Below are 230,686 nucleotides of genomic sequence, written 5' to 3'. Positions count from 1 at the left end.
CGTTGGTGGTGACACCGCCGGGGGTGTATGCCGGGGAGCCGTTGAGCTGTTTACTGCGCGATCAGCGGGTCAGCGCGGCCATCCTGACCCCCACGGTGCTGGCGTCGCTGGATCGCAGCCGGTTGGGCGGGCTGCAGACGTTGATCGCCGGTGCGGAGCCTTGCCCGCCGGAGTTGGTGGCGGCCTGGGCGCCGGGGCGGCGCATGTTCAATGCCTACGGTCCGACTGAGGCCACGATCTGGGCCACCTGCACCACCGCGCTCTCAGCGGGTCAGCCCGTGACGATCGGCGCCCCGATTCCGGGGGTGTGCGCGCTGGTGCTCGATGCCCGGTTGCAGCCGGCCCCGATCGGGGTGGTCGGGGAACTGTATCTGGCCGGGCCCGCGCTGGCGCACGGCTATGTGGGTCAGCCGCAGTTGAGTGCCCAGCGGTTCGTGCCCAACCCCTACGGGGCGCCGGGCACCCGGATGTATCGCACCGGGGACCTGGTGCGCTGGACCCCCCAGGCAACCCTGCAATGTCTGGGGCGCGCCGACAGCCAGGTCAAACTGCGCGGCCAGCGCATCGAACTCGGCGAAATCGAAAACGCCCTACTGGCCTGCCCCCACGTCACCCAGGCCGCCGCCACCGTGCACCACACCACCACCGGAACCGACCACCTCGTCGGCTACATCAGCGGCTCACCGGCCCTTGATCCCACCGCGATACGCCAGCAGCTCAGCAACCGGTTACCCACCTCCCTGGTACCGGCTCAGGTGGTGGTGCTCGAAGACTTCCCGCGCACCGCCTCGGGCAAGCTCGACCGCAACGCATTGCCCCCACCAGTGTTTGCCGCCGCACAATACCGGCCCCCGCACACCCCGACCCAAACCATCGTCGCCCAGACCTTCGCCGAGGTACTAGGCCTCGACCGCGTCGGCCTCGACGACGACTTCTTCGCCCTCGGCGGAGACTCCCTGCTCGCCACCCGGGTCAGCACCCGACTCCAACTGGCCCTGGACACCGACGTCCCGGTGCGTTCCCTATTCGACACCCCCACCGTCGCCGACCTCGCCAACCACCTACACCGCCGCACAGGCCGTATCAGGCCCCCGGTGACGCCGCTGCCCCGCCCGGAGCGGATCCCGTTGTCGTATGCCCAGCAGCGCTTGTGGTTCCTCAACCAGTTCGAAGGCGAAGCCGCGACCTACAACATGCCCACCGCCTTCCGCATCAGCGGGGCGCTGGATGTCGAGGCGCTGGACGCAGCACTCGATGATGTCATCGCCCGCCATGAATCGCTGCGCACCATATTTCCCGACGTCGACGGAGTCCCGTTTCAGAAGGTGTTGCCGGCACGGGCGGGGATGTGGCGGCGAGGGGGCGCGGCAGTGATCTCGTTGCCGGAGCAGGATGTGGCCGCTGAGTTGGAGGCACTGGTTGGGTATCGCTTCGACTTGTCTGCGGAGGTCCCCATTCGTGCCCAGATCTACTCGGTGGGGCCCGAGCAGCACATGGTGGGCATCGTGGTGCACCACATCGCCTGCGATGGGTGGTCGCTGGCTCCGATGGTCCGCGATATGGGCAGGGCATATCGAGCACGGCGGCAGCGCCGGGCTCCTCAGTGGGCGCCGTTGGCCGTGCAATATGCCGACTACACGTTGTGGCAACGGGAGTGGTTGGGGTCGGAGACTGACCCGGACAGTGTGATCGCTGGGCAGTTGGGGTATTGGCGGCAGCAGTTGGCCGATTTGCCGGAGGTTGTGTCGCTGCCGGCGGATCGGGCCCGCCCGCCGGTGCCCAGTTACCGCGGCGACGGCGTCGAGGTGCGCATCGATCCGCAGCTGTGGGCGGGGGTCAAGGCGCTGGCGGCGGCGCATAACGCGACGCCCTCGATGGTGTTGCAAGCGGTCTTGGCGGTGTTGCTGCATCAGGTCGGTACAGGTGACGACATTGTGATAGGCGCGCCGATCGCTGGGCGCCTGGACGAGGCACTCGACGAGCTGGTCGGATTCTTCGTCAACACATGGGTGTTGCGGGTTGGCGTTGACTCCCGGCATCGGTTCAGCGATGTGCTCCGGCAGGTGCGTCAGAGAGCGCTCGATGCCTACAGCAACCAGGATGTGCCGTTCGAGCTGCTGGTCGAGCAGCTCAACCCGGTTCGGTCTGCGGCGCATCATCCGCTGTTTCAGGTGGCCATGGCCTTCCAGAACAACGTGCGCCCCGAGGGGGTGACGATCGACGGCGTCAGCGTCGAGGAGCTCGACGTATCCACCCGCACAGCCAAGTTCGACCTGGATTTCCAGCTGGGTGAGGCGCCGACCGAGGATCCAGCGGCCCCGATGGCTGCCGGGACGGTGTCGTATGCCACGGATTTGTTTGACCGAAACACCATCGAACGGTTGGTCACCCGGTTCATGCGGGTGGTCGAGGCGGTGGTGGCGGATGCGTCGGTGGTGGTGGGGCAGGTGTCGTTGCTGGATCGCGGTGAGCGTGATCTGGTGGTGTCGGGGTGGTCTGGTGCCGGGGTGGAGGCGCCGGTGGGTGTGGCGTTGGAGTTGTTGGCTGCGGCGGTGGCGGCTGATGCGGACGCGGTGGCGGTCATCGACGGTGCCCGACAAGTGTCGTATCGCGAGCTTGATGAGTGGTCGACCCGGCTGGCGCGGGTGTTGATCGAGGCGGGGGTGGGTCCGCAGCGCGCGGTGGGCGTAGCCGTGAACCGGTGCGCCGAACTGGTGGTGGCGTGGTGGGCGGTGGTCAAGGCCGGGGGGGTGTATGTGCCGGTGGATCGGGCCCATCCGGTCGAGCGCGTCGCCGCGGTGCTGGACGCGGTGGACGCGGTGTGCGTGCTCAGTTGCGGCGCCGGCAGCATGGCTGGGGCCGGCAGGCGCCCGGTGATCCGCCTCGATGGCCTGGACCTGTCGAGTCGCTGCGCGGATCCGATCACCGACGCCGAGCGGGTAGGGCCGCTGAGCGTGGACAACACCGCGTATGTGATCTTCACGTCGGGCTCCACCGGCATCCCCAAGGGGGTGGCAGTCGGCCACGCCGGTCTTTTGGGGGTGGCCGCGGCCCAACGCGCGCTGTTCGGGTTGGACGCCGATGCGCGGATCCTGATGGTGGCCGCGCCGACCTTTGACCTGTCGATCTTTGAATGGTTGTGGGCGGCGGGGGCGGGGGCGGCGTTGGTGGTGGCACCCCCGCAGGTGTACGCCGGGGAACTGCTGACCTGCTTGCTGCACCAGCAGCACGTCAGCGCCGCCATCTTGACCCCGACGGTGCTGGCGTCGCTGGATCGGACCCGGCTGGCCGGGCTGGAGACGCTGATCGCCGGCGCCGAACCCTGCCCGTCGGAGTTGGTGGCGGCCTGGGCGCCGGGCCGGCGCATGTTCAACGCCTATGGCCCCACCGAGGCCACCATCTGGGCCACCTGCACTGCGCTGCTGTCGGCGGGTCAGTCCGTCACCATCGGCACCCCGATCCCGGGGGTGTGCGCGCTGGTGCTCGACGCCCGGCTGGACCCGGCGCCGACCGGCGTGGTGGGTGAGTTGTATTTGGCGGGGCCCGCGCTGGCACACGGCTATGTGGGCCAGCCGCAGTTGACCGCGGAACGGTTCGTGGCCAACCCCTACGGTGCGCCAGGGGCGCGCATGTACCGCACCGGAGATCTGGTGCGCTGGACGTCCGAGGGAACCCTGGAATGCCTGGGCCGCGCCGACACCCAGGTCAAACTCCGCGGACAACGCATCGAACTCGGCGATATCGAAAACGCCCTACTGGCCTGCCCACACGTCACCCAGGCCGCCGCCACCGTGCACCACAGCCCCAACGGAGGCTCTCAACTCGTCGGCTACATCACCCTCGAGCACACCACCAGTCACGGCTCCACCTCCGTTCAAGACGCCGACATCGTCGAACAGTGGCAATGCATGTACGACGTGTTGTACGGCACCGACGTTGCGGTGTCGGAGTTCGGCATGGATTTTCGGGGCTGGAACAGCAGCTACACCGGTGAGCCGATTCCGCTTGAGGAGATGGTGGAGTGGCGTTCGGTCCTGGCGGATCGGATCATGGCCCTGCGGCCGCGGCGAGTGTTGGAGATCGGCGCGGGCTCGGGCCTGGTGCTATCCCAGATCGCCCCGCGGTGCGATCACTATGTGGCCACCGACATGTCAGCGGTGGTTATCGACCATCTCGCGCGCTCGTTGGAGGAGTTGCAGATCGCGTGGCGTGATCGGGTCCAGCTGATGACCCGGCCCGCCCACGCCACCGAGGGACTGCCGCAGGGCTACTTCGACACCATTATTCTCAACTCGGTCATCCAGTACTTCCCCAGCGTGGGGTATCTGGCCGACCTCATCGAGAAGGTCGTGGACCTGCTGGCCCCCGGTGGGGCGGTGTTCATCGGCGACGTCCGCAACCACACCCTGCAGGGCGCGTTCCACACAGCGGTCGCGCTGGCCCAGACCGACTGCCCCACCGACGGTGCCGACATCCGCCACCGAGTCCGTCGCGCCATGCTGGGCGAAGCCGAATTACTGGTGGCCCCGGAGTTTTTCACCAGCTGGGCCGCCGACCGCGCGTCGGTGGCAGGACTTGACATCGAGGTCAAGCGCGGATCGGGGGACAATGAGCTCAACCGGTACCGCTACGACGTCATCATTCACAAAACCCCCACATCGGTACGTTCGGTGGCCGCCGCACCCACCTGGGATTGGGCCGGCGCGGGCCTGAGCCGACTGCACACCCGATTGACATCGTTACGGCCGGCCGCCGTGCGCGTCACCGACATCCCCCGCGCCGGTTTGATCACCGACGTCCACGTCGAACAAGCCCTCGCCGACGGGCTGTCCCTGACAGATGCACTCACGCAATCGACCGGCCACACCGCCATTCCCGAAGAATTGCACCGCCTAGGCGAGACCACTGGCTATCACGTCGCCGTCACCTGGGGCGCCCACCCCGGCACCCTCGATGCCGTCTTCATCACCGACCCCGGCCCCCTGACGGAGGTCTATCTACCCGCCAGCGGAGGCGAGCAAGGCGCCAAGTACGCCAATGTTCCCGGAACAATCACCAAAATCCGCGTGGTGCGTCAGTGGTTGGGCGCGCGGCTGCCCGATTACATGGTGCCCGCTCAGGTGGTGGTGCTCGACGACTTCCCCTTGACTTCCTCGGGCAAGATCGACCGAAACGCCTTGCCGGCGCCGGTGTTTGCCCCCACCCCGTCCCGGTCCCCGCAGACCGGGACCGAGAAAGCCGTCGCCGAGGTGTTCGCCGAGGTCTTGGGGCTTGACCAGGTCGGGCTCGATGACGACTTCTTCGCGATGGGCGGGGACAGCATTGTGTCGATTCAGGTGGTGTCGGCGTGTCGTGCGCGCGGGGTGTGGTTCTCGCCCCGGGATGTCTTCGAGTGCCGGACGGCTGCTCGCTTGGCGGAGGTGGCCGAGGCCGCGCCGAGCGGACAGGCACTGAAGGAGTTGCCAGGCTCAGGTGTGGGCGACGTGCCGCTGACCCCGATTGTGTGGGACCTGGTGAGCCGCGGTGGCGGCTTCGACCGGTTCGTTCAGTCGGTCATGGTCCAGTTGCCGGCTGGTGTGGACCGGGCCGGGATCGTGGAGACGGTTTCGGCGGTGATGGCGCGACACGACATGCTGCGGGCACGGTTGTGGCGGGATCCGTCGCAGGGGTGGCGGATGCAGACCTGTGAGATGGGTTCGGTCGACGTGGACGCACTGCTGCACCGGGCCCCGTTTGCTGCCGATGCGCTCCCGCAGGACTTGACGTTGCTGGCCAGCCAGGCGCTGGACGCCGCAGTGGATCAGTTGGACCCGTCGGCGGGATCCGTGCTTCGGATGGTCTGGATGGATCCCGTTGGCATGCAAGGTATTTCGGATCGGTCGAGCCGACTGATCATCGTCGCGCATCATCTGGTCGTTGATGCTGTGTCGTGGCGCATCATTGTGTTTGACCTGATGCGGGCCTGGGAGCAGGTGTCCGCGGGGCGGCGCGCTGTTCTGCAGCCGGCAGGAACGTCGATGCGCCGGTGGGCTCATGGGCTTCAGGAGGCGGCCCGGCGGGGGAACTTCGACGCCGAGCTGGCGGGATGGGCCCGGATTTTAGACGGCCCCGATCCACTGATGGGACCTCGTCCGTTTGATCCGGATGTCGACGTGATGTCAACGTTGGATCGGGTGCAGCTACGGCTACCTCACGACGTGTTTGAGCCGGTGCTGACCACACTGCCGGCCTTTTTCGGAAGCGGCGTGCATGACGGATTGCTGGCGGCATTGGCGGTGGCGGTGGCGGTGTGGCGGTCGCGCCGCGCGGCCGCCGAATCCTCGGTGCTGGTTCATCTCGAAGGCCACGGGCGCGAGGAGTCCGCAGTGGCCGGTGCGGATCTGTCTCAGACGGTGGGATGGTTCACCACCGTATTCCCGGCCCGGCTGGACGTGTCCGACATCGATGTCGAGGACGTGCTGCAGGGCGGGGCGGCCGCCGGTGTACTGATCAAGTCGATCAAAGAGCAGCTGGCCGCTATCCCGAATCGTGGCATCGGCTATGGCGTTTTGCGGCATCTCACACCTGCCGGCGCCTTGCCCGACGTGGGACATCCCCAGCTCATGTTCAACTACCTCGGGCGTATCGCGGCCGCCGAATCGTCGGACGGTTCCCGCGGTGACGGCGGATGGTGGGTCGCCCCTTACTTCACTGCACTGACCAGCACACCCGACGCCGACATGCCCGTTCTGTCCACCATCCAGATCGACGCGATGGTGCTGGATGACGAATTCAGCGCCCAGATCGCTTATCCGAGAACATTGCTCGCCCGAGGCGACGTCGAAGAACTCGTCGAACTGTGGCGGGCGGTGCTGGTTGGATTGGCTCGGCACACCCAACTGCCCGGAGCCGGCGGCCACACCCCGTCAGACTTCCCGCTGGTATCGGTCGCCCAAGACGACCTGACCACCTGGGAAGCGCGTTACCCCCACCTGGTCGACATCTGGCCGTTGGCGCCGCTGCAAGCGGGCCTGTTCTTCCACGCACTGCTGGCAGAATCCTTTGTCGACGCCTACACCGTGCAAACCGTCATCGACATCGTCGGCGACGTCGACATCACCCGGTTGCGCACTGCCGCGCAAGGCATCATCGACCGCCACGACAACTTGCGCACGGCGTTCGTTACGACCGCGCACGGCACCGCGGTGCAGGTCGTCCTCGCACACGTCGAGGTACCGTGGCGCGACCTGGACTTCACCGGCTCGGCTAGCCCGGACGAGGAATTCAGCCGATTCACCCAGTCCGACCGGCTGCAACAGTTCGACCTCACCACCCCACCGCTGCTGCGTTTCACCCTGGTAACCAGGGGACACAACAAGTCGGCGCTGGTCATCACCCACCACCACATCGTGCTCGACGGCTGGTCCTCGCCGCTGCTGCTGCAAGAATTCCTCGCCCTCTATGCCGCCGATGGCGACCATTCAGCGCTGCCACCGTCCCGGCCGTTCCGCGACTACCTCGAGTGGGTCGCCCTGGCCGACACCGAGCAATCAGCACAGGCATGGCGTCACGCCCTGGCCGGGTCAGACGAACCCACCATGCTCGCCCCGATCGATCCGGCTCGCCGAATCGCTTCTGTCCCAGCCAAACATGTCCTGGAGTACGACGACCAGCACAGCTCCCGCATGGCAGACTTCGCCGGGCGAACCGGGGTTACCCTCAACACGGTCATCCAACTGGCGTGGGCGATCGTACTGAGCCACCTGACCGGACGCGACGACGTCGTCTTCGGGGTCACCGTCTCCGGACGCCCCGCGGGACTGCCCGGCTTTGACACCATGATCGGCCTCCTCATCAACACCGTGCCCGCTCGCGTACGCGTCATCCCGGCTGAGACCGTTACCGCCGCACTGCACCGCCTGCAATCCGAACAAGCGGCCCTGATCGACCACCACCATCGCAGGCTGTCGGACATCCAGCACCTCGCCGGCCCCGGAGCAATGTTCGACACTGCCATAGCTTTCGAGTCCTACCCCGTCAACACCACCGCCCTCCAACAGATTCTGGAATCCATCGATGATCTGGATCTGCAGGGGTTCACCGTGGCGGACGCGACGCACTACCCACTGAGCTTGGCGGTCAGCTACGACGCTCGGTTGCGGGTTGAGTTCAGTTACCTCACCGAGGTTTTCGATGCAGCCGCCGTCGAGCGGATTGCCGGTTTCTACCGACACGTCCTCGAGGCGGTGGTGGCGGATGCGTCGGTGGTGGTGGGTGAGGTGTCGTTGTTGGGTGGTGGTGAGCGGGATTTGGTGTTGGGGGGGTGGTCTGGTGCCGGGGTTCGGGCGCCGGTGGGGATGGTGGGGGAGGTGTTGGCTGCGGCGGTGGCGGCTGATCCGGAGGCGGTGGCGGTGATTGATGGGGCTCGGGAGGTGTCGTATCGGGAGCTTGATGAGTGGTCGACGCGGTTGGCGCGGGTGTTGATCGAGGCGGGGGTGGGTCCGCAGCGCGCGGTGGGGGTGGCGGTGGGTCGGTGTGTGGAGTTGGTGGTGGCGTGGTGGGCGGTGGTCAAGGCCGGGGGGGTGTATGTGCCGGTGGATGTGGCCTATCCGGTGGGGCGTGTTGCGGCGGTGCTGGATGCGGTGGATGCGGTGTGTGTGCTCAGCTGCGGGGTCGACCGTGTGGCTGGGGCCGGCGGGCGCCGGGTGATTCGCCTGGATAGTCTGGACTTGTCGGGTGGCTGGGCGGAGCCGATCACCGACGCCGAGCGGCTGGGGCCGCTGGGGGTGGATAACACCGCGTATGTGATTTTCACGTCGGGCTCCACCGGCATCCCTAAGGGGGTGGCGGTCGGCCACGCCGGTCTTTTGGGGGTGGCCGCGGCCCAGCGTGCGCTGTTCGGGGTCGGCGCTCAGGGGCGGATTTTGATGGTGGCCGCGCCGACCTTTGACCTGTCGATCTTTGAGTGGTTGTGGGCGGCCGGTTCGGGAGCGGCGTTGGTGGTGACACCGCCGGGGGTGTATGCCGGGGAGCCGTTGAGCTGTTTACTGCGCGATCAGCGGGTCAGCGCGGCCATCCTGACCCCCACGGTGCTGGCGTCGCTGGATCGCAGCCGGTTGGGCGGGCTGCAGACGTTGATCGCCGGTGCGGAGCCTTGCCCGCCGGAGTTGGTGGCGGCCTGGGCGCCGGGGCGGCGCATGTTCAATGCCTACGGTCCGACTGAGGCCACGATCTGGGCCACCTGCACCACCGCGCTCTCAGCGGGTCAGCCCGTGACGATCGGCGCCCCGATTCCGGGGGTGTGCGCGCTGGTGCTCGATGCCCGGTTGCAGCCGGCCCCGATCGGGGTGGTCGGGGAACTGTATCTGGCCGGGCCCGCGCTGGCGCACGGCTATGTGGGTCAGCCGCAGTTGAGTGCCCAGCGGTTCGTGCCCAACCCCTACGGGGCGCCGGGCACCCGGATGTATCGCACCGGGGACCTGGTGCGCTGGACCCCCCAGGCAACCCTGCAATGTCTGGGGCGCGCCGACAGCCAGGTCAAACTGCGCGGCCAGCGCATCGAACTCGGCGAAATCGAAAACGCCCTACTGGCCTGCCCCCACGTCACCCAGGCCGCCGCCACCGTGCACCACACCACCACCGGAACCGACCACCTCGTCGGCTACATCAGCGGCTCACCGGCCCTTGATCCCACCGCGATACGCCAGCAGCTCAGCAACCGGTTACCCACCTCCCTGGTACCGGCTCAGGTGGTGGTGCTCGAAGACTTCCCGCGCACCGCCTCGGGCAAGCTCGACCGCAACGCATTGCCCCCACCAGTGTTTGCCGCCGCACAATACCGGCCCCCGCACACCCCGACCCAAACCATCGTCGCCCAGACCTTCGCCGAGGTACTAGGCCTCGACCGCGTCGGCCTCGACGACGACTTCTTCGCCCTCGGCGGAGACTCCCTGCTCGCCACCCGGGTCAGCACCCGACTCCAACTGGCCCTGGACACCGACGTCCCGGTGCGTTCCCTATTCGACACCCCCACCGTCGCCGACCTCGCCAACCACCTACACCGCCGCACAGGCGCCATTGCTGTGCAAGAAGTGGTTCCGATTCAGACCCTGAAAAAGGGTACCGGCGTTCCACTGTTCTGCATTCATCCCGGGGGTGGGGTGAGCTGGCCGTACCAGGCTCTTGGCAAGTATCTGGACTGCCCGATCATCGGAATCCAGCAGACCCTGCAGGTCGACGAAACCGAGCCTCGCTCAATTCACGATATGGCGAAAAACTATGCTGAGAGGATTCAGACGGTTTATCCAACCGGCCCCGTCAATCTTCTCGGGTGGTCTTTTGGCGGTATAATCGCCCACGAACTCGCCATCGAACTCCGGGGACGCGGACGTGCGATCGCACACCTTGTCCTTCTGGATGCCGACCCCGTTATCGACGATACCCAGGAGCTGGGCGATTGGCGGACTCAACTTGAAGCGTTGCGGTTCTATGGTGTGGCTATTCCGGAACAAGATGAACCGCTCGCCTACGAGCAAATCGAGGCGTTAATTCGAGATTCGGACGTCGCCGCAGAATTTCCCCGGTACAAAGAACTTCTGGATCTTTTTACGCAAAACATCACACGTGGTACGGCATTGTATCGCACTCACCACCCCGATGTATTCGATGGTGACATGATCATATTCTCAGCAGTGCGGGGTGAGGGCGATCGGAGTTTGTCTCTTCGCCGTAGTTGGCGCCCTTACGTTGCCGGCGACATCACCGTGCATTCGGTCGACTGTACGCATCAAGAAATGCTGACCACCGAATCGCTCCGTATGTACGGCCGACAACTCGCGCATTCATTGCCCCGAGTTGCATCCGGTGACGTCTCCGGGCTCGTTTGCGACCCCGACCAGGTAGGTGCCAGAACGACGCCCCAAGGCAAGTGGTCGCCTGCCGGTCAGGCAATCTGCACCGTCGGGACGCACGTCCACGAGGACCCACGTCACCGGGTGGCGCAATCCTCGAGCGGCTATCCGGGCTGCGCGTTGTGAGCGAGCGTTCACCATCGTCGGACGACTCCGAGACGGGTCAGGCTGCGGTAGCCTCCGAGCCTCCTGTGTTACGGCTGGAGGCGGTGAGCCGAACCTATGGCTCCGGCCCCACCGCGGTGGACGCGCTCAAAGGCGTCGACCTCGAGATCTGGCCCGGTGAGTTCGTCGTAATGCTTGGTCCGTCCGGTTCGGGCAAAACGACATTACTCAATCTGGTGGGCGGCATTGAAACACCCAGCGGCGGAAGAATTTTGGTGTCCGGCAACGACATCGCTTCGCTGAATAGCAGGGAGCGCACGGCGTTTCGACGGGACCAGGTCGGTTTTGTGTTCCAGTTCTTCAACCTGGTAGCGACTCTGACCGCGCAGGAAAAAGTGGAGATCATTGCCGAACTCGCCGGCGAGGATTGTGCTCAGCGCAGTCGCGACGCGCTGGTGAAAGTCGCAGTCGACGACCTCGCCGACCGGTTTCCCGATCAGATGTCCGGCGGCCAGCAGCAACGGGTGGCGATTGCCCGTGCCATCGTCAAAGAGCCGCCCCTGTTGCTGTGTGACGAGCCCACGGGCAGTCTGGACCTGGCCACAGGCCGGCAGGTCCTGGCGGTGCTGAGGGAGTTGTCCCGGGAGGGCCGCCACACCGTCCTTCTGGTAACGCACAATTCCGCGATCGCCAAGATCGCCGACCGGGTGGTGTGGTTGCGCTCAGGAAGGGTCGCTCTTCAGGAGCGGGTCGCTGTGCCGTTGCCGCCGCAGGACCTCGACTGGTGAGCCGCGCCCTGCGCCGCAAGGTGCGCCGGGATCTATGGGGGCAGCGTTCGCAGTTCCTCGCGGCAGTGTTGGTGATGGGGATCGGTGTGGCGGTGTTCGTCGGGGCCACAGACGCCTACGCCAACTTGCAGCAGTCATTCGCCCGGGTCTATGCCACCCAACTGCTGCCGGATGTGGTGATCAGCGGGCCCTCCGCGCCGGGGCTCTACGCGGCTGCCCGCAACCTTCCGGGTCATCCGAGTCTGGACCTTCGCCAGCAGGCCGACGTCAGTGTCCGCATCAATGGCCGTACCCTGTTCGGCCGTGCAGTCGGCGTGCCCGTCGCGGCTCAACCCACCGTGTCGAAGTTGGCACTACGGTCCGGTGGTCTACCGGGACGTGGGTCGGTGCTGGTGGACGAGCATCTCGCCGCATATTACGGACTGCACCCTGCGAGCACCGTCGAACTGCTTGGACCCTCCGGTTGGCACCAGGTGTCCGTTTCCGGATCTGCCGTGTCGACGGAATACTTGTGGTCGGCGCGCTCGCAGGCGGAAACCGTGACCACGCCGGAGTACTTCGGCGTGGTATTCGTGCCGGCACCCGATATGGTGCAGTTTGCGGCGCGGCCGACAGATCAGCTGCTGGCCTATGCGCAGGATCGCGACCAAGCGCACGCATTGGTCACGGCCGCAACGGAATTGGCGCGGTCACACGAAGTGTCAGTCACGTCGCGTGACGCGCTGCCGTCCTACAGTTTCTTGCGCGACGGCATGGAATCGGTACGCAAATTCGCACGACTGCTGCCCTGGGTGTTTCTGGTGGCAGCGGTGGTCGGCACGCATGTGCTTCTGTCGCGACTAGTCGCCGCGCAACAAGCGGTGATCGGCACCTTGTCAGCCAACGGACTGTCCGGTCGAACGATACTTGCTCACTATCTGACTTACGGCGTAGCGGTCGGTGTCGCGGGCGCCGCGGCAGGGATGATCGGCGGCTACGTTCTCGGTGGCTGGTACACCGCCCAATACACCCAGGCGCTGGGACTGCCGCAGCGGGCGACGTTGGTGTATCCCAGCAGTCTGATCATCGGGGCCGTGGCCGCCGCTGCGGCGTCAGCCCTAGCGGCGTGGGCCCCAGCGCGCGCCGCATCCCGGATGAGCCCGGCCGAAGCGATGAGAACCTCGCCGCCGGGTGTACGCGGCGGCATAACCGTCGCAGAACGTCTGCTGCCGCCGCTGCGGCGTATGCCTGCACGCTGGCGAATGACGTTGCGCGGCATCGCTCGCAACCGTCGCCGCGCCATTCTGACCGTGGCCGGGGTGGTGAGTTCGGTCTGCCTGGTAATGGTGTTCGCCGGGATGCGCGACACCGTCAATGGTGTCATTGATCGACAATACGGAGAGGTCGAACTACAAGACGCTCAACTCATCACTGCTGCGGGCGCTGCCGATGCCGTCGCGGGCGCTTTACGCACCGACCCTCAAATCGCTGCCGCAGAACCTTTCACGCGGCTGGATGTCACGGTGCAGGGCCGCAACAACCACTACGACACCTTGCTGATCGCGTTGCCGCGGGCGACCCGGATGCACCGCTTCACCTCCGGCCGATCCAGCCGTAGCCTCCCAGCCGACGGTGTGTTGCTGGGAGCGGGCTTGGGGGCCGTTCTCCGCGTCGCAGTGGGGGACAAGATCACAATCAGCAACGCTCAGAATCGAATTCGTCTTGACCTACCCGTCGTCGGCTTCGTCGACGAGCCGATGAGCCCGGTGGTCTATATCGGGTCGGACCAAGTGCCCGCCTTGGCGCCATCGGGAGTGTTGCTCAAGCTGGCACCTGGGGCCAACCAGGAACTCAATCGTCAGGATGCGACGAGGTTGCGCGGTGTGATCGCCTACGTGTCCACCGAATCCGTCTCCGCCACCATCCGAAAGTCATTCGCCTTGTACAACGTGCTGGTTGCGCTGACCTTGCTATCTGCCGGTGTGATGTCCGCGGCGCTGCTCTATAACGCCATGTCTGCCAACGTCAGCGAACGCACCGGTGAGCTCAGTACATTGCAGGCCGCCGGAATGGATGCCCGGCTACTCGGCCGACTGGTGGCCGTGGAGAATATGACGCTGGTTGCGATCGGTCTGCCTGTCGGTCTGATCGCCGGGGCGTGGCTCGCCGAGTGGTTCCTGTCCAACTATGTGACGCAGGGCTATCGATGGCACCTGATGATGCACACCACGACTCCGCTCCTTGTCGCCGCCGGAGTTTCGATCGCCTCACTTTTGACCCTGATCCCGACGTTTCGCGTGATCAGGCGAATGGATGTGGCCAAGGTGGTGCGTGAGCGGACGCTGTGAGTGCGTGCTCGGCGGTGCGCAACGACAACCTTATGAATCTCGAACGAGGCGACCCGGACGAACCCGGCCGCACGGCCACGAACCAGTCAGCGGGCGTGTTCGCACCGCAGTTCGAGGCGTAGGCGCAGTACATCAGCCTGGCTGTGTTCTACCGGTTGGCCAGCACCGTTGGCGTCGAAAACCGTACAGCCGCAGTGTAAATCGGCCCTCCAGCTTTGACCGGGCATCAGCATGAAGTCTGGGTTGCGGCCCGCTGTTTGCGGGTGCATTGGAATCGTATCCGGCGGGCGGAGTTGGGTTGCGTCCAGCAGGGTGGTGTACGAGCCGGGCCTGATCGGGATGTCCGGCGTGTCGTAGCCGAATGAATGAAGGTCATCGCGTGATTCTTCGAGAGACCGTCCAAAGTCACTCGAGCAAAGGAATCGACGCGATGACCACTGCCCACGATATCGACCTGCCGGCCGTGTTGGCCGAACGACTCACTACCTGCCACCCCGACGTGCTGCGCGAGTTGTTGGCCACCTTCATCCATGCCCTGATGGGGGCTGAAGCCGATGCGGTGTGCGGTGCCGACTATGGCCAGCGCAGCAGCGAGCGTGTCAATCAGCGCAACGGCTATCGGCACCGCCAGTTCGATACCCGCGCCGGCACATTGGAGCTGGCGATTCCCAAGCTGCGCCAAGGCTCGTACTTCCCGGACTGGCTGCTCGAACGGCGCAAACGTGCTGAGCGGGCCCTGACCACGGTGGTGGCCACCTGCTACTTGTTGGGCGTCTCGACGCGGCGGATGGACAAACTCGTTGAAACTCTGGGCATCACCAGCTTGTCTAAGTCCCAAGTCAGCGTGATGGCCAAAGAACTTGACGCCGCGGTCGAGGCGTTTCGTACCCGGCCGTTGGATGCCGGCCCCTACACGTTCATGGCTGCTGATGCCCTGGTCCTCAAGGTGCGCGAGGGCGGGCGGGTGGTCAACGTGCATGCCCTGATCGCCGTCGCAGTGAACGCCGATGGGTATCGGGAGATCCTGGGCATCGACGTCACCACCGCCGAGGACGGCGCCGGGTGGTTGACATTCCTGCGGTCGCTGACCGCTCGCGGCCTATCCGGTGTCCGACTGGTCACCTCCGATGCCCACGCCGGGCTCGTCAATGCCATCGGCGCCACGCTGCCCGGTGCGGCATGGCAACGCTGCAGAACGCACTACACGACGAATCTGATGGCTGTCACACCGAAGGCGTCGTGGCCGTGGGTCAAGACCCTGCTGCATTCGGTATTCGATCAACCAGATGCCGAATCCGTTGCTGCACAATATGACCGCATCATCGACGCGTTGGAGGACAAGCTACCTAAAACGGCTGAACACTTAGAGGCAGCCCGAGCCGAACTACTAGCGTTCACCGCGTTCCCCAAACAGATCTGGCGCCAGATCTGGTCGAACAACCCCCAGGAGCGGCTCAACAAGGAGATCCGCCGGCGCACCGACGTCGTCGGCATCTTCCCTGACCGCAACGCCCTGATCCGCCTCGTCGGAGCCGTGCTGGCCGAACAACACGACGAATGGGCCGAATCCCGGCGCTACCTCGGCCTTGACGTCCTGAGCAAATCACGCACCGTCAACGACACCCCGACCGAACAGGAGGACACCCCCGCGGCACTGACCGCCTGAAACCATCAAGACGAAGAATCACACGACGACGTCGTACACCACGTCCCTGGACTTGACCCGGAGTTGGGCCAGTTGCGAAACCCGCGATCGGTTAACCGGCCCTCGTATGCGCCGGAGGTGGCTGAGGTCCCGCCGGTCACCTTTAGGCCCGCCCGTTACTTGCGTAGGGCCGCTCGACAACCAGGGCGGCTCGCACTTAGCCCGAAGTTACGGCGGCCTTGAGGGCTGATTGTGGTGTGGCCTGATGGTATCGGGTAGAACCGCGGTGTGGTCATGATTGCTTCGAATTCGATGGGGGTCAAACGGCCGAAGCGACGGCGCTTGGCCCAATGCTCATATTCCACGACCTTGGCGGTCAATTCGTCCTTCAATGTGGCCATCATGGCCTCCTTCAGCGAGTCGGGACACGTCGGTTGCGCATGGCCTACGCGGCGGAATTCCGTCTGCAGCAACGTTTTCAGCCTCGTGTCGGCTCTACGGCTGGTCTAGTGCACAAAGTCCTGAATCAGCTATTGGCCAATCGTTAGGGCAGTCGCGAAGATAGATCCTCACGCCCGCCGCCCCAAACCGGTAATGGCCAAGCCACGGAACGCGAACTTCACGATCACCGAGCTGCCGTTGCATTGTGGCCAGCGATAGGCAGGTTGAATGTCCTTGCAGGGGTTAACCGGGCCTGCAGCACCGTGAGGTTGCCGCGAGTCGGTCGTTTCGGGTGGGTCGCGCCTGGGCTGTTTTCGAAACATTCGAGGACTGGTCGCCCACCAGCACCAACAGCGTTATGCCGCTGGGTCCGCGAGCCGCGGGACCGGATTGGAGATGATTACTTGATCCCCAGGCAGTCCAGTTCTTTACGTCACGCTGGCGATCGTCGCGCCACGGCAGCAGGCCGGCCTGCACCTGTCAGATGACCCCAAAGTCCGCCAAGCGTTATTTGCGGCACCCGGAAGCCGCTGTTTCCCAGAGGATTCAGCCGCCTGCTAAGTTCCGCGAGACTGTTGCATTCGCTCTAACTCCTCGTCCCAGACGGAATGTCCGCCAATATCAGCCACGCGGTAGACCTGGATCGTCGACGAGATCCCGACGACGAGAACTATTATCCCCACCGTGAGATGGATGATCACCCGGGGCTTTTCGGTTCGGTGTTCCCTCAGGCGCAGCACGACGAGCCCGATCGCGACCGCCAGCAGAGCCGCCGCGAAGTAGATCAGTCTGCTGCCACGGGCGGCGTGTTCGCGCAAGATCGAAGTGGTGTCGACGGCAACTGAATACTGACCACTGCGCGGCAACTGAAAATTGACCAGCTTCCTGGAGAGCCTTGGCTATGGGCCAAGGAGGAAGCGAGTGTTGAGCGTGGAGGACTGGGCAGAGATCCGGCGGTTGTGCCGGTCGGAGCAGTTGCCGATTTCGGAGGTTGCGCGGGTGTTGGGGATTTCGCGGAACACGGTGAAGTCGGCGTTGGTTTCCGATGGCCCGCCGAAGTATCGGCGTGCTCCGGTGGGGTCGGTGGCGGACGCGGCCGAGCCGAAGATTCGAGAGTTGTTGGCGGCTTATCCGCGGATGCCGGCCACTGTGATCGCCGAGCGGATCGGATGGTCGTATTCGATCCGCACTCTTAGTGAGCGAGTGCGGGAGCTGCGACCGTTTTATCTGCCGCCGGATCCGGCGTCACGCACGACTTATGTCGCTGGGGAAATTGCGCAGTGCGACTTCTGGTTCCCCGACGTGGAGGTGCCGGTCGGATACGGCCAGGTCCGCACCGCCACACAGTTGCCGGTGCTGACGATGGTGTGCGGATATTCGCGTTGGGCATCGGCGTTGTTAATCCCGACCCGCACCGCTGAAGACCTCTATGCCGGCTGGTGGCAGCATCTTTCGATGTTGGGCGCCGTCCCGCGGGTGTTGGTATGGGACGGTGAAGGCGCGGTCGGGCGTTGGCGGGCCCGCCAACCCGAACTCACCGGGCAGTGCCACGCTTTCCGCGGCACCCTGGCCACCAAGGTGCTGATCTGCAAACCTGGCGACCCCGAAGCCAAGGGTGTGGTCGAACGCTTCCACGACTTCCTCGAGCGGGCCTTCTTGCCGGGTCGGGCGTTCGGCTCACCGGCGGATTTCAACACCCAGCTGCAGGACTGGCTGGTGCGGGCCAATCACCGCCAGCACCGCGTACTGGGGTGCCGTCCCGCCGACCGGATCGAGGCCGACAAGGCGGCGATGCTGGCCCTGCCGCCAGTCGGGCCAGTGGTTGGGTGGCGGACCTCGACCCGGTTGCCGCGGGATCATTACGTGCGCTGCGACGGCAACGACTACTCAGTGCACCCGGTCGCGGTCGGTCGCCGCATCGAGATCACCGCGGACCTGGGCCGGGTTCGAGTGTGGTGTGGTGGCGCCCTGGTCGCCGACCACGCCCGGATCTGGGCCAAACACCAGACGGTCAGCGATCCCGACCACGTGCAGGCCGCCAAACTGCTGCGGCGCAAGCACTTTGACGTCATCGGGCCGCCATCGCACGTTGAGGTAGAACAACGCCTCCTGAGCGACTACGACACCTTGTTGGGTCTTGACGGACCGGTGGCGTGATGGCAGCCAAGACCACCACCGGCAGCCGCGACGTGACCGCGGAACTGGCGTATCTGACCCGGGCCTTGAAGGCCCCGACCTTGCGTGAGGCCGTCGAGCGGCTCGCCGAACGGGCCCGCACCGAAACCTGGACCTACGAAGAGTTCCTGGCAGCATGTCTGCAGCGTGAGGTGTCCGCCCGAGAATCCCACGGCGGTGAAGGACGCATCCGGGCCGCCCGCTTCCCATCACGGAAATCGTTGGAGGAGTTCGACTTCGAGCACGCCCGCGGCCTCAAACGCGACGTCATCGCCCACCTGGGCACGCTGGACTTCGTCACCGCCAAAGACAACGTGGTGTTCCTCGGACCACCAGGAACCGGGAAAACCCACCTGGCGACCGGCATCGCGATCCGCGCTTGCCAAGCCGGCCACCGAGTCATGTTCGCCACCGCGTCGCAATGGGTCGATCGGCTCGCCGCCGCCCACCACAGCGGAACCCTGCAAGCCGAACTCGTCCGCCTCGCCCGCTATCCGCTGCTCGTCGTCGACGAAGTGGGCTACATACCGTTCGAACCCGAAGCCGCCAACCTGTTCTTCCAATTGGTGTCCTCCCGATACGAGCGGGCCAGCCTCATAGTCACATCGAACAAACCGTTCGGACGGTGGGGCGAAGTATTCGGCGACGACGTCGTCGCAGCCGCCATGATCGACCGCCTCGTCCACCACGCCGAAGTCATCGCACTCAAAGGAGACAGCTACCGCATCAAAGACCGAGACCTCGGCCGCGTCCCCACCGTCACGGCCGACGACCAATGACCCCAGCTGGTCAATTTTCAATTGCCGACAACTGATCAGTTTTCAGTTGCCGTTGACAAGTGGGATTGGCCGTCACGTTGTAAAGCCACAGGCCAGCGTTTGCAGTGATGGGAGTCAATACCATTGTGACGCTGGCCAATATGAGCGTGAGCCACAACAGCTGGCCTCGGCGGGCGCCCGGCCACAATCCGCACACGATCTCCAGTAAGGCAGTCAGCGGCACGAACGCCACCACAAAGTGCAGCAGTACAACATGGGCTGGCATGCCATGGATGACGGTCATCGAGCTCCTCGGCTGGCGGACAACAAGCTGCGTCGACGTCGGTTCCGATCGTCGGCGCAGCGATCAGGCCATACGCTGCTAGGCACCTGCGGTCAGTGTTCGCAACGATAGCGCCGCCAAGCCGCGATTTGCCGCAGACACGCTCATGACCAGCATGGCCAGCGCAGTAGCCATCGGCCCGGACAATCACCGTCGAGGAGTATCGGTTAAGTGGTTCATTCCGTGGCGACACGGTCTTCAACCGTCCGACAAGTCGAACTTCTGCAGGATGCTTCGCCCGTTGGTGGCGCGTGATGGCAACATCGCCGGTCACGCCGCGGCGCGACCGGGTGAGCCACGATTCGACGAACATGTCCCGATCACCCAGTTGTCGGTAACTACTTACCGAAACGCAACTATGGGTCGCCACCTGTGAACGAAATGGGGCCATTCTTCGTCTCCTCATAAGGAGGTTGGATTCATGACGTGCGTGCGCTGGGCCGGATCGGCCAGGGGCTGTTGGCTGCTCACTACCGCCCCCATCATGATCGCCAACGAGAGATGCGGCGCAATAGTTGCGAGGCAGCCGGTCTCACCACCAGAAGGCCACGGCGCAAATCGCCGCGTCTCTCGGCATCGCCAAAGCTCTCGTGACAACGCGGCTCCGCTACGCCACCAGGCATTGCGACTCACACCGCATGGAATAGGGCTGACACGATGACCTCAGTACGGCGGCCCGCGATGCCGCTTGACGCTGAACCATCTGGCCACGCGTACGCGATGTGGGACGCCGCGTACATCCTGGGATCGCTGTCACACGCCGACCGACGGGAATTCGAAGCACACATTGCTGGGTGCACCTCATGCCGGGACGCCGTCGCCGAACTGAGCAGCATATGTGCCTTGTTGTCGCGGCTCGACTGCGACCAGGCGGCGGCAATCGGAGGGGGCGACGCTTCCGGAGAGTTATCGCTGACTCCGGATTTACTGTCGTCGTTGCTGGCCGAGGTGACCTGGCGGCGGCGCCAGTCACGCCTGATCACCTGGACGGCCGCCGGCGTCGCGGCCGTGATGCTGGTGATCGGCGTGCTCTGCGCGGTCGAGGCCCATTCCCTGTCATCGGTGCCCGCAGCGCCGCAGGCAAGAATGTTGGCGCCGCCGAGGGCGCAGCTAAATACCACAAGCTGGCCTCAGCAGTCTCGCGTGCAACGGCTCGCCTCAGCCACACAGCCGCTGGTGGATCTCCGTGATGGACAGGTGCCGGTGCTTGTGTACCCGCCCTATGGGTGATGACCGGCCGAGATCATCCTCGGAACTCGCCGAGCACCCAGCCCCGAGATCGGGACGATGCGGGATCCGGTTTTGGCCAAACCGGCGTCGAGCACCACGGCTTAGCCGATAGAAATTACCTGCCGATGCCGAGCCCTGGCCGGCGGTGCGGCTGAGAGTGTCTGGCGTGCAACGGGAGTGGCGGTTTCATGCCCCGCGGCTCATCCGATATGCGACGCCACGCACCGTGATCACGTAGCGCGGATCGGCGGCGTCATTACCCGATTTTTGCGGCAGGACCAGGTGTGCGATCTGGCCTGTGAACGGTGTCAGGCGTTCACTCATCGCAGGCGCCAGCACGAGATTGGCGCCGGCTTCGCTAAGGGCGTGCACCGCCTGCGGATTGAGAAGGTCGCGGCAAATAGCGAGCGCAAGGTGCCAACCGTCCGCGCTCACGTAGATCCACAGTTCCGGCCAACCGTGCGGCTGGATGTCTTCGTGGATCGGATGTTCGGCGGGGGAGTGCTTGTCGTGCGTCACCAGATCGGGATGTCCACGCAGCCAAGCGATCGCGGTGTTTCGGCGCATACGCGGCGAACCGGAGACGTGATGGAAACTACCGGCAATCAGCAGGCGCGGCCCGTCGTCGCTGTCGATCGTTGTAGATTCGCACGAGCGTTATTTTGCCTTGTGGAGACTATGGACTCATCATCGACTCGCAGTTGATCGCCTCGGTGGAGCGAAAATCGCTGGCCGTTCTGGTCGCCAGTCTCACCAGCGGCAAGCTGCGATATCAGATCGCCGACCTGAGTGCGCTGCCACGCGCGGCCGTAGTTGTTGAAGACCGCTACTCGCGGGTGTTCACCCTTGATCGCGTCCGACCCGCTGTGGTGGCCGACGGGCTGGCCGAACTACAAATCCGTTGACCTAACGTGCCGATGGTGTTCTGCGAAACCTGTCAACTTGCCGAGGAATGGACCTCCCGGTTTTTTGGCCGCCGCGCACGACTGGGCATCCACCGAACAGCCTGCACTGCAAGTGTTCAATCAATTCAGATCAATGTCGGCGACCTCGACCAGGCGTCTGCCACGCCCGCACCCAGTACAGCCGTGGTCCGTGCCTGGGCGCGCACTTGTGGCTTGGCAGTACCCGACCACGGCCGGCTGCGGCCCGAAATTTGGCAGGCTGGCGTGACGCCAACGACCAGTAACGCTTTGGCAGGTTGAATCGCCCTGGAAATCCCGGAGGCTCCTGACCTTGGAAACGAGGATGCAGGTATGCCGAAGGAACAGTCGTCTGGGAAGCCCACGGCGCGTCGCTACAGCCCGGAGGAAAAGGCCGCTGCGGTGCGGATGGTCCGAGCCCTGCGCGCCGAGTTGGGCACCGAGCAGGGCACGGTGTCGCGGGTGGCTCGCCAATTGGGGTACGGCGTGGAGTCGGTGCGTTCCTGGGTGCGCCAAGCCGACATCGACGACGGGTACGCTCCCGGGGTGTCCAGCGCGGAGTCTGCCCGGATCAAGGAGCTGGAACAAGAGAACCGAGAACTCAAGCGCGCCAACGAAATACTGAAACGCGCGGCCAGTTTTTTCGGGGCGGAGCTCGACCGCCAACACAAGAAATAGTGGACTTCATCGACGCCCACCGCGAGGAGTTCGGGGTCGAGCCCATCTGCACCGTCCTGCGATCTGCAGGGGTGTCGATGGCCCCGAGCACCTACTACGACACCAAGACCCGCGCCCCGTCAGCCCGCGCCCAGCGCGACGCAGAGCTTGGGCCGGTCCTGGTAGGGCTCTGGGAGGACAACTACCGGGTATACGGGGCCCGCAAGCTGTGGAAAACGGCACGTCGGGCCGGCCACGACGTCGGCCGGGACCAGGTCGCACGGCTGATGCGGGCCGCCGGCATCGCAGGGGCGCGGCGCGGCAAACGCGTGCGCACCACCACGCCGGATCCCGCCGCGGCGCGACACCCCGATCTGGTCGGGCGCAAGTTCACGGCGAACGCGCCGAATCAGCTCTGGGTGACGGATCTGACGTTCGTGCCGACCTGGGCTGGGGTGGCCTACGTCTGCTTTATCGTCGATGCCTTCAGCAGGATAATCGTCGGCTGGCGAGTCGCCACGCACATGCGCACCACGATGGTGCTCGATGCGTTGGAGATGGCGCGTTGGTCACGCGGAAACCTGTTGGCGGGCTTGACATGTCACTCCGATGCGGGATCGCAGTTTACCTCCATCCGATACGGTGAGCGGCTCGCCGAGATTGGCGCGGTCCCCTCGATCGGGTCGGTCGGGGACAGCTTCGATAACGCTCTGGCGGAGACGGTGAACGGTTACTACAAGGCCGAGTTGATCTACGGGCCCGCCCGCAGCGGGCCGTGGAGGACCGTCGAGGACGTCGAGCTGGCCACCCTGGGCTGGGTCTACTGGCACAACACCAGCCGCCTCCACGGCTACCTCAACGACATTCCACCGGTCGAGTTCGAAGCCGCGTTCTACGATGCACAACGGACCGACCAACCACTGATCGGAATCCAATAGCCCGAGTCTCCGGCAGAACCAGGGCGATTCAGGTCGCGACGCTTCAGTAGGATTGGTAATCCGCTGGGAAGTTCGCTGTGCCAGGCTGAGCTTGCGGGACTGGGCTCTGCGCGTGGGCCCGGCGGTTAAAAGTGGCGTTCTCGATGATTGTCCGGCGAATGTCATCAGTCGCATATCCCCACCTTCTTCGCAGAGGAGCGGAGCAATGCACCGTAGCGGTTGATCAGTTTGGCCAAATGCTTGTCGTCGGTGGCTTCGACCAGCTCGTCAAAAGCTTGCTGACCAACGTGTAGCGCACGCGGTAGCCGGCTTCGGCGGCCATGGCGCCAAACGCTATGAGGAGATGGCTGTCGCCGGGGCCGGAATGACCGGTCAAAAACTCGGGGTGTATGGCCTTGAACCAGGACCAGGTCCGAACTGGCGGACAAACGCGGGGGTGATGCCGGTTGGCGTCAAAAGATAGCTCCTTCTGCCGTTTCAGCCGTGGAAACCTAGCACTGCGGACGCCTGGGACGGCGCGACGACGAGTTCGGCCGTCGCATCCAGCTATTACCAGCACCGCGAGAAACTCGAGTTAGGACAGCTGCTCGCACTCGGCGGTTGCAGCGATTCGAGCGAAGCGATGCCGGATAGTCGGCAGGCGCAGCATGCGGCAGCACTCTTCAATCGCCGCGTTGGCGCGTGCTTGACACTAATTCCAGAAGTCATTCATCGGCGTCGCGTACAGATCATTGTTGGTCAACGTCGTAAATGGAGTTCCGGCCGTGGGGCTTAGCGCGTATTCGATTGTCGACATGAGGCTGTATTGGTCGTAGTAGGAGTTGGTGATGAATTGTCCTGATCGCATGCCGCCTGTTGTTACGGCGTAGTCGTTGGGGATGACGATCGTCGGGACGTGGTTGCCTTGGTTGCCGATTCCCAGTCCGATGTTGTTGAAGTCCTCGTCCCAGGTAATGATGATCGCGTCGCTTTCGTTGCTGTTCCATGTGGGCGAGTTTTGGATGAGCGAGACTTGTTGTTGCAGGAACGCGTCGCCTGCGGCGACGTTGTACTGGTGGTTGGTGAGTTGGCTGCCGAGGAAGTTGAGGACACCGAGGGGTGAGTCGACGGGGCCTTCCATGTCGTTGGCGTTGTTGGCGACGATCCAGCTGAATCGCGCGGGGGTCCCGTTGGCTAGATCGGTGGTCAATTGCGTCAACGGGAGCAGGTGTTGCTGTTGGTAGGCGACGGTGTTGTTGTAAACGTAACTGTATTGGGCTGCGGGTATCTGAAAGGTGCTGTAGTCACCGGAGGAGACCAGCGCGCCGGCGTAGGGCATGCTTTGGGCGTAGTTGGCCCAGGAAATGTTTTGGGCGTCCATCTCTTGCATGAGGCTGGGTGCATTGATTGAGGGCGGGTTGGGGTTGTAGGTGATTCCGAAGTCTGAGCCGCCGAGGATCCGGAAGTAGGTGGGGGCGCTGGGGTGGCTGTTGGCGTAGAAGTTGTTCGCTGACCCGTAGGTGGCGATCAGGCTGTTGGTGTAGGGGGCGTTGACACTGCCGACGATGTCGGTGAACCCTTTGTTTTCCATATAGATCAGGAACACGTGATCGAGCTGTCCGACATGAGACGTCGGCGGCGTCAACGTCGCCGGGGTCAGGCCGGGCGCACCGACGGTGAACGACAGGTTGTCCGCATAAGCGTTGTTGTAGTGGTTCAGGATGGGGTTGGCGTCGTTGAAGGTGGCGCTGACGACCGCTTGGGTGGTGCCTACCGGGATCGTGCCGGAGACGGATCGTGGCTGGAACCCGGTGATTCCCAGACGATCCAGCGTCGAGACCGTGGTAGTGGAGCCGGTGCCCAACACGGCGCCGCTGGAGTTGAGGAAGGTGACCTGCAAAGAGGTCGAGGACGGGTCGATGAGCGCGCCGCCGAGCAGCCCGCTGAGCGTGTAGGGCGTGGTGCCGGTGTTGATCTTGGCGGCCGCGGCGGAGAGGTCGACGGTTTGCCTGATGCTGGAGGTGGCCACGGGTCCGCCGCCACCGAAGTTGGCGCCCGCCCCCGGAGGCGAGGTTTGAGGGAAGCCCAAGAAACTCGGCAGGTCGGGGAACGGGAACGAGACTCCTAACACGTAGCTGACGCGGGGGGTGCCGTAGGCGATGATGGTCGGGGTGCCGCTGACCGACCAGCCTGGGTAGGTCACCGAGCTGGTGCCTGATGGTGACGGGGCGGCGATTTCGAAGCTCCCGTTGACCAACAGGTTCGGGCTCATGGGCAACCCGGGAATCCCGTTGAGGCCCAACACTGTTCCGCGGGCACCGATGGTCCCGGGGCCGCCGAGGAGGCTCATCGTCGCGGCGTTGCCGGCGTTGCCGCCATTGCCGCCGTCGCCGATCAGCAGGGCGCTGCCGCCGATGCCGCCGTCTCCGCTGATCAAGTTGGGCGCACCTTCGGCGCCGGTCCCGCCGGGACCGCCATTGCCCAACAGCGCTCCGCCGACCCCACCGTGGCCGCCGGTCCCGCCGGTGCCGGAGGCGGAGTAGCCGCCTGTCCCACCGGCACCGCCGGAACCCAGCAGGCCCGCGTTGCCACCCAGGCCGCCATGGCCGCCAGGGATCGTTAAGAGTGGCGTCGCTCCCACCGCGCCGCCCGCACCGCCGGAACCGCCGGAACCGAGCAAGCCGCCGTCGCCGCCGCCTCCGCCGAGGCCCCCACCGCCGCTGTTAGCCACGGGCAGCAGCACCGATCCGCCGGCTCCACCGGAACCACCGGTACCCGCGAATTGTCCACCCGCGCCGCCAGTTCCACCGGAACCACCGATGCCACCCAGGCTCGCGCCACCGTCGCCGCCGGCACCGCCGGCCCCAACCACCGAGCCGCCGATAGTGCCGGCTCCGCCGCCGAACACCGAACCGGCGATGCCCGAGGCCCCACCGGCGCCGCCCGCGCCTGCGATGTCACCGGCTCCGCCGACACCGCCGGTGCCGCCAACCGCACCGACCAGCCCGCTCAGCGCGCCGCTGGCTCCGCCGGAGCCGCCGGCCCCGCCCCGCGCACCAGGCACCGTGAGATCGGCCATGGCCCCGGTACCGCCGACTCCACCGCCGCCGAAGATCCCGCCGGTGCCGCCGGCCCCGCCACCGCCGCCATTGCCGTCGGCGCCGACCGCGCCGGCTCCACCTCCCCCGGCGTTGCCGAAGAACAAGCCGCCGTTGCCGCCCTGGCCACCGGAGCGGCCCACACCGGATGCGCCGACTCCGCCGGCCCCACCGGTACCACCGTTGCCCCACAGCGCGGCCGCACCGCCGGCCCCGCCGGGTACGCCGTTGGCGCCGGAACCGCCGGCCCCGCCATCGCCAAGCAGCCAGCCGCCGGGAGCGCCGGCGGCTCCGCTGCCCGCCGCTCCTGGCGTGCCGTTGCCGATCAGCGGGCGTCCGGTCAGCGCCACGCTGGGAGCGTTGATCACGTTGAGCGCCGCGGACGGCAGCAACAGCCCGTTAGCGCCGTTCGCGCCGTTTACACCCGGCGTGGTCCCGAGTCCGCCGACCCCGCCGTTCCCGCCGAGTCCGAACAGCGTGGCCTTGCCGCCGCCGCCCCCGGCTCCGCCGTCGTAGTTCATGGCGGCCTGGGCGCCGGCCCCGCCGGCTCCGCCGCTGCCGAACACCAAGGCGCCTGCGCCGCCGCTACCGCCGGCCCCGCCGTTGCCGCCCGAGGAGAACCCGCCGACGCCACCGGTGCCGCCGAAACCGATCAGGCCCGCGTCGCCGCCGGCCCCGCCGTGGCCGCCGGTGCCGGTGCCGAAGTTGCTGCCCCCGGCCCCACCCGCGCCACCGGAGCCCAACAGCCAGCCGGCGTGGCCGCCGCTTCCGCCGGCTCCGCCGTCACCACCGAAGCTGGTGCCGCCGGTGCCCCCGACGCCACCGTTGCCGAACAACGGACCGGCCGCACCTCCGGCCCCGCCGGTACCGCCTCCACCGGTGCCGCCCAATCCGCCGGTTCCACCGCCGCCGCCGGCACCGAACAGCAGTCCGCCGGCCCCGCCGGCCCCACCGGTACCCCCGCTGACCCCGACCCCGCCGGCTCCGCCGACCCCGCCTCCGGCGCCGACCAACCCACTGAGCACACCTCCGGCGCCGCCCGCCCCGCCGACCCCGCCGGCCCCGGCCGCGGCGTATCCGCCGGTCCCGCCGGCGCCGCCGGCACCGAACAACCCGCCGACTCCGCCCGCCCCGCCGGCACCAGCGGTACCCGTTGCCGCGAAACCGCCGGCCCCGCCTATCCCGCCGCTGCCCAGCAGCAAACCGCCATGCCCGCCGACACCACCGCCCCCGGCGGTGCCTCCCGCCCCACCCGCTCCGCCAGTGCCGATCAGTCCCGCATCCCCGCCGGCCCCGCCGCCGTAACCGAGCAGGGGCCCGGCCTGACCCGACCCGCCGGCCCCGCCGTCACCGATCAACCACCCGCCGGGTGCGCCGTTGCCCCCTGTCCCCGGGGCGGCGTTGGCGCCATTGCCGATCAGCGGGCGCCCGGTCAGCGCCAGCACCGGCACATTCACCGCATCCACCGCTTCTTGGAGCGACTGTCCCACGGCCTGTTCGAAGGTTTGCAGCGACAGTCCGTTCACGGCCTCGGCGGCAGCGTACGCACCCGCCCCCGAGAGCAGCGTCTGCTGAAACTGCTTCTGATATAAGGCAATCTGGGCGCCCACCGACTGATAGGACTGGGCGTAGCCGCCGAACATCCGGGCAATCGCCGCGGACACCTCGTCAGCGGCAGCGGCCGCGATCTCCGTGGTCGACGGCGCCGCCGACGCTGTCGCTTTCCCGACCGTCTCGGCGATCCCGTTCAGATCCGCTGACGCCGCGGCCAGGGCCTCGGGTGCAGCGATCAGGTAGGTCGACATCTGCGGCTCCCAACACTCAACGAGACGATTCGATCGGCCAACTCTATGCACACGGAATGCAAATGTGAATAAGCCTCACACTGTCGTGTCGTGTCCATCGCGGGCCCCGAAATCGCGTTGATGCGTCTACCCGGTAAATGAGTCCAGCTTATTTTCGAGTTCGGTGGCCGCGGTCGGGCTAGAAAAGACGACGAAACACATGGCTGGTCGCAAGCCATCGCGGTAACTCGCGCGCGGGGATGAGTTGGCTGTCAAGGCAAGACCCAGTGAGGAAATCGCCACCAGTTGGCGGTATCAGCGGCCACGCTGTATGTCTGGCGTCGAGCCTACGACGGCATGAATATTGACGTCGCCAGAGAGATGGAGAAGCTGTCGGAACAGAACACACGCTTTACGAGGCTGCTGGGAACCGTCTAGCCAACTTTGGTCAGGGTAAATAATTGATGGTGATCAACGATGTAGCAGTTCGGTGGGACGTGTGGGATGTCCACATCAGTGTAGGGAGTGAAGTGCACTTCACCGGAGAGCGTAACAGGGTCCCACCACTGGACTACGCTCACCGGATGGTATCCACCATCGAGTAATAAGTCGCCCATCACATATAACGGACAATTCAGACCCTCGGGGAGAGTCCGCGAATTGACGTATTTGCCATCTATCAGTGGGGCGTCGAAACTCCCCCCTCCCGCAGTCGTCACGTGGGCGACACAGGACGGGCTGCAGGTCGTACTGATAGTCCACGTCCCCTTACCGCCGTCGTCGTCGGCGTAGAGATAGACACCGTCCATCATTGGAGGTTGCGCCTTCGCCTGCGGTGCGGCTGCGCCGAGCACCACTCCGAACAGCAGCACAACAGCAGTGGCAGAGGCCTTCGTTCTCATGCGTATTTCCGTCCTCTGGTTCTGCGGCTAACAATGGCTAGCTCATGTCCCTGCTGGTCATCAGTGGTGACCCCCGCTTGGCCACCAGTGGGAATTCTGGCCACCTGCGCCTGCCGCGGATCACCGGATCAAGCATATCGTGTCGAATTGCAATACACTTCAAATTGAGGAGACAGTGAAGAAGCGAGACTCTCAATGCTGGCGCTGCGCCGAGTACGTTATCACATAGTGTAAGAGAGCAACCATATTCGGACGTACCAGTTTCTTGAGCGGATTTGTGAACAACGGTATATCCGGCACACCTGGTATTTAGAATTCGTACACCGGCAATTAACCGCCGGGTGGGAGGAACCTGCAGCGTCATCGGCCTTCCAGGTGTGTCAGGTCGAGTAAGAGGTGTAGTTGAGCGTGGTCATCATTCCGGCTTCTAGGTGATAGCCATGGTGGCAGTGGAGCATCCAGGTGCCGGGGTTGTCGGCGATCAGAACAGCGTTGAGTTTCTGTTTGGGCAGCACGATGACGGTGTCTTTGCGTGCGCCCAGGCTGCCGTCGGACTTGATCACCTGAAAAGTGTGACCGTGCAGGTGCATCGGGTGGTACATCATGGTCGAGTTGGTGAAGGCTAGGGTGGCTCGCTGGCCCTGTTTGACGCTCACCGGAGGACTGTCGGGGTAAGGCTTGCTGTTGATCGACCAGTCGTATTTCGTCATGGAGCCGGTGAGTTCCAAAGCCAGGTTCACCTCCGATTGCGCTGAACCCAAACTGGCGGACGATGGGGCGGAGAAGGTGTCGACGGTGCCGATTCTGCCGTTGAGTTCGGGAGGCGCGAAGTTGACGTCGGGTGGGGTGCCGCCGGCGGTCTTTAGCAGCGCGCGCCCGGGTGTCGCTGGTTTGCCTTCAGGCATTGCTATCAGCGGGAAAACCCCGTCGCCGACGGTGACGACGACGTCATAGCGTTCCGCCATACCGACCAGCAAAGCGTCGGTGTCGGTCGGCGTAACTGGGAAACCATCGGTGTGGGTCACCGTCATGACGTGGCCTGCCAACGCCACGCGGAAGGCGGTGTCGGCGCCGGCATTGATGATGCGGATGCGAATACGCTGGCCCGGCTTCGCGTCGAAGGTGGTCGGTGCTCCCGCAACCCGCCCATTGACCAAGTAGTACGGATAATCGATGTCGCCGGAGTCTCCGCCTAACAATGCACTGCTACCCACTGCGGACATTCCTGGCATCTCTTGCGCGCTGGGCCCGTGGGCCGGCATTCGAGAGCCCTTGAGTTCGTCAAATATTTGTTGAGGATTCTTTCCGACGCCGTCGGTCCAGTCGTCGAGGACGACGATCCATTCGGCGTCGTAGCTGCCTCGATCGGCGGGGTCGTCGATGATCACCGGCAGGTAGAGCCCGTAGTCGGTCTGCATTCCGGCATGCGGGTGGGCCCAGTAGGTGCCGGGGTGCGGCGTGGAAAATCGATAGGTGAAGTCGCTGTTGGCGGCGATATCGGGGGTTGAAGGGATGGCGCCGTCCATGTCGTTACGCAACGCGATGCCGTGCCAGTGCACCGAGGTGGCGTCGCCGAGCCGGTTCCTGACCGTAACGGCCAGTTCGTCTCCGACATTGGCGCGAATCAGCGGGCCGGGCAGGGCGTCGCCGTAAAGCAGTGTTCTCGCGATCGGACCGCCGAGATCTACGGACGCCGGTTGGGCGGTCAGGGTGGCGGTGACGGTTCGTCCCGTGTGGGGACGGGCTTTTTCGACCGCGTAAATGGCTTGCTGCAGGTTGGGAGCGCGATCGCTTCGCCCGCATGACGCAAGCGCAAGCCCGGCCGCGCCGGCGATTGAAGCGGCGACGAATGTGCGCCGATTGAGTAGGACGTCATTGCGCACTGCGAGGGTCACCATTCCTTCCTCGGTCGTTTGCCACGTCTGCAGCCACGCACGTTTTCGAGCTCTGACCCCGCGGTGTGGCGAGCAGCGTCGTGCTCAAGATCTTTCCCGCTGAACTGCAGGGGACTGCGCAGCGCCGGCTGGCCCGGTCGCGCAGTCTTGAGTTGCCCGGGGCTGGAGGTGCTGGTTGCGGTCCAGGACGCGCAGAGCCAAAGCTGCGAGTAGACCGATGATGAACAGCCCGGCCCATACCAGTTCGTCGGCTCCGGCCTGACGCGCTGCACCCATTGCCCAACCGGTAGCCAGGTTGCCGGCGAGGATCCCCACTCCGACGATGGTGTTGTAGAAGCCGTAATGCGTAGCCACGAGCCGGCCTCCGGCCAGAGCCATGACGGTGTCCATTTCGAACGGGAAGACCGCGGCCGAGCCGACGGCCAGCATGGCGGCTGTCGCCAGCAGCGCGGCGATAGCCGCGACGATCCCAAGTCGAGACCCGTTGGGGACGGCTATCAGCGGCAAGAAGGAGGCCGCCAGGACACCCAACCCGACGGCCAGGCTGCGACCGGGACCCCACCGCGCGGCGAACCAGCGAGTGATGCGCAGCTGTCCGGCGACCGCCACCAGGCCAGAAACGACGAAGATCGCCGCCACCAGTAGCGTTTGGTAGCGCTTGGTCAACAGCGCTGCCTGGAGTGGCAGGGCGAGGTAGACCTGGAAGGACAACACGTAGGAGCCGATCATCGCGGCGGCGAACAGCAGAAAGGACCGGTTTCCCAGGACGACTCGCCAGTCATCGAAAATCGATGTTTTCTCGGGCGTCGGATCAGCGCTGTGTTGCGGCAGCGCTAGCAACTGCGCCACGGTCAGTACCGCAAAGATCGCCGCGGCGCCTCCGGCGGTGACGCGGAAGTCGATGGCTACCAGCAGAACTCCGACCAACGGACCCAGCAGAATTCCAGCCTGGTAGAAGATGTTGAATACCGCGAATGCTTCCACACGGCGCTCACGTGAATCGGCGGCGAGATATGCACGCACCGCGGGGTTGAACAACGCTCCGGCGAAGCCCGTGGCAGCCGAGGCGATCAATACGACCGGCAACGAATGCGCGAAGATCAGCAACGCGAAGCCGCCCGTTCGAAGCAAACAGCCAACCACGATCAACGGTTTGTAGCCGATCCGGTCTGCCAGCGTGCCGCCGACAATGAACATGCCCTGTTGGGAGAAGTTGCGGACACCCAAGACGAGCCCAACAGCCCACCCCGCCAGCCCGAGTGGGCCGGCGAGGTAGGCCGCCAGGTACGGCATCAACATGTAGAAACCGAGGTTGATGCCGAACTGGTTGATCATCAGCATCCGGCTGGGCCGGTCGAAGCTGCGGAATTGCGTCAGCAATTGCATTACTGCATCGCTCCGGTGGGATCCACTACGGTGGCGCACCGGGTCCAGGACTGCACGACCTGGTCGGTCGGGTGGTCGATGACGGCCGGCTCTTCGGGCGGTAACTGGTCGAGCAGGCCGTGCTCGCGGCAGTAATTGTCGTTGTAGATGGTGTCGAAATAGCGTTGCGGTCCGTCGGGGAAAACCGCGGCGATGGTGGTCTCGGCGGGCATGGTCCGCGCGGCCCACCCGGCCACCAAACCGACGGCTCCCACACTCCAGCCGCCGCTGGCGTGGTGGGTGGCTGCCAGGGCACGCGCCGCCCACACCGCCTCGGCCGGTGCCACCCAGTGCACCTCGTCAAACGCCGCATAGTCGACATTGCGCGGGTAGATGCTCGACCCCAGACCCCGCATCAACCGGGTGGCCGCGGGTTGACCGAAGATCGTCGAGCCGACGGTGTCCACACCGATCACCTTCAGATCCGGGTTCGCCTCGCGCAGCACCCGTGCCACTCCCGCCGAGTGCCCGCCGGTACCCACCGAGCACACCAACACATCGATGCGACCAAGCTGGTCGAGCAGCTCCAGGGCCAGCGGACGGTAGGCGTCCACGTTCTCGGGGTTGTTGTACTGGTTGGGGCACCACGCGTCGGGGTCAGCGGCCAGCAGCTGCGCAATACGGTCCTTGCGGGCCTGCTGCCATCCGCCGACCGGGTGGGGCTCGGTGACCACGTCAACCTCGGCGCCGTAGGCGCGCAGCATGTTCTGCACGATGGGCTCCATGCCCGGGTCGGTTACCACCGTGACCGGGTGCCGGTACACCATGCCGGCCAGCGCCAGCCCCAGGCCCAGGGATCCGCTGGTGGATTCCACGATGCGGGCTCCCGGACGCAGTTCACCGCGGGCACGGGCGCGTTCAACCATGTGCACTGCGGGCCGGTCCTTCATACTGCCGCCGGGATTGAAGCCTTCCAATTTGGCCCAGAAGCCGCGATCTGCGGCAGTCAGCGGTTCTGAGATCCGCAGTACCGGGGTGTTGCCCACCAGCCCGGCCGGCTGACGGTGGCTTCCCGGCACGGGCGGGCATTGTGCGGGGCTGAGAGGCCGGTCCACCAACGTCAGCGACCGGGAATTGCAGGGCAGACGGGATTCCAGAGAGTTCGAGGAACGAGCAGAGTTGTTGTTCATGCGATCGTCGCTTTCTAGCGAGAGGCCGCTGGCGCAGCCATTGACAAGGGAAGCGGCCACCGGCCGTCGTGACAGTGCACAGACGACCTGGCGCTACCCAGTCAGCGACGAGAAGAGCACAACCGCGTCAAGAGATCTTGACCGGTCAAAATGGCAGCGACGCCACGCGGCGGACCGCGACCACCCGATATCACATGCCGCCCGAACAACCCCGCGGCAGCTACCACTGCTATGAGCACGCTCAAAGCCGCCATGGTGGTAACGGGCGCGTTGGGCAGCACGGCGGTCATGAACGCCTCGTTATGGGCTACCGAGGGGCTTTCTAGGTGCGCGTGATCGCTGTTGATTGTGTATTCGCCACCGAGTGGACTTACTAGAACGTGGGAGCGGTGGGAGGGATGGGGGGTAGCAGGCCCATGTCGCACTTCGGCGTGTCCGAGAACAAGGATCCACACCGCGACGGCGGCAACAGCGGCAGCCAAGGCCGCGGTGAATTGCCACCACGGCCGCGGGCACGCCTTTGATCCGCTCACAGTGCTTACAGCGTAGCAATGGGATCGGTGCCGCGTCGACGACAGGCGGCCGTGCTGGGACATCGCGTCCGCCCACACCGTTTCGTACCCCATACCCCCTGAGGGTACAGGCGAGTCGAGTGGGTGGCAAGGGGCGACAAGGTCACGAAAAGGCTGTCGAACATCGTCTGGCGCATCGACAGGCCCATGGTGTATTACTAATGATTATCATTATCATTAACGTGCGGGGCGGTGCCCTCAGCGGTTAAAGGAGCGATGCCGATGGTGGCGCTGCGGTGCCCGCTACAGTCAGTGGTCGCATTGGCAGCGGATGACCATGTCGTGACGATACGTACGGCGGTGTTCCGCACGGCGCAGCCGGCTAATGGGGGGAACCGGCCACCGTTGAGCTCTGCATTGGCTTATCCGCCGGAGTTACATCGTGGCGGCGTACTGTGACGGCCCCACTTTGGATAGCTGTGCCCCCTGAGGTGCATTCGGCGTTGATCAGCAGCGGCCCCGGGCCTGGGCCGATGATGGAAGCGGCTGCGGCATGGTCGGCGCTGAGCAGCGAGTACGCCGCGGCCGCTGGCGAGCTGACGGCGGTGCTCAGCGTGGTGCAGGCCGATGCCTGGGGAGGAAGCAGTGGCAACTCCTACGTGTCCGCGCATACGCCCTATCTGGCTTGGCTGATTCAAGCCAGCAACAACACTGCCGAAGCGGGCGCCAGACAAGAATCCGCCGCCGCGGCGTACTCCGCCGCCGTAGCGGCGATGCCGACTTTGACCGAGCTGGCCGCAAACCACGCGACTAACGCGGTGCTGGTCGCAACGAATTTCTTCGGCATCAACACCATTCCGATCGCTCTCAACGAGGCGGATTACGTGCGAATGTGGATCCTTGCCGCCACAACAATGAGTACCTATCAGGCGTTCGCGGACGCCGCCGTGGCGTCGATCCCGACCACCACATCGGCCCCGCAAATTTACCAGCCCGACGGCAACGCCCGGTGCAGCGCCGGCACCAGGATTGATCCCTGGACCGGTGAACTCGAAGACATTCCATGCCCGACCGACCCCCAGTTCTACTCCAACTGGGGAACCGAGCTCAGCGAACAAATACCCGATCTGATAAACACCCTGCTGACAAATCCGGCGCAGGTGCCCGGCGTCCTTGCTCTGATGGAAGCGGACTTCATGTTCCACGTGCAAGTGATCGTTTCCTATTTGGTTCAATCTCCACAGTTTCTGGCGATCGCTCTGGGCGTCCCGACCGCCGGCCTCGGAGCGGTCAGCGGCATGGGTGCAGTCAGTGGCCTTGCCACGTTGGCTGCAATTCCGGCGGATGTCAGCGCCGCCGAACCGCTGTCCCCCCCGGCCCAGCCCCAAGCGGCGGCCCTCGCCCCCACCTCAACCGCGTCTGGCGCGGCGACTTCTGGTGCCTCGGCACCTGCGTCCCCGTCCACGTCGACGCCCGCGCCCGCAACTTCTGCGTCCGCCGCGCCACCACCGCCGGCCGGCGCACAGGGTGTGGCCTTCCCCTACGTGATAGGGGGTCCACGGTTCGGATCCGGTTCCACAATGAGCACCAGTGCCAGTGCAAGTACCAAGAATAAGGCGGCTGAAGCAGGTGGGGTTGCCTCCGCGGCGACCGAGCGCGAGCACAGGCGGGCGCGGCGTCGCCAGCGCGAAAAGGTGACCGGTTGCGGCGATGAGTACATGAATATGAATATTGAGGTCACTGCGACCTGGGAGGAGCCGGTTGATGAGTTGGGGACATCGACGTCGGCCTCGATTCAGGGTGCTGGACGGGTCGGGTTTTCCGGCACCGCACCCACGGAGCAGGTCCCCGCGGCGGCGGGTTTGACCACGCTGAGCGGTCAGGAGTCTGGCCAGAGTCCGCGACTTCCGATGGTTCCGGGGACGTGGCACTCCCGGTAGTCCCTGGTAGTCGTCGGACCAGCCTCTGCTGTCCTGGACTGAAGTATTCGCCGACGATCCTGAACTCGACCTCGACAAAGCTCTGTCACGTGCTGACTTGCCAAAAATCAGGGGCCGTCGGCGCTGGCAGGGAGCCCGACCCCGGCGCGGGAATGCGAGGTGCAGTCGGCCGGGACCCGTGTTGGTGAGCTCAAAAACTCGTCTGTCCAAATGTGGGTTAACATGTCGTGATCCGGCCGCTGTATCGTGTACCCTCGGTGGGTATGAGAAGCATCCGATTGTGGTCGGATGATCGACGTGTAGAAACGAGCAGAGCGTTCCGATTGCGCTTTGCCGTAGTCGTCGCGGCTGCAGTCGCGGCATTGGCCATCATCGGTCACTGCGTGCCGGTGCGCGCCGCTGCTTCGCCATCTTCGCCGCCGCAACAACTGTCAGTGGCCTCGCTTCCTCTCGCGGTCCATGCCAGCGCTGATCAGCCGCAGCTTGCGCAGGAGCGGCCAATCTGTAAAGCCTCGAAGGTATTCGCGATTGATGCGATACCCGCCGCGGTGATGACCGCGCTGGTCGTCCTCGGCCTGGGCTTGGCGGCGCTGGCGGGTATGGGCTGGCTGACACAGCTGGTGGCACCGGCCGGACGGAGCCCTCCGCACCCACGCGTTGCCATCTTGTCCGGTCGAGATCTTCTGACTCGGTTCTGCTTAGCTCGTCGCTGACTGGTCAGCGTCAAGCCCTGGTGCTGTGCGGCACACGGCTGGTGACGTCTGTTCCTGTCGATTTTCGCGCGGTAGCCGCGCCCTGATCTAAAGCCGACTGATGTGATGCATTCACTATTTGATGAATTATACAAATACTCTGCTGCGCCCGGGTTGCTGAGTTGCTCGCGGCCGAGGGAAGCACGGCACCGTGAGCCTGCCCGCCGAGGCCGATTCGTTCGTGCGTTAGCCGAGGCTCGCGGACGACGGTCGCTGTCCACAGGGATGTTGCAGGTCCCCGATCGCCGGGAAACGATTCCCGGCGGCACCGTTGATCTTTCCAAGGCGCCTACATGGTCCCTCCGCCGCCATGGCACGGGAACACATTTCGGTAGCGGAGCCGCATTCTTTAAAGGAGAGCAAACATGTCGTTTGTGACAACGCATCCGGAAGCGCTGGCGTCGGCGGCCGGCGATCTGCTGACGATCGGCGCGGCGATGGAAGCCGGAACGGCGGCGGTCGCGGTCCCGACGGCCGCAGTGGTGCCGGCCGCCGCTGACGAAGTGTCGGCGTTGACCGCGGCCCAGTTCGCCGCGCACGCGCAGCTGTACCAAGCAGTGGCTGCCCAGGCCACAGCAATTCACGACCAGTTCGTTGCCGCCTTGGCGACTAGCGCTGGGTCCTATGCCGTCACCGAGGCCGCCAATGCGGCCGCGACCGGCTGACGCGCGTCATAGCTGAAGGGGTATGCGAATGGATTTCGGGGCACTTCCACCGGAGATCAATTCGGCCAGGATGTATTTGGGTCCCGGTTCCGGACCGATGCTGGCCGCCGCGACCGGCTGGGATGAGCTGGCCGTTGAAATGAGTTTAGCCGCAACGTCTTACGCCGCGGTAATCGCCCGGCTGACGGCCTTGTCCTGGTACGGCCCGGCGGCGACCTGGATGGCGTCGGCAGCTGCGCCGTATGTGATGTGGATGACCACGACCGCAACCGCAGCGGAGCAGGCGGCCGACCAGGCCCGCGCCGCAGCCGCCGCATTTGAGGCGGCGTTCGCGCAGACCGTGCCACCACCGGTGATCGTGGCCAATCGCAGCTTGTTGATGAGCCTGATCGTGACGAACATCTTCGGGCAGAACACGCCGGCGATCGCGGCCACCGAGGCCCAGTACGCGCAGATGTGGGCCCAAGATGCGATGGCCATGTACGGATACGCCGGTTCGTCGGCGGCCGCGTCGACGTTGACGCCTTTCGCGCCGCCTCAGCAAGTCGCCAATCCGAGCGGGTTGGCTGCGCAGGGCGCCGCTGTCGCCCAGGCCGCGGGCGCTTCGGTGGCAACCGACACCCAGGCCGTCCTCACGCAGCTGACGTCGTCCGTACCCACCGCGTTGCAGCAACTTGCTTCGCCCCTGTCGTCGGGTTCGGTGTCCTCGATGCTGAGTGCGATAAACCCGGAGCTATCAACGATAAGTTCAACCGCGTGGATCGCCAGCGCCGGCCTGTCGACCGGGGAGAAGCTCAAGGGTCTGCTGCCGGCGGCCACCAGCGCACTCGCACCAGCCGTTGCCGAAGGGTTGGCCACCGGGCCACTCGGATCCGGGTTGGCCGGTCTGGCAGGCTTCGGCGGTGCCGGCACGGTATCGGCGGGTATGGGGCAAGCCGGATTGGTCGGGTCGTTGTCGGCACCGCAGAGTTGGACAGCTTCTGTGCCGGCCAAGGCGGCTGCTGCGCTGACTGGCACCAACCTCGGCGCCGCTCCGGCCGCCAACTCCGGTGTGCCGAGCAGCATGTTAGGTGGACTCCCGTTGGCGGCGGCAGGAGAGCGCGGCGCAGCCGGGATTGTCCCCGATCCCCGGTTCCTGGAGCGCCCACCAATGGTGCCTCGGTGGTCAAACCTGGTTTAGGGAGAGGAGGCCACCACGAAGGGCCGCCAGAAACCACGGTTGCGTAGGCCTGGGGCGCCGTTCATCGGCGGCGCTTCACGCAGACCTGGGTCCAACGCCCGATGAATCGGCGAAACGATGTCGCGCCCGGTTGCTGGAACAACATCCGACGCCTACCCTCTAGGGGTATGAGGTTTGTGCGAGAACGGACGGCTCCGTCTCCACGCACCTCGCTGCTGACACGGCGCTCGATGACCGCGGTCGCCACAGCCGCGTTCTTGCTTCTGCTGCTGGGGCACTCGGCACTGCTGCATTCGGAGACCGGCCACCCCCACCACTCCCATGCGTTGTTATCCAGCGTGGGCGCGGAATTCGCGATCAATGTCGATCACCCCCATCTTGTCAACGGAGCTTTGACCGCTTGTCATGACGTCTCGGCGTCCGCGGTGTTGCCGCGAACCCCAACCATTTTGATGGAAACCGGCGTGGCCGCAGCAATGGTCGCGATTGTCGCCGGAGTGTCCGGTGACGCCACGACGTCGGGGCGGAGCCCACCGAATGCAGCACCGCCCGCCCTCACCGGTCGAGATCTCTTGACGCGGCTCTGCCTGATTCGTCGCTGACCGATCAGCGTCAGGTCGTGGTGTCATGCGCACGGCGGCCGGTGCTCGCTGACCGGTGTTCGATGTCGCAATTCTGCGGCGCATTTGCGAAAGCGACGATCAATGAAGAACTCTTTGTCCCTAGCACACTCTGAGCGCTGCAGTACGCTCACTGAAGCAGCCGAACTGCACTGCAATTGTGACGCGGCCGATCCGGGCATCGGAGGCCATCTTAATTCTGCGGCTGCCTCGGCCTGTTCAGCTGGTAGGTATCGCGAAGCCGCTAGTTTAGTGGGCAATACCCCGGTGCTGTGGATCTCGGACGCACTTGCGGCCGAGGGCCGCGGGTTCTGGGCCAAGCTTGAGGGCACTAATCCCGGCGGAATGAAAGATCGGCCCGCCTTGCACATGGTTCAATGCGCTCGGGCTCGCGGCGAACTACAACCAAACGCACAGATTGTCGAATCCACCAGTGGCACGCTCGGATTGGGTCTGGCATTGGCCGGGCAGGTATACGGCCATCCCGTGACTTTGGTTACTGATCCCGGCATGGAGCCCATCGTGCAACAGATGCTGGCCGCGTACGGGGTGCGCATCGAGATCGTCGCCGAGCCGCATCCGCGCGGGGGATGGCAGCAGACCCGCAAAGCCCGCGTGGCGCAACTGCTGGCCGCAGATCCGCGTGCGTGGAATCCCGATCAATACAACAATCCTGACAACGTAGGCAGCTACGAGTCGCTGGCGCTTGAACTACTGAATCAGGTTGGAAGCGTTGATGTCCTGGTGTGTTCGGTGGGCACCGGAGGCCACTCGGCCGGTGTGACGCGTGTGCTGCGCGAAGCTAACCCCGACCTGAAGTTGATCGGGGTTGACACCATCGGCTCGACGATCTTCGGGCAGCCGGCCGCCGCCACACGGTTGATGCGCGGTTTAGGGTCAAGCATCTATCCCCGCAACGTCGACTATGCCGCGTTCGCTGAGGCGCATTGGGTATCCCCGGCCGAAGCCGTGTGGGCATGTCGGACGCTGGCAAGTACGTACTTCATCAGCGGAGGGTGGAGTGTCGGTGCGGTGGCGTTGGTCGCCGGTTGGGCTGCTCGCGCCTACGGTCCTAGTACGACGATAGTCGCCATCTTTCCCGATGGTCCCTTGCGCTACTTCGACACCATCTATAGCGACGATTTTTGCCGCGGCCACGATTTGCTCCTCGCAGCCCGGCCGCGTGAGCCCGCAGTCATCGCTGACCCATCCGATCAGGTTGTGCAGTCGTGGACGCGGTGCACGACCGTACGCGATCCAACCCTGTCAAGGCAGTGAGCATTTTCCGGTGTGCACGTCTTCACCCGGGGGGGTCGGTGTCAGCGGAAACCTCATCAAGGTCGCAGCTACGTTGCGGCAGTTCCGGTGTCCCCCAAGTCCGCAGGGACAAACGGTATGGCGCAATGCTGGCCGTGGACACCGCAGCATCCTCAATCTGCTATGCGACCTTGGACGTTGATCAACGAGCCGCAACGACCACGGAAGGGGAGGCTCGATGCCGCCTTTGGAATGCCCGCAGAGACGGGACCCGCGCGCACTCCTGCTCCTCTACAGCGGACTGCTGGCCGCAGTCGCCGGTTGGGTCAACTCGGTGGCCCTCCTGGTGTGGGTATATCCGGTGGGCAACCTCACGGCGCTGACCACCAAAATCGGCCAGCACACTACGAATCCACTACTGCATCCGGGTGGCATGATCGCGGCGATCGTCACCGGATTTCTGATCGGCGTTCTGGGAGCCGGTGCCCTGCTTGCTCCCGCGCAAAGCCCTACTGGCCCGCGCCACGCCGCGGTGCTCCTCGGAGAAGCAGCTCTGCTGTTGGCTGCCGCCGGTATCGAACACCCGTTGATCAGAGCGCCGCTGGCCGCCGCGGCGTGCGGATTGCAGAATGGAATGACTTCCAGTTTCCCGGGGATGCCCATCCGCACCACTCACTTCACCGGCACGATCACCGACCTCGGCCTGCTGGTGGCGCGTAGTCACCGCCACGGAATTGACGGCTGGAAAGCGGCGCTGCTGACTTCGACGGTCCTGCTATTCATCGGTGGCGCCGCCGGCGGCGTGATCCTCGGCGGCCGGATCGGCGACCACGCACTGATCCCGGCGGCCATCACGTGCGGGGGTCTCGCTATCGCACACGTGTTGCGTTTTCGCTGGCATCGCTCGCTCGCTGTCGACACGGCACCCGCGCTCGAACCCGGCCCTCACGGGGACGCACCGTCATAAGCTGACGTCATCAACGCGCTTGCCCGCGGGTTGAATGCAGTGACTCCTGGTGACTACCAAAGTGCTGCAGGCATTCTCAGCGACCTCAACGTTGCAGATCCAACCGGCCCCGGTGCAGCGGCCGCCGACCCCGCAGGACTGACGCGGATAGCGACAGGTCAAGTCAAGCACGCCTTGCCGCTCAACCCCGTCGTGGAAGCTATCGACGACCCTGCTGACACACCCGGACGCAACCGTCAATCTGACGCCGCCGTCACCGCACCATCTCCCCGGGATTGCGTTTGTGAAGCGATCAGCGATTTACGCGGCGGCTGCTTCGCTTGTGGGCGAAAGCTGTGCGCGTTTGGCGGCACGCCGTTGCCCGCCCGGCGAACCGGCGATCGGTTTGTGGCTGCGGTGCACGCAGGCCGACAAGGCCTTCCTTGATTCCTTCGGTGACCTCGGGAATATCAAAGCGATGCCCCGAATCCTGGGAAGGGCACGAGCAACTGAGTCCGCTGTAGGGGTCTCCCGGATCAGCCGCAACCGCCGAGGTGGTACCGCCGATTACCACGCCCGTCGCGGCCACAACGGCCATCAAGTGCTGCAGGTGCCTGCCATGGAGCGTCATCGCGTCCTACCGGCTCTCGACACTGAGACCAGCGAACCCGAATCCGACGTCAGCCCAGCCATCCGCGGCAGAGCTCGGAAATATCCCCACCAGGTGCAGCACCGTCGGACAACACATAACTCTGTATACGATAGCCCGGTACGGTATGGCGATCAACCGCCTGGCGCCTGCGCTCGCATGGCCGGATGCTCTACCCCGCGGAACGTTGGCGCCCAGTCCTCAGCGCGCTCAGTTGCATACCCAGCTGACGACCGTCCCACCGCCAAGCCTGTTCAAAGCGTCGGTTTCGGCCGCGGCACGCGAAAAACCCGTTCCACCGCGGTAGTTCACGCCGTCGGAAGCCACCGCGCCACACAGATTGAAGCTGATCACGACGCGGCAGTCCTTATCGTTGCAGCGATCGACTGCGACCTGTTCGGCTTGTGCCTTGGCGGGGTAACCCTGCGCTGTACCCCAAGCGCCGCTAGGGGCATAGGCGATCGCGCCGTAGCGCATCACGTGCGGCACGGGCATCTCCGGCCGCATGCCCATCTCAGACATCGCAGCTTTGTCCAGATTGGCGCTCACTTGCGGAACCAGCGGAAGCGCTATGGCCATCAGCCCGGCTGTGGCACCGACGCTTGCGACTGCTACTGCGATTTTATGCCGTCTCTTAGTTGTCATTGTCTTGATTCCTCTCTTGTATATTCCCGTGTGTGATGATTTGGCCCTGTTGTGCTGTGGGCGAGAGACTTTCGACCGAGGCCAAACACGCTCTGCTCCAGACTCTTAGGCGGATTAGGGATGGTGCGGTACTGAAGGCGGTGTCGGCACCGTGGTCTGCCGTGGCTCGTTTGACTCCTTTCCGGGTTCCATACCTTTGCCTGCCCCCATCATTGGGCAGCTGCTGCGTTCGCCGCCGCCTGATGGTGGGTGCCCGGCGCTCGGGCCATTCGTGGCGCGGGACAAGAAGAAACCCGCAAAAAACAGCAGGGCTACGACGAAAACGACACCGGCGGTAGTGCCCACGATCACCCGCCCCTGGTCCAGGGGGCTCGGCGGATTGGATTGGTGCGCGTGGCTGGCCTGTTCTGCTGCCGTGCGAGGCTCCTGCGACCCTGATGTCTGCGTCATGTAGTAGATTTTTCGGCAGCATACCCCATGGGGGTAGGGACTAAAGTCACCAAAAGACTAGTTTTGTTCGCCGGGGGCTGTGAATCGGCCATCTCGATCAGCCCTTGGGTCCGGCACCGCTGGCCAATAAGTGACAGCATGAGTTCTTTCGCTGTGCCCAACCGCGCAGACGCAGGGCGTTATCGAATTGCCTGTGCTGCAGCATGTTTGGCCGTTGCATCCAAGCCCGGCCCAGCGCTTTCCCGGGATGTGCGGTGCTGGGTGTGCGTGATGATGGTCTTACCGGCGTGGTAGGACGTCGCATTATGCGCCTGTGAGCAGGGCTGTGCCGGCGATGCGAATATCTACGGCTGGTGACGTCGAATTGTGTTCACGGTGCGAGCCTTATCAGGCCGGGCGGACCGGGGGGCTCCGGTGACGGCTTCGGCGAACCGCTGCCACCGCCAGAGGCACCGCCCGCTCCACCGCCACTGCCGCCGCCGTGACCGCCTCCCCCTCCAGCGCCGCCGCCACCGCCACCACCGCCACCCTGCTGGCCAGCGTCAGGTGGCTCAACTACTTGTGGTGGGGGCGGGGGCTCAAGAGGAATGGGTGTCGGTTGCTGAAGGGGAGGGGGCGGCTCCTGCGGCGGCGGTGGCGGCTCTTGCGGCGGTGGTGGCGGCGCCTGCGGTGGGGGCGGGGAGTGCCTTGGGGGCGGCGGCGCCTCGACGTGCGGGAGCGGCGTCACGATATGCGCTGGGGGGGGAGTCGGAATCGGAATCTGTGGCGGGTTCGGTAGGTGGGGATCACCCGCTGGTGGCGCACCGATGGCCCAGGCCGGCACTATGTCGTGTACCGGCTTCGTATAGGGGTGATACGCGCAAGCTTTTCCGGAGATGTCAGGCGTCAAGCCGACCGCGCGGTCACCCGGGGGTTCCGGCGGCGCCGCCTGTTCGACGTACGGCGTTGCGCGCCGCTCCAGTGAATCCGTGCCCGAAGTGACGGTGTGGTGCCCATAGCCGCCGAGGCGATACATCGGTTGATCCGGTCCCGGCGCCGCGCGGCGCATTACGAAAGCTATTGCGCCACGGTCGTAGGGGCAGTAGACCTCCACTGCTGCAGCGATGAATCGGGCCATGGTGGTGGTGACTCGGGACGGGGGAAAGCGGTGCAATGTCGGGTCCATGTTGTATGCATCACTGCGTAGCGCCTCGACGATTTCGTCCACTGGCGTACCGCCGTCAAGTTTGAGACAAACCTTATGAGCTGCGTTGATGACCCGCGGCGGATTCGCAACGGCGGGGATTTCCTGTTTTTCGAGCAGAGCAAGAAATTGGTCATCCTGGTCTGGGTCGGCCGCTGCAGCGCCGCCGCGCAGAATGGCGGTGCCGGTGATGACCGCGAGGGCGGTGACGAGCGCGCCGACGTGGGTGGTGATTCTGGTGGACATGCCCTGTGGTCCTTCTGCCGTGTAGGCGTTCGACTGGTGGGTCGTGTGCCTACTTTTTATTGCCTGCGTTGGTTTTTCAGCCGCTGCGACATCGTTGCGGCGCTTATTCGTTAGCGATTCGCCCAAGGGCAGGGGCGACGATGATTCGCGTCTAAAGAACACTTCCGGCCGGCAGATTGCACCTGGAGTTCTGGTCGCCTCGGGCATACCACCGTGGCCGTTGGCCGTTTTCGTCGCGGCTGGTCGCCCCTATCAGTCCGGCAAGGCCAAACAGACGTTTAGCTACGCGGCGGCATGTTGTTGTGCTGAGTTGAACGAGAAGCAGCTGTTAGGGTCTGCGGCAGAATCACACTCTCTTCATAGCCCTTTAATGTACCCCTATGGGGTACCTTGGTCAAGCAGTTGTGTTGTCTGCGTGGGCAAGCGGGCCCCGTATTGGTTGTGCCGTCATTGCGCCAATTATGGAACGCAGAAGGGGTATCAACGTGTTTTTAGCTAATGGGAATCGAACAGCGTGCCTTCGACCGATCATCTCTTGTTCGGGGGACGCTGTTCACCGAGCCGCCGGCCGGTGAGCGTTGTTAATAGCTGAAGCGGTTGTCGACTTCTAAAGCTAGATCACGCCCCGGCCGGTTGGTGAGGGTCCCTGTAGCACTGATGGGGTGTCGTGCCACCGAGCACTGATCCATTAGCTTGTCGCCGGGTTCCCCTGGGCTCGAACATGTTCGACGACCCCGAAGGAGGCAGTCAGGTGATTTTTGTCGGCGACGATTGGGCGGAGGATCACCACGACGTCCACTTAATGGATGAAAGCGGGGCGCGGCTGGCCTCGCGTCGATTACCCGAGGGGCTTACCGGCATCGGCGAGTTCCATCAGCTCCTTGCTCGGCACGTCGAAGAACCAGACCAGGTCGTGATCGGGATTGAAACCGACCGTGGCTTGTGGGTCGAGGCGCTCGTTGCGGCTGGGTATCAGGTGTATGCGATCAATCCGCTGGCGGCCGCCCGCTACCGCGAGCGCCACTGCGTATCGGGGGCCAAGTCCGATGCAGGGGACGCCAAGCTTTTGGCCGATCTGGTGCGCACCGACCGGCATAACCACCGTCCGGTCGCCGGGGACAGGCCGGCCGCGGAGGCGGTCAAGGTCCTGGCCCGTGCACATCAGAATCTGATCTGGACCCGTAACCGGCACACCAATGCGCTGCGCTCGGCGCTGCGTGAGTACTACCCGGGCGCGTTGGAGGCGTTCACCGATCTGCATGACCGCGACGCGCTGGCAGTGTTGGGTCGCGCGCCGACTCCGCTGCAGGCGGCCAACCTGAGTCTGTCCAAGATCCGGTCAGCGCTCAAAGCCGCTGGGCGACAACGCAATCTCGACACCCGGGCACTAGCGATTCAGACTGCATTGCGCACCGAGCAGCTCGCCGCGCCCGCCTCGGTCACCGCAGCATTCGGAGCGACCACCCGCGCCACGGTCGGCATCATCGCTGAACTGAACCGCCAGATCGCCGACCTCGAGGCCGAGCTGGCCACACATTTTGAGACACACCCGGACGCCGACATCTACCTCTCCCTGCCAGGACTCGGTGTCATCCTCGGCGCCCGGGTGCTCGGTGAGTTCGGGGACGACCCGAACCGCTACACCACCGCCAAGTCTCGCAAAAACTACGCCGGAACATCACCGCTGACCGTCGCGTCGGGCCGCAAACGCGCCGTGTTAGCCCGTCACGTCCGCAACCGCCGACTCTACGACGCCATCGACCAATGGGCGTTCTGCGCATCGAACACCAGCCCCGGCGCCCGCGCCTTCTACGACCAGCGTCGTGCCGCCGGCGACCTGCACCACCAAGCGCTGCGCGCCCTCGGCAACCGCCTCGTCGGCATCCTGCACGGCTGCCTACGCCACCACATCCACTACAGCGAACACCAAGCCTGGGCACACCGTCAGATCAACCCCGACACGCAAGCGGCTTGACAACTTACGGACCTGGGATGTCTAGCTACTTCGACCTGAAAAAGTCAGGGCGTGGCGGTGGCTGAATTGGGCTTTGTTTGACGAGATGATGGCCTCGAACCCTTGGGCTAGAAGGGATCGAGGCCATCGTGCTTAGAACTGTAAATGACCAGTTGTCGTTGTGGGATGCAATCCTGCCGCCGGAGCTGTTGGTGTTACCGAGGGAGTTGGGGCGGGTAGACGCGCTGCTAGATGATCCGGTGTTCTTCGCGCCGTTCACGCCGTACTTCGACACCCGTATCGGTCGTCCGTCGATTCCGATGGAGACCTATCTGCGGATGATGTTCTTGAAGTTCCGCTACCGGCTGGGCTTTGAGGCGTTGTGCCGTGAGGTCGGCGATTCGATTTCCTGGCAACGGTTTTGCCGGATTCCGTTCGGGACGCGTGTGCCGCACCCCACCACGCTGATGAAACTGACCACTCGGTGTGGGGACGCTGCAGTGGCCGGCCTCAATGAGGCCTTGTTGGCCAAGGCCGCCGACGCCAAACTGTTGCGCACTGACAAGGTGCGTGCTGACACCACCGTGGTTGAGGCCGCAGTGGCCTATCCGACCGACTCGGGGCTCCTGGCCAAGGCGGTGACCACGATCGCCCGCACCATCACCCGCATCCACAACGCTGGCGGGGCGGTGCGTACCCATGCCCGTGACCGCAGCCGCTCAGCGGGCCAGCGGGCCCGCTCGATCGCCTCCAAACTGCGGCTTCGCGGTGCGGTGGCCCGTGAGGAAGCTCAAGCCGTGGTCGCGCGGATCACCGGGGAGTTGGCCGGCATCGCCGAATCGGCGATGCGGGAAGCGGCCGCGGTGCGGCGCAATGCCCGCCGGGCTGTGCGCAACGCGACCGGGGTCCGCCGGGCTCGGCTATCTCGAGCGATCAACGACTTGGCCGCGATCATGGATAAGGCCCAACGCGTGGTCACCCAAGCCCGTAGCCGCCTGACCGGGGTGATGCCGGACTCGGCGAGCCGGCTGGTCAGTTTCCACGACCCCGATGCCCGCCCGATCCGCAAAGGACGACTGGGCAAGCCCGTGGAGTTCGGCTACAAAGCCCAGGTCGTCGATAACGCCGATGGAGTCATCCTCGACCACAGCGTCGAGATCGGAAACCCCGCCGATGCCCCGCAGTTGGCTCCAGCGATCGCCCGGATCACTCGCCGCGCCGGCCACGCCCCCAGGGCGGTTACCGCCGATCGCGGCTACGGATACGCCTCGGTCGAAAACGATCTGCACGAGCAAGGAGTCCGCCATGTCGCGATTCCGCGTGCCAGTAAACCGAGTGCCGCTCGCCGCGAGTTCGAACACCGAAAAGCGTTCCGCGCCAAAATCAAATGGCGAACCGGATGCGAAGGACGCATCAACCACCTCAAACGCAGCTACAGCTGGAACCGCACGGAATTGACCACCCTCACCGGAGCCAGGACCTGGTGCGGACACGGGGTGTTCGCCCACAACCTCGTCAAGATCAGCGCCCTGGCCTCATGACAACAAACTCCCGCCAGCACCGAGCACCCGCCGTCACTGCCACCGACGAAGCCGTCGCCATCAACCCTTTTTCAGGTCGAAGTAGCTAGGAGCCTGCTGAATTAAATGCCGTGTGGCGCGGGCCGGTTGTCTTGTGCTTTCCGGGATGATTGGTGGGTGCAGGGTCGGTCTGATGATCAGCGTGAGTTGTTGGAGGCAGAGTCGGTTGCTGGGCACCTGTTGAAGGGCGACAACGTATTTGCATTTTGGGGGCGTACCGCCGGCAGTTGTTTCCCGAGGAGAAGTTCTCCGATCTTTTCCTTCGCGACGGGGCCGCCCGAGTGTGCCGGCCGAGGTAATGGCGAGCGTGATCACGCTGCGAGCCTTGCACGGCTTGTCTGATAACGAAACCGTCGATGCGGTCACCTTTGATCTGCGCTGGAAAGCCGCCTGCGGGCTGGCGGTGAGCGCGCCGGCGTTTCATTCCACGACGTTGGCCTACCGGCGGCGCCGGTTGGCGGACTTGGATCGACCCAACCGGATCGTCGACGCGGTCAAGGCTGTCGTCGCTCAGACCGGGGCGTTAGCGGGCCGCAGCCGACGGGCGTTGGATTCCACTGTGCTCGACGACGCGGTGGCTACCCAAGACGTGGCTACCCAAGACACTGTCACCCAGCTCATCGCGGCGATCCGCCGCGTCGGTCGTGAGGTCCCCGGTGGGAGCGAGATCATCGCCTCGCTGTGCACGGCGCATGACTACACCGATCCCGGTAAACCCGCTATTGCCTGGAACGACAAGCAAGCTCGCGATGAACTGGTCGATGCGCTGGTCGGGGAGGCTAACCGCGTGCTCGCACAGGTCCCCGGGCAGCAGTTGGGACCGCGGGGCGCCGAAGCGGTCGCCATATTGGCGTAATCGCCGGCCAAGACGTCGAGCCGGTCGAGGGTTCCGACGGCACCGACGGGCGCTGGCGCATCGCCCGGCAGGTGGCCGCCGATCGGGTGATCTCCGCGCTCGACCCCGAGGCCCGCCATGTGCAAGCACATCATCATCGCCAGCTCGAACGCATTCACCGCTGATGTGGCTGGCGCCTCTGGCATACTCACCGCACTCCGGGGCGGGTGTAGCCGGGCGAGAAGCCGGCCGGAGTCTCGTATTTTTCCCGTAGCGCAGGCCAGCGCAAGCGTGGTTGTCCGGCTCGGAGCGATCTAATCGAGAAGGTGTCGCGACTCAGTTGCACACCGAGTTGACTATCTTCCCGCCGCCCAGCCTGTTCAACGCGTCTTGTTCTGCCGCTTGACGTGAGAGACCGGTTCCGCCTTGATAATTCGAGCCGTTAGAGGCGACGGCGCCGCAGAGGTTGAAGCTGATGATGACTCTGCAGTCATTTTCACCACACTGGTCCAGCGCGACTCGTTCGGCTTGAGACTTAACCTGGTAGCCCCGCGATGTGCCCCATGCGCCCGTGCTTGGGGAGTAAGCGATCGCACCGTAACGCATTACGTGTGGGACGGGCATTTGGTTAGCCATACCCATTTCAGCCACCGCAGCATTGTCGAGGTTGGCACTTACCTGGGGAATGAGCGGAAGGACCAGGATCATCAGCCCCGCTGTGGCGCCGACGGTGGCCACCGCAAATCCGATTTGCTGACGGCGTTTGGTAATCATTTCACTAACCCCTTTCGGAGGTCTGGCAGAGGGTTTGCGGGAGGCCAACCGGCGACGCCGCGGGCGTTTCGGAGTTATGGGCGCGGTGTCGGCTGGGGTGTCGGCGTTCCCGATTGATGAGGCTCCATGGAGCTTCCGGGCTGCATCGTGCCGGGTCGCATTCCCCCGCCGGATCCCATCATCGGACAGCTGCTGTCGCCCGAGCCGCCGGAGGCTCGCTGCCCGCCGCCGGAGCCGTCCGTGGCTCGCCCCAAGAAGAAACCCCAAAAGAAGATCACAGTCACGATGAAGACGACTCCGGCGGTAATCGCTACCACGGACCAGATTCGATCCACCCGGCTGGGCCGACTGGGGTGATCGGCGATGGACGGCTGTGCTGCCGTCGCCGGCGGCTCGCTGGACTCATTTGTTTGCGTCATGCCTGGGGATTCTGCCACAGAAATACCCATGGGGGGTAGGGACTAAAGTCACTGGGGCAGGGGCGAAAGTCTTAATCTCGCAGTAATCCGCAAGACATATTGCTGCGGTCGCGACGGTTGAGTGTCCGCATGCGAGGTCAGTCGTTGCATACCGCTTGTGGGCACGCTCGGCACCGGTTTTATGGGGTGATGTTGGCGGCCTGATATGGGAACAACAGTTCCACGGCACAGGCCATCGTCAGGCCGATGTCTCGGCAGAGATCGGTCGAAGTCGATATTGTGCACCCAGAGAGGTTCGCGCAAACGGGTCAGATACCCAGACGTGGGACTGCCTAAGGTGCGTAGCGGGCCGCGGCCTCGCAGTACGATGGGTACCCATACCCGGTATTGCTTATTGCCTGCCGCGGCGAGAGGTGCCTTTCCGTTTTCCGACGGTGTCCGATTGCGCTCGTTGCTAATTCGTGTCACTGCCGTCTGAACGGGGCGGGTCGGGCAGTCATTTTCGGGGCGCATACCGCATCCTGCTCGCCGTGGCCGGGACACCAAATCGGCGATTGCCGGGTTTCTGCGGCTAGGGAGGTCGGGTCGGTGGGACGTGGGTCGGGAAGGGCTGCGATCTGGCGTGCGATCGGCCGCTTGTGAGCGCGGTGGATGCTCGGCGTGGTGTGCCAGGGTTGTTTCGGCGATGACTTCGAGCGCCGGCGATTTGTGGCGTCTCCTCTGCCGCGGTCCGTCGGCAAAACTGTTGCGGGCTCACTGGTATCTCACCGGTCGAACGGCCCCGCTGACCTGCGTTCCCGAATCTGCTCGGCCATTGGTACGAACTGTTTACGTCGGCGCCGCCGTGGACGTCGAGCAAGAATAGTTGCCGATCTCTTGTCCTTTCGATGTCAGGCGCGCCTGTCGGCAGTGCAAATGGATGGTCAGCTTTGTCCGCAATTCATGCGTGGCTTTAGGTGACGAACGCGGCCACTGTGAGTCGCCAGCCGCGGCAAGACTGAGGGATCGGATCGTGATTGCGACTGTAGAAATCTCGATCGGCTTCAATCGTCGACCGCCAATGCGGCAAGGTACGAGTTCGGCGTTGCGCGAGGCGGTTTCGTTGACGGCCGTATCGGCCGCCGTACCCATGATTTCCGTCATGCCGGGAATGGCAACGGGCTACGAGGAGGGCGGCAACGCGCTGCCTTTGCGCCACTCGTCCCAGCTGATCGTCCAATCGCCGTTCTGCTCAATCTTCAGCGGCGGACCACCAGTGTTGTGCACCTCGACGACGTCGCCTGGCATCGAGAAGTCGTAAAACCATTTGGCGTTCTCGCCGTTGAGGTTCAGGCAGCCGTGCGAGGTGTCGGTATGGCCCTGAGCCCACACCGTCGAGTCGAGCTGATGCAGATAGATACCGTCAATGCTGATTCTGGTGGCGTAGTTGATCGTCTCGCGGTATCCGAGCCGGGAATTCTTCGGCAGCCCAAATGTCGACGAATCCATCACCACCGGATTACCCCTGTCGAGCACGGTGTAGACACCCGGCGGAGTCCAGAACGACAAGGTCCGCCCGCCGACGGTCTCGCTGCCACCCATGCCCATGGAGGTCGGCATGGTCCGGACCAACTTCCCGTTGTCGAAAACGCTGACCAGCTTGGTCGTGTCGTCGGCGATCGAAACGTGTGCATCGCCGATGCGAAATGACACCCGGCTGTCCTCCTGCCCAAACATCCCGCCGCCCAGCGCAATACCGTAAATCTTGGCTTCGGCCGTCACCGTGGTGTTCGGTGCGTAGTAGTGCTCCGGTCGCCAGTGAGCGTTCTGGGAGTCGACCCAGAACCAGGCACCCGGCACGGGGGGATTGGTGGTCACAACAAGCTGGCGCTCGGCGGCGGCCCGATCGGCGATCTCTTCGTCGAAGTGCGCGACGACCACTGTTCCGACTCCGTAGGTGCCGCCTTCGCGCAACGTAGCCTCTGACGTCGTGGTGAACGACACCTTGGTCTGGTTGGACGGCCGCACCGTGGAGAAGGACGAAACCTGCGAGCTCTCAGCGCCGTTGGTCCCACGGCTGGTGACGGTAAGCGTATAGGTGTGTGCATAGCCCAGCGGACCGATCGGTTTCCACACTGTGCCATCCGGTGTCATGACGCCGTCAATCGACTTGCCGCCGTCGTTGACCATTCGCACGTCGATTAGCGTTCCGGTGTCGGCTTTCACCTCCACCGGCGCCGTCGGTTGCACGTCATGCGCATCCGGACTCGGCGTGATCGTCACCCGCGCCGGACCAGTGGTCGGCGCGTCGCCCAGTGAATGGCGCGCAGAGCACGCTGGCACCACGGCGCCGAGTATGCCGAGTACGAGCAGGACGGACACCCAAAGGCGGCGCCGCCGGCCAGGAATTATGTTGACGTTCATCGCGAGTGAATTAGCCAACGGCACCGGGCTTCAAACCGTTGGATACCTCACCCGAACGCGAGAGATCATGGCGTTATGGCTGACGACGAGCTAGATGCCCTGTACTGGGTCCCGCCGGATCAGTTCACCGCCGAACGGAAGAAGCTGTCCGCAGCGGCCAAAGAGCGAGGTGATGCCGCGGGGGCCAAACGCATCTCAGCAGCCCGCAAACCCACCACGGCGGCCTGGATTGTCAACCGGTTGGCGATCGGGCACCGGCAGACACAGACCCGCCTGGCTGAGTTGGGGGACAGCCTGCGCACCGCGCACGCCGCGATGGACGCCGTGCAGATCCGAGAGTTGTCTGCCCGCCAACACCATCTGATCAGCGAACTCACCGCAGCCGCGTTCGATGCGGCCGAGGTCAAGAGTCCGTCGTCGACGGTACGCGACGACATCGCCAGCACGCTGCAAGCCGCGATCGCCGACCCCGAAGTCAGGGCTCGCCTCGGTCGCCTGGTCAAGGCCGAACGTTGGTCAGGCTTCGGCGATGTCGGCAACAGTGCGGTGGTGTCAGCTACCACCGGGCCCAAGCGGACCGCGCCGACGGCCAAACCGTCCCCGTCGAAGGCGCCGCGACAGGACGAACAAGCTGAGGCCGCCAAGCGGGAGCGAGAAAAGCTGACCGCAGCGGTAGCCGGCGCCGAGCAGGCAGCGGCGCGAGCCGACAGCGTGCTTGCTGACCGGCGAGCTAAGCGTGATGCGGCCCGGACCCGTCGAGACCAAGCAGCGGCAGTCCTGAGCAAGGCAGAACGTGCGGCGGCCGCCGCTGAGAACAACTAGGAAAGGCCCGCCGGGCCGGAGCAACGAGAAAATGTAGATCATAATCTACATAGGGCGTACACTGGCTGTATGACAGATGTCGGGATGCGAGAACTGAGACAGAATCCCGCCCCCGTTTTGCGTGAGGTCGAGAGCGGGGGCGAGGTGACGGTGTTGGTCAATGGCCGCGCCGTAGCCAGGATCGTGCCAATGGAGACGCCCGCCTGGGTGGCCGGGGAACAGGCTGGGCGCATCTATCGCACGGCCGTGGATTCCGGCTGGGAAGACGAACTGCGCGCCGCCCGCGAGGAAGACATCATTGGCGACCCCTGGGCTTAGCCGAGTGATCCTCGACACCAGCATCCTGGTGGCTCCCGATGCCGACCTGTCGGGGCTGCTCTGCCAGATCAGCTCGGTGAGCTATGCGGAGCTTCATTACGGTGTTCATGGCGCACCCGACGACAACGCTCGGTTGAGTCGTCAGCACCGGTTGACCATGATTCAGTCCGTCTACGGCCATGGCATTGCCTTTACCGACGACACCGCCCACTACTACGGCCTGCTGTGCGGACGCCTACGGGCCCAGGGCCGCAGCCCGCGCGGTCGCGCCATGGACCTCATGATCGCCGCCACCGCGCTGACCCTCGGAGTTGCACTGGTCACCAGGAACACCAACGACGTCGACCGACTCGGCGTCGAACTACTGCAGCGTTGACCACCTGCCTGGCCTCGACGTGCCGCTGGATGGGCGCTATCCCTGCACATGATCATTCGCCACTGTAACGAATAGTGTTTTACCGCAACGGTGTTCGGACGTGGGTGGCGTCGATAATCGGGTGGTGCGGCATCAGCATGCACGATCGAAGACGCCCTGATAATCAGCTGGCGCTGGCCGGCGGCGAGAATCGCAGCGCGCCCACCCCAAGCTGGGATGCGATATGCAAAGATGAATTGAATCATCAAGCTGCGAAACCTGTTGGTGGACGGCATATTTGCAAGCTAGTTGACATAATCGGGATGGTCTCGACGATGGTCATGAGCGCCTTCCGGCGAAGAGCACGTCCAGCGTGTCGGGTCGATAGCGCACCGCCGGTGATGTGTTCTGCTGGGCAGCTTTGCGAGCCTGTTCGGCGTGGTGGGCGAGCACGCGTTCGATGACGTCCTCCTTTCGCGGGGTCAGGTAGATCTACGTGGTGGTCAGCTGCGTATGCCCGAGCACGTACTGCACGTCAGTGAGCGGCATCGCCGTCCGGAGGCCCTCATGAGCCCCGCCCGCCCCGATGTCGCACCGGCGGTCAAGCCGATCGAGGTCTCCACCGAACTCAAAGCCCTGATGAGGCGCCTCAAACTCGGCCAACTGCTCGACACCCTGCCCGAGGGCCTGGCCCTGGCCCGCACCAACCGGCTACCCCACCACGACTTCCTGGAGATGCTATTTGCCGACGAAGTCACCCGCCGCGACCGCGAATCGGCCACCCGACGCGCCAAAGCCGTTCACCTGGACCCCGCGATGCACCTGCAAGCCTGGGATGAGTCCACCGCGGTCGCTTTCTTGCTGATGCCCACAACGTGCTCATCATGGGACCGGTCGGAGTCGGAAAAACATTCCTGGCCAACACATTAGGACACATCGCCGTGAGAAGCCACCACAGCGTGCACACTAAACGCGCCGACAAACGCGACTGGACCACCAAAAGGGTCCCCCTCAACCGCACGAACAGTTTCGGTGAAGTCCATACAAGCGCAGAATCTATGCCGGTTCACAGCAACGACGCATTTGCGCCAACACAGTCTTGAAGAAGGGGCGAAACCGGGTGAGTGTCGTCGACCGCGCGTTGCCCGTCCGCGGCCGACTCAGCGCGCTGTGCCTGGGGTCTCGCTGCTATCGGGCACCTCTTCGGCCCGGTGGCGGTCCGGCGTAGGGGTTAGTCCGATCCGGATCCGTGTTCTCACTACGACCACGTGTCAACACCCACATCGTTAACATCAAACCGACTGGACAGGCTATGGCCGCCGCCAGAATCGCAGCATCCCCAACATGCATACTCTGTTCCCTTCGCCGGCGAAGCCCGCGCCACAGCACCTAGCTCCTGTGTATTTACATAGTAGGTCAGATGGGACTCGATCGCCCGGCGGCCGCGAGCCGATTCGTTTCCTCTCTAACACCTCGGAATGCACCGACATCGGTCCGCGGGGAGGCGTTGAATCAGTTACCGCGTCGGCGCTGCTGCGAGCACGTCCCAGGACGGTCCTGCTGCAATGCCGAGCGCGAGGCTTAGTCCCGCCGCGACCATCGCGGTGCCTGTGGACCAACCGCCAGTGTCGAAATCGTCTGTGGCTCTCGGCTCTTGGAATACCGGGATGATCCAGCGCAAATAATAGAAACAGGCTGAGAAGACTGTTGACGAACACGACCGTGGCCAGCCACGCGTAATCGCCGTCCCAGGCGGCCGTGGCGGTGGTGAGTTTCCCGAGGAAGACGGTGGTCGGTGGGGTGCCGACCAGGCCCAGCAGGGCCACCACCAACGCTGTGGCTAGCCTGGGCCGGGCTCGCGCCATGCCAAAGGTAGGCCCTGAGGTCGCGCCGATCGGGCAGTGCGGTGCTCACCGCGAACGCCGCGCTGTTGGTCAGGGTGTAGGCGACCAGATAGAACAGCAGCGAGGGAAGGGCCAGTTCGCTGCGGCCGGCGACGGTGATCGGCACCAGTAAGTAGCCGACTTGGCTTACAGGCGACCAACCCAGCAGCCGACGGGGATCCTGCTGTTCGTAGGTGGCCAAGTTGCCCAATGTCATACTCGCGACGGCGGATATCGCGATCAGCAGTGGCTACGCAACCGTGCCCGGCAGCACGGTGGCCACGCGGTACAGGGCGATCAGTGCGCCGATTTTGGGCACTGTTGTCAAGAAGACGGCCGCAAAGCTATTGGCAGCTTGGGCGGCGTCGGGAACCCAGAAGTGGGCGGGCACGCCGCCGGCTTCGAACATCAGTCCTGCCGCCACCGCCACGACCCCAGTCGCCACTACCGCGGCTGGCGCGCCGGGCAATCGGGCGGCGAGTTCGTTGTAGCGGGTGGCCCCGCTGATCCCGTAGAGGACGGTCACGCCCAGCAGCAAAGTGATGCCGAAAAGGTAGGTCTTCATCGCGGCTTCGGCCGCCAGGCCCGAGCGCGAAAGTCCGATCAGTCCGTAAAGCGGGATGCTGGCCAGCAGGTATCCGGTGGCCAGGACGAGCAAGTCGTCAGTTCCGGCGAGCACCATGATCCCGGCGGTCGAAAACAGAAGCAGCGCATAAGTTTCGCTTTCCCGGGCCGTTCCTGTGATGTCGTCGCCGGCTAGCGCCAGAACCATCAGGACCCCGATCGCGGCGGTGATCCGCGCCACCGCGGTGGTGGTGTCGACGGCGAAGGCTCCGTCAAGCGCTGTATGATCCGGGGCTGCGATTCCGACCCCCGCGACCACGACGACACCGATAAGCGTTGCGGCTGCGACGATTCGGGCCCGGTGTCTTAATTACGCTGCCGCCCTAAGGGATCCGGACCTTTGGCCGGGACCCCGGCAGATCTACCGGGCCTCGGGACTCTCACCGATGCAATACGAATCCGCCGGCAAACCCCGGGACGGAAAGATCAGGCGCGAGGGCAGCGTGGCACTGCGCCGAGCTCTAACTGCGTGCACCCCGTGGCGGTGCGGTGCCAGGATTTGTCAGTCGGTGCCCAAGTGGTAGTCGCCGGCGTTGGCTAAAGCGGCGGCGACCTGGTCGTTGCCGATCGGTGTGTCGCTGGTGATGGCGACGGTCGAGGCGCTTCCGGCGACCAGGTCCACGCTCACCGCCGTGACACCGGGCAGCGCGGTGAGTTCCTCAGTGACCGCTCCGACACAGTGCCCGCAGCTCATCCCGGTGACCGGGTAGCTGGCGATGGTGGTGGACATGTCCGACTCCTGTGAGGGTGTGACCGGGGTCGATGGGGAGTGTTGCTGCGCAGAGCAGCAACCGCATCCGGCGGTTGCGGGCTGAACCGGGGGCCCCGAGGGGGCGAGCTTCAGGTCCATCAGAACTCCTTCTGTGGGTCTTTCAAAAAAAATGGGATTGGTCAGGAACGCACGAGGCGTGCGATGGCCGCAGACGCTTCGTTGATCTTTTGCTCGGCCACGTCCCCGCCTGCCTGGACGGCGTTACTCACGCAGTGCGTCAAGTGCTCCTCAAGCAGCACCAACGCCGTCGATTCGAGTGCTTTGGTCGTGGCCGAGATCTGGGTAAGCACGTCGATGCAGTAGGCGTCTTCCTCGACCATCCGGATCAGACCACGCACCTGGCCCTCAATTCGGCGCAGCCGCTTGACATAGGCATCTTTGGCCTCCGCATAGCCCGGTGCCGTGGTGTCCATCAATGATCCTCCTCTACAGATACCCATAGGGGGTAGTTAACTTCAACTATACCCCTGCGGGGTACTAGGTCAAGGGTGAGCTGCGCTGCGGCTTGACAGAAACGAAAGGCCCTGATCGCTCAGCCTTCCAGGCGAGCCCTGAGCTGAGCCAGCTCCGGCCGGCCTACGCTGTCTTGTTGACGGCAACGCCATCACCAGCAGAGACGCCGCGGCCAGCACGATGCCGACGGGCTAGTGTTCGGGGGTCGACCCGGGCCCACAGGTGATTGGCTCCTGGACGCGGCCCTCCGATGGGCGAGGCGTGAAATGCGGATCCGTCATGCGATCAAGTTCTTGATAATGAAAATTATATTCAGTAAGTTCTGCAGGCGGGTGGAACTCGCCGGCGAAGGAGCGCAGTCATGGCATCGCGCGTCGTGCCCGAACGGGTGACCGCCGTCAGTGCCGCTGCCGAAGCGTTGACCGTCCGGCTGGCGCCCGTGTATTCCGGCGCCGGCCCGATGATCACGGCGGTGGCGCCGCCGGCGGCTGACCCGGTGCCTTTGCACAGCGCAGCTGGTTGCAGCGTTCACCGCGGCGAGCATGCGGTGGTGGCGCGACGGGGTGTCCACGGGCTCGGTCGCTCCGGGCTCGGGGTAGCTGGGTCAACTACCAGCACCGCGACCGGGGCTGGGCCCGCGGCGTCGTCGCACCCAGTTTGCCGCGGACTGTTGTGACCGCCCCGGTGTGAATGGCCTCGCCGCCGGAAGTGCACTCGGCGTTGCTGAGCAGCGGTCCGGGGCCAGGGCCGTTGTTGGCGGCCGCGGCGGCGTGTTCGTCGCTGAGCATCGAATACGCTGAGGTGGCAGCCGAACTCACCGCATTGCTGGGGGCGGTGCAGACCGGGGCGTGGCAGGGGCCCAGTTGCCGAGCACCCGACCACGCAAAACCCTCGGATGGCGAACCCCTGCGGAAGCCTTCGCCGAACACCTACACTCGCTTCACCAAGCCGGTGTTGCGACCACCGATTGAATCCGCCCAATTCACCTCCTGGGCCTTCGCCGATCGCGCCAAACGGTCGGGCCTGGTGCCGTCGATGGGATCGATCGGCGATCGCTACGACAACGCGATGATCGAATCCTTTTGGGGCAGAATGCAAACCGAACTCTCAACCGCAAGCGGTGGAGGACGCGGATCGAGTTGGCCAACGCTATTTTCGAATACTTGGAGATCTTCCACAACCGCCAACGGCGTCACTCCACCCTCGGCATGCGCACTCCGATAGGAGCTCGAACTGCTACATCAATCCACCCAGCCCGTGGCCTGAAACCAATACGGCGACACCGTCAAACCCGGGGTACATCAGAGCCTCCATCAGAACCAGGGCGATTCATCCATGGCCGACCTGGTTCGATCAGGCCATCGCCCGGCATTCTTGAGCGCAGCGGCGACAAGACTCTGCGCAGGCGCGGCAGTGATCGTTGTCGTGCTTGTCGCACTCGGCCGCGCACGCATCACAAATCTCTGCGCACAACTGGCACAACTGAGCCGCCCATCGCGACCCGCGGGACACCAGCGTCACACACGCCGCGCAAATCGCCGCGCAGTCCAGGCATAACCGGACGCAATCGGCCATCTTCGCCTCGTTGATGCAACCGTTCGCGCACGCCTCACACGCCGCCTGACACTCCGCGCAGGCATCCAGGCAGGCCTGGTTCGCCGCTACCGCCATGACACAATCTCCTTACTCGTCGATCGTAAAACTTTTGTTGTCATTTCCTTACCCCTTCCCAGCGCTGCTTGCTGGCTCAGAGAGTCTCCCACGGCGGTACCCAACGGGGGTAGGGTCAAAGGTCCCTAGTTGGGGCTTACGGTATCGACCGCCACTGGTGGTGGCGTCCGTAATCCGGTGTAAATGGTCCTTCGGAGCTTCTGGCTTCGGTGGGTGATGTTACGCCGTTGCGCTGATGGCTTCGGTGGTGCTGCTCGCGGAGTCTGGGGCGTGCTGGGGCCGTAGTTGTCGGGGTGGGTGCAGCAGGCTGCGGCGTAGGTCTTGGAGCTGGCGTACCCCGGCCGGGGTCATGGCGAGTCCGCGCCAGCCGCGAGATGCGCGGTCCAGTACGGCCCAGGCGATGCTGACACAGCTGGTTTCGCCGGGGAAGCGACCGATAACCTTTGTGCGGCGGCGGGTTTCACCGAAGGTGCGTTCGATGAAGTTCGAATGCCGAATACGGTGCTGATGTTCGGGCGGGAACCGCAGGTAAGCGGTCAGGCCCGCGCGGTCGGTGAGCAGGATCTTCATCGCCGCGGGGTAGGTGGGTGCGTAGCGGGCCGCGAACACGTCCAGTCGGGCGTCGATGAGTTCGACGAGGTTGGGGCCGGCCTCGGTGGTGGCCTCGGCGGTGTCGAAGCAGGCCCAGTAGCCGTCGCGGATCTCGGCCTGCATCCCGGCGGGAATCTTGGCCAGCACGTTGCGGACTCGGTGAATCAGGCAGCGTTGACGCAGCGCGGTCGGGAAGATCTGCTCGATCGCCGCGATCAGGCCGGCCGCGCCGTCGGAGACGACCAGCAGCGGACACCCCAGCCCCCGCTCGGTGAGATCGGTCAGGAAACCCGCCCAGGCGTCGGTGGACTCCACCACTCCGGGGGCCAGGCCCACGAAGATGGGCTTGCCGGCGGTGGTGATGCCCCACGCGGCCAGGATCGGCTCGGCTGGTGAGCCGGGATGCATCCGGAAGAAGGAGGCATCCAGGAACAGGTAATCGAGCACCACATCGCCGAGCGGGCGCCGCGCCCAGGTGTCGTACTCGGTCTTGATGGCTTGACATATCTGGGAGACAGTCGATTTCGAGATCGCGGCCTGATCACCCAGCGCATCGGCGAGGGTGGCTTCGACATCGCGCACCGACAGCCCGCGCACGAACGAAGCGATCACCAGCGATTCCAGCGCGTTGGTCTTGGTGACGTGCTTGCCGAACAGCCGTGAGGCGAACGCGGCGGTCGTGCCGCGCAGCTTGGGCCGCTCCAGGGTGATCGGACCGGCAGTGGTCTTGACCGTCGCAGCCCGATAACCGTTACGCGCACCGGGCTGCGCGTCTGCTGCGGTGGCGCTGCGTTGGTAGCGCTCACGGCCCAAGAACTCGGTAATCTCGGCCTCCAACGCGGCCTGCATCAGCAACTGCGCACCCAGCCGTGCCACCTCCTCCAGGATCTCGGGCAACTCACGATCCGAGGCGAACAACTCGTCGATCTTGGCGCGAACACGATCGGTCGGCGATACTCGTGCAGGCACGGGCGTAGGTCCTTTCCTTCGATGACTTGGCGGTCTCGAAGCAGAACCTACGCCCGGCCCCTTTTACACCGGCTTTAGGACGCGACCCCACTGGTTGCGCTCGTGGGTAATGCGGAAGCCGGGCACGTTATCGGCGCAGGCAGCAAATCCGAAATACAGTGTTGTGCAAAGAAATAGCGGATGTGCAATGGCTTACTGGTAAGCCGCCATATTCGATCCCGCCGGATTCCTCCCGATGCGCAGCAGTGAATCGGGTGAAACGCGACAGGGGAGAGGTGCTGACTGCTGGCCAGATCGCCACCGGCGGCCGGGACAGATCTTGTATCGGTCTGCGGCATGAGATGTTTGCTGACTGCCCGATGGGGCCTGCAGTGGACCGCGCAGAGCATCACGGCCTTGCTCCCCCCACTGCCGCGAAGTTAGCGACCGGTTCATCGAGATAGCAGCACCATCGAACGCCTGCGAGGTCGATGTCGGCCAGGACCTCCGCCAGCTTCTGGGGTCTGTGCCCGGGTCAGTGCACGACCAGCCGTGTTGCCTTAGTGCCGGCGCCCTAGCCCGGGTGCTGGTTGAACCCGCCAAGGACTTGGCGGCAGTGCACCCTAAGCGTTGCCGCCCGACCGCTCGTTACCCCCGCGGCTCGGCGACATAACGCCGGCGACTTGTCGGGACAAAATCGATGAATCCGTAGGTAGTCATATCTAGTGATAAAACGGCCAACAATACTGAGAACGGATGGCGACACGTATATTATTTAACCTTTGCAAGTCCGTGTGAAAACGTGACTTTCAAGTTGCTACGGATTGGTATCATGGGGTTATGGATGATCTGCTCGCGAATATTATTTCGTTCTACCTAGATTCTCGCGACTTCAATGGTCTACCAATTTACGAGCCAGATAAAATTGACGTCGATGCGGCTTCTGAGCTGGTTCGGCAAGGCCTCGTTCAGGTTGTCAGCGACGAAGACTATATGAACCCCCATATCCGCCCATGGCCATCCGGGCGTTCGATCGAAGATCAGGTCGATTCACTGCAGCGGATAAAAAACAACGAATACATGGTGTGCCTGTATCCGACTGCGGTGGCGATGAAGGATTATGACTTTAGCGATCGATACAAGGATCGCCCCTATCATCGCCGGATGGCCGAGGGCAAAGGAGCACTTGAGCTTGCCTTCTTCCGGTACGACGTTCTGGAGCCGTACCGGAATGATCCTCGTTTCGTGTTTAGGTTTAACGACTACGGCGTCGATATCTGGCTGAACGACGACCTTTACATCGATGAATCAGAGCCTGAAGCCGATAAGACCGCTATTGACCATGTCGGATTCGCATACGACCTATCCAAGTTTGACAAGGATGATCCGGACTCCGAAATCCGGCGTCTTGTGTGCGCATTCTACGTTGATCTTTGTAAACTCAACTCCGCTCATCAGCTGCGATGGAGCACCTACGAGGTTGAGCCGGGACCAGACGTTGCGCCGCATCACATCTGGTGGGGTTCGCAAATGGGGCACTGGCCCGACGGGATGGGCCCGTTCGAACGCTTCTTCTTCGAGCTCAAGACGCTGAACAAACTGTTCGCGGATGCTCATCGAGTAGATCTAGTTTCTACGGTGGACAGACCCGATGGTCTCGGATGGATTCTGCGGCCATCGCAAAGCGAGTTTGACTCGTTTGTCCATCAGCTTGACAAGCTGCTGTCGGACAATCTACGACACAAGGCGTTCGATGAACTCGGCATCGATCGAAGGAATGATGCGGACGAACTCATCGGCAGTCTCAATCGCCTCGATCTAACGCTGGAGCGCTTCGGAGTTTCTGAATCTGCCCGCAGCGAGGTCCTCGAGCCGCTACGCAATGTCAGGCGCTTACGTCAGAAGCCGGCACACGCGTTGAGAGAGAACGTGACTAACGCGACCTTCGTGCATCACCAGGCTTCGCTGCTGCGGGATGTGACGACGTCAGTAGAGCTGTTACGCCGCTTCTGGCAGACGCATCCGGCCAATGCGGGCTGGAAGGAACCCGAGCATGCGACTGAGGATGCGAGGTCGTACTGGCTGTAATTCCAAGAGCGCGGCTTATCGATAGGAAGGCGGAACGACGACGCCTGTTGTGTCCGTTCGCACCACCGACCGGCCGTTGTAGTGCCGAGGGATCGACTGTTCAATTCACGTAAACGTGTAAGTCCAGTCCGTCGTCCCGTAGTCTCCGCGGTACGTGGAGCCTACGGGTCCCCGGAAGGCATTGACTCTCCGTCGCAGTCGCGAGTAGCGCAGCTCGGTGAGCACTTCATAGCGGACTTTCCGTTCGAGGTGACTGATCAAGCCGTCTACGCGGTGGGTGCGGAACTTGCGTCATTGGCCGGCGGCGATCCCGGGTGGGCCACAGCTCCCGTCCCGCGGCCGGATCAGCCTGCCCCAGTTCGCGGACGCTCAAGGCTCATGTCCAGGCCTCTGCATCCGCCTCGATCAGTTCCTTGATAAGTACCGCGGTGGCCTGCGGGTCCGGGGCGGTCGCGTAGACGACGAGCTCTGAATACCGCGGGTCGTTGATTTCCAACGACCGCAGCGGATGCTCCCTGAGCCGCACCACTCGGTAGCCCCCAGCGACCAGGTCCAGACTCTTGGCGCGGTCGATATCGACCTTGTCCTTGTGCCAATAGCCGCCGTCGTACTCGATCACCAGAGTCCGTGAGTCCGGGAGCGGAACGGTGATGTCGGCCGTCCACGTCGGCCGACGGGTGAAGTCGATGGACCGCAGCTTGACCCCTGACCGGGCTTTGCCGAAGATCTCATGCGCCGCGGCGAGGTGATCGAGTTCGACTTTCGACTTGCCTGTCTCACGGCATTCGGGGCAGTCGCTGCCGTTGGTCCGCGAGGTCAGAGTCGCTATCCACAGGTGGGTCGGATCGTTCGAGCAGACCCATTCGGGGGCGAATAAGGTCGTTCCGTTCGGCCGCACGTGCCAGGCAGTCACCGGGTTTCGAGGAGACCACTCGTTCGCCAACAGCGGGAACTGATAGGCGAGCGAGTCGAGGATCGTGCGGCACTGTGGGCACAGATAACGCTGGTACTTGTTTCTGTCGCGCACTGACTCTTCCCACTCGTGTCCGCACGCGGCGTCGCGCCACCACACCGACCGCTTCGAAGTGTGGACGACGGCGTCTGGAGTCAGCTTCCCGTTCCGCGTGGGGTGCCACTGCGCTGCGACCTCAGGGTGCTCCTGCGCGAGCGTCGACGTGGCCTTGGACTTCCTGGTCTCGGCAGATCGGCAGTGCGGACAGCCAGATTGCAAGAACGTGTACGGACTGATCCGTGGGCGATGTCCGTTGGTGCATCTGAACCGCCGCAGTTCCCATCCGCCGGCGATCGGGACTCTCCGCGGATCCGCTGGGTCGTCCCACGCCGCAGCGAGCATCGGATGGTCGGCGACCGCCGTCGCCTTGAGCGCGTCGTACTCGTTCCGCCAGGCGGCTCGCCGCTCGTCCTCGCAGGATGGGCACTGCGGGTGCTCGACCATTTCCCTGACCGAGCAAGTGAACTCACACGAGCAGGTTGGACATACCCATGCCACTACGCGTGTGGCGGCCTTCGACGCCGTGTCGAAGTCGGCCTGCGAGTTCACCGTGTGGTCCCACCAAGTAAGCGCCTCGGTGCCGGAGTCTTTGAACAGCGCGGCGCGTTGGCGCGCCTTGGCTGTACTCACCGTCGCCTTCGAGGCCGACTTCCCGTTGCGCGAGCAGGCGCAGCCGAACCCGATGTCGCCGAGCCGCTCGGCCGACAACTTCTGGCACTGCCGGCATCGGACATGGTGGGGGTCGTCGGCCAGCGACGGCGAGGTGAGCGGGCCAAGGTACTCGTAGCCGTGGGCCTCGGCGTGGGCACGCGCATCGTCGATCGACGGTGCGGGCCGCTGCAGGTGGGAGCGCTGCATGGCTGCCCAGTCCCGCCAATGGCACGCACGGCAGGTAGCCAGTTTCGAAGAGTTGTTTCCGACGACGTAGTCGAGCTTGTGATGCGCCCGCGTCCCGCAGGTCAGACACTCCATGAGTGTGAACGCGTTCGCCTTGGCAACAGGTTCAAGACCCCTCATGCCCCCGACGCGCAGGATCTCGTCGATACAGGTCGCGCACCATGACGGCTTCGTGCGTGTGCCGAACGCTGCGGGGTTCGAACACCCCTCGGTGGAACACGTCTGGGTAGTGCTGGACGTCATGGCTCATTGTCGCCCCCGCGATCAAAGACGCCAATGACTTGCACCTCGAGCTGGCCGAGTTCGGCGTCGATGCCGAGGAATTCGCCGCCGGCCCGCGGAATCTCTACGAGGGGCCAGGGCGGCTATTCGTCGACGACATCGCCGAGATCGACCGCAACCCCTTCCCACAAGCCCGAGCGATCGATGGACGGAACCTGGCGCGGTGAGCGATGACGTACCCGCGGGCAGATGTGCGTGTGCGTGTTGTGGCACGGGATCGCACGCCGAAATTGAGTTGACCCATGAAGCGACCGCGAGGAGCATGACCAAGGCCGTTATGAACGTAGGGAGGTGGTATGTGCCGTGGCCGCCACATATGCGATTCGCGACGATGTGATCTGGCCGAGGAATCTGGTCCTGCCCCCTCGACCACCGGCGCTTGTCTATCTCGACATGCTGGGGTGGATCAACATGGCCGAGGTAGATGCGGGTAATACGGCGCCTGCTGGCTACGCGCGTGTCCTGGAAGCCTGCCGCCGGGCCAGAAGCGAAGGTAGAGCATTGTTCCCGCTGTCGTCCACGGCAGCGATCGAGCTCTACAACATCGCCGATGTCAGTCGTCGCCGTGCCCGTGTCGCGGTGATGGAACAGCTGTCGGGGTTCTCCTATCTCCTTGGGCGGCCGCAACTCCAAAGGCTTGAGGTCGAGTCCGCATTCGACGAGCTTCCTGGAGTATCCATCCCGTCCCGCAGTCCGATCGGCCTCATCGGGCCGAGCCTGCTGTGGGCGTTCGGCATGCGGGGTGGCCTGATCACCAACGCGCCGGATGCGGACGCGATCGCCAGGCAGATCTGCCAAGGGATAGGTATCGATCCCGGTAACGACGCGTGGGCAAGTTTGGAGCTGTGGGCCGAGCGTGCGCTGCTCACCGGCCCCGACGACCACGAGGATCCCCAGTTGCAGGCCGCAGGGTATTCCCTCGCCGGTTGGCGCAACATCTTGACGAAGCGCGCCGAGCAGGAACAAGAACTTGTGACGCTGCTCAATGCCGATCCTGCGTTGCGGCAAGGAAATCTGCGGGATGTGGTCGGCGCGCGGGAAATGAGCATCGAGCTTCTTGACGTAATCAACACGGCGATCGCCGGGACCTCGGCAAGTGCCTTCGATGAGATCGATCGCACCCAAATCCGCGACATCAGCGATCGCATGCCGTCCACGCGTGTGGCAGTGTCGCTGAAGACGATTTACCACAAGAACGCCCAGCACGTGTGGACCCCCAACGACATCCACGACATCGACGCGCTATCGGTCGCGGTGCCCTACTGCGACATCGTGTTCACCGATAAGGCTATGCGGGACAAGGTGATCAGCTGTCGGGAACTGTCAGTTTTCAAAACCGAGATGCCGCGTAAACCTGACGACTTGGCCGACGTTATCGATGCCCTGCCTTCGGCGGGGCAGTGACCTTCGGGGATGGCGCGCTGACACGATGGCGCCCTCATGTATCCCGTAGAGATGTGTCGAGGAGTTCGTAGAGGGGGATAGCGGATAATGCCTTCGATCCCACCGATGGTCGTCAAACTCCGCGACGAGCAAGGCCGCACTTCTGACTTGGTTTTGCCGGGGCCGAAGGGCATCCGGTTCGTCGTCGGCAAGCCAGGGCGCCATTCAGCGGTGTGGCGGATGTGGGGCGGCAAAACCGTTGCGGACGTGTACATCGCCGTGAAGGACATCGTCGAGTACCAGAAGTGGAGCCTGCATCCGAAGGGCAAATGGCGGCACGCCTGGGTCAAATCCGCTAAGGCGTCGGCGAGAGCCACGGAACTAGGTCACCAAGGTGACCGGGCGATCCAGGAGTGGGATCCGCCGGACGAGATCGGCGGCACCGGATTGCGGCGCGGACTTGAGATCCGTGTGCGTCATCAAGACCTAGGAGACTGCTGAATAATCCCGCGGGTCGGAGGGTGTTTGGCCTGGTTTTCGGGATGATTAGTGGGTGCAGGGTCGGTCTGATGATCAGCGTGAGTTCTTGGATGCCGAGTCAGTAGCGGGGCATCTCCTCAAGGGCGACAGCGTGTTTGCGTTCCTGGCGGCGCATCGCCAGGAGTTATTCCCCGAAAGGATGTTCGCCGATCTGTTCCCGTCGCGACGCGGCCGTCCGAGCGTGCCTGCTGAGGTGATGGCCAGTGTGATCACTCTGCAGGCTCTGCACGGGCTTTCTGATAACGAAACCGTGGACGCGGTGACGTTTGATCTGCGCTGGAAAGCCGCATGTGGGCTGCCGGTGACCGCGCCGGCGTTTCATTCCACAACGTTGACCTATTGGCGGCGCCGGCTGGCCGCCTCGGATGCGCCGAACCGGATCTTTGAAGCAGTCAAAGCCGTGGTGGCCCAGACCGGGGTGCTCAGTGGCCGCACCCGCCGTGCTCTGGATTCAACGGTGCTCGATGACGCGGTGGCCACCCAGGACACCGTGACTCAGTTGATCGGCGCGATCCGGCGGGTCGGTCGTGAGGTGGTGGGCGCATCGGAGGTGATCGAGGCGCACTGCACGGCCCATGACTACACCGATCCGGGAAAACCCGCGATCGCCTGGGATGACGCGGCAGCGCGGGCGCGGTTGGTCGACGGGTTGGTCAGTGATGCGCATCGCCTGTTGGGATATCTGCCCGATCAAGGACTGGGGCCACGCGCCGCGGAGGCGGTGGCGTTGTTGGCGCTGATCGCCGGCCAGGACGTCGAACCCGTCGAGGGCTCGGATGGCACTGACGGGCACTGGCGCATCGCCCAGAAAGTGTCCGGTGATCGGGTGATCTCCACGGTGGATCCACAGGCACGGCACGTGCATAAGACGGTGACGCGCCGCCAGGACGGCTACAAAGCCCATATTGCGGTTGAACCCGATACCGGGATCATCACCGATTGCGCCCTGACCGCCGCCAACGGCATCGACAATCACGAAGCCACGGTGGGGTTAGCGCTGCTGGAGGGTGAGGATTCCCCGGTCACTGTGCTGGCCGATTCCGCGTACGGGACCGGCGTGTTCCGCGCCGAACTGGTCGCGCGATCTCACATCGACCGGGTCAAACCCGCACCCACGCGCACAGCATTTCCCAGCGGGTTCAATGTCGATGACTTCGTTGTCAACCATGACGCCCGCACGGCGACCTGCCCGGCCGGAGTGACCCAATCGATCAGCCCTGCCGGGTATGCCGCTTTCGGCAAGGCGTGCACCGGGTGCCTGCTGCGCACACGGTGCACCGCCAATGCCTCCGGTAAATCCTTGCGGGTCCGCCCATACGACGCGCTGCAACGAGCCGTCCGCCGCCAGGCACGAACACCGCAGTGGCGCAACGAATACCGCCAACATCGGCCGATGGTCGAACGCGCTATCGCCTGGCTGACCCGAGGCAACCGCAAACTGCGCTACCGCGGCACCACCAGAAACGACCACTGGCTGCACCACCGTGTCGCGGCACTGAACCTGCGACGCCTCATCAATCTAGGCCTGACCCGCACCGACACCGGCTGGGCCCTCGCCTGACCACCACGCAAGCCCGGGCCTTGCCCCACTTGCCACCCAACTGCGAACCTGTACAACGGCGGGGTGACCTCTCTTGTCGACCTCCACGGTCTGACTTCATTCAGCGCCAACGAGCGCCTCGAGGCACCCCGCCCCACTAACTGCACTTATTCAGCAGTCTCCTAGTCGATGTCGCCGAGCCCAAAGAGTTGAAGCCGGAAACAATCTGGCTTCCCACTCCGCCCGAGGGCCACGAGGTGCGTATTTGCGTGTTCGTTGCTCGTGCACTTCAGCCTGGCATGATCGACGTGCCAGGGTTCACACCGTTCGCCGGTATGAGAGTCCCCAACGGGATTGCCGCGGTGCTGATCTGCGAGACTCGTCCGGTTGAGCCGCAACACGGCGCCGACCTCGAGCGGGCGGTCAGCCACATTCTCGCGACCGTGCGAGAGAAGGGGACTGACCTCAGCGCCCCCGATGTGCGGTTAATCATCGGATTCGACCACGACCTGACGGGCGGCAAGATCGTCTACGACGTCGCGCAGCCGCGCGCGGCGTCCGAGTTTAGGCGCGCACCATAGCTTCTAGCGTTCACCCACTCCGAGTTTCGGCGATCTCCTGGATAGTCGTGGTCGGTTCCTCGGGAAGAAGCTGCTTGGATAATGACGAGCATCGGTGCGGCGCTGAAGCCGCTGGGCCTGCCGGCCTCGCTGAAGCAGACCCAAGCGCTCACTGGGCATCGGCCGGAGTGCTCACAATTGTTTAACAAGTTGGTTAGACGATGAAACTAGTCACCGCGACGGCAAACGACGCGAGTCTACGAACTTGCGCGAGAACTGGGTTGGACACCGCGTCAGCTCCTCGACGAATTGCGCCGACGAGGTTGAGTTCGTCAAGTCGGCCGCCAGCGTTCTGGTGGCGTGTTCCCCGTGAATGAGTCCAACAGATCTGTACCCGTGTTGTAGGTCCACGGTTTTGAGAGTTGAGGGCAGAGTGATCATCAGGAGGTCACATACCCCGTATGTATCCGGCGTCGGTCCGCCGGCAAATCGTTGCCCGGTTGCGATCAGGTGAAGCGGTCGCCGCAGTTGCGCTCGAGACCGGGGTTTGTCAGGCCACCCTCTTTCGGTGGAAGCGCCAGGCACTCATCGATGCCGGCGTCGTGGAGGGCGTGCCCAGTGTCGAGGCCGACGAACTGGCCGCCGCCCGCAGGCGCATCGCTGCGCTCGAAGCTGAGCTGGCACTGACTCGAGACGCCTGCGAGCTGTTCGACGAGCAGGCGGTGGTGCCCCCAAAACGCCGACGCGCGATCGTTGAAGGGTTGATCGCGCGCGGACATTCAGCCCGATCGGCCTGCCGGATAACAGGATTAGCGCGTTCCCTGCTGCAATACCACCGCAGAAGACCAGTGCCCGACCGCGAGATCCGTCGCCTCATCGTGGCCGACACCATCATCGAGATCCACCAGCGTTCCCGTTGCACCTACGGGCGCCGGCGTGTCCGCGCCGCACCGCTGGCCGATTACGAGATGAACGTCAACCTCAAGCTGGTTAACTCGATCATGGGCGAGCACGGCCTGTACGGGCTACCGCGACCCGGGCGCCGCATCCCCAGATTGATCCGGGTAGCCACCCCAGAGGACCTGGTGCATCGGCACTTCACTGCGACTCAACCGAACGAACTGTGGTGTACCGATATCACCGAGCATCCTGCGCGCGACGGCAAGGTGGGGTCTGCTGCGCAATCCTGGACTGTTTCTCGCGGATGATTGTGGCTCGCACGTTTTCCACCACCGCGGACACCGCGCTGGTCAACAACGCAGTGAATATGGCCGTTGGCAACCGAAATCGCAGGGGCGCAACCATTCTGCACGCCGATCACGGCACGCAGTTCACGTCCTGGAGCTTCGGGGAGAACATGCAACGCTGGGGCCTGCTGGCTTCGTTCGGCACCGTTGGCGACTGTTACGACAACGCCGCCATGGAGTCGTTCTGGGCCCGGCTGCAGGTCGAGCTACTCAACACACGCAAATGGGCAACTACCTTCGAGTTGGCCGCGGCAATGGCTGACGTCCGCCGGCCCGAACGCGTCGGCGACTGCGGGTGTGACCGAGCTGGCCGGTCCAAGCGTCGGCTGAGCAGGCAGCTGCGGTTGTTAGCCCTGCTCCATTCGGCAGGTTGCACATGGCCAATTGAGGATTGCCCGTAAGGGGTGGAAAGGAGCCAGCTGTTGTTCGGCCCGGTCAGCTCGCGGGCTGTCGAGCCCCTCGGCGGCTAAGTTCGGCTTCACGGGCGACGGCGGCAATGGCGGCAGTGGCGGCCAAGGTGGCACCGGTGAGCCGAGCGGGACCCCAAGAGCATTCGATGAACACGGCCGATAATCACGCCGGCGGGCGGCAGCAACCGGCTGATTCATCAGATGAAAACGGCGACATTTTTCATGGATAATGACGATTATCCATCATGAAATCGCCTATTTGCAGAATCTGTTTGCTGTGACGAAATATGCTGTAGGACATTAGGTTTCGTCTGCACGCGCTTCGAATTAGTGCCGGACCAACAGTTCGAGTCGGTCGAAAAGGGCCGTTAGCGACTCGTCAAACTCGGCGGCGCTGTGATCCTGCGAGAGCATGGCCTGCAGGCGGCACAGGTGTGGGTAGTCGGATGAATTCAAGTTACGTGCGTCCGCTGCTTGAAGCAGGGCTTCATCGGGGTGCATCCGGGCCCCGTGGGTCGACACTTCTAGCAGTAGGTGACCCACCAGGCAGGTGGTGTAGGCGCGGTACGCGGTGACTGCGGCGGGGTCGTCGAACCCGTAAGAGATTAAAGTATCCAGAAAGCTTTCCATCCAGCGCAGGCTGCGCAATGGTGGTCGCACCCAGGGTGTTTCCGGCGCTTGGGTGGCGATGAGGGGAAACACTTGCGGGTGGTCGAGGGCAATTTCTCGTACACCGTGTGCGAGCCGTAACAGGTAGTCCTGCCAGCAGTCTTCTTGTCTGCGAGCGCTGAGTTGATCGGTGTAAAGCCGGTCGATGATGTGGTCGACCACCCCGTTAAGGAGGTCGCCACGGCCGCGTACGTGCCGATATAGCGCCATTGCTTCCACACCGCAGGCCGCGCCCAGCCGGCGCATCGTCAGACTCGGCAGACCATGCCGGTCGATAAGAGCGATGGCCGTGTCGAGGATGAACTCGCGACTCAATCGCGGCGGGCCCTCACCGGTGCCACCGCAGATGGTGGCAGTGTCGGCCTCGTCGGTCTCGGCGAGCCCAGGCCCACAATCGACGGTTTGGTTGTCCATCATAATTACCCATCCTAACGACATTAAGGCGTACCGGTCCAGGTTGGTGTTTACATCGTAAACGCCGCGGCGTACAGTCGGAGATTGTCACGCCGTCTTCAGAACGCAGGGCGCATTTGGTTTGGCGCCTGGCGCGCGCAAGACGTTAGGAGCCTCCCATGAGTTCCCAAAACTCGTTCATTCCTGGCCCTCGGTTGAGCGAATGTCTCGCGTCGGCGATAAACCATTCGGGCAGTATGCTTCGTGCCACCGTGGAACGTAGCAGTACAGTCATGCTGCTTCGCGTGGGCGGGGAAATCGACGCGGCCAACAGAGATACGTGGCAGTGTCTGGTTGATGAGGTCGCAGCCGCCACCACCGCACCCGGTCTGCTCGTTGTCGATACCAGTGGAATGGATTTCATGGCATCAGTCGCGTTTCGCGTGCTGATCGAACAGTCGGCACGATGCCGCGTCCGCGGAATCACACTGTGTCTGGTCAGCAATCAACCAATTGTCGCTCGCATCATGGGTGCTGCCTGGGCGGGAGTCGAGCTGCCTTTTTATCAGAGTGTCGACGCCGCGTTGCATGACTACCGTCCGTCGCAACTTAGCCGGCACTAGGCCTGTTAACGCCTTGGCCAACGCGTGCGTTATTTGATGCGTAACCGCCCGCGGGGCTCAGGGCCGATCGCGTTTCGTTTCGCCGAGGGATGCGGGTACTCAGCTACGGCCGGTTAAACTGATTGGCGCGGATTGCCGCTTCGGTGAAGTCGGCGGATTGATGGGGTAGTAGCCTATTTTTGTCGATGATTTGCTAGGCGATCTGGACCAGTTTCAGTGAAGAACCGTATCCGATAACGGTGGCTTAATTGGTTATCCGCTCAGGACGGGAGTGCTGATTGTGATTATGGGTGATTTCAGCGAAGGCTCGGCCGTCCTTGCAGATGGTGCAGCACAGAGTCGTGCCACGGCATGCGGGCCTCAGCAAGTACTCAGGTGAAAAGTAGAAAACCCCTTTTCGGTGCGTTTGCTAGCTGGTCGTCCTGACCGACCGAGGCATGGTCATTGTGGATGAGCGGCAACGCCCGGCCCTTCATGGTGGCTCTGCGCGGGGTGGCGGTGCTGTCCATAAGCCTTTGCGGGCCTCGGCCACGCTAGGATAGATCGCGATGACGGTGTCAAGGCCGGTGAGCCGAAGCGGTCTAGCTGTGGCCGGGCCGTCAGCGACCACTGCGTAAGCCGTAGTGTCGGTGGCGTGGTGAGCCTGGACAAGCACGTCGATGCCCACCGCAGTCATGAATTCGACGTGGGACAAATCGATGATGAGCACGGCGGGCCGTTGTTTGAGAACCTCGTTGACGCGGTGAGCAAAGTGTGGCGTGGTCGCGAGGTCAATAATTCCCGATGCCGACAGCACGAGAACTGCTCCGTCATATGATTCTAAAAGACGAAGTCCGTGAGAGGAATTCACCGTATCCTGTGACCCCGCTGGCTGGTATCGGCGTGCCTGAAGGCTGCTGGCTGCCGCCGGCACTCGTCAATGTCGTTGAGTGTTCAATGTGCGTCTGCGTGAAATCTGATGTGGATGACGCCTCTTGCTGGGCGTGCGATGATAGCGGGAGGGTGTCCCCCAAATTGGCGCGTAGTGGCGATCAGCGCGGAGGCCCGTCCAGTTAGGTGTCCCCGGCCGACAACATCGGGCATCGGCCCACGGTCGCGTATACCTCATACCCCTAGACGGTACCACATGTGGCCAATCTCGCCCCACAACCAACATGGGTTGCTCTGCGGTGACGGCTTGACCCGAGGCCACCGAGAAGGCGGTCAGTCAAACGCGGGCAGTTGTTGCGAGGAAAGTGCGCCAAGCGGTGAACCGCGAGCCTTCAAACCTGGACCATAGGGATGGCGAATCATGCCGCGCTGCGGCGCATAGGTGCGCTTCGACGTCGCTCGACCGAAATAATGGTGATCGTTGTCGTGCTTGTCGCCCTCGGCCGCGCACGCGTCACAAATTTCTGCGCACAGCTGGCACAACTGGGCCGCCCAGCGCGATCCGCGCGACACCAGCGTCACACACGCCGCGCAGATCGCGGCGCAGTCCAGGCATAACCGCACGCAGTCCGCCATCGACGCGTCATTGACGCAACTGCTGGCGCACGCCTCACACGCCGCCTGGCATTCCGCGCACGCATCCAGACAGGCCTGGTTCCCCGCTACCGCCAGGAGAAAACCTCCGCCAGCCACTACTCCTGGCCTATCAGCTCACGTTTGGGTCGCGGGGTTTGGTAGCCCAATGGTTGGCCCAGTCGCGTTCTTCTTGTTGCTTGAGCTGGTGTAGCTCCTTGGAGGGTGCGACGAGTTCGACTGCTGGGTCGGGCAGCGCGTAGAAGTCGCCGATTCCGCGCGCGGATTCGTGGTCGCCTGTGTCGATGAAGCAGTATCCATGGCCGTTGAATGCGGTCGTCTCGGATGCGATGCCGAGGAACTGCAGGGCGCCGCCCACCGCGGTTTTCGCGTGGCCTTTGGCCATGATTGCCGCTTTGGGCAGGGGCCGGCCGCTGGGGGTGGTGATCCCGGTGATATCGCCGATTGCCCAAACGCCTTCGTGTTCGGTGGCCAAGGTGTGGGCGTCGACGCTGATCCAGCCCGAGTGCCCGGCCAACCCGGACGCCGGTTCGTGGGGAGGGACGAACAGGAGCAGGTCAAACGGTGCGGTGATTTCGTCTTGGAAATGAATTAACCGGGCGGCCGCGTCGACGCTTTGGCATTGCATGTTTGGGTGAAAACCGATGTGCGCGTCTTCGAGCAGGGTCATCAGCTTTCTGCCTGGGCCGGTGCCCGCTGAGGGCATCGGCTGAGGCTCCACCGTGAAGATGTCGATCTGTGTGTGAGTTCGTCTTCCGTGTTCGATGAGGTAGTCATGGATGAGCATCGCGCCCTCGTAGGGTGCGACCGGGCAACGATATGGGAGCGACGGAATGAGCACGGCGACGTTCCCGCCGGCAAAACCCTTTAGCGCGTGGTGCGCGTGATCCGCCTCGACGATGCTGTAGAAGTGGTGGGCGACTCCCGCGGCGGCCGCTTCGGCGAGCCCGGGTACTATGCCCGGGTTGTTTCTGGCGCCGAGCGCCACGATGAGCGCGTCATAATCCGCGGCAAAGTGCTCACCTAGCACCTTTTTGCGCTGGGTATCGATGGTGGTGACGGTGCCGGTGATGGTGTGGACGCCGTCGAGCGCCTGGTCACTGGGCGTAAGTGTGGCTTGTTCGGCGGTCCGCCAGCCCCGCATGATCCAGGGCAAGGCGAAGCCTTGAAAATGGGTGAAATCCTGGTCGATCAGGGTGACCTCAAGATCGCTGTTGCTAAGCATCTTTCGTTGTCTCAACTCGCCGATGGCGGTGAGTCCTCCGATGCCCGCGCCGAGTATCACGAGATTCTTCGTCATGGTTGCTTGGCCTTTCTGAGTTCTATTTGGTTAGCTACTTCGACCTGAAAAAGGGTTGATGGCGACGGCTTCGTCGGTGGCAGTGACGGCGGGTGCTCGGTGCTGGCGGGAGTTTGTTGTCATGAGGCCAGGGCGCTGATCTTGACGAGGTTGTGGGCGAACACCCCGTGTCCGCACCAGGTCCTGGCTCCGGTGAGGGTGGTCAATTCCGTGCGGTTCCAGCTGTAGCTGCGTTTGAGGTGGTTGATGCGTCCTTCGCATCCGGTTCGCCATTTGATTTTGGCGCGGAACGCTTTTCGGTGTTCGAACTCGCGGCGAGCGGCACTCGGTTTACTGGCACGCGGAATCGCGACATGGCGGACTCCTTGCTCGTGCAGATCGTTTTCGACCGAGGCGTATCCGTAGCCGCGATCGGCGGTAACTGCCCTGGGGGCGTGGCCGGCGCGGCGAGTGATCCGGGCGATCGCTGGAGCCAACTGCGGGGCATCGGCGGGGTTTCCGATCTCGACGCTGTGGTCGAGGATGACTCCATCGGCGTTATCGACGACCTGGGCTTTGTAGCCGAACTCCACGGGCTTGCCCAGTCGTCCTTTGCGGATCGGGCGGGCATCGGGGTCGTGGAAACTGACCAGCCGGCTCGCCGAGTCCGGCATCACCCCGGTCAGGCGGCTACGGGCTTGGGTGACCACGCGTTGGGCCTTATCCATGATCGCGGCCAAGTCGTTGATCGCTCGAGATAGCCGAGCCCGGCGGACCCCGGTCGCGTTGCGCACAGCCCGGCGGGCATTGCGCCGCACCGCGGCCGCTTCCCGCATCGCCGATTCGGCGATGCCGGCCAACTCCCCGGTGATCCGCGCGACCACGGCTTGAGCTTCCTCACGGGCCACCGCACCGCGAAGCCGCAGTTTGGAGGCGATCGAGCGGGCCCGCTGGCCCGCTGAGCGGCTGCGGTCACGGGCATGGGTACGCACCGCCCCGCCAGCGTTGTGGATGCGGGTGATGGTGCGGGCGATCGTGGTCACCGCCTTGGCCAGGAGCCCCGAGTCGGTCGGATAGGCCACTGCGGCCTCAACCACGGTGGTGTCAGCACGCACCTTGTCAGTGCGCAACAGTTTGGCGTCGGCGGCCTTGGCCAACAAGGCCTCATTGAGGCCGGCCACTGCAGCGTCCCCACACCGAGTGGTCAGTTTCATCAGCGTGGTGGGGTGCGGCACACGCGTCCCGAACGGAATCCGGCAAAACCGTTGCCAGGAAATCGAATCGCCGACCTCACGGCACAACGCCTCAAAGCCCAGCCGGTAGCGGAACTTCAAGAACATCATCCGCAGATAGGTCTCCATCGGAATCGACGGACGACCGATACGGGTGTCGAAGTACGGCGTGAACGGCGCGAAGAACACCGGATCATCTAGCAGCGCGTCTACCCGCCCCAACTCCCTCGGTAACACCAACAGCTCCGGCGGCAGGATTGCATCCCACAACGACAACTGGTCATTTACAGTTCTAAGCACGATGGCCTCGATCCCTTCTAGCCCAAGGGTTCGAGGCCATCATCTCGTCAAACAAAGCCCAATTCAGCCACCGCCACGCCCTGACTTTTTCAGGTCGAAGTAGCTAGTTCGATTTGTCCCCCCGAGATGAACCCGCGGATTGCGATCAGGTTGCCGTCTCTGGCGTTGTTGGCCAGCGTGAGCTGTTCGGTTCGCGCGTCAACGGTTTTCGCATCGGTGCTTGGCAACATCGATGTCCAGCACGGCAGGTCGATCTGCTGATTCACGTCCCCAGCGCAATGCGCCGGCAGCGCAGCGCAGGCGACGGGGTCAAATAGTCCGCGTTCTGCTGAGGGCCACTGGCATTGCTGACCGGTCCTGAATTGTCGCACTGATTCACCGGCCGCCGTCGCCGGTGGCCACGACGCCTGAAGCCAAGGCGAGGAATAGGTAATCCAACCCGGCCTCGGTTAGTGGTCGGGGCGGCGCCGGGGGAACCGCAGGCAGGACGCACGACCGTGAACCCGGCGCGCTCAAGGGCGCGGATATCGCGGCCAGCTGGGTCGCGACGTTCGTGCACTCGCGGCCCGTTCAATCATGGCGATCAGGCCGCGCGCATGGTCCATGGGTCCGCTGCCAGCGGCTGCAGCGCTGCGATGCGGACCTCGTCGTCAATCATTAGCCTCCTTCCCTCGTCCTCGCCTAAAAACATATTACCCCAGGGGGTATACGAGACTACCCGGTGCTATCGAGCGGTAAACCATCAGGCGAGCGCCTGGCGATCCGTCGAGACCCGAGGGCGAGGCGATCGTGTAGGGCCCGACGACTGCAGCATCGCCACGCCCGAGGCCACCGACCTCGATTCGGTCACCGACGCAGGCGTTGCCGCCTCGGTGAACGGCCGCTGCGTGCTGGCGGGCAACCACGCCTGCCGGCCGTCTCCGCTATCGACGTCGGCAGCATCACAGCCAGGCCAGTGCCGATGGCCAGACCGGGCCGGCTGGCCCCCTACCCGTGGCTGGAACCGAGCATGGGCGGCACTACCGAACGCAGAGCACACCAAACTACGGGATGGTTCAAAGGACTAATCTTTGAAACGTGGGAAGGGGAAGATTGTTGTTTGTTCGTTCGCTCAACAATCCCCAACCTGGGGGTGCTTGGATATGGTCGAATCGCGCGCGACGCGGTCAACCTCATCGCACCTTGTGCTCACTTGGACCCTAGATCTCACTCGGCCCGCGAGAACCGAGGTTGATTCTCGCTGCGTAGAAGCTCACGAAGCCGCTTGGCCCCAAGAGCGGATACACCCTGGGAGATCGCATAACTGGCAGCCTGGCATGGATCCAACATTCCAGCACGCACATGCGCAATGAGGCTGCTTCGCGCGTAGCGCTTTTCGTCGGTTCCTGCCCAATCGTTGTGCCCACCGTACAATATGACCGTATCGAGATCTCGGCGCACCTGATCGGGAATACTGTGTGACGAAACGCTTTTGGTCGGCAGGCTGATCGCGTCGGCACCGGCCGCCCACCCACTCAGCGGGAATACCGACCCTTCCACCGCCACCAACGAGTATCCCCGAGCAAGTTCCATGGCGAACCGTAACGATCGTGGGTGCGGAAGGTATGCGAACACCGGCGCATTTTTGAACCGGCATTCGGTTTGAGGTGTCGCATGGCCACCGGCGCGGACGATCTCGTCGAGCACTCGCATCCCCCATCCACCACGGCGGTCAGTATTCGTCACAAGAATTGGCGCCACCCTTTCGACCGCGCAACGGCTCCAAATCCACTCGGCCGCGAGTTGTGCCGCATCTTCCCAGGGGCGAAAGAACTCATCGTCTGGCACCCATGCTGCCGAACGAAGGTGTGTACGCGGGTGCAAGTCCATAGCACCTACCCGATTCAGACCATACGTGTTACGTGGCAACCTTCCACTGTCGTTGCCGGCCAATGCCAGGAATAGAGACCTTCTGCCCCGCGTTGAAGTGGCTTAGGTCCCTACCCCCGCCGGGTATCGGCTCCGGGCAGTGAATCCGAACGTCCCCTACGTGTCGCCGTATTGAAAACGATTGTCACAATCAGTAAGGTTTGAAGTCGGCTAAGGGTGTGAGGGGTGTCAGTATGGCCACCGACTCGTTCCCGGCATCGGATGCGCGACGCCTGCGGTCATGCAACACGTTGGCGACCGCGAGAGCTACGCACGCGACGGCCGCCGGAATCAGCGCATGGTCGCCGATGCGGCCGCCAAGTATCACGCCAGCGGCAGCACCGCCGATGAACAGCATGACAGTCGCAGTCAAGACGGCAGCCTTCCAGTTGTCCATTCCGTGACGGTGGCTGCGCGCCACAAGTAGGCCGAGGTCAGCACCAAGACCATCTGCTTCTCCACGGACTCGGGCCTGCTACCGTCGCCTGCAGGCCGTGCATCCGCCAGTTAGGCCAGCACCAGACAGAGCCAGGCGGACGGCGAAAGTCGTTGGCTTCCTGGGCTATTTGGCTAGGGTCGCGGTGTGCCCGGGGGCGTCGGAGCCGTTGTCGATGACGGCCGGCAAAATAGTCTTGGCTACAGGTGATCAGTCGTTGCACGTGCAATCGGGGTGACCGCACTTGCAGCCAGCGGCATGGGTGCAAGTGGAGTCGCCACACGTGCAGCCGGTGGATTTACAGTGGCAAGGTTCAGCTATATTTATCACTGGGACGATACCCCGGTAGGGTACTAGCGTCAACGTTTTGCCTGCATTCCTGGCTGGGAACTTAAGTCACCCGCCCATAACCCGAGCTTGTGGATGCCAAGATGCTCGCCCCCCCTCGTCCAACCGCAATGGCGCAATCACGCGGTAGCGATCACGAGCGAACGAGTCGTGCGATGGCGGCGGAGGCCTCGGCGAGCTTCACCTGGGCCTCGTCGCCGCCCTCGGTGATCGCGTCGCTCACGCAGTGGTCAAGGTGCTCGTCGAGCAGGTTTAACGCCACTGACCGCAAAGCACTGCTGACGGCGCTGATCTGGGTCAGGACGTCGATGCAGTACTTGTCCTCGTCGATCATCTTCGCGATGCCGCGGACCTGACCCTCGATTCGGCGCAGCCGCTTGGCGTAGCTGTCCTTGTGCGCTACGTACCCGTATGTGGCTGCCACCTAGCCTCCCAGCATCTTCGTCATCGGTTCGATCTCAGCCCAATTGCTGCGTAATGACACTATTCTCGACCACTAACAGGACGGCAATGTCAACGCTGGACACCATGAACTCCTCGGGAGCGTGGACTAAATTAGGGTTTGCGCTGTGGACGGCGCCCCGGGATGGCCGGCCGCGCGAGGTCGTTCATGCGGGCCCGGTACGTCTCAGCATCGATCTCCCCAGACAGCCGCTGTCGGACGATGAGCGCCTCCGCGATCAGGGCCCGACACCGCAAGAGACTCGCACCCATGTCCGACGGCAATGGGTCGGATAGCCGAGCGATTGGCTCTGGCGGTGTTTCTTTGCGACGCGGCTGGTATCTTCGCATGATCGCCGCGGTCGTGGTCGCGACGTAGATGAGCAGCATCACAACACCAATCAGCACGGCGGGCCAGTAGCCGCTCGTGATCTATCCGTATGCCGCCATGACGGTACTTACCTTTTCCGCTACCGCAGCGCAAGCCGCTGCACATCTGGTCTAGCATGGCCCATTATACCCCCTGGGGGTAGGGACTTACGTCACTTCTCATGGGTCTTTAGCCGACGCACGCCTCCGCCCCCAATAGCGTGGGCTTCCGCCTCGAACTAACGCACCGGACGGCCTGCCTGATACCACCGCGGGCCCACATGCGGCCGCCGCAAGATTGAGGGTCGAAGGTCATTGGACACTTGTGTCCTACGGCCCCTGCGGCCCAGGTCGTCGCGAGAGAGACTGGAGTAAGCAGCTTTCGGGCTGCCCCGATTGGAGGCTAACCACGATGATGTTCTGGTACGACCACAACATGGGCTGGTGGGGATGGGCCGGAATGGGCGTCGGCATGGTTCTGTTCTGGGCGCTGATTATCGCCGGCATTGTTGCCCTCATCGCCTACGTCACGCGAGATCGCCAAAACCGCCAAATCCCCCCCGAACTAAGCTCGACAACCTCGCCGGAACAGGTGCTCGCCGCTCGGTTCGCGCGCGGTGAGATCAACGAAACCGAATACCGCGACCGACTGGCTGTGTTGCGCGATCACGCGCATCCGTGACGTAACCAGGTACGGCAGATTTCGCAAAGCTCTATAAACAGCGGCGATAAGTCACGACGGCAACGAACCCCTCGATTTTCACGATCCGCCTTATCCTGACGCGACGACTAATGTTGGCGCGCCGCGAGCGGCCAGGCCGTGCTTGATTGCCAACAGGGCAGCACTTAACCAGCGGTGGCCGCAACGGTCAGGCCAATGCTCTTCGCGCGCTTCACAAGTGTGTCGTCAAAAGTGGCAATTGCGGCGTGATGGCGCTCGGCGGTGTACAGCACGCAGCAATCGGGCAGCTTGAGGCCAGTCGTTGCGCGCAACTCACCCAGGCGGTGTGCGGCGTCGGCTGGTAGTTCCAGGCTTCTGATTGCCAACTGCGCTAATAGCTGCTCGAGGCGATCTGCTTGGCCGGCCCGTGACGCGCCGACGTAAACCTCGGCAAGGGTGACGACGCTGGAAGCGAACGAATCAGTCAGGTGTGCCTTCAGTAGTGCCGTCGCGTCACCATGATGCGAGTCGGCCGGCTCGAAGTGCCCGATGAGCACGCTCGCGTCAAGGACGATCACGCGGGCCAGTCTTCGCGGAGCTCGTGCAGGTAATTGGGCCCGAAGACGCCGGCCAGCGCTCCAGCCGTCGCATCGATTGACTGCTCGCGAGCGTCTTCGGCCGTCACACGATCGTGCACCAGGGTGTTTCGGCCTAAGAGGATAAGTCGCCGCAGCAACGCACCCGGCTTGTCGGCGAGGTCAGGCCATGTTTTCGCGGCCATTTCCAGGGCGCCGGCAATATCGTCGGTTTCGGTGATGGCGTGTCGCCGGTTGGTGGTTGGCATACCCGAAGTGTAACACCGAGCACAGTAGTGTCACACCTGAATGTGTGGCCCGGTACACCTCGGAGCGTTTGAATACCGGGACCGCCGACGCCCGCGCCGATGTCTACGCCCTGGCGGCGTGCGTTCCATAGCTCGCTAAGAGGTGGTCGTCGAATCGTGACTGAGCAACTTCATAAACGTGTAGACGCTGAGGTCGCGGCGTTGGCCAGTTCGGTGGCGCCCACTGAAACGGTTGGCGTGACGACCCGTCGACCCCATGGCAAGGATAGGCACAAGTGATCTGGTGATCGGGTGATTCGGTGATCGGGTCCAGTGGTGTGCCGGTGGTTGGAGTGGTCGGGCGGCCAAAGAGCCGCCCGTCCCGGGCTCGCGGTGGTCAGCGGCCGCGCCGCGGCGTAGATATCGAAACCTGTTGTCCATGCCCCGTTGTCGGGTTTTCGTCACTGTGACAATTTGACTGGCGCAAGCCAGCTTGGGAGAGTTGCCCGGGCAATGTCGGTGAACCGATGGCATCATGAATCCCGGCTATATTGTCGTCAGGACGACGTAACGAATATCGCACTCTGGCAGAGCAGTAAGAACATCGGACAATCAATTCCATTGTGCTGCAATTCATTTCGCCGATAATAGTGACTATGTCAGGCCCAACGAGTCCCGGACGCGTTGGAAATCTTGAGTGTCGGCTTCGGTTCGGTCGAATCGTCGGCAGTTTCCTCCCGGGAAAGCAGGCAAGAACCTCGGCGCATCCGCGCACGACTTCGTCGATGGATTGGCGAGGAGGGCAAACTACAGCCACGTATTCGCGCTTCCACCCAATGTCAGCCGCGTCGACTATCCTGGAGGAACTTAAGCGAGGGTGGTGTCCCGGGTGACCGAGCTGCAGAAGGCCAAGCGCCGCGTCAAAGCCGTGCGCGCAATCCGCCGCAGCACTGAACTAGAGGGTTCCCGCAGCACCAACGCAACGCGCGCCGACCAGGTGGCCTATGCCCGCGGAACCATCACCGCCGCCGAGCTGCGCGATCGCGTCCGGCGCCGATACCACGTGCAGTAACCGAGCCTGGAGTGCCGCACCCCTGGGAGACCGGCGATCTTGAACAGAACTGGCAGGGCTACTTCATCCCCGGCACGAGCATTTTGCGGAACCGGGCCGGCGCCCAAACATCGGAAGCGCTTCGCGACGCGGAGAACGATCTTGTTGAGGCACGTGTCATCGAGCTTCGTGAGGCCCCCGAACTTGTGGGTGAGCGCACCTACGATCTGACGTATCTGCGAGCGATCCACCGCCAGCTTTTTCAGGACGTGTACGTCTGGGCCGGTGATGTGCGGACCGTCGGCATCGAGAAAGGTGGCGAATCCTTCTGTCCGCCAGGCAGCATTAGCCAGCCGATGACCCATATCGCCGCAGAGATCCACCGGTTCAACCAACTCAAAGCTGTTCCCGAGGCTGACCTCGCACCCACCGTCGCCTACCTGTACGACTACGTGAACTTCGCCCATCCCTTCCGCGAGGGAAATGGCCGCTCCACCCGCGAGTTCTTCGATCTGCTCCTGTCCGAACGGGGCGCCGGACTCGACTGGCAGAAGACAGACCTCACCGAGTTGCACAGCGCATGCCACATAGCGCGAGCCGAATCCGACCTCGGAGGGCTAACGGCGATGTTCGCGACAATCCTCGACGATGACCCCGCATACGAGTTCTGATCGGACGAGTTGCCTACACCGGCGGGCAACACGCACGCCTTATTCATGGATAACTGTTATTATGCATGAAATATTCCCCCGCCGAGCCGTCCTCGTCGGGTCCTGCACCTGTCTCGCATCGACGACGACGGGCCGCAGTGGTTTCGTGCGTTTCTGGCCGACCGGGCCACTCGCAAGCCCTCACCGCACACGACCGCCGCGTTTGGGCGCGGACTTCGACGCGATCGCGGCCGTGCCGTGCGGACCCGAATACCTGCAGCCGGTCGACCGATAAGGAATCTCGGTTGCGCTACCGGTCGGCCATCCTATGGGATGACGATACGTCACTGTGACGCATTCTAAGGTTAAACACGCTCCAGCCCAGGACATCTCGTGTGCTTCCGCTGATGATCCACAATATCCTAGACGCGGGCCCTGACTACTTTGACAAGACGTCGGCGCGTCCGGGCCTTGTTAATCTTCGTTGTAAGAGTTTCATTTCAGCGCAGTTGAAGCAGTTCACACGCTAGCGCCTCCTTCGGCGACGTCAACGGCCGACGCGATCGATCGGCCAAGCCCGGCAAGCCCCGAGGCTGAGCTCGCCCGCACCGTCGCCTACCTGTACGACTACGCGAACTTTGCCCATCCCTTCCGCGAGGGCAACGGCCGCTCCACCCGCGAGTTCTTCGACCTCCTCCTCTCAGAACGCGGCGCTGGCCTCGACTGGCAGAAGACCAACCTGACCGAGTTGCACAGCGCATGCCACGCCGCGCGAGCCGAATCCGACCTCGCAGGGCTGACAGCGATGTTCGCGAGAATCCTCGACGCTGACCCTGCATACGATTTCTGATCGGGCAGGGCGGCCGCCTAGCGTTCTGACTCGACCGCCGCTCGTGGACCTCGGCAATCGCCATGGGTCCAGCCGACGCGGCGGCCAGCCGTCGCTGAACGGTGAAAGTGTTGTCGCTGTTTGTGGCCCTTCAGCTTAAAGTCGAAGGGTGATCATTGAGTGGCAACGAGATGCCTCTGATCCGCGCTCGGGCGGGGTAGTCCTGGACGGCCTGGTGGTGATGCGCAGGCCCGAGGAATCGCGGGTCTTGGCCCCAGAACGCTCGGACACTCCCTGCCCAGGCGGCGCGCCCCTATTCATGGATAACCGGGAGTCCGCTCAGCATGGATGCGCCCGCGCACAGACGAATCCGCCCGCAGCCCCATCGTGTGCCAGCCCTCCGGGATGATTAAGGCTGATGGCCACAGTTGACGCCGCAGCGCTGCGCCCGCTGCTGCATGAGCCCCCTCGTTTCCGGCACCCACGACCAGATCAGCGATAGGTTGAATCGTCTGGGACTTGCGCTCGGCGAGGGGACGAAAGCCGAGCGGGTGACAGCAGTCCTCAACGATCTGTCGGGCGAGGAGCTGGTCCGTGTAGCTCAACGTCTCCTCAGTGCCGATAGCATTTGGCCTGAGTTGCGTAATCGGATTGAGGACGTGCTGTAGGTGGGCCAGGAACCCATTATTTGGGAGAAGACTCGCCGCAACTTGGCAGCCACGCTGCACATCGAAGACCTAGTCGCTGACCCCGACCGGTTCGATGCAATGCTCGATCGCTGGTGGGTGCTCGGAACACCGGGTTCGTTCGATGGAATCTTCCCCGAGACCGACACGTCAACGCTTGCACAGGTATCCGGCCCCACCAGCGACTCGGCGCGTCTTCGCAAGGAGATCGATCGGCATGATTTCCGCATCTCGGACTGGTCCGTTGAGCGGCTATTCGACGAGCTCGGTGCATTTGACGCGGCGGACCGACGTTTCGCAGGCTTCCTCGAAGAACTGGTGTCGCACAAGGTCGTTGTTCGCGAGGACGCCCAACGCCGGATCGTCGACGCGGTAAATCCGCATCTTTGTGAGGTTCACCTTGAGCTCTGTGAGGTCGACGCCGAAGGCGGGTATGTTGTGTCCTGCCTGGTATCGGACAGTCGACCGCCCTTCTACGTCGACCCGGCATCGGCGGCCATGGGCGCGCACAATGCCAATCCGGGGACTGCACAGCTGACCGCCATCGCCAACACACGGCAGGCATGCTGGCTGGACCATGCATTTCCGGCCAGTTCGGTCGGCGGGCGGGTTGGCGTCGACGATGTCGATTTAGTTGTCGACCGGATCGGGCACCGCGGAATGGCAGCACGCGGGAAGTTGCGTCACATGACTGCGGGGGTCGCGAACCAGAAGCCCAGGATCACCGCCGCCACCCCAACCGGCCAGGCCTCGAAGGCGATGCGCACCGGTATCGGCGCGCCTCTTAACTCCATGAAGTCGAGGATCACGTACCTGACTTTCACCGCGGCGATCAGGAAAATCCCGATCACGGCGACGGGTGCGCTGAAGAGATCCTGGGACAGCCCCCATGTCGTCATGCACGTCAACAACATCAGGCCCAGCCACACCATGGTGACCCGCTCGCGCAACATCGACATCAGACCGCCCTCATCAGGTACAGCAAGGGAAACAAGACGATCCACAACAAGTCGACCAGGTGCCAGAACGAGGCCACGCATTCCGGCATCACCCGGCGTGAGCTATCCCAGGCGCCGCGCCGCGAACGGATCCATAGAAAGGTCAGCAGACCGGTGCCGACCAGAACATGGGCGAGGTGGATCCCAGTCAGTGTGAAGTACCACATGTAAAAGGCGTCGGTGCCCGGCGTGATGCCATGGGCGAACTTCTGGTAGTACTCGGTCGACTTGGACGCCACGAACATCAGGCCGGTTAGCACTCCCCCGAGCAGGTACCGGGGCACACGGTCGATGAGGTCACGCTTGAGGGCTTGGATGGCAAGGGCAACTGACCACGAGCTGGTCAGCAGAATCAGCGTGTCGATGCCACCCAGGTTCATGTTGAGCGTGTGCCGGGAGGCCTCGAACAGGACCGGGTTTTTTAGTCGATCCTGCATAAAGCTCAAGAACAGAATCGCGAAGATAACAGCGTCGGCACCGATGAAGACCCAGACGCCGTCCACACCGGGAAGGCGCTTGGGCTTCATGCGCTCGGCGACAGCGACCACCGCGCCGACTAAGCGTTCACGAGCCCGGCGGCCTCGTCCTCCGCCTGCAGCCTGGGGATGGCCTTGATGATGAAGAAGGACAGGCTCGGAATCCAGAAGAACCAGGTGAAGAACGCGATCCAGAAGCTGATCACGCCGTTGAAGGCCAGCGGCCCGGTCGTCACGAACGGGATCGCGCTGACCGCGAAGAACGATGCGAAGGTGACCCAGCCCAACCAGCTGACGGCGTCCGGGACCAGCTTCTTCTCCCGCTTGTCCCGCATGAACACGATGCAGCAGGCGGCAATCTGTAACGAGGTGACGAAGTAGGCCAGGTCGAACAGCAGCCAACCCATCCAATAGAGCATGTGCATGATGCTCGGGTCGAGGTTGTTGACCTCGTGTGCGGCGGTCAGCCAAATCGCCAAGGTCACCATGACGGGCGCACAGGTAATCGTGCCACCCATCATCTCGAGCTTGGATAACAAACCGCCGGGACCCTCGATACGTTCCATCACTCGGGAGACCACCACGCTGAACGCCATGTAGAAAGCGGTCATCGTGACGCAGATGCTCAATGCAATCAACAGCGGAAGCCTGAGTTCGACGAAGTGCGCCTTGACCTCTTCCGGCGTCGCGCTGGGCGGGAATGGCGGCATGTTGCGAGCGACTATCCCCCAAAGGACGAAGACCGCGAACAGAAAGACGGGCCCGGACCACGCCAGGATCTTCCACGTCTTGTAATCGGTCGGGTACGGCGACACGTCACGTGCCGGTACCGGCGTACGGGGTTCGGCATGTATTGCCATCGGAAACTGCTCCTCAACGGTGTACGAGGGGAATCGACGATCCGATTCCACTGGTGACTTCTGTAGATACCAACATCGTCACCGCTGCGACGGTCGGTGGCTTCCCCCGAAAGAGCACCTTTTGCTCTCCATTTCGGGGCACTGAAAGACCTGCCGCCGCCGGCGAAAAGAACGTGAATGCTAGAAACCCGCCCCGTGGACTTCGTGGCCGGGTTGCTCGGCCCCGAGGCCGCGGTATGCGCCTTCGGGTGTTGCGCCGTGATTGATGACGGCGTCGACTTCGCGAGCGATCGGCATGGTAAGGCCATATTTCTCGGCGAAATCCATTATGACGCTCGCAGCCTTCACGCCCTCAGCGACTTGATTCATCGACGCGATGATTTCGTCGATCGGCGTGCCCGCGCCGAGCTGCTCGCCGACATGGCGGTTGCGGCTGCGCTGGCTGGTGCAGGTGACGATGAGATCGCCGATACCGGCCAGCCCGGCGAAGGTGTCGCGGTGCCCGCCGGCCGCCTCGCCCATCTTGGACATCTCGCGCACCGCCCGAGTCATCACCATCGCGCGGGTATTTTCCCCGATCCCGAGCGAGTAGCCCATGCCGACGGCGATGGCGTAGACGTTCTTCAGCGCGCCCGCCATTTCGACGCCAACGACATCGTCGGTGGTGTATGTCCGAAATCTCCTGGTGCGGAACAGCTCTGCAAGATTGGCGGCCAGATGCTGGTCAGGCATTGCCAGCACGGCCGCCGCGGCATAACCCTCGGCCACCTCGCGGGCGATGTTCGGCCCGGCCAGGATGCCGGCCGGATGTCCGGGCAGTATTTCGTCGACGATCTGGCTCATCCGCTTGTTGGTGCCCTGCTCGAGACCCTTGACCAGCGACACCACCGGCACCCATGGGCGCAGCTGACCGGCCAGCTCTGCAAGCACCTTGCGGAAGCCGTGCGACGGCACACCCATGACGACGACGTCGGCGAGATCGGCCGCCTCCACGAAGTCCGTTGTGGCGCGCAACGTGCTGCTCAGCGCGACGTCCTTGCCGAGATAGCGGCTGTTGCGGTGGTTCTCGTTGATGTCTTTGGCCGTCACCTCCGACCGCACCCACTGCAAGGTGGGCCCGCGACGCGCGCAGATGGACGCGATAGTGGTGCCCCAGGAGCCCCCGCCGAGGACGACGACGCGGGGTTGGCGCTGAGCGGGTCTGTCCATGTTCGCCTTCATTTCCGCTACGACGCTCGTGACTTCGCAGACATGACCATGTCAGGGCCATCCTCACCGATGCGGCCGGCGCAGGCTTCCCCCGAATGGGGCAATTTCGCCATCTCCTCCTGGGCGCGGCCCCGGTGCGGCCCGCCCGTGAGAACAGCGCCACTTGACCCATGGTATTATGGTCAGACCATTGATATGATTTCTCACCGCATGCCTGATCTGGGATCCGAGAGGCTGAACATGCAAGAAACGGAACGCCTTGGCTCGCAGAAGATCGGGCTTTGGTGCAACATGATCTTCGTCGCGCTGACCGCCGTCGGCTGGCTTGGCATCGCTCACTTCTGGGCGCCCGCGCGGGCGGACCTCGGCCTCGACGCAACCAAGGTGTGGTTCACCGAAACGCATCAGTCGGGTGTGCTCGTCGGCTGCTCGCTTTTCTACATCGCCGCCGGAATCCTTACGCCCGGTTCGATCGCGTTCGGCATCATGCTGGCGAAGATCGAGGGACGGTGGCCGCTGTGGTCGCTCACCACGGCGGTGTGCGGAGTCTTCATCTCATTGATCGTGTTCTTCAATGCGTGCGCGTGGATCGTGTCGGCATATCGAAAAGACAGCGGGGCCGACGTCATCCAGGCCTTCAGCGACTGGGCATGGTTCGCCTTCCTGCTCGGCTGGATCTACTTGACGATCGAGATGGTCGCGACGGGCGTGGTGGAACTGATGGACGACCGGCCCGAACCGATGATCCCGCGGTGGCTCACCTGGCTGACGTTCGCCGGTGCCGCCACAATTTTCTTCGCGGCGGGCCCGGCGTTTTTCAAGAGTGGGCCGTTCGCATACCACGGACTGCTCGCCTTCTACCTACCGGTCGGCATCTGGGGTGCGTACCTCACCTTGACCACCTTGTACATGCTGAAGGAGCTCAAGCGCACACGCGTGGAGCCCGAGATTCGTGAAACTGTGGCGGCTACCGACGGCAGTTGATCCAGCAGGGATCGCCCCGGCTACGGTTACTCCCCCACGGCGGCGTCGCCGACGACGACCGCCTCGCGCCCGTCGGATTGGGCCAGTGCGCCGGCATAACTGTGCACATGCCGGCGCATGCGACGTCCGGCGGCCGTGGCGTCGCGTTGCCGGATCGCCGTGGTGATTGCGCGGTGTGCGTGGCCGGTGACAGCGCGAACCTCGTTGTCCACAAAGGCCGCATTCCTGGTGCCCGCATAGATCGCCTGCGAAAGCGCCATCATGAAGCCGATCAGCAGTTCGTTGTGACTGGCCATTGCAACGCCCACATGCCAATCGAGGTTCGACTGCAGAAACTGATCGAGATCGGCCGTTAGGTCGGCGATCGCTTCGTTGGCCCGGTCCAATTTGGTCAGGTCCTCGTCGGTGCGGTTACCGGCGGCCAGCTCGGCGCAGAACGGCTCCACGGCCTCCCTGGTCTCCATCAGGTCGGCGAGTTTGATGTGCCTGCCCCGGATGAGCATGCTCACCGAGTTGGCCATTGACTTCGTCGTGGGACGCTGTACGAAAGCACCACCGGCACGTCCGGCTTTGACCCTCACGAGGTTCTGCACCTCGAGGATGCGCAGCGCTTCCCGCACCGTGGCACGACTCATCTGCGTCTGTTTAACCAGCTCACGTTCCGCCGGCAGTGGGGTGCCTTCCGCGAGTTCGCCATTGAGGATCCGCTCACGAAGCTGGCCGGCAAGCACATCAGACGCCTTCGGGACTTCGACGGGACTGAGCCTGACCCGGGATCGCGAGGGTGTGCTCGAAGCGTCCGCTGCTTCCATTACACGCCCCTTATGTTTATGGTCAGACCTAAGATACCATTTCTTTCATTGAACCGTTAAGGGTTCACCGGTACCCGGCAGCCAGGCAGGAGAACACTGATGCGATGGGAGCTCTCCGAAGAGCAGACGCTGTTCACGACCTCGCTGCGCGAGTGGTTGGGTGAACGCGCCGGCTCGGCGACCGTTCGGGGTTGGTTGGATGCCGGGGACCTGTTCAGCTTCGAGCGCTTGTTCGTCGGCGAAGGCTGGGCCGGCGTGGGATTTGCCGAGGAGGTCGGCGGCCAAGGTGGCGGCCTGCTGGAACTTGCTCTGACGGCGCGGGAGCTGGGCCGCGCGGCAGCGCCATCGGGCGCCTGGCTGCAGTCGGCGATCGCCGCTCCGGCGCTGGCGGGGGAGCCGGCGATAATGCGCGAAACCTGTTGCCCAGGTTCGGAATCCGGTGACTTTGTCGCCTTGGCGGTCCGAGCGGACCGCATCCCCGCGGCAATCCCCTCCGTGCAGAGCTCAGCCGGTCGACTTCACGGACGGATACCGTGTGTTCTGGGCGCCGCTCACTCACGGCGATTGCTGGTCCCCGTTCCCGACGGCGACGCCGTGTCACTGTGGCTGGTGGACACGGCAGAGGCAGGTGTCGGCATTCAGCCGCGCTCGCTGCTGGACCGCTCGCGCGATGTCGGCGATGTCGCCCTCGACGACGTCACGGCACGCCGGCTCGAGATCGACACTGCCCCGACGCTCAGTGAAATTGCCTCCCGGGCAGCCGTTTTAGTTGCAGCCGACGCCTTGGGTGCAGCTGAACGCATGCTCGAACTGGCGGTCGAATACAGCAAGCAGCGTAAGCAGTTCGGTCAGCCGATCGGTGCATTCCAAGCGGTCAAACACGCCGCCGCCCAGATGCTGGTCACAGTTGAGTCCGCCATGTCCATCGTGTGCTACGCGGCTCAGTCGGCAGAGGAAGGTCTGCCTGAGCGCGCGACCCACGCGGCGGTCGCCAAGGCCCAAGTCACCCGCGGCAGCGCCGAACTGGCCGACAGCGCGCTTACCCTTCATGGCGCGATCGGCTACACCTGGGAGCACGATCTGCAGCTGTTCTACAAGCGGGCCAAACTCGACCGTGTGCTGTTCGGCACACCGGCGGCCTGGAACGAGCGCATCGCTGCCGCGCTACCACTCCTGCCCGCCCTCGCCTGACCGCCCGAAGGTGACCACCACCTCACCGACCCGCCTTCCTTTTTGGTCTGTCCATTAGTATGATTGGCGCTTAGACCAATTACTTCCGACGGTTCGAGCGGAGCACGTTGTGGACTTCCAGTTGAGCGACGATCAGCAGACGATCCGCGCTGCAGTTGCCGAACTTGCGGGCAAGTTCGACGACCAGTACTGGATGACCAAGGATCAACAGCACGAGTTTCCAACCGAGTTCTACGACACGTTCGCCGAGGGCGGCTGGCTCGGCATCACCACGCCGGAGGAATACGGGGGTCACGGGTTCGGCATCACCGAGGCATCCATCCTGCTCGAGGAAGTCGCGGCCAGCGGAGCCGGCATGAACGGCGCAAGCTCGATTCACATGTCGATCTTCGGAATGCATCCCGTGATCGTGCATGGCTCCGAAGAACTGAAGTCGCGCACACTGCCGCGCATCGTGACCGGGGATCTCCATGTGTGTTTCGGAGTTACCGAGCCGGGTGCGGGTCTGGACACCACCAAGATCACCACTTTTGCCCGGCGCGAGGGCGATCACTACGTCGTCAGCGGTCGCAAGGTGTGGATCTCCAAGGCGCTGGAATCGGAGAAGGTGCTGCTGCTGACCCGCACCACGAAGTTCGAGGACGCCGCGCGCAAGACCGATGGAATGACCTTGTTCCTGACCGACCTGGATCGCAACAAGGTCGACATCCGCCCCATCCCCAAGATGGGCCGCAACGCGGTCAGCTCGAACGAGCTGTTCATCGACGGCCTCGAGATTCCCGTCGAGGACCGCGTCGGTGAGGAAGGCCAAGGTTTCCGCTACATCATTGACGGGCTGAACCCGGAACGCTGTCTGATCGCCGCCGAGGCGCTGGGCATGGGGCGCGCCGCCCTGCGCGCGGCGGTGCGGTACGGCAACGAGCGCGAAGTGTTCGGCCGGCCGATCGGAATGAACCAGGGACTGCAGTTTCCCCTGGCCGACTCGTTGGCCAGGCTGGACGCCGCGGAGCTGATGCTGCGCAAGGCCACCTGGCTCTACGATCAAGGGAAACCCTGTGCGCGCGAGGCCAATACGGCCAAGTACCTGTGCGCCGACGCGGCTTTCGATGCCGCCGACCGCGCACTGCAGACACACGGCGGGATGGGGTACTCCGAGGAGTATCACGTGGCGCGATACTTCCGCGAGGCGCGGCTGACCCGTATCGCTCCGATCAGTCAGGAGATGGTGCTCAACTACCTGGGTGAGCACGTGCTCGGCCTGCCGAGGAGCTACTGATGAGCCAACAGCGTGACGTCTTCCGGCTCGACGGGCGCTCGGCGCTGGTGACCGGTGCGGGCAGTGGCGTCGGCGAGGCGATCGCCCGTGCCTTCGCCGCGGCTGGGGCTGCGGTGCTGGTGACCGATATCGACAAGGACGCCGCGGTGGCAGCCGCGGACTCGATCACCGCGGCCGGCGGTACCGCACAGCCGTTCGTTCTCGACGTACGCGACTCGACGGCAGCGATCGAAGCCGCCGCGGCGGGGGCGGAGCTTGGCGGGGGTGCACTGCACATCCTGGTCAACAACGCCGGGGCCATCGCGCCGGCGATGTTTGCCGACCTCTCGGAGGAGAACTTCCGCCGCATCGTCGACATCCACCTGGTGGGCAGCTTCGTGTGCAGTCAGGCGGCGCTCAAGCGCTTACCGACAGACGGCACCGGGCGCATCATCAACGTCACCTCCGCGGCAGGCATCACCGGGACGATCGGCCAGGCCAACTACGGGGCCGCCAAGGCAGGCATCATCGGCCTGACGAAGTCGCTGGCCCGCGAACTGGCGCGCCAATCCATCACGGTCAACGCTGTCGCGCCGCTCGCGGCCACCGCCATGACGGCGAACATCCGCAGCAACGAGAAGCTGGCCGCCAAGACTCTGGCCCGAATCCCGCTGGGGCGCTGGGCCTTCCCGGACGAGATCGCACCGACGTTCGTCTTCCTTGCCTCGGACGCCGGGTCCTACATCACCGGACAGGTGCTGCCGGTCGACGGCGGGACGGTGATCTGATGAGCCACACCGTGACGGGGCCGTTCGCCTCGACAGGCCGCGAGGTCTACATCGCCGAAGCCGTACGCACACCCACCGGCAAGTCACATCCCGAACGTGGCTGGTACCGCGACATCCACCCCAACGCGATGCTGGCCGCCTGCTACACCGAGCTGATCGCGCGCAGCGGGGTCGAGCCGGAACTGGTCGAAGACCTGGTGATCGGTTGCACCGCCCCGTTTGGTGAGCAGTCACGCAACATCGGACGCAACGCCTGGCTGCAGGCCGGGTATCCGCCCGAAGTCCCGGCCACCACGCTCGACCGGCGCTGCGGCTCGGCGCAGACCGCGGTGGAAATGGGGGCGGCGCTGGTGGCCTCCGGCACTCACGACATTGTGATAGCCGGTGGCGTCGAGCACATGGGCCACGTCCCCATCGACTCTCCCGGCAAGATCTCCGAACTCTACGGCGATCCCTGGACAGCCGAGTTGCGCGACCGCTACGCCTTTGTGCACCAGGGTGAAAGCGCCGAGCTGATCGCCGACCGCTGGCAGTTGGGCCGCGAGGAGATGGACGCCTTCGCCGCGCGTTCCCACCAGAACGCCGCCAAGGCCATCGCCGACGGCCGGTTCGTCGCCGAGATGGTGCCGATGACCCTCGACGGCCAGGTCCGTTATGCAGACCAATGCGTACGCGCGGAGACCACGGTGGAGACGCTGGCCAACCTCAAGCCGGCGTTCCGCAAGGGCGGTGGACGCATCACCGCCGGGTCGTCGTCGCCGATCAGCGATGGCGCGGCCGCGGTGCTGCTGTGCTCCGGGGACGCCGCCCGTCGGCTCGGGTTGCGCCCGCGTGCCCGCATCGTCGACCAGACCACCGTCGGTGTCGATCCGATCATCATGCTGACCGGGCCGATCCCAGCGACGCGGAAGTTGTTGCAGCGCAACCATCTCAACATCGACGACATCGATCTGTTCGAAGTCAACGAGGCGTTCTCCTCGGTGGTGCTGGCCTGGCAACGCGAGCTGCGCCCCGATGTCGAACGGGTGAACGTCAACGGTGGCGCCATCGCGCTCGGTCACGCCGTCGGCGCGACCGGGGCCAGGCTCATCGCCACCCTTGTCGCTGAACTCGAGCGCCGCGAGGCCGACCTCGGCCTGGTGACGATGTGCTGCGGCGGCGGTCTGGGGACCGGAACGCTCATCCAGCGGGTACCCGCGTGATCGATTTCCGCGAGTATCTGACGGCTGGCGCCGGCGTCTGGTGGGGTCAGGCTGCCGCGGAGCCACGTCCCCTGGTCGATGCGTTGATCGAGCAGAGCGGGCAAATCGGCCCGTTTCGAGTTTTCACCGGGTTGAGCTGGAACGACCAACTCGCCGTGAGCATGCCCGATGCGGTGTCGATGGTCTCCTACGGCGGGCTTGGTGAGCTGCGAGAGCTCAGCAGGTCGGGGCGCCTCGATGTGGTGCCATGCCACTACTCGGCGCTGCCACGCATGTTCGCCGAACACCTGCTGCCCTGCGATGTCGGTCTGGTGCAGGTGTCACCGCCCGACGCCGACGGGATGTGCTCTCTCGGTGTCGGCGTCGACTATGTCGCCGACGCCATTCCCCACACGCCGGTGCTGATCGCAGAGATCAACGCGCAGATGCCGGCCACCCTGGGAACCCCGCGGATACCTGTCGAGCGGTTCGCCGCCACCATCTCCACCGACCGCGCGCTGCCCGAGGATACGGTACGAGCCCCCAACGAGGCCGACCGTGTGATCGCCGCCCGGATCGCTGAACTCATCGACGACGGAGACACCATTCAACTGGGCGTCGGGTCGTTGGGATCCGCGGTGATCGACGCCCTCATGGGCCACGAGGACCTGGGCGTGCACACCGGGATGATCACCGACGGCCTGCTCAGGCTGATCGACAAGGGTGTGGCTACCGGCGCCCGTAAAGAGATCGACACTTACCTGGCTGTCGTCGGGACCGCGCTGGGATCGGCAGGACTGTACCGGCGGGTGACCGACCTGCCCGTGCGTTTCCTTCCCACCAGCTATACCCATGCGCCACAGGTGCTTTCACGACTGCATTCGCTGGTGTCGGTCAACTTCGCCGTCGAGGTCGACCTCAGTGGCCAGATCGGCGCCGAGGTCAGCCGCGGCGTATACGTCGGCGCAGTCGGCGGCCAGGTGGATTTCACCAGGGCCGCCGCTTTGACCGGCAAGCGATCCATCATCGCGGTCCGGGCAACCTCGCGCGGCGCCTCCACCATCAAGACCACGCTCGAAGGCGGCGTGGTCACCACCGGGCGCTCAGACGTCGACACGGTCGTCACCGAATACGGCACGGCGCACCTGCGCGGCTGCAGTCTCGGGGAGCGCGCACGCAGGCTGACCGCAATCGCCGCACCCGAGTTCCGTAACCAGCTCGACCAGGAAAGGACGCTACTGTGAAGTTGCCCGCCCACGTCGAAATCCGCGAGGTAGGTCCGCGCGACGGCTTCCAGAACGAACCAGAAACCATCGCCACCGACGACAAGATCGACCTGATCAACCGACTGGCCCACACCGGGCTGCGCCGCATCGAGGTCGCCAGCTTCGTGCGACCCGACGTCATCCCGCAGCTGTCGGACGGCGTCGCGGTGTTACGTGGCATCCAAGTGCCCGATTACGTCTCGCTGATGGTCCTGGTGCCCAACAGCAAGGGACTGGACAATGCGCTGAAGGTACGCGAAACATTCTCCGAAGTGGCGATTTTCGTCAGTGCATCAGAGACACACAACAAGAAGAACGTGAACCGGACCATCGCCGAGTCGATGGCCGACAACGAGATCATCGCCAAGCGCATCGTTGCCGAAGACCTGCGCTGCGCTGCCGTCATCGCCACGTCCTACGGTTGTCCATTCGAGGGTAAGGTGCCCCTGCAGCGGGTGCTCGACATAGCCGAACAGTTCGCCGCCGCGGGCGCCACCGAGATCGGCTTCGGCGACACCACCGGAATGGCTAACCCCGCCTATGTCGGTGAGTTCTTCGCCGCTGCCATCGAGCGACTCCCCGGTGTCGAGGTCACCGCCCACTTCCACAACACCCGCGGCCAGGGCTTGGCCAACGCATACGCCGCCTTGCAGGTTGGCTGCACCAGCTTCGAATCCAGCTTCGGTGAACTCGGTGGCTGCCCGGTGCCGGCCGGTTCGACCGGAAATATCGCATCCGAAGATCTGATCAGCATGTTCGAGGAGATGGGTGTGTCCACCGGGGTGTCGCTTCCCGCGATGATCGACGCCGCCCGCGCGGCCCAGAACGTGCTCGGCCGCAAACTGACCAGTCACTCGATCGTCGCCGGTCCGATCGACTGGGCGCCGAACCCGGACGCTCCGTCCTGCCGCTAGACCCTCCCATCACTCGTCTCAAAGGAGAGAACACATGAGCAACCGCGTCGCGTTCGTCACCGGTGGAGCCCAAGGCATCGGCCAGGGTATCTCGGAAACTCTTGCAGCCAATGGATTTCGGGTCGCCGTCGCCGACCTCAATCTGGAGGCGGCCGAAGCCACAGCCAAGCGCATTGCAGAAGCCGGCGGCGAAGCGATCGCCGTCCGCGTGGACGTCACCGACACCGCGTCGGTGCACGACGCCGTCAGAACCGTCGCTGCCGAGCTCGGCGACATCGAAGTCGTGGTGAACAACGCCGGCTGGGACGACTTCATGCCGTTCCTGAAAACCTCAGAGGACTTCTGGGACAAGATCCTCGAGATCAACTTCAAGGGCCAGCTGCGCGTTATGCACACCGTCGTCCCCGGCATGGTGGAGCGCGGATTCGGACGGGTGATCAACATCGGTTCGGACGCCGGCCGCGTCGGATCATCGCTGGAGGCAGTGTATTCCGGGGCCAAGGGCGGCATCATCGCGTTCACCAAGACACTGGCACGCGAGGTGGCGACCAAAGGGGTGACGGTGAACACCGTCTGCCCCGGCCCGACCGACACGCCGGCGCTGCGCAAGTTCGCCGATACCTCCGGGCAGGACGCCGACAAGGTCATCGGCGGGATGACCCGCTCGGTGCCGATGAAGCGGCTGGCGCAGCCGTCGGACATCGCCGCCGCGGTCGCCTTTTTCGCCTCCGACGCCGCCGAATACATCACCGGTCAGACGCTGTCGGTCAGCGGTGGCCTCACCATGGCCTGACGGTCCGGCCGCCCGCACAGAAATCCAGGAGGTACATCAACGATGCTGTCCGACAACGGTTCACCGGTAAGCCTGCACATTGCGGGAGCGGTGGTCGAAATCAAGCTCAACCGCCCGCCGGCAAACGCATTGGGACCGGCGATCATCGAGGGGCTGCACAAAGGACTCGATGCCGCCGACGCGTTGCCCGCGAAGGTCATCGTGGTGTCCTCGGCGTTGCCTGGCTTCTTCGCCGCCGGCGCCGACATCAAGCACATGTCGACGGTGGACGCGGCATCGTTCGGCGCCTACGGGGATGCCCTGCGTGGAGCCGTCGAACGCCTGGCCAACCACCCGGCGGTGTCGGTGGCCGCCGTCGACGGGCTCGCCCTGGGCGGCGGACTTGAACTGGCGATGGCGTGCTCATTGCGTGTCGCCGGTTCGTCTGCGCGACTCGGTCTGCCCGAGGTCAAGCTCGGCCTCATTCCCGGGGCCGGCGGCACGCAGCGGCTGCCCCGGCTGGTCGGCCGCGGACGGTCGCTGGACATCATGCTCACCGGCCGGGAGGTGGACGCCGAGGAAGCGCTCCGCATCGGCCTTGTCGACCGCCTGGTGCCCGCCGGGACAGCTCTGGACACCGCGCGGGAATTGGCCCGCGAGTTGTGTGCCGCCTCGTCGCCCGCGCAGCGCGCGGTCGTCCGGACGGTGGACGCGGCGTATGACCGACCGCTTTCCGAGGGGCTGCGCTATGAGGCCGAACAAGTCAACGAGTTGTTCGAGCGCGGCGAGGCGGCCGAAGGGCTGCGCGCGTTTATCGACAAGCGCTCTCCCGAATTCGTCTGATCAGAAAGAACTCCGATGATCGATCTCCAACGGCGTTATGAGACGTTGCTTCTCGAGCAACCCGCGGCCGGCGTCGTCCAGCTGACACTGAACCGGCCCGACCGCTACAACGCGATGACGGTGACCATGTTCGACGAACTGGAATCGGTCGCGCGCGCGATCTCAGACGACCGTGACGTGCGGGTGGTGATCCTGACGGGTGCGGGTCGGGCGTTCTGCGCCGGGTACGACCTCCACGAAGCCGAAGAGCTGCCGTCGCTGGGCGCCCTGGGCATGCTCGACCGCCAGGAGCGGGCCGCCCGCGCGCTCGCAGCCGTGCGGGGCATCCCGGTTCCGGTGATCGCCGCGGTCAATGGCCCGGCAGCCGGCGGCGGCATGTCGCTGACCCTGATGGCCGACATCCGGCTCGGATCACCGGCGGCGAAGTTCAATGCCGCATTTGTCCGGATCGGGCTCTCGGCGGGCGATCTGGGTACCTCGTGGTTGCTGCCCCGCCTGATCGGTCCGTCGGCGGCCGCCGAGATCGGATTCACCGGCCGCGTGGTCGATGCCAAAGAGGCGGAACGGCTGGGCCTGCTCAACCGGGTGACGGGTTCCGACGACCTGCTCGATCAAACGCTGGCCATGGCGGGCCAGATCTGCGCCAACTCCCCCGGCGGCATCCGGGTGTCCAAACGGGCTTTGCAGGCCAACATGGAGGTTGCCTCCTTCGCGGCCGCGTTGGAGCTGGAAAACCGCGGGCAGGCATTGCTGACGCGCTGTGACGACATGACCGAGGCCCTGGAAGCCTTCAAAGCCAAGCGCGCACCGAACTTCGCCGGGCGGTGAGCATGAGCACCGCCACCACGCACTGGAATCGGGTGTCGCGGCGCCCGCTGGCCGATGTGCTCGACGAGCTGCGCACCGCCCGCACCCTGGCCTTCGACGAATGCCGTCCCGGCATCGTGGTGATGTCGGTGAACCGTCCAGATCGTGCGAATTCGCAGACCATCGAGATGTTCGGTGAAATCGCCTGGGCCACTGTCACATTGCGACATGCGCCGCTGCGGGCGTTGATCGTCACGGGGGCGGGCGGCAAGGCGTTCTGCACCGGCTTCGACCTGGAAGAGGTCGACGTCTTGACCCGGATGTCGGTGTCGGAGTTCACCGATCTGATCGAAACCGCGGCATCCGGGTCCACCGGGCTGCGTGCGCTGCCGTACCCGGTGATCGCCGCGGTGAGCGGTCCGGCGGCCGGTGGTGGTCTGTCATTGGCGCTGGCCGCCGACATCCGGATCGCCGACCACACCGCCAGTTTCAGCGCCGGGTTCGTGCGGGTCGGTTTGTCCATCGGTGAGCTCGGTACGTCATGGAACCTGGTGCGGTTGCTCGGCTCTGGCCGGGCCTCGGAGCTGGCATTCACCGGACGCACGGTGCGCGCCGCCGAAGCATTCCGGATCGGGCTTGCCGACCGGCTGACCGACACCGGGACCGCGCTCGACGCGGCGCTCGAGGTGGCCGAGACCATCGCGGAACACTCCGATGACACCGTGCGGTCCACGAAGAACGCGTTGGTCCGCAACCTGGAGAACAATTCCTTCCGGTCCGCGCTGGAGGTGGACAACCGCGGACAGGCGCTGGTGATGCAGGTGCCGGCGATCGCCAGCAAGCTGACGGGCGAGGGGCCGTGACGGCCACCGGGCATTCGCACACCGGACTCGGCCCGGCCGACGACCTCCGCCATCGACCGGTGGCCGGGGAACGCACGCGCGACAGCCTGTTCTGGGAGCTGATCATGCCGGAGGAAGAACTCGGCATGCAGGTTTACCTCTACCTCACCGGCAGCGGAAAGGCCGGCTACAACGTGTGCATATGGGGACCGGATTCTCGACCGCTCGCCCTGCATCTGCACCAGGGCCGGATACCCGAACACGCCGACCTCGATGAATTCTCCTTCGGCGGGCTGACACTGAGGCAGCCGCAACTACGTAAGACCTGCCATCTGACCTACGACCACGACGATGTGCGAATCGATTTCGACTTCACCGGCATCCACGACGCCTTCAGCTACCACGAAAATCCCGACGGCCTGCCCTCATGGTTCGCGGTTAACCGGATCGAGCAGACCGGACGGGTGCGAGGTGGGCTCGAAGTCGCGGGGCGCCGGATTGAGTGGGACCGAATGGGGCATCGCGATCATTCCTGGGGAGTCCGCGACTGGGGCGTGCCACACCATTGGAAATGGTTCGTCGCCTATACCGAATCGGGCCGGGCAATCAATGGATGGATCTGGATCGCCAAGGGCGAATGGGGTTTTGCCGGTTACGTCGTCCGCGACGGGGTGACCTACCCGGTCCGTCACATCGCCCACCGCGCCGAATACGGTGAACAGATGCGCCAGCGCCGACTGCATGCGACGCTGACCGACACCAGCGGTGCCGAAACCGAGCTGGAGCTCGACGTCTTCGGGGTGATCGAGCTACCCACCCATGACCGGCTGCAGACCGTGATCAGGGAGGGCGCCTGCCGCGCCGTCATCGACGGCGAACAGGGCGCCGGCCAGTTCGAGACACATTGGCAGGGAAGCTATCTGGACTATGTGGCCGCATTGGACACGTGATGTGGTCATGGTCTGAGGCCGAACTGCAGCGACTGGGGCGCTTCCTGGCCGACCACGGACTGTGCGGCCACACGGTAACCGCGCAAGCGATCGGCGACGGCCACTCCAATCTGACATTCCTGGTTTCCGATGGCACGTCGCGGGTTGTCGTTCGCCGCCCACCGCCGCCGCCGCTGCCACCGGGTGCCCATGACGTGCTGCGGGAGGCACGACTATTGGCGGCGCTGTCAGACACGCCCGTTCCGGCTCCCCGCGTCCTGGCCACCGTGGCCGCAGGCGAGCTGCTCGACGTCCCCTTTGTCGTCATGGATTTCGTCGAAGGGTCCGTCATCACCGAGTCAACGCCGGCGGCGAGCAATGACAAACTGCTGCGCCGGCGCATCGGGGAATCGTTGGTGGACAGTCTCGCCGCGCTGCACAACGTGTCGTGGCTGGACATAGGGCTCGGTGATTTCGGCAAGCCCGACGGGTTCAACACTCGCCAGCTGCGGCGGATGCGGTCGCTGGTCGCGGTTGACGGCACCGTGCCAAAGGCTTTCGCCGCGCTGGACGACTGGCTGCAGGCACACGTGCCACCGGAATCCGCAACGTCGGTCGTCCACAACGACTTTCGTATCGGCAACATGATCGTCGACATGAACACCGGGCACATTGCCGCGGTGCTGGACTGGGAGCTCGCCACCATAGGCGACCCGCTGGCCGACGTCGGTTATCTGCTTACCTCATATCCCGCGCCGGGTGAGCCGCTGGTTCCGACATCTGTGATGGGCACCGCAGTGCTCGAGCCCGGCTACCCCACCCGCGCAGAGTTGCTCGACCGCTACGCCGACCGCACCGGGGCCGACGTCTCAGGCGTGAATTGGTATGCGACGCTGGCGATGTACAAGCTCGCTGCGCTGTACGAGTACAGCCGAAGGCGGTTCGAAGATGGGGTAGGCGACCCGTACTACGCCGATCCTGGTTTGGTGAGTTCGTTCCTGGCTGCGGGCGAACGGCTGGTGTCGGAAGGCTCCACACTCCCCTGATCCACATCGCCCACACAGCGCGCCGTTGAGCGCCCTCCAAATGTTCAAACCTTCCCTCGTACCATGATCATGGTATCGTCGTGGTATGCGCACTACCATTGATAAGGCTGGACGCTTGGTAATTCCAAAGTCGCTCCGTGACCAGTCGGGCATAACCGCCGGGGACGTGGAGATCTCGGTCGACGGGGCTGCTATCCGGATCGAGAGCGTAACCGCCGACGAACTCGTCGAAGCGGACGGGCTCCTTTTGCTGCCCAGCGGTGGGCCGGCGCTCGACGACGACGCGGTCAGGGAGTTGCGGCTTGGCGACCAACGCTGAACATGTGCTTGTTGACACCAGTGCGGCGCTCGCACTGGCGCAGCGCGAGAACCCATTTCATCGGGCAGCGAGAGCCAGGCTCTTGCAGTGCCGTCGGGGGATGTCTGGGCATGCTGCGGTGGAGCTGTTGTCGGTCCTCACGCGGTTGCCGCCGCCACAGCGCCTTCGTCCAGCTGCGGCATTCCGCCTGGAGGTGACGAATTTTCCGGATTCCCGCTTCTTGTCGGCCACCGACACGAGGAACTTGTTACATGAGTTTGCCGAAGCGGGCTTGGCCGGTGGCGCACTCTACGACGGTCTGGTCGGCGCGGCCGCCCGCCAGCATAAGTTACCGCTCATAACGTGCGACAGGCGCGCCGAGCCGACGTATCGGGCGCTCGGCGTCACCTACGAGTTGCTGTCGCCGATCAAGAAGTAGGCGCGGGTTCAAGCCAGTCACACAGACCGCTGTGCCTTGGCGGCAGCGGAGGCGGCCTTGCTGCGCTCGCGGGCGTCGGCCCAGTCTTCATCGGTCATCGCGGTGAGGCCGGCGAAGGTATTCGGCCCGGCCAGTCGCTGGCCACCGTCCATCGCAATCGTCTCGCCGGTCAAGTAGTCGCAAGCGTCCGAGAACGCGAAGATGGTCAGGTTGGCCAGTTCGTCGATCGTTCCGGAGCGACCGAACGGGATCTGGTCCACCTGCGTTGCTCCGACCGAGCTCTTGTCGGTCGGATTGAGCATCTCCCAAGCGTAGTCGGTCGGAATCGGCCCGGGTGCAAGCGCATTCACCCTGATGCCATACCGACCCCACTCGACCGCCAGCGACATCGTCATCGCGTGCACCGCCGCCTTGGCCATGGCCGACGGGACCACGAACGCCGAACCGCTCCACACCCAGGTGGTGAGGTTTGACAGCACCGTGCCGGGGAACCCTTCCGCAATCCAGCGCTTACCCAGAGCGATAGTGGTGTTGAACGAACCGGTCATCACGGTCGACGTCACCGCCTCGAAGGCCCGCTGGCTCAGGCTTGCCGTGGGCGCGATGAAGTTCGCGGCCGCGTTGTTGAGCAGACTGGTCACCGGCCCGTGCCGAACCCAGATCTCTTCGATTGCCCGGTCGACCGCAGCCGAATTACGAACATCGACGGTCTGGTAGTACGCCGCTCCGGCTCCCCCCGCCGAAGCTTCCTGGGCAGCCTCGGCCAGCACGGCTTCGCGCCGGCCCCACAGGTGAACTTCGGCGCCGTGTTTGACCAGCCGTGCTGCCACGCCGCGGCCGAGACCGGTTCCGCCGCCGGTGATCAGGATCCGCTTGTCCGACAAGAGATCCGGGGCAAAGATCTCACGCTGCGTTGCGCGCATGTCCGCACATTCCCTTCTTGTCGGCCGATGGGCCGCGGCTCTTGACGATGACGTCCGGAGCCGCACAGACCGCCCGCGCATCAGTCAAAATTTTGGACTAACCATATTAAAGATCGACGTTTATACTAACACCATGCCACCAATTGATCACGAACTGAATTTGACCATGCAGGCGATACTGACCGACATCAGTTGGGCACTGACCGCGGCTCTCCTGGCGATCGCGATCTGGCTGGGAATGCGTGAGCGAACCCCGTTCTATGCCCTGGTGGTGTTGGCTGCCGGGGTCGGCGCATTCGCCGAGCCGCTCTATGACGTGGCGATGATGCTGTACTTCTACTCGACACCCGGCATGTGGACGCATTTCACCGCGTTCCAAATCCCGCAGCCAATCTGGACGCACAGCGGCTATGTGGTGCTGTATGCCGCTCCCGCGATCTACATCGCTCGCCGAATCGGCCAGGGAACGATGACCCGCCGCGCGCTGTCCGTGTGTGCCGGCATCACGCTGCTTGAATCGGCCGCCTTCGAGATGGTCGGCATCAACGGCGGCCTCTACAGCTACTGGGGGCCACACGTGTTCCGGATCTTCCAGTACCCTTTGGTGATTGGTGTGCTCGAGACCGCTCAGGTGGTCTGCTTCGCGGTGGCGGCGGCGCAGCTTCGTGCCCGCAGTACGGGCCACTGGCAACTACTGGGTTTGTTCGTGCTGTTTCCGTGCACGTTTTTCGGCGCCAACTTCGGCGCGGGCTGGCCCACCATCATCGCCGTGCATCTCGAGCACACCTCGACCGCAGTGGTCACGGCGGCGACGTTGTTGAGCATCGGCTTTGCGGTTGTCCTGGTGCGAGCGGCCGCGTCCTTCCTGCCGCAGCGGTCAGCCGATGCTGAGGATCGTGCGCTGCCCGCTTCCCGCAAGGCCAGCGTTGCGTCGTGAGCGTGAGACCTCAGCTATAACCACACCCCTTGTCGTCAACTCAAGGAATCATCCAATGTCTGCGCCCCCTTCCGGCACCACGTCCACCACTATTCGCCACGCGTTCTTCATCCTCGCCGGCGCCGTGGCGCTGGTGTTGACCTGGCCGCACGCATTTCGGTGGATGGCCGCCGGTGGGAACATCCTCAACCCGGTCGAATTCTTCGGCGATGCGATGAAACCTGGAGGCACGGCCGCATTCCTCAGTATCGACATGGCTATCGCCTGGCTCGTGTTCATGGTGTGGGTCGTGTTCGACAGCAAGCGGATCGGACTCGGGTACAAATGGGGCTGGATATTCGTGGCATTGTCTTACATCGGCGTGTCAATGGCGTTCCCCGTGTATCTCGTCACGCGTGAGCGGTACCTCGACAAGCGTTCTCGGACAGACGAATTGAGCACTCACCAAACGTGACTGGAAACCGTCGGCGAATGGGCCTGGGCTTTTCGCTTCGGAGGAGTCGTCGCGGCCGGTCTACACCGTCGACGCCGCAGCCAGACTCAACACGAACTCGCGAACATTCGCCGACGTCGTCGGGTCGGCTGCGGTGAACTCGTCTGTCGCCACGGTATCGGCCGCCAGGCGGAGCATCGGGGATCCCTCGTCGATCAGCAAACGGCTAAGCCCAAGCGCCGCACAGGTTCTCAGAGCCGGCGCCAGGACGCGCTGCGCCTCGTCGCTATTGCCGGCGACGGCGAGGCACAGCCCGTACTGGAGCGTGGCCTGAAGGTGGGCACGCGGGCGCTTGCGTTGGTCGAGGCGGTCACGACGAGCGCCCGCTCGCTTGCAGGCGGCGTTGATCGTTGACGACTGCCCCTGCACGAGGAGCAGTCTGATCTGGGCATCCTCCTTGAATTCGGCTGTGGTATTGCCGATTCCATCGAGATCTTGTGGTCCCTCGCCTAGGATTCGCCGCGCGAGCGACTCGTCGATCGGCCTGCTCGACAACGCGGCGAGGCGGACTTGTTCAGTCACCAGGCGTGCCTCGAGTCGCGGCAGTCGCAGTTGCCTGGCGATCTCGAGACCCTCGGCAAGCCGGCGGTCGGCGGCCACTGTGTCACCACCGGCAAACTTCAGGCGTGCCCCGGTTCCGAATGCCGCGAACATAAACACGACGAGTCCGCCTTCGGCGCCGAGTTCGTAGGCGTTGTCGAGCAACGCCTCGGCCTCTTCGAGCTGGCCACGTTCGTAGAGCAGCTCTCCCAGCAGCGATCCGGCGAGCTTGGCGACATAAGTTGGGCGTCCGGAGGGCAGTTGCGCGATCCGCCTTGCATGCCGCAGGTGCGCTTCGGCACCGGCGACGTCGAGTTGCTCGTTCGCGGCGATCGCCGCGAAACAGTATCCGTAGCTGGCGCTCAGTGCCCCGGAGATCTGCCGGTGGTACTGGCGTCCCCACCGCTGCCAGCGCAGCGCGTCATCGAAGTCGAAAACCTGAATCGCGCGCGATGAGGCGACATCCGCAGCGCGGCAGAGGACCCAGGGCCGGAGAGTTTCCGCCCTCTCGACACAAGCCGCAACGGCAGCGGCGGCCGCGGGGGCGTCCATCCGGTCCTCGAAATCGGCGACGACCGCGCGGATCAACTCCATCTCGGCGTGCAGGTCGTCGGCTTGGTCAGCCGCAGCCGTATCAATGCCGATTTCAGCTGACCGAAGCGCGTCTTCGGCCGCCTTGAGGCGGTGCAGCACGACGTTCGCCCAGGCGAGGTCGACCTGCAGCCTCGGGCACGCATCCAGATGTTGCACCGGCAGCTTTGCCGCAAGCCCGATCAGCATGCTCATCTGTGACTGCTCGTTGAGACCGGTAGCCGCCTGCTCCACGACGTCGACCGCCTGCGCTGAATCGCCGGCGAGCAGCAGGTGATCGATCGCCTGGCTGAGCATCTGATGTTCGGAAAACCATTGCGCCGCTTTGCGATGCAGGTCTGGGATGCGATTAGGCGCATCGTGCTCGAGGCGGTGCAGCAGGTAGTCGGCGAACAAGTGATGGTATTGGAACCACGATCCCTCCGCGTCGATCCGCCGCAGAAAAAGATCACGCTTTTCGATGTCTTCGAGGATGCTTCGGCTACGTTGGTCGTCGGTGAGCGCGGCGGCCAACCCGCCACAGATCTGTTTGGTCACGCACGTCGCAAGCAGGAAATCGAGTAGCGCCGGTTCGAGACTGCCCAAAACGTTCGACGCCAAGTACTCGCCTATCGCTTTGTCCCGGCCGGACAGGTGCTCGATGAGCGCCGCCGGATCGGCGTGGTCACGGAGCGACAGCGATGCCAGTTGCAGGGCGGCCGCCCACCCGTCGGTTGATTCCTCGATTCCGGCGACATCGGCCGCTGAAATTTCCAGACCGCACTGATCCACCAGCAATGCCCGGGATTCTGCTGTATCGAACTTGAGCAGCGTCGCATCGACATCGATGAGCTCGCCCTGAACCCGCAGCGTGCTGAGCGGAAGCCCAGCACCTGACCGGCTGGTGACGATCAAATGCAAGTGATGGCAACAATTCTCAAGCAGGTAAGCGAGAGCGTCCATGGTTTCGGCAGTGTCGACGCGATGCCAGTCCTCGATCACCAGCGCAAGCGTTTGTTTGTCGGAGTGCAGCCAATTGATCAACGCGTTGAGCACATACTGTTGCGTATCTTCCAACCGCCCCTCGAACTCTTGCTGGAGCGTGTCTGCGAGGTCTGGCATGGCGCGCCGAATCGCCTCAATCAGGTGGGCGATAAACCAGACCGTGTTGTTGTCGTCGGTATCGACCGCCAACCAAGCCGTCTTCACGCCCTGCCCGGTGAGGGCTTCGGCCCACTGCGCGGCCAGGGTACTTTTGCCGTAGCCGGCGGGCGCGTGGATGAGGACCAACTTCGGCCTTCGGCCGGCGCCGAGTTGGTCGAGGATTCGGCCCCGTCGCACCGTCGGGCGATTGAAGGTCGGCGGTCGAAATCTGGTCGGCGCGCTCGGCGGATAGTTCGCTCGCCGGGCGGGGCCGGACCGGTCCGACCGTAGGCCGAGAGGCACCGAATGCCCGATCGGCCCCGACACCGAACTGTGCCGGGATGACTCATCGCCGTCGGTGGGCGGTGCCGGTAGTTCCAGCGGCAACTCGGCAATATTGAGCCCGACACGGCCACCGGCCGCGCGCAGCGCCTCGCCAAATGCTGCCGCGGAGCTGGGACGGCGTGCAGGATCGGTGTTCAACCCATGCTCTAACGTCGAGCAGATCGGGTCCGGCACTCCCTTCGTGCGGAGATCGGGGATCGGCCCGGCCATCACCCGACGGGCAAACGCAATGATGTTCTCGCCCGGCCGAAATGGAAATGGCGGTTCTCCACAAATCAACGCGAAGACCGTGGCCCCCAGGCTGTAGACGTCGGCGGCGATCGAGGCGGCGTGGCCCTCGAACAGCTCCGGCGCTACGTACGACGGAGATCCGACGAGCATGTTCGCGGCGGTCTCGCTGGCGCCCGTGATGCGCGCAATACCGAAATCGCTGAGTTGCGGCTCGCCGTAAGTGCTGAGCAAGACGTTGGAGGGCTTGATATCCCGATGAAGAACACCCGCGCGGTGAGCGGTTTCCACAGCGCCCGCAAGCCGCACCCCTACCGTCAGCGCCTCCCCGACCGCAAGCGGTCCATGACCCTTGATCCAGGAGTCCAGCGTGTTCCGACTGTGATAGGGCATCACGATGTACGGACGCCCGGTGAAGGTGAGGCCGCTGTGGAACACCGGCACGATGTTCGGGTGGCCCGAGACTCGTCCCATGGCCCGCTGCTCGAGCGCAAAGCGTTCCAAGTCAAGGTCGTCCTGATCGGAACTGAGGACCTTGATCGCGACGACGCGGTCGAGTGATGGCTCGTTGCAGCGATATACGACTCCGAACCCGCCGCGCCCCACCGGCTCCGCGTCGTGGTAGCCCTCCGCCTCCAGCTCGGCGACCACTCCGGTGGCGAGCCGGCGTTGCGTGTCGTCGGGGTTGGCCACGGCTATTTCGCCCACCCGCGTGCAGCGGGAAGCAGGCGGATCTGATCCGGTCGATGATCCGTCTGATCCATTGCCAACATTGCCATCACAGATGCCTTCGCAGCTGTTCACCTTACTACCGCCCGCCGGGCGACAGTGGCTTTATTGCGGCGGCATGCCTGGTGGCGGGTATACGCCTCGCAATATCCAGGGGAACCAGCTGATGGCGTATTCGACCTCGTCGGTGGCGTCATACTGTGGGCTGGGGTCGAGCGGAACATTTTCCGGCAGGACGACCACAGGCGCCGTCCCGGTTTGCTGTCCGACGGCTATGCTCTGGGCCGGCCTGCCTGACTGGCCGTAAACGGCCACCACGACGGCGCGATCGAGGCTGTTTTCCGACCACACCCCGATTTGGTTGTTAGCGCAATCGGACATGATCGCGAAATAGGCGGGGTTGTAATACCACTGGTTCATCAGCTCGACGCCGCTGATCGCCACAGCGGGATTGATGGCCACGGTTTCGGCCACTCGCCCCTGGTAGCCGGCCGCGCTGGCGCGGCTTTGCGCGGTCGATCCGTCAGAACCGATGTCCCCGTCGAGGTTTCGGTTGTTCAGCACATCGAGGGTGTGCCATTGGGCGGCCAGTTGCAGTTGCGGGTTGATCTTGACGTCGTTGGCGCAGCCGGCCTGATGTTGGACGGTGTAAACATTGGCGACCACGCCGTCGTTGAGCCGCTTGTTGTCGGCGTGCGCGGCGGGCATAACCGGGACCGTGCCGAGGGCCATAGCGAGCAACAGGGTCAGCTTTCGATGTGACATGTCGGTTTTCCTTCCATCAGCTCCGTCAGCCGCCGGCGCTGGCCGGTGGGCGGTAGTGCGCAGCCGAATTCCGCAACTGCCAGATCAGCGCAGGGCATAGCTCGTTGACCGCCTGACTGATCAGATACGAGGCCTGGTATTCGTCGGAGGTGTTGAAATCGGCCTTCACGTCACCCATCACCTGTGGATAGGTGCGGCCCTGAGATACCTTGTCGCAGATGCCATGTCCGTAGCTCAGGGCCTCATGGGCGTTGGCGAAGTGATACCCGGGGCGCACCGTCACGTTGACCAGGTAGGCCGTCACGTCGGCGCGAGCGTACGGGGCCGGCGCCAATGTAGCGACACCTGACATTACGAAACCCGTAAGGGACACAGCTGCCAACGAATGGCAAACGGTGCGGCGGTTTGGCGGTCGGCACTGGATCATCGTCGGCTCAGACTGGGTCGAATTTGGAGATCAGCCAACGGCCGCCGACCTTGTCCAGGGTGACCCGAACGCTGGATGCGGTGCTGGCGGGCGCGTCCTGGCCGACGACGACGGTCTGGTTCACGAACAACAGGACAACGGCGTGGTCGGCGGTTGCCGACGTCGATGTGGCAGCCGGGACGGTGGCCACAGCAGAAATCTGCTTCTGCTTTGCGCCCGGGATCACCACGTCGTGGGTCAGCGACGTGTAGGCCTGCAGAAACGTGCCAGTCAGTCGGCCCCGCGCCGCGTCAAGGTCTGTCTGCACCGTCTCGGGCCGGTAGGACAACAGGGCGATGGTGCCGTCGGTGGCGGCACGCACGGATTCCGCGCGAGCTACGGCGTCATCGCGAATCGACGCATCCTCGAACTTGAGAAATCCGACGGCCAGGGCCAGCAACAGCGCCACCCCGGGCAGCACCCCGTAAGCGATCGCCCGTGACCAGCTGATGCGACGCCACGTGCGCGGCGGCCGCCCGTCGTCGTCTGGCTTGTCTGCATCTACCGCGGCGTCGATCGCGTTGGTCTCGTCCGCAACGGTCTCCTCCGCAACGGCCTCATCTGAAACGGCCAACGTCTGCACTGACCCACCAGTTGTTTCGGCCTCCGAGTCGCCGCCCTTCTGGCTACCGGAGCGGCGTGACATGACCCGCCTCATTGCACGAACCCGACGTTAGAAACCTTGACCTGATCGCCGACCCTCTGGACGGAGATCCGCATCCGCCATCCCCGCGGCGCCGGGTCGGCTTCGCCCGCATTTGACGTCTGCACGGCAACTGCCACCAGCACCTGGGCGCCGTCGGCTGTCTCCGATTCCAGCCCGGCCTCCTTTATCGTGCCCACGGTGGTCGCCTTGGTTTGTTGGAGAACCTCGATAAACGGCTGCGACCGCTTGGCGAAGTCGTTGTAGAACTCCCCGGTCGCCCCATCCAGAATGCGGCGCACATCGGCGTCGGCGTGCTGCCAGTCGATGGTCGTCAAGTTCAACGCGCCCTGCCTGGCCACCTGCAGATACTGACTCCGCTGGGCCTGCACCTGGTGTGACTGGTGGAGCCGGAATCCCAACCATCCGGCCAGCGACGTCAATGCAACGACCGCGGTCAAACCGAACAGCGTTGCGCGCCGCTGCGCGGACATGGGCTGCCTGCTCCGGGCCACGGGCGCGCAATCGGCTTCATCTTCAGCGGGCTCGCGTGGGCTGTCCTCGACGTCGACGCTGTCCTCGACGTCGACGCTGACGTCGCCGTCCAAGGGCAGTTCGGGATCAATCACCACGGTCATACCGTCCTCCGTCCATCGTGCGTCCTGCGTCTGTTTGTCTGCGTCTGTTGGTAGTTGCCATCAGGGCCCCTGCGGTGGCAGCAGCATCGATTGCCATGTCTTGTCCTGGGGCGCGGTTTGGGCCAGGTCGGACTGGGTGTACTGATGCCCGTCGGGTCCGATGTAGGTGCCGGTAGCCGGGTCGTACTGGGCGGCGGCAATCGGGGGTGGTGCCGGACCGGTTGCAGCCGCAGCCCCGCCCGGCGGTGCAGGCGATCCGGGTGGCAGCTGCGGGATGCCCTGACCCGAGAGGGTGGCGTTGGGGTCGCCTTTCCAGTTCCAGCCGTCGTTGAGCGGGACGTACTGTTCGTTGCTTTCGCACAGCTTGACGGTCGGTGCCCGCTTACCGGGCACGGTTTCACAGGGTGCGTTGCGGGCACCGCGCACGTTGAGAGGCGAGTCCTGCGGAACCCTGCAATACAGGTCGCCCGGGGCTCGCTGCGGGTAGTCCTCGTAGGTGGGGACCCGCTGCTGCTGGGCCGGCAAAAATCCGGTAGTGCACGGCGGGGGCAGGTTGAGGTTGAGGTTGAAGCTCAGGTACTGGCCGTGGTACGGCTGCTTGGTGTTGACGTTGGCGAGGATGCCGGCCTGTTCGGCGGCGATGGACTCGGGGAATATGACCAGCAGCTGTTCCAAGTCGTTTTGATAAGTGACCGCGACCTGTCCGACGCTGACGAGATTGGCCAGCAGGATGGGCAAGGTGGGTTGCACCCGCTCGAACAGTTGACGCAGTTCCCCGAATGCCGGGCCGCCCTGGTCAATGGTGCCCGCGACCGCCGCGTCGTGGGTCTGTAATTCCGAGGTCACGGTGGCCAGGTGTGCTGCCCACCCGGCAATCGCATCCGACGTGTGGGTCTGTGAGTCGAGCACCGGCTGCGCTTGGTCGATCAGCGCGACCAGCGGGTCGAGATTCTTGCGTGCGTCGATCGCCAGGTTGGACGAGCCCATGATCAGGCGGGAAAGTTCGGGGCCAAGCCCACCCACCGCGGTGTACGACTCGTTGATGACGGTCTGCAGGTTGTCGTGAGGTATTGCCTGCAAAGCGGTATTGGCGGCACTGAGCAGGGCGTTGATGTTAGGCGGCACGGAGGTGTCGGACCGCCGGATCACGTCGCCGTCTTTCAGCGGCGGCGAGGTGCCGTTGCGGGGCAACAACTCGATGTAGGTTTCGCCGACCGCGGATTGGCTGTGCACCTCGGCTTTGAGATCCGACGGGATGTCGATGCCGGATTTCAGGGACAGCACCGCCTCGACGCCATTGTCGGTCAGACCCACGGACTGCACCCGGCCCACTTCCGAGCCGCGATAGGTGACATTGCCGGTGCTGTACAGCCCGGCGGCTTCCGGCAACTCCACCTTCACGGTGTAGCGGCCGACGCCGACCAGCATGGCCGGCAGTTTCACGAAGTGCAGGGCCATCACCGCCATCGCGACCAGCGCGATCACGCTGAAGAGGGCCAGCTGTATTTTGACGCGTCGGTGTAGCATCTACGACCCCTGGTCCCAGTGGTACGGGATGGTCAGCGGATTACCCGGGGTGTTCCGGAACCCGGCCGTGCACGGACTGGGGTACTGGCCGATAGTGCGTCCCCACTGCAGCTCCAGCTCGGTCAGATGGCACTCCCACCGGGTGCCGGTGAATAGTCCCTGGTCGATTCGGCTGAGCGTGAGGTCGATGATCCCCGTCAGGTTGGCGTAATCGCCCCGTTGAAAATTCTGGAAGGTTTCGTTCGGAAACGGGAAGGTGGCAAGCAGGCTTAATGCGCGTGTCATGCTCGGACCGGCGTTGGCGAGCGACTCAAGTACGGGCCCCAACTCTTTCAGTTCCTTGACCAGGTTCGCTTTGGTCCTGTTGACCGAATCGACGGTCAGGGCGCTGAATTTGCTCAGCCGGTCGGCTGCCTCTACCAGGTTGTCCCGCTCGCTGTTGAGCACTGCGAGCGCCTCAGGGACTGTCGTCAGGGCTCGATCCAGGACAGGTTGCTGTTCGGCGAACTTTCCGGCCAGGCGGTTCAAGCTGTCGGTGGCCGCGATGATGTCACCGGACTGGTCGTTGAGGTATGCGGTGAATTTGTCGAGTTGCCCGATCAGGCTCCGCAGATCTTGCTCGCGGCCCCGGAACGCGGTGCTGAACGCCTCGGTGATGTCCTGGATCTGGCCCAGTCCACCGCCGTTGAGCACCAACGACAGCGCCGCCAGCGTCTGTTCGGTATTCGGGTAGGCGCCGGCGCGGGACAGCGGGATGAGTGAGCCCTCACGCAGCTTGCCTTGCGGCGCTTCGCCCGCCGGTGGTCCCAGCTCAATGTGGTAGGAGCCCAGCAGGCTGGTCGTGCCGATTTTGGCGGTTGCGTTGGCGGGCAGGGCGACGTCACCGTTGAGCCGCATGGTCACCAATGCGTGCCAGCCCTGGCGCTCGATTTTCGTCACGTGCCCAACCGTCACGTCGGCGACGCGAACCCGGGAGTTGGGTTGGATGTTGTTGACTTCGGGCATCTGCGCCTGGATCGCGAAGGATCCCGGGCCGTCACCCTGCGTGCCGGGCAGCGACAGCGAGTTCAGGCCGTGCCAGCCGCAGCCGCACGTACCGGCTACGGCAACGATCGTCACCAGGAGCATCACCCGGCTCGCCGCGGCGCGGCGCCAGCGGCTGAACCTCATGAGCCACCTCCCGGGGGGATCATCATGCCGCGCAGGCCGGCCGCGGGGTCGGTTGCCGACGGTGCGGGAGCGGGCGGGCCGGCAGCCGGTGCTTCGGCGGGCAATGGCGGGGACGCGGCGGCGGGTTGGCCAGGTGGCGTCGCGTTCGCGGCCGGCGGCACAAAATCGGGCCGCATCCAGTCCTCGCTGTAGGTGACCTCGTTGGGCCTGGCCTGTGCACCGACGAACAAGTTCTCTCCTAGCGGGGGGAAGTTGTATTGGCGGTTCTTGAAGATTGGCGCCATGTACTGCGCGCAGAGTTTCGCCGCTTGCTCACCGCCCAACCGGGAGGCTGCTTGCACGGATCCGCACAGGAACTCGATCGGGTTGGCCATGTTGTTGCCCGCCAGTGCGCCGGTCAGCGCACCGTTGGCCGGTTCGTAGATGTTGTTGAAGTCCTGCAACACCGTCGGCCCGATGTGCAGCGTCTGCTTGATGTCGTCGAGGCTCGCCACCAGCGCCTGGGTGATCGACGTCAGTTTGTCTGACGCGGTGCCCACCGCCTCCCGGTTGTCGGCGGCGAAACTCTGCACGTCGGCTACCACCCCGTTGAGGTCTTCGAACGCCTGGCCGACCTTGTTGGGGTCGTCGGCCAGCACCGAGGACACCGCCGCCAGGTTGTGGTTGAGCTGCTCGAGCAGATCTGCGCTGTCGTGCAGGGCCGTAACCAGTGTCGACAGATCTCTGAAGGTGGCGAAGATGTCTTTGCTGTGGTCTCCGAGCGCGGACACTGCCTGCGACAGTTTGATGATCGTGTCGCGAATTGTGGAGCCCTGACCGCGCAGGTTGTCGGCTGCGGTGTTGATGAGCGAACCCAACGTGCTGACCCCACCGGGCTGGGTGGGCTTCAGCAATTCGGTCAGCCGCTGCAGTTGCGCCCGCAAGTCATCCCACTCCACCGGCACCGCGGTGCGGTCAGCAGGGATGACCGCGCCGTCCTTCATGGTGGGCCCGCCACTGTAGGGCGGCGTCAGCTGGATAGCCCGGCCGGTGACCAGCTGCGGCGACAGAATCGCGGCCTTGGCATCGGCCGGCACCTTGTACTTGCGATCGAACCAGAACGAAATCTTGGCCCGCAGCGGCTGCGGTTCGATCTTGACGACCTTGCCCACCGGCACGCCGCGGATGCGCACGTCGTCACCGACAAACAAGCCGTTGCTGTTGTCGAAGTAGCCGACCACGAGTGTCCGGGCGGCCTGATCGCCGGCCCGCATCGCGACGACCACCCCGGCCACGAGAACCAGGACAAGTGTGGTCGCCAGCACGGCGCGGGCCCGACGCAGCCTCGTCATCACGGTTGACCTCCTGGCCGGGACGGTCCTGGGCCCACTTCTACGACGGTCGGCGCGGATGTCGGTTCGGGTCGGGACTGAAGGCTCGAAGGCGGTTGAGCGGGCGGTCCGGGCGGCGGGCCGCCGGGTGGCGGGGCCGGCGGGGGTTCCCGATACGGGTAACAGCCGGGGCCGGGCAACGCCGCACCGGGCATACCGCACTGGTGATCCTGCGGGTTGCCGGTGATCGCGTCTGGCAAATTCAACCGCGGCTCGCCACCCTGGCCGGTCCGCGGGTACGGCATCGGCAACGCCGGGGTCCCGGGCTGGCCTGTTGGCGGGTCGGTCAGCTGCGACGGCAGCAACGTGGCCGGGTCCAGTCCCAGGTCGGAGAAGGCGGCACCGATGAACGGCTGGACGAACTGACCCGGAAGCAGATTCACCACGTACGCCTTGAAGAAGGGACCGGATGAAACCGATTCACCAAGCGACATCACATACGTGTTGATCAGTGGGATGGCCTGCTGAATGCGTTCCTTGCGTTGGTCGACAATCGCCAGCACCCCGTTGAGCTTGTCCAGCGCCGGCCGCAGTTCCTGTCGGTTCTCGGCAATGAACCCTTGCAGTTGCCGCGACACCGCCGACATATTCGTCCAGATCTGACTCAGGGCCGCGCTTTGTGTCCGCAGCTGTGCCAGCAGCGCATTCGTGTCCCGCACCAGGCCGACGATCTGATCAGTGCGCTTGGCCAGCACCCCCGTCGCCTTGGCGGCGTTGCTGAGCAGATTGCGAAGTTGCGCGTCGCGCTCGTCGAGTGTTTGCGCAAACCGCGCCACCCCCTGCAACGCGTTCCTGAGGTCTGGCGGGGTGTTGGCAAAGGTTTGCGCCAGTGTGCTGAGCGACCCGGAAAGCTGTTCGGTGTTGAGCCCGCTGATCGTGGCGGCCAGGTCGCCAAGGGCCTCGGGTAGCTGGTAGGGCGAGACGGTCCGCTCGATTGGGATGGGGCCATTCAGCCTGCCGTCGCCGCGGGGTAGGACGTCGAGAATCTTGCCGCCCAAGAGGCCTTTGCCTTTGATCGCCACCTCGGTGCGGTCCCCGAGACGGATGTCCTTGCCGACTTTGAATTTGACCAGCACGCCCGGCCCGTCGAGTTCGATGCTCGCGACCTTCCCCACCGGATATCCGGAAACTTCGACAGCGTTGCCGGTTCGCAAGCCGCCCGCGTCGGCGAAATAGGCGGAGACGTCGGTGCCCTGGTTGAAGAAGGGCAGCTTCTGGTATTGCAGCGCGGCCGTCACGATCCCGGCGACGGCCAGGATGCCGACGGTGCCGAGGACCATCGGGCTGCGCTCGGAGAAGGATTTCATTTCGGCGCGCACCGTCCCGTGCTCTGACCGGCCACCTTGATGTACACCGGCTGGCCCCCTTTGCCGTTGACTTTGAGTACGACATCGCAGAAGTAGAAGGCGAAGTAGTCGCCGTAGACGCCCTGCCGGACCAGCGCCTGGTATTTGTCCGGCAACGTGTTGAGCAGATTGTCGAGGTAGTCGTGGTCGGCTAACGCGATGGTCGAAACCCGATCGGTCTCGTGAACCACCTTCCGGAACGGCTCACGGGACTGGGCCAGCAAGTCGGCGACCGATCCTGCGGCGGCGTTGGTGTAGGCCACCGCGTTGGAAATGTCGGTCTTGCGTTCTGCCAGCCCGTGAACCAACTGCGACAGCGAAATAACCGCTTTGTCCAGCCGGTCGTTCTGGCCGCCCAGCGAACCGAGCACCACGTTGAGGTTGGTGATGACCTGCCCGATCAGCTGATCTCGGTCGGCCAGGGTATTGGTCACCGCCGCCGCCTGATTCAGGAACGACGCGATCGTGGGGCCCTGCCCTTGAAACGCCTGCAGCAACTGTCCGCTCAGCGCATTCACCTGTTCGGGGTTCAGCGCACGAAACAGCGGGCGGAATCCACCGATCAGCGCATCCAGATCCAGCGCCGGCTGGGTGCGGTCCACCGGAATGGTCTGACCGGGACTCAATATCTTGAGTCCCCCGCTGCCCTCCTGGAGCGCCAGGTATCGGTCGCCGAACAAGTTGTCGTACTGGATCACTGCCCGGGTTCCCTCCGTGAGGGTCACCGAGTCGTCGGCGGTGAACTCGACCCGCACCGTCGCGTCGGGGTTGACGGAGATGGCCTTTACTTTGCCTACCTCAACCCCGGCGATGCGGACCAGCTTGCCCACCCTCAGATTGGACACGTTGGTGAACTCGGCGTAGTAGGTCTTACCCTCGCCGAATCGGACCTGCCCGAAGATGGCTACCAGCAAGAACGCGGCCAGCAGGCATGCCGTCAGGAATGCGCCGAGGCGCACGATGACGCCTTTCAGGTTCTCCTGCATAGCTTCTTCTCCTGCCTGTATCGAGGGTCAACGGTCACGGTGGCGGCGGTCCCGTTTCCGCTGGGGGCGGGCCGGGCTGCGGTGGTGGCGCCGGGGGTATCCCTGGCCACAGCGGCACTCCACCCGGCCCGTACAGCGTGGCGTTGTACGGCGGCGCGCCGTTGCCGTACGGCTCCGGCCCCACTGCCGGCCCGGGGATACACGGACGCACGGAGGGCGGCTTGGGCTCGGCACGGGTCACCGGGAAGTAGTCGGCCCAACAGGGATGCCCGATGCCGGGGTTGGGCCGGATATCGAGCCCGGTTCCCCAACCGGTGTTGGTGATCAGCTGGCGCACCGGGAAGTTCTTGGAGGCATCCGGCAGCGACCCGCACCCGGGCTGTCCGCCGGGTCCGCCCTTGGCGGCGTTGAGCGGCAGGTTGTCCGGATAGACGTAGGGGTCGTTGCCCAGCAGCAGAGCGACGTCGAGTTGAAGAGTGCGGCCGTCGCCGCCCCACGCCGCGTAGCCCCCGTTGTCCAGATACCACTTGGCGCCCTGCAGAAAGCAGGTGTACTCCGGGCTGTACTTGAGAAGCAGGTTCGTCGTCGGCTCGAGAATGTTGACTGCCCCGACGAGATTGTCCCTGCTGGTACCGAGCAAGTTGGTCCCGGCGTTTGCGAAGCCAATGACGTTGAGCAGCAATGAGTCCAGCGCTTTCGAATGATCCACCACGGTGGTGCTGGTGGTGCTGGCGGCATTCAGAACCGTCAAGATGTCCCGGGCGGCCGCGTCATAGGTGTCGTTGAAGTTTTTGAAGGAGCGCCAGTCTTGGCGGATGGTGTCGCTGCGCGCGTTGAGTGCCTGCAACACCTGATTGAGGTCGGTAGTCGCCTCGCCCATCCGTTCGCCTTGGCCGCGTACGCCGTCGGCCACTGCGGTCAGCACTGCGTTCAGCTTCACCGGATCGATCATGTTGAGCAGGTCGACGACATTGCCAAAAACCGTATTGACCTCTGTGTTGACATTCTTCGAGTGCAGCACCGCGCCCGCGGTCAACCGAGCACGACTCGGGTTCTCCGGATACACCAGCTCGACGAACTTGGCGCCGAACGCGGTCGTGGAACTGATCTGTGCCTGCACGTTGGCCGGGATGTAGCGGATCTGATCGGGGTCGATCTCCAGGCTCAAGCTGGCCATGTTCTGGCCCTCGCCGATGTTGCCGACCCGGCCGACCTGGACGCCACGCAACTCGACCTTGGCGCCGGTCTCCATCACCAGCCCGGCTCGATCTGACGTAAGGGTCACCGGCACAAATGATCTGAACGTGCCGGCAAAGGACGTCGTGGTCACCAAAAGGAAGACACCGATGGCCCCGAACAGGATCACCGTCCACCAGGCGGAGCGGATGCGGTGTTGGCCTGCCCTGGGTTTCATAGTGTCAGCCCGCCAGGTGGAAGTTGCCGGACTGCCCGTAGACGGCAAGCGTGATCATCACGATCTCTACTGCCGCGACCACCATCGAGGTACGCACGGCCCGGCCTACGGCCTCACCAACGCCGGCGGGCCCACCACTCGCCGTATAGCCGTAAAAGGTGTGCACCAGCATCACCACGATCGTGATCGCCACCACCTGGAAGAACGACCAGATGATGTCGCGGGGACTGAGGAACGTGTTGAAGTAATGGTCGTAGACACCGGTGCCCTGACCGTAGATGGCGGTGGTGCCGGCGCGGGAGGCCAGAAAGGCCATCATGATTGCCACGCAGTACAGCGGGATCACCACGACGACCCCGGCAACGACCCGGGTGGACGCCAGGTAGCTGACGCTGCGGATACCGATCACCTCGAGCGCATCGATCTCCTCGTTGATCCGCATCGCGCCCATCTGAGCGGTGGCGCCGGCACCGATGGTCGCCGACAATGCGACGGACGCGGTTCCGGGCACAATGAGCCGGACGTTGAAGTAGGCCGACGCGAATCCGGTGAGGGCTTCGATACCGACGGACGCCAACTGGTTGTAACCCTGTACCGCCACCAAGGCGCCGGTGGTCATGGTCAGGAAGCCGACGATCACGACGGTCCCCCCGATCATCGCCAGCGCCGCAGCACCCAAGCCCAATTGCGCGATCAGGCGCAGCAACTCGGTCCGGTAATTGATGACAGCATCGGGAATCGCCCCGAGTGTCGTGACATAGAACCGTGTCTGCGTTCCGACCCGGTTCCACTCGCTCTGCACGCCGTCTAACGTGCGCTGCAGCCGCGGATGGAGCCTGCTCGGAAGGGCACTCGGAACGGTCTCTGTCATATGTCCACCTCACGACACCGTGAACTGGATACCGACGGCGGTCACGATGACGTTGATGGCGAACAACACCATGAAGGTGAACACCACGGTCTCGTTGACGGCGTTGCCGACACCGGCCGGACCACCGCCGACCGAGATGCCCATGTAGCAGGCGATCAGGCCTGCCGCCATCCCGAACAGCATCGCCTTGACCAGCGAGACGAGGACGTCGGCTAGGCCGGTGAGCGTGGTCAGCCCGGTAACGAACGCACCCGCCGAGACGTGCTGGGCGTATACGGTGAAAAAGAACGCGCCGCTGAGACCCACCACAGTTACCGCCGATTCCAGCGCTAAAGCCACCGTTGTGGCCGCCAGGACACGCGGGACCACCAGCCTATGGATGGGATTGATGCCCAGCACCCGCATGGCGTCGAGTTCCTCGCGGATCGTGCGCGCACCCAGATCGGCGCACATCGCGGTGGAACCCGCGCCAGAGACCACCAGCACGGTGACGATCGGGGCGATCTGGTTCACAGTGCCGATTGCCGCGCCCGTTCCGGAGAAGTCTCCGGCACCGATTTCGGTCAGCAGAATGTTAAAGATGAACGTCAAGATGACCGAGTACGGGAGCGTCATCATCAACGCCGGCACCATGGACACCCGGGCCACGAACCAACTCTGAAGAAGGTATTCGCGCCAGGCGAACGGTGGCTTGAACGTCAACACCAAGGTGTCCAGAGACATCGCGAAGAAACCGCCGATCGCGCGGATCGGTTTGGTAGCCGCATACGTCGTCAGCACGGGTGCTCCCGCGACACGGGCAAGACGCGTGCGTCCCGCCGGTTAGGTCGTGGGCGCTCGCGAGGTAGGTCTGCCGGCGCCATGGCGGGAACGCTATCTAGGCGATCGGCACGGTGACTGCTCCACCAAGAGGGATAAGGAGTCCCTCGTCGGAGTCATTTCCAGTAACCGCGTGTGGGTTTGCTGACCACATGCGAGGCCATGCGGCGGACGGCGACTCAACAAGGCTGCATTACCCGTCGCGATATTCATGCACTGAATCGCTTGGTGTGTAGTTGTTTTCACGTGCGCGTAGGTCTACGCGCCGGATCTTGCCGGAGATGGTCTACTGGGTCGAACCAGTCGAGCGCCCAATCGAATTGGGCTCCGACGTCCGGCCAGTGGAAGGCCGCTATCGCAGCGTCGTAGTCGTCGCGGTGTCGCACCACGATTTCGCGGGCAGCGCGGTAGGCTTCTCGGCCGGTTGTTCGATCCATCGGTCCGGACTCCCTCACAATGGTTCATCTGGGGGTTCATCTGGGAAACTTGCAGTGGCCGCGCCATTTCAGGGCGGCGGCGATTTTAAAGGAGGCTGCGTGCAACGTCGCGAGCCTGCGCTGCGGTCCTCTCGAGCCGAACGCGTCGCAGCCGATCTCGAACACGAGATCCTCAGTGCCCGCCTTCCCGTCGGCGCCCACCTTGGGCGACGCTCGGAGATCATGGACCGGTTCGGCATCAGCCCGACGGTGATGAACGAGACGCTGCGCATCCTGCGTGATCGCGACCTGGTGACGGTCCGGCCAGGACCGGGCGGCGGGATCACGGTCGCCAGCGCGCCACCACAGGTCCGGGTCGGGGCGCTGGATCTGTGGTTTCAGTCGTCCACCCCGCACCCCTTGGACCTGTTCGAAGCCCGGCTGTATCTCGAGTTCGGCCTCACCAAGGCGGCGTTCGAGCGGGCGACCAGCGACGATATCGCCGCGATGCGTTCGGCGATGGCCACCATGCGGGCCAGCGCCGATGCCGCGCAGTTCTTCGACGCCGTACTGGCGTTTCACCGCGTGGTCGCCGCCGCTGCCCATATCCCCGTCCTGGAGGGGATGCACCAGCTCATCGTGACCAGCATCAAGGCTGTGCTGACCGGCGTGGTGTTCGTCCCCCACCACGAACCGCTGCTGGCCAGCAGCCTGGGCGTCCACGATGACATTGTGGCCGCCATCGCGCTGCATGATCAGGCGTCGTTCGTGGACGCCATCAACCGGCACGATCAGGACCTGATCCGGGCCGACGACCCGGACCGCACACCCGTCACCCCGCAGCGGCCTTGACCAAACGTCGCTGATAGCGGACTCACCGCTGGCTTTCGCGGTGTCCTGAGCCCTGCGTGCATGCAGGTACTTCTACCGTCGCGCCCTGTGACGCACAGCATTATGCATATATGTCTTGAATTATGTATGCATAATAGATAGGGTGGTGACACTCACCGCTAGCCCTCTGGTACGGAGTCACGACCATCGACGCTCATCGATTCCCTGACACCGGGCTCGTCGATGTCCACACCCATGCCATCGACGACCACCTACCGGATCTGAGCCAGGCCTATCCGCATGACCGGTGGCCCAGCATCGAGCGCATCAATGACACCGAAGCACAGCTGATGTTCGGTGGGGCCCCCTATCGCCAGATCGACAACCGGTGCTGGTCCGCACAGGCCCGGATCGCCGACATGGACCGTCACGGCGTTGGGATGCAAGTGCTTTCGCCGATTCCAGTAACGTTCTGCTATCAGGCGTCGGCGGCCGGCGCGGCCGAACTCGCGGCGGCTCAGAACGACTTCTTGGGGCGCGTCTTACAACAACACCCCACTCGCTTCGCCGCGCTCGGCGCCGTCGCCCTCCAGGACCCCGACCGGGCCGTTGACGAAATGCGCCGGTTCATGCGCCAACCGGGCTTCCTCGGCGTCGAGATCGGCACCCGGGTCGGCGACGTCGAGCTGGCCGATGAGAGCCTCGACCGGTTCTTCGCGGTCGCCCATGAACTCGGCGCCCTGGTGTTCGTTCATCCCAGCGACCAGGACCTGTCGTCCCGATTGACCGGACTCGGCCTGGGGTTTGGCGTCGGGATGCCCATGGAGACGGCGATGGCCGCGGCCGCACTGATCACCGGTGACGCACTGTCGCGGCGGCCCGCGGTGCGAATCTGCCTCGCGCACGGCGGGGGCGCGCTACCGGCCCTGATCGGCCGGCTCGACAAGGGGGCCATGATCGCCGGCCTGCCCTGCCGGCCAAGTCGGCTTGCATCCCAATTATGGTGCGACTCTTTGACTTACAACCACCTGGCGCTGCAACAGGCCATCGAGGTCTTCGGCCGCGGTCATGTGGTGTTCGGATCCGACTATCCCTTCCCGGCGATGCCCGAGCCGATCGACGACATCGTGGCCCACCTGCCCGCGGACCTGCGTCGCGGGATCTGCCGCACCAATCTGGAGGAAAACTATGCCGCAATTCTTGGGTCTGGGCCTGACCCACTATCCGCTGCTGGCCGGCACGGATGAGCACATGGCCTCCCTATTGCGCTGGACGCTGGCCGACCCAGACATTCCAGCCGAGGTGAAAGATCCGGCCAATTGGCCGGCGTCGATGCGCGCCGAGTGGGGCGCGGACCGCGGTGTAGCTGCGGCCGCCCATCATCGAAAGCTGTTGGTGGAGAATCTTGCCCGCTGCCGCGAAGCGCTGGACGAGTTTCAACCCGACGTGCTGGTGGTGTGGGGTGACGACCAGTATGAGAACTTCCGCGAAGAGGTCATTCCGCCGTTCTGCGTGCTGGCCTACGGCGACGTCGAGGTGGACCAGTTCGAGGTGATGACCAAGCGGGGCAGCCCCAACGCGTGGGGCCTGCCCGACGACACGACTATGACGTTGCACGGCGACGCCGATGGCGCCCGGCGGCTCGCCGACCAGTTGCTCCAACGCGGCTTCGACGTGGCGTACTCATATCAGAAACGGGTGAATTCGCCGTTCCCGCACGCCATCGCCAACACCCAGCTGTTCCTGGACTATCCGCACGCCGGGCGTGAGTTCCCCTACCGGATGATTCCGATCACCGTGAACTGCTATGGCCAGCATGCGATCGCGCGGCGCGGCGGGCTGGCGCGGTTCGCCGAGATCGCCACGGAGAGACTGGATCCGGTCGGCCCGTCCCCCGCGCGATGCTTCGCGCTGGGCCGAGCCGTGGCGCAGTCGTTCGCCGGCACCGACCTTCGGGTTGCTCTGGTCGCCTCGTCGAGTTGGTCACACGCTTTCCTCGCCGACAAGACCTGGCACATCGCCCCGGACACTGAGGCGGATCTGCGGCTCTACGAACTTTTCGCCGCGGGTGACTGGGCCAAGTGGAACGAAACCACTACCGCCGAAATCGTCGATGCAGGACAGCACGAAATTCTGAATTGGTTCTGCCTGACCGGCGCCGCCGATGAACTCGGCCTCGAGCTTGCGTGGTCGGAGCTCGTCACCACGGATGTCTTCAACTCCAACAAATGTTTTGCCGTGTTCCAGGAAGGGAGTCACCGATGACGACGGCGACAGTATCGGCGCACACGATAGATGCCGGAGGCATCGAAACCAGCTATCTCGAGGCGGGTGCCGGCGAACCCGTCGTCATGCTGCACGGTTCGGGTCCCGGGGTGTCGGCAACGGCCAACTGGCAGCACAACATTGGCGCGTTGTCGCAGCGGTTCCGGGTGCTCGCTCCCGACATCGTCGGGTTCGGTGCCACCGAGCGGCCCGATGACGTCGTCTATTCGCTGCGCAACTGGACCGACCATGTCTGGGCGTTCCTGGATGCGCACGGCATCGAGAAGACCGCGATTGTCGGCAATTCGCTGGGCGGTCGCATCGCGCTTCAGATGGCCACCGACCGGCCGGACCGGATCTCCCGCATGGTGCTGATGGGCGCGCCCGGTGTCGGAATGACGCTCACCGGCGGTCTTGCCGCACTGCGTGCCTACCAACCGTCGCATGAAGCGATGCGCGATCTACTGCGCAACTACTTCGCCGTCGATCCGGCGATGATCACCGACGAGCTGGTCGCGATCCGGTATGAGGCCAGCATTGCCGACGGCGCCTACGAGGCATACCGCGCTATGTTCTTCGATCCGCGGCACTCCGGATCCGAACTCGGGATCACCGAGGAAGAGGTGCGTGCCATCGCCACACCGGCACTACTGGTGCACGGCCGAGAGGACCAGGTGGTCCCGATGCAGGTCTCGGTCACGATGCTGGGTCTGTTGCCCAACGCCGATCTGCATGTGTTCAGCGCCTGCGGACATTGGACCCAGATCGAGCGTGCCGACGAGTTCTCCGCGCTGGTCTCCGACTATCTGGCCCGGTCATGAGCACCGGAATCCAGGCCCGGCTCGGCCAGCGGGCAGAAGCAGCCGATGTCGCCGCGCAGCTGCCGATGGTCGACGATGATGTTGCGGCCCATCGGTTCCGGGTGCACCGCACAACGATGACCTCGCCCCGGGTCCACCAGGCCGAGATCGAACGGATCTTCGCCACATCGTGGCTATATGTGGGGCACGAGTCAGAAATCCCCAATCCTGGTGACTTCGTCCGGCGCCCGGTTGGCGGGCGGCCGCTGTTCATGGTCCGCGGGGTGAAGACCGGCAACGTCAACGTGTTCCACAACACCTGCACCCACCGCGGCGCCCTGGTCTGCCGGCAGGAGTCCGGCAATTCCAAAGTCTTCCAGTGCTTCTACCACGCCTGGACCTTCGACACCGAAGGAAATCTGAAGGGCGTGCCCGGCCGCGACGCGTACACCGGGGGCGTGAACTTCGACGAGTTGGGGTTGCAGCGGGTGGCGCGGGCGGAGTCCTACCGGGGATTCGTGTTCGCCAGCTTCGACCCCGGCATCGTCGACCTCGAGACGTATCTCGCCGGTGCCAAGGACTACATCGATCTCGTGGTCGACGGTTGCGGCGGGTCAGCCGAAATTGTCCGCGGCACCAACCAGTACAGCTTCAACGCCAACTGGAAGCTGTTGGTGGAGAACAGCATCGACGGCTACCACGCGGAGTCCACGCACGACACCTACTTCAAGTACCTGGTGTCGATCGGCACCGACCTGCGCGGGGGAGTCAGCGGCCGGGCCATCGATCTGGGCAACGGGCACGCCGTCATCGAGTACAGCTCACCGTGGGGCCGCCCGGTCGCCAAGTGGGAGCCGCTGTTCGGGGAGGACGCCCGCGTCGAAATCGACCGGCTAAGAGCAGATCTGGTCGCCCGCCACGGCGAGGAGCGGGCACACACGATGGCCGAGGTGAACCGCAACATGTTGATCTACCCGAACCTGATCATCAACGACATCATGGCGGTGACGGTGCGCACCTTCTATCCGCCCGCGCCCGACGTGGTCGACGTCACCGCCTGGGAACTGGCGCCCGCCAACGAGGCGCCTTCCCTGCGCGAGCGGCGACTGGACAGCTTTCTGACGTTTCTGGGGCCGGGCGGCTTCGCGACTCCCGACGACCTGGAGGCGCTGGAGTCGTGCCAGCAGGGCTTCGTCAGCGGCGGGGTGGAATGGAACGACATCTCCCGCGGCATGGGTCGCTCGCCGCTGGCCAACGACGAGGAGCAGATGCGTGCATTCTGGCGGCGCTGGCAACACCAGATGGGCGCCGCGGCGGACCTGGCGGGTGCCCAATGACCACGACAGTGCCGGACCAGCAGGCGATCTCGAGGGAGCAGGTCGAGGACTTCCTTTACGCGGAAGCGGCCCTGCTGGACGCATGGCGACTCGACGAATGGCTGCTGCTGGTCGATGAAGACGTCAAATACGAGGTGCCCTGCAACGACGCGGTCGACGGCGACCCGGCACACGACCTGTTGCTCGTCGACGACAACTACACCCGGCTGGCGAACAGAGTCGAACGGCTCAACAGCCGACGCGCCCACCGCGAGTACCCACATTCCCGCACCAATCACCAGGTGTTCAACGTGCGGGTGGAAGACGGTTCAGGGGACGACATCTCGGTGACCGCGTCGTTCACGGTATGGCGATTCAGGGCAGGGCGGTCGAATTGCTACGTCGGCCGGTACCGCTACCGACTGCGCCGAAGTGACCGCGGTTTCCGGATCGCCGCCAAGAGGGTGGAACTGGATATGACCGACCTACGTTCCGTCGGCGACGTGGCGATCATCCTGTGAGCGGCGCACTGGGCGGGCGGACCGCGCTCGTCACCGGCGCCGCATCGGGTATCGGCCTGGCTATCGCCGCGCGATTAATCCAGGATGGCGCCGCGGTTTTCGCGGCGACCCGCACCAAGGAGGACCTGGAACGCGTGTATGAGCACGCGGCCATCGCCGGCGGCTTCGTCGCTGAACTCCACCAGCCAGGTGCGGCCGACGACCTGGTGGCCACGGCTATCGAGACGCTCGGCCATGTCGATGTTCTGGTCAACAACGCCGGCGGCGGCGTGATCCTGCCGACGCTCGAGCACACCGAGGAGACGCTGCGCTCCACCGTCGACAACAACCTGTGGACGACAATCTATTGCGTGCGGGCGATGTTGCCGCACATGATATCTCGCGGCCATGGCCGCATCATCAACATCGGCGCGGACTCGGTGCGTACCGGACTGATGGATCACGCGATGTACAACGCCGCAAAAGGTGGTGTGCACGCCATGTTGCCGGGCTGGCACTTGAGTTTGCCGCAGTCGGTATCACGGCGAACACGGTGGCGCCGTGCTACGTCCGCACACCCGAATTGGCGAAGTTGCTCGAATCCGGCCAAGCGCCAACGCGTCTGGAACGGATCGTCGAAGAGGGAACCGCGATCGTACCGCTCGGACGCCCGGGTGACCCGGCGGAGGTGGCGGCGGCTGTGGCCTTTCTCGCCGGCGAGGACAGCCGGTTCATCACCGGGCAGACGATTTACGTCAATGGCGGCAGCAGCATGGGCTGACGCCCACCTTCGAAGGAGCCAAATGACTCTCACCACAACTGCTCTGCTTGACGCCGCGGACCGATTGATCGCCGCCGCCGCCGCACCGCGACAATGTGACCCGGTGCGTGACATCCTGGGTGACGACGACATTGCGGCGGCATATGCCGTGCAGCGCCTGCTCACCGAGGACTCGCTGAAAAGGGGTCGCTGGATCGTCGGCCACAAGATCGGTCTGACGTCACCGGCGGTGCAGCAGCAGTTGGGCGTCGACCAACCCGATTCCGGGGTGCTGTTCGCCGACATGCAGGTGGCGACCGGCGCCACCATCGCGACCGGCAAGCTATTGCAGCCCAAGGTCGAGGCCGAAATCGCGTTCGTCCTGGCCGACGATCTCGACGGCGACCTCTCGGAGTCGCGGATCAGAGCCGCCGCGGGAGTCGCGGTTCCTGCGATCGAGATCGTCGACTCACGAGTACGCGACTGGTCGATCAGCATCGTCGACACCATCGCCGACAACGGCTCGTCGGCGCTGTTCGTGCTGGGGTCGGCGGCCGTTGCCGCAGCCGACCTCGACTTCGTTTTGCGGACAATGCAAATGACCCAGGACGGCGTCGTGGTGTCCACCGGGCGGGGGTCGGATTGTCTGGGCAGCCCACTGAACGCGCTGCGGTGGCTTGCCCGCACCGCCCAGGACAACGGCGCGCCGCTGCGGGCCGGGGACATCGTGCTGTCCGGTGCGCTGGGTCCCATGGTGCCGGTGCGGCCGGGCAGCACCTACGTGGCTGAGATCGACGGAATCGGGTCGGTCGAGGTTTCTTTCGCGGAGCTGATCTCATGACCCGCACCAAGGTCGCCGTCATCGGCTCGGGCAATATCGGGACGGATCTGATGATCAAGGTGCTGCGGCTCTCGGAGCACCTCGAGATGGGCGCGATGGTCGGCATCGACCCGGACTCCGACGGGCTGCGCCGGGCGCAGCGTCTCGGCGTGCCGATCACTGCCGGCGGCGTGCGGGGCCTGCTGGATATGCCGGGCTTCGACGACATCGGCGTGGTGTTCGACGCCACCTCAGCCACCGCGCATCTCGACAACGCGCGATTGCTCGCACCACACGGTAAGCGCCTCGTCGACCTCACCCCGGCGGCCATCGGCCCGTTCGTGGTGCCCGCGGTGAACCTGCGCGAACATCTGGACAGCCCCAACGTCAACATGGTGACCTGCGGCGGCCAGGCCACCATCCCCGTCGTCGCGGCGGTCTCAGCCACCACGCCGGTGCTCTACGCCGAGATCGTCGCCTCGATCGCGTCGAAGTCGGCGGGTCCCGGCACCCGCGCCAACATCGATGAGTTCACCGAGACGACCGCCAAGGCATTGCAGGTCGTCGGCGGGGCCCACCGGGCGAAGGCCATCATCGTGCTCAATCCCGCCGATCCACCGCTGATAATGCGCGACACCGTGCACTGCCTCATCGGCGAAGCGGACCTCCCTGACGTCGAAAGAGGCATCACCGCAATGGTTGACGCCGTCGCCGCCTACGTGCCGGGCTACCGGCTCAAACAACGCGTGCAGTTCCGCCGGGTCGACGCCGACGACCCGGCGCAGGACCTGACCGGCCCCGGAAACGAACGCCCGCATTGGCAGGTGTCGGTGTACCTGGAAGTCGAAGGCGCCGCGCACTACCTGCCTGCCTACGCCGGAAACCTCGACATCATGACCTCGGCCGCGTTGCGGGTCGGTGAAAGCATCGCCGCGCGAAAAGAAGCGCGAACAGAAGAACGGGTGCCATGACGCAGCTCTACATCCAGGACGTCACCCTTCGCGACGGCATGCACGCCGTCCGGCACCGGTTACCGGTTGACCAACTGCGCCGGATCGCCGCCGCCCTCGACGCCGCCGGGGTCGCGGCAATCGAAGTGGCCCACGGTGACGGCCTCGCCGGCTCCAGCCTCACCTACGGTCCGGGTAGCTCGACCGACGGGCAGTGGATCGCTGCCGCGGCCGAGGAGATCACCAGAGCGCGGCTGACCACACTGCTGCTGCCCGGGATTGGCACCGCCCACGACCTGGTGGCCGCGCACGACCTCGGTGTCACCTCGGTGCGGGTGGCCACCCACGCGACCGAAGCCGACATCGCCGAGCAGCACATCGCCAAGGCGCGCGACCTGGGCATGGACGTCTCCGGCTTCCTGATGATGTCGCACATGGCCGCACCGGATGTCCTTGCGCGCCAAGCGAAGCTGATGGCCGACGCGGGGGCGCACTGTGTGTACGTCACCGACTCCGGTGGACGCCTGACAATGCGCGACGTCCGCGACCGGGTGCGCGCCTACCGCGACCTGCTCGATCCCGGGATTCAGATCGGTATCCACGCGCACGAGAACCTGTCGCTGTCGGTCGCCAACTCGGTTGTTGCGGTCGAAGAAGGCGTCTTTCGGGTCGACGCGTCGCTGTGCGGGCATGGCGCCGGCGCGGGCAACACACCCATCGAAGCGTTCGTCGCCGTCGCCGACATCTACGGTTGGCAACACGGCTGCGACCTGTTCGCCCTGCAAGACGCCGCCGAGAATCTGGTCCGCCCGCTACAGGACCGGCCGGTCCGCGTCGACCGGGAAACGCTGACACTCGGTTACGCCGGCGTCTACTCGAGTTTCCTGCGTCACGCCGAACTCGCCGCGCAACGCCACGATCTCGATGTGCGCGACATCCTCATCGAGGTCGGCCGCCGCGGCCTGGTCGGTGGCCAGGAGGACATGATCGGCGACGTCGCGCTCGACCTGGTCACCGTGAGCGGTGTAAGAAGCGCGTAAACCACTTGGGTGACTTCAATGTCAAACGAAAGTTCCTCGGTCGTCGGCGCCGGCCCTGTCATCTTGACCAAGCCCGCCTTTCAGGGAATTGCCTCCGCACGGGCGCGCTGGAAGTACTGCAGCTCAACATTTTCCCGAAAACTAGTCGTAGCCGTCGCGTCCTACCGTTCCTGACCCTTGACCAGTCATCTCCCTCGGACTATGGTCTGACCATTATAACCTTAGTCCAAGGAGCGCGGTGACAGTCGTACCAGACATCCGATGTGTCCCCGACATCGCTCGGGCCTGGGCGCGCAACGCCCCACAAAAGGCCGCGTTGATCGACCGCGGTCGCGTCGTCACCTACGCGCAACTGGACGACCGGTCGAACCGCATTGCCAATACGTTGGCGGCGGCGGGCGTGCGGCCCGGCTCCCACATCGGCTACCTGGGCAAGAACTCCGCCGCGTTCTTCGAGATCTGGATGGGCGTTAACAAGGCGGGGCGTGCGCTCGCACCACTCAACTGGCGCAGCGCAGCCGCAGAACTCGTGGAGGTCGCGCAAGACGCGAACCTGACGCTGATCTTCGCAGGACGTGAATTCGCCGATCTTGCCGAACGGGTACGCCAGGCCGTGGAAATCACCATGCAGATCATCCCCGAAGACGAGCTGGACCAGTGGTTTTCGCGTGGCAGCTCCGCGGACCCGGGCATTTCGCCGACCGACAGCGCCACGTCGCTGCTCGGCTATACGTCGGGCACCACCGCCGCGCCCAAAGGTGTGCCGATCACGCATGGCGCCCTGCGGAATTGGTTCCGCGCCGCAGCTACGGAGCCGTCTGTGAAGTGGAACTCCGATGACGTCGCCCTGACGGTCATGCCGAACTTCCATCTGGCCGGCACCTTGGTATCGCTACCGGCGCTCTACCACGGGGCATCCTTGGCGACCTTGCCCGCGTTCGACCCCGCAGCCTTCATCTTCGCCGTTGCCGAACACCGTCCCACCGTGACGTGCCTGGTTCCCACCGCGATGCAGATGCTGTTGGACCACAAATCCGAACAGCCGGCTGACTTCTCGTCGTTGCGCAAAATCCTGTATGCGGGCTCCCCGATCGGACAGCACACCCTGCAGCAGGCGCTGGAGGTTTTTGGTTGCGAATTCGTGCAGTTCTATGGAACCACTGAGACTTTCATCATCACACTGCTGCGCCCAGAACAGCACCGGCTGGACAATCCGGACCTGCTGCGATCCTGCGGTCAACCGATGCCCGGAGTAGAGCTACGGATCGTCGACCCGAAGGGATTCGATGTACCCGATGGCGCGACGGGTGAAGTACTGGTTCGCTCGCCGTGGATGTTCAGCGGCTACTGGAACAAACCCGATGCGACCGCCGCGGCTATCGTCGACGGCTGGTACCACACCGGCGATGCCGGCATCCGTGACAAGGACGGCAATCTCTTCCTCGTCGACCGCCTGAAGGACATGATCGTCAGCGGCGGCGAGAACATCTACTCGGCCGAAGTCGAACGCGCGCTGGCGGCGCACCCGTCGGTGCAATCGGTCGCCGTGGTCGGTGCACCCGACCAAAAGTGGGGAGAACGGGTGGTGGCTTTTGTCGTCCCGTACCCCGATAGGCCGGCGGACGTCTCGGAGCTCGTGTCGCACTGCCGCGGCCTCATCGCCGGATACAAGGTGCCCAAGGAGATTCATGTGCTGGACGCGCTGCCGCAAACAGCGAGCGGAAAGGTGCAGAAAGCGGCGCTGCGCCAACAACTTCTAGGAGAATAGCCATGGGCTATCAGTCGGTATTCAAGCCAGACCTGTTCGCCGGACGCACAGTCGTGATCACCGGCGGCGGCAGCGGCATCGGACGATGCACCGCGCACGAACTCGCCGCGCTGGGCGCCGGCGTGGCGATCGTGGGCCGCAATCAAGACAAACTCCACGCCGTGCAAGACGAGATCCGCTCCGACGGCGGAAGGGTCTCCGTGCATGCCGCAGACATCCGGGATGAAGCCGCCGTGAGCGACGTCATCGATGCGATCCTTGCCGAACACGGACGCATCGACGGGTTGTTCAACAATGCCGGCGGCCAATACCGGGCACCCCTGGAAACCATCAGCACCAAGGGTTTTGAGGCGGTGGTGCGCAATAACCTGACCGGCGGCTTCATCGTCATGCGCGAGGTGTACACCAAGTGGATGCGGTCGCACGGCGGCGCGATAGTGAACATGATCGCCGACATCTGGCACGGCTGGCCGCATTTCGGGCACTCGGCGGCCGCCCGTGGCGGCATGCTGACGCTGAGCGAGTCCGCGGCGACCGAATGGGCTGCATCGGGAGTGCGGGTGAACACCATCGCGCCTGGCTCCATCGCATCGAGCGGGCTGGACACCTACGACACCAAGGACACCGACTTCCTGCGCAACCAGGTCACCCGTGAAATCCCGTTGCAGCGCTACGGAACCGAGGCCGAGGTGTCCGGCGCGGTGGTGTTTCTGCTGTCGCCGGCCGCCAGCTTCATCACCGGGACATGCATCCGTGTGGACGGCGGAGCGCCGAACGCCAAGCCGGGATGGTGGCAACTGCAGCCCGCGCAACACAACACCCCCTTCGACGGATTCCACCGGTCTGCGCCACCCGCCATTCTCGACACCAGCCCGGCGAACTGATCAAAAAGGAGCCCACCATGACTGCCAAAGTGCTCTACGAGAAGCGCGGCGAGGTCGCCTACATCACGCTCAACCGCCCAGAGGTCAAGAACGCCATCGACATCGAATCGCACGAGCTGATGTGTGAGATGTGGCGCGATTTCCGTGACGACCCGGCGCTTCGTGTTGCGGTCATCACCGGCACCGGCGACGCGTTTACCGCCGGTGCCGACCTGAAAACTCATGCGCCCGAATGGCAGACCGTTGGACCGATGGTCGGCCGCGAACGTCTCGAGGACGGTCTGTGCGGGATCACCCGGGGACCGCTGTCACGCATCACCAAGCCCATCGTCGCCGCGATCAACGGCTGGTGCGTCGGACACGGCGTCGAGCTCGCGATGGCGTGCGACATCCGGATCGCCTCCGAGCGTGCACAGTTCGGCACCTTCGAAGTACGCCGCGGCATGCATCCGGCCGACGGGGGGATCCCCCGTCTGGTCAACGTCTGTGGTGTCGGCGTGGCGCTGGAGCTGCTGCTCACCGGTGAGCCGATCTCAGCCGAGCGGGCGCTGACCGCGAACATGGTTGCCCGAGTGGTCCCGCACGACAAGCTGATGGAGGAGACCGACGCCTTGGTGCAGCGGATCCTGCGATGCGATCAGTCCGCGATCGAGTCGGCCAAGGAGACGGTGCTCGAGATCATCGGCCGCCCGCTGCATGACCAGTTGCGCGTCGAAGCGATGTGGGGCTACGCGCTGTGCGGCGGAAACGCCTCCGTGATGGAGCGATCCCAGCAATTCTTCGACAAGGCTGATCGCGGGCGGGCCGGCGCCACCGCCACTCCCCTGTGACCACGGAGCCACGCTTCTCCTCGAGTTCGCCTCGAGTTCGCCACCGTCGGCGCTGATGTCACGGGCCCGCCCCTGCGAGGCAAAGGGACGCATGTGCCACCCTTGCACTGTCACGTGGACCTGGAACTCGCCAGCTGCACTTCACCCATACCCGCCATAACCTCAGGAGTAAGGACACGATGGAGACCCAAACATGACGCTGGGTGCGGCCGGTGATGTGGTGGATGTTCGTACCGGACTGCAGGCCGATGCGTTGCAACAGGCCATTTTGGATCACTTGCGTTATTCCATCGGTCGCCCGGCATCGGTCTTGACGCCGGCGCATTACTATCGAGCGCTGGCACTGGCCGTGCGTGACCGCCTGCTGCAGCGGTGGTTCGCTTCCACGCAGACCTTTCTCGATCTCAATCGAAAAGTGGTTTGTTACCTGTCGGCCGAATTCCTGATGGGCCCGCAGCTGGGGAACAACCTGCTGAATCTCCACATCGAGGAGGCAGCGCGCGAGGCGCTCGCGACGCTCGGTCAGGACCTCGACACGATCCTTGCCTCCGAAGAGGAGCCCGGCCTGGGCAACGGCGGCCTGGGCAGGCTCGCGGCCTGCTATCTCGACTCGCTGGCCACCCTGCAGCGTCCGGCGATCGGATACGGCATCCGTTACGAATTCGGCATTTTCGACCAGGAGATCCACGATGGTTGGCAGGTCGAAAAGCCCGACAACTGGTTGGTCCACGGCAACCCGTGGGAGATTCCCACCCCCGATCTCGGCTATCTCGTCAACTGGGGCGGCCACACCGAACACTACGTCGACGACACCGGCAGCCATCGCGTGCGCTGGGTGCCGCGTCGGGTGTTCAAGGGGCTCCCGTATAACACCCCGGTTCAGGGCTACGGCGTGAACACGTGCAACACGCTCCGATTGTGGAGTGCCACTGCCGTCGAGTCGTTCGAGTTCGACGTCTTCAGCGCCGGTGACTACTGGAAGGCCGTCGAGGATGAGGTCACCTCCGAAACCATCACCAAGGTGCTCTATCCAAACGACGAACCCGAGGTCGGCAAGCGGCTTCGCCTGTTGCAGCAGTACTTCTTCGTCTCCTGCTCGCTGCAGGACATCTTCTACCTCCTGGAGAACCTCGCACACCTTCCCACCCGGACGCTCCCGGAGCATTGCGCGATACAGCTCAACGACACGCATCCGTCGATCGCCGTCGCCGAGTTGATGCGAATCCTGTTGGACGACAAGCATCTCGACTGGGATGAGGCATGGGCGATCACGGTGGCTTCGTTCGGCTACACCAACCACACCCTACTGCCGGAGGCTTTGGAAACTTGGCCGTTGCCGATGTTCGCCGAGTTCCTGCCCCGGCACCTCGAAATCATCTACGAGATCAACCGCCGGTTCCTGGATGAGGTGCGCGCGCGTTTCCCGGGGGACGTAGAGCGGGTGAAGCGCATGTCTCTGATCGGTGAGGAAGGCCAAAAGTACGTGCGCATGGCGCATCTGGCCTCGGTGGGCAGCCACGCGATCAACGGCGTCGCGGCGCTGCACTCCGAGCTTCTCACATCCAGTGTGCTCAAGGACTTCTACGAGTTGTGGCCGGAGCGGTTCGGCAACAAGACCAACGGTGTCACCCCACGCCGGTTTTTGGCGCTCGCCAACCCGGGGCTACGAAAGTTGCTTGACGACACCATCGGGAACGGGTGGATGGTGGACCTGGAGAGGCTTCGCGACCTCGAATCCTATGCCGACGACACCGCGTTCCGTCACCAGTGGCGCGCGGTCAAGCACGCCAACAAGGAGCGCCTTGCCGACTACGTTCGCTCGACGACGGGTGTCGAACTGAATCCGCACTGGCTGTTCGACATTCAGGTCAAGCGGATCCACGAGTACAAGCGCCAGCATCTCAATGTCCTGCATATCATCACGCTGTATCACCGGCTGAAGCAGAACCCCGACCTACAGATTCCGCCGCGGGCCTTCATCTTCGGCGGGAAAGCCGCACCCGGCTACTTCATGGCCAAGCGCATCATCAAGCTGATCAACGCCGTCGCCGAAACGGTGAACGCCGACCCGGACGTGAACCGGTACATGAAGGTGGCGTTCGTGCCCAACTTCAATGTGCAAAACGCACACCTCATCTATCCTGCCGCCGATCTCTCCGAGCAGATCTCGACAGCCGGCAAGGAGGCCTCCGGCACCGGCAACATGAAGTTCATGATCAACGGCGCACTGACCATCGGCACGCTCGATGGCGCCAATGTGGAAATCCGCGACGAGGTCGGCGCGCAGAACTTCTTCCTCTTCGGGCTGACGGTGCAGGAAGTCGAGCACATCAAGCGCGAGGGTTACCGGCCGGCTGACTACATCGAAGGTGACGATGAGTTGAGCGTGGTGTTGGGACTTATTCGCGACGGGCGATTCTCCGGTGGTGACACCACCGTATTCCGTCAGCTGGTGGAGTCGCTGACCCAACACGACCCGTTTCTGGTTCTGGCCGACTACCGCGCCTACCTGGACTGCCAGGCGCGGGTGAGCGCCGCCTGGCTGGACACGACGACCTGGACGCGGATGTCGATCCTGAATACCGCACGCAGCGGCAAGTTTTCGTCGGACCGCGCCATCGCCGAGTACTGCCAGGACATCTGGAACGTAGAACCCGTGACCGTCAGGGTCTAGGCTGGCCGCGGCGGCCGTTGCTGGCCGACGAGCACGGCGAGTCGCTCAACGAGGCGTGCCGACCCACTCCGTGATCAGGGCGTTGACGCGCGGCGGGTCCTCGAGCTGCATGAAATGGCCAACGCCCTCGACGCGTTCGTAGCGCGAGCCGGGCGGCAGGGTTTCGGGGAACGCCTCCGCGATCGCGGCCTGCATGCACCCGTCCTTTGCGCCGTGGAGGTAGAGGACCGGTGCTTTCGGGACGATCGCGAACGTGTCCTTCAGGCCGTGCTGGAGATTGTTGCGGTAGTAGCGCAGCGCAGCGCGCCGCCGGCCCGGGTCCTGCAAGGCATGGAATACGTGCGCGATGTCCTCCTGGGCGTCGTAGCCCGGCGACCAGTCGCGCCAGAGCTTGGGAATCACACGGTCCAGGCTGCGCTCGGAACCGGGCAGCTGATTGAAGACGAAGTACCAGCTCATCCACGATTGGCGCAGGCCGATGGGGAGGGTCTTCACCTTCGTGAAGGGCTTGAGGAGCGCCGCGGTCGGCGGGACCGCCATGCACACATAGCTGCGGAACCGGCCCGGTTCGCGGTCGGTGACCGCCCACGTCGCGACCGCGCCCCAGTCGTGGCCGATCAGGACGGAGTTGTCGTCGCCGCCGAGGGCGGTGTGCAGCGCGAGGATGTCGGCGGCTTGGTCGGCAATCAGGTAGGAGTCGTTGGGGGCGAGGTCCGTCGGCGCGTAGCCGCGGGTGAACGGGGCGACGGCGCGGTAGCCCTTCTCGGCGAGCTCCGGCCCGAGGTGGCGCCAGGTGTGGGCGGTGTCCGGGTAGCCGTGCACCAGCAGTGCCAGCGTGCCGTCCGGCTCGCCCCAGGCCAGCGCTGCGAAGGTCAGGCCGTTGGCGTCGATGCGTAGCTGCTCCATGATACCGACCCTATCGCCTGGATAGCCTCGTGGTCGAAGACTGGAAATCGCTACCGCCCTTCAGCCGGTTAAGAGTGGTCGAATGGATTGAGCTGCACAATCTTTGCCGCCAGTATCCCGGTGGATTCGGTGACTCCCTCAGTATGGTCAGAGCTCTCGGGCGATGAGTTCCTTCAGGATCTCGCTGGTGCCGCCGTAGATCTTCTGCACTCGTGCGGCCGCGTACATCCGCGCGATGGGGTATTCCATGATGTACCCGTACCCGCCGAAGATCTGTAGGCATTTGTCGATGACCTTGCACTGCATGTCGCTCACCCACACCTTGGCTATCGATGCGGTCGCCGCGTCGAGGGCGCCCTCCAGGTACCGCTCGATACAGTGATCGACCAGGGCCTTACCGGCCAGGACATCCGCCTTGCATTCGGCCAGAACGAATTTGGTGTTCTGGTGGTCAAGGATGGGCCTGCCAAAAGCCCGCCGCTCCTTGGCGTACTTGACCGCTTCCAGCACAGCGGCCTCGGCCATCGCGACCCCGCCGATCGCGATGCTCAGCCGCTCCCGGGGGAGTTGCTTCATCAGTTGGTAGAAACCCTGCCCCGCCACGCCACCGAGGAGATTCCGCGCAGGTACCCGCATATCGGTGAATGCGAGCTCGCGCGTGTCCTGTCCATGCTGGCCGATTTTGTGCAGTACCCGGCCGCGTTCGAATCCACTCTGCCCGTCGGTCTCCACGACGAACAGCGAGATCCCTTTGGCGCCCTGGTTCGGATCGGTCTTCGCGACGACGATCAGCAGATCGCAGTGGGATCCGTTGGAGATGAACGTCTTCGACCCATTGATCACGTAGTCGCCTCCATCACGAACAGCGCTGGTTCGGACCGCCTGCAGATCCGAGCCGGTACCGGGCTCCGTCATCGCGATGGCTAACACCGCCTCGCCTGTCGTCACCCGTGGCAGCCAGCGCGCCTTCTGCTCCTCACCGCCGAACGCGTAGATGTAGTGCGCGGAAACTGTGGAATGCACACCGAAGCCAAACGCCGAGTCTCCGGAGAAACTGAGCTCGTACTGAATTACCGCCTCGTGTCCGAAATTGCCGTCACCACCGCCGTAGTGCCCAGGTAGCTCCAAACACAGCAGTCCCGCGGCGCCTGCCTTGTTCCAGAACTCACGGTCAACCTGATGCTGCTTGGCCCAGCGTTCTTGATGAGGAGCGGCCTCTCTACGGAAGAACGCTGCCGCATGCTTGCGGAGCAGCCGCTGGTCGTCGGTTTCCCACCGCGAGCGGTAGTCGGGAAACAGTTCAGACATGTCTTCCAATTCAGGTGAGTTACAGGGTTCTCATGCCTAAGAAGGCAGCAGCGCTTAGGAATAGCCGATCGCGGACTATTGGCCAGGTGGGCGCTTCTCTGGTGTCCAGGTCGCGGGTAGCCGCTTGACCCCATTCATGAAGTTGGAGAGCAGGACTTCGCGCTCACCGACCTCGAGATTCTTCATGCGGCTGTAGATCTCGCGCATCTGCGCCTTGAGGACTGCCCGTCCCAGCATGTGACCGAGGCAGTAGTGCGGTCCGCCACCGCCGAAGGCCTGGTGCGGGTTGTGCTTGGCCGTGCGCGAGATGTCGAAGACGTCGGGACGGTCGAAGACGTCCTCGTCGCGGTTGCTCGCGACGTACCACATCACCACCTTGTCGCCCTCTTTTATGGTCACCCCGCCGATTTCGTAGTCGCGCAACGCGGTACGGCGGAAATGCATCAGTGGTGGCTCCATCCGCAACGCTTCGTTGACGGCGTCGTCGACCCGGGCTTCGAAATCTTCCATCAGGTAGGCGAGCTGGTCCGGGTGCTGCTGGAACAGCGTCAGGACGTGCGCCATGGCATGGCGGGTGGTGTCATTCGCGCCAGCGGCCAACAGCGAGAAGAAGACCCCGACCTCCTCGGTGGACAACTTATGGCCCTCATACTGGGCCTGGGCCACCCAGGTGAGCAGATCGTCGCCGGGATTCTTGATGCGGTCCGGGACCAGTTCGAGAGCGAGCGTGGCCAGCTTCTGTGACGCATCGGCGAACACGAACAACGGGGAGCCGATGTGGGCGTACTCGGGATCGTTCCAGCACGCGAACTGCTCGGCCGCGTCCATCACGTACTGAATCTGGTTTTCATCCGTGATGCCCAGCATGCTGGCGAAAACGCGGCCGGGGACCTCCTTGGTGATCAACTGGCAAAGATCGCCGCCACCCAACGGGGCGACGTTGTCGATGATTCCCTTGACGATGCCACCGATCTTGTCGGACATTTTGGCGATGTTGCGAGGCGTGAAGGCCACGCTGACGATATTGCGCATCTCAGTGTGACGGGGTGGGTCCGTCACGATAAACGACAGCATCGTCTCCAACTGCGGAAAATCATCGACGAACACGCCCTGAGCGGAGCTGAACACCTCGGGTTTGCGTGAGATCTCGGCAATGTGAGCGTGTTTGACCACCGACCAGAATCCCTTGGCGTTGTCCAGGTTCGGGTCCAGCGAGTCAGGCGGGCCGTTCCAGCTCACCGGCTTGTTCGCACGCAGCCACCGGAACGCGTCGTGGTGTGCTGAACGGGGCAGCGCCCAGAATTCCAGCGAATTCAGGTTGGTGTTAACACCTTCCGTCGCAGTAGTCATGGGGTAGTACCTCAACTCTCGATGGTCTGAGCCGGCGAAGATTCGCGGGCCGGATGGACAAGACGCTAAGGCCGCGCACTTGGCGGCACATCGCCTGATGGGATCAAAAATGCTGCCACTAAGTGGGTATGTTCCGGCTGGGTATCCCGGACGGAATAGCAGAAACACCACCTCTGGCAGATGTGCAGGCTGCTTGGCACCGACAGCATGGCTGCTAATCGATCACGACGTGGCCCCCCAAGGTTCCCGTCCGTTGGTCGTATCGAGGCGAAATGGACACACCATGAAAACCAAAGCTGCGATTGTGTGGGGTCTTCAGGAAAAATGGCAGGTCGAAGAGGTCGAACTCGATCCGCCGCGGTCCGGTGAGGTTCTGGTCAAACTGACGGCCAGTGGTTTGTGCCATTCGGACTACCACTTGGTCACCGGGGATATCCCGGTGCAGTTTCCCTTCGTCGGTGGCCACGAAGGTGCCGGTGTCGTTGCCGGCGTAGGCCCGAACGTCACCGGCGTCGAGGAAGGCGATTCGGTGGTGTTGAGCTTCCTGCCGACGTGTGGCCGCTGCTCGTACTGTGCGCGCGGGATGACGAACCTGTGCGATCTTGGGGCCGCCATCGCACAGGGTCCGCAACTGGACGGAACCTACCGCTTCCACTCCCGCGGGCACGATGTCGGTCAGATGTGTGTCCTTGGCACCTTCGCGGAGTACACCGTGGTCCCGATGGCGTCGGTGGTGAAGGTGGATCACGGCAGCAGGCTGGATCGGGCCGCTCTGGTGGGCTGCTGTGTTCCCACCGGCTTCGGCAGCGTGGTCAACACCGCCAAAGTCCGTCCTGGCGACGCGGTGGTGGTGCTCGGTGTGGGCGGTATCGGCAGCAACGCAATCCAGGGAGCCCGTGCCGCGGGCGCCCGGTATGTGGTCGCGGTGGACCCGGTGGACTTCAAGCGTCAGAGGGCTCTGGAGTTCGGGGCAACCCACACGGTTGCCACAGCGGTCGAGGCACTGCCGCTGCTGACCGACCTCACCCGCGGACGCCTGGCCGAGACGTGTGTGATCACCACCGATGTGGCCGAGGGCGCCTATATCGGCGAGGCACTGAGCCTGGTCGGCAAACGCGGAAAGGTCATCGTGACAGCGATCGGCCATCCCACCGCGCTCGACGTCACCGCCTCGCTCTTCGAGCTGACGTTGTATGAAAAGTCCATCCACGGGGCGTTGTTCGGTTCGTCGAACCCGCACCACGACATCCCGAGATATCTGGAGATGTACGAGCTCGGTCAACTCAAGCTCGACGAGCTGGTGACGCGGGAGTACGCGCTCGACGACATCAACGATGGCTATCGAGACATGCTGGAAGGACGCAACATCCGTGGAATGATCCGGTTCTGATCGTGATCAGAACAGTGCCGCGTCCCACGCTTGGTACTTGCGGACGGCGTCGGTGCGGTTGCTCGCGCCCAGCTTCTCCATGATGTGCTTGACATGGGACTTCACGGTGCCCTCGGCAATAAACAGCCGATCCGCGATCTGCGCGTTGGTCTTGCCCGTCGCCAGCATCTGGAGCACCTGCTTCTCCCGCAGCGTCAGCTCCGCGATGATGTTGCGTTCCCGCTGAAAGACGCCCTGCACGCCGCCGGCCGGATCGGCGTCGGCACGCAGATCCATGTTGTCCCACAGCTCATCCTCGAACGCATCGGCAAGTGCCCCGATCTTGTGGGTGTGCTCTTCGACCGCGCCGCGCATCGCGCGCAGGCGCTCCAGAACCAGGTTCCGCTCGAAGATGGCGCCGACCCCTTCGGCGAACAGGCCAAGCAGGTCGCGTTCGGCCACATCGACATCGCCGGTCTCCGTGGGCGCATCGGCGTGCAGCAAACCCACCGGTGTCTGCCACGCGTACACCGGCGCCGCGACGTAGACCTTCGGGTTGGTGACTGCGACCAGCGCGGAGTGCAGCCGCGGATCGGATCGCGGGTTCTCGATGAGGATCGGTGATCCGCTGAGCACCATTTCACACTCGGGTAGGGGCCGGCGAAGCCTGCGTGGATGCGCGCGACCCACTTGCAGCATCGTGTACGCCAGTTGGTCGTCGCCGGCGGCGTAGGCGGACCGCACGAACCAGGTGTTCTGCCGGATGTACGAAAACAAGATGTGGGTGAAGCCAATTCGGTGCACTTCGCCTGGAATCCGTTCGGCGAGTTCGGAATTGTTGAATACCAACCGTAGCCGCGCCAGCGCTTCCTTGGCGACGCCGACTGCCGTCGGCGACAACGGCGCCGGGATCACGTCCTTGGAGCCGATCGAGTGAGCGAGCCCATCGCGCGGTGACGTCACGGCCGATAGCCAGCCGTCGGCGATACGTCCCTCAACGAGTTGCGCATTCGGTGATACCTGGCCACAGCCTCGGTGCGGTTGGCCGCTCCGAGCTTTCGCAGGACGTGCTTGACGTGCGTCTTGATCGTGCCCTCCGTGACGACAAGGCTGACCGCAATCTGCGCGTTGGTCATGCCCGCGGCCAACCCACGCAACACGTCGGCTTCGCGGGCAGTCAGGGCGCCGGATACCTCGCGATCGTGATGTTCGGCCATCGGCTGGGCCGGCTCCAGGCTGAGCAGACATTCGCTGGACTTGGTCGCGGGCTCGGCCAGGTCCATGACTTCAAGGGTGAACTCATCGGCGAGGGTGTTCGCAGCACGCAAGTGGTCGTCGGCAGCTTGCCGCATGGCCGCAAGCCGGTCGACCATCAGATTGCGCTCGAACGCCACACCCAGGCCTGCTGCGAACATCCCGAGCACGTCGCGGTCGAATGGTTGCACGCCGGATTCATAACCTCTGAAAGAAAGGTTGTCCCGATCAGCATGCAGGAAGGCGATCGGCTTTCCCCAGCAGAACACCGGCGCGGCGACATACGACGTGGTCTTGGTCAGCGCAACCAATTCCGGATGCACATGCGGGTTGGATTGCGCGTCGCGTACCAGAATGGGGACGCCGCGGCGGACCATCTCGCTCTCCGGCAATCGGCAGCTCAGACGTCGCGGGTTAGCGAGTCCCACCGAGACCATGCGCCGCGCGAGTTCTTCGTCCGCACCGGCGAAAGCCGAACAAGCGAACCATGTTCCGTGCCGTATCCGGGAGAACAGCACGCGGGTGAACCCCATCCGGTGCACCTCGACCGGAGCGCGCTCGGCCAGGTCCACTGCCGACAGCGCGCCACGCAGCCTGTTGACGGCTTCCCTAGCGCCGCAAACTTTATCGCTGTGGTCTGCCAGGATTGCTTCCTTGACGGACAACTGGGTCTGCTGTAACCGCAAGATCAGCGCAGCGACGTCACGATCGGGCTGATCTTGCGGCGACAACGCCGCGAGTTCGAGGTGCTCTGTCAAGCCGCGCCGAGCAGCCGACAGCGCAGCGTCTACCCCGCGCAAGTCCGTATCGACAGGCGTCCCGCAGATCTCCTCCACACCGAGCACCGCCGCGGTCTCGCGCATCAGTTCGCGTGCCTGCTCGGCACATTGGGTCACCGACGCGGGTAGTTCGGCCATCGGACTGACATCACCGTGAGTTATCGCTGGACGTCGCGTCGTCGACGATCCGGATGGACTGCGTCGGGCAGCTCATCGCGGCTTCCTCCATCTCGGCGCTCCGGGAAGCGTCGACCACGTCAGCCTGTGGAGTCATCAGCCCGTCGTCGTCGATCTTGAACACGTCGGGTGAGTGCATCTCACACAGTCCGATCCCAGCGCAGGTCGACCGGTTGAAGACGATCCGTCCGCGGCCGGTCATCGCGGGATCCTCGACGCCGTGGTCACGCTCGGCATGCCGCGGATGAATCCGTGCATAACTTCGACTCCTCTTTGTAGCAACCCATCTGATAGATCAGCTATCTGCCGTTGCGCCGGGCGGGTGCATAAAGCGAGTTCCACACAATGCCGGCGTACGCCTCTGCCAACCGCTTCTGGCTCGATTCCGACTCTGTGCGCAACATCCGGTGCAGGCCACGTTCGGCCATCCATTGCAGCCAATACGCGGTTTCTGCGGCGGGCAACGACCGGTCGATGAACCCGCCGGCCTGCCCCGCTTCAATGTGCGTCCGCAGCCCGTCGATGTAACGGCGCATTGCGTCGTCGACCGCCTCGCGCACCCCATGATCGTTGCCGATAGTTTCGTGAGTGGCGGCAAGCAACTCGGGGTGAGCACGGTAGGCGTCCATGATCCGTTCCAAAGCAGCGCGCACGTCCTCCTTGGTCGCGGTGCCGTCCAGCGACCACCAAGCCTGCACCGCGCCAAGAACCACCTGCGTGAACTCGTCGTACCAAATGCGTAGCAAGGTGAACTTGTCGACGAAGTAGGCGTAGAAGGTCGAACGCGAGATCCCGGCCTCGGCGACCACGTCGGCGACATTGATCTCTGCGAACGTCTTGCCTGACTGCAGCTGCTGCTCCACGATCGACAACACCTGCCCGCGGAGCTGATCACGACGCGCCTGGCCCTGTTTCTGGGCGGTTCTCGTGGTTGTCATGCCTCACGCTACGTCTGGGTCAGAATGATGTGCTCTTGCGGGCCAGGATGTCCTTCGCGATCACGCGTTTTTGTATCTCCGCTGTTCCGTCGGCGACAAGGTACGCCATCACGTCGCGAAAGCGTTGCTGCAGCGGGAATTCGGTGGCATAACCGAGATTGCCGTGGATTCTCATCGCGGCTTCGATGGCGTCCTTGGCGACCGCGGGTGGCCACCACTTGCCCATCGAGGCGAGTGCGGTGTGTGGCTTGCCCTCTTGGCGAAGCCAGAGCGCGCGATAGCACAGCCAGCGGGCGGCCTCGAGGTAGGTAGCGTGCTCGGCGAGCAGGAACGAAACCCCTTGGTTGTCGGCAATGGGTTTACCGAACGCGTGCCGCTGAGTCGCGTAGACGGCGGCTTCGTCGAGGCTGGCCTGGGCGGCGCCGAGGCACAACAATCCGAGCGCGGCGCGGCTGAAGTCGAAGTGACTCATCACGGCGTGGAATCCACGTCCGGGTTCGCCGATCAGATGTGACGCCGGGACGAACACGTCGTCAAGATGAATCGAGCCCCACCCCAGCGGCAGGCACCCCATGCCACGCATGTGGTGCACGCTGACCTTGTCCGCGTCGAGGGGTACCAGGTAGCAGCTCACGCCCCTGGCGCCAGTGGTGCCTGGCTCACGTGCGTAGACCAGCGCGGCGGAAGAGTGCATGGCCCAGGAGATCGCGGTCTTCTCCCCGCTCAGCGTCCATCCGCCCTTGACCGGTCTCGCCACGGTGGTCATTCCGCCGGCGTCGGAGCCCGAGCCGGGTTCGGTCAGCGCGATCGCGACGTTTTCCCGGCCCTCGATCATCGCCGGCAGATAGCGCTGTTGGACTTCTTCGGTCCCATGCATCAGCTGCGAGCCGATCAGGCCGACCTGCACCGGCGCGGATGCAAGGTTCACATCTCCGTAGGCAAGCGTCTCGGTGGCCAGTCCGAGCGTCACCGGGTCCTCGGCTCCGGTGCCGCCGTATTCCTCCGGCAGCCCGATCCCCAGCACGCCGAGCTCGCCGAGCTGGCGCAGGATGTCGAACGGAAACTCGGTGGACGCGGCACGGTCACGGTAGCCGGGGAGCAGGACTTTGCGGGAGAAGTCGGTGAGGGTCTTCTGAAATGCGACCTGATCAGGGGTGAATTCGAACGAAATCATGCTGATGGCTCTCTGCGGTGTGACAGGGACGATGCACTATATGAACATATGTCTGGACGTATGTCCAGACATATGTCGTGGAACCCGATGCCAGGAAGTCCGGGCTTGACTCATTCGGTCTGACCATTTTAATGTTCTGGACATGGCAACGGCTCCGGACGCGTTCGGCTACCAGGCCGCAGACGGCAGGCGGCTCGCCGGTTTTCGCTGGACATCCGATGACGGAAAGACGGCCTCCGGTGTCGTCGTGCTCGTGCACGGCATGGGCGAGCACTTGCGCCGATACGACCACGTCGCCGACGCGCTGACAGCTCACGGTTATGTGGTGTACGGGCACGACCACCGCGGTCACGGCGCTTCCCTGTCCGACGGTGACGAGCCCGGCCGACTCGGGGACCATGGCTGGTCCGCACTGGTCGACGATTTGAATTTGGTTATCGCCCAAGCGAAATCAGACCATCCTGGACTGCCAGTCGTGCTGGTCGCCCACAGCATGGGTTCGTTTGCGACGCAACAGTATCTGCTGGATCACGGCAGCGACGTCGACGCGGTCGCCCTCACCGGCACGGCCGCCCTCGACCTTCTGGAACCGGCTCTGGACCTGTCCAGCGACCTGGACCTGTCCGCCTTCAATGCCCCCTTCCGCCCGGCGCGCACCGATTTCGATTGGCTTACGCGCGAGGAATCGGTCGTCGACGCGTACATCGCCGATCAGCTCTGCGGATTCGGCATCGACGCTGAATCGGTCGCAGAGATGTTCATCGGTGCCCGGCGCCTCGCCGAGTCCGCCGAGGTGGCACTCATGCCCCACGACCTACCGATGTACCTGGCGGTCGGGTCCAAGGACCCCGTCAACGGCGAGCTTTCCCTGTTCTGGCCGCTGGTCGATCGCTACCGCGAAGCCGGCCTCAACGACGTGACCGTTCGCATATACGACGACGGCCGACATGAGATTCTCAACGAGATCAACCGCGCTGACGTGATCGAGGACCTCATCCAGTGGTTACAGCGGGTATCAGCGCGACCCGCGGCAAGGACGAGACCATGACCGACGACACGACGGCTGACCGACCCGAGCCGAAAGACCTCAGCGCATGCTCGGCGCTGATAGTAGGTGGCACCGCCGGCATCGGACTTGCCTCCGCCCGCGCCCTGGCCACCGCCGGCGTACCCCGCATCGCGGTCGTCGGCCGCAACGCCGAACGCGGCCGGCTGGCCGCAAAGTCGATCGCCGAAATCGGTGCCGCCGCACACTTTATCGCCGGCGACGCCGTCGACCCGGACGCCGCCACCGCTATCGCGGCCGAGGCGGAACAGACCTTGTCCGGAGTCGACATCCTGATGTGCACCACTGCCGCAGATGTCCGGCCCGAACTGTTCATCAACATTCCGACGACCGACATCTGCCGCATGTTGACCCAACTGGCGCTGCCGTCGATGCACATGGCCGGTGCGGTGCTACCTGGTATGCGCAGCCGCAGATTCGGCGTCATCGCGAACGTGGCGTCCGACGCGGCAAAGACCGCTACGCCGGGAGAAGCGGTCATCGGTGCCGCCAAGGCCGCAATCGTGATGTTCACCCGAACCATCGCCATCGAAGAGAAGCGCTACGGCATCCGGGCCAACGCACTGACGCCGTCACTGGTGCACGGCACCGCTTCGACCGAACGCATCACGACCGAAGGGTTCAGCGCTAAATTGTTTGCCCGTGCGGCAAAACAGGCTGAGCTCGGCGTGCCGACCGCCGATGACATAGCCGCCCTGACGGTGTTCTTGTGCAGCCCGGCAGCCGCGCGGTTAACCGGTCAGGCGATCAGCGTGAACGGCGGGATCTCCGCGGCGTGACATGCCAGCGTCAAAAAGCCTGAAGGTCAACGCAATACGTTGTGTCGCCCAGGCCTGGTTCTGGCCTCCATGTAGAGGGCGATCGCCTCTGAGCGATTGATGGCGCCGATTTTCCGTAGAATTCGCTTCACGTGCGTCTTGACCGTCTCGACGGTGATCACGAGTTCCTCCGCGATCTCGGCATTCGCGGAACCCAGGACCAGCCTCTCGAACACCTGCCGTTCACGTTCCGAAAGCGTCGCCGCCAGCGCGGAATCCGGCGCTATGGTCGGCGGCTCGACACGATTGTCGTGTTCGACGTCCAGACTGATGGCCGCCGCGGCGATGCGGTCCGTTTCATCGGTCAACCGCGCTGCCGCGCGGGCGATCGAGGTCCGCTGGTGCTGCACCCGTTCGGTATTCGCCATTCGCTCGTGCAGCGCCGAATAGGCGGCGGCGAATGTACCGAGGACGTCGACGTCACAGACGGAGACGTCCTCGCTGCCCCGGCTCACGTGCAGCAGTGCGATCACCTGTGATTCGGCGATCACCGGAGCTACGAGATAGTGCGAGGAGCCCAGCAGTTCCCGATAGCCGGGTGTCGCGGGTACGTCGACCTCATTCGTTCGAATGGTGTTGCGCAAGCGAATACAGTCCCGCTCGGCCACGCAGCCGCGACGCGGGACAACGGTGGGGCCGCCGACGCCGTGGCCCGACTCTTCGACAACGAAGCCGTCGTCGAGCACCAGCGACAGCATTGCGTAGTCGAATCCGAGCGCGTCACACAGTTCAGTGCAGGCTTGCCGGGCCAGTCCTTGCAGTGAGCCGGCCTTCTTCATGCGGCGAATACCGTCGGTCAAAGACCGCATCACGTCGAGGTGATTCCCGGCTCTCATCTCGCGCGCTTCCACTTGCGCCCGAAGGAATTCAATCAACGTACTGCGCCCGAACGGTGACGCGGCGTCATCGCGGATGGCGCGTTCGCCGACCAGCAGTTGATCAGTAGTTGCCGCCGTCATCGTGATGGCCTCATCGAGGTTTGCCGCATCGCTCGATCGCAGCGCACCTGAAGCGCCACAAAGCTGTTCGTTCAGATGATTGAGCCGGCCCACCATCTCGCGGGTGTTCATCTCGAGTTACCCGGTTGCGAAGTGGCGATGCCGGCAAAGACGGCGACGGCCGCCGCCCTGCTGGACGTATGGAGCTTTCGGGCAATGTGTTTGAGGTGAGACTTGACCGTTCCTTCCGAGATCACCAGGCACCGCGCAATCTGGCTGTTGGTGGCCCCGGTCGCAACATAGGACATGATTTCCCGTTCCCGGGCGGTTAATGACGGGACCGCAGGTTCATTGCTGTGATGGTGAGCGTTGGGTCGCTGCCCGGAGGTCGACCCGGGCATCGACCACGTCGATCGTGCTGAGCGCCCGAGTAATTCGTCGACGTCCGCGCACAGATTGCCGACCGCGACGCGCTGCTGCTCTGCCTTCTCGTGCAGGACCGCGCTCTCGAACGTCGCGGCCAGGCACTCAGCGAAGGCCTCGAGCTGGTCGAGATGATCCATCGTCACCATCCCGTCGGGTTCGGGGCGGTCGGCGTGCAGCATCCCAATTGCCCTGCCCTGGACGATGATGGGTGCCGCAATGTAGCCGAAACAGCCGGACACGTCCACGATTTGCTTGAAGGTGCGTTTGTCGTCTCTCGGACACCGCACGAGAGCCCCGCACCGTTTGCGGATGAGTTCTGTCTCGAGTGGAGCATCCACCAGTTGGATCTGCGCTCCGGCTACAAATTCGTGGAACGGACGCGAGTAGAGGTCAATCCGTTCCTCCGCGATGTGCAAGTGGCGCGGCAACCAGACTGAACCCCGCACGGTCGAAATCATCGTCCGCGCGAAGCCGAACTCACGGCTCAATACCGCAGGGGCCGCGTCGATAATCTCGCGAGGCGACAGGCCATGCAGGTGTCCCAGGGCGTTACGGATCGCGGTCAGATCCTTCGCCCGTCGGCACAGAGCGTCGTCGAGGAGGTCGCAGTGCAGCCTCAGGATCGAAACCAACAGTTCGGCACTTGCCGATTCGTCTGTCGGACCGGGTGGCGACGCCAGCCGTTGCTCGAGGCGGCGCCGCAGATCGTCTAATTGACTGCTCACCGCTCCGCCGGGCCGTTCAGCAGGCGTCAAACCGAGATGCTCGGTGGCGGCGGCAACGGCTGCCTCGGCACGCTCGACGAGGGTCCAGTCGTTGCTCTTCGTGGCCGTGGCCGCTTGCTTGACCATCACCGCTCCTCTCTCCCACCGAATTTTGGTTCACCGTATACTACGGTCTTACCATTGAACCAAAAGTCTAGCCTTGTGTGAGGTGAGTCACAACCAGTTAGCAAACTCCGACGCAGGCGTTAATTGTTCAGGCTTCCAGCCACCCGACTCGGCGGCGCCGCTTGTGCGCCGCGCGTACGCAATGGTCTAATGGTCAGTCCAAAGGAGGTGGACATGCACGCGATCGTCATGCAGGAGTTCGGTAGCCCCGCGGTGTTGCGACCGGACGAATTTCCCGACCCGCCCGCACGCCCGGGCTGGGTGACGGTCGCCCTGCGCGCCAGCGCCCTGAACTGGCACGATGTTCTCGTACGCCAAGGCCGCTACGGTTCTCCGCTGCCGCACATCATCGGTGCCGACGGCGCCGGCGTGCGCACCGACACGGGCGAAGAAGTAGTAGTGCTGCCATCACTGAACTGGGGCGCCCGCGACGACGCACCCGCTAACGGGTGGGAAATCCTGGGCGACCACACCCTTGGTACCTACGCCGAATTGGTCAGCGTGCCGGCCGACTGCCTGGCCGCCAAGCCCGCCGGGCTCAGCTGGGCGGAGGCTGCCGCCCTTCCGCTGGTGGGGGTGACGACATACCGGGCGCTGTTCACCCGCGGACGGCTGCGCTCGGGTGAGTCGATGCTGGTAGTCGGCGCCGGCGGCGGGATCGCCACCATGACGATCGCGTTGGCGGTCGCCGCCGGAGCCAGCATCACGGTGACCTCCTCCTCGGCGGAAACGATCGAGCGGGCCGTTTCCGCGGGCGCCCAAGGCGGCGTGCTGCACAGCGAATCGGATTGGCCCGAGCAAGCCCGCGCGATGTCACCCGGTGACGGCGGCTTCGACCTGGTTCTCGACCCGGTCGGTCGCTGGAACGAGTCCGTGCGTGCGCTGCGGCCCGGTGGGCGACTCGTCGTGCTTGGCGCCAATGCCGCACAGACCGCGCCGATGGACGTCCGCAGTTTCTATTTCGGACAATTTGACCTGCTCGGAACAACGATGGGCAGCAGCAGAGACTTCGCCGGCCTGCTCGACATGTTCGAGCGCTGCTCGGTGCGTGCGCCGGTGATCGACCGCGAGTTCCCCCTCGATCGGGCTGCCGAAGCACACGAACATCTCGAGCGTGACCGCACTTTCGGCAAGTGCGTACTGATGCACGGCTAGAAGCCGATCATGAGCCAAACCCGCGAATTGGTCACCTACCGACTCGAGCCCGTTAGCGATGGGGCCCTCGCCGTCTATCTGACGCTGAACGATCCCGAGCGGCGCAACGCGCTCTCCGATGCACTGCTGGATCGGCTCACCGCGCTGCTACAACGAGCGGCCGCGGATCCGCGGGTAAGGGTCGTGGTGCTGACGTCGTCGCATCCGAAGGTCTTCTCTTCCGGCGGCAACCTCGACGCGTTCGCCGACGAACGGGCAACGATCGTCAAGTACGCCGGCCTCACGCGGTTCCCCACCCTGTATCGCACCCTGATGGGAATCGACAAGCCGGTCCTCTGTGCAGCGAACGGCGACGTGCTGGCCGGTGCGCTGGGGATCGCGTTGGCTTGTGATCTCGTCATCGCCAAGGAGTCGGTCCGGCTTGGCTGCCCGGAGATAAACGTCGGCGCCTTTCCGTTCATGATCTCGGCGTTGATCTTTCGGGCCACCGGACGACTGGTCGCCAATGAGCTGATGATGACCGGCCGACTGATCAGCGCCACCGAAGCCGCAGCCGCCGGTTTGATCAACAGGGTGGTGCCGGATGCGGAGTTCGACGACGCACTGCGCCAGTGGGTGGATGACATCGCCGCGAAATCACCGTTGTTGCTCGCACTGGGGAAGAAGGCGGTGGCCGCCACCCGCGACCTGCCGCTGGAGTCGGCACTGGACTACCTCCAGGCCCAGCTCGCCCTGGCCTTCACCACCCAGGACTTGGCCGAAGGTGTTAAAGCGTTCAAAGAGAAGCGTTCCCCGCAGTGGCGCAACGAATGAACCCCAGCCCGCGGCATATTGCCGTTTCGGTCTGACCATTCTACAATTCGGAGGATTAGAGCCTTCGGCGCGGCCGGAGCGCTTCACCCGCGACCGAGGACAGCGCAAATGAAGCCCAGCCCGTACACCGCCCGCTACAGCCAGCAGGAGATCGACGAGTACTACGGCGCGGGGCTGTGGTCGACCGAGACATTCCATGATCTGCTGGTCCGGCGCGTCGACGAGAACCCCGACAAGGTGTTCGCGACGGACGGAACGCGCTCGCTGACATTCCGGCAACTCTTCGAAAGTGCCCAGCGGCTCGCCGTTGGGCTTCATCGACACGGCTTGCGGGCCGGCGACACCGTTGCGGTGCAGCTCCCGAGCTGGGTCGAGTTCATTCAGGTGCTTGCCGCGACCTCGCGACTCGGCGTCATCGCGGTGCCCATCATGCCGATCTACCGACGCGAAGAAGTCGGATATGTACTGTCCAATGCCGCAATACGGGCAGTGTTCACACCGGCAACGTTCAAGAAGTTCGGCTATCTGGACATGTATCTCGACCTGCGCCGTGATCATCCCGACCTGACGATCATCGTCGCCCGCCCCGACGCCGCCGCCGAAGCGATCGCCGGCGTCGACACCGGTGTGTTCACCATGCACGAACTGGAGGCCGATACCGACAGCACCAGTGCTCGAGAGGAATTGGGTGCTCCGCCCGGTCCAGACGATCCGTTCGTCATCGTCTACACCTCCGGAACCACATCGCGTTCGAAAGGATGCGTGCACACGTTCAACACCTACTGTTCTGGCTCGCGTGCGCTGATCGCGCCGTTCGGTTACTCCGAGACCGATGTTCAGTTCGGCCCCTCCCCCGTGGCCCACACCACGGGGCTGGTCACCAGCGTCCTGCTGCCCATGCTGACCAGCGCGGCAACGCATTTGATGGCCGAGTGGGATCCGGCCCGCGGCATTGACGAGATTCAGCGATTCGGCTGCACCGCGGCGGTGACGGCGCCGACGTTCCTGCACAGTCTGCTGGCCGAATACGACCCTGACCGCCACGACCTTTCCACGTTGCGGTTGTGGACGTGTGCGGGCGCACCCATCCCAGGCGCAATCGTCAAGCAGGCGAGCGCCACGCTACCCGACCTCAGGGTGCTCAGCCTCTACGGTCGCAGCGAAAACCTGGTTACCACAACGTGTTCGGTCACCGACGATGCATCACGCGCCCTCACCTCAGACGGCTCGGCGGTCCCCGGGTCCGATGTCAAGATCGTCGACGACAACGGGAACGAAGTGCCGCGCGGTACCGAGGGCGACATCGCCTACCGCGGCCCCGCCCACATGATCGAGTACCTCGCGAATCCCGAGGAGACGGCAGCCCTTTTCACACCCGAGGGCTTTTCCAGATCGGGCGATCTGGGGAAGATGACCGATGACGGATACGTGCGGGTAACGGGCAGGACCAAAGACATCGTCATCCGTGGCGGGATGAACATCAGTGTCCGCGAGATCGAGGAGCACCTGGCTCATCACCCTGCGTTGAAAGCGTTCTCGGTGGTGGGCATGCCCGACGAGCGCCTCGGTGAGCGGGTGTGCTGCTACGTCGTCGCCAAGCCGGGACATCACGCTCCGGCCGTCGGCGAATTGCGCGAGTTTCTGCTCAAAGAAGGCATGCCGATCCAGAAGACGCCTGAGCGCGTCGTCGTCGTCGATGCGCTACCGATGACCGCAACCGGCAAGGTTCTCAAACACGAGTTGCGCAAAGACATCGAACAACGCCTCGACGAGGAAGCCCGGACCAGCGAAACTGCGGGCGCAAGCTGATGGAGCTCAAAGATCGGCCCGACGAGGCTGAGTTTCGCGAAACGGCGCGGGCGTGGCTGCTGGACACGTTGCCGCGACTCGGCGGACCGGAGCCGCCGCATCTCGAGGACAAGCTCGACTACTGGCGAACCTGGCAGCGGCTGCTCTATGACGCCGGTTATGCGGGCCTGTCATGGCCCAAGGAGTACGGCGGCGGTGGCGCGGACGCCAAGCTGCGGGCGATTTTCAACGAGGAACTCGATCGCGCCGGCGCACCCGAGCGGCTCAACATCATCGGCGAGGACTTCGCGGGGCCCACGGTCATCGAATTCGGCACCCCCGCTCAGCAAGAGCGTTATCTGCGACCGATCCTCACCGGCGAGGAGATCTGGTGCCAGTTGTTTTCCGAGCCGGAGGCGGGCTCGGATCTGGCCTCCTTGCGTACCTCCGCCACCAAGGTGGACGGCGGCTGGCGCATCCAGGGCCAGAAGATCTGGACCAGCCGCGCCCAGCTGGCCGCGCACGCAATCCTGTTGGCCCGCACCGGCGGTGGACCCCGCCACCGGGGAATAACGTATTTCCTACTGGCCATGGACAGCCCCGGCGTGCAGGTCCGACCGCTGGCACACATGCTTGGTGAGGCCGAATTCAACGAGGTGTTCCTCGACGGTGTGTTCATCCCCGACGAGTGCGTGCTCGGCGAAGTAGACGGTGGCTGGCGAGTCGCTATGGGAACCCTGGCTTTCGAGCGGGTCGCAATCGCCACCGGACGCGTCAACACCACCCGCGCCGTAGGCGATCTGATCCACGAGATCGCGGCCCGCACCGGTGACGACGGCAGGCCACTTGGCGCCGACCCGCTGATACGGCAACGGCTCGCCGACCTTTACGGGCGGGCACTCGTGCATTACCTGATCGGGCAGCGAGTGATCACCGGGGCCGCCGGCGAGGGACCGCCCGGTCCGGTGACCTCAATCGGAAAGCTGTACTTCTGTCCGCTGGTGGAAGACATCGCGGACTTCGGGCTGGAGCTCGACGCGATGGGTGGGCAGTTCGCCCTCGCCGAAAAAGGCGGCGCCGGCGCCTCACCGACCGATCAACAGCGGTGGCTGCGGTTGGCGTATCAGGCACGCGGTACCGCCATCGCCGGGGGGTCGACGTTCATCCAGCGCAACATCGTCGCCGAGCGCATTCTCGGCATGCCGAGAGGCTGAGGCCCGAAAAGGAGGCTTGTGACGATGGACAAGGTGGTGGCAACGGCGGCGGAGGCTGTTGCCGACGTGACAGACGGGTCGTCGCTGGCCGTCGGCGGGTTCGGGCTGTGCGGCATCCCCCAGGCGCTGATCGCGGCGCTGCTGGAGCTCGGGGTCGGAGATCTGGAGACGGTTTCGAACAACTTGGGCGTGGATGGGATTGGCTTGGGAGTGTTATTGCAACACAAGCGGATCCGGCGCACTGTCAACTCCTACGTCGGGGAGAACAAGGAATTCGCCCGGCAGTACATGGCCGGTGAGCTTGAACTGGAACTGACCCCGCAGGGCACACTGGCCGAGCGGTTGCGCGCCGGCGGGGCCGGAATCCCGGCCTTCTACACACCGTCGGGGGTCGGGACGCAGGTGGCCGACGGCGGCCTGGCGTGGCGGTACCACCCCGACGGTACGGTGGCGGTTGCCTCGCCGCCGAAAGAAACCCGCGAATTCGACGGCGTCACTTACGTATTGGAACGAGGTCTGCGCACCGACTTCGCGCTGGTGCACGCGTTCAAAGGCGACCGGCACGGCAACCTGGTGTACCACGCGGCGGCCGCCAACTTCAACCCGGACTGTGCTGCAGCGGGCCGGATCACCATCGCGCAGGTGGAGCACCTGGTCGAACCGGGCGAGATCGACCCCGCCCAGGTGCACACCCCGGGGATCTACGTGCACCGGGTGGTGCATGTGCCCAACCCGGTCAAGCCGATCGAAAAGGAGACGGTGCGGCCATGACCGCCAACGGCTGGAGCCGAGACCAACTGGCGGCGCGGGTCGCCGCCGAATTGCATGACGGGCAGTACGTCAACCTGGGTATCGGGTTGCCCACCCTGATCCCGAGCCACATCCCCGCCGACATCACCGTCGTCTTGCATTCGGAAAATGGGATTCTGGGTGTCGGGCCATATCCGCGGCGCGAGGACCTCGACGCCGACCTGATCAATGCCGGCAAGGAGACGGTCACCACGTTGCCGGGCGCGGCGTTCTTCTCCTCATCGGCCTCGTTCGGGGTCATCCGCGGCGGACACCTCGACATCGCGGTGCTCGGCGCCATGCAAGTCTCGGCCGCCGGCGACCTGGCCAACTGGACGATCCCCGGCAAGATGATCAAGGGCATGGGTGGGGCGATGGACCTCGTGCACGGCGTTGAAAAAGTCTTCGTGATGATGGATCACACCGCCAAGGACGGCAGCGCGAAAATCGTCGAGCACTGCACCCTGCCGCTGACCGGTAGGCGCTGCGTAAAGCGGATCTTCACCGATCTCGCCGTCATCGACGTCGCTGAGGACGGTCTGCACCTGATCGAGACCGCACCCGGTGTCAGTGTTGACGAGGTTGTCGCGAAAACCGAACCGCCGCTTGCACTTCCTGCCCGGCCGTGACACCGGCACTCTCAGTCCTCGACGCTGATTGCCTCGCGTTCGTCCATGGCCAGAGCCGCCTTGGCGTAGCTGTGCACGTGGCGGCGCATGCGCCGGCTGGCCGTTTCCGCGTCGCGGCTGCGGATCGCGTTGGTGATCGACCGGTGTGCGCGCGCGGTCACGGCGCGCACGGTGTCGTCGACGAACGCGGCATTTTCGGTGCCGGTGTAGATGGCGTGCGACAACGCAGTCATGAAGCCGATCAACAACTCGTTGTGACCGGCCGTGGCCACACCGACATGCCAGTCGAGATTGGCCTGCAGAAACGCCGCCAGGTCAGCGTTGGGGTCGGCGATGTCGGCGTTCGCCTGGTCCAGCACCGCCAAGTCGTCATCGGTGCGTTTCTGAGCGGCCAGCTCGGCGCAAAACGGCTCTAGAGCTTCGCGCGTCTCCATCAGATCAGCCAGTTTGATCTGCTGTCCGCGGATCATCAACGTCACCGAACTGGCCATCGACTTGGTGGTGGGGCGCTGAACAAACGCGCCCCCGGCGCGACCTGCCCTCACCCGAACCAGGTTCTGTACCTCCAGAATGCGTAACGCTTCCCGCACCGTGGCTCTGCTCATCTGTGTCTGCTTGACGAGTTCGCGCTCGGCGGGAAGCGCGGTTCCCTCGACCAGCTCACCGCTGAGAATGCGCTCGCGCAGTTCACGCGCCAATACATCGGACGCCTTGGGCACATCCACCGGTTTGAGCAAGACGGTCGATCGTGGTGCGGCCTCAGCCGGCTCGACTGGTTCCATCCGCGCTCCCTGCATCTGACTTCTCTTCAGGAATTCGGCCTGACAATAAGACCTAATCAAGGGTCAGTATATTGCCCCGGCCCCGGCAGTGGACGCCTCGGGTGCCATGTCGCGGGGAACTGACCGACGAAACGGACTCGGGCAGATCAGTAGATCATGCGAGCGATGACCTCGGCGACCGCCGCGGGTTTAGTTGAGCCGTCGAGCTCGACGGTCTGCCGCACGGTCAGGTCGACGGTCGTCTCGTCGACCTTCTTGGCTTCCACCAGCTCAGATCGCAGCCGGACCCGGCTGCCCGCCGGAACTGGCGCGAGGAACCGCACCCGGTTGAGCCCATAGTTGATGCCCATCCTCGCGTTGTCGATGCGGTAGTTTTCCTTGCTCAGCGCGGGAATGAGCGACAACGTCAAGAAGCCGTGCGCGATCGTTGCACGAGAGGGACTTTCGATCCGGGCCCGCTCGACGTCGACGTGAATCCACTGCTGATCGCCGGTGACGTCGGCGAACGCATTGATACGTTCTTGATCGACGGTGATCCACTGGGAGACGCCCAGTTCCTGTCCGACGGCCGCAACGGCCTCCTCGATGGAAGAAATGACTCGCACTGCTCACCTGCCAGACGGTGCGCTCAGTTGCCGCGATACGCGGCGAACTCAGGTGCGCGCTTCTCGTTGAAAGCGGTGACACCTTCCTGCGCCTCAGGAGTGTCGCCGAACATCTTCAAACTCGAGTACGCCATCTGGCCCACCGACGCGAATTGTTCGGTGTCGGTGTTGAACGACTGCTTGAGAATCTTCAACGACGTGGGTGACAGCTGCAGGATCTCATCGGCCCAAGCCCGCACCTCGGACTTGAGTTGGTCGGCCGGCACCACCTTGTTGACCAGTCCCCACTCGGCTGCCTGTTGCGCCGAGTACCGGCGGCACAGGAACCAGATCTCGCGGGCGCGCTTCTCCCCGACGATGCGAGCCAGGTAGCCGGTTCCGAATCCGGCGTCAAACGACCCGACCCGTGGGCCGTTCTGGCCGAACACCGCGGTATCCGCGGCGATCGTCAAGTCGCACAGCACGTGGAGGACATGACCGCCGCCGATCGCGAACCCGTTGACCGCGGCAATCACCGGCTTCGGTACGTCGCGGATAACCCGATGGAGCGTATCCACTTCGAACAGACCGGTTTCAGAGGGTCCGTAGTCGCCGGTCTCGGCACGCTGCTTCTGATCTCCGCCGGTGCAAAAGGCCTTCTCCCCGGCACCGGTCAGACATATCGCCCCGACTTCCGAGCTTCCCCAAGCCAACTTGAAAGCCCGGATCAGCTCGTCGAGAGTCCGGGCCCGAAATGCGTTGTACCGCTCGGGCCGATTGATCGTGATCCAGGCGAGGCCGTTGTCGACCTCGTAGGTGATGTCAGTGAACTCGGTCATCTGCTGCCTCTCGTCATCGAAACGCCACCAGTGTGCGGTTTTGATTATGGTCTAACCATATTACCAAAACTATGCCACGCGGCGAAATTTACCTTCTTGGGCGTATGTCTCACGCCGGCAGGACATCCCGTCGTAACAGGGCGAGCTCACCGATCGACTTCTGCAGCTCGTCCAGCTCAGCGACCAGTGCTGCCCGGCGGTCGGCGATCTCTTCTTCTGGAACATCGAGGTCGAACAGACCGCGGTGGCGCGCCATCTTCAACGCAGTGCTGAACATGTCCCCCGACACCGACTCCTCGGTGATGCGATGCTGCAACGACCATTGCCGGCCCAGCCGGAGGCACCTGCTGAGCAGCTCCTGTTCGTCTACCCCGGTACCGGCACCACAGGTGAGCAACTCTTCGGCCACCACCCGGTACGCGTCAACAAATGGTCTGAGCACGAGATGGGCGACCAGCAGGTCACTTTCGTGCAGACTGCGCGCGGCTTCTTCGATATCCAGGGGTGCGCTGGGGTCGTGGCTGCGCCCGGTCATGATCGCGAACTCATTCCACAATTCGTCGGCGAATTCATTGCGGCCGGCGAAGAAAAAGTCGAACTTGAGGAGTTCGCGAACCGCTAACGCCTCTTCCCACCCGGTGCGCTTGGTGGCGCCCGGTTTGCGCACGATCGCCAGCAAGGCCAGTTCGGCAATCGCTCTCATCACCAGAACATGAATTGCGCTGTTGCGGTAGACCGCAACGATCAGATGCTGGTCGTCGCCGATCCCCCACACCGTCGTCGGCCCCTCGGCGTAGCAGGTCAATACACCGGAGCCGACCAAGTCGTGCAGCGTTTGCGACACCGTGGCGCGATCGGTCAGATCGGCACCCCCCGCGACGGGCCAACCACGGATCCGCAAGTAACGGGCCAGCGGTGCGACGGTGGCGCACACCTCGTCGAGGGTCAGGGCACGGTCTTCGCCGAGCATCGCGACGCATACGGCGGCCGTTGCAGACACCGGCGTGACCTGGTTGAGTCGGTGGCAGATGTCCAGCGCGATGCGTTCGACCACCTGCCGGTCGGTCAAGCCGTCGGCGCGCAACGCGACTATCCGCTCGTGCAGCGGCACCGGCGAGCCGAAATTGATGTAGATGCGTCCCAGACGATGCCGCAGGCCGCGAGCGTAACTGAACAGCCAGCGCGCGTTCTCGGGGCTCTTGGGAAGGCCCCGCGACTCCGAAACCATCAGTTTGACCTCGTGCAGCGGCAACTGGTCAAAGAGGATCGAAACCGGCACCGCGAGGGTCTGCTCTGACCCCACGGATTCGACCGCGTCGGTCACGTAGCGCAATAACCCGTATCTCGGCGGCCGCAACTTGCCGGTGCGTGACCGGCCGCCCTCGATCGACCACACCAGGTTGCGTCCGCTGGCCACCATCTGACCCACCAGCGCGCGCAGCGCCAACCGGTACACCGGCACATCACCCGTCGCGCGCCGCACCGGGATGAACCCGTTACGCCGGGCCAGTGTGCCCAGCGGAAAGAAGTTGAGGTTTGCGCCGGCCAGTCCGAATGTCGGCGAAATGCCCTCCTGGGTAAGGCGGGGCGGGAACGAGAACTGATCCAGGTAGGAGCGGTGCGAGATCAGGAAGATCAATGCGTGATCCCGGTCAAGCGCGCGCAGCTTCGCCAGGTCGTCGTCGTCGATGACGACCTGAAACCCGCGGACCATCCACGCGGACAGCGCTTTCCAGGCACGCACTACGGGAGGGACATGGGATGCCGCCATCTCGCGCACGTAGCCGGCCGCCTCGACCTGCACGTCGGTCACATCGCGCCCCAGCTGCGCCGCCAATTGTGCAGTGGTGCTTTGGAATTCGTCCGATCCCAATACCGCCGCGGCATCCGGCAGGTCGCCCGGCACCGATAGAGCGGTCGCGGACCCGTTCGGTCGCAGCAGCCGTCCAAGACGACCGGGCAGCACCGTCATTTCGGTGCCGCCGTCCGGGACGCCGCTGCGATCGCGGCGGACCACGAAATTCCGGCTTCGGTGCCCGGCCAGTCGTCGAGGGTGTCGATGTACAGCTGGCGCATTCGCGGCACCCACTCATCGAGATCTGCTTTAGTCCAGTCTTGGGTCGGAAGCGGTTCGTGGACAACGACTTCGATCGTGCCTTCCTGGGCGACCTTGGCGTTGCGCCACATGATTTCGCCGGCGTTGCGGATGACGATGGGAATGATCGGAACCCCGGCGTCGCGGGCCATGTGGAAGCCGCCCTTCTTGAACGCCCCGATCTTCGGACTGAACGACCGGGTACCTTCGGGCGAGATCGCGATCGAAACACCCTTGCGCAGCCTGTCCACCGCGGGTTGCAACGCCGACACGGCCTTCGAGGTGTCACTGCGCTCCACGAAGGCGACATCGGCCAGGCTGAACAGCTGCCCAAGCACTGGTATCTGCTTCACCTCGGCCTTGGCCACCACGGTAAAGCCACGCTGCACGACCCGCGAGGTCACCAGTGCATCGATCAGGGTGCTCTGATGGTTGATGAAGAATACGGCGGGGCGCTGCCTGGTGTGCTCCTCGCCGATGACGTCAAAGTGGATGTTGCCGAGTTGACTTGCGAGGCGGCCGAACAGCGACGTCGTCAGATCGACCCCGCCACGGCTGTCGTTCGTCAACAGGCCGAGGATCGTGCCCGCGCCCACCGCCGCGGCGAATCCACCGAACAAGCCAGTCGTCCGGGCCATCGCCAAGGGGTGGAACTGGCTCCGCTTGGTTCGGAACCGGATAATCGGCCAACCGCGTTCACCGGCGTGGCGCGCCAACTCCGAGCCCGGGTTGACCGGGTGCGGGAACCCGACCGCTTCCAGGAACGGCACATCTTCGTTGCCATTGGCGTACGCATGGCAGTTCTTAAGCGGGATGCGTTCGCGTTTGGCGAATTCCCGGACGGCCGCTGCCTTGCCCTCTGCCCACAGCGGGCGTCCGGCTATGCCACCGGTGAGCACCCCGTGTTCGGTTTCCAGCTCGGTGCACAAGATGTGGTCGATGCCCAATTCGCGGGCCATCGGCTCTACCTGCATCCGTGTCGCAGAAGTTGCGATGACGACAGTGTGGCCTTTGTTCTGGTGGGCACGCACCAGTCGCCACGTCCCATGAAAGAGCGCACCGGCAATGTCGTTGGCAAACAATTCTTGCCCGAGCTCCATCAACTCGTCCTCGGTCCGGCCCACCCAGCCGCGGATGCCCTGCAGCATCAGCTCTTTGAAGGCGGCTTCGTCGAGGGGTCCGCCGAGTGCGGCGAGCATGGTGCGCACGAACTCGTCGGGACCCAATTCGAAGTTGCGGGCGCGGTGTGCCATCAGCGCGCCGGCCGAATACCCCTGAATCAGGGTCCCGTCAAAGTCGAAGAACGCGGCCACCTTACGGCCGTCTGGTCCAGCTTTGATATCGGCGATTACCTCCTCGACGGCAATCATCTGCGGTGTGGAACCGGTCATCTCATACTCCGCCTCCGCGCGGACGCATGCACCGCGCCGATCGCTAGTCGACGTTCTGGGGGGACCCGGTCGGACACATCTCCACCACCTCGTGCTGTTGTCGTCCCGTCGTTCGGTCTCCGTGACACACTGGCCCGGGCACCGACACCGCACGTCGCCCGAGAAGGGTTTCAGGCGCACCCACGCGGTGCCGGGCCCGGTTGCTTACGGCAGTCGCCTCCGACTAAGCCAACTATGAAGAGTCGATCGGGCTCGGCCAAGAGTGGGTAGGGCTAGATACCTCTCCTGCGGGAGTAGGAACCGCCCGATGTGGTGACGCGGCAGCCGGGGTCCTTCGCCCACACTCGCAACACAGGGTCCGCAGCCGACCCCGACAGGACTGTCGGACGGTTTCGGCGTTCCGCCAGCGGCCGAATGCAAGACCAAGAGTTCAGGGAAAGAGACAGCGGATGCAAATATCAGCCGCAGTGGTGCAAGAGGTAGGCGCGCAGTTCACGTTCAGCGATGTCGACCTCGAAGCGCCGAAACCTGATGAAGTGGTGGTGCAGATCGCCGGTGCCGGCATCTGCCACACCGACATCGCGGTCCAGCACGGGCACCTGCCGTTCCCGCTGCCCGGCGTCCTGGGCCATGAGGGCAGCGGAACCGTCGTCGACGTCGGCCGCGACGTGCGCACGGTCACCGTCGGTGATCAGGTCGCGATCAGCTTCAACAGCTGCAACGCGTGCCCCCGATGCGCGATGGGCGAACCGGCGTATTGCCACAACTTCCTCGAATACAACTTCGGTGGGGCGCGGCCCGACGGATCCTCCGGGTTAGCCTCTGGCGGAACCAAATTGGGAGGTAATTTCTTCGGTCAGTCGTCGTTGGCCACGCACGCGCTGGCCCACGAACGCAATGTCGTCAAGCTGCCGCCGGGCGCACCGCTCGAGCTGGTGGGGCCGCTGGGATGCGGCATCCAGACCGGCGCGGGCGCGGTGCTCAACTCGCTGGACGTGCGACCCGGATCGACAGTGGTGATCACCGGCTCGGGCGCGGTGGGGCTGTCGGCGGTGATGGCCGCCGTTGTGCGCGACGCCGCGTCGATCATCGCGGTCGACCTCCACGAGAGCAGGCGGGCGCTGGCCACCGAGCTGGGCGCCACCCACGTGATCGACCCGCAAGCGGGCCCGCTTTCCGAACAGATCCGGGAGATCGCCCCCGGGGGCGCCGATTACGCAGTCGACACCACCGCAGTGACTCCGGTCGTAGAACAGCTGCTCGCGTCCCTCGGGATGCGAGGCATACTCGGTTTGATCGGCGTCCCAGCCGATCCGCAGGCTGTCTTCACGGTCGGGTTGTTCCAGCCGCCCCTGCTGGGGCTCACCATCCGGGGCATCGTCGAAGGCGACGCCGACCCGCAGAAGTTCATCCCTTATCTGCTCGATCTGCACGGCCAGGGCAGGTTCCCGTTCGACAAGCTGATCACCACGATGCCGCTGGCCCAGATCAACGAGGCAGTGGAAGCCCAACACCGCGGTGAGGTCCTGAAGGCCGTGCTGACACCGTGATCCGACTTCGGACAACATGAATGGCGAATAATCCAGGCCGAAAGGCGGCCCTGGCCGCGACACTCGTGGCGGGCGGAGCGGCTGCCGCGGCCGCGGCCGTTGCCCGACGGGACCCCGATCCTACGCGCGCGGCACTTCCCCCGTTGGAGCTGACTCCGGTTCACCGCGGCGGAGCCGGGCAACCGCTATTGCTGTTGCACGGGATCGGGGCTATCTGGCGGGCATGGTCCCCGGTACTGCCCTACCTGGAACCACACCACGCGTTGATCGTGCCGACGCTCCACGGGCACGCGGGTGGACCGCCCCTTGGTGAGGACGTCGAACCATCGATTCAGGCCCTTGCTGACGGCATCGAGGAGGAGCTCGACCGCCTGGGCCTGCAGAAGGTGCACATCGCCGGTAACTCACTCGGCGGCTGGATCGGGATCGAACTCGCCCGCCGGGGACGCGCCCAGTCACTCGTTCTGCTCAGCCCCGCTGGGGCCTGGCGCTCGCCGCGTCGCATCAAAGTGACCACTGCAGGTGTCAGGTTCTCCCTCGGCGCGATCGCGCGTTATTCGCATCGGGCCGAAGCGATCGTCGAGCGCCGCGTGCTGCGCTGGGCGCTACTGGCAGCCCAGGTAGCCCATCCCCACCAGGTGCAGCGCGAAACGCTGGTGACCTATGTCCACGCCAGTGGCCATTCACCGGTGGTCGATCCGCTGCTGCGGGTACTTCACCTGACTCCGGTCGATCCCCTGCCCGAAGAACGGGACTACCCCGTCAGGCTGGTGTGGGGAGAGCGCGATCTCGTGCTGCCCTTCAAGCATTTCGGCTCGCCGATGCTGGAACGGCTGCCCGGCGCAGAGCTGATCCGCCTCGAGGGCGTCGGCCACGTCCCGATGTCGGACGACCCCGCGCGCGTCGCCGAGCTGATCCTGGAAGTGACCCGCGCCGTCGACGGCGCGGTAGGTTCGACCGGAAATGAGTGATCGCATGTCCAACACCGACGCTGACACACTTGCTTCATGGGGTGGTGGTCAAGACCTCAGCGCCTGGGAAGCGTTGATGTGGCGCAGCGATGGTGATCATCGGACCCGCTCGACCGGGGTGATCGTCGAGTTGCTCGACACTGAACCGGACTGGGATCGGCTGGTCGCCGCGCATGACCGGTTCACTCAGCAGGTTCCACGACTGCGCGAACGCATCGTCGAGCCGGTGGTGTCGGTTGTCGCGCCGGCATGGTCTCCCGACCCGCATTTCGACCTGGCGTACCACCTGCAACGAGTACGGCTTCCCGGTTACGGTTCGATGGCCGAATTGCATGCGCTGGCATCCCAATTCGCCGCCCGCCCACTCGATCCGGCGCGTCCCCCCTGGGAGGCCCTGCTCGTCCTCGGCGTCGAGGGCGGTCAGGCCGCATATCTGTTCAAGCCCCATCACAGTCTCAGTGACGGGATCGGTCTGCTGCAATTGCTCGAACTGGCCCACGGGCACAGCCGTGAGCCCTCACCCGCCGACGATGTGGTGATTCCCGAGCCTCGACGGAAGGAGACACCGGAGGGGCTGCTGGTAAACCGGTTGTCCGGCAAGGTCGTCAACGCTCCCGGGAGCGCATTGCGTGAAGCCTTCCGCGTCGCCGGCCACTTTGTCGGCAACCCTATCGGAACGACGACCGAAGCCGTGAAGTTCGCGATGTCGCTGCGCCGCGTAATGTCGCCGCCGGATACCCCGCACTCCCCCGCGCTGACCGGCGGCGGTTCCGGTTATCGGCTGGACACCTTCGACGTGCCGTTTGACGAACTGAAGGCATCGGGACGGGCGGCCGGCGGTTCGGTCAACGACGCATTCCTGGCCGCTCTGCTTGGAGGGGTCCGGCGCTACCACGAAAAGCTCTCTCTCACAGTCGATTCAATCCCGATAGCGATACCGGTCAGCCTTCGCACCGACGCTGATCCATTGGGCGCCAACAAGTTCGCCGGTGCGCTGCTCGTGGCTCCGGTCGGTGAACCGGATCCCAGGACCCGCATCGCCGCCATCCACGACCTGATCAAAGACGTGCGCAAGGAACCCGCGCTCGGGTTCCTCGACCTCATCGCGCCGGTGTTGAGCCGACTGCCGGGTGTTGTGCTCACGCGGATCGCCGGTGAGATGACCGGCCTGTCCGACTTCCAGGCTTCCAATCTCGGGGCGATCGGCCGTCCGCTGTATCTGGCCGGTGCGCGGGTGACCCGCGTCTACCCGATGGGTCCCCGACCCGGTATTCCAGCCATGATCGCGGTGATCACCTACGAGGGCACGTGTTGCATCGCAGTCAACTTCGACCCGGAGGCCATCACCGATGCCGAAGCGTTCTCGGCCTGCCTCCGTGAGGGTTTCGAGGAGGTGACCGCGCTTGCACACACCGGCTGACGCGAAAGCACCTGGGCCAACCACGAAGGGCGGAAGGAAAGAACCTCATGAATTTTGATGACGTCGTTGCAATACTTGACAAGTCGGTCGGCGGCCCGGACGCCGATGTGGCTTCCCACGGGCCCTTCTGGCGAGATGTCACCCGCGACACTTTCGTCGCGATGAAGGTCGGCGGACGGCCACTGGTGATCCTCGGCGACGGCGCGAACTCGAACCTGGTGTTGTCGCTGAAAGGCGAAGCGCCGTTTGGTTCCGACCTGGACGACCCGCCCGCAGGCGCCGTGACACCCCTGATGCCGGCGTACCTCGATCCGATGCCGGCGGAGGAAATCAGCCATATCGAGCGATGGATAGATGCCGGATGTCCGGCGGTTTGACGGTCCTCGACTGGCGTTGCCGATGACAATTTCCATGACGATGACTATGGCTATGCCTTCGACGGGGCACGTCTACCCCCAACGCGGGAGCGATCACCCCCCGACATGGTGACGCACAAACAAGTCCCACGCGATGAGACTTGAGAGCAACAGCCCGCCCACGGCGTCTCGTGGACACGCTGAACAGGTCACTACCCCAGAAGAAAGAGGACACCAGTGACGACCACCCAGCCCACCGAATCAGCGGTTCTCCCCGACGACATCGCGCGGCGGCTCGTGCTCCCCGAGGGCCACTCCGACCTCACCGCGCTGTACGAAGCCTACAAATGGCTGCGCGACAACATGCCGGTGGCGAAGGCGGTCGTCGAGGGCTACGACCCCATCTGGCTGATCAGCAAGCACGCCGACATCCAGGAAGTCGAGAGTCTGTCGGAAGTCTTTGCCGCCGGCGGTGGCCCGGACAATCCAGGCTCGCACAACCCGATCCTGCAGAACACCGCCGGTGACGAGTTCACCAAGCAACTCCTCGGCGGCAGCCTGCGCATCCTCGACGCACTGCCCTACATTGACCCGCCCGAGCACACGCAGGCCAAAAACATGGCGTTCAACTACTTCAAACCACCATCGGTCAAGAAACTCGAAGCTCAGATCCGCGACCTCGCCAAGGAATCCATCGACCAGCTCAAGCAGCTTTCGGCGCGCGGTCAGATCGACCTGGTCGACGACTGGGCGCTGGGGTACCCGCTGCACGTGGTGATGACGCTGGTGGGGGTGCCGCGCGAGGACGAGCCGCGGATGATGGCCCTCACCCAGGAGTTCTTCGGCACCGCCGACCCGGAACATCAACGCGCGGACGTCGAGCCCCTGGCCCCGGAGGCGATGGCCCAACAGTGGGCGGCCACGATCCAGGACTTCTTCGCCTACTTCGACGTATTGGCCGAAGATCGCCGCGCCAATCCCCGCGATGACCTGGCCTCGGCGGTCGCCTGCGCCAAAGGGGCCGACGGCGAGTACTGGCCCAAATCCTTCGTCTACGGCTGGTACACGGCCATCTTCACGGCCGGCCACGACACCACGTCGGCGACCCTGGCCGGCACGCTTCAGCAGTTGGCCCTGCATCCGGAGGTGCTGGCCCGTGTCAAAGCTGACATGAGTTTGGTGCCCGACCTCATCCAGGAGGGTTTGCGGTACGTGGCGCCGGTCAAACACTTCATGCGCGTCGCGCTCAAGGACCACACCATTCGCGGCCAGACCATCAAAGCCGGTGACCGGGTTATGCCGCTGTTCCAGTCGGGCTGCCGCGATGAGGAGGTCTTTGACAACCCCAACGACTTCAACATCGACCGCAAGCCCAACAATCACCTCGCGTTCGGCTTCGGCGCGCACACCTGCGTCGGCCAGCACCTGGCCAAGCAGGAACTGAAGGTGATGTTCGAAGAACTGCTGCCCCGGCTGGAGTCGATCGAGGTGCTCGGGCCCGGCAGCGTGACGCAGACGAACTTCGTCGGCGGTCTCAAGCACTTGCCCGCAACAGTCACCATCTCCTGAACGGGCGGACATCCATGACAACGATCGATTACCCGCAGCTGTACATCGGCGGCACGTGGAGCGCGCCCGCCGGCCACGACACCATCGAGGTCCACTCTCCGACGACCGAGGAACGGATCGGTTCGGTGCCCCGCGGCAAAGAGGCCGACATCGACGCGGCTGTCGCGGCGGCCAGGACGGCATTCGACGCCCCCGACGGATGGGCGAACTGGGATCCCAAAGAGCGCGCTGATGTGCTCGAGAAGTTCGCGGCGGAACTGGAAGCTCGCGGCGCCGAAACAGCACGGCGGGTTTCGATGCAGAACGGGATGCCGATCTGGCTGGCCCACCAGTTCGAGGCCGGTTTTCCGGCGCTGCTGGTGCGCTACTACAGCGGCCTGATGACCAGTGCACCGGTCGAGGACGCGCGTCCCGGCATGTTCGGGGGCACCGCGCTGGTTTCTAAGGAGCCCGTCGGCGTCGTCGGCGCGATCGTGCCCTGGAATGTGCCACAAGGGATTTCGTTCCTCAAGATCGCACCCGCGCTGGCCGCCGGCTGCACGATGGTCCTCAAGCCCGCCGAGGAAACCGTGCTCGACGCATTCCTCATGGCCGAGGCCGCGGCGGCGGCCGGTCTACCCGACGGTGTGCTCAACGTGGTTCCCGGCGGCCGCGAGGTGGGCGCCTATCTGGTCGAGCACCCCGGGGTGGACAAGGTGTCGTTCACCGGCTCCAGCGCCGCAGGCCGCTGGATTGCCGAGGCATGCGGACGCTTGTTGCGGCCGGTCACCCTCGAGCTCGGCGGCAAATCTGCGGCGATCGTGCTCGACGACGCCAACCTGGCCGCCTCGATCGAACAGTTCTTCGGGGTCACCCTGCTCAACAACGGGCAGATCTGTTGGCTCAACTCCCGGGTGCTGGTCCCTCGCAGCCGGTATTCCGAGATCGTCGACACGATAACCGATTTGGCGCGATCGCTGACGGTGGGCGATCCCCTCGACCCCGAAACCAAGGTCGGCCCGCTGGTTTCGGAGCGCCAACGCGAGCGCGTCGAGGGGTATATCGCCAAAGGCAAGAGTGAAGGCGCCCGAATGACCACCGGCGGTTCGCGACCGTTTGACAAGGGCTGGTTCCTGGAACCCACCATCTTCGCGGACTTGGACAACAATGCGACCGTGTCACGTGAAGAGATCTTCGGTCCGGTGCTGTCGCTGATTCCATACTCCGACGAGGACGAGGCGGTCGCAATCGCCAACGACAGCATCTACGGCCTGGGCGGTAGCGTGTGGTCATCGGATCCCGAACGCGCGGTCAACGTTGCCCGCCGCGTTCGCTCCGGGACTGTCGGGGTCAACCACTACGTCAACGACCCCGTCGCACCCTTCGGCGGCGTCAAGCAAAGCGGCATGGGGCGCGAACTCGGTCCGGAGGGGTTGCACGCGTTTCAGGTCTCCAAGACCATTTACCTGCCGCCTCCGCCTGGCGCCGGGGAATAACACAGGCGTTCAGCTGATTTCGTGTCTACCACGGATCGGAGCAAGGAACCAATGTCAGCGCCCGCAGCCAGGAAAGCCAGCGGCAACGTTCACGAATTCACTACCGATCTCGTTGTCCGTCGCCGCAACGCCGCTGCAGCGGGCGTGGTAATCCTGGACCTTGCCCATCCGCAGGGTGAAGAGCTGCCCCGTTGGGAACCGGGAGCCCATATCGACCTGCTCCTCACCGACGGCCTTACGCGCCAGTATTCGCTGTGCGGTAGTTCCGATGATCCGACTGTGTGGCGGGTTGGAGTCTTGCTCGATCCCGCCAGCCGCGGCGGCTCGCAATACGTGCACGACAACCTCCAAGAAGGTGCCACTGTACGAGTGCGGGGCCCCCGCAACCACTTTCCGCTGATCGACGCGCCACACTACCGGTTCATCGCAGGAGGTATCGGCATCACTCCGATTCTGGCGATGCTGGAGGAGGTTGAGCGGGCAGGCAACGATTGGACCCTGCTTTATGGCGGACGGACCCGGGAGTCGATGGCGTTTGCGGACGACCTTGTCGAGCGCTACCACGATCGTGTCACAGTGTGGCCACAGGACGAACGGGGCTTTCTAGATCTGGCAAAGCTTCTCAAGGATCCGACGGACGATACGTTGGTGTATTGCTGTGGGCCCGAAGGGCTTCTGTCAGCGGTCGAGAGCCAATGTGCCCACTGGCCCGCCGGAGCCCTGCACATTGAGCGGTTCGCCGCGAAGGCACCGACGGCCGAACAAGCCGCCGAAGCGCTGGACCACTTCGAGGTGGTGTGCCACCGCACCGGTGTGACGTTTGACATCGCATCGGATCAGTCGATCCTGGAAGTCCTTGAGGAAGAGGGCATTCCCATTCTGGGCAGCTGCTATGAAGGGGTATGCGGTACCTGCGAAGCGAGGGTGTTGGAGGGAACGCCAGACCACCGCGATTCGGTGCTCAGCGAGGCCGAAAAGGCTGCCGGCGAAGTAATGTTGGTCTGCGTATCGCGCTCACGCACCGAAAGGCTGGTGCTGGACTTGTGAAAGCCAATTATCCGAAGAAGTGCTGGTACGTCGCGGCCACCTGCGATGAGGTCACCGACTCGCCGCTGGGGCGACGCCTGCTCGGCGAGGATGTCGTGCTGTGGCGCGGTGCCGGCGGACGCGTCACCGCATTCGAAAACCGCTGTGCACACCGGGCATTTCCGCTGTCACACAGCAGCGTCCACGGTGATCGATTGGTCTGCGGCTACCACGGATGCACCTACGACACTGACGGCAAGTGCGTCTACATACCGTCCCAGCCGCAGGTACCGACGCGAATGAGCGTCCCCGTGTTTCCCATCCTCGAGAAGCCACCTTTCATCTGGATCTGGCTCGGACCTCCGGCTGCTGCGGCTGCCAGCCAACCCCCGTCCTTGCCATGGATCAACGACCCGGCATGGGCGACATTCGCGAGTGCCTGGCAGGTAAGCGCCAACTACATGATGGTTCACGAGCACTACTTGGACTTCAGCTACGCGCCTGTCATTCATGCCAAAGACTTGCCCCCGGGGCTCGCCAGTATGCCGGCATTCAACAGCGTCGAGGTGACCGAGACGACCGTGTCCTATACCCGGATCATGTCGGACCTGCCCCTTACTGACTGGCACGTCAACGCCACCGGACTCGACCGCAATCTCTTGTATAGACACAGTGAGAGCGGGACTTTCGTCTCGCCCGCCATTCATCGCCAATATTGGAACATTGAAACTTCGAATGGCGAGGCGTACACCACCACTCGTACGCACGGCATCACGCCCGAGACGGAGTCATCGACTCACGTGTTCATGCAGTCTTCGCGGAACTATCGGACCGATAGCGATGACGTGACGGCGGGGCTGCGGTCGTTTCTGGACGGAGTTGCCCAACGCGACGTGCCCATTCTCGAGATGGCTTCCCTGCACTCAGGCTACGACGGATGGCGTGGCGGCGTGGAATTTCAGGCGGACGCGGCCGCACTGCGCGCTCGACGCATTGTCGGGGTCATGTTGGCTAAGGAAGCCGGCCGCGCTGCAATTCGCCCCGGTCTGGCCTCCGCCAGCAGGGGCGGGTCGCGCAGCCCTCGCAAGCCGATCACATCTGGTGATTAGCCCCGAGTGCGTCGAGGCCCGCGGTTCACCGAGAACGACGGCCGCTGGGGTTACCTACAAGCGTTGCGGATCATCTCGATGACCCCGCTGAAGTCCAGGTCGGGGTGCGAGGCGGCGAACTTGGCATAAATGTCGGCGGCGTGACTGCCCAGGGGGGCGGCCGCACCGGTCGAGGCCACTGCGTCCATCGCCAGGCCAAGATCCTTATTCATCAATACCGCCGCGAAGCCGGGCTTGAAGTCGTTGTTGGCCGGTAATGTCGGAACCGGTCCTGGCGCAGGACAATTGGTGTGCACCGCCCAGCAATTGCCGGTCGCGCCGGTGATCACGTCGAACAGCGCCTGCGCCGACAGGCCGAGCTTCTCGGCCAGCACGAACGCCTCGCCGATCGCGATCTGCTGCACTGCCAGCACCATGTTGTTGCACACCTTGGCGGCCTGCCCCGCTCCGGCGGATCCGCAGTGAATGACCTTGCCTGCCATGGGCTCCAGCACCGGACGGGCCCGCTGCAGCGCGGACTTGTCGCCGCCGACCATGAAGGCCAATGTCCCGGCCACCGCACCCTTGACGCCGCCGGACACCGGTGCGTCGAGTTGAGACAGGCCGTGAGACTGGGCCAGCGAATGCACCTCGCGGGCGTCGTTGACCGAAATCGTGGAGCTGTCGATGAACAGCGCGCCGGCTTTCGCAGCCGGCAGCACCTCGACGTAGCAGCGCCTGACCACGTCGCCGTTAGGCAGCATGGTGATGACCACGTCGGCCTCGGCCACCGCTTCTGCGGCACTGTCGAACAACGCAACACCGCTGGCGCTCGCAGCCGCCGCGGAGGCGGGCACCGGGTCGAATCCGCGCACGATATGTTCGGCGGCAACGAGATTCGCCGACATCGGCCCGCCCATATGGCCCAGGCCCAAGAACGCAATGGTCGTCATCTGAGCCTTCCTAGGTACTGGCTCGGAACCGCGCGGCCTTGGCCCGACCGATGACCACCCGCATGATTTCGTTGGTCCCTTCCAGGATGCGATGCACCCGCAGATCGCGGACGATCTTTTCCAGACCATACTCGCGCAAATAGCCGTAGCCGCCGTGCAGTTGCAGCGCTTTGTCGGCCACCGCGAAGCAGGTGTCGGTGACGTAGCGCTTGGCCATCGCGCACAGCTCGACCTTGTCGGGGGCGTTATCGTCCAGCGCGGATGCCGCCCGCCACAACATCATTCGCGACGTCTCCAGCCCGGTCGCCATGTCGGCCAGCGTGAAGCGAATGGTGGGTTCGTCGAGCAAGGCAGCACCGAACGCCCGGCGTTCCCGTACATAGCCGCCAGCCTTGTCGAAGGCGGCCTGCGCGCCACCGAGCGAGCACGCCGCGATATTGAGCCGGCCGCCGTTGAGGCCGTTCATCGCGATTCCGAAACCAGTACCTTCGCCGTCAGGGCCGCCCAGCATGGCCTCGGCCGGGACCCGCACGCTGTCGAGTATCACCTGTGCGGTGGGTTGCGCATGCCAACCCATCTTTTCCTCGAGCGCGCCGAAACTCAATCCCGGAGTGCCCTTCTCGATGATGAAGGCGGAAATGCCCCGCGGGCCATCGGTTCCCGTCCGCGCCATCATCACATAGACATCGGATGCTCCCGCGCCGGAGATAAACTGCTTCACGCCGTCGAGCACATAATCGCCACCCTGCTGTACGGCGCGAGTGCTCAACGCGCCCGCATCCGAGCCCACGCCCGGCTCGGTCAGGCAATAGCTGGCGATGGCATCCATTGACGCCAATCGTGGGACCCAGTCCTTGCGCTGATCGGCGGTGCCGAAGCCGTCGATCATCCAGGCGCACATGTTGTGGATCGACAGAAAGGCGGCGGTCGCCGGATCGGCGATGGCCAACTGCTCGAAGATGCGCACCCCGTCGAGCCGACGCAGCCCGCTGCCACCCACGTTGTCACGGCAGTAGATCGCCGCCATCCCGAGATCGGCCGCCTCGCGCAGCACGTCGGTCGGAAAGTGATGGGCGGCATCCCATTCCAGCGCATACGGGGCAATGCGCTTTCCGGCGAACGCGGCCGCCGTCTCGGTGATCACCCGTTCGTCGTCGTCGAGGGCAAACATGAGTGAGCCAGCCCTAATTCATGGTCGGGATCACGAATTCGGCGCCATCCTTGATGCCGGACGGCCACCGCGACGTGACGGTCTTGACCTTGGTGTAGAATTGGATCGACGCCGTGCCGTGCTGGTTGAGGTCGCCGAATCCGGACCGCTTCCAGCCGCCGAAGCTGTGATAAGCCACCGGAACCGGGATCGGGACGTTGACGCCGACCATGCCGACCTGCACCCGGGAGACGAAATCGCGCGCGGTGTCGCCGTCACGGGTGAAAATCGCCACGCCGTTGCCGTACTCGTGCTCGGACGGCAGTCGCAGCGCCTCTTCGTAATCGTGGGCGCGGACGATGCACAGCACCGGCCCGAAGATCTCCTCGGTGTAAATCGACATCTCCGGGGTGACGTGGTCGAACAGGGTGGGGCCGATGAAGAAGCCACCCTCGAGATTGGCAGTGGCATCAGCCAGCCCAAAAGTCAGATCGTCGCTGGCGCGCTCGCGGCCGTCTACGACGAGCTCGGCACCGGCGTCCACGCCCTGCCCGATGTAGTCGCGCACCCGCGCCAGTGCGGCCTCGGTGACCAGCGGGCCATAGTCGGCCTTGGGGTCCAGGCTGTGCCCGACCCGCAGGCCGTTGACCCGCTCAATCAGCCTGGCGCGCAACCGGTCCGCAGTCTGTTCGCCGACCGGGACGGCGATGCTGATCGCCATGCAGCGTTCACCGGCGCTGCCGTAACCCGCGCCGATCAACGCATCGACCGCCTGATCGAGATCCGCGTCGGGCATGACAATCATGTGGTTCTTGGCGCCGCCGAAGCATTGCGCGCGCTTTCCGGTGGCCGCTGATTGGCTGTAGATGTACTGGGCAATGTCGGAGCTGCCGACGAATCCGACCGCTTTGATGTCGGGATGGTTGAGGATGGCGTCGACGGCTTCCTTGTCGCCGTGCACCACCTGGAACACCCCGGGCGGCAGGCCCGCCTCCGTGAAGAGTTCGGCAAGTCGCACTGGAAGCGACGGGTCACGCTCACTGGGTTTGAGAACGAAGGCATTTCCGCACGCGAGCGCCGGGCCCGCTTTCCACAGCGGGATCATCCCCGGGAAATTGAATGGCGTGATGCCCGCCACAACACCTAGCGGCTGACGCAGCGAGTACACATCTATGCCGGGCCCGGCGCCCAAGGTGTAGTCGCCCTTGAGCAGGTGGGGAATCCCGATGCAGAACTCGATCACTTCGACGCCACGCTGAATATCGCCGGCCGCGTCGGGCAGCGTCTTGCCGTGCTCGCGAGACAGCAACTCGGCCAATTCGTCGATGTTCTCGTTGACGAGGCCGACGAACTTCATCAGCACCCGAGCCCGGCGCTGCGGATTCCAGGCGGTCCAACCTTTTTGCGCCTCGGCCGCCGAGGTCACCACGGCGTCGATATCCGCCGCCGATGCCATCGGCACCTTCGCCTGAACCTGGCCGGTGTTGGGGTCGAACACGTCAGCAGTGCGCTGTGACTGCCTGCTGACGTGCCGCCCGTCGATGAAATGCGGAACTTCTCTGGTCATGAACTGGCCTGTCGATCGGCGGATACCCCGTTACTAGGATATCCTAGTAACGGGGTACGGCCGGTGGCTATGCATCGATGGTGGTATCTGCTTATCTCGTCGGGGTTACGTTGCCCACGTTTAGCGTTGGCTCGGGACTGTGCCCTCTCGACGCAAGGCTCAACTCAACATTCCCTTGATGAGTTGAGAAGTGGCCGCCGGACGGTCCTCGGCGTCGCCACTGCCGACCGCCGTCATGTGGGTATCACCGCGGTGCGGGTCGGCGTGCACCGTGGAGCACTACCTCACCGCGAATCCCTTTCAGTCGACGCGTTTCGGCGACAGACCACTCGATACCGGCTAGATCGCCAATTGCCGTGCGCGCAAGTTCGGTCACCCGCACGGTGCCGGGCGGTGCGGCGCTAGTGACGCGACTCGCGAGATTGACCGGGCTGCCGTACCAGTCGCCGGCACGGTTGACGGCGGGACCGAACGCTAGTCCGGCCCGCAGTCGTGGGAAATCATTCGCCGCCGTGGCATCAACCAGGTCCAGTACCGTCTCCAGTAGCCTGCGCGGGTCTGAGCAGACCAGCATGACCGCATCCCCGATGGTCTTGACGAATTGGACCGGACTTGCGACCACGGTCCGGGCAAGGTCTGCCAGGCGCAGGGCGAGCAGTCCCAGATCTTCCGCCGCCATCTGCTCCCCGAGTCGGGTGAAACCCACGAGGTCGGCGAAAGCTACCGCAACTTCGCGCGCACCCGGCAGGGTGCCGGCGGCGCGCTCGATCACGTTGATCGCCTCTGTCTCAAAAGAATGCCGCAGGGCCAACCGCAATAAGGCATCGACCATCGGGCCAAGCAATGGTTCGGCATCGTGTGCCAGCACCTCGAAAGCTTGGGCCAGTTCGAGTTCGGTGGCACCCGGATGCAACGATGCGTGCAACGCAGCATGACGTATGGTCACCGCTGCACCGGTGAGTCCGTCCATCAGCAATCGCACGATCAGGACCACCTGTGCCGGGTCGAGCCCGATATCGACCAAGCGAGCCGCCGCCAGGACGGATTCAGCATCCACCCGCGATTGCGAACACGCATCTGCGTCCTCTGCACAAGCCAGACCAGCGGCGCGGTGCAGTTGTTGGAGCAGTTCGAGGCTCACGCCGCTGGATTCCGAAATCTCTCGCGCCGAGACCGATGTTCCGTCATCGCCAATCATGCGAATGGCCGGTAGGAGCATAGGACTGAATTCGCTACGGATCCGATCGACGCTGAAGTTTCGCGCGAGCAGCCATCGAACAAGCTCGGCGCGCTCCTGACGGGCCTGCCCATGCAGGTCGTCGAGCAGCCCTAATTCCTCCATATCCGCGTCGTTCGGGTCTGCCGCCACGGCGTCAACGTACAACACCGTGCCCTCCGCGCCGTCTTCACCGGCCGCCCGAGTCGCCTGGCAACCGCCGTCTGCATCAGCAATGGTGTCGCTTCAACGAACGCAAGAAACCGCATGTGGTCGCTAACGTCGCCGTAGCCCGCGAACTTGCGGGGTGGTGCTGGTCCCTGGCCACCCTTGAGTGAGCACCACTGAGATGACTTGATCGATATCAGCCTTCGAGAGCGGCGAGGTAGGCGAACTAGACCTGCGAGACTTCTATGGGCCACAACATGATTCGCCAAAATCACGCTGTGACGCCCGTTCCAAGAGAGCAGCTACTGTTCGCGCCGAACCATCGTCTTGCGGTAACCAACCCGCGCATATCAGCCTGACACCACCGTCGTTGAACAACGACTGTCGCGACCGGACTGGCATCGATCAAACGAAAGCCGCCCCGGCACAAACCGGGGCGGCTTTCACCCACCTCTTGACAGACACCGCCTACATTTCAGAAGACCAACCGTCGCACCTAGGGCGCGGGCAGCTATATGTCGGGAAGCGCCGATTTATGGATAACCGCTATTATGCATGAATCATGTTGCCTGTTGAACAGTCTGCGCCCCGTTCGCCGGCGCGCACTGACGCCGACCGCCCGAAGTGGTTTCGTGCATTTCTGGCCGACCGCAGCACCCGCAAGCCCTCACCGCACACTGTGGCGGCGTATCGGCGCGACTTCGACGCGATCGCCGCCGTGCTGTCCGGCGGACCCGAATACCTTGGTGCGCTGGACTGTGCCGCGATCACCAAAGATTCGCTGCGCCAGGCTTTTGCGGTGTTCGCCGCCCCCCGCGAAGCGGCATCCATCCGGCGCTGCTGGTCGACGTGGAACACGCTGTGTAGCTATCTGTTTACCGCCGAGCTGCTTGAGGCCAACCCGATGCAATTCGTGGGCAGACCGAAGGTCGCCAAGAACCTCCCGAAGTCACTTCCTCCCGCGGCCGCCAAGGCCCTCGTCGAGGCTGTCGCGGACCACGGTGGGACGGAACTGCGCAATCAATGGCCCGAACGCGACCGCGCCATCATCTTGACCACTCTGCTCACGGGCCTTCGCGCCGCCGAATTGCGCGCCGCCAACATCGGCGATGTCCGCCTCACCGACCAGGGCGGGGTGATCCACGTGCGCGGCAAAGGCAATAAGGACCGCGCCATCCCAATTGAGGCAGCCCTGCTTGACGTTCTCGACGATTACTTGACCAGTCGCGGCACTCGCTTCCCCACTACTAGGCGGCGTCGACAGGAAGGCGACGTTCCGGTTCTGCGCCGCTGGCCGACCACAGCACCGCTGTTCGTCGGTGTCGACGGACAGCGAATCACCCGCGGAGCACTGCAATACCGGGTCCTGCGCGCATTCAAATTGGCCGGCCCCGACGCTCACCGCAATCCCGGTGCCCTCGTGCACGCCCTGCGCCACACCTACGCCACCGAGCTGGCCAACACCAACATCAGCGTCTACACCCTCATGCGGCTTCTCGGCCATGAATCCATGGCGACCTCGCAGCGCTACGTCAGCGCCGCGGGAGCCGAAACCCGTTCCGCTGCAGCGGTAAACCCCTTGTATCAGCTCGTCGACACCTCGCCCCCATCCGGAGGATGACAAGTCACCAACGGCGAACTCGCCGAGGTGATGCGTCGTGGCCGAATCCGACCGCGATCCTGGGTGCCGGAAACCACAAGTCGCGCTGAATCGCTCGGCCCGGTAAATACTCAAGGCGGTCCACCGGATCGGCGGGCAGGTACTCTGGGCGGATCGCTCGGACCGGCGTTGCCGCGGTTCACCGCCCCGGGCAGGGCCAGGCGCACCCGCTCTCGGAACCACGAGATCGAACCCGTCCATCCGACCCGCTCGGCGAGCACCGACCGTGCATCGCGACCCAGCAGCAGTCCCGCGACGAGAGTGCCGAACACCATCGGCGAACCAGTCATCGGCACGGGCGCCACACCTGCCCAACGCCCTGTCTGTCCTTGATTGCGTGCACACCTTGACGACCTTGGTGACACCGCCTAGCAGACCCGAGCACAAGCGCGGCGAAAGTGACCAGGACTGTGCACCAGCGGATCTTGGCAATTAGCGTTCGGGGGCCGCTGACGCGGCGGCTTCGGCTACTCCTTGACATCTCGCGTAGCGATGCTCCCGCGATGAACACCGATCACGCGATGGCCGCCGAACTGAGCCGGCATCGCCTCGGCGCAACGATCGTGCCAACTAGCGCGCCCAACCGCCTCACCGCCCTGCGCTCAAATCCGCTGCGCCCCGCTTCTCGCCGGCAGAACAAATTACTTGTCTGCGGCCCGACTAGCACAAACCACGATATACGTGGCGATCCTGTGAGTACAACACGCACCGAGCGCCGGTTAGCCAATTACGATGCTGCTGATTACGCATCGTCGCCCATCACTTGTCTGAAGGTGCCGACAAGTTCTTCAAACATCCGTTCCGACATTGATTGGTCGTGTCCCAGTTCGTATCGGGCTTGGTTGCTGATGCGGCTGAGGTAACTGCCTGTCGCTATCACTGACCATCTCGTTACCGCACGGCGTACGCGCGCATCCGTGATACTTACTCCCATCTTTATAGCCAGGGCCGGGGTGAGGATTTCCTTCCGGGCTTTTGAAACCTCTCTTTGCAGCGGCGCACTTTCGGCGACGATGCGGGCCATCGCCAGCATCTGATCACGTGTAATCACTCCGCGTCCGTCGATCACCGCCTCTATTGCTTGGGCGGTTGCGAGGAGCAGCGCTGTCTCAGGGCTGCTGGCGGATTCGACTCGTGCAAGCGAATCAGCAATGTCTGCGAGTACGTCTTTCGCGATAGCGACGACAGCAGCATCTTTCGTGGAGAAGAAGCGCGTGAGCTGTTCAGGCGAGACGTCGGCCGCGGCTGCAATCGCATCCATGGAGACCGCTTCGTAACCAACTCGCTCACTAAGGCTAAAGACGGCATTAAACACCCGGTCCCGATCGCAGAGCTCCCCCATGTCTTTGGACAATAAGTCGATAAAATTAATTTTTGGTCGAAACCGAGAAAATTGATTGCTGGTGTTAATAGAGGGTTTGCCCGCCGAGTCACCACGGAAACTGCATGCTTGGGAAGGATGCGGCAGCCTAAACCCGATGTCCACGCCTGGGCGCGTAGCGCTGCGGCCGGATCTACCTTAGCGCGAATGATTCTCGTGGTGTTGGCCGACAGCGCTGAGCCCGATCACACTGCGTGTGTCTCCCTTCGCGCCCTGGTCGATCAGTCTGGGGCCGCGCGAAGCACCCTGTTACGTGCTCTCAACGATTTAGAGGACCGACGGTTGCTGAGCCGGCCGCTCGCAATTCGACGCTGACGGGGCTCGTCTGCCCAGTCAATTTCACCTCAATTGCGCCTCTGCGCAACGTCTTCGAGGCCCGGCGAGAGCGGCCCGGTCAGCCCGCGGCCGGGGCGGCGTTCATTCCCGGCCGGCCCGGGCCGCCGGCGTCGCGGACCGCCGGTGGAAGGCACTGCCGCTGCTGCTGCCGGTCGCCGATGCGGCACCGTTGTTGGGGATCAGCCCTCACACTGTGTGTCGGTTGATCGCCCGCGATGAGCTGCCGGTTCACCGGGTCGGTCCGCGCCGGGTCTATATCGACACGGTGCGCCTGCGCGACCTGCTCGACCCTTTGCCACGCTCATCGGCGACGCTGGCACGTGAGCCGCGCCCGCGGGTTTTCATTCACGGGTGCGTGCGTGGACGGTGCGCGCGAATTCGGCGACGGTGACCTTTTTGCCTTCTGGCCTTCGATTATGGCCGGCGGTCCGCTTCGCGCAAGGCCACGGCCTCCGCTGCGCTGCGGGCACAAGACTCGCAAAGTCTCGCGCACTGCTCGCAGGCTCGCACCTTCGACACTTTGCGCCCGGACCTTGCACTCTCGCGGAGCTGTTGCCGGCCCAAATCTTGGCTGCCAGAAGGCAAAAAAGCGGGCGGCCCGCAAGGGACGCTGTCAACCGAGAAAGGTTCCGTCATGACCGACACCATCACCACCGAGGCCGAGCAGACCACCGGTGAGCACCCCGCGCTGGGTGTCATCGAGCACCACGACCCGCACACCCTGGTCCTGGACAGCAACGTCCGCGACGAGGCCACCCTCGGTACGCAGTTCGTGGCCAGCATCAAAGAGCACGGGGTGCTCACGCCGATTGCCGCCGTGCGCGATAGCGACGGCCAGCTGCGGGTGCGTTCCGGGCAGCGCCGCACCCTGGCAGCACGGGAAGCCGGACTGGCGAGCGTGCCGGTCTATGTCCGTACCGCAACCGCCGGTGAGGACGACAAAGCCCAACTCGTGGAACGGGTTTCGGAACAGATCGTGGAGAACGACCAGCGCGCGCAGCTTACCGAGCTTCAGCGCACCCGTGGCATCCAGCAGATGATCGACGCCGGGGTGTCGATCACCAGGGTTGCCAAGAAGTTGTCAGTGGGCAAGGACACCGTGAAGGCAGCGGCGGCGGCGGCGAAGTCGCAGGCGGCGATGCAGGGGCTGGCCGAGGGGCAACTGAGCTTGAGCGAAGCGGCGGCGCTCACCGAGTTCGAGGACTTGCCCGGTGCGATCAACCGGCTGATGCAGGTGGCCGGCACGCGCAGTTTTGAGCACATCGTGGCCCAACTGCGCCAGGAACGCGCTGCCGCCGAGGCCGAAGCAACGGCGGCCCAGCCCTACGTGGAGCGGGGGTTCACCTGGCTACAGCAGCGCCCGGAAACCTCAGACCCCGGCTGCATCGCCTTGCACCACCTGCGCACCGCAGACGGTGCCGAGGCCGATGAGCAGGCGGTGACCGACCCGGCCCGGTGGGCGGTGCTGTTGTACGAAACCGAGATCGTGGTTGATGCCGAGACCGGCGAAGCCGTCGATGAGGACGACGTGGACTGGGACACCCAGGACCAGCCCGAGGCCACCCCCGCCGAGGGGTTGCGCCACGCCGACACCGTCACCGATACCACCGCATACGTCCCGCAGTACTTCTGCCTGGACTTCCGCGCCGCAGGTCTGACACCGGAGCCGTGGTTCGCCCGCCGCGCCGGACTGGCCGAGGACACCAGCAGCGGCGACGGGGCAGTGGACCTCGACGCCGATGCCGCCCAGGCGCGCCGTGAGCGGGCCGAAGCCGAACGGGCCGAGGCCGATAAGCGGGAACGCCGCAAGGTGCTGGCGCTGAACAAGCTCGGTGATGCCGCGATGGGTGTGCGCCGCGATTTCCTGACCAAGCTGCTGGCGCGCAAGACCCCACCCAAGGGTGCGGCGATCTTCGTCGCCACCTGCCTGGCTGGCGACCCGTACCTGCTGACTCACCACAACGCGGTGGAGACGACCGCCGAGCTGCTCGGCATCGAGCGCGCCGCTGTGGCCAAGCAGGCCAGCGACCTGGGTGCAGGCGGTGACAACCGTGCCCAGGTGATCACGTTGGCACTGGTGTTGGGAGCGCTGGAATCAGCGACGCCCAAGGACGCCTGGCGCGGCGCCGCGCACGGCTACGGGCCTCGCGTCGGCAGCGCGGACTACCTGCGGTGGCTGGCCTCCAACGACTACCCGCTTGCAGCGGTCGAGGAGATCATCACCGGCACAACCGATGCCGAGACCGTCTACAGCGAGTATCTGTCCGACGCCGGGAAACAGTAAATTCGGGCGGCTGGTGGGGGTCAGGGCTTCGGCGCTGGCCCCCACTCCCATCTGACCGGGCCAATCCCGTTGTGCAACAAGCACACTGCACTTTGCCTTCTGGCTTGTCGATCGTGACCGGCCGGATCGGCTGCACGCAAGGCGCCGGCCTGCGCGTTGCTCCGGGCCCTACCGGACTCGCGAACTTTTCCCCGAGCCGCTCGCCCACACAACGGGCTCCCTGGGAAAACTTCGCGCCCGGGCCTTGCGCTCCACCGCCCGTAAGCCGGTCTAGATCGTGCTGCCAGAAGGGCAAAAAGAATAGATGTCACAGACGGACGGTAATCAAATGAAGTGTGCAGAAAGGGGAACGCATCAGCCGATAAATTACGACAATCAATCTGTTGGTTACCGGATGCGCGAAAGCAGTCAGATAATGCATTTCTTCGTCGGGTCACTCCACCCGAGAAACAGGGAGACACCGCCGCGCTGCACGGTGGCCAGACCAGGAGGTTTGTCCCAAGCGAAATGCGCTATCAAACAACTGCACTACCTGCGTCGAGGCCAGTGGTAGAGAGCAGGGATTCCGGCGTCCGATGCGCAAAGAGAATCCGTGACAAAAGATCAACGCATTTGTTTCTCACCGATGTGGCGCCAGCCTAATTGGCGCAGTAATCTTGAATTATCAATAACCCATCCCGCAATTACTTCCAGGGGGCTACCAATGTCTACTCTCACCGTCTACACCAAACCCGCATGCGTGCAATGCACCGCCACATTCCGCGCCCTCGATAAAGTTATCTGCCTGCCAGGCGCTCATCGAGGCACATTCGGTCTTGGCAGTCTGGTATGACACGCCTCAGTGTTATCCGCTATGTCGTAGGTGACGGCATTTACGTTCGGCACATGACTACTTCATTTATCGCTGAACGGGCTGTGTCCGATGCCGGCGGTGCGGCTCGCTATGTGATTGCCTCAGATTCGTACTTGCTGCACCGTGAGGGGTCGGCGTATCTTGCATCGCTGCGAGCTCAGGGCCGTTCCGCTAACACTGAGCGAACCTATGCCGGCCGGGTAGCGTTGTTTCTCTCCTACTGCTCGTCGACCGGAATTGATTGGCGAGCAATCGAATTCATCGAACTCGGGCAGTTCCTGCATTGGTTGGCCGCGACACCGCCTCGGGGTAGTGCACGGTTGCGCTCGGCGCATACGGCCAACCACATCATGACCACGGTGTGTGAGTTCCTGCGGTTCGGGGCAGCCCAGGGATGGGTGTCGGTCGAACTCGTCGAACGACTGGCCACGCCGCGGCATATCCGGTACTTGCCTGGCTACGACCAGGGCGAAAACGCGCAGTTTTCCGTAGTGCAGGTCAAGACATTGCGGTTGCCGGCCACGCTTCCAGAGACCCGCAGCCTGATGCTCGAGCAGGTCGAGCAGCTGATCGAGGCCACGACCAATGCACGTGACCGATTGCTGGTGGCGCTATTAGCGGTGAGCGGTATGCGCATCGGTGAGGCGTTGGGACTGCGCCGCGAGGACTTGCACTTGTTGACGTCCTCGACGGGTCTGGGCTGTTCGATCGGCGGGCCGCACGTTCATGTTCGGCGACGGATGAATGAGAACGGTGCGATCGCCAAAGCGCGTTGTCCGCGCTCAATTCCGATACCGGCCGAGCTGGTCGGGTTGTATGCCGACTACCAGCATGAGCGCGACGACGTCGCGGCTGCAGCGGATTCCGACATGGTGTTTGTCAACATCTACCGGCCGCCGCTAGGTGCCGGGATGCGCTACGGCAACGCCTACGCCCTGTTCGGGCGGCTCTCAAGCCGTGTGGGATTCACCGCGCACCCGCACATGCTGCGCCACACCGCCGCCACGGAGTGGATGCAAAACGGTGCAGCGCGAGACACCGTGCAGCGCCTGCTGGGGCACGTCTCGGCGATGTCGATGGAGCGCTACCTGCACCCAACCGACGCCACCAAACGGCGGGCGGTCGAGCTGGTTGCAGCGAAGTGGGCGATCCGATGATCGCATCGACAGCACAGCAGGTTTCCGTCGAATCTCCTGACCAGCCGTCGCCCGCGGTTGACTGGATGACCTGGTTACGCCGTAACACTGACGTCAGGTGGCGCCCCCGGGAGTGGGATCACTCGATGTGGTTGTTCATCGGCGATCTGAGCCATCCGCAGACCGTTACCAGGCCGTGCAGTGCTTGCGGGATCGCCCTTCGCAGTTCGGGTATGTGCCGGCAGTGCCGGCTGGCGCATATGGCGTCAGGGTTGCCGCTGGAAGCCTTTTCGGCCACCTACGTGCCCCCGGCGCGCAAGCACCGGCCCGGTGAGCGCCGGCCCGGCACGTGCCTGGTATGCCGCGACGGTGTCCGCTGCGCACGGATGCCGCTTGCCAAGGGGCTCTGTGAAGACCACCAGGTTCGCTGGCACGTCTACAAACGCAGCAGGCGCTCGCCCAGCCTCAGGCACTGGGCCACCACGGTCGCCATGCCCCACGATGCGCTGCCGGAGTGTCTGGTCGTGGGCTGCGAGCTGGAATCGTCCTGCACTACAGGGATTTGCACCTTGCACCGTAACCGGTATCGAAGCAGCGGCAGCCGGTCCTCCATCAAGCAGTGGGCCAGCACCCAAACGCCACATCTTGCCGCCAACATGTTCTCCCTCGTCCCCCTTGCTGATCAGATGCGGTGGGAACTTCTCTACGCCCTGCAGCAGCGCGACGCTCGCAATGGACGAATCGACCCGAACGCGATGCGCACTGTGGTTGTCACGCTGGGTCAGACACCAAGCCTGGCAACGATATTCGGAACCACGAAGTTTGAACGGCTGCAGACCCGGCAGGTCCGAAACGCCAACGCCGGTGCTCACCTGTTCGAGTTCGGCCGCACCTTGCACGATGCCTACGAGCAAGTGAGCGGACGAGCTCACACCGATCGGCAGGTTTGGGATCTGGTCACCCTCGGCCTGACCTACGATCCCGCCAGGCATGGCGGCAGCCGCCGACGCAAGGGCGCACTGGACTTCACCCCAATCACCGTGAGCTGGCTCAACGACGTGACCCGTCGATGGGCCCAAGCCGAGATCGGCCGCATCCCCACCTACGTCATCGTCGAAACCATTCGAGCCGCCGCGGCCGCCTCCGCCGGCCTGGCCACGCGACCCGGTGGGGGCGAGGACCTGACCGCGCTGCAGGTGACAGACATGGACGCCGTCGTCGAATCATTTCGCACCTTACGACGCCTCGACGGCGCACCACTGACCGTCCAGACCCGACGGATCCTGTTCAGCCGATTCAGCGACCTACTCGACTACGGCCGCGCCATCGGCCCGCTGCGCGATCTGCCCAGCGGGTTCATCCGCCAACGCCACCACTCCATCACCGATACCGAATCACCGAACGAAGAGCGCGCGCGACAGGGATTACCCGAGCACGTCATCAGGCTGCTCGACGACAACCTCGATGCGCTGGCCCGCGGCAGACTCCACAGCAGCCTGACCGACGAGCAGGTCAGCCGGATGTTCCGCTGCGTCTACGTCCTGCTGCGAGACACCGGCCGCCGGCCCGGAGAAGTCTGCCAACTGCGTGCCGATTGCCTCGTCGAGGGATCCGAGCCCGAACTGCTCTGGGACAACACCAAAGGCAAGAGGATGGGCCGCCGGCTGCCGATCACCCAACAGACCGCCGCGGAAATCCGCGCCTGGCAACAGATCCGTTCCGGCGCCTATATCGCCCTACCAAGCGCCGACTACCTGTTTCCCGCACGCACATCCCACGCGCCGATTCCACACTTACGCACCCAAACCGTCGGTGACGCGCTGCGCAGCTGGGTCAGCTGGATCAACGACAACATCGCCGACCCCACCGGTCAGACACGTCCACTCGAAGGCATATCGGTTTACCCGTACCTGTTTCGGCACAGCTACGCCCAACGTCACGCCGACGCCGGCGTCCCCGTTGACGTTCTACGGGATCTGATGGACCACAAACACATTGCGACCACGATGGGCTACTACGACATCTCCCTGCGCCGCAAACGCGAAGCGGTCGCCACCATCGCGTCCCTGACCGTTGATCGACTCGGCGGCAACAAGCCATCCTCACGACGAGGCTACGAACTGCGGTCAGTGGCAGTGCCCTACGGCAATTGCATCGAGCCGTCCAACGTCAAAGCTGGAGGCCAGGCTTGCCCGATCCGATTCCAATGCTCCGGTTGCGGCTTCTACCGGCCCGACCCGTCCTACATCCCAGCGATCGAGGACCACACCCGAGCACTGAAGGCCAATCGGGAAACCGCACGAGCCATCGAAGCCGCTGACTTCGTCGTCGACAACCTCACCGCCGAAATCGACCAATTCGAGACCGTGATCACCGCCATGCGCGCCCAGCTGGATTCCCTTGACCCCGAACAGCGTCAACGGGTCGATGACGCTTCAGCGACCCTGCGCAAAGCCCGGGCAGCACGAACCAGCCCATCCATCCCCCTAACCGTCGTCGACAGGAGCACCCGATGACCGCACCCCGCACACCCGCCGGCGTCCTCAAAGAAGCCCGCCAACGGGACTCTCACCAAAAACGAGCCCGCGTCTTCGCCGCCGTCGACGAAATCAAACAAACCGAAACGCCCATCACGTTCGCCCTAATCGCACGAGCAGCAAAAGTATCAACCTGGCTGGTCTACGCCGACGGCGTCCGCGAATACATCCAAGCCGGCCGCGACTACCAAGCCGCACAACCGCACAGGCAACAACTGGCCGGCACCCGCGCCAGCGAGGCCAGCCTGCGAACCGACCTCGAACTCATCCGCCAAGACAACCGTGCCCTACGCGGCGAGATCACCCGACTCACCCAAGCCCTACGCGAACAACTCGGCCACCAACTCGACGACCAAAACACCACCCACCTACGCCTGCGAATCGAGGAACTACTACAGGCCAACCAGGAACTTCACAACGCGAACGCCGAACTGGCCGAAAACAACTTCAAGCTGCGCGACCAACTCACCGAGGCACAAGACGACCTCATCGCCGTCAGATCCAGCCTGCGACAAATGATCCGCGACACCACCGACCAAATGGAAACAACATGAACATCCCGCAGACACAAACCCGGCAATCGCACGGGCCAGGCCTGCAAACGAGTCCTCTGGCAGGCGAAGGCCACGACGGATCAGCCCCGTTACTGTCCGTCGTCCCACAACTGGTCGGTGAGGTCGTGAAAGGTCGCCAGGACCACTTCATCGTCGTGGCGCGCCATTGCGGACTTGCTCATGCTCGCCTGCACGATGAACCCGTCGCGATGAACCAGCTCGACAAGTTCATTTGCATACGCGCGCATCACCGTGACTACCGGCTGAATGTTGGGCAGGTTGTAGAAAATGCTGTGGAATTCCAGACCCACAAGCGCGTCTTGCGTGTGACCGAGCATGGTCGCGAACGCCGAGTTGACGAACACGATCATGCCGTCCGGCCCGATGGCAAGCACTGGGATCGGTATCCGCTCAAGTACCACCAGGGCGGGCAGCTCGCGGAGCGTGTCAGCAGGCGATTGGTCAGCCTGCCTGGGACGCCTTCGCTCCACACGCACATCGTTGCTGGGGTCGGCCGATGAGCGACCATCGCTACCCATTCGATTCCCTCCGACCACGAGCACCCCGAGCACCCTTGCCCCTTCGGGCGCGTCGGCAACAGATACGAGGGGCCTACCAGTCAGTAAAGAACATCAGCCATCCAGCGCGAGGGCTTTGTCACAAATTTCTGTCCTCGCGGTCCGTCCGCGCAGCGGCCCACTCACGGCCACATGCCATAGGTGCCTCAACTTCTTCATCCATGCCGCACCACACAAACACAATGATCACAGGGTTTCTTGCCTCCCTATGGCCCGTCAGGGATCAGATAAACAAAGCAGGCGTGCACTACCAGACAATCGACATCACCACCGACGCCGAGGCCCGCGACTACGTGATGGCGCTGGGCTACCTGCAAGCACCCGTGGTGGTCGCCGAGGACACGCACTGGGGGGGCTTCCGCCCGGACCGCATCAAGGCGCTGGCTGCCTAGGCCGCCTTCCATCGAAAGGACAACTGCCATGCACACTTTCGCCGCCCTGGACCACGACCTGCACGACATCGGTGAACTCGACCATCTCGAACGCATCGGTGAAACCCGCGCTCAACTGCTGGCCCACATCGCGGCCGGCATCGAATCCCTGCAAAGCGCGGCCGACACCCTGGATCGGTTGTGCGGCAACACTGTCTACGACGCCGACTTCATCGACGGCCGTGACGGCCGCGACGTCGCCGCGTTCCTGGACGAAACCATCCGCAACGCTCGCGCCACCTACGCCGTCGTGCATGCCGTCATCGACAACGGGGTCCCGCGATGAGCTCCGCACACCACACCTGGCGGCCGCGTGATGCATTCGAGCACGTCTACCAGGCGTTCGAGGCCGCCGGTCACCACATCTGCCCCCGTGGGACCGATGCCTTTATGGCAAGTTGCCCGCTACACACCGACCACAGCCCGTCGCTGTCGGTCACCTGGCGGCCCACCGGGCGCGGCGACCAGGGGGGTGCGGTGCTGATGCACTGCTTTAGCTGCCAGGCCAGCATTGCCGACCTCGCCGCAGCCCTCGGATTGCGAGTAGCCGAGTTGTTCGACGCCCCCGCACCGGCTCCCACCAATCACCCCACGCCGCAGCGGCGCAGCGCCGCTGTGCGACCCGCGCTCGTCTCGGGTCCGCTGCCCGCGCGGATCACCCGAACCGCCGAGCCCGTCGACCACCAGTGGACAACGGTGCGCGTCTACACCTACACCACCGACCGCGGACTGCCCCACCAGCAAGTGCTGCGCCAAGAATGCGGTTGCACCGGCAACCGGCACAAACGATTTCAGCAACGCTACCGCGACGGCCGCCGCTGGGTGTACCGCAAACCCGAAGGATTCACCCCCGTGCTTTACCGCAGTAGCGCGATCGGCACCGCCGCCGCCACCGACCAGTGGATTTGGATCGCCGAAGGCGAGAAAGACGCCGACACCCTCACCGGCGCAGGCCGTCTGGCCACCACCAACGCCCAAGGTGCCGCCAACTTCACCGACGACCTGCTCGCGCACTTCGACGGCCTGAAGGTGGTGATCGCCGCCGACCGGGATCTGGCCGGCTACCGGCGCGCCCTGGACCTGCACACCCGGCTGCGCCGACGCGCCGCGCAGGTTGTCATCGTGCTCGCAGCGCTGCAGGCCGACAAATCCGACATCACCGATCACCTCGCCGCCGGCCTGTGGCAACCGGGCGAACCCTTCGGCGGGCTCACCGTGGTCAGCCTCGACGAACTGCATGCCCTTGCCCTGGCCGCCACCGCCGCCGAAGCCGCCGCCCAATGCGCGACCGCGCTGGCCGAAGCACGCGCCACCGTCGCCCAAGCGCACACCCACCGCCGCTGGCTGGCCGAAGCCGCCCGCCAGCTGCGCGCCGTGCACCACCAACACCAGCAGCTGACCAAGATCGTGCGCCACAAACGTTCAGCAACTGCTGAGACGGCCCTGCGTACCGTCACCGCACTGCGCACCCGCGCCGCCGCCGACTACCGGCGCAGCGTCACCGCCGAGCCCTGCCTGCAGGAGTCCGCATGAATACCGGCATCGACACCCTGGTCACCTCACAAGTCACCACCGCCATCACCGCGGCCGCAGGCCGCACCGGCGGCCCGGCCGCCCACACCGCCCGCGCGTGGATCGACGGCCTGTGGGCACGCGCCCAGCTGCGCTCCGAACGACACCTCCGCCCCCACCGCCCCCACTCCTCGACGAGGTAGCCACCCATGCACATCACCAGCCCAGCCCGCGCGGCCGCGACTGCGCTTGTCCTGGCTGTCCTGGCTGTAGCCGGACCACCACTGGCCTCCGCCGACATACCCACGGTCAGCCCCGGCGACCGCATCGAATACCTCAGTCCCACCGCCGATGTCACCATGTTCTGCACCATCGGCTACGTCTACACCGGCCACGACCTGCACACCTACGCCGTCACCGCCGGGCACTGCCGAGGCAAAACCGCGGGCTACGCCCGCGCCACCCGCACCGGGTTGACCGGAGACTTCACCCGCGCCATCGTCGAGCCGCCCTACCAGGGCGGCCCCGACTACGGCCTGATCGATTTCGGTATCCGATCGCTGCCGCTGGCCTACATCGGCGACACCCCCACCACCAACCGTCACCCCCAACCCGAAAAAGGCCAGCAAGTCTGCCGCACCGGAGTCTCCAGCGGCCAACACTGCGGAGCCATCACCGGCTACGCCGGCAAGAACCAATACCTCACCACCGGCATGCCGGCCAGCATCCCCGGCGACTCCGGCGGCCCCGTCTGGCTCACCACCGCAACCGGATCCGCCGACATCATCGGCATCTGGCTCGGCGAAAAAACCACACCAACGGCCAAGAACACGGCCGCTTCGCCTCCCTGGCCGACGGCCTGCAACTGCTGAACTGATCCGAGGAGTCGACCCGTGCCACCCTCTGCGTTCCCGCCCGCCGACGGCGATGGCGACGTGGGCATTCCCACCACGCGACACCGTCGTGTCGGGGCCGAGTTCATCACCGTAGCTACTTCGACCTGAAAAAGTCAGGGCGTGGCGGTGGCTGAATTGGGCTTTGTTTGACGAGATGATGGCCTCGAACCCTTGGGCTAGAAGGGATCGAGGCCATCGTGCTTAGAACTGTAAATGACCAGTTGTCGTTGTGGGATGCAATCCTGCCGCCGGAGCTGTTGGTGTTACCGAGGGAGTTGGGGCGGGTAGACGCGCTGCTAGATGATCCGGTGTTCTTCGCGCCGTTCACGCCGTACTTCGACACCCGTATCGGTCGTCCGTCGATTCCGATGGAGACCTATCTGCGGATGATGTTCTTGAAGTTCCGCTACCGGCTGGGCTTTGAGGCGTTGTGCCGTGAGGTCGGCGATTCGATTTCCTGGCAACGGTTTTGCCGGATTCCGTTCGGGACGCGTGTGCCGCACCCCACCACGCTGATGAAACTGACCACTCGGTGTGGGGACGCTGCAGTGGCCGGCCTCAATGAGGCCTTGTTGGCCAAGGCCGCCGACGCCAAACTGTTGCGCACTGACAAGGTGCGTGCTGACACCACCGTGGTTGAGGCCGCAGTGGCCTATCCGACCGACTCGGGGCTCCTGGCCAAGGCGGTGACCACGATCGCCCGCACCATCACCCGCATCCACAACGCTGGCGGGGCGGTGCGTACCCATGCCCGTGACCGCAGCCGCTCAGCGGGCCAGCGGGCCCGCTCGATCGCCTCCAAACTGCGGCTTCGCGGTGCGGTGGCCCGTGAGGAAGCTCAAGCCGTGGTCGCGCGGATCACCGGGGAGTTGGCCGGCATCGCCGAATCGGCGATGCGGGAAGCGGCCGCGGTGCGGCGCAATGCCCGCCGGGCTGTGCGCAACGCGACCGGGGTCCGCCGGGCTCGGCTATCTCGAGCGATCAACGACTTGGCCGCGATCATGGATAAGGCCCAACGCGTGGTCACCCAAGCCCGTAGCCGCCTGACCGGGGTGATGCCGGACTCGGCGAGCCGGCTGGTCAGTTTCCACGACCCCGATGCCCGCCCGATCCGCAAAGGACGACTGGGCAAGCCCGTGGAGTTCGGCTACAAAGCCCAGGTCGTCGATAACGCCGATGGAGTCATCCTCGACCACAGCGTCGAGATCGGAAACCCCGCCGATGCCCCGCAGTTGGCTCCAGCGATCGCCCGGATCACTCGCCGCGCCGGCCACGCCCCCAGGGCAGTTACCGCCGATCGCGGCTACGGATACGCCTCGGTCGAAAACGATCTGCACGAGCAAGGAGTCCGCCATGTCGCGATTCCGCGTGCCAGTAAACCGAGTGCCGCTCGCCGCGAGTTCGAACACCGAAAAGCGTTCCGCGCCAAAATCAAATGGCGAACCGGATGCGAAGGACGCATCAACCACCTCAAACGCAGCTACAGCTGGAACCGCACGGAATTGACCACCCTCACCGGAGCCAGGACCTGGTGCGGACACGGGGTGTTCGCCCACAACCTCGTCAAGATCAGCGCCCTGGCCTCATGACAACAAACTCCCGCCAGCACCGAGCACCCGCCGTCACTGCCACCGACGAAGCCGTCGCCATCAACCCTTTTTCAGGTCGAAGTAGCTAGCGAGATCCTGGCATTACGGCGCTGTTCATGCCGGGTGCAGTTCCTCGGAGCGAGGTGCCCCGATGCGGGGAAGCCCTACCTGTACCGCCCGCCAATAGCCACCTGAGCACAGGCGCGGCGCAAACTAATACGGCAATTCGCACACTGCGATGTCGCAACGCGATTGGTGCGCTGGCCACTCGCCGGTGACCACCCAAGTCACCAGTGCCACCGGAACCTGATTCGGCTCCTCGAGCATCAATTGTCGCAACGCGTTCTCGACCATGTGACCACAATACCCGCCGGCGCGAGCCGGCCAGAGGTTTGCTGTCGGAATCCGAAGCCGCTCAACATTTTTGCCTGTCAGCGGGCACCAAGTATGACCGGTGAGGGCCCCGTCGGCGTCAACCCACACCCGGCGGGCTCGCCCGTTCTACGCTCCCGCCGCCCTGACGGGCGGGCTCCCGCTGCGCCCGTGCGGCACCGGCGGCATAGCCGCCTCCTGCTGATCCGCCGGCCTCTGCGGGGTTGACACCGCCACCCCACCGGTCCCCCGAAGCCCGCGCCACCAGGCGCAGATCACCACGACCGCAAAGGAATTCTGACCATGAACACCACCGAGCACACCATCGACCCGTGGACCAGCACCGACCACGACCCGCACCAGCCGCCAGCTGTGGGCAGCGACGCCGATGCCGAAAACATCTACGCCGACTGGGATCTGGAAATCGAACACCACCGCACCCAACTCGTCAACAGCCTCAACACCGCCCTGAGCGCACTCACCGGAGCCCACACAGCGGTCAGCGCCCTGCTCAGCGACCAGGTCTACGACGTCGAGTTCACCGAAGCCACCACCGGCGAAGACGTGGCCGCCTTCATCACCGAAAGCCTCCGGCTCAGCCGTGCCGCCTACGCCCTGACCCAACACATCACCGACCGGTCCTGACCCCGGCCGCACTTCGAAAGGACGAAGAATGAGCGAATTCTGGGAACAATGGGCCGCGACCACCGCCGCGCCGATCCAGCGCCTCAAACGCCGCGCCACCGTGGCCTTCCGCGAAGAACGCCACCTCGGCCTGGTCACCCGGCGCCGCTGGATCACCTTCCCCGACGAAATCAACGGCGCCCCCGTCATCGTCGAAATGCCCGAGAACGCACCGACAAAAACGTGCGACCAGGGCCGCCACGATCAGTGCGCGCATCGCCTCGGCGGCCCGCACGAAGGCGGCATCCTGCTCAAGCTGTCCCTGCCGGGTTTCTGCTGGCGCTGCGGCTGCCCCTGCCACAACGACCCACACCGCGCCGGGCGCCTGTTCTAACACCGGGCCCGGCCAGCTCCCCACCACACCGGGGGTTGTCCGGGCCCCTTTTTGTTCCGGCCAACAACCCGGCCAGGTCTGCCGCCGGGCTGCGCTGCCGCCCGCCCGTGACGTTGCGTAATCCGTAGCCGCTCAACTCTATTGCCGTCAGCTTGGGGCGCAGCCTAATCGGCCGGGGGCCCGACCTGTCAACCCACGCCCGGTGGTGGCGCCGGCGGCGGAGGACATTTTGCGGCCCCACCTGCTCGCTGCGCTCGCGGGCCGAAAATCCGCCGGCCCCACCACCGGACTCTTCGGGGTTGACCGCCCACCCTCACCCGATTGACCCGACCCCTAGCGCTGACCGGCGCAGCCAATCACCTTCACCGAACGGAGAACACCATGGAGAACTTCAACGCACTGCGCACCACCGCCGACATCGTCGCCGCCGCACCCGGCCTGCTCGGATTCGTTCCCACCAACAGCATCGTGGTCTACCTGCTGCACCAGCATCCCGCCACCGGTCTTGGGGTGCGCTGCGCGGCCCGCTTCGACATCACCAACAGCACCGAGCAAGCCACCAACTTACCCGCCACCTGCAACCTGCGTGCCGGGAACTTCGCCGCCGCGATCATCCTCGCGGTCTGCGACCAACCCCACGACACCCACGCCCACCACCTACTGGAAGCCACCCGAGACGCGCTGCGCGCCATCAACATCGAGGTGTTGCGCTGCCTGTACACCCGCGACGTCACCGAGGCTGGCCAGTGGCTCGACATCGACACCGGCCAGTACGGACCCACCTACCCCTACACCGACGCCGTGCTCACCGCCCAGCTCGTCCACCGCGGCCACACCATCCGCGCCAACCGCAGCGACATCGAGGACGAATTCAGTCCACTGCCCCCCGCGCCGCCCGCCACAGTCGGCGACCACGCCCGCCTCGTCGCAGCGACCGTCGAGGAGATCACCGCCGCCCTGGCCGGTGGGCCCATCACGAATCCAACCTTGGCTACCCGCGCGGGCATCCTGATCACCGCACACCCCGCCCTGCGCGACGCGATGATCGGGCTGGCCGTCGACACCCCCGAATACGCCGCGGACCTGTGGACCCACATCGCCCGCCGACTGCGCGGAGCACCCCGCGCCGAAGCCCTCACCGTGGCAGCAGCCTGCCTGTGCCTGAACGGGGACACCGTGCGCGCCGGCATCGCCCTCGACGCCGCGTTGGACGAAGCCCACACCAGCCACACACCCGAGCCGCACCTGGCCGGTCTGCTCTCGGCCGCACTGCGTGCCGGGCTCTCACCGGAAAAGATCAGCCAAGCGCTCATCGCCGCCACCGAACCCCGCACCCCCGACACCGACTGATCACCACCAAGCCTGGACCGGCCAACTCCCACCGCACGGGGGTTGGCCGGTCCCCTGTTTTCTTCCGGCCCCACCCCCGGCCAGCCGCCGGAGGAAACCCCTGCCGCTGCCGCCCGTGGCGTCGCGTAATCCGCAGCCCCTCACCTTTTTGCCGTCAGCAAGGGGGCGCAGCCTAATCGGCCGGGGGCCCGACCTGTCAACCCACGCCCGGTGGTGGCGCCGGCGGCGGAGGACATTTCCGGCCCTACCAGCTCGCTGCCGCTCGCGGGCCGAAAATCCGCCGGCACCACCACCGGACTCTTCGGGGTTGACAGCCCACCCTCGACCGATTGACCGCACCCCTAGCGCTGACCGGCGCAGCCAATCACGTTGAGCGAACGGAGAACACGACCATGGAGATCTCAGAATTCGAGCACGCCTTCAACCTGTGCGACGAGGCCGCGGGCCGCATCGCCGAGCAGGCCTACGGAATCACCCGCATCGCCGCGCACAACCACGGTGACATCGCACTGACTACCGTGCACGAACGCACCGCGACCGGTGGGCACCGCCTGATCCTGCTGGCCACCGACGCCCACGGCCAGCTCGCCGCCGTCGAAGCCACCACACCGGACCTGCACACCCGCCCGGTGACCCGGATCCTCAAAGTCCGCGCCGGCGACCTCACCTTCCACGCCCTGCCCAAGAACAAGTGGGCCTGGTCGGCGGCCGCCGCTGGCCACACCTACCGCCTGGCCGCCGCTACCGGCGACGAACTCGACGACGCCGACGACCCGCTGTGGACCACCACCATCGACGACCACCGCCCGACCGACTACGACGCCCTCGACGACGCGATCGAGCACCTGGTCGACCACCACCGCCGCCGCGCCGCCTAAGAGCACCCACCGACGACCCCACAGCCCGGCCCGCCAGCCCCTCGGCGGGCCGGGTTTCCCATACCCCAACCGCTTCAAGGAGATCTCTCATGCCCGACATCGACTACGGACTGGCCCTCGACTTCGTCGACCCGGCCGACAACATCACCCGCCAGCTGCGGTTCCAACTCAACTGGGCATCCCCCGGTGACCCGCGCCTGTTCGACGGAACCGGCCAACTCGTTGCCGTCATCGACGACACCCGCCGCCCCGACCACGGCCGCACCCAAGCGCTCACCCGCCCCCGCGTCGCACACACCGACGTCGACGCCGCCCTGCGCGGTTGGCAGACCTGGGCCATGCTCAACGACACCATCGCCGACCTGGCCGCCATCCGGCGTGCCCTGGTCGCCGCAGGCCTGACCTGAACCCGATCTACCCGCGGCCCGGCCAGCACCCTTCACACTCGGGGGTTGGCCGGGCCCCCCTTTTTCTTCCGGCCCCACCCCCGGCCAGCCGCCGTAGGAAGTCCCTGTCGCTGCCGCCCGTGGCGTCGCGGAATCCGTAGTCCCTCAACTTTTTTGCCTGTCAGCAGGGCGCGAATGGTAACCGGGTGGGGGCCCGTCCGCTCAACCCACGCCCACGGTCGGGCATCGCCGTCCCGAGTGACCGTTTTCGGCCCTATGCCAGCCCGCCCGGTGGCGCTGCGCGCCGGGCGGGCGCGGGCCGAAAACCCGGCGAGCACCCGCCGTGGACTCTTCGGGGTTGACCGTCCACCCCCACCCGCTTGCAAGCACCCCTGCGCCGACCGGCGCACCACGACACCGTTTCCCGAAAGGAACACCCTCATGGCACACGAACTCGACATCACCGGCGGCATCGCATCCTTCGCCAACTCACGCAGCGACCACTGGCACCGGCTGGGCCAAACCGTCGGCCACACTATGACCGCACGCGAAGCCCTCGACGCCGCCCACCTGGCCGGCTGGAACGTCCGCAAGATGGCCTTGCAGGTGCCCCAGGAGCCCGTCATCGACGAAAGCGGCGTCACCGCACCCGAACCCCTGGCGGTGCCCGATTTCTACGCCACCGTGCGCACCAACCCCATCAACGGGCGCCTGGATGTCCTCGGCGTGGTGGGCAGCAAGTACGAGCCCGTCCAAAACGAGGCGTCGTGTGATTTGCTCGACGCCCTCGTCGACGAAAGCGGGGCGCACTTCGAGACCGCCGGAGCGTTGCGCGGCGGGCGGGAAACCTTCGTCACCATGAAGCTGCCCGAGGCGATCGTGTTCGACGGCCGCGACGGCACCCAAGACCGCACCGAGCTCTATCTGGCGGCGTTGAATTCCCACGACGGGTCCTCGAAGTTCACCTTCCTCATCACCCCGATCCGGATCGTGTGCGCCAACACCCAATCGGCGGCGTTGCGGGATGCCAAGGCCAGCTGGGGAATCCGGCACACCGGAGGGGCCCGGGCGGCCATCTTGGAGGCCCGTAAGGCGCTGAAACTGACCTGGCGCTACGCCCAGGCGTTCGAGGCTGAAGCGGCAGCGCTGTATGCCCGCGAGATGGACACCGATCAGGTCCGCGACTTCGCTCACCAGTTGTTCGAGGTCGACGCCGCCAGCAGCACCGCGACCCGCCGGCACCGCCGCGAACGGGCGGGCGGCATCGTGAAGCTGTGGACGTTCTCGCCGACCCTCACCCCGATCGCCGGAACCCGGTGGGCGGCCTACAACGCCGTCACCGAATACCTCGATCATCACGTCCCGGTCCGAGGTGCCCGCACCAGCAGTGACGCGGCCACCGCCCGCGCGCTGCGCAACATCGCCAGCGCCGCCAGCACCAGTTCGCTCAAAGCCCAAGGCTTCCGGATGCTGCAGACGCTCTAACCCGACCCGCCCGGGCCCGGCCAGCTCCCCACACACCGGGGTTGGCCGGGCCCCCCTTTTCTTCCGGCCTCACCGCCGCGCCTGACGGCGCGCGGGCGGGCCGCCTCAGCGGCGGCCACCTGCGTAGCCACTCACCTTGATTTGCCGCTCGACGGGGCGCACACGCTAACCGGGCGGGGGCCCGAGCTGTCCACCCACGCCCGCCGGTGGCGCCGGCGGCGGAGGACATTTGCCGCCCTACCAACTCGCTGCGCTCGCGGGCGACAAATCCGCCGGCTCCACCACCGGACTCTTCGGGGTTGACAGCTCACCCTCACCCGCTTGCCCACACCCCGTGCCGGCCGGCACACAACCTTCCACGAAAGGACTCTTCCCTTGACCACTCTGCGGACCACCGTCTACCTCAACCACGCCCACGCCCGCTTCTTCGGATTCAACGAGACCACCGCCCGACTGCGCATGGCCGAAAGCTTCGACCTCGAGCTCCCCGAGCACCTCACCGGATCCGCCGTCGTCGACGCCGCCCTTAACGTGGTCTTCGAACAGCTCAACATTGACGACCCCGAACACATCTGGGCGCTGCGCTACCGCCTGGCCGGGAACCGCAGCCTGTCCGTGGGCGACGTCGTCGTTACCGGCGAAACCGCTTGGGTAGTCGCCCCAATCGGATGGAAGCCGATCTCCGCCACCACCCTGTCCGCCGGCATCGTCCGCTGAACCCCCGACACCGAAAGGAGCCGAACTCATGGGCGAGTACTTCACCCCGACCTTTCTCAACACCGCCGGACACATCGTCTGCGCGCTGGACCCCGCCGACTACGGTTCGGGCCTCAAACTGGCCGGGCACACCCGCGCCGACGCCCCGCTGATGTCTGCGGTGCTCACGCTGCTGGCTCTCGACGGCGGCCTGCGCCTGGTCTGGGCCGGTGACTACGCCCACCCCGATCCCGGGCACCAGGCCGCGCTGTACTTCCTCGTCGAGGACCGCCATTTCGTGCGGTTCGACAGACTCGTGGCCGACGGCGTAGCACCGAACAGACCACTCGGCGAGGCAACCGTGTCGACCGGCAGAGGCTATCTGTGCAACCTCGACAAGCGCGAATACCTCGCCCACACCGATCTGGTCGCCGACCACACCGGGTGGCGGCGCACACCGCTGCCTTCGCTGACCGTGGAATCCGAACGCACCACACCCAATTCGCAGAACTTCGGGGCCTGGGCGCGCGACCGCCTCCACTACCGCCTCAGCCACCCCGGACCCGGGTGGAACCTGCACTGGTAACGTGCGGTCCCCGGGGGTGCCCGACCACGGACCCACCCGACGGGATTGTGGTCGGGCACCCCCCTTGATGCACCGTCCAGCGCTGGTTCACCACAACGTGGGATCTCCTGACCCCAGCAACGCCGCAGCCACCGCCTCGCCGTCCCACCCGTGGCGCACCGCTTCGCGTAACGCCACCGCCCGCTCGCGGCGCGCCCGAAGACCGTTGTCGCCCTGCCGGATCGGCACGCGCCCGCCGCCCCGGCCCGCCCGCGCCATCATCACCATGTTGTCGCGCTGGCTGCCGCCCACGATGTGCAGCAACCCAACCTCGCCGGGCAGGCTTACCCGCACACACGCCGGGTTGTCGCAGCCGTGCAGAGCGCGCACCCACGGTGCCAACGGTTCGCCTTCCAATGCGGCCGCCAGCGCATACCGGTTCGGGCGCACCATGATCCGGTCCGACCCGCGCCCGACCCAGAACCTGCCGTAGCCGTCGGTTCCCACCGCGCCGGTCCAGATCGCGCAATCCTCCGCTCCGGGGCCGCGCACCACGTGGGCGGCAAAGCGCGCCAACTCCTCGGCATGCGCGACCGGATCAACGACCAGTTGTAGCGGTTGCGAACGTCCCATGACCCCACTGCGTTTCGATGCCTGCGAGCGGCCCGGTTGCCGCACCCGCACCCATCCTCGCCGCGTACACCGACATCGGACCTTCTCAGGCCGTCGCCGATGACGGCGCCAGCGCCTTCACAGCGGCCCCGCTTCGGATCGCGTCTGCCGCCGCCCCGTTCGCCTCGACGGCACCGCCGGCAGGGTCAGCGGCTGGTTGTGCCGCCGCGTCGTCAGCGGCCGGCGGCTGCGCCGCCGTTGCCGACTCGTCCGCGGCCGGCGGCGTGGCATTCTGCGCGGCAGCCTCGGCTTCCCGAATCAGTTCGCGGGCTTGCTTTTCGGAGAGCTTGGCCATCCGCGCGATCTCACGCAGGGGCTCCCCCCGATCGCGCATCGCCGCCAGCGCCTGCCCGCACACCACGCGCTGCGCGCCGCGGCGGCGCTCGGCGTCCTCGCGCAACACCTGCTGACGCGCCGCAAGCCACCCGTCGACGGCCTCGACGCGCTCGCGGGCCGAGAAATACCGTCCCAGATCCTCGACGTTGGCCCGGGTGCGGCGCACCACGTCGTCCTGGGCGGCGCTGGCGGCCTCGCGCGCGGCGCGGCGGGCCTGCTTGCTGATCACTGTGTTCGCCATGGATCACACGCTAAGCCCCACCAACCCCCCAGCGCCGCAACGCAAGCCAAAAATCTTTCCGACCGCACCCATCACCGGGCTTCGCACCCGATCGCTCACCGCCGCCCCGAACGGCACTTAGGGTGCCCTAACTTTTCCCTACGGCCGAACATCACACCTCTTGCACTCAGGGTCACGGTTTTATAACGGCCCAGGCCTAAGGGGTAGGCCCCCCATAGTTTTCGGGCTGAGGTGATGACGCGGTGATGGGCTTGCACAAGTTGACCGCCGGAGACGGGTACATGTACCTGATCCGCCAGGTCGCGGCCTCGGATGCCACCGATCGGGGCAGGCCGAGCCTGGCCGATTACTACAGCGCCAAAGGTGAAACCCCGGGTGTGTGGATGGGCCGCGGCCTGGCGGCGCTGGGCAAGCCGGTCTCGCGTGACGCCTCCGATCCCCTGGTCGCCCGGTATTGGGGAGTGGAGCACGGCTCACAGGTCAGCGAGGACCAGATGAAGGCGTTGTTCGGGGAAGGCTTGCACCCCAACGCCGATCAGATCACCCGCCATCTGACCGGGCTCGGGGTAGGAAAGGCGGGCGCGCTGGCGGCGACACGGCTGGGTCGCCCATTCCCGATCAGCAGCAAGGACAACCGGTTCAGCATCCGTGTGCGGCAGGCCTACCGCGACTACAACATCGCCGCCGCTGCCGACCCGAAAGCCGGCCTGGACCCGGAGCTCCGCGCCCGCATCCGCACCGCGGTAGGGAAGGAACTATTCGCTGAAACCTACAGTCGGCCACCAGCTGACGACCGCGAACTGTCGGGATTCATCGCCCGCCAGTCGCGGCCCGCGACCACCGCCGTGGCCGGCTACGACCTCACCTTCACCCCGGTCAAATCGGTGTCAGCGTTATGGGCGGTAGCCCCGGCGCCGATCGCACGCACCCTCGAGGACTGCCACCACCAAGCGGTCGCCGAAACCCTGGCCTTCCTGGAAGACAATGCGGCGTTCTCGCGCATGGGAGCCCACGGTGTCGCCCAGGTCAACACCACCGGATTGATCGCAGCGGCATTCGATCACCGCGACTCCCGCGCCGGGGACCCCAACCTGCACACCCACCTCGTCATCAGCAACAAAGTGCAAGTCATCGGCGCCGACGCAGTACCCCGCTGGCTGGCCCTGGACGGCACCCCGCTGCACCACGCCACGGTGGCCGCCTCCGAGTTCTACAACACCCGCATCGAGTCCCTACTTATCGACAAACTGGGCGTCCGGTTTGCGGCCAGAGCGGCCACACGCGGCAAGCGCCCGGTGCGTGAAATCGACGGAATCCCCGAGGAACTCCTCGATGCGTACTCCTCGCGCAGCACCGCGATCGACCACCGAGTCGGGCAGCTGGCCAAACGATTCCACACCGCCCACGGCCGCGAACCGACCGCCGTGGAGATGCTCGCACTGTCCCAGCAGGCAACCCTGGAAACCCGGCAAGCCAAACACGAACCGCGCTCACGAGGCGAGCAACGCCACACCTGGCGCGGCCAAGCGATCGGCGTCCTCGGTGGCCAGCGCGCCGTGACCGACATGATCGCCGACGTCACCAGCCGCGACCCGCCGGTGCGGGCCCAGATCACCACGCAATGGATCAGCACCCAAGCCGCCCAGGTCATCGACAACGTCGCCCAAACCCGCGCCACGTGGACGGTCAACCACGTCCGCGCCGAAGCCCAACGCCAACTGCGCTACGCGCACCACCCTGGCGGTCCCGAACTGGTCAACCGCATCGTGGCCACCGCCGTGGGCGAGCACAGTATCGCGCTGACCAGCCACGTCGACACCGAGAAAAACGAGCCCGCCGTCCTGCGCCGCATCGACGGTGCCAGCGTCTACACCCGCCACGACTCCACCGTCTACACCAGCACCGACGTCATGGCCGCCGAGCGGCGCATCCTGGCCGCCGCCACGCTGCGCGACGGCCGCACCGTCGACGACGACAGCATCGGGCTGGCGCTGCTGGAGGCCCACGCCAACACCGGTCTGGCGCTCAACGACGGACAAACCGCACTGGTCAAGGAGATGGCCACCTCCGGTGCCCGCGTGCAGCTCGCACTGGCCCCCGCGGGCAGCGGCAAGACCACCGCCATGGCCGCCCTGGCAGCGGCCTGGCGCAACAGCGGCGGCACCGTGATCGGGCTGGCCCCCACCGCCGGGGCGGCCGAAGTCTTGGCCGAAGACCTCGGCGCAGCCACCGACACCATCGCCAAACTCGTCCAGCTCACCGGCACCCGCAGCGAACCGCACGGCCCCGACGACGACCCCGCCCGACAATGGTTCGACACCATCAGCGCAGACACCCTGCTCGTCGTCGACGAAGCCGGCATGGCCTCCACCTTCGACCTGGACACCGCCATCTCCCACGCACTGGCACGCGGTGCCAGCGTGCGCCTGGTCGGTGACGACCAGCAACTGGCATCCATCTCCGCCGGCGGCATCCTGCGCGACCTCGCCGACCGCCACAACGCGGTCACCCTGAACACCGTCGTGCGCTTCACCCACCCCGAAACCGGCAACGCCGAAGCCGCCGCCAGCCTGGCCATCCGCGCCGGAGACCCCGCCGGTATCGGCTTCTACATCGACCACCACCGCGTCCATGTCGGAGCCGACGACACCGCCGCCGACCTGGCTTATGCGGCGTGGGCAGCCGACCGCGCCGCAGGCCGCGACTCCATCCTGTTGGCCCCCACTCACGAGATCGTCGCCCAACTCAACGAACGCGCCCGGCTGGACCGACTCGCCGGCACCCACGACACCACCTCAGCGGCCACCGTGACCCTGGCCGACGGGCTGACCGCTTCGGCCGGCGACTGCATCGCCACCCGCAAAAACGCCCGCTACCTCGTCACCGACAGCAACGGCAGCTGGGTCAAAAACGGCCACCGCTGGACCATCCGCACCGTCCACGACGACGGCTCGCTGACCGTGGTGCCGCTGCGCGGACACGCCACACCGGTGCGCCTGCCCGCCCGCTACGTGCGCACCTACACCACCCTCGGATACGCCAGCACCATCAACGCCGCCCAAGGCATGACCGCCGGCGGCCGCGACATCGAAGGCACCTGTCACACCGTCATCAACGACCGGCTCTCCCGCCAACTGCTCTACGTCGCACTGACCCGCGGGCGCACCGAAAACCACCTGTACGGCTCCACCTCGGAAGCCGACCCGCACCGCATCCTCGCGCCCAAAGCCACCTACCCGCCGACCGCCGTCGACGTCCTGTCCACCATCCTTGGCCGTGACGGCGCGCAACGATCGGCCCACAGCGCCGCCGCCGCCGACGCCGACCCCTTCACCCGACTGCACCGCGCCGCCGCCGTGTACACCGACGCACTCACCGCAGCCGCCGAACAACACGCCGGACCCACCATCATGTCCAGCATCGACACCGCCGCCACCGCCGTGCGCGGCGACCTCACCGACGCCCAAGCCTGGCCCGGGCTACGCCGCAATCTGGCCCTGCTCGCCATCGACGGCCACGACCCCGTCGCCGCCCTGCACCAGGCCGCAGCCACACCCCTAGGCGACCCGCACGACCCCGCCGCAGTCCTGGAATGGCGCCTGCCCACCCCACCGGGAACCGCCGCCGAACGAGTCGGGCCCCTGCGCTGGCTGCCCGCCGTCCCCGACGCACTCACCACCCACCCCACCTGGGGCCCCTACCTCACCGCACGCGCCAAACTCGTCGCCGACCTCGCCAACCAGATCCGCGACACCGCCCGCCACTGGACACCCGACACCGCACCCACCTGGGCCCGCCCACTGCTGAACCACCGGGCCCCACTCATGGCCGAAATCGCCGTCTTCCGCGCCGCCCACGACGTCGACACCGCCGACACCCGCATCACCGGACCCGAACAACACCCCAACCGCTCCGCCGCCGTCCAACACCTCATCCACACCCGCCTGGACGCCAGCCTCACCCGCGCCGAGGACACCGCCGGCCGCTGGCGCCAACTCGCCGACCGCACCAACCCGCACCTGGCCCGCGACCCCTTCTGGCCCCGGTTAGCCACCCACCTCGACGAAGCCGCACGCGCCGGCGCTGACATCCCCACCCTGCTGCACAACGCCATCGACGCCGGTGGCCCACTGCCCGACGAAATGCCCGCCGCCGCCCTCTGGTGGCGCCTCGCTGGCACCCTCGCACCGCCCTCCTTGGAGCGCCCCGACACCAAACTGCGGCCCGCCTGGACCGACGAGCTCCACCACCTACTAGGCACCCGAATCGCCGAAGCCGTCCTCACCGACCCGGCCTGGCCCGCGCTCGTCGCCGCCGTCACCGCTTCGGACTGGGCACCCGCGGACCTACTTGCCGCCGCCACCGAACACCTGCACGACATCGCCGCCACCACACCCCTGCGCCCCGACGAATACGCCCGCCTACTCACCTACCGCATCGAGTTGCTCACCCACCGCGCCGCCACCATCGACCCCGACATCCCGCACCCCGCAGAAGACCTCCACCCACCCCCACCCGGCGAACAACTCGACCTGTTCACCCCCGCGGTCCCGCACCCCGCCGACACCCTCGACGAACCACCCCCAGACCCCTACGACTACCCCTACGGCTTCGCCGAAGACGACCTCGCCGGCCTCGACGTCAACGACCTGCCCACCCAGCGGCCCCCCACCACCGCGCGCGTCGACGACATCGACATCCCCGCCCTACGCGCCCGCCGCCACGCCGCCCACCAACACGCCCAAGCTCTCGCCCAAGACATCCTGCGCGGCGGCGGACCTGCCGAACGCGGCGCTGCTGACGAACTCGCCGAACTGCGGCGCCTCCAACACCACCAGCGGCCCCACCAACACGCCCTCGCCCACGCCCACAAACTCTGGGTCCACGCCGAAGACACCGCAGAACTGCACCACCAACTGCTCAGCCAGCTCGACGCCGCCATCACCGCCGCACACCAACGCGGCGACACCGCAGCCGCACACCGCTACCAACAACACCACCACGACATCACCCACCAAACCCCCCGCATCACCACCGCAGTCGACACAGCGCGCCAACGCCTCGACACCGCCCGTAGCGCACTGCTCGGCACCGCCGGCGGCGCCGAGGGCATCGTCACCGACCGCCACATCCACACCCTGCGCACCCAAGCCCTCCACGCCGACACCCAAGCCCTCACCGCGGCCCGCCGGCACGCCCGCGACCTCGACAACCAACTCGCCCGCGCCGAAAACATCGCCGCCCGCTCCTTCGCCGACAACCCCGCCCACACCTACGATCTGGCCGCCGAACTGCCCCAACTACGCGACGAAATCGACTACCTCACCACCGCCAGCGCCGCCAGCCCCGCCGCCCTCTACCACCCACCGGCCACCGCGCTCGCCGGCCTCGACGAACCCCACCGCCACACCGTCACCGCGCTGACCAGCAGCATCCACACCGTCCAACCGCTCCACATCCACCCCGGCGCCGACAAAGCCGGCCTGCTCGGCGCACTCGCCGCCACCGCACACCACCACAACCACCGCGTCCTGGCCCTACCCGCCAGCCCCACCGCCCTCGACCACGCCACCACCCACCGCTACGCCGACACCGCCGCCGCCCCCGAACAGGCCCAAGCCCACATCGAAAACCAACGCTGGAAACTCCCACCCGGAACCCTGCTCATCGTCGACGACGCCGACCACCTACCCCCCGACCAACTACGCCGGCTCACCCACACCGCGGCCACGGCCAACACCAAACTCATCCTCATCACCACCCCCGAGAACCACCGCCAACCCACGCACACCCTGCTCGACGTCCTGGCTGACAACCTGCCCCACACCCAACACATCGGCACCCCCACAGCCCCCACCCAGCCCCGCACTGCCATCGCCCGCGCCGAACACCACCTCGCCACAACCAATAATTCCTCCGGCGCGCGCACCCAAGCCGCCGAACTACTCACTCGTCGAAACGAACTCCTCGAACACCTTCGCGACGTCGACTCCACCCAAGTCCAACTCGACGCGATCACCCGACGCCAGCAAAGTCGCGACCGCGACAACGCCCTGACGCCAGTGTCGCTGGTCACAACGGTCCCATAGCTGCCTTAACATTGCACAATGGGGGACGTGGCCACTGCAGAAGCTCTCCCCTCGTTCAAACTGCCTCCGGTGATCGAGGTGGCCGTGGGCATCCACTTTCTGCAGTTGCCTGGTCTTGACACCGTGGCGTTGGTCCGCCTGGTCGACAGATGGCGAGAACGTTTCCCAAAAGTTCAGGAACAGGTAGCTCTGCCACCACTAGGGCCGGCGAACTTCATGTTCCAATTCGGAAACTCGGTCGCACCGATTCGGCTGTGGGTTTTGACCGAGGACGAGTCACTACTCATTCAGGTGCAACACGACCGCCTGCTCATCAATTGGCGTAAGCAACAAGGTGACAACCCGTATCCGCGCTATGACGTGTTACGCGCTGAGTTGTCGACGATCTGGAGTGACTTCGAGCGTTACATAGAAGGTGCAGGGTTTGGCGTTCTTCGGCCAAGTGCCGCAGAGGTGACCTTCTTCAATCGGGTACCGGTAGCCGGCGCATCTGATGTACCTCGGGTGATTGATGCGCTCTCAACCACCTTCACTCTCGACGGTCATGTCGCAACAAGGCTTCAGATGGAGCGCCAACTCAGCGAGATGGACGGCCAACCGTTTGGGCGGCAGACAATCTCGCTCGGTTACCCTGCTGACGAGAATGCGCTGCAACTTGAGATCAACTCGATAGTCGCGATAGACGCCGAACTCTCTTCAGTGGACGTTTTCGCCGCCCTTGATGTTGCACATAGAGAAGGCGTAATGATGTTTGATCACGTCACAACGGAGGGCATGCACATCGAATGGGGGAAGACCGATGCCAGTAATTGAACAGTCGCCGATCACGTCGGCGCCCAGAACTGTGCCGACGTTTATTCAAGATGCGGATACTCGTTGGTGGGCCGCCCGGCCCGGACAACCGCAGGTCTCGTACCCGACGCGGTCGGAAGTCATCGTGTACGCACAGAGCGAGCTAGCCAAGCTAACGCGGCTGCCCCGCGGTTGGGACGGCGCCCGCGGCCGCGCGGTGCACACCGCAGTCGCGAACCTTGCGGTGTCCTTGATCAAGGCAATTGCACAGGCTGACGGCCTCGCAACGCCGCAATTTTCGCCGCTCCCCGACGGTGGCCTGAATGTCGTCTGGCTGGTCGATGGTGACCAGCTCACGATCGCGTTTGAGGATGGTGAACTGGCGTTTCGCGGTTACTGGGCCGATGGTCGCGAAGCGTTTGATCATGAACTTGCAGTCAGCAAAGGCCCGACTGACGGCCAACGGCTGTTAGGAGTCGCACTTGATGATTCGCGCATCTTCCTCGAGAAGATCAGTGCAGGAGTTCAACATCAACTGATTCCGCGGTGAAGGCCGACGATCCTCAGATCGGCCCCGAGGAGGTGCTGTACCGATATTCGCCCAGCATCCCTCACGAACACTGGACAGTGACTGACCAGGGAACGAAAAAGGTGTCGATCAGCGTGGCTGCTGTGCGCTTCGATGACGACGGTATCTCCTGCTACCGACACCGAATTCTCGCTGAACACGGACTCAGCTGGGCTGATGTCAAGCGCGAACCCAAGAATGGAGTCTTCTCAATGCTGGTGAAGGATGTTCGTGAGGTCCGCCTCGGCGTGGCGTTCGACCCATACCCTGAAACCGAACAGCCACACCCTCGCGACGTCGCGCACTCCTTAGTCGTCGACAACGATCTACCGAAGAAGCAAGGTAGGAAAGCACGCGAGGACCTAGCCAAGCGGGCGCAGATAATTCACAGCGGTAGCACGGAATAGACGGCAGACGCACGCAAGCCGGTGTGGCGAGCCCAGGCGGCGTCGGCCACTCGGCCGCCGCCACCTGTGGACACGTTTTGGACACAAGCCGGCCCGACCCAACCTTGCGCATCTGCAGGGGGACCCGCTGCCACGGGTACTTGGCCACGGTCAGCACCTCTTCGTCTGGCATTTCCCGGTTGACGAGTTCCTCGGTGATGGTCAGCTCGAAGGTGCATTCCGGGGTGGTGACTTCAAAGGCCCGTTGGTCGGTCCGGTCCTCGCGAGACCCTAGTTGCGCTTTTGCCCACGATCATCTCACACCGCAGTGGTGTCGATGCTGCTGCCGATCACTGCTATCGCATCAACGATGACCTCGTAGACCAGCCAGACAGCGATGGTGATCGCCACGATAAGTCCACTGAGCCAAGGGAATCGACGGGAATCAGTCACTATTCTGCTCTCCATCCGTGATGGGACGCTGATACCGCGACAGCGTTCGGGGAAACCAATATGCGCCCGTCTGGTCCCACGCTGCGGGCGACTTCGAGACGCGGTTCGGATTGGACGCGTTGAAGTGCGGCGCTGGAATCCGCCCCGTGCTCACCGTCGAGCTGTTGGTTGTCCCAGCCCAGGTGTAGATGCATCTCGGCGATGAGGCAGGCCAGTCGACCGGATACGAGGTATGCCCGATCTGCACCCAGGTGGAAAAGTCGGTTCGCAGATGAACGTCACGCACCCGATCGAGTAGCGCCGGAGCCAACGGAACATCTGGTGCGAGGCGGTAGACCTGTGACCCAGACACCGCCGGGTCGACGCACTGCACAACTGCCCGCGCACTGCCCATGTGATCCGCCAACCGCGCGGTGTCCGGCGTGTAGCCCGCCCGAGCCGCGCTTCGGGACGCAACTCGCTAAACCAATGGTCACACCACGCTCGGTACCGTCGATCGGGCGCCTGCGCGCTGTCCGACACATCGCATCCCAGGCCCAGAAGTCTGCAAAGCGTTGCGAGCGAGGCTGATTGGGGTCCGCAGGAAGCAGTTCTGCGACTCGCCCCACAACCACCTGGACCTGATCGGATACCGCGGCCGCCGGCTGGCAGCAATCGCTCAAAATGTCGTCCCAGATCCAGCGTCCGGAAGGGTCGTGCTCGTCAGGCTCCATCAGCCGCGGCGGCCGGTCGGTGAATTCCCAACGGCCGTCCGGATATCGCCAGCCCAAGACGCAGATCCCATGTACGGCCACGCCGCGGTGGCCCTGACCCCCTGGCTCGTCGCCATCGACGAATGTGCGCGCATCGACACCTCGCCGCCGCAGTCCCGCAGCGATCTGTTCGGTGGCAACACCACTCACTGTTCAGCCGATTTCGGTGGGCGCGGCCGGACACCGTGCATTGCGTCGCCGAACAGCACCGCCAGCTCCCACTGCGCTCGCCGGCTTGGACGTTCATCGACGCGGCGCATCACGCCGCGGCGGTGCAGAACGAGTAAGGCGTGGTAAACCTGCTCGGCTACCACCGGACGTTCCTGGCTACCAAGCCTGTTGGCGACCGTGATCCGTGCATCGGTTGTGGTGAGTGGCCCCTCAGCGGTGGCCAGGACCGCCACGAGCTCGGCGCGAAGGTGTGCGGCCTCCATGTCAACGGCCCATCGCTGCCGTTGCCCGGCGATGCCGTTGAGCGACCCATTCCCACAGGCTCTTTGGCTCGCGCTCTCGAAGCTCCGGTTGGCACAGCAGCCTCTTGACCGCGCCGTCGTAGCGCTCCACGAAGGTTCCCCAGTCCGGTAGCTCGGTGATCACGCCGGCCGTTCCCCGCCGCAGCAGCCGCGCGTATCCCTGGTTTGACGGCAGCAGGCGCCGGTAGTCCAGGCTGCTGCTCAGATGCGATGACAACGTCTTGGAACCGCTGGCCTGATCGAAGGTCTCCTGGCGGCGCGTGGTTTGCCGCGACCACTGCTCGGCCCGTTGCAGCATGTCCATCTCCGCGGCCCCGTACATGATCAGCGCGGCGGGGAAAGTGTCGCGTAGCTCGCGCGCGTAGCTGGTTCCGTACACGGTGTCGAATTGGCTCGATGCCTGCACCGACAGCAGCAGATTGACTCCCAGGCCGCGGCCCTCGGAGACGTGGCGACGCAGGGCCGGCATGGGTGCGACGTTCGCGGCCTCGTCGATGAGGATCAGTAGGCGGTGCAGCATTTCCTTGCGGGCCGTCTTGCCGCGCCAGCTGCGCACCAGGTGCTCCAGCAGGGTCACCGCCGCCCCGGCGATGGCGCCTTCGGGGGAAGTCAGGATGTACAGGGTCGCATCCGGTTGACACAGAAACGACTCGTCGAAGGTGGCAGCGGTTATTCCGCGCAGCCCCAACCTCATCCACGGGGTCACGGCCTTGCGCATGGTCAAGGCGATGCTGTCGCGCTGTTTGGGGTCCATGTCCAGTGTCCGCAGCAGCGCATTGCGAAACAGCGGCTGGTCGGCCACGCGCCGTGCGGCGCTATGCCAGCCGGGTGCATCGGGGTGGTTGTCATCCTGGCGGACGTTGTCGACCGCCAGCAGTACCCACTCGATCCCCTTGCCGTTTCCGCATGGTGATGCGGCGTACAGCATCGCGGCCAGGGGTGCTTCCGTATTGGCCTCCCACACCCCCCCATCGGAGACCTGATCGACGCCCGATCCCAGTCCTACCGCCGACATCTGCATCATCGTGTTGGCCGCGGTGACAGCTTGATCCGCAGTAGTGATCAGTGCGGTCGGATCGAACGAGCGGGCCTCGACGTCGCCGGGGTACAACGGTGAATAGTCGGGCCGCAGATCGATGACTTGCTTTGGTCCCCAACGGCGTTGCCCGACAAGCCACATGAGGTCATCTTTTGATGACACGCACACCGCGGGCCCGCCCCACAGCACCGCCGCCGGCGCCAGGACTCCGGTCGTCTTGCCCGTCTCGGTGGGGGCTGAGACCAGCACGTGTGCGGGTGCGTCGGCCAGCACCAGCCGGTCGTCATCGCCGCGGACAAAGCCGCAATACGGGGCGATGGGCCGCGGGCCCATCACTGTGCCTTTCTGATCGGGGTGGGATCGCCCAGCGGGTCGTAGCGGGTAGGGAAAATCCCGGGGCCGGTCAGGTCGTCGGCCTCGAAGCCGAAATCGACTTCATCGGCCTTGCCCGGTGGACGCATCGGCCACCAGTCCCGGGCCCCGTCGACGGCCAGCCACCCCTCCACGATGCCGTAGACACCTGCGGTGAGGAGGGCAGCGGGAATCTGGGCGAGCAGCCACGGGATCCCCACCGCCTCATCCAGGGATGGGCTGGGCCCGATCATCATCACCAGCGCCGGCAGCGGCAATCCGACGACGGCGGCCGACCACATGAACGCGGCGATCGGATACGAGCGCAGTTCGCCAGGGATTAGCTGAACCACCGTTTTCGACAGCGATTTGCCCAGCGCCCAGCCCGCCGGAGCCAGCACGCCTGCCGTCATGAAAATGGCCCAGTCCAGCATTGCGTAAGGCGTTTTCACGGGCCGCATAAACCACGGATGAATAACCTCATCATCGGCGGGATCATCGCGCGCACCGCTCGCTATCGTGTCGCGGTCACGTATTTGACGCGCCAACAGTTCCGCGCGCCTTTTCTGAAATATGAAAGTGTGTTGATGCCGGGCGATCCATTTACGGCGGACCTCGTCGAACGTGTCAGCAGCAACCGGCATCAGCGCTGTCCCTCACCGGCTCTACTGGATCAGTGTAGAAGTCGCCCAGTCGTTGTGCGACGTCCAACAGGAAGTTTTTCAACTCCGTCGCGCAGCGCCCCGTTCCCTCGCGCTCCGCTTCACGCATCGCAGCATCGATCTTGGATGAATACGCGCTGAGCTGCTCAGATATGCGGACAGAGGGGCTTTGGCCCAGCAACGCCCGCTGCGCTGACCCCTCCTGCCAGCCGAGGGCGAAGTCCAGGCGTGCCAGTGTCCGCGCAGTCAGGCCGCCGCCACGCTGACCGGCTTTACGTAGCGTCGACGGGGCCGGGCCACCCGCGCAGGCGAGGTCGTCCCGGGTCCAGCGCAGCTGCGCCAGGCGGTCCTCCACGAAAAAGAACAACCGCTTCATACCGTCTGTTGGCATTGGGTCCACGCCAATGACGGTAACAATCGGTCAAGTTATTCCGCTACGGCCGTCGAATATTCGTTATACCCCCCCTTAAGCTGACCCAAGGTAAGGAGGTTGGGATCATGCGAATGATTATAGGGGCGCTCCAGCGCAGCGGAATGTTACGCCTTAATACTGCGGCGAAAGCCGCACTGTTCGTCGCGCGGCGCACCGCCGTGACCGCGTTGCTCGCGGCGGCCAGCATCCCCGGAGCGTGGCCGAACCGCCGATACCGCAGCCGCCCAGCACGGCGACGTGAGCCGCTCTGCCGCACCCCCCTGATGCACTACCAACGGGCGGTGGCGGGCTCTTCACTTCCCGCGGATGTGACGTCCTGCGCGCCGGTTCGCCGCTGCGACAATCCCAGGCCCCTGACGTCTCGGCGGACCTCTCCGTGAGCGGCACAGCCAACGACCCCGAGCAGCTCTGGTGTCACACCCAAGAGTGGATCAACGACAAGGACGGTCCACTCGTCGGCCCCGAAGGTGGATGCGAACTCGACGCCCTGCCGGGGAAGCTCGATGACCTCCACGCTCTATCGGAGGACCCCGACGACCTCGACGCCCCACCGGGGGAACTCGACGGACCCGACCTTCCTGACCCGCACCCCCAGGCCGGTGAACCGGGCGGCGATGCCGAAGGCCAGGTCCACGAACACCACGCAGACGGGCATGAGGGGGCATCGACCGCTGCTGACTGCGCTCAACCTGACTCCTCGGATGAGCAGGGCACCCAAGCCGGTCACGTCGACACCGGTGAACACGACGAGGACAACCCACCTCCCGATGCCGTCGCTCTCGATCCCGCCGCCGCCGCGGCGGGCGAGGAACCCGGCGCCGAATCACCCCGCTACAACAAGGCCATCGCTCATGCGTTTGCTGCGGCGACCCTGGTGACCACACTGGTGGTCAGCGGGGTGCTGCTGGCGATGCGCCATAGCCCCCATACCGACGACCAAGACCACCCGACCCGTCCCAGTACCCACATCAGCGTCGTGGCCGCGCCCACCACCAGCACCGGGCCCAGCACCGGCGGTCAAGACGCGCCAATCCCCTACACCGCCACCGCCGTCGGTTGCCTGGCCGGATCCAGTGCCGCCCAATCGGTTGCCGGCACCGATCCCACCCAGGCATGGGTGTGTGTGCACGGCGCCACCGTCGGCCAGCACCTGGTGCTCAACCTCGGACGCACCATGGTCATCACCGGCGTCTCGCTGACCCCCGGCTGGGTCGGCACCGACGCTTCCGGCGCCGACCAGTGGCTCCAGCACCTCGTAGTCAAACGGGTGCAGTGGAGCTTCAACGACAGCCCACCCACCGTCATCCCGCAAGAGACCCACGGCGTGCACGGTGACGCTCCCCAGGCACTGCCGGGGCGCGGCGTCCTTGCTTCCCGAATCATCGTGCTCATCCAGGAGACCGGCCGCGCCGCCACTGATCCGGCCCCCAGCTCAGCCCCTAACCCCAACCCCGGCGGCGGTGGGCTGTTCGGCGACATCCTCGGGCCGACACCCAGCCCTGCCGAGCCGGCACCCACCACCACCGCCGTCCTGCCCGGCCTGCCCGCCGACCCATCCCGCACCGACCCCGCCGACCACACGTTCGCGGTGTCGTCGGTCAAAATCTTCGGCCACCCACCCCAGTAAAGGGCCCCCCATGCTGACCAACACCTGGCGCAAACGCCTGGACCGCAGCAGCACCCTGCTTCGCCGCGGCGCACTGATCACCGGCATCGGTTCCTGCGCCGTGGTGGCGATCGCCACCATCTTGGGCTGGTTCTTCGACAGCCCCATCGACGTCGCCGGCCCGGCCCGCACCGCTGTCAACCGCACCGCCCTGATCGGCTCCTACGCCCAGGACTGCGTCACACGCTGGCTCACCGCCACCCAATCCGACCAGCAGTCACTGCACGACTGCTGGACCCTGCGCGACCCCCTGCGGCTGCCCACCACCCCCGCCGTCGTCGTGAATTCTCCTGCGGTATCCGCGGTTACCCTCATCGGCGACACCGGCACAGCCCAGCAATGGAGCGTCGTCGTCTCGGTGTCCGAGCGGCCCTACCAGGCCGCCACCCCGCACACCACCTACTACCGGCTGCCCGTCGTCTACAGCAGCTACGGAGTACGCGCCAGCGCCCTGCCCGCCCGCGTCAACGGCCCAGGGGCCGGTGCCGATGCCCCGCTGGCCTACCCCGCCACCCTGCCCAACACCTCCCCCGCCTTCAGCACCGTCGCGGGATTCCTCACCAGCTACCTCACCGCCGCCGGCGGCCTCGAACGCTACGTCACCCCCGACTCAGGGCTGCTGCCCGCCGCCGACTATCGATCCGCCCAACTGACCCGCCTGAGTGCCAACCACAACGCACCCGACCACGACGTGCCGTCAGAGGGCACCACCCTGCACGTGCTGGCCGCCGTCAACGCAGTCACCGGCCAATTCGCACCCCTGCAAATGGACTACCCCATCTCGCTCACCGTCACCAGCGGGCGATGGACGGTCTCAGCGCTGGACTACGCACCACTTCTGGCCGACAACGCCGAAATGACCCCCGTCATCCCCACCCCCGCGGCACCCCGATAGCCACCGCCACCGGACCCGACCCAACGCTGAAATCAACGCACACGAAGGGCAACTCCCATGTATTTCGCCACATCCACCCCCACGCTGCTCGCGGCCGCCGACCTGGTCTCGGGCAGCCGATCCCTCTACACGATCGGCGTGGCGGTCCTCGTCATCTTCATCCTGCTCGCCGGCGGAATACGTGCCGCCGCAGCATTTTTCGGAGGACGCATCGGCCAAACCGTCGCCTGGGCGCTGACCAGCGTCATCGTCGCCGTCGTCGTCGGTTCCGGCTACGCCATCTACACCTCCAGCAAGCGCACCGTTGACCGCACCGGCATCACCACCGGGCAATTCGGGATGTGACCCCGGCCCCTCGCGACGCCCCACCCGCGCGGGCCGGCCCGGCGGCCCGCGTTCGTGTCCAACATCACGGATTGTCAAAGGGATTCACATGGCTGAGTCAGCACAGATCTTCAAAGGTGTCCACGACACACCCGTCTACACCGACATCCTTTTCCGAAAACCCCTCCGCCTCTGGGTGGCTGTCAGCCTCTACGGAGGCGGCGGCCTGACCATGGTGCTCACTGTGCTCACGCTGGACTCCGGACATGCCCGCGCCACCCTGATCTGCGGGGCGCTGCTCAGCGGCGCCGCAGCCGCGATAGCGGCCCTGATTCCCCGCGGGCGACCCACCCTGCGCTTCCGGCTGCGCAGCTGGTGGCAGGTGCTTCGGCCGGTGCAATCCTCCAGCACCGACAACTCCCTGCTCGCACCACCGACCCGCATCACCTCCAACGTGAGCTTCACCGCCCACGGCGTCCACGCCCACTACCTGATCAGCGGACTGCCCTACTATCTGCAATCCACCAAACGCCGCATCGGCGTCGCTGACCGCCACCAAGTGCTCGCCCGCGAAATCCCTTCCGGTACATGGGTTTACGGCCTCTGCGTTCCGCAGAACCAACGCCAACTCCTGGGCGCCATGCTGCACGGTCACCGCGACAAACACCCCTGGGTCCAGGCCTGCCGCCAGATGGGCCCTGTCATCGCCGGCCAGCAACCCCGCACCCGTATCTACTGGCTGGCACTACCCGTCGACGCCGGCCGCGCCGGGCACAGCCCGGTCGGTCACGCCGCCAAGCTGCGCGACTGGATTATCGGCCGCGACAAAGACTCCGACAACTCCGTTGCCGCCTACCAGCGCCTGGCCCACGACATCATCACCGCCCTGCCCGAAGAATTCACCCCGACACCGGCCAGCGAAGACATGATCGACTGGTTTTGGCGGCACAACGCCTGGCGCGGTGTGTGCAACGACCCGCTGCCACGTCACCGCACCACCTCAGCGGGTGTCGGCGGCCGCTTACCGCCGGCCGACTTCGACGAAGGTGACCAGCAGCACGGCGCCGGGCGGGCCCTGCCACTGCGCGCACTGGCCGCAATCCTGGCGTTAGCCGCAGTCCTCGCCGCAGCCGCCGGAGCCGTTGCGCTCGCGCTGCTCGCCGCGTGCCTCGGCGGGCTGCTCACGGCGGCCTGGACCCTCGGGATTCGCCGAATCCCCTCCTGGGGCAAAACCCTGCGGATCGTCAGCCCCGACGGCCTCCACCCCGACAGCTACCAGGCGATCCTGCCCGTCGTGGATATGCCCAAAGCCGGCATCGTCTTCCCCGGCTCCGAGTTCCTGCAAGCCCTGGACGACCTCGACACCGGAGCCACCTTCGACTTCGCCCTCAACCTCGTCGCACGAAGCCGCGAAATGGAATTCGTGCGCAACGACCGGGCCAAAGGCAACATCGACGACCAGTTCACCCAGCGCCGCGACGTCCGCAACGGTGACGCCGAACTCATCGCCACCGCCCGCCAGCTCGCCGAATACAACCGCCAACTGTCGGCCACCATCGACGAACGCCCCGTTGAAGCCGCATTCCTCATCGCCGTCGGGGCTCCTGACCCGCAAACCCTGGACTACAGCGTCAAACGGCTGCGTGAGGAACTCACCCAATCCGGACAAATCGCCATCCGCCACTACCACGGCGCCCAAACCCGGCTCTGGGCCGCTTTCAACCCTGGCGCACCCAACCACAAGACCGCCGTCGACCAATTCGCTCAACCCACCACCACCAAGAAATGGTCGCGCTTCGTCCCCTTCACCTCATCCATGGTCGGCAACACCACCGGGATCCTGCTGGGCTTCAACACCAACAACGCACTGCGCAGCGCGGTCATGCTCGACTTGCCCGGCACTGCCCGACGCAACCGCAACCCCTGCCTGGTGTGCAGCGGAGCCCTCGGCTACGGCAAGTCCTACGCCGCCAAACGCATCACCCGCGCCGAAATCCAGCGCGGCGCACAAGCATTCATTGTCGACCCCGGCACCGAATGGGAAACCGCGCTCGCCGACGTCACCAACACAGCCGTCATCGACATGGCCGGCAACCGATACAGCTGCGATCCGCTTCGCACCTTCCCCGACGACATCGCCGGCGGATACTGGCTCGACTACATGGTGCCCATGATGGGGATCGATCCCCGCACCACCGGCGTGCAGCGGCTGCGCACCCTACTTGAACCCTCAGCCCGCCGGCGATTCGGCCTCACCAGTACCACCGCGCTGATGACCTATATCGCCGCCATCCAAGCCCCCGGCGGACCCGACCACCGGCCACCGCAGGTCGCCCAACTCGCCACCGACCTCGCCCCCATCCTGGCCGCCCTCAAATCCTGGGCCACCTACGACTTCACCCGAGCCATCTTCGATGACACACTGCCCGTTCCCGACCTCGCCAATCTCGACGTCTCCGTCTGGCTCACCGGCAGTCTCGACCTGCCCAGCGCCGAGGAAATGGCCACCCCGCACCTCTACGAACGTCTCTCAGACCGCAAACGCGCCTCGGTGGCCCTCTACGGCATGCTGGTACGCCTGGCCCGAGTCACGTTCTTCGCCAACACACAACGCTTCGGGCTCATTGTCATCGAGGAAGCCGCCGCCCTCCTGAACTCCCGGGCCGGCGCCGACGACGCCCACCTGATCAGCCGCCGCGCTCGCAAGCACTACACCGGTTTGTTGATCATCACCCAAGACCCCATCGCCGACCTGGCGCTCATGGGCGACCAATTCATCACCCAACAACTCATCATGCCGTTCGAAAACGAAGACCTCGCACGCCAAGTCGCCGCCAAAGTCGGCATCCGCGCCGACGACTACGGCGACATCGAAGAATTCTTCCTCGCCCAACCCAGCGCCGACGAAATGCGCGACCCCACCGGATTCGACGACGCCGACACCTGCGGAACCCCAGACCGAGGCGACCGGAAAGGCTACGGCTTCTTCGTCGACGAATTCCGCCGCAAATCACCCATCAGGGTCGCGGCCGAACCCGACGCAGCCGTCCACGACGCCTACGACACCACACCCGGACGAGCCGCATGAACCCCACGCACCCACCAACATTCACCCGACGTGCAGCGGAGCACCTCGGCTACCACCTGGCCACCAGGCCCCGACTGCGCCGCATCTGCACGCTATGGCTCACCACGCACCTGCTGGCCACCTGGGCGGTCGTGGCCGCCCCGACAGCGGCGGCGTCCACCCTGGCCGGCGCACTGAACTGGACCGGCGTCACCGACAGCCACGCAGTACCGGTCGGCAACTACTACCTCTCGGTCGTGAGCACCAGCGAAGCGCTCACCAGAGCCGGACCCGAACTGACCGCGGACCCCACCAGCTGGACACGCTGGCTGGCCAACGCCGTCACCACCGGGCTCACCCACCAAAGCATCGTCCAGCTGCTCCAACTCGAGGCAGCGCTGTACATCTTCATGATCACCACGGCCCTGTGGCTGATGCGGTTCGCCATGTCTAACACCTGGCTGTACTGGCTTGCCACCTGGTTTCGGCCCCTCTTCGACATCATCCGAGCCCTACTCACCGACCTGTGGGTATTCCCCTTGTGCATGCTTGCCGGGCTAGCCGTAGGCGCCTACCACATCCTCTGGCACGGCCGCAAAGGCCACGGCTCCGGAATCATGTTGTCCACCTTCATCATCGGCATCCTCGGCCTCGTTCTCACCCGAGATCCACTTACCGAGCTCTACAACGAAAACGGGCTGCTCGGCCGAGCACGGGACCTCGGATTCCAGATCGCCCAAGCATTCGCCAACAACGGCCCCGTCACCGGCGGCGGCACCAGTGCCCAACTTCAGCACCTCACCGGCCTCATCGCCGATGCCACATTGCGAATGCCCCTGCAACTGATGAACTTCGGAACTCCCGTTGACGACATCGGCAGCTGCGGCAACGCCTACACCGCGGCCATCCTCAGCGGTAAACCAGACGGCCCCGCCCACGCAATGAGCAACTGCGGCGCCCAACAGGCACTGGCCTTCGCTCAGCAGCTCGACGGCGCCAACCTCGCCCTCGGCGCGTTCTACCTCCTGCTGGGAGCGGCGTTCACCCTGTTCGTCTTCTACGTCACCTACAGCTACGTGATGGTCTGCTGCGCCGCCTTCATCAACGCGCTTTTCGCCGTCGTGGCCGCCGCACCCGCCATGATCCACGGCCGGCCACGCCAGCGTGCGCTGCGGCGCCTGACGCTGTTTTTCAAACACGCTCTGCTGGTCTTCGTCTACACCACCTACGTCTCCGTCGCCGCGGTGATCGTCCTCAAAATGGCCGCGCGCGGAGGCTACGCCGACCAAGTCGGCATGACCCATCCGCTGGCCCGCCTGGTCATGATCGCCCTCATCTCCGCGGTGGCGATCGGCGGACTCTGGTGGCTCAAACGCGAACTCGGCGACCACACCCGCCACGACATCACGCACCTCGTCACCGCCGTGGCCCGCGAAGCCAGCTACGGCTATGTCCGCGGCCGAGCCGGCATCGACCGTGTGCGTGATACCGCGCAGCGCCTGCCAGGCATGTCAACCGCCATACCGGCGGGCACAAGCGTTGACGGACAGGACGATTCACCCCTTACCGGCAACCCCGTCGACGGCCGGCCGCCAGGCGGGCGCCCACCGGGCAGCGGCGGTCGCACCCCATGCCCTGTCGGGCCGACCTCGCCGTCCGGCAGCACGGCCGCCGGTGGCGGCGGGGCCACGCCACCGGCTTCCCGAGCCGCCGCTGCAGCGGCCACCGTCGTACCCGAAGCTGCTGCAGCGGCCGCGGTCGCCACCCAAACCGCCCAGCAGCTGCACCACAGCAACGGCCAGCGCACATCGGCCCCCAACTCGGCTCCACAGGCGCAGCCTCCCCTGCACACACGCGGGCCCGCCGCACCAGACGCCGCCGTGGACATGTCTGGGCCAGCCCCCGGCCGCGCCGGTAACGTTGGGCCACCCGCGGCGGCCACCGCCAGCCAGCCACCGCGCGACCTCCCCCATCCAGTCACCCCGCCTGACTGTCCCCCGGTACAGGGCCGGCAGCGATGAACAACGAAGCGCTAGGAACCCAGACCCATGCCATTGGAGGGCACCTCGTCGAGTTCCTGGCCGTTCGAGGCACAGGTGGCACCGCGAGGGGGCTCCCCCCACCCCCTGGCCCTAGTCCCTCGGTCCCGGGCTGAATCACCGGAAGGTTGCGCGCAACTTGTTCTGCCTCAGCGCGAAGCCGCTTCAACGTCGGATAGAAACTGTTGTGAGCGTTTAGTGATGAGGGCGGGGGCGCTGGCTCGAGCGGAACCACAACCAGTCCGCAGAGCGGCGGTGCCTCCCCCCGCTGGGACGCCCCGCGGTTGGGCTGGGTCATGTCGCGGAGCGCAGGAGCCTGCTAGCCGCAGCGTCTCAGGTCCGTTCGGTCGCCCGCGGCCGCCCTCCCCGAGGCAAGGTTGAAAGAGCGGAAGACCCAAAGCGGCGGGCCGGGTCTTTCTGTGACTGGAAGTTCCAGCCCGGTTCCTTCCCTATTGGGTTCATGGCTGAGCACAGCTTGCCTTTCCGTGTCCGCACGCCCGAATTCACATGTCGCTAGCTCGTCGTAGTCTGCCATTTCAGGGCTTACTGTCGATCTGACGGACCAGGGGGAGCTAAACGATGGGCGGAAAGGCCCGGGTACATGAACTGGCCAAAGAGCTCGGCGTAACTAGCAAGGAGATCCTGGCTCAGCTCGCCGCGGACGGCGAGTCCGCCAAGTCTGCATCCTCAACTATCAAGGCGCCCGTTGCGCGTCGGCTGCGCGAATCGCTCGGGGTCACACAACCGGCTCCGACCGCGGCGCCGGTCAGGCTCAGCGGCGGGCAGCCCGCCCCACCCCCGCCCAGCCGAAAGCATCCGCCGGTAAGCGGGCGCGTCAATCCTCCCTGCTCACCTCCGCCGATGCCCTCGACATATTCAGACGCTATCGAATTGCCTCCGCTTCGCAGAACCCGAGCCAGGCAATCGACGAGCTTTACCGGGAATGTGAAGCCAAGTACGGAATTAAGCGGTCCGCACTGCGCCATGTCGTCGCGAGCGACAGCCTGCGCCGAATAGTCGCCGACGAAGAGCGACGCACTTCATCCAACAAAGGCGCTCCTCGGAACCGTCCCAACGCCCAACCCAGCGTTGGAAACAAAGCGCGACTGCAGAAGTCGCAGAAATCAAAGCTTGCAAGGCCCGCCAAGCCCACAGCGAAGACCCCAGACCCTGACCCTGACCCTGTGATCATTCGTCCGCGCGCCCGCACGGCCGGCCTGCCACAGCTCGTGGCCACGATGGACGTGCAGGCTGTCGCTGACATCGTCGCCGCTACCACCGCGAGCCACACCGGAAGGACGACAGTCGTTGCCTGCCTGCAGGAACTCGCTCCCGATGGATCAGGCGGATATGGGTACCTGACGTGGCGATACGCTGCAACGCGCGCTGCGCGCAGCGAAGTACGATTGAGCACCGCGCCGGAGGACCTCGTAGCCCTCGCTGTCGTCATCGACCACGAAAAACAGCTTCTCGATCAACTGGTGCGCGCCCACGGCTCCATCCTCACCCAACCTAGCCTTGCCGAACGCGGGCTGACCAAGGAGTTACGCTTACTCACCGCCGCTGACGATGGCGGGCGTTCTGCAGCTGACGAATTGCGCCGCGCGAGAGCCTCTTTCGACTCTCTTCGCCGCGCTGTCATGCTCACCATCGCCAGCGCGAGTAATGACCAGCGACTGTGGGACGTGCTCGGCCGACTGCAACCCCTGACCAGGGATCGCCTCGTCGAGACCAGTCCGCAACTGGAGAGAGCAACACGACGGCTCACCGGGTTCATCGTGACCGCCGAGCGACTGTTGAGCACAGACGAAGCGAACCTGGCGCAATTCCTTCGACTCTCGCGTGGGCATCTGATCGCACTCCAGTTGAAGAGGTACAACTTCCTGCGGCCGTTCCGCGACAGCGCCGCCGTATCGTGGACGCCCTTACGTCAGACGACCACAGACCTCCCATTCCAGATCCTTCCGCAGGGTGAGCAGCTCCGCGCCTTCCTTGGTGAGATGCGGAAGTCCAAGATGTACGGCGGCTACCGCGTTGACGAACACCGCCTCACCGTTTTGGAGGATCTGCACAACCATTTCGGGGGTGCCCGATGTGTCTGGCATAAAGGCTCCGGTTCCTCCGACGGCATCGGAACCGCTACCTGGTCCTGGCTATTAAGTCCGCCAACGGATCCGGTGAGAATGCGGTGGCGATCAGCCCGCTCGCAGGGCGACATGCAACCTACGTCGTGCGGCATGAATGCGCCGACGCGGACTGGAAATCGATCTTCGCGCATCCGAAGTTCGAGGCACGCCTCCTCGGCGCACGGAAGCTGCTGTTCACCACCCGCGCCGGTCCCTCCGACCAGTACAGGGCGATGCGCGACAAGATCATCAACCTCCTGGAGTGTCACCCTCGGGAATTCCGTAAACGAATCTGACCAATCGGGCGGCCGCAGCAGACAAGAACGACGGTGGTGAAAGGTTCGCCCTCAGCGCTCTCGATCGAAACGGCCCTGAGTGCACTTCCGGCCTCGGCGATGTGAGGGTGCAGCGCACAGGATGTACGCGGGACTTCGCCTGAAAGGCCCTGGCCGAACGCGGCGGACATACAACTTCGAGAACCGCGCATACAACTCCTTGACGCCCGATGATCACCGATGCTTCTCGGGCCCTGTCGGTGCTTTGATCTACGGTCAGAGCCGAGCGGGTCGGGGGCGTCCTTCCGAATCCCTCGACATGGGGAGGGAACCAGTGGAAGACATACTTCGACTACTGCGGACCGATCCGAGATGGGGCCCGGCCGTGGAGAACCTCGTAGCACTCAATGAATCACGCGGCGGGGAAGCCGAAGCAGCCGCGCTCGCGTACGTCGGTGCCTACGACGGTCGTCGGGGGCGATGATCGTCGACGTAGTGGCCTCACGGCAGCGCACTTACGCTACGAAGGTGAAGCGGATCGTCGCCGACTGGATAGACGCGAACGACGAGCCCACGATCGCCTGGCTGGCGCAACACCCGGTGGAGCCGTCCCGTTACAGCTTGTCGGCTGCAGAGGCGGAAACCATTGGCGTGGTGGCTCAGCGGATGCGGGACTTCGCCGTCTCCGAGGGTATGGAAGACCCCGTCGTTGAGGACGGTGTATGCAAGTTGTGGGCCGACCGTTACGAACCTTTCGACTTAGCACCTCGACTCGACCCCGTGGTCGGATCAGTGAGCGGCATCGGCTTGGCACTGTGGTCTTACATGAGGATGCGCTCGGGCGCTGACGCCATCAAGATCGACGTGCGTGTGAAGAGGGCCATGCGTGCGTCAGGGTTCCACGTCCCGAATGACGACTACGCCGCCCATGTCATCGCTAAAGCGGCCGCCGCCGAGATCAACGTGTCGCTGCTGGTGCTCGATCAGTTGCTGTGGACATTGGACAGCTGAGATAGGTCGTGAACGTGACAGACGAGCCCTCCGACTCCCTCCTCTCGGCCCTGACGAAGGCCAAGATCACGTCCGAGAACCACCCGTTCATACGGCGGCTCACCGATGCCGTCGGCATCTCCGGGTACCGCGCTGTGGAGAGGTCCGACAAGCCGTACGTCATCGCAACCCGGCGCGACGGGCTCCGCGATCTGCACATCTATTGGGGCTATACGACCGGATTCACCACCAAAGAGGAAGCCGTTCGTGTCGCGGGCGGTGTGGGCACAGTCGGAAGCAGCAGTTCACCGAAGGGCACCTGGTACGTGACGCATCCCGTGAACAAGGTCTACTCCGGCGCTGAACGCTCCCGCACTGTGCGGCGGGAAGCGGGGTTGTGCCCAAGCTGCCGCCAGCAGTTACCGGTAACAGGGGTATGCGACAACTGCGAATGAAAACGTGCTCGCCAGTCGCTACAACCGCCAGGGGTAAAAGTTGGAGCAAACACCAGAGCAAATACCAGGGTCTGCCGAGAGTGGAACCCGAAACATGAGCACTGCCAACAAAATTCGTTTGGTGCAGACGGGTCTGGGCGCCACCGTCGCGGCCTTCGCCATGTCGGTCGTCGTGGCCGGCCACTGGTGGACTACGCCACCGCCACCGCCACCACCTCCGCCGCCGTCGGTCAACGTTCCACTGCTGAAGCAGGAGGTCGTCGGGCTGTTGCGAGATCGGTTAAACACCGACGACGCGTTCAAGGAATACGGGATCACGGTGGCCGACGACATGACGCTGATCAACATCGACATCAACAAATACGACGGGCTGGCAACTGTGCACACGCGCAAGGGCACCCAAAAGTTCCTCGAGGTCATCGTGTTGGCCGACCCTAGTGGCGCGATGATGTACCACATGGACCCTGGGTCGGTGACAAGCCTGATCGAGGCGGCCAGCAAGGAGAAGCAAGGCGGCTAGTAGCGCCGGCCGACGCAGCCCCCCATTTCCTTAAACGTTGCGGGCTCTCAGTAAAACCACTGGCCGACGTCGGCGGTTTCGCGGCTGGTGTCGGCGCTGTGATCCATCTCCGACAAGGGCACTGCGGTCTTGTCCGGAACGCCGGCCGTACCGGGGTCGGCCTGGATGAGGGACACCCAGCGCTTGCGGCGCGCCGCGGTGATCTTGCCCCTGTTCACGGCATCATCTACCGCAGCTTCCACCTTGGCCTTGGTAGGCCGGATACGTGTCGTCCCAACCGGGGAATACCTCGTCTGCTGACCACTGGGGAGGCAGAAAGTTTGAGGGCATCACGTCGTGACAGCCTTGGATGCTGGGCAAGGTACACCTCGCCCATACCCCCAGACCCCAGAACCGGACCAACTCGTACCCAGCGAAGGTCTGCGAGTTCACGCACCCGCCTTTTCGCCCAGCCAGTATCGATCTGACAAAAGCTGGTACGCATACTTGAACCGTTCCGCGCGATCCCCCACGGATTTCGGGCTCTTCCGGGGTTCCTGCCGATGCCGTCGGGGCTACTTGGTCGTTAGCTGTGAGGTCCAGCAACCCGCTGCAGGTGTTGACGGGAGTAGCCCGGCAGCCGGTTCTTCGATGCGTGCCGCTAGTCAGCCATGTCGTTCCCGCTTTTCGGACACCGCCGCGCGCAGGCCTTCGGCCAAATCTTCGCCGGTGAGCTCCCGCAGGCTCTGCAGTTGCTCGTCGGTGATGGTGACCTCGTCGCTGGCGAGCAGCTCGTCCAGTTCGGTGGTGTCAAGGCGGTCATTGCGGTGGTCACGCGCCTTTTCCACGACGTTGCGGACGAACCCGGCATTGCCCAGCATGTCGATTTCCCGGATGAGATCGCCGTCAGCGGTCATGGTTTGCTCGGCGTAGAACTTTTCGAACTCGGGTCGCAACACCTCGACGGCTTCGTCGGTGGTGACGTCGTCATCTTCGCTGACCATCAACTTGGTCAGGCCGATCAGCTCGGACGGGGTATAGCTGTGGAACTCAATCACCGTCGAAAAGCGCCGCCGCAGACCCTGATTGACTGCGAGCATCTTCTCGGTGGCCTTGGCGTAACCCGCGCCGAACACGACCAGTTCCTCGCGATGATTCTCCATGTACAGCAGCAACGTGTTGATGATCGCGCTGCCGTAGGGATCACCTTGGGAGTAGCCGGTCTCATGCAGCGTGTGCATTTCGTCGAAGAACACTGCCCCGCCGAGTGCGCCCTCGAGCATTTCCTCGGTGTTCTTTTCCGCATCAGCCATGTAGCGGCCCAACAGTTTTGCGCGGCTGGTCTCCACCACCAGCGGTTTGCGCAGCACCTTCAGACCGCACAGCTGCTTGGTGAATGCCCTTGCCACCGACGTTTTCCCGGTACCCGGCGGGCCCAGCAGCAGCGTGTGGCGTGAGGTGACCGGCACCCGTAGCCCCACCTTGGAGCGTGCCAGGTTCACCTTCGTCGTCGACCGGATGCGTTTGATCTCCCGCTTGGCCGTGTCCATGCCCAGCATCGCGTCGAGCTCGGCCTGGCCCTCGGCCAAACACTGAGAGGCCGTCTCCGCGTCACGGGCGGCTTCGTTGTCGCGGGGGCTGGGGGCGCTGGCCGGATCCCAAGGGTCGGTGCGCGACTCGATCGTCTCGGGATCGGTCAGGACCAGCCGCCGCGTCGGGTCGTCCATCGCCTGGCGCGCCGGCGGGAACTTCGGATCCCGCGAATACACCCGCCGCAGCAGCTGCGCGGCCTCGGCCTCGCGGTCCAGGTGGCGCAGACACATCGCCTGCGTGTACAGGATCACCGTTGTCGCCGGCGGCACGCGATCATCGCGTGCGGCGTGCTCGCCGCGACGGAAGGCGTCTTCGAACACCCCCAGCGACGCCAGCGCCGTGGTGGCCATCGCGGTGGCTGCGCACTCGTATTCCGGCCGGTGCCAACGTTTGTCCGCGGGAAACATCCGCAGCACATCGGTCCAGCGGTGCGCGCAGAAATGCAGCAGGCCCGACACATAGCGATGCAGGTCGGCATCCAGTGGATCCGCCGGCGTGCCCCCGGCAGTGAGCAACTCGTGCGCCTGGCCGTAGCTGTGCTCGCGGATCAGCACGGTGGCGAACGCCGCGCGCAGGGAATCCACCGAGAAGATCGGCAGTTGCAGAAACAGCCCATCGAAGACCGCGGGGCGAAATTCGGTGCCCGCCAACCCGAGTCGGCGGATCTCCCACCCGTAGGATTCTGCGGCCCCCCACGCGCCGGCCAGGACCTCCAGGGTGTCTTCACCGGTCAGAATCCTGCCCAGCCATCCGTCGCACACACCGGGATCGGTCCGCGTCACCGTGGCGAACATGTCGCGGGCCACCCGATCGTTATGACTGGGCACCAGCCCGCCCACACCGATCCCCGAGGCCAACAGGCCACGGCGAAACGCGCTGCGCGCCGGGCTTTCCGCATCGATGCCTGTCATCGCTGCTCCCCCCGGGTCTTCAGGCGGCCCGGTGCGGGCGGGCATCGACCAGACGGCGTTCGTAGTCCAGGTCAATGCGCAGACGGTACCGGAACGCCCACGTTCGGATGACGGCGCTGCGCGCACCCTCCTGCTCGAGATGGATGTCGGCGCCGCTGGCCGTACCGGCGGGCACGGTGCGCACGGTCACGGCCGCCCCCTGCGGGGCTGTGCCGGGCACCTGGTCATAGACGACCATCCAGCGCCGCCGTGTCGGCGGCAACTGTTCGTCCAGCCCGCCGGGCCCCACCAGCGCCAACCCGGCCCCGGTGACCTGTTTCCACTGCTGGGGCCTGTCGGTGTGCACCAGAACCTGATAGCCGGTCGCGGCCGCGCGAAGCGCAACCTGGACCGTCAACGCGAGCTCACCGGCTACCGTCACCGTCGAGGCCGCCGTGGGGGAGCCCAGATCGACTAACAGCGGATGCCCGGTCGCGTTACCGCCCACGATGATGCCGGTAGCCCCGATCGCGACGTCCAGCGACTCGGCGTCATCGCTCAGCTCGCGGGAGGGCACCGCCAAAGGTGCTCTGGCGGTGATGGATCCGGCCGCCAACCCCACATCATGTCGGCCGGTCAGCGGGTTCAGTCCGCTCAACGGCGGCTCGGGCAGCGGGCCGCCGGTGTGGTAGCGCACCACCACCCCCACTGTCGTGGCACCGTCGGGGGCCGGGCGCAGCTGTACGGTGACCGCCGTCGCATCGGTGTCCGGAGTCCACAGCCGGTCCACGGTGTCGCTGGAGATGTCGCCGGGCGACATCCAATAGGTCTGCACATAGCCGTCGGGATGACGCAGCCGACCCCACCCGCGGCGAATTGCTGCCGGATCGGCCCCGGCCAACAGCCCCATGTCAGCCTCCCGTATCTGCTCGGCCGTCAGGACCCGCGCAGGGCAGCGCCGGCTCGTGAGTTCCTGGGCCAGCCACTCCGCCGCGGCTCCCAACGTGGCCGCTACCGACTCCCGCCAGAGGATCGCCCGGGCGCTTGCGGTGGCGTCGAATCGCGCGACCAGCCAGGTCCGGCGCTGCCCCACCGCCGGATGATCCCCCACCAGGCTCGAATACACCGCCGCGTAGTTGTGGTGTCGTGCTGACGCCCGGCGCATTCCGACACTGACAATGTCGATCGCGTCCAGGGTGACATCGAACTGGCGCAATCCCTGCGCTACCGCGGCCACCGGCAACTTCGCCAACGAGGCGACACGATGGTGGTCCAGAGCCGACGGGCTGTGCGCCTGGCCGTCCACGGCCACCACCGCGACCAAATACGGCCCCACACCGCGGATTCCGACCGGCCCCTGCCCGTAGGTGCGGTCATAGTCGGCGGCCTCGCCTGCCGGTGCGCCGACCGCAGCGCCCCGAGACGTCACCGTGCGCCACGCTAACGTCAACAGCGGTGCGCCCCGCCAGCGCAGCAGTGCCGACGCGCTGACTGCTGCCGCCAGCACGGCCGCGACCCACCAACCAGCCCGGCCTGCCACGGCGCTGCCAGCCCACAGCAACGCCACATCGGCGACAAACAAAGCCACCACGCGGGGCCATCCAAGAGCCGCGCCCAGCGCGAGCATCGGCCTCATCGTTGCCCCCTGCTTCGCATCAATGCCGCGCTTCCCAACACCGCGCTGCACACCACCGCCAGCGCCCCGACGCCGCCTGCGGCGACCCACACCGGCGTCATGTCGCGGCCCACCTTCGGTGGTTCCAGCACCAATGGTGAGGACAACCGTTGCGGCCCAACCGGTTCCCCCGGTGCAATGTCATAGGTCAACGCGGCGACCGGGTCGATGATCCCGTGCCCGACCCGGTTGTCCACCCCGCGGCCCGGAGCCCGCGCCGTCGCCAACATGCGGTTGATCACCTGATGAGCGGTCAGCTGGGGATACTTGGCGCGCACCAGCGCGGCAACCCCGGACACGATGGCCGCCGAGAACGAGGTCCCGACCGGCGCCACCATCGTGTTGTCCCTGCCTTCAACGGCATTCATCAACCCGTCCTCGCGTGGTGACACGCCCTCGATATCGGTGCCCGGCGCCGCAAGCGACACCCACGGTCCGGCCATGCTGGTATCCAGCGGCGCCCCCGTGGCATCCACAGCACCCACAGTCATCACATAGTCGGAGAACCATGCCGGGGTAACCACGGTCGTCACTCCCGCCCAGTCCCGAGGATCGTTGGGAGTCAACGGGTCATACACCGGGTTCTGTTTGCAGTCACTGTTACCGCTGTCCCCGCTGTTGCCCGCCGCCGCCACGATCACCGCGTTACGGTCCACGGCGGCATAGCGGATCGCAGCCCCCAGTTCACGCTGGTCGATGATGTTCGTCGCGCTCATGCACGACACCTCCGAGATGTTGATCACCGCCGCGCCCAGATTGGCCGCATGAACGATGGCCCTTGCCATCGTGCGGATGTCGCCGGCTTTGCGCCGCGTCGCCGGGTCCTGGTCCCCGCCGAAGGCATCCTTGGGACTGAACGCCCGCGAACTCTGCCGGATCGCGATGATCTGCACACCCGGGGCCACGCCGCTGAATCCGTCCGCCGCAGGCGGCGGGGGTGCAGGGGGCGGGCCGGGCGGCGGCTGTTCGCCACTGGTTGCCGGTGCGGGGTCCTCAGCGGCCCCCGGCACGTTGACCGGCGGTCGCACGCCGGCCCCGGCCGCGACGATCACCGGCGAGGCCGACCGGTGCCACAGCGCCGGTCCCTCCTCCGGCGGCGGTGGAGGAGGCACCTGCACCGTCACCGTCTGCGGCGGCGGAGGGGGCGGTGGGGCCTCGGTGGTCGGTGCCGAGTCGGGCCGGCGCGTCTGCCGCGGCGCCGGTAGCGGGGTCTTGCCGTCGGCGGGGGCGCCCGCAATCAGCGAGGCCACCACCGTGCCGTGTGCGTCGCAGTCCGACAGGCCATCGCCGCCGGCCGCCACGTAGTCCCCGCCGCCGACGAGATCGGGCAGTCGCGGATGCGGACTGACCCCGGTGTCGATGACCGCCACCTTCACTCCGCTGCCGCGTCCGAACCGCCACGCCTCAGCCAACTCCAGCATGTCCATGAAGTGGGGTTGCACTCGATAGTCGGTGCCCGGCAGCGTCCCCACCCGCGTGCAGTACGCGCCCTGGCGCATCGGCTGATCCGGGCCAGGCGGGCCATCGGCAGGCAACGCGGCGAGGTCGATCTGCGGCGGCTCCACCGCCGTGGCCGTCGGCGCGGCAACCCACATCGCACTCACACTCAGAGCCGCCACGCTCAGCCCCGCGGCGACCGTCTTGCGGCAACCCTGCACCGACATCACCGCCCGCCTACCGGTACCGGATCGCGGCCAGCACACCCATGAGCCAGAACCCCA

The 230,686-nt window shown here is 64.8% G+C and carries 197 protein-coding genes, 17 pseudogenes and 1 other annotated feature (2 of these 215 cut by a window edge); of the genes and pseudogenes, 129 read left to right on the top strand and 85 right to left on the bottom strand.

What is annotated here, in order from left to right:
- The 7 genes from C0J29_RS31540 to istB all read left to right on the top strand — a co-directional run.
- A protein-coding gene (locus tag C0J29_RS31540; RefSeq protein WP_120795119.1) for a non-ribosomal peptide synthetase crosses the window boundary here: on the top strand, positions 1 to 11,015 show its 3' portion. 1,996 nt of this gene lie to the left of the window's left edge; the window shows 11,015 of its 13,011 coding nt (coding positions 1,997-13,011); its start codon lies off the left edge, out of view; the stop codon is at positions 11,013 to 11,015.
- 83 nt (positions 11,016 to 11,098) lie between these two features.
- Positions 11,099 to 11,782, top strand: a complete 684-nt coding sequence (locus C0J29_RS31535; RefSeq protein WP_236725518.1) for an ABC transporter ATP-binding protein — start codon at positions 11,099 to 11,101, stop codon at positions 11,780 to 11,782.
- Positions 11,779 to 14,109, top strand: coding sequence for an ABC transporter permease (locus C0J29_RS31530; protein WP_084023114.1), 2,331 nt, complete (start codon positions 11,779 to 11,781; stop codon positions 14,107 to 14,109). The genes C0J29_RS31535 and C0J29_RS31530 overlap by 4 nt, the downstream gene beginning before the upstream one ends.
- 430 nt (positions 14,110 to 14,539) lie before the next feature.
- Positions 14,540 to 15,775: an IS256 family transposase gene (locus C0J29_RS31520; protein WP_120791242.1), complete on the top strand. Its 1,236-nt coding sequence runs from the start codon at positions 14,540 to 14,542 to the stop codon at positions 15,773 to 15,775.
- 1,028 nt (positions 15,776 to 16,803) lie between these two features.
- Positions 16,804 to 17,040, top strand: coding sequence for a hypothetical protein (locus C0J29_RS33125; protein ID WP_162951668.1), 237 nt, complete (start codon positions 16,804 to 16,806; stop codon positions 17,038 to 17,040).
- Positions 17,041 to 17,116: 76 nt separating this feature from the next.
- Positions 17,117 to 18,352, top strand: coding sequence for an IS21 family transposase (gene istA / locus C0J29_RS31505; protein ID WP_120791939.1), 1,236 nt, complete (start codon positions 17,117 to 17,119; stop codon positions 18,350 to 18,352).
- Positions 18,352 to 19,149 (top strand): IS21-like element helper ATPase IstB, encoded by a 798-nt coding sequence (gene istB / locus C0J29_RS31500; RefSeq protein WP_084023409.1) that lies wholly within the window; start codon positions 18,352 to 18,354, stop codon positions 19,147 to 19,149. The genes istA and istB overlap by 1 nt, the downstream gene beginning before the upstream one ends.
- Positions 19,150 to 19,207: 58 nt before the next feature.
- Here istB and C0J29_RS31495 read toward each other — a convergent pair.
- Positions 19,208 to 19,432 (bottom strand): annotated as a pseudogene (locus C0J29_RS31495) (hypothetical protein); the annotation flags it as partial.
- 759 nt (positions 19,433 to 20,191) lie between these two features.
- Here C0J29_RS31495 and C0J29_RS31490 point away from each other — a divergent pair.
- Positions 20,192 to 20,701: a zf-HC2 domain-containing protein gene (locus tag C0J29_RS31490; protein ID WP_120795116.1), complete on the top strand. Its 510-nt coding sequence runs from the start codon at positions 20,192 to 20,194 to the stop codon at positions 20,699 to 20,701.
- 186 nt (positions 20,702 to 20,887) lie between these two features.
- Here the strand turns inward: C0J29_RS31490 and C0J29_RS31480 are convergent, their stop codons facing one another.
- Positions 20,888 to 21,220 carry a hypothetical protein gene (locus C0J29_RS31480; protein WP_236725535.1) on the bottom strand — a complete coding sequence of 111 codons (333 nt, stop codon included), beginning with the start codon at positions 21,218 to 21,220 and terminating at the stop codon, positions 20,888 to 20,890.
- 143 nt (positions 21,221 to 21,363) lie between these two features.
- Here C0J29_RS31480 and C0J29_RS34240 point away from each other — a divergent pair, with 143 nt between their 5' ends.
- On the top strand, positions 21,364 to 21,606 hold the full coding sequence (locus tag C0J29_RS34240) for an ERCC4 domain-containing protein (protein WP_242460706.1): 243 nt from the start codon (positions 21,364 to 21,366) through the stop codon (positions 21,604 to 21,606).
- 351 nt (positions 21,607 to 21,957) lie between these two features.
- Positions 21,958 to 23,219, top strand: a protein-coding gene (locus C0J29_RS31470) for an IS3 family transposase (RefSeq protein WP_120791948.1) whose coding sequence is annotated in 2 segments (ribosomal slippage) — positions 21,958 to 22,267 and positions 22,267 to 23,219 — 1,263 coding nt in all. Because the reading frame shifts where the segments join, the coding sequence is not laid out codon by codon here.
- Positions 22,257 to 22,388 (top strand) — a sequence feature (AL1L pseudoknot). It overlaps the preceding gene by 132 nt.
- Positions 23,220 to 23,442: 223 nt before the next feature.
- On the opposite strand, the gene C0J29_RS31465 is transcribed toward C0J29_RS31470, so the two are convergent.
- Together C0J29_RS31465 and C0J29_RS34920 are read right to left on the bottom strand one after the other, a co-directional pair.
- Positions 23,443 to 23,778 (bottom strand): ATP-binding protein, encoded by a 336-nt coding sequence (locus tag C0J29_RS31465; RefSeq protein WP_236725537.1) that lies wholly within the window; start codon positions 23,776 to 23,778, stop codon positions 23,443 to 23,445.
- A 132-nt stretch (positions 23,779 to 23,910) separates the two neighbouring features.
- Positions 23,911 to 28,101 (bottom strand): PE domain-containing protein, encoded by a 4,191-nt coding sequence (locus C0J29_RS34920; protein WP_120795115.1) that lies wholly within the window; start codon positions 28,099 to 28,101, stop codon positions 23,911 to 23,913.
- A 336-nt stretch (positions 28,102 to 28,437) separates the two neighbouring features.
- On the opposite strand from C0J29_RS34920, the gene C0J29_RS34915 reads away from it, so the two are divergent.
- Positions 28,438 to 28,518, top strand: a complete 81-nt coding sequence (locus C0J29_RS34915; protein ID WP_425272136.1) for a hypothetical protein — start codon at positions 28,438 to 28,440, stop codon at positions 28,516 to 28,518.
- Here the strand turns inward: C0J29_RS34915 and C0J29_RS31450 are convergent.
- The 5 genes from C0J29_RS31450 to lpqS (C0J29_RS35020) form a co-directional block, all read right to left on the bottom strand.
- Entirely contained in the window at positions 28,515 to 28,982 is a 468-nt protein-coding gene (locus tag C0J29_RS31450; protein WP_120795113.1) for a hypothetical protein, read from the bottom strand. The two genes, C0J29_RS34915 and C0J29_RS31450, sit on opposite strands and share 4 nt — an antisense overlap.
- A 380-nt stretch (positions 28,983 to 29,362) precedes the next feature.
- Positions 29,363 to 30,865 (bottom strand): multicopper oxidase family protein, encoded by a 1,503-nt coding sequence (locus tag C0J29_RS31445; RefSeq protein ID WP_242460707.1) that lies wholly within the window; start codon positions 30,863 to 30,865, stop codon positions 29,363 to 29,365.
- Between the two features lie 96 nt (positions 30,866 to 30,961).
- Entirely contained in the window at positions 30,962 to 32,263 is a 1,302-nt protein-coding gene (locus tag C0J29_RS31440) for an MFS transporter (protein ID WP_084023586.1), read from the bottom strand.
- The gene (locus tag C0J29_RS31435) at positions 32,263 to 33,432 is read right to left on the bottom strand and encodes a PLP-dependent cysteine synthase family protein (protein WP_120795112.1); all 1,170 of its coding nucleotides are present in this window, start codon (positions 33,430 to 33,432) and stop codon (positions 32,263 to 32,265) included. The genes C0J29_RS31440 and C0J29_RS31435 overlap by 1 nt, the downstream gene beginning before the upstream one ends.
- Positions 33,433 to 33,533: 101 nt before the next feature.
- Complete coding sequence (gene lpqS / locus C0J29_RS35020) at positions 33,534 to 34,028, bottom strand: putative copper homeostasis (lipo)protein LpqS (RefSeq protein WP_482808825.1); 495 nt, start codon at positions 34,026 to 34,028, stop codon at positions 33,534 to 33,536.
- A 371-nt stretch (positions 34,029 to 34,399) separates the two neighbouring features.
- Here lpqS (C0J29_RS35020) and C0J29_RS31425 point away from each other — a divergent pair, with 371 nt between their 5' ends.
- The 7 genes from C0J29_RS31425 to C0J29_RS31395 all read left to right on the top strand — a co-directional run bounded on the left by C0J29_RS31425 (position 34,400) and on the right by C0J29_RS31395 (position 41,325).
- A complete protein-coding gene (locus C0J29_RS31425) occupies positions 34,400 to 35,884 on the top strand; it encodes a PPE family protein (RefSeq protein ID WP_084023588.1) in 1,485 nt (494 codons plus the stop codon).
- A gap of 263 nt (positions 35,885 to 36,147) precedes the next feature.
- Positions 36,148 to 36,597: a putative copper homeostasis (lipo)protein LpqS gene (gene lpqS, locus C0J29_RS33120; protein WP_139809426.1), complete on the top strand. Its 450-nt coding sequence runs from the start codon at positions 36,148 to 36,150 to the stop codon at positions 36,595 to 36,597.
- Between the two features lie 404 nt (positions 36,598 to 37,001).
- The gene (locus tag C0J29_RS31415; protein ID WP_084023589.1) at positions 37,002 to 37,301 is read left to right on the top strand and encodes a PE family protein; all 300 of its coding nucleotides are present in this window, start codon (positions 37,002 to 37,004) and stop codon (positions 37,299 to 37,301) included.
- A gap of 28 nt (positions 37,302 to 37,329) precedes the next feature.
- The gene (locus C0J29_RS31410) at positions 37,330 to 38,481 is read left to right on the top strand and encodes a PPE family protein (RefSeq protein WP_120795110.1); all 1,152 of its coding nucleotides are present in this window, start codon (positions 37,330 to 37,332) and stop codon (positions 38,479 to 38,481) included.
- Between the two features lie 230 nt (positions 38,482 to 38,711).
- Complete coding sequence (lpqS, locus tag C0J29_RS31405; protein ID WP_120795109.1) at positions 38,712 to 39,083, top strand: putative copper homeostasis (lipo)protein LpqS; 372 nt, start codon at positions 38,712 to 38,714, stop codon at positions 39,081 to 39,083.
- Between the two features lie 198 nt (positions 39,084 to 39,281).
- On the top strand, positions 39,282 to 40,379 hold the full coding sequence (locus C0J29_RS31400) for a PLP-dependent cysteine synthase family protein (protein ID WP_371872519.1): 1,098 nt from the start codon (positions 39,282 to 39,284) through the stop codon (positions 40,377 to 40,379).
- 217 nt (positions 40,380 to 40,596) lie between these two features.
- Positions 40,597 to 41,325, top strand: coding sequence for a YoaK family protein (locus tag C0J29_RS31395; RefSeq protein WP_084023592.1), 729 nt, complete (start codon positions 40,597 to 40,599; stop codon positions 41,323 to 41,325).
- 838 nt (positions 41,326 to 42,163) lie between these two features.
- Here the strand turns inward: C0J29_RS31395 and C0J29_RS31390 are convergent.
- Together C0J29_RS31390 and C0J29_RS31385 are read right to left on the bottom strand one after the other, a co-directional pair.
- On the bottom strand, positions 42,164 to 42,502 hold the full coding sequence (locus C0J29_RS31390; protein WP_232004375.1) for a DUF4189 domain-containing protein: 339 nt from the start codon (positions 42,500 to 42,502) through the stop codon (positions 42,164 to 42,166).
- 916 nt (positions 42,503 to 43,418) lie between these two features.
- Complete coding sequence (locus C0J29_RS31385; protein ID WP_120795107.1) at positions 43,419 to 44,477, bottom strand: DUF732 domain-containing protein; 1,059 nt, start codon at positions 44,475 to 44,477, stop codon at positions 43,419 to 43,421.
- A gap of 751 nt (positions 44,478 to 45,228) precedes the next feature.
- Between C0J29_RS31385 and C0J29_RS31380 the strand changes: the two genes are divergently transcribed.
- From C0J29_RS31380 to C0J29_RS31370, 3 genes and pseudogenes are all read left to right on the top strand, one after another.
- Positions 45,229 to 46,452 carry an IS110 family RNA-guided transposase gene (locus C0J29_RS31380; protein WP_084023633.1) on the top strand — a complete coding sequence of 408 codons (1,224 nt, stop codon included), beginning with the start codon at positions 45,229 to 45,231 and terminating at the stop codon, positions 46,450 to 46,452.
- Positions 46,453 to 46,580: 128 nt separating this feature from the next.
- Complete coding sequence (locus C0J29_RS31375; protein ID WP_425272101.1) at positions 46,581 to 47,972, top strand: ISNCY family transposase; 1,392 nt, start codon at positions 46,581 to 46,583, stop codon at positions 47,970 to 47,972.
- A gap of 156 nt (positions 47,973 to 48,128) precedes the next feature.
- Positions 48,129 to 49,010, top strand: a pseudogene (locus tag C0J29_RS31370) (transposase); the annotation flags it as partial.
- Between the two features lie 172 nt (positions 49,011 to 49,182).
- On the opposite strand, the gene C0J29_RS31365 reads toward C0J29_RS31370, so the two are convergent.
- The gene (locus C0J29_RS31365; protein ID WP_084023581.1) at positions 49,183 to 49,620 is read right to left on the bottom strand and encodes a DUF4189 domain-containing protein; all 438 of its coding nucleotides are present in this window, start codon (positions 49,618 to 49,620) and stop codon (positions 49,183 to 49,185) included.
- Between the two features lie 126 nt (positions 49,621 to 49,746).
- On the opposite strand from C0J29_RS31365, the gene C0J29_RS31360 reads away from it, so the two are divergent.
- The gene (locus C0J29_RS31360; protein ID WP_120795106.1) at positions 49,747 to 49,977 is read left to right on the top strand and encodes a hypothetical protein; all 231 of its coding nucleotides are present in this window, start codon (positions 49,747 to 49,749) and stop codon (positions 49,975 to 49,977) included.
- Between the two features lie 890 nt (positions 49,978 to 50,867).
- Here C0J29_RS31360 and C0J29_RS33115 read toward each other — a convergent pair.
- Positions 50,868 to 51,182: a hypothetical protein gene (locus C0J29_RS33115; protein ID WP_139809424.1), complete on the bottom strand. Its 315-nt coding sequence runs from the start codon at positions 51,180 to 51,182 to the stop codon at positions 50,868 to 50,870.
- Between the two features lie 18 nt (positions 51,183 to 51,200).
- Positions 51,201 to 52,442, bottom strand: a complete 1,242-nt coding sequence (locus C0J29_RS31355; protein ID WP_084023579.1) for a L,D-transpeptidase — start codon at positions 52,440 to 52,442, stop codon at positions 51,201 to 51,203.
- Between the two features lie 75 nt (positions 52,443 to 52,517).
- Here C0J29_RS31355 and C0J29_RS31350 point away from each other — a divergent pair, with 75 nt between their 5' ends.
- The 4 genes and pseudogenes from C0J29_RS31350 to C0J29_RS31330 form a co-directional block, all read left to right on the top strand.
- Positions 52,518 to 53,264, top strand: coding sequence for a hypothetical protein (locus C0J29_RS31350; RefSeq protein ID WP_084023578.1), 747 nt, complete (start codon positions 52,518 to 52,520; stop codon positions 53,262 to 53,264).
- A 69-nt stretch (positions 53,265 to 53,333) separates the two neighbouring features.
- Complete coding sequence (locus C0J29_RS31345; RefSeq protein ID WP_084023577.1) at positions 53,334 to 53,582, top strand: type II toxin-antitoxin system Phd/YefM family antitoxin; 249 nt, start codon at positions 53,334 to 53,336, stop codon at positions 53,580 to 53,582.
- Positions 53,583 to 53,586: 4 nt separating this feature from the next.
- Positions 53,587 to 53,958 (top strand): PIN domain-containing protein, encoded by a 372-nt coding sequence (locus tag C0J29_RS31340; RefSeq protein ID WP_084023576.1) that lies wholly within the window; start codon positions 53,587 to 53,589, stop codon positions 53,956 to 53,958.
- Between the two features lie 546 nt (positions 53,959 to 54,504).
- Positions 54,505 to 54,920 (top strand): annotated as a pseudogene (locus tag C0J29_RS31330) (ATP-binding protein); the annotation flags it as partial.
- Positions 54,921 to 55,453: 533 nt separating this feature from the next.
- Here the strand turns inward: C0J29_RS31330 and C0J29_RS31325 are convergent.
- Positions 55,454 to 56,751: pseudogene (locus tag C0J29_RS31325) on the bottom strand (NADH-quinone oxidoreductase subunit N); the annotation flags it as partial.
- On the opposite strand from C0J29_RS31325, the pseudogene C0J29_RS31320 reads away from it, so the two are divergent.
- Positions 56,744 to 56,908: pseudogene (locus tag C0J29_RS31320) on the top strand (transposase); the annotation flags it as partial. The pseudogenes C0J29_RS31325 and C0J29_RS31320 overlap by 8 nt on opposite strands.
- Positions 56,909 to 56,946: 38 nt before the next feature.
- Here C0J29_RS31320 and C0J29_RS31315 read toward each other — a convergent pair.
- A complete protein-coding gene (locus C0J29_RS31315; protein ID WP_084023575.1) occupies positions 56,947 to 57,174 on the bottom strand; it encodes a heavy-metal-associated domain-containing protein in 228 nt (75 codons plus the stop codon).
- A gap of 161 nt (positions 57,175 to 57,335) precedes the next feature.
- A complete protein-coding gene (locus C0J29_RS31310; RefSeq protein ID WP_084023574.1) occupies positions 57,336 to 57,629 on the bottom strand; it encodes a metal-sensitive transcriptional regulator in 294 nt (97 codons plus the stop codon).
- A gap of 401 nt (positions 57,630 to 58,030) precedes the next feature.
- On the opposite strand from C0J29_RS31310, the gene C0J29_RS31305 reads away from it, so the two are divergent.
- The 3 genes and pseudogenes from C0J29_RS31305 to C0J29_RS34225 all read left to right on the top strand — a co-directional run.
- Positions 58,031 to 58,345, top strand: coding sequence for a PE family protein (locus C0J29_RS31305; protein WP_084023573.1), 315 nt, complete (start codon positions 58,031 to 58,033; stop codon positions 58,343 to 58,345).
- 14 nt (positions 58,346 to 58,359) lie between these two features.
- Positions 58,360 to 58,542: pseudogene (locus tag C0J29_RS31300) on the top strand (PPE domain-containing protein); the annotation flags it as partial.
- Positions 58,543 to 58,647: 105 nt separating this feature from the next.
- Positions 58,648 to 58,889, top strand: a pseudogene (locus C0J29_RS34225) (integrase core domain-containing protein); the annotation flags it as partial.
- Positions 58,890 to 59,022: 133 nt separating this feature from the next.
- Here the strand turns inward: C0J29_RS34225 and C0J29_RS31295 are convergent.
- Together C0J29_RS31295 and C0J29_RS31290 are read right to left on the bottom strand one after the other, a co-directional pair.
- A complete protein-coding gene (locus C0J29_RS31295) occupies positions 59,023 to 59,340 on the bottom strand; it encodes a four-helix bundle copper-binding protein (protein WP_084023572.1) in 318 nt (105 codons plus the stop codon).
- A 219-nt stretch (positions 59,341 to 59,559) separates the two neighbouring features.
- A complete protein-coding gene (locus tag C0J29_RS31290) occupies positions 59,560 to 60,900 on the bottom strand; it encodes an IS256 family transposase (protein WP_055578468.1) in 1,341 nt (446 codons plus the stop codon).
- A gap of 819 nt (positions 60,901 to 61,719) precedes the next feature.
- Here C0J29_RS31290 and C0J29_RS31285 point away from each other — a divergent pair.
- Positions 61,720 to 62,967: a hypothetical protein gene (locus tag C0J29_RS31285; RefSeq protein ID WP_120795105.1), complete on the top strand. Its 1,248-nt coding sequence runs from the start codon at positions 61,720 to 61,722 to the stop codon at positions 62,965 to 62,967.
- A 376-nt stretch (positions 62,968 to 63,343) separates the two neighbouring features.
- Here C0J29_RS31285 and C0J29_RS31280 read toward each other — a convergent pair whose 3' ends face one another.
- Complete coding sequence (locus C0J29_RS31280; RefSeq protein ID WP_242460709.1) at positions 63,344 to 64,951, bottom strand: zinc-ribbon domain-containing protein; 1,608 nt, start codon at positions 64,949 to 64,951, stop codon at positions 63,344 to 63,346.
- Positions 64,952 to 65,157: 206 nt separating this feature from the next.
- On the opposite strand from C0J29_RS31280, the gene C0J29_RS33110 reads away from it, so the two are divergent.
- The 8 genes and pseudogenes from C0J29_RS33110 to C0J29_RS31250 all read left to right on the top strand — a co-directional run bounded on the left by C0J29_RS33110 (position 65,158) and on the right by C0J29_RS31250 (position 70,829).
- Positions 65,158 to 65,325 carry a hypothetical protein gene (locus tag C0J29_RS33110; RefSeq protein WP_162951667.1) on the top strand — a complete coding sequence of 56 codons (168 nt, stop codon included), beginning with the start codon at positions 65,158 to 65,160 and terminating at the stop codon, positions 65,323 to 65,325.
- Positions 65,326 to 65,461: 136 nt separating this feature from the next.
- Positions 65,462 to 66,562, top strand: a complete 1,101-nt coding sequence (locus tag C0J29_RS31275; RefSeq protein WP_139809423.1) for a hypothetical protein — start codon at positions 65,462 to 65,464, stop codon at positions 66,560 to 66,562.
- Positions 66,563 to 66,667: 105 nt separating this feature from the next.
- On the top strand, positions 66,668 to 67,042 hold the full coding sequence (locus C0J29_RS31270; RefSeq protein WP_242460710.1) for a hypothetical protein: 375 nt from the start codon (positions 66,668 to 66,670) through the stop codon (positions 67,040 to 67,042).
- Positions 67,043 to 67,094: 52 nt separating this feature from the next.
- The gene (locus C0J29_RS31265) at positions 67,095 to 68,642 is read left to right on the top strand and encodes an IS1182 family transposase (RefSeq protein ID WP_120795104.1); all 1,548 of its coding nucleotides are present in this window, start codon (positions 67,095 to 67,097) and stop codon (positions 68,640 to 68,642) included.
- 314 nt (positions 68,643 to 68,956) lie between these two features.
- On the top strand, positions 68,957 to 69,202 hold the full coding sequence (locus C0J29_RS34220) for a hypothetical protein (protein ID WP_242460711.1): 246 nt from the start codon (positions 68,957 to 68,959) through the stop codon (positions 69,200 to 69,202).
- A gap of 440 nt (positions 69,203 to 69,642) precedes the next feature.
- A pseudogene (locus C0J29_RS34215) lies at positions 69,643 to 69,804 on the top strand (transposase); the annotation flags it as partial.
- 225 nt (positions 69,805 to 70,029) lie between these two features.
- Entirely contained in the window at positions 70,030 to 70,389 is a 360-nt protein-coding gene (locus tag C0J29_RS33100; RefSeq protein ID WP_162951666.1) for an IS3 family transposase, read from the top strand.
- A 2-nt stretch (positions 70,390 to 70,391) separates the two neighbouring features.
- A complete protein-coding gene (locus C0J29_RS31250) occupies positions 70,392 to 70,829 on the top strand; it encodes a DDE-type integrase/transposase/recombinase (protein ID WP_162951665.1) in 438 nt (145 codons plus the stop codon).
- Positions 70,830 to 71,165: 336 nt separating this feature from the next.
- On the opposite strand, the gene C0J29_RS31245 is transcribed toward C0J29_RS31250, so the two are convergent.
- A complete protein-coding gene (locus tag C0J29_RS31245) occupies positions 71,166 to 71,921 on the bottom strand; it encodes a TetR/AcrR family transcriptional regulator (RefSeq protein ID WP_084023646.1) in 756 nt (251 codons plus the stop codon).
- 158 nt (positions 71,922 to 72,079) lie between these two features.
- Between C0J29_RS31245 and C0J29_RS31240 the strand changes: the two genes are divergently transcribed.
- Complete coding sequence (locus C0J29_RS31240; RefSeq protein ID WP_084023643.1) at positions 72,080 to 72,523, top strand: anti-sigma factor antagonist; 444 nt, start codon at positions 72,080 to 72,082, stop codon at positions 72,521 to 72,523.
- Between the two features lie 472 nt (positions 72,524 to 72,995).
- Here C0J29_RS31240 and C0J29_RS31235 read toward each other — a convergent pair whose 3' ends face one another.
- From C0J29_RS31235 to ricR, 8 genes and pseudogenes are all read right to left on the bottom strand, one after another.
- Positions 72,996 to 73,319: an STAS domain-containing protein gene (locus tag C0J29_RS31235; protein ID WP_162951664.1), complete on the bottom strand. Its 324-nt coding sequence runs from the start codon at positions 73,317 to 73,319 to the stop codon at positions 72,996 to 72,998.
- Positions 73,320 to 73,726: 407 nt separating this feature from the next.
- The gene (locus tag C0J29_RS34210) at positions 73,727 to 74,146 is read right to left on the bottom strand and encodes a four-helix bundle copper-binding protein (protein WP_482808823.1); all 420 of its coding nucleotides are present in this window, start codon (positions 74,144 to 74,146) and stop codon (positions 73,727 to 73,729) included.
- 13 nt (positions 74,147 to 74,159) lie between these two features.
- On the bottom strand, positions 74,160 to 75,347 hold the full coding sequence (locus C0J29_RS31225; protein WP_084023645.1) for an NAD(P)/FAD-dependent oxidoreductase: 1,188 nt from the start codon (positions 75,345 to 75,347) through the stop codon (positions 74,160 to 74,162).
- Between the two features lie 119 nt (positions 75,348 to 75,466).
- Positions 75,467 to 76,858 carry an ISNCY family transposase gene (locus C0J29_RS31220; protein WP_425272101.1) on the bottom strand — a complete coding sequence of 464 codons (1,392 nt, stop codon included), beginning with the start codon at positions 76,856 to 76,858 and terminating at the stop codon, positions 75,467 to 75,469.
- 89 nt (positions 76,859 to 76,947) lie between these two features.
- Entirely contained in the window at positions 76,948 to 77,124 is a 177-nt protein-coding gene (locus C0J29_RS33095; RefSeq protein ID WP_162951663.1) for a hypothetical protein, read from the bottom strand.
- Positions 77,125 to 78,064: 940 nt separating this feature from the next.
- The gene (locus C0J29_RS31215) at positions 78,065 to 78,544 is read right to left on the bottom strand and encodes a hypothetical protein (protein ID WP_139809455.1); all 480 of its coding nucleotides are present in this window, start codon (positions 78,542 to 78,544) and stop codon (positions 78,065 to 78,067) included.
- Between the two features lie 373 nt (positions 78,545 to 78,917).
- Positions 78,918 to 79,214, bottom strand: a pseudogene (locus C0J29_RS31210) (hypothetical protein); the annotation flags it as partial.
- Positions 79,215 to 79,683: 469 nt separating this feature from the next.
- Positions 79,684 to 79,974, bottom strand: a complete 291-nt coding sequence (gene ricR, locus C0J29_RS31205) for a copper-sensing transcriptional repressor RicR (protein ID WP_084023523.1) — start codon at positions 79,972 to 79,974, stop codon at positions 79,684 to 79,686.
- A 798-nt stretch (positions 79,975 to 80,772) separates the two neighbouring features.
- On the opposite strand from ricR, the gene C0J29_RS31195 reads away from it, so the two are divergent.
- A complete protein-coding gene (locus C0J29_RS31195; RefSeq protein ID WP_084023521.1) occupies positions 80,773 to 81,042 on the top strand; it encodes an SHOCT domain-containing protein in 270 nt (89 codons plus the stop codon).
- Positions 81,043 to 81,206: 164 nt separating this feature from the next.
- On the opposite strand, the gene C0J29_RS31190 is transcribed toward C0J29_RS31195, so the two are convergent.
- Positions 81,207 to 81,599, bottom strand: a complete 393-nt coding sequence (locus C0J29_RS31190; RefSeq protein WP_084023520.1) for a type II toxin-antitoxin system VapC family toxin — start codon at positions 81,597 to 81,599, stop codon at positions 81,207 to 81,209.
- Positions 81,596 to 81,865 (bottom strand): hypothetical protein, encoded by a 270-nt coding sequence (locus C0J29_RS31185; protein WP_084023519.1) that lies wholly within the window; start codon positions 81,863 to 81,865, stop codon positions 81,596 to 81,598. The genes C0J29_RS31190 and C0J29_RS31185 overlap by 4 nt, the downstream gene beginning before the upstream one ends.
- A gap of 868 nt (positions 81,866 to 82,733) precedes the next feature.
- On the opposite strand from C0J29_RS31185, the gene C0J29_RS31180 reads away from it, so the two are divergent.
- From C0J29_RS31180 to C0J29_RS34205, 5 genes and pseudogenes are all read left to right on the top strand, one after another.
- On the top strand, positions 82,734 to 82,916 hold the full coding sequence (locus tag C0J29_RS31180; RefSeq protein ID WP_084023532.1) for an antitoxin VbhA family protein: 183 nt from the start codon (positions 82,734 to 82,736) through the stop codon (positions 82,914 to 82,916).
- Positions 82,917 to 82,927: 11 nt separating this feature from the next.
- On the top strand, positions 82,928 to 83,566 hold the full coding sequence (locus C0J29_RS31175) for a Fic/DOC family protein (protein WP_084023518.1): 639 nt from the start codon (positions 82,928 to 82,930) through the stop codon (positions 83,564 to 83,566).
- Positions 83,567 to 84,077: 511 nt separating this feature from the next.
- Positions 84,078 to 84,395, top strand: a pseudogene (locus tag C0J29_RS31170) (Fic family protein); the annotation flags it as partial.
- Between the two features lie 647 nt (positions 84,396 to 85,042).
- A pseudogene (locus tag C0J29_RS34910) lies at positions 85,043 to 85,435 on the top strand (AbiJ-related protein); the annotation flags it as partial.
- 93 nt (positions 85,436 to 85,528) lie between these two features.
- Positions 85,529 to 85,672, top strand: a pseudogene (locus C0J29_RS34205) (glycoside hydrolase family 6 protein); the annotation flags it as partial.
- A gap of 71 nt (positions 85,673 to 85,743) precedes the next feature.
- Here the strand turns inward: C0J29_RS34205 and C0J29_RS31155 are convergent.
- The 4 genes from C0J29_RS31155 to C0J29_RS31140 all read right to left on the bottom strand — a co-directional run bounded on the left by C0J29_RS31155 (position 85,744) and on the right by C0J29_RS31140 (position 88,603).
- Positions 85,744 to 86,019, bottom strand: coding sequence for a cytochrome C oxidase subunit IV family protein (locus tag C0J29_RS31155; protein WP_084023516.1), 276 nt, complete (start codon positions 86,017 to 86,019; stop codon positions 85,744 to 85,746).
- The gene (locus C0J29_RS31150) at positions 86,019 to 86,606 is read right to left on the bottom strand and encodes a cytochrome c oxidase subunit 3 (RefSeq protein ID WP_084023515.1); all 588 of its coding nucleotides are present in this window, start codon (positions 86,604 to 86,606) and stop codon (positions 86,019 to 86,021) included. The genes C0J29_RS31155 and C0J29_RS31150 overlap by 1 nt, the downstream gene beginning before the upstream one ends.
- Positions 86,607 to 86,614: 8 nt before the next feature.
- Positions 86,615 to 87,394 (bottom strand): hypothetical protein, encoded by a 780-nt coding sequence (locus C0J29_RS31145; RefSeq protein ID WP_120795100.1) that lies wholly within the window; start codon positions 87,392 to 87,394, stop codon positions 86,615 to 86,617.
- Positions 87,395 to 87,574: 180 nt separating this feature from the next.
- Positions 87,575 to 88,603 carry an NAD(P)H-dependent glycerol-3-phosphate dehydrogenase gene (locus C0J29_RS31140; protein WP_236725544.1) on the bottom strand — a complete coding sequence of 343 codons (1,029 nt, stop codon included), beginning with the start codon at positions 88,601 to 88,603 and terminating at the stop codon, positions 87,575 to 87,577.
- Positions 88,604 to 88,645: 42 nt separating this feature from the next.
- On the opposite strand from C0J29_RS31140, the gene C0J29_RS31135 reads away from it, so the two are divergent.
- Complete coding sequence (locus C0J29_RS31135; RefSeq protein WP_244218050.1) at positions 88,646 to 89,587, top strand: hypothetical protein; 942 nt, start codon at positions 88,646 to 88,648, stop codon at positions 89,585 to 89,587.
- Positions 89,588 to 89,613: 26 nt separating this feature from the next.
- Here C0J29_RS31135 and C0J29_RS31130 read toward each other — a convergent pair whose 3' ends face one another.
- Positions 89,614 to 90,399 (bottom strand): FadR/GntR family transcriptional regulator, encoded by a 786-nt coding sequence (locus C0J29_RS31130; protein WP_120795099.1) that lies wholly within the window; start codon positions 90,397 to 90,399, stop codon positions 89,614 to 89,616.
- Between the two features lie 99 nt (positions 90,400 to 90,498).
- On the opposite strand from C0J29_RS31130, the gene C0J29_RS31125 reads away from it, so the two are divergent.
- The 14 genes from C0J29_RS31125 (at position 90,499) to C0J29_RS31060 (ending at position 102,969) form a co-directional block, all read left to right on the top strand.
- Positions 90,499 to 91,590, top strand: coding sequence for an acyl-CoA dehydrogenase family protein (locus tag C0J29_RS31125; RefSeq protein WP_084023512.1), 1,092 nt, complete (start codon positions 90,499 to 90,501; stop codon positions 91,588 to 91,590).
- 109 nt (positions 91,591 to 91,699) lie between these two features.
- Entirely contained in the window at positions 91,700 to 92,866 is a 1,167-nt protein-coding gene (locus C0J29_RS31120) for an acyl-CoA dehydrogenase family protein (protein WP_084023511.1), read from the top strand.
- Positions 92,866 to 93,633 (top strand): SDR family NAD(P)-dependent oxidoreductase, encoded by a 768-nt coding sequence (locus tag C0J29_RS31115; protein WP_084023510.1) that lies wholly within the window; start codon positions 92,866 to 92,868, stop codon positions 93,631 to 93,633. The genes C0J29_RS31120 and C0J29_RS31115 overlap by 1 nt, the downstream gene beginning before the upstream one ends.
- Complete coding sequence (locus C0J29_RS31110; protein ID WP_084023509.1) at positions 93,633 to 94,835, top strand: thiolase family protein; 1,203 nt, start codon at positions 93,633 to 93,635, stop codon at positions 94,833 to 94,835. The genes C0J29_RS31115 and C0J29_RS31110 overlap by 1 nt, the downstream gene beginning before the upstream one ends.
- Entirely contained in the window at positions 94,832 to 96,058 is a 1,227-nt protein-coding gene (locus C0J29_RS31105) for an acetyl-CoA hydrolase/transferase family protein (protein ID WP_084023508.1), read from the top strand. The genes C0J29_RS31110 and C0J29_RS31105 overlap by 4 nt, the downstream gene beginning before the upstream one ends.
- Positions 96,055 to 96,993 (top strand): hydroxymethylglutaryl-CoA lyase, encoded by a 939-nt coding sequence (locus C0J29_RS31100; protein WP_084023507.1) that lies wholly within the window; start codon positions 96,055 to 96,057, stop codon positions 96,991 to 96,993. Before C0J29_RS31105 ends, C0J29_RS31100 begins: the two co-directional genes overlap by 4 nt.
- A 34-nt stretch (positions 96,994 to 97,027) precedes the next feature.
- On the top strand, positions 97,028 to 97,786 hold the full coding sequence (locus tag C0J29_RS31095; protein WP_084023506.1) for an SDR family NAD(P)-dependent oxidoreductase: 759 nt from the start codon (positions 97,028 to 97,030) through the stop codon (positions 97,784 to 97,786).
- Between the two features lie 42 nt (positions 97,787 to 97,828).
- Positions 97,829 to 98,608, top strand: coding sequence for an enoyl-CoA hydratase/isomerase family protein (locus C0J29_RS31090; protein ID WP_084023505.1), 780 nt, complete (start codon positions 97,829 to 97,831; stop codon positions 98,606 to 98,608).
- A gap of 15 nt (positions 98,609 to 98,623) precedes the next feature.
- A complete protein-coding gene (locus C0J29_RS31085) occupies positions 98,624 to 99,436 on the top strand; it encodes an enoyl-CoA hydratase/isomerase family protein (protein WP_084023504.1) in 813 nt (270 codons plus the stop codon).
- Positions 99,437 to 99,438: 2 nt separating this feature from the next.
- Entirely contained in the window at positions 99,439 to 100,278 is an 840-nt protein-coding gene (locus tag C0J29_RS31080) for an enoyl-CoA hydratase/isomerase family protein (protein ID WP_120795098.1), read from the top strand.
- Positions 100,275 to 101,207 (top strand): DUF7064 domain-containing protein, encoded by a 933-nt coding sequence (locus C0J29_RS31075; protein ID WP_084023502.1) that lies wholly within the window; start codon positions 100,275 to 100,277, stop codon positions 101,205 to 101,207. The genes C0J29_RS31080 and C0J29_RS31075 overlap by 4 nt, the downstream gene beginning before the upstream one ends.
- Entirely contained in the window at positions 101,207 to 102,232 is a 1,026-nt protein-coding gene (locus tag C0J29_RS31070; RefSeq protein WP_120795097.1) for a phosphotransferase family protein, read from the top strand. Before C0J29_RS31075 ends, C0J29_RS31070 begins: the two co-directional genes overlap by 1 nt.
- A gap of 85 nt (positions 102,233 to 102,317) precedes the next feature.
- A complete protein-coding gene (locus tag C0J29_RS31065; RefSeq protein ID WP_084023500.1) occupies positions 102,318 to 102,551 on the top strand; it encodes an AbrB/MazE/SpoVT family DNA-binding domain-containing protein in 234 nt (77 codons plus the stop codon).
- Positions 102,535 to 102,969, top strand: coding sequence for a type II toxin-antitoxin system VapC family toxin (locus C0J29_RS31060; RefSeq protein WP_084023499.1), 435 nt, complete (start codon positions 102,535 to 102,537; stop codon positions 102,967 to 102,969). The genes C0J29_RS31065 and C0J29_RS31060 overlap by 17 nt, the downstream gene beginning before the upstream one ends.
- A 17-nt stretch (positions 102,970 to 102,986) precedes the next feature.
- Here the strand turns inward: C0J29_RS31060 and C0J29_RS31055 are convergent, their stop codons facing one another.
- Entirely contained in the window at positions 102,987 to 103,892 is a 906-nt protein-coding gene (locus C0J29_RS31055; protein WP_120795096.1) for an SDR family oxidoreductase, read from the bottom strand.
- Between the two features lie 133 nt (positions 103,893 to 104,025).
- On the opposite strand from C0J29_RS31055, the gene C0J29_RS31050 reads away from it, so the two are divergent.
- Positions 104,026 to 104,829 carry a hypothetical protein gene (locus C0J29_RS31050; RefSeq protein WP_084023497.1) on the top strand — a complete coding sequence of 268 codons (804 nt, stop codon included), beginning with the start codon at positions 104,026 to 104,028 and terminating at the stop codon, positions 104,827 to 104,829.
- A gap of 55 nt (positions 104,830 to 104,884) precedes the next feature.
- On the top strand, positions 104,885 to 105,283 hold the full coding sequence (locus C0J29_RS31045) for a DUF2834 domain-containing protein (protein ID WP_084023496.1): 399 nt from the start codon (positions 104,885 to 104,887) through the stop codon (positions 105,281 to 105,283).
- A 60-nt stretch (positions 105,284 to 105,343) separates the two neighbouring features.
- Here the strand turns inward: C0J29_RS31045 and C0J29_RS31040 are convergent, their stop codons facing one another.
- The 13 genes from C0J29_RS31040 to C0J29_RS30980 form a co-directional block, all read right to left on the bottom strand.
- The gene (locus tag C0J29_RS31040; RefSeq protein WP_084023531.1) at positions 105,344 to 108,841 is read right to left on the bottom strand and encodes a serine/threonine-protein kinase; all 3,498 of its coding nucleotides are present in this window, start codon (positions 108,839 to 108,841) and stop codon (positions 105,344 to 105,346) included.
- A 141-nt stretch (positions 108,842 to 108,982) separates the two neighbouring features.
- Complete coding sequence (locus C0J29_RS31035) at positions 108,983 to 109,642, bottom strand: CAP domain-containing protein (RefSeq protein WP_084023495.1); 660 nt, start codon at positions 109,640 to 109,642, stop codon at positions 108,983 to 108,985.
- Positions 109,643 to 109,667: 25 nt separating this feature from the next.
- Complete coding sequence (locus C0J29_RS31030; RefSeq protein WP_236725543.1) at positions 109,668 to 109,994, bottom strand: DUF732 domain-containing protein; 327 nt, start codon at positions 109,992 to 109,994, stop codon at positions 109,668 to 109,670.
- 82 nt (positions 109,995 to 110,076) lie between these two features.
- Positions 110,077 to 110,754 (bottom strand): hypothetical protein, encoded by a 678-nt coding sequence (locus C0J29_RS31025; protein WP_242460697.1) that lies wholly within the window; start codon positions 110,752 to 110,754, stop codon positions 110,077 to 110,079.
- Positions 110,755 to 110,762: 8 nt separating this feature from the next.
- The gene (locus C0J29_RS31020; protein WP_084023493.1) at positions 110,763 to 111,389 is read right to left on the bottom strand and encodes a mammalian cell entry protein; all 627 of its coding nucleotides are present in this window, start codon (positions 111,387 to 111,389) and stop codon (positions 110,763 to 110,765) included.
- A 60-nt stretch (positions 111,390 to 111,449) separates the two neighbouring features.
- The gene (locus C0J29_RS31015) at positions 111,450 to 112,916 is read right to left on the bottom strand and encodes an MCE family protein (RefSeq protein ID WP_084023492.1); all 1,467 of its coding nucleotides are present in this window, start codon (positions 112,914 to 112,916) and stop codon (positions 111,450 to 111,452) included.
- Entirely contained in the window at positions 112,917 to 114,044 is a 1,128-nt protein-coding gene (locus C0J29_RS31010; RefSeq protein ID WP_120795094.1) for a virulence factor Mce family protein, read from the bottom strand.
- Positions 114,045 to 114,082: 38 nt separating this feature from the next.
- On the bottom strand, positions 114,083 to 115,420 hold the full coding sequence (locus tag C0J29_RS31005) for a virulence factor Mce family protein (protein WP_084023490.1): 1,338 nt from the start codon (positions 115,418 to 115,420) through the stop codon (positions 114,083 to 114,085).
- Positions 115,417 to 116,763, bottom strand: coding sequence for a virulence factor Mce family protein (locus C0J29_RS31000; RefSeq protein ID WP_084023529.1), 1,347 nt, complete (start codon positions 116,761 to 116,763; stop codon positions 115,417 to 115,419). The genes C0J29_RS31005 and C0J29_RS31000 overlap by 4 nt, the downstream gene beginning before the upstream one ends.
- Entirely contained in the window at positions 116,760 to 117,788 is a 1,029-nt protein-coding gene (locus tag C0J29_RS30995; protein WP_084023489.1) for a virulence factor Mce family protein, read from the bottom strand. The genes C0J29_RS31000 and C0J29_RS30995 overlap by 4 nt, the downstream gene beginning before the upstream one ends.
- 34 nt (positions 117,789 to 117,822) lie before the next feature.
- On the bottom strand, positions 117,823 to 119,202 hold the full coding sequence (locus C0J29_RS30990; RefSeq protein WP_084023488.1) for an MCE family protein: 1,380 nt from the start codon (positions 119,200 to 119,202) through the stop codon (positions 117,823 to 117,825).
- A gap of 4 nt (positions 119,203 to 119,206) precedes the next feature.
- Positions 119,207 to 120,073: an ABC transporter permease gene (locus tag C0J29_RS30985; protein WP_084023487.1), complete on the bottom strand. Its 867-nt coding sequence runs from the start codon at positions 120,071 to 120,073 to the stop codon at positions 119,207 to 119,209.
- Between the two features lie 9 nt (positions 120,074 to 120,082).
- Positions 120,083 to 120,796, bottom strand: coding sequence for an MlaE family ABC transporter permease (locus tag C0J29_RS30980; RefSeq protein ID WP_084023528.1), 714 nt, complete (start codon positions 120,794 to 120,796; stop codon positions 120,083 to 120,085).
- A 632-nt stretch (positions 120,797 to 121,428) separates the two neighbouring features.
- Between C0J29_RS30980 and C0J29_RS30975 the strand changes: the two genes are divergently transcribed.
- The 14 genes and pseudogenes from C0J29_RS30975 to C0J29_RS30910 all read left to right on the top strand — a co-directional run bounded on the left by C0J29_RS30975 (position 121,429) and on the right by C0J29_RS30910 (position 136,746).
- A complete protein-coding gene (locus C0J29_RS30975; RefSeq protein WP_084023486.1) occupies positions 121,429 to 122,160 on the top strand; it encodes a FadR/GntR family transcriptional regulator in 732 nt (243 codons plus the stop codon).
- A gap of 185 nt (positions 122,161 to 122,345) precedes the next feature.
- Entirely contained in the window at positions 122,346 to 123,386 is a 1,041-nt protein-coding gene (locus C0J29_RS30970) for an amidohydrolase family protein (RefSeq protein WP_084023485.1), read from the top strand.
- Positions 123,328 to 124,404, top strand: coding sequence for a DODA-type extradiol aromatic ring-opening family dioxygenase (locus C0J29_RS30965; protein WP_084023484.1), 1,077 nt, complete (start codon positions 123,328 to 123,330; stop codon positions 124,402 to 124,404). Before C0J29_RS30970 ends, C0J29_RS30965 begins: the two co-directional genes overlap by 59 nt.
- Entirely contained in the window at positions 124,401 to 125,225 is an 825-nt protein-coding gene (locus C0J29_RS30960; protein ID WP_084023483.1) for an alpha/beta fold hydrolase, read from the top strand. Before C0J29_RS30965 ends, C0J29_RS30960 begins: the two co-directional genes overlap by 4 nt.
- Positions 125,226 to 125,290: 65 nt before the next feature.
- Complete coding sequence (locus tag C0J29_RS30955) at positions 125,291 to 126,541, top strand: aromatic ring-hydroxylating oxygenase subunit alpha (RefSeq protein ID WP_084023527.1); 1,251 nt, start codon at positions 125,291 to 125,293, stop codon at positions 126,539 to 126,541.
- On the top strand, positions 126,538 to 127,041 hold the full coding sequence (locus C0J29_RS30950; protein ID WP_084023482.1) for an aromatic-ring-hydroxylating dioxygenase subunit beta: 504 nt from the start codon (positions 126,538 to 126,540) through the stop codon (positions 127,039 to 127,041). Before C0J29_RS30955 ends, C0J29_RS30950 begins: the two co-directional genes overlap by 4 nt.
- Positions 127,038 to 127,801: pseudogene (locus tag C0J29_RS30945) on the top strand (SDR family NAD(P)-dependent oxidoreductase). Before C0J29_RS30950 ends, C0J29_RS30945 begins: the two are co-directional and overlap by 4 nt.
- Before the next feature lie 22 nt (positions 127,802 to 127,823).
- A complete protein-coding gene (locus tag C0J29_RS30940) occupies positions 127,824 to 128,621 on the top strand; it encodes a 2-keto-4-pentenoate hydratase (RefSeq protein WP_084023480.1) in 798 nt (265 codons plus the stop codon).
- The gene (locus C0J29_RS30935) at positions 128,618 to 129,571 is read left to right on the top strand and encodes an acetaldehyde dehydrogenase (acetylating) (RefSeq protein ID WP_084023479.1); all 954 of its coding nucleotides are present in this window, start codon (positions 128,618 to 128,620) and stop codon (positions 129,569 to 129,571) included. Before C0J29_RS30940 ends, C0J29_RS30935 begins: the two co-directional genes overlap by 4 nt.
- Positions 129,568 to 130,590, top strand: a complete 1,023-nt coding sequence (gene dmpG, locus C0J29_RS30930) for a 4-hydroxy-2-oxovalerate aldolase (RefSeq protein WP_084023478.1) — start codon at positions 129,568 to 129,570, stop codon at positions 130,588 to 130,590. The genes C0J29_RS30935 and dmpG overlap by 4 nt, the downstream gene beginning before the upstream one ends.
- A 238-nt stretch (positions 130,591 to 130,828) precedes the next feature.
- On the top strand, positions 130,829 to 132,358 hold the full coding sequence (locus C0J29_RS30925; protein ID WP_162951661.1) for a long-chain-fatty-acid--CoA ligase: 1,530 nt from the start codon (positions 130,829 to 130,831) through the stop codon (positions 132,356 to 132,358).
- A 2-nt stretch (positions 132,359 to 132,360) separates the two neighbouring features.
- Positions 132,361 to 133,242: an SDR family oxidoreductase gene (locus C0J29_RS30920; protein WP_084023476.1), complete on the top strand. Its 882-nt coding sequence runs from the start codon at positions 132,361 to 132,363 to the stop codon at positions 133,240 to 133,242.
- Between the two features lie 17 nt (positions 133,243 to 133,259).
- Positions 133,260 to 134,072, top strand: coding sequence for an enoyl-CoA hydratase/isomerase family protein (locus C0J29_RS30915; protein ID WP_084023475.1), 813 nt, complete (start codon positions 133,260 to 133,262; stop codon positions 134,070 to 134,072).
- 193 nt (positions 134,073 to 134,265) lie between these two features.
- Positions 134,266 to 136,746 carry a glycogen/starch/alpha-glucan phosphorylase gene (locus tag C0J29_RS30910; protein WP_084023474.1) on the top strand — a complete coding sequence of 827 codons (2,481 nt, stop codon included), beginning with the start codon at positions 134,266 to 134,268 and terminating at the stop codon, positions 136,744 to 136,746.
- 45 nt (positions 136,747 to 136,791) lie between these two features.
- Here C0J29_RS30910 and C0J29_RS30905 read toward each other — a convergent pair whose 3' ends face one another.
- The 3 genes from C0J29_RS30905 to C0J29_RS30895 all read right to left on the bottom strand — a co-directional run bounded on the left by C0J29_RS30905 (position 136,792) and on the right by C0J29_RS30895 (position 140,310).
- Positions 136,792 to 137,652, bottom strand: coding sequence for an alpha/beta fold hydrolase (locus C0J29_RS30905; protein WP_084023473.1), 861 nt, complete (start codon positions 137,650 to 137,652; stop codon positions 136,792 to 136,794).
- Positions 137,653 to 137,799: 147 nt separating this feature from the next.
- Positions 137,800 to 138,960: an acyl-CoA dehydrogenase family protein gene (locus C0J29_RS30900; RefSeq protein ID WP_084023472.1), complete on the bottom strand. Its 1,161-nt coding sequence runs from the start codon at positions 138,958 to 138,960 to the stop codon at positions 137,800 to 137,802.
- Positions 138,961 to 139,035: 75 nt separating this feature from the next.
- Complete coding sequence (locus tag C0J29_RS30895; protein WP_084023471.1) at positions 139,036 to 140,310, bottom strand: cytochrome P450; 1,275 nt, start codon at positions 140,308 to 140,310, stop codon at positions 139,036 to 139,038.
- Positions 140,311 to 140,593: 283 nt separating this feature from the next.
- On the opposite strand from C0J29_RS30895, the gene C0J29_RS30890 reads away from it, so the two are divergent.
- Positions 140,594 to 141,700, top strand: coding sequence for an NDMA-dependent alcohol dehydrogenase (locus C0J29_RS30890; RefSeq protein WP_084023470.1), 1,107 nt, complete (start codon positions 140,594 to 140,596; stop codon positions 141,698 to 141,700).
- A 6-nt stretch (positions 141,701 to 141,706) separates the two neighbouring features.
- Here C0J29_RS30890 and C0J29_RS30885 read toward each other — a convergent pair whose 3' ends face one another.
- From C0J29_RS30885 to C0J29_RS30865, 5 genes are all read right to left on the bottom strand, one after another.
- On the bottom strand, positions 141,707 to 142,642 hold the full coding sequence (locus C0J29_RS30885; protein ID WP_084023469.1) for a LuxR C-terminal-related transcriptional regulator: 936 nt from the start codon (positions 142,640 to 142,642) through the stop codon (positions 141,707 to 141,709).
- The gene (locus C0J29_RS30880; protein ID WP_084023468.1) at positions 142,639 to 143,850 is read right to left on the bottom strand and encodes a response regulator transcription factor; all 1,212 of its coding nucleotides are present in this window, start codon (positions 143,848 to 143,850) and stop codon (positions 142,639 to 142,641) included. The genes C0J29_RS30885 and C0J29_RS30880 overlap by 4 nt, the downstream gene beginning before the upstream one ends.
- A gap of 10 nt (positions 143,851 to 143,860) precedes the next feature.
- On the bottom strand, positions 143,861 to 144,091 hold the full coding sequence (locus C0J29_RS30875; RefSeq protein WP_084023467.1) for a ferredoxin: 231 nt from the start codon (positions 144,089 to 144,091) through the stop codon (positions 143,861 to 143,863).
- 97 nt (positions 144,092 to 144,188) lie between these two features.
- The gene (locus C0J29_RS30870) at positions 144,189 to 144,827 is read right to left on the bottom strand and encodes a TetR/AcrR family transcriptional regulator (RefSeq protein ID WP_084023466.1); all 639 of its coding nucleotides are present in this window, start codon (positions 144,825 to 144,827) and stop codon (positions 144,189 to 144,191) included.
- A gap of 19 nt (positions 144,828 to 144,846) precedes the next feature.
- Positions 144,847 to 146,001, bottom strand: a complete 1,155-nt coding sequence (locus C0J29_RS30865) for an acyl-CoA dehydrogenase family protein (protein WP_084023465.1) — start codon at positions 145,999 to 146,001, stop codon at positions 144,847 to 144,849.
- 142 nt (positions 146,002 to 146,143) lie between these two features.
- Here C0J29_RS30865 and C0J29_RS30860 point away from each other — a divergent pair, with 142 nt between their 5' ends.
- Both C0J29_RS30860 and C0J29_RS30855 read left to right on the top strand, forming a co-directional pair.
- Positions 146,144 to 147,049 (top strand): alpha/beta fold hydrolase, encoded by a 906-nt coding sequence (locus C0J29_RS30860; protein ID WP_084023464.1) that lies wholly within the window; start codon positions 146,144 to 146,146, stop codon positions 147,047 to 147,049.
- Complete coding sequence (locus C0J29_RS30855) at positions 147,046 to 147,846, top strand: SDR family NAD(P)-dependent oxidoreductase (protein ID WP_084023463.1); 801 nt, start codon at positions 147,046 to 147,048, stop codon at positions 147,844 to 147,846. The genes C0J29_RS30860 and C0J29_RS30855 overlap by 4 nt, the downstream gene beginning before the upstream one ends.
- A 26-nt stretch (positions 147,847 to 147,872) precedes the next feature.
- On the opposite strand, the gene C0J29_RS30850 is transcribed toward C0J29_RS30855, so the two are convergent.
- Complete coding sequence (locus C0J29_RS30850; RefSeq protein ID WP_244218052.1) at positions 147,873 to 148,940, bottom strand: LuxR C-terminal-related transcriptional regulator; 1,068 nt, start codon at positions 148,938 to 148,940, stop codon at positions 147,873 to 147,875.
- Positions 148,941 to 148,951: 11 nt separating this feature from the next.
- Positions 148,952 to 150,100 (bottom strand): helix-turn-helix domain-containing protein, encoded by a 1,149-nt coding sequence (locus tag C0J29_RS30845; protein ID WP_084023526.1) that lies wholly within the window; start codon positions 150,098 to 150,100, stop codon positions 148,952 to 148,954.
- 213 nt (positions 150,101 to 150,313) lie between these two features.
- Here C0J29_RS30845 and C0J29_RS30840 point away from each other — a divergent pair, with 213 nt between their 5' ends.
- The 6 genes from C0J29_RS30840 to C0J29_RS30815 all read left to right on the top strand — a co-directional run bounded on the left by C0J29_RS30840 (position 150,314) and on the right by C0J29_RS30815 (position 156,527).
- Positions 150,314 to 151,294 (top strand): quinone oxidoreductase family protein, encoded by a 981-nt coding sequence (locus tag C0J29_RS30840; RefSeq protein ID WP_084023525.1) that lies wholly within the window; start codon positions 150,314 to 150,316, stop codon positions 151,292 to 151,294.
- Between the two features lie 9 nt (positions 151,295 to 151,303).
- Positions 151,304 to 152,107, top strand: a complete 804-nt coding sequence (locus C0J29_RS30835; protein ID WP_084023461.1) for an enoyl-CoA hydratase/isomerase family protein — start codon at positions 151,304 to 151,306, stop codon at positions 152,105 to 152,107.
- Positions 152,108 to 152,215: 108 nt separating this feature from the next.
- Positions 152,216 to 153,916, top strand: coding sequence for an AMP-binding protein (locus C0J29_RS30830; RefSeq protein ID WP_120795092.1), 1,701 nt, complete (start codon positions 152,216 to 152,218; stop codon positions 153,914 to 153,916).
- The gene (locus tag C0J29_RS30825) at positions 153,916 to 155,109 is read left to right on the top strand and encodes an acyl-CoA dehydrogenase family protein (protein ID WP_084023459.1); all 1,194 of its coding nucleotides are present in this window, start codon (positions 153,916 to 153,918) and stop codon (positions 155,107 to 155,109) included. Before C0J29_RS30830 ends, C0J29_RS30825 begins: the two co-directional genes overlap by 1 nt.
- A gap of 24 nt (positions 155,110 to 155,133) precedes the next feature.
- Positions 155,134 to 155,880 (top strand): CoA transferase subunit A, encoded by a 747-nt coding sequence (locus C0J29_RS30820; protein WP_084023458.1) that lies wholly within the window; start codon positions 155,134 to 155,136, stop codon positions 155,878 to 155,880.
- Positions 155,877 to 156,527, top strand: a complete 651-nt coding sequence (locus tag C0J29_RS30815; protein ID WP_084023457.1) for a 3-oxoacid CoA-transferase subunit B — start codon at positions 155,877 to 155,879, stop codon at positions 156,525 to 156,527. The genes C0J29_RS30820 and C0J29_RS30815 overlap by 4 nt, the downstream gene beginning before the upstream one ends.
- An 11-nt stretch (positions 156,528 to 156,538) precedes the next feature.
- Here the strand turns inward: C0J29_RS30815 and C0J29_RS30810 are convergent, their stop codons facing one another.
- The 5 genes from C0J29_RS30810 to C0J29_RS30790 all read right to left on the bottom strand — a co-directional run bounded on the left by C0J29_RS30810 (position 156,539) and on the right by C0J29_RS30790 (position 162,218).
- Positions 156,539 to 157,309: a FadR/GntR family transcriptional regulator gene (locus C0J29_RS30810; protein ID WP_084023456.1), complete on the bottom strand. Its 771-nt coding sequence runs from the start codon at positions 157,307 to 157,309 to the stop codon at positions 156,539 to 156,541.
- Positions 157,310 to 157,455: 146 nt separating this feature from the next.
- Positions 157,456 to 157,914 carry a MaoC family dehydratase gene (locus C0J29_RS30805; protein WP_084023455.1) on the bottom strand — a complete coding sequence of 153 codons (459 nt, stop codon included), beginning with the start codon at positions 157,912 to 157,914 and terminating at the stop codon, positions 157,456 to 157,458.
- A 23-nt stretch (positions 157,915 to 157,937) separates the two neighbouring features.
- On the bottom strand, positions 157,938 to 158,732 hold the full coding sequence (locus tag C0J29_RS30800; RefSeq protein ID WP_084023454.1) for an enoyl-CoA hydratase-related protein: 795 nt from the start codon (positions 158,730 to 158,732) through the stop codon (positions 157,938 to 157,940).
- Positions 158,733 to 158,841: 109 nt separating this feature from the next.
- Entirely contained in the window at positions 158,842 to 160,749 is a 1,908-nt protein-coding gene (locus C0J29_RS30795) for a 1-acyl-sn-glycerol-3-phosphate acyltransferase (protein WP_084023453.1), read from the bottom strand.
- Positions 160,701 to 162,218, bottom strand: a complete 1,518-nt coding sequence (locus tag C0J29_RS30790; protein WP_084023452.1) for an HAD-IB family hydrolase — start codon at positions 162,216 to 162,218, stop codon at positions 160,701 to 160,703. The genes C0J29_RS30795 and C0J29_RS30790 overlap by 49 nt, the downstream gene beginning before the upstream one ends.
- A gap of 449 nt (positions 162,219 to 162,667) precedes the next feature.
- Between C0J29_RS30790 and C0J29_RS30785 the strand changes: the two genes are divergently transcribed.
- From C0J29_RS30785 to C0J29_RS30750, 8 genes are all read left to right on the top strand, one after another.
- Positions 162,668 to 163,768, top strand: a complete 1,101-nt coding sequence (locus C0J29_RS30785; RefSeq protein ID WP_084023451.1) for an NAD(P)-dependent alcohol dehydrogenase — start codon at positions 162,668 to 162,670, stop codon at positions 163,766 to 163,768.
- A gap of 20 nt (positions 163,769 to 163,788) precedes the next feature.
- Positions 163,789 to 164,739 (top strand): alpha/beta fold hydrolase, encoded by a 951-nt coding sequence (locus C0J29_RS30780; protein WP_084023450.1) that lies wholly within the window; start codon positions 163,789 to 163,791, stop codon positions 164,737 to 164,739.
- Between the two features lie 4 nt (positions 164,740 to 164,743).
- Positions 164,744 to 166,159, top strand: coding sequence for a wax ester/triacylglycerol synthase domain-containing protein (locus C0J29_RS30775; RefSeq protein WP_084023449.1), 1,416 nt, complete (start codon positions 164,744 to 164,746; stop codon positions 166,157 to 166,159).
- Between the two features lie 47 nt (positions 166,160 to 166,206).
- On the top strand, positions 166,207 to 166,536 hold the full coding sequence (locus C0J29_RS30770) for a hypothetical protein (RefSeq protein ID WP_084023448.1): 330 nt from the start codon (positions 166,207 to 166,209) through the stop codon (positions 166,534 to 166,536).
- Between the two features lie 216 nt (positions 166,537 to 166,752).
- Positions 166,753 to 168,084, top strand: coding sequence for a cytochrome P450 (locus tag C0J29_RS30765; protein WP_084023447.1), 1,332 nt, complete (start codon positions 166,753 to 166,755; stop codon positions 168,082 to 168,084).
- Positions 168,085 to 168,098: 14 nt separating this feature from the next.
- A complete protein-coding gene (locus C0J29_RS30760) occupies positions 168,099 to 169,559 on the top strand; it encodes an aldehyde dehydrogenase (RefSeq protein WP_084023446.1) in 1,461 nt (486 codons plus the stop codon).
- Positions 169,560 to 169,610: 51 nt separating this feature from the next.
- A complete protein-coding gene (locus C0J29_RS30755; protein ID WP_084023445.1) occupies positions 169,611 to 170,606 on the top strand; it encodes a PDR/VanB family oxidoreductase in 996 nt (331 codons plus the stop codon).
- Positions 170,603 to 171,694: a Rieske 2Fe-2S domain-containing protein gene (locus tag C0J29_RS30750; protein ID WP_120795091.1), complete on the top strand. Its 1,092-nt coding sequence runs from the start codon at positions 170,603 to 170,605 to the stop codon at positions 171,692 to 171,694. Before C0J29_RS30755 ends, C0J29_RS30750 begins: the two co-directional genes overlap by 4 nt.
- Positions 171,695 to 171,744: 50 nt before the next feature.
- Here C0J29_RS30750 and mmsB read toward each other — a convergent pair whose 3' ends face one another.
- From mmsB to C0J29_RS30730, 4 genes are all read right to left on the bottom strand, one after another.
- Positions 171,745 to 172,626, bottom strand: a complete 882-nt coding sequence (gene mmsB / locus C0J29_RS30745; protein WP_084023443.1) for a 3-hydroxyisobutyrate dehydrogenase — start codon at positions 172,624 to 172,626, stop codon at positions 171,745 to 171,747.
- A gap of 10 nt (positions 172,627 to 172,636) precedes the next feature.
- The gene (locus C0J29_RS30740) at positions 172,637 to 173,797 is read right to left on the bottom strand and encodes an acyl-CoA dehydrogenase family protein (RefSeq protein ID WP_084023442.1); all 1,161 of its coding nucleotides are present in this window, start codon (positions 173,795 to 173,797) and stop codon (positions 172,637 to 172,639) included.
- Positions 173,798 to 173,810: 13 nt separating this feature from the next.
- A complete protein-coding gene (locus C0J29_RS30735) occupies positions 173,811 to 175,343 on the bottom strand; it encodes a CoA-acylating methylmalonate-semialdehyde dehydrogenase (RefSeq protein WP_084023441.1) in 1,533 nt (510 codons plus the stop codon).
- Between the two features lie 244 nt (positions 175,344 to 175,587).
- The gene (locus C0J29_RS30730; protein WP_084023524.1) at positions 175,588 to 176,685 is read right to left on the bottom strand and encodes an adenylate/guanylate cyclase domain-containing protein; all 1,098 of its coding nucleotides are present in this window, start codon (positions 176,683 to 176,685) and stop codon (positions 175,588 to 175,590) included.
- Positions 176,686 to 176,771: 86 nt separating this feature from the next.
- Here C0J29_RS30730 and C0J29_RS34200 point away from each other — a divergent pair.
- Positions 176,772 to 176,897, top strand: a pseudogene (locus C0J29_RS34200) (IS110 family RNA-guided transposase); the annotation flags it as partial.
- 392 nt (positions 176,898 to 177,289) lie between these two features.
- Entirely contained in the window at positions 177,290 to 178,348 is a 1,059-nt protein-coding gene (locus tag C0J29_RS30720) for a tyrosine-type recombinase/integrase (RefSeq protein ID WP_084023440.1), read from the top strand.
- Positions 178,349 to 178,415: 67 nt separating this feature from the next.
- Here C0J29_RS30720 and C0J29_RS30715 read toward each other — a convergent pair.
- Positions 178,416 to 178,611, bottom strand: a pseudogene (locus C0J29_RS30715) (hypothetical protein); the annotation flags it as partial.
- 518 nt (positions 178,612 to 179,129) lie between these two features.
- Positions 179,130 to 179,873 carry a TetR/AcrR family transcriptional regulator gene (locus C0J29_RS30710; RefSeq protein ID WP_162951660.1) on the bottom strand — a complete coding sequence of 248 codons (744 nt, stop codon included), beginning with the start codon at positions 179,871 to 179,873 and terminating at the stop codon, positions 179,130 to 179,132.
- An 865-nt stretch (positions 179,874 to 180,738) separates the two neighbouring features.
- On the opposite strand from C0J29_RS30710, the gene C0J29_RS30700 reads away from it, so the two are divergent.
- The 5 genes and pseudogenes from C0J29_RS30700 (at position 180,739) to C0J29_RS30680 (ending at position 187,468) form a co-directional block, all read left to right on the top strand.
- Entirely contained in the window at positions 180,739 to 182,388 is a 1,650-nt protein-coding gene (locus C0J29_RS30700) for a ParB/RepB/Spo0J family partition protein (RefSeq protein ID WP_084023438.1), read from the top strand.
- 703 nt (positions 182,389 to 183,091) lie between these two features.
- Positions 183,092 to 183,163, top strand: a pseudogene (locus C0J29_RS34195) (NrdH-redoxin); the annotation flags it as partial.
- 110 nt (positions 183,164 to 183,273) lie between these two features.
- Positions 183,274 to 184,398, top strand: coding sequence for a tyrosine-type recombinase/integrase (locus tag C0J29_RS30690; protein WP_051404594.1), 1,125 nt, complete (start codon positions 183,274 to 183,276; stop codon positions 184,396 to 184,398).
- 239 nt (positions 184,399 to 184,637) lie between these two features.
- A complete protein-coding gene (locus tag C0J29_RS30685; RefSeq protein ID WP_162951659.1) occupies positions 184,638 to 186,893 on the top strand; it encodes a tyrosine-type recombinase/integrase in 2,256 nt (751 codons plus the stop codon).
- On the top strand, positions 186,890 to 187,468 hold the full coding sequence (locus C0J29_RS30680; RefSeq protein ID WP_023363530.1) for a hypothetical protein: 579 nt from the start codon (positions 186,890 to 186,892) through the stop codon (positions 187,466 to 187,468). Before C0J29_RS30685 ends, C0J29_RS30680 begins: the two co-directional genes overlap by 4 nt.
- Before the next feature lie 89 nt (positions 187,469 to 187,557).
- Here the strand turns inward: C0J29_RS30680 and C0J29_RS30675 are convergent, their stop codons facing one another.
- Positions 187,558 to 187,959 carry a PAS domain S-box protein gene (locus tag C0J29_RS30675; protein WP_041803533.1) on the bottom strand — a complete coding sequence of 134 codons (402 nt, stop codon included), beginning with the start codon at positions 187,957 to 187,959 and terminating at the stop codon, positions 187,558 to 187,560.
- 269 nt (positions 187,960 to 188,228) lie between these two features.
- On the opposite strand from C0J29_RS30675, the gene C0J29_RS30670 reads away from it, so the two are divergent.
- The 14 genes from C0J29_RS30670 (at position 188,229) to C0J29_RS30605 (ending at position 199,245) form a co-directional block, all read left to right on the top strand.
- Positions 188,229 to 188,438, top strand: a complete 210-nt coding sequence (locus C0J29_RS30670; RefSeq protein WP_120795089.1) for a glutaredoxin domain-containing protein — start codon at positions 188,229 to 188,231, stop codon at positions 188,436 to 188,438.
- 28 nt (positions 188,439 to 188,466) lie between these two features.
- A complete protein-coding gene (locus C0J29_RS30665) occupies positions 188,467 to 188,763 on the top strand; it encodes a hypothetical protein (protein WP_084023437.1) in 297 nt (98 codons plus the stop codon).
- The gene (locus C0J29_RS30660; RefSeq protein WP_084023436.1) at positions 188,760 to 190,010 is read left to right on the top strand and encodes a hypothetical protein; all 1,251 of its coding nucleotides are present in this window, start codon (positions 188,760 to 188,762) and stop codon (positions 190,008 to 190,010) included. Before C0J29_RS30665 ends, C0J29_RS30660 begins: the two co-directional genes overlap by 4 nt.
- A complete protein-coding gene (locus C0J29_RS30655) occupies positions 190,007 to 190,192 on the top strand; it encodes a hypothetical protein (RefSeq protein WP_084023435.1) in 186 nt (61 codons plus the stop codon). Before C0J29_RS30660 ends, C0J29_RS30655 begins: the two co-directional genes overlap by 4 nt.
- Positions 190,193 to 190,198: 6 nt before the next feature.
- Complete coding sequence (locus C0J29_RS30650) at positions 190,199 to 190,861, top strand: chymotrypsin family serine protease (RefSeq protein WP_120795088.1); 663 nt, start codon at positions 190,199 to 190,201, stop codon at positions 190,859 to 190,861.
- 221 nt (positions 190,862 to 191,082) lie between these two features.
- On the top strand, positions 191,083 to 192,474 hold the full coding sequence (locus C0J29_RS30645) for an ISNCY family transposase (protein WP_425272101.1): 1,392 nt from the start codon (positions 191,083 to 191,085) through the stop codon (positions 192,472 to 192,474).
- 675 nt (positions 192,475 to 193,149) lie between these two features.
- The gene (locus tag C0J29_RS30640; protein WP_084023326.1) at positions 193,150 to 193,491 is read left to right on the top strand and encodes a hypothetical protein; all 342 of its coding nucleotides are present in this window, start codon (positions 193,150 to 193,152) and stop codon (positions 193,489 to 193,491) included.
- A 28-nt stretch (positions 193,492 to 193,519) separates the two neighbouring features.
- Positions 193,520 to 193,864 (top strand): hypothetical protein, encoded by a 345-nt coding sequence (locus tag C0J29_RS30635; protein WP_084023328.1) that lies wholly within the window; start codon positions 193,520 to 193,522, stop codon positions 193,862 to 193,864.
- 321 nt (positions 193,865 to 194,185) lie between these two features.
- Complete coding sequence (locus tag C0J29_RS30630; protein WP_236725526.1) at positions 194,186 to 195,214, top strand: DUF4192 domain-containing protein; 1,029 nt, start codon at positions 194,186 to 194,188, stop codon at positions 195,212 to 195,214.
- Between the two features lie 329 nt (positions 195,215 to 195,543).
- On the top strand, positions 195,544 to 196,092 hold the full coding sequence (locus C0J29_RS30625) for a hypothetical protein (protein ID WP_242460699.1): 549 nt from the start codon (positions 195,544 to 195,546) through the stop codon (positions 196,090 to 196,092).
- Positions 196,093 to 196,181: 89 nt separating this feature from the next.
- Positions 196,182 to 196,499 (top strand): hypothetical protein, encoded by a 318-nt coding sequence (locus C0J29_RS30620; RefSeq protein WP_084023013.1) that lies wholly within the window; start codon positions 196,182 to 196,184, stop codon positions 196,497 to 196,499.
- A 420-nt stretch (positions 196,500 to 196,919) separates the two neighbouring features.
- Positions 196,920 to 197,963, top strand: a complete 1,044-nt coding sequence (locus tag C0J29_RS30615; protein WP_084023011.1) for a DUF932 domain-containing protein — start codon at positions 196,920 to 196,922, stop codon at positions 197,961 to 197,963.
- Between the two features lie 375 nt (positions 197,964 to 198,338).
- On the top strand, positions 198,339 to 198,680 hold the full coding sequence (locus C0J29_RS30610) for a hypothetical protein (RefSeq protein ID WP_084023544.1): 342 nt from the start codon (positions 198,339 to 198,341) through the stop codon (positions 198,678 to 198,680).
- A gap of 28 nt (positions 198,681 to 198,708) precedes the next feature.
- Complete coding sequence (locus C0J29_RS30605; protein ID WP_084023545.1) at positions 198,709 to 199,245, top strand: hypothetical protein; 537 nt, start codon at positions 198,709 to 198,711, stop codon at positions 199,243 to 199,245.
- An 87-nt stretch (positions 199,246 to 199,332) separates the two neighbouring features.
- Here the strand turns inward: C0J29_RS30605 and C0J29_RS30600 are convergent, their stop codons facing one another.
- The gene (locus tag C0J29_RS30600; RefSeq protein WP_065045560.1) at positions 199,333 to 199,857 is read right to left on the bottom strand and encodes a hypothetical protein; all 525 of its coding nucleotides are present in this window, start codon (positions 199,855 to 199,857) and stop codon (positions 199,333 to 199,335) included.
- Between the two features lie 85 nt (positions 199,858 to 199,942).
- Positions 199,943 to 200,473, bottom strand: coding sequence for a hypothetical protein (locus tag C0J29_RS30595; protein ID WP_084023546.1), 531 nt, complete (start codon positions 200,471 to 200,473; stop codon positions 199,943 to 199,945).
- Positions 200,474 to 200,718: 245 nt separating this feature from the next.
- Here C0J29_RS30595 and mobF point away from each other — a divergent pair, with 245 nt between their 5' ends.
- From mobF to C0J29_RS30575, 4 genes are read left to right on the top strand one after another with little or no spacing between them, the layout of a single operon-like run.
- On the top strand, positions 200,719 to 206,562 hold the full coding sequence (gene mobF, locus C0J29_RS30590; RefSeq protein ID WP_120795087.1) for a MobF family relaxase: 5,844 nt from the start codon (positions 200,719 to 200,721) through the stop codon (positions 206,560 to 206,562).
- A 27-nt stretch (positions 206,563 to 206,589) separates the two neighbouring features.
- Complete coding sequence (locus tag C0J29_RS30585; protein ID WP_162951658.1) at positions 206,590 to 207,375, top strand: TIGR04255 family protein; 786 nt, start codon at positions 206,590 to 206,592, stop codon at positions 207,373 to 207,375.
- Complete coding sequence (locus C0J29_RS30580; RefSeq protein WP_162951657.1) at positions 207,362 to 207,904, top strand: hypothetical protein; 543 nt, start codon at positions 207,362 to 207,364, stop codon at positions 207,902 to 207,904. The genes C0J29_RS30585 and C0J29_RS30580 overlap by 14 nt, the downstream gene beginning before the upstream one ends.
- Entirely contained in the window at positions 207,901 to 208,329 is a 429-nt protein-coding gene (locus C0J29_RS30575; RefSeq protein WP_120795085.1) for a hypothetical protein, read from the top strand. The genes C0J29_RS30580 and C0J29_RS30575 overlap by 4 nt, the downstream gene beginning before the upstream one ends.
- A 1,330-nt stretch (positions 208,330 to 209,659) precedes the next feature.
- Here C0J29_RS30575 and C0J29_RS30570 read toward each other — a convergent pair.
- From C0J29_RS30570 to C0J29_RS30555, 4 genes are read right to left on the bottom strand one after another with little or no spacing between them, the layout of a single operon-like run.
- Positions 209,660 to 209,947, bottom strand: a complete 288-nt coding sequence (locus C0J29_RS30570) for a hypothetical protein (protein ID WP_120795084.1) — start codon at positions 209,945 to 209,947, stop codon at positions 209,660 to 209,662.
- Position 209,948: 1 nt separating this feature from the next.
- Complete coding sequence (locus tag C0J29_RS30565; RefSeq protein WP_120795083.1) at positions 209,949 to 211,358, bottom strand: type IV secretory system conjugative DNA transfer family protein; 1,410 nt, start codon at positions 211,356 to 211,358, stop codon at positions 209,949 to 209,951.
- Positions 211,358 to 212,020 carry a hypothetical protein gene (locus C0J29_RS30560; protein ID WP_120795082.1) on the bottom strand — a complete coding sequence of 221 codons (663 nt, stop codon included), beginning with the start codon at positions 212,018 to 212,020 and terminating at the stop codon, positions 211,358 to 211,360. The genes C0J29_RS30565 and C0J29_RS30560 overlap by 1 nt, the downstream gene beginning before the upstream one ends.
- Positions 212,004 to 212,414 (bottom strand): hypothetical protein, encoded by a 411-nt coding sequence (locus tag C0J29_RS30555; protein ID WP_120795081.1) that lies wholly within the window; start codon positions 212,412 to 212,414, stop codon positions 212,004 to 212,006. The genes C0J29_RS30560 and C0J29_RS30555 overlap by 17 nt, the downstream gene beginning before the upstream one ends.
- Before the next feature lie 433 nt (positions 212,415 to 212,847).
- Here C0J29_RS30555 and C0J29_RS30550 point away from each other — a divergent pair, with 433 nt between their 5' ends.
- From C0J29_RS30550 to C0J29_RS34905, 6 genes and pseudogenes are all read left to right on the top strand, one after another.
- Positions 212,848 to 214,098: a hypothetical protein gene (locus tag C0J29_RS30550; RefSeq protein WP_120795080.1), complete on the top strand. Its 1,251-nt coding sequence runs from the start codon at positions 212,848 to 212,850 to the stop codon at positions 214,096 to 214,098.
- Positions 214,099 to 214,108: 10 nt separating this feature from the next.
- On the top strand, positions 214,109 to 215,032 hold the full coding sequence (locus C0J29_RS30545; protein WP_120795079.1) for a conjugal transfer protein: 924 nt from the start codon (positions 214,109 to 214,111) through the stop codon (positions 215,030 to 215,032).
- A gap of 57 nt (positions 215,033 to 215,089) precedes the next feature.
- The gene (locus C0J29_RS30540) at positions 215,090 to 215,377 is read left to right on the top strand and encodes a glycosyl transferase family 39 (protein WP_120795078.1); all 288 of its coding nucleotides are present in this window, start codon (positions 215,090 to 215,092) and stop codon (positions 215,375 to 215,377) included.
- A gap of 88 nt (positions 215,378 to 215,465) precedes the next feature.
- Positions 215,466 to 218,444 carry an ATP-binding protein gene (locus C0J29_RS30535; protein WP_120795077.1) on the top strand — a complete coding sequence of 993 codons (2,979 nt, stop codon included), beginning with the start codon at positions 215,466 to 215,468 and terminating at the stop codon, positions 218,442 to 218,444.
- Positions 218,441 to 220,444: a hypothetical protein gene (locus C0J29_RS30530; RefSeq protein WP_120795076.1), complete on the top strand. Its 2,004-nt coding sequence runs from the start codon at positions 218,441 to 218,443 to the stop codon at positions 220,442 to 220,444. The genes C0J29_RS30535 and C0J29_RS30530 overlap by 4 nt, the downstream gene beginning before the upstream one ends.
- A 597-nt stretch (positions 220,445 to 221,041) precedes the next feature.
- Positions 221,042 to 221,197, top strand: a pseudogene (locus C0J29_RS34905) (translation initiation factor IF-2 N-terminal domain-containing protein); the annotation flags it as partial.
- 605 nt (positions 221,198 to 221,802) lie between these two features.
- Here the strand turns inward: C0J29_RS34905 and C0J29_RS33085 are convergent.
- Both C0J29_RS33085 and C0J29_RS33080 read right to left on the bottom strand, forming a co-directional pair.
- Positions 221,803 to 221,955, bottom strand: coding sequence for a hypothetical protein (locus C0J29_RS33085; RefSeq protein ID WP_162951656.1), 153 nt, complete (start codon positions 221,953 to 221,955; stop codon positions 221,803 to 221,805).
- A 432-nt stretch (positions 221,956 to 222,387) separates the two neighbouring features.
- Positions 222,388 to 222,567 (bottom strand): hypothetical protein, encoded by a 180-nt coding sequence (locus C0J29_RS33080; protein WP_162951655.1) that lies wholly within the window; start codon positions 222,565 to 222,567, stop codon positions 222,388 to 222,390.
- An 83-nt stretch (positions 222,568 to 222,650) separates the two neighbouring features.
- On the opposite strand from C0J29_RS33080, the gene C0J29_RS30515 reads away from it, so the two are divergent.
- The 4 genes from C0J29_RS30515 to C0J29_RS30500 all read left to right on the top strand — a co-directional run bounded on the left by C0J29_RS30515 (position 222,651) and on the right by C0J29_RS30500 (position 224,828).
- Positions 222,651 to 222,884: a hypothetical protein gene (locus tag C0J29_RS30515; protein WP_120795074.1), complete on the top strand. Its 234-nt coding sequence runs from the start codon at positions 222,651 to 222,653 to the stop codon at positions 222,882 to 222,884.
- 507 nt (positions 222,885 to 223,391) lie between these two features.
- Positions 223,392 to 223,874, top strand: coding sequence for a hypothetical protein (locus C0J29_RS30510; RefSeq protein WP_162951654.1), 483 nt, complete (start codon positions 223,392 to 223,394; stop codon positions 223,872 to 223,874).
- A 14-nt stretch (positions 223,875 to 223,888) separates the two neighbouring features.
- On the top strand, positions 223,889 to 224,308 hold the full coding sequence (locus C0J29_RS30505; protein ID WP_242460700.1) for a hypothetical protein: 420 nt from the start codon (positions 223,889 to 223,891) through the stop codon (positions 224,306 to 224,308).
- A 94-nt stretch (positions 224,309 to 224,402) separates the two neighbouring features.
- Positions 224,403 to 224,828, top strand: coding sequence for a hypothetical protein (locus C0J29_RS30500; RefSeq protein WP_120795071.1), 426 nt, complete (start codon positions 224,403 to 224,405; stop codon positions 224,826 to 224,828).
- A gap of 47 nt (positions 224,829 to 224,875) precedes the next feature.
- On the opposite strand, the gene C0J29_RS30495 is transcribed toward C0J29_RS30500, so the two are convergent.
- From C0J29_RS30495 to eccD, 5 genes are all read right to left on the bottom strand, one after another.
- Positions 224,876 to 225,070 carry a hypothetical protein gene (locus tag C0J29_RS30495; RefSeq protein ID WP_242460722.1) on the bottom strand — a complete coding sequence of 65 codons (195 nt, stop codon included), beginning with the start codon at positions 225,068 to 225,070 and terminating at the stop codon, positions 224,876 to 224,878.
- Positions 225,071 to 225,472: 402 nt separating this feature from the next.
- The gene (eccA, locus tag C0J29_RS30485; protein WP_120795130.1) at positions 225,473 to 227,311 is read right to left on the bottom strand and encodes a type VII secretion AAA-ATPase EccA; all 1,839 of its coding nucleotides are present in this window, start codon (positions 227,309 to 227,311) and stop codon (positions 225,473 to 225,475) included.
- A gap of 19 nt (positions 227,312 to 227,330) precedes the next feature.
- Entirely contained in the window at positions 227,331 to 228,881 is a 1,551-nt protein-coding gene (gene eccE, locus C0J29_RS30480; RefSeq protein WP_162951653.1) for a type VII secretion protein EccE, read from the bottom strand.
- A gap of 41 nt (positions 228,882 to 228,922) precedes the next feature.
- Positions 228,923 to 230,629 carry a type VII secretion-associated serine protease mycosin gene (mycP, locus tag C0J29_RS30475; RefSeq protein ID WP_120795069.1) on the bottom strand — a complete coding sequence of 569 codons (1,707 nt, stop codon included), beginning with the start codon at positions 230,627 to 230,629 and terminating at the stop codon, positions 228,923 to 228,925.
- A gap of 10 nt (positions 230,630 to 230,639) precedes the next feature.
- Positions 230,640 to 230,686: the 3' end of a type VII secretion integral membrane protein EccD gene (gene eccD, locus C0J29_RS30470; RefSeq protein ID WP_120795068.1), read on the bottom strand. Its footprint extends 1,462 nt past the window's final position; only the last 47 of its 1,509 coding nucleotides appear in the window; its start codon lies beyond the right edge, outside the window; it ends in the stop codon at positions 230,640 to 230,642.

This window comes from Mycobacterium paragordonae (assembly GCF_003614435.1).
GTDB classification, from domain to species: Bacteria; Actinomycetota; Actinomycetes; order Mycobacteriales; family Mycobacteriaceae; genus Mycobacterium; species Mycobacterium paragordonae.
Note: the sequence above shows the minus strand (reverse complement) of the source record. Positions and strands in the feature narration are given on the sequence as shown.

Excerpts from the sequence above, each read along its gene's own strand:
- C0J29_RS31385 (WP_120795107.1), bottom strand. The coding sequence starts at position 44,477 with ATGTCCACCAGAATCACCACCCACGTCGGCGCGCTCGTCACCGCCCTC.
- C0J29_RS33080 (WP_162951655.1), bottom strand. The coding sequence starts at position 222,567 with ATGCCAGACACATCGGGCACCCCCGAAATGGTTGTGCAGATCCTCCAA.
- eccA (WP_120795130.1), bottom strand. The coding sequence starts at position 227,311 with ATGACAGGCATCGATGCGGAAAGCCCGGCGCGCAGCGCGTTTCGCCGT.
- C0J29_RS31355 (WP_084023579.1), bottom strand. The coding sequence starts at position 52,442 with ATGAACGTCAACATAATTCCTGGCCGGCGGCGCCGCCTTTGGGTGTCC.
- C0J29_RS31155 (WP_084023516.1), bottom strand. The coding sequence starts at position 86,019 with ATGTCGATGTTGCGCGAGCGGGTCACCATGGTGTGGCTGGGCCTGATG.
- C0J29_RS33115 (WP_139809424.1), bottom strand. The coding sequence starts at position 51,182 with ATGACGGAAATCATGGGTACGGCGGCCGATACGGCCGTCAACGAAACC.
- C0J29_RS30895 (WP_084023471.1), bottom strand. The coding sequence starts at position 140,310 with ATGACTACTGCGACGGAAGGTGTTAACACCAACCTGAATTCGCTGGAA.
- C0J29_RS31410 (WP_120795110.1), top strand. The coding sequence starts at position 37,330 with ATGGATTTCGGGGCACTTCCACCGGAGATCAATTCGGCCAGGATGTAT.
- C0J29_RS30560 (WP_120795082.1), bottom strand. The coding sequence starts at position 212,020 with ATGCCGGTTGCTGCTGACACGTTCGACGAGGTCCGCCGTAAATGGATC.
- C0J29_RS34220 (WP_242460711.1), top strand. The coding sequence starts at position 68,957 with ATGAGAGTCCCCAACGGGATTGCCGCGGTGCTGATCTGCGAGACTCGT.
- dmpG (WP_084023478.1), top strand. The coding sequence starts at position 129,568 with ATGACGCAGCTCTACATCCAGGACGTCACCCTTCGCGACGGCATGCAC.
- C0J29_RS31030 (WP_236725543.1), bottom strand. The coding sequence starts at position 109,994 with ATGTCAGGTGTCGCTACATTGGCGCCGGCCCCGTACGCTCGCGCCGAC.
- C0J29_RS30580 (WP_162951657.1), top strand. The coding sequence starts at position 207,362 with ATGCCAGTAATTGAACAGTCGCCGATCACGTCGGCGCCCAGAACTGTG.
- C0J29_RS31035 (WP_084023495.1), bottom strand. The coding sequence starts at position 109,642 with ATGTCACATCGAAAGCTGACCCTGTTGCTCGCTATGGCCCTCGGCACG.
- C0J29_RS31285 (WP_120795105.1), top strand. The coding sequence starts at position 61,720 with ATGGATGATCTGCTCGCGAATATTATTTCGTTCTACCTAGATTCTCGC.
- lpqS (WP_139809426.1), top strand. The coding sequence starts at position 36,148 with ATGAGAAGCATCCGATTGTGGTCGGATGATCGACGTGTAGAAACGAGC.
- C0J29_RS31245 (WP_084023646.1), bottom strand. The coding sequence starts at position 71,921 with ATGGACAACCAAACCGTCGATTGTGGGCCTGGGCTCGCCGAGACCGAC.
- C0J29_RS30815 (WP_084023457.1), top strand. The coding sequence starts at position 155,877 with ATGACCGCCAACGGCTGGAGCCGAGACCAACTGGCGGCGCGGGTCGCC.
- C0J29_RS30685 (WP_162951659.1), top strand. The coding sequence starts at position 184,638 with ATGGCGTCAGGGTTGCCGCTGGAAGCCTTTTCGGCCACCTACGTGCCC.
- C0J29_RS31315 (WP_084023575.1), bottom strand. The coding sequence starts at position 57,174 with ATGTCCACCACCATCGCCAGCTACCCGGTCACCGGGATGAGCTGCGGG.
- C0J29_RS30570 (WP_120795084.1), bottom strand. The coding sequence starts at position 209,947 with ATGGAGGCCGCACACCTTCGCGCCGAGCTCGTGGCGGTCCTGGCCACC.
- C0J29_RS31135 (WP_244218050.1), top strand. The coding sequence starts at position 88,646 with ATGACCATGTCAGGGCCATCCTCACCGATGCGGCCGGCGCAGGCTTCC.
- C0J29_RS30775 (WP_084023449.1), top strand. The coding sequence starts at position 164,744 with ATGTCCAACACCGACGCTGACACACTTGCTTCATGGGGTGGTGGTCAA.
- C0J29_RS30955 (WP_084023527.1), top strand. The coding sequence starts at position 125,291 with ATGGTCGACGATGATGTTGCGGCCCATCGGTTCCGGGTGCACCGCACA.
- C0J29_RS31085 (WP_084023504.1), top strand. The coding sequence starts at position 98,624 with ATGATCGATCTCCAACGGCGTTATGAGACGTTGCTTCTCGAGCAACCC.
- mycP (WP_120795069.1), bottom strand. The coding sequence starts at position 230,629 with ATGTCGGTGCAGGGTTGCCGCAAGACGGTCGCCGCGGGGCTGAGCGTG.
- C0J29_RS30740 (WP_084023442.1), bottom strand. The coding sequence starts at position 173,797 with ATGTTTGCCCTCGACGACGACGAACGGGTGATCACCGAGACGGCGGCC.
- C0J29_RS31450 (WP_120795113.1), bottom strand. The coding sequence starts at position 28,982 with ATGAGAACGAAGGCCTCTGCCACTGCTGTTGTGCTGCTGTTCGGAGTG.
- istB (WP_084023409.1), top strand. The coding sequence starts at position 18,352 with ATGGCAGCCAAGACCACCACCGGCAGCCGCGACGTGACCGCGGAACTG.
- C0J29_RS34915 (WP_425272136.1), top strand. The coding sequence starts at position 28,438 with ATGAATATTGACGTCGCCAGAGAGATGGAGAAGCTGTCGGAACAGAAC.
- C0J29_RS30670 (WP_120795089.1), top strand. The coding sequence starts at position 188,229 with ATGATCACAGGGTTTCTTGCCTCCCTATGGCCCGTCAGGGATCAGATA.
- C0J29_RS30780 (WP_084023450.1), top strand. The coding sequence starts at position 163,789 with ATGGCGAATAATCCAGGCCGAAAGGCGGCCCTGGCCGCGACACTCGTG.
- C0J29_RS31130 (WP_120795099.1), bottom strand. The coding sequence starts at position 90,399 with ATGGAAGCAGCGGACGCTTCGAGCACACCCTCGCGATCCCGGGTCAGG.
- C0J29_RS31195 (WP_084023521.1), top strand. The coding sequence starts at position 80,773 with ATGATGTTCTGGTACGACCACAACATGGGCTGGTGGGGATGGGCCGGA.
- C0J29_RS33125 (WP_162951668.1), top strand. The coding sequence starts at position 16,804 with ATGTCCGCCAATATCAGCCACGCGGTAGACCTGGATCGTCGACGAGAT.
- C0J29_RS30690 (WP_051404594.1), top strand. The coding sequence starts at position 183,274 with ATGACTACTTCATTTATCGCTGAACGGGCTGTGTCCGATGCCGGCGGT.
- C0J29_RS31065 (WP_084023500.1), top strand. The coding sequence starts at position 102,318 with ATGCGCACTACCATTGATAAGGCTGGACGCTTGGTAATTCCAAAGTCG.
- C0J29_RS31045 (WP_084023496.1), top strand. The coding sequence starts at position 104,885 with ATGTCTGCGCCCCCTTCCGGCACCACGTCCACCACTATTCGCCACGCG.
- C0J29_RS31070 (WP_120795097.1), top strand. The coding sequence starts at position 101,207 with ATGTGGTCATGGTCTGAGGCCGAACTGCAGCGACTGGGGCGCTTCCTG.
- C0J29_RS31115 (WP_084023510.1), top strand. The coding sequence starts at position 92,866 with ATGAGCCAACAGCGTGACGTCTTCCGGCTCGACGGGCGCTCGGCGCTG.
- C0J29_RS30835 (WP_084023461.1), top strand. The coding sequence starts at position 151,304 with ATGAGCCAAACCCGCGAATTGGTCACCTACCGACTCGAGCCCGTTAGC.
- lpqS (WP_482808825.1), bottom strand. The coding sequence starts at position 34,028 with ATGTCCCAGCACGGCCGCCTGTCGTCGACGCGGCACCGATCCCATTGC.
- C0J29_RS31015 (WP_084023492.1), bottom strand. The coding sequence starts at position 112,916 with ATGCTACACCGACGCGTCAAAATACAGCTGGCCCTCTTCAGCGTGATC.
- C0J29_RS30875 (WP_084023467.1), bottom strand. The coding sequence starts at position 144,091 with ATGACCGGCCGCGGACGGATCGTCTTCAACCGGTCGACCTGCGCTGGG.
- C0J29_RS31310 (WP_084023574.1), bottom strand. The coding sequence starts at position 57,629 with ATGGACACCACGGCACCGGGCTATGCGGAGGCCAAAGATGCCTATGTC.
- C0J29_RS30730 (WP_084023524.1), bottom strand. The coding sequence starts at position 176,685 with ATGGAGGAATTAGGGCTGCTCGACGACCTGCATGGGCAGGCCCGTCAG.
- C0J29_RS31435 (WP_120795112.1), bottom strand. The coding sequence starts at position 33,432 with ATGAACAACAACTCTGCTCGTTCCTCGAACTCTCTGGAATCCCGTCTG.
- C0J29_RS30665 (WP_084023437.1), top strand. The coding sequence starts at position 188,467 with ATGCACACTTTCGCCGCCCTGGACCACGACCTGCACGACATCGGTGAA.
- C0J29_RS31140 (WP_236725544.1), bottom strand. The coding sequence starts at position 88,603 with ATGGACAGACCCGCTCAGCGCCAACCCCGCGTCGTCGTCCTCGGCGGG.
- C0J29_RS30990 (WP_084023488.1), bottom strand. The coding sequence starts at position 119,202 with ATGAAACCCAGGGCAGGCCAACACCGCATCCGCTCCGCCTGGTGGACG.
- C0J29_RS30845 (WP_084023526.1), bottom strand. The coding sequence starts at position 150,100 with ATGGTCAAGCAAGCGGCCACGGCCACGAAGAGCAACGACTGGACCCTC.
- C0J29_RS30760 (WP_084023446.1), top strand. The coding sequence starts at position 168,099 with ATGACAACGATCGATTACCCGCAGCTGTACATCGGCGGCACGTGGAGC.
- C0J29_RS30655 (WP_084023435.1), top strand. The coding sequence starts at position 190,007 with ATGAATACCGGCATCGACACCCTGGTCACCTCACAAGTCACCACCGCC.
- C0J29_RS30865 (WP_084023465.1), bottom strand. The coding sequence starts at position 146,001 with ATGATTTCGTTCGAATTCACCCCTGATCAGGTCGCATTTCAGAAGACC.
- C0J29_RS30810 (WP_084023456.1), bottom strand. The coding sequence starts at position 157,309 with ATGGAACCAGTCGAGCCGGCTGAGGCCGCACCACGATCGACCGTCTTG.
- C0J29_RS30635 (WP_084023328.1), top strand. The coding sequence starts at position 193,520 with ATGAGCGAATTCTGGGAACAATGGGCCGCGACCACCGCCGCGCCGATC.
- mobF (WP_120795087.1), top strand. The coding sequence starts at position 200,719 with ATGGGCTTGCACAAGTTGACCGCCGGAGACGGGTACATGTACCTGATC.
- C0J29_RS31055 (WP_120795096.1), bottom strand. The coding sequence starts at position 103,892 with ATGCGCGCAACGCAGCGTGAGATCTTTGCCCCGGATCTCTTGTCGGAC.
- C0J29_RS30935 (WP_084023479.1), top strand. The coding sequence starts at position 128,618 with ATGACCCGCACCAAGGTCGCCGTCATCGGCTCGGGCAATATCGGGACG.
- C0J29_RS30605 (WP_084023545.1), top strand. The coding sequence starts at position 198,709 with ATGGGCGAGTACTTCACCCCGACCTTTCTCAACACCGCCGGACACATC.
- C0J29_RS31305 (WP_084023573.1), top strand. The coding sequence starts at position 58,031 with ATGGCATCGCGCGTCGTGCCCGAACGGGTGACCGCCGTCAGTGCCGCT.
- C0J29_RS31280 (WP_242460709.1), bottom strand. The coding sequence starts at position 64,951 with ATGGAGTGTCTGACCTGCGGGACGCGGGCGCATCACAAGCTCGACTAC.
- C0J29_RS34920 (WP_120795115.1), bottom strand. The coding sequence starts at position 28,101 with ATGTCGACCTACCTGATCGCTGCACCCGAGGCCCTGGCCGCGGCGTCA.
- C0J29_RS30790 (WP_084023452.1), bottom strand. The coding sequence starts at position 162,218 with ATGACCGGTTCCACACCGCAGATGATTGCCGTCGAGGAGGTAATCGCC.
- C0J29_RS30640 (WP_084023326.1), top strand. The coding sequence starts at position 193,150 with ATGAACACCACCGAGCACACCATCGACCCGTGGACCAGCACCGACCAC.
- C0J29_RS30890 (WP_084023470.1), top strand. The coding sequence starts at position 140,594 with ATGAAAACCAAAGCTGCGATTGTGTGGGGTCTTCAGGAAAAATGGCAG.
- C0J29_RS30555 (WP_120795081.1), bottom strand. The coding sequence starts at position 212,414 with ATGAAGCGGTTGTTCTTTTTCGTGGAGGACCGCCTGGCGCAGCTGCGC.
- C0J29_RS31295 (WP_084023572.1), bottom strand. The coding sequence starts at position 59,340 with ATGGCGGTAGCGGCGAACCAGGCCTGCCTGGATGCCTGCGCGGAGTGT.
- C0J29_RS30755 (WP_084023445.1), top strand. The coding sequence starts at position 169,611 with ATGTCAGCGCCCGCAGCCAGGAAAGCCAGCGGCAACGTTCACGAATTC.
- C0J29_RS30940 (WP_084023480.1), top strand. The coding sequence starts at position 127,824 with ATGACTCTCACCACAACTGCTCTGCTTGACGCCGCGGACCGATTGATC.
- C0J29_RS30995 (WP_084023489.1), bottom strand. The coding sequence starts at position 117,788 with ATGCAGGAGAACCTGAAAGGCGTCATCGTGCGCCTCGGCGCATTCCTG.
- C0J29_RS30770 (WP_084023448.1), top strand. The coding sequence starts at position 166,207 with ATGAATTTTGATGACGTCGTTGCAATACTTGACAAGTCGGTCGGCGGC.
- C0J29_RS31145 (WP_120795100.1), bottom strand. The coding sequence starts at position 87,394 with ATGGCAATACATGCCGAACCCCGTACGCCGGTACCGGCACGTGACGTG.
- C0J29_RS31020 (WP_084023493.1), bottom strand. The coding sequence starts at position 111,389 with ATGACCGTGGTGATTGATCCCGAACTGCCCTTGGACGGCGACGTCAGC.
- C0J29_RS30910 (WP_084023474.1), top strand. The coding sequence starts at position 134,266 with ATGACGCTGGGTGCGGCCGGTGATGTGGTGGATGTTCGTACCGGACTG.
- C0J29_RS31000 (WP_084023529.1), bottom strand. The coding sequence starts at position 116,763 with ATGAAATCCTTCTCCGAGCGCAGCCCGATGGTCCTCGGCACCGTCGGC.
- C0J29_RS30830 (WP_120795092.1), top strand. The coding sequence starts at position 152,216 with ATGAAGCCCAGCCCGTACACCGCCCGCTACAGCCAGCAGGAGATCGAC.
- C0J29_RS31125 (WP_084023512.1), top strand. The coding sequence starts at position 90,499 with ATGCGATGGGAGCTCTCCGAAGAGCAGACGCTGTTCACGACCTCGCTG.
- C0J29_RS31095 (WP_084023506.1), top strand. The coding sequence starts at position 97,028 with ATGAGCAACCGCGTCGCGTTCGTCACCGGTGGAGCCCAAGGCATCGGC.
- C0J29_RS30920 (WP_084023476.1), top strand. The coding sequence starts at position 132,361 with ATGGGCTATCAGTCGGTATTCAAGCCAGACCTGTTCGCCGGACGCACA.
- C0J29_RS30650 (WP_120795088.1), top strand. The coding sequence starts at position 190,199 with ATGCACATCACCAGCCCAGCCCGCGCGGCCGCGACTGCGCTTGTCCTG.
- C0J29_RS30545 (WP_120795079.1), top strand. The coding sequence starts at position 214,109 with ATGCTGACCAACACCTGGCGCAAACGCCTGGACCGCAGCAGCACCCTG.
- C0J29_RS30535 (WP_120795077.1), top strand. The coding sequence starts at position 215,466 with ATGGCTGAGTCAGCACAGATCTTCAAAGGTGTCCACGACACACCCGTC.
- C0J29_RS31345 (WP_084023577.1), top strand. The coding sequence starts at position 53,334 with ATGACAGATGTCGGGATGCGAGAACTGAGACAGAATCCCGCCCCCGTT.
- C0J29_RS30565 (WP_120795083.1), bottom strand. The coding sequence starts at position 211,358 with ATGGGCCCGCGGCCCATCGCCCCGTATTGCGGCTTTGTCCGCGGCGAT.
- C0J29_RS30950 (WP_084023482.1), top strand. The coding sequence starts at position 126,538 with ATGACCACGACAGTGCCGGACCAGCAGGCGATCTCGAGGGAGCAGGTC.
- C0J29_RS30820 (WP_084023458.1), top strand. The coding sequence starts at position 155,134 with ATGGACAAGGTGGTGGCAACGGCGGCGGAGGCTGTTGCCGACGTGACA.
- C0J29_RS30595 (WP_084023546.1), bottom strand. The coding sequence starts at position 200,473 with ATGGCGAACACAGTGATCAGCAAGCAGGCCCGCCGCGCCGCGCGCGAG.
- C0J29_RS30680 (WP_023363530.1), top strand. The coding sequence starts at position 186,890 with ATGACCGCACCCCGCACACCCGCCGGCGTCCTCAAAGAAGCCCGCCAA.
- C0J29_RS31240 (WP_084023643.1), top strand. The coding sequence starts at position 72,080 with ATGAGTTCCCAAAACTCGTTCATTCCTGGCCCTCGGTTGAGCGAATGT.
- C0J29_RS31010 (WP_120795094.1), bottom strand. The coding sequence starts at position 114,044 with ATGCTCCTGGTGACGATCGTTGCCGTAGCCGGTACGTGCGGCTGCGGC.
- C0J29_RS31350 (WP_084023578.1), top strand. The coding sequence starts at position 52,518 with ATGGCTGACGACGAGCTAGATGCCCTGTACTGGGTCCCGCCGGATCAG.
- C0J29_RS31080 (WP_120795098.1), top strand. The coding sequence starts at position 99,439 with ATGAGCACCGCCACCACGCACTGGAATCGGGTGTCGCGGCGCCCGCTG.
- C0J29_RS30860 (WP_084023464.1), top strand. The coding sequence starts at position 146,144 with ATGGCAACGGCTCCGGACGCGTTCGGCTACCAGGCCGCAGACGGCAGG.
- C0J29_RS30900 (WP_084023472.1), bottom strand. The coding sequence starts at position 138,960 with ATGTCTGAACTGTTTCCCGACTACCGCTCGCGGTGGGAAACCGACGAC.
- C0J29_RS30960 (WP_084023483.1), top strand. The coding sequence starts at position 124,401 with ATGACGACGGCGACAGTATCGGCGCACACGATAGATGCCGGAGGCATC.
- C0J29_RS30700 (WP_084023438.1), top strand. The coding sequence starts at position 180,739 with ATGACCGACACCATCACCACCGAGGCCGAGCAGACCACCGGTGAGCAC.
- C0J29_RS30600 (WP_065045560.1), bottom strand. The coding sequence starts at position 199,857 with ATGGGACGTTCGCAACCGCTACAACTGGTCGTTGATCCGGTCGCGCAT.
- C0J29_RS30980 (WP_084023528.1), bottom strand. The coding sequence starts at position 120,796 with ATGTCTCTGGACACCTTGGTGTTGACGTTCAAGCCACCGTTCGCCTGG.
- C0J29_RS30905 (WP_084023473.1), bottom strand. The coding sequence starts at position 137,652 with ATGGAGCAGCTACGCATCGACGCCAACGGCCTGACCTTCGCAGCGCTG.
- C0J29_RS31415 (WP_084023589.1), top strand. The coding sequence starts at position 37,002 with ATGTCGTTTGTGACAACGCATCCGGAAGCGCTGGCGTCGGCGGCCGGC.
- C0J29_RS30615 (WP_084023011.1), top strand. The coding sequence starts at position 196,920 with ATGGCACACGAACTCGACATCACCGGCGGCATCGCATCCTTCGCCAAC.
- C0J29_RS31225 (WP_084023645.1), bottom strand. The coding sequence starts at position 75,347 with ATGACGAAGAATCTCGTGATACTCGGCGCGGGCATCGGAGGACTCACC.
- C0J29_RS30660 (WP_084023436.1), top strand. The coding sequence starts at position 188,760 with ATGAGCTCCGCACACCACACCTGGCGGCCGCGTGATGCATTCGAGCAC.
- C0J29_RS30840 (WP_084023525.1), top strand. The coding sequence starts at position 150,314 with ATGCACGCGATCGTCATGCAGGAGTTCGGTAGCCCCGCGGTGTTGCGA.
- C0J29_RS31050 (WP_084023497.1), top strand. The coding sequence starts at position 104,026 with ATGCCACCAATTGATCACGAACTGAATTTGACCATGCAGGCGATACTG.
- C0J29_RS30965 (WP_084023484.1), top strand. The coding sequence starts at position 123,328 with ATGCCGCAATTCTTGGGTCTGGGCCTGACCCACTATCCGCTGCTGGCC.
- C0J29_RS30825 (WP_084023459.1), top strand. The coding sequence starts at position 153,916 with ATGGAGCTCAAAGATCGGCCCGACGAGGCTGAGTTTCGCGAAACGGCG.
- C0J29_RS30870 (WP_084023466.1), bottom strand. The coding sequence starts at position 144,827 with ATGACAACCACGAGAACCGCCCAGAAACAGGGCCAGGCGCGTCGTGAT.
- C0J29_RS30785 (WP_084023451.1), top strand. The coding sequence starts at position 162,668 with ATGCAAATATCAGCCGCAGTGGTGCAAGAGGTAGGCGCGCAGTTCACG.
- C0J29_RS30530 (WP_120795076.1), top strand. The coding sequence starts at position 218,441 with ATGAACCCCACGCACCCACCAACATTCACCCGACGTGCAGCGGAGCAC.
- C0J29_RS31520 (WP_120791242.1), top strand. The coding sequence starts at position 14,540 with ATGACCACTGCCCACGATATCGACCTGCCGGCCGTGTTGGCCGAACGA.
- C0J29_RS30620 (WP_084023013.1), top strand. The coding sequence starts at position 196,182 with ATGCCCGACATCGACTACGGACTGGCCCTCGACTTCGTCGACCCGGCC.
- C0J29_RS31395 (WP_084023592.1), top strand. The coding sequence starts at position 40,597 with ATGCCGCCTTTGGAATGCCCGCAGAGACGGGACCCGCGCGCACTCCTG.
- C0J29_RS30540 (WP_120795078.1), top strand. The coding sequence starts at position 215,090 with ATGTATTTCGCCACATCCACCCCCACGCTGCTCGCGGCCGCCGACCTG.
- C0J29_RS30855 (WP_084023463.1), top strand. The coding sequence starts at position 147,046 with ATGACCGACGACACGACGGCTGACCGACCCGAGCCGAAAGACCTCAGC.
- C0J29_RS31110 (WP_084023509.1), top strand. The coding sequence starts at position 93,633 with ATGAGCCACACCGTGACGGGGCCGTTCGCCTCGACAGGCCGCGAGGTC.
- C0J29_RS30985 (WP_084023487.1), bottom strand. The coding sequence starts at position 120,073 with ATGACAGAGACCGTTCCGAGTGCCCTTCCGAGCAGGCTCCATCCGCGG.
- C0J29_RS30800 (WP_084023454.1), bottom strand. The coding sequence starts at position 158,732 with ATGACCGAGTTCACTGACATCACCTACGAGGTCGACAACGGCCTCGCC.
- C0J29_RS31440 (WP_084023586.1), bottom strand. The coding sequence starts at position 32,263 with ATGCAATTGCTGACGCAATTCCGCAGCTTCGACCGGCCCAGCCGGATG.
- C0J29_RS31185 (WP_084023519.1), bottom strand. The coding sequence starts at position 81,865 with ATGCCAACCACCAACCGGCGACACGCCATCACCGAAACCGACGATATT.
- C0J29_RS31365 (WP_084023581.1), bottom strand. The coding sequence starts at position 49,620 with ATGATTACCAAACGCCGTCAGCAAATCGGATTTGCGGTGGCCACCGTC.
- lpqS (WP_120795109.1), top strand. The coding sequence starts at position 38,712 with ATGACCGCGGTCGCCACAGCCGCGTTCTTGCTTCTGCTGCTGGGGCAC.
- C0J29_RS30880 (WP_084023468.1), bottom strand. The coding sequence starts at position 143,850 with ATGGCCGAACTACCCGCGTCGGTGACCCAATGTGCCGAGCAGGCACGC.
- C0J29_RS30720 (WP_084023440.1), top strand. The coding sequence starts at position 177,290 with ATGTTGCCTGTTGAACAGTCTGCGCCCCGTTCGCCGGCGCGCACTGAC.
- C0J29_RS30915 (WP_084023475.1), top strand. The coding sequence starts at position 133,260 with ATGACTGCCAAAGTGCTCTACGAGAAGCGCGGCGAGGTCGCCTACATC.
- C0J29_RS30850 (WP_244218052.1), bottom strand. The coding sequence starts at position 148,940 with ATGGTGGGCCGGCTCAATCATCTGAACGAACAGCTTTGTGGCGCTTCA.
- C0J29_RS31490 (WP_120795116.1), top strand. The coding sequence starts at position 20,192 with ATGTGGGACGCCGCGTACATCCTGGGATCGCTGTCACACGCCGACCGA.
- C0J29_RS31360 (WP_120795106.1), top strand. The coding sequence starts at position 49,747 with ATGGAGCTTCCGGGCTGCATCGTGCCGGGTCGCATTCCCCCGCCGGAT.
- mmsB (WP_084023443.1), bottom strand. The coding sequence starts at position 172,626 with ATGACGACCATTGCGTTCTTGGGCCTGGGCCATATGGGCGGGCCGATG.
- C0J29_RS31025 (WP_242460697.1), bottom strand. The coding sequence starts at position 110,754 with ATGTCACGCCGCTCCGGTAGCCAGAAGGGCGGCGACTCGGAGGCCGAA.
- C0J29_RS31090 (WP_084023505.1), top strand. The coding sequence starts at position 97,829 with ATGCTGTCCGACAACGGTTCACCGGTAAGCCTGCACATTGCGGGAGCG.
- C0J29_RS30500 (WP_120795071.1), top strand. The coding sequence starts at position 224,403 with ATGAGCACTGCCAACAAAATTCGTTTGGTGCAGACGGGTCTGGGCGCC.
- C0J29_RS31270 (WP_242460710.1), top strand. The coding sequence starts at position 66,668 with ATGGTCGTCAAACTCCGCGACGAGCAAGGCCGCACTTCTGACTTGGTT.
- C0J29_RS30735 (WP_084023441.1), bottom strand. The coding sequence starts at position 175,343 with ATGACCAGAGAAGTTCCGCATTTCATCGACGGGCGGCACGTCAGCAGG.